Source organism: Xanthomonas sp. WHRI 7945 (genome assembly GCF_035026585.1).
Map to the genome: position 1 here is coordinate 1 of NZ_JAYIQP010000012.1, position 165,528 is coordinate 165,528.

General features: G+C 69.5%; 142 protein-coding genes, 4 tRNA genes, 1 other RNA gene and 1 pseudogene. 48 read left to right on the top strand and 100 right to left on the bottom strand.

Annotated elements, in window-relative coordinates; all coding sequences use genetic code 11:
• Positions 1-298: 298 nt before the first annotated feature.
• The 5 genes from VDQ83_RS11300 to VDQ83_RS11320 form a co-directional block, all read right to left on the bottom strand.
• On the bottom strand, positions 299-1,462 hold the full coding sequence (locus VDQ83_RS11300) for a zinc-dependent alcohol dehydrogenase (protein WP_455434989.1): 1,164 nt from the start codon (positions 1,460-1,462) through the stop codon (positions 299-301).
• A gap of 119 nt (positions 1,463-1,581) precedes the next feature.
• On the bottom strand, positions 1,582-1,830 hold the full coding sequence (locus VDQ83_RS11305) for a hypothetical protein (protein WP_455434990.1): 249 nt from the start codon (positions 1,828-1,830) through the stop codon (positions 1,582-1,584).
• Positions 1,803-10,565, bottom strand: coding sequence for a GH36-type glycosyl hydrolase domain-containing protein (locus VDQ83_RS11310; RefSeq protein WP_455434991.1), 8,763 nt, complete (start codon positions 10,563-10,565; stop codon positions 1,803-1,805). The genes VDQ83_RS11305 and VDQ83_RS11310 overlap by 28 nt, the downstream gene beginning before the upstream one ends.
• Before the next feature lie 388 nt (positions 10,566-10,953).
• Positions 10,954-11,697, bottom strand: a complete 744-nt coding sequence (locus tag VDQ83_RS11315; RefSeq protein WP_309912437.1) for a FadR/GntR family transcriptional regulator — start codon at positions 11,695-11,697, stop codon at positions 10,954-10,956.
• 106 nt (positions 11,698-11,803) lie between these two features.
• Positions 11,804-14,740, bottom strand: coding sequence for a TonB-dependent receptor (locus tag VDQ83_RS11320; protein WP_455434992.1), 2,937 nt, complete (start codon positions 14,738-14,740; stop codon positions 11,804-11,806).
• Between the two features lie 280 nt (positions 14,741-15,020).
• Here VDQ83_RS11320 and VDQ83_RS11325 point away from each other — a divergent pair, with 280 nt between their 5' ends.
• The 6 genes from VDQ83_RS11325 to VDQ83_RS11350 are packed head-to-tail and all read left to right on the top strand — an operon-like array spanning position 15,021 to position 23,921.
• The gene (locus VDQ83_RS11325; RefSeq protein WP_455434993.1) at positions 15,021-17,216 is read left to right on the top strand and encodes a polysaccharide lyase 6 family protein; all 2,196 of its coding nucleotides are present in this window, start codon (positions 15,021-15,023) and stop codon (positions 17,214-17,216) included.
• Entirely contained in the window at positions 17,213-19,459 is a 2,247-nt protein-coding gene (locus VDQ83_RS11330) for an oligoalginate lyase (RefSeq protein ID WP_455434994.1), read from the top strand. Before VDQ83_RS11325 ends, VDQ83_RS11330 begins: the two co-directional genes overlap by 4 nt.
• A complete protein-coding gene (locus VDQ83_RS11335) occupies positions 19,456-20,769 on the top strand; it encodes an MFS transporter (RefSeq protein ID WP_455434995.1) in 1,314 nt (437 codons plus the stop codon). The genes VDQ83_RS11330 and VDQ83_RS11335 overlap by 4 nt, the downstream gene beginning before the upstream one ends.
• Positions 20,770-20,812: 43 nt before the next feature.
• The gene (locus tag VDQ83_RS11340) at positions 20,813-21,565 is read left to right on the top strand and encodes an SDR family NAD(P)-dependent oxidoreductase (RefSeq protein WP_455434996.1); all 753 of its coding nucleotides are present in this window, start codon (positions 20,813-20,815) and stop codon (positions 21,563-21,565) included.
• Positions 21,566-21,588: 23 nt separating this feature from the next.
• The gene (locus VDQ83_RS11345) at positions 21,589-22,812 is read left to right on the top strand and encodes an SGNH/GDSL hydrolase family protein (RefSeq protein ID WP_455434997.1); all 1,224 of its coding nucleotides are present in this window, start codon (positions 21,589-21,591) and stop codon (positions 22,810-22,812) included.
• Entirely contained in the window at positions 22,809-23,921 is a 1,113-nt protein-coding gene (locus VDQ83_RS11350; protein ID WP_455434998.1) for a sugar kinase, read from the top strand. The genes VDQ83_RS11345 and VDQ83_RS11350 overlap by 4 nt, the downstream gene beginning before the upstream one ends.
• Before the next feature lie 30 nt (positions 23,922-23,951).
• Here VDQ83_RS11350 and VDQ83_RS11355 read toward each other — a convergent pair whose 3' ends face one another.
• Complete coding sequence (locus tag VDQ83_RS11355; RefSeq protein ID WP_455434999.1) at positions 23,952-24,617, bottom strand: hypothetical protein; 666 nt, start codon at positions 24,615-24,617, stop codon at positions 23,952-23,954.
• 483 nt (positions 24,618-25,100) lie between these two features.
• Between VDQ83_RS11355 and VDQ83_RS11360 the strand changes: the two genes are divergently transcribed.
• Positions 25,101-25,403 carry a hypothetical protein gene (locus tag VDQ83_RS11360; RefSeq protein WP_455435000.1) on the top strand — a complete coding sequence of 101 codons (303 nt, stop codon included), beginning with the start codon at positions 25,101-25,103 and terminating at the stop codon, positions 25,401-25,403.
• A gap of 25 nt (positions 25,404-25,428) precedes the next feature.
• Positions 25,429-26,010 (top strand): nucleotide pyrophosphohydrolase, encoded by a 582-nt coding sequence (locus tag VDQ83_RS11365; protein WP_455435001.1) that lies wholly within the window; start codon positions 25,429-25,431, stop codon positions 26,008-26,010.
• 442 nt (positions 26,011-26,452) lie between these two features.
• Here VDQ83_RS11365 and VDQ83_RS11370 read toward each other — a convergent pair.
• From VDQ83_RS11370 to VDQ83_RS11380, 3 genes and pseudogenes are all read right to left on the bottom strand, one after another.
• Positions 26,453-26,965 (bottom strand): annotated as a pseudogene (locus tag VDQ83_RS11370) (DUF6496 domain-containing protein); the annotation flags it as partial.
• 426 nt (positions 26,966-27,391) lie between these two features.
• A complete protein-coding gene (locus VDQ83_RS11375) occupies positions 27,392-28,831 on the bottom strand; it encodes a DUF763 domain-containing protein (protein ID WP_455435002.1) in 1,440 nt (479 codons plus the stop codon).
• A 1,032-nt stretch (positions 28,832-29,863) separates the two neighbouring features.
• Positions 29,864-30,469: a TetR/AcrR family transcriptional regulator gene (locus VDQ83_RS11380; RefSeq protein WP_455435003.1), complete on the bottom strand. Its 606-nt coding sequence runs from the start codon at positions 30,467-30,469 to the stop codon at positions 29,864-29,866.
• 118 nt (positions 30,470-30,587) lie between these two features.
• Between VDQ83_RS11380 and VDQ83_RS11385 the strand changes: the two genes are divergently transcribed.
• From VDQ83_RS11385 to VDQ83_RS11410, 6 genes are all read left to right on the top strand, one after another.
• Positions 30,588-31,655 carry an NAD(P)-dependent alcohol dehydrogenase gene (locus VDQ83_RS11385; protein ID WP_455435004.1) on the top strand — a complete coding sequence of 356 codons (1,068 nt, stop codon included), beginning with the start codon at positions 30,588-30,590 and terminating at the stop codon, positions 31,653-31,655.
• A gap of 168 nt (positions 31,656-31,823) precedes the next feature.
• A complete protein-coding gene (locus VDQ83_RS11390) occupies positions 31,824-32,105 on the top strand; it encodes a hypothetical protein (RefSeq protein WP_455435005.1) in 282 nt (93 codons plus the stop codon).
• Positions 32,106-32,143: 38 nt separating this feature from the next.
• Positions 32,144-32,506: a TonB family protein gene (locus VDQ83_RS11395; protein WP_455435006.1), complete on the top strand. Its 363-nt coding sequence runs from the start codon at positions 32,144-32,146 to the stop codon at positions 32,504-32,506.
• A 95-nt stretch (positions 32,507-32,601) separates the two neighbouring features.
• Positions 32,602-33,312: a hypothetical protein gene (locus tag VDQ83_RS11400; protein WP_455435007.1), complete on the top strand. Its 711-nt coding sequence runs from the start codon at positions 32,602-32,604 to the stop codon at positions 33,310-33,312.
• 265 nt (positions 33,313-33,577) lie between these two features.
• On the top strand, positions 33,578-35,860 hold the full coding sequence (locus tag VDQ83_RS11405; protein ID WP_309912407.1) for a glycoside hydrolase family 3 N-terminal domain-containing protein: 2,283 nt from the start codon (positions 33,578-33,580) through the stop codon (positions 35,858-35,860).
• A 621-nt stretch (positions 35,861-36,481) separates the two neighbouring features.
• Positions 36,482-37,360 carry an SDR family oxidoreductase gene (locus VDQ83_RS11410; RefSeq protein ID WP_455435102.1) on the top strand — a complete coding sequence of 293 codons (879 nt, stop codon included), beginning with the start codon at positions 36,482-36,484 and terminating at the stop codon, positions 37,358-37,360.
• A gap of 240 nt (positions 37,361-37,600) precedes the next feature.
• Here the strand turns inward: VDQ83_RS11410 and VDQ83_RS11415 are convergent, their stop codons facing one another.
• From VDQ83_RS11415 to VDQ83_RS11425, 3 genes are all read right to left on the bottom strand, one after another.
• Entirely contained in the window at positions 37,601-40,117 is a 2,517-nt protein-coding gene (locus tag VDQ83_RS11415; protein WP_455435008.1) for an excinuclease ABC subunit A, read from the bottom strand.
• Positions 40,118-40,723: 606 nt separating this feature from the next.
• Complete coding sequence (locus tag VDQ83_RS11420) at positions 40,724-41,029, bottom strand: UBP-type zinc finger domain-containing protein (RefSeq protein WP_263110521.1); 306 nt, start codon at positions 41,027-41,029, stop codon at positions 40,724-40,726.
• Positions 41,026-42,732, bottom strand: coding sequence for an FAD-dependent oxidoreductase (locus VDQ83_RS11425; protein ID WP_455435009.1), 1,707 nt, complete (start codon positions 42,730-42,732; stop codon positions 41,026-41,028). Before VDQ83_RS11425 ends, VDQ83_RS11420 begins: the two co-directional genes overlap by 4 nt.
• Before the next feature lie 490 nt (positions 42,733-43,222).
• Between VDQ83_RS11425 and VDQ83_RS11430 the strand changes: the two genes are divergently transcribed.
• Complete coding sequence (locus VDQ83_RS11430; RefSeq protein ID WP_455435010.1) at positions 43,223-43,753, top strand: DUF1993 domain-containing protein; 531 nt, start codon at positions 43,223-43,225, stop codon at positions 43,751-43,753.
• A gap of 305 nt (positions 43,754-44,058) precedes the next feature.
• On the opposite strand, the gene VDQ83_RS11435 is transcribed toward VDQ83_RS11430, so the two are convergent.
• Together VDQ83_RS11435 and VDQ83_RS11440 are read right to left on the bottom strand one after the other, a co-directional pair.
• Positions 44,059-44,709: an HD domain-containing protein gene (locus tag VDQ83_RS11435; protein ID WP_455435011.1), complete on the bottom strand. Its 651-nt coding sequence runs from the start codon at positions 44,707-44,709 to the stop codon at positions 44,059-44,061.
• A 29-nt stretch (positions 44,710-44,738) separates the two neighbouring features.
• Complete coding sequence (locus tag VDQ83_RS11440) at positions 44,739-45,353, bottom strand: alpha-ketoglutarate-dependent dioxygenase AlkB (RefSeq protein ID WP_455435012.1); 615 nt, start codon at positions 45,351-45,353, stop codon at positions 44,739-44,741.
• A 183-nt stretch (positions 45,354-45,536) separates the two neighbouring features.
• On the opposite strand from VDQ83_RS11440, the gene VDQ83_RS11445 reads away from it, so the two are divergent.
• The 3 genes from VDQ83_RS11445 (at position 45,537) to VDQ83_RS11455 (ending at position 49,523) form a co-directional block, all read left to right on the top strand.
• Positions 45,537-46,547, top strand: coding sequence for an SDR family oxidoreductase (locus VDQ83_RS11445; protein ID WP_455435013.1), 1,011 nt, complete (start codon positions 45,537-45,539; stop codon positions 46,545-46,547).
• Positions 46,548-46,797: 250 nt separating this feature from the next.
• A complete protein-coding gene (locus tag VDQ83_RS11450) occupies positions 46,798-47,700 on the top strand; it encodes an SDR family oxidoreductase (protein ID WP_455435014.1) in 903 nt (300 codons plus the stop codon).
• A gap of 11 nt (positions 47,701-47,711) precedes the next feature.
• Entirely contained in the window at positions 47,712-49,523 is a 1,812-nt protein-coding gene (locus VDQ83_RS11455) for a glycoside hydrolase family 15 protein (protein ID WP_455435103.1), read from the top strand.
• Between the two features lie 145 nt (positions 49,524-49,668).
• Here the strand turns inward: VDQ83_RS11455 and VDQ83_RS11460 are convergent, their stop codons facing one another.
• Positions 49,669-50,052 carry a hypothetical protein gene (locus VDQ83_RS11460; protein WP_455435015.1) on the bottom strand — a complete coding sequence of 128 codons (384 nt, stop codon included), beginning with the start codon at positions 50,050-50,052 and terminating at the stop codon, positions 49,669-49,671.
• A 208-nt stretch (positions 50,053-50,260) separates the two neighbouring features.
• Between VDQ83_RS11460 and VDQ83_RS11465 the strand changes: the two genes are divergently transcribed.
• The 5 genes from VDQ83_RS11465 (at position 50,261) to VDQ83_RS11485 (ending at position 54,559) form a co-directional block, all read left to right on the top strand.
• A complete protein-coding gene (locus VDQ83_RS11465) occupies positions 50,261-51,364 on the top strand; it encodes a sensor histidine kinase (protein WP_455435016.1) in 1,104 nt (367 codons plus the stop codon).
• Positions 51,361-52,128, top strand: a complete 768-nt coding sequence (locus tag VDQ83_RS11470; RefSeq protein WP_455435017.1) for a LytR/AlgR family response regulator transcription factor — start codon at positions 51,361-51,363, stop codon at positions 52,126-52,128. The genes VDQ83_RS11465 and VDQ83_RS11470 overlap by 4 nt, the downstream gene beginning before the upstream one ends.
• Positions 52,129-52,315: 187 nt before the next feature.
• Entirely contained in the window at positions 52,316-52,738 is a 423-nt protein-coding gene (locus VDQ83_RS11475) for a hypothetical protein (protein WP_455435018.1), read from the top strand.
• Positions 52,739-52,765: 27 nt separating this feature from the next.
• The gene (locus tag VDQ83_RS11480) at positions 52,766-53,764 is read left to right on the top strand and encodes an XVIPCD domain-containing protein (RefSeq protein ID WP_455435019.1); all 999 of its coding nucleotides are present in this window, start codon (positions 52,766-52,768) and stop codon (positions 53,762-53,764) included.
• 324 nt (positions 53,765-54,088) lie between these two features.
• Entirely contained in the window at positions 54,089-54,559 is a 471-nt protein-coding gene (locus VDQ83_RS11485; RefSeq protein ID WP_455435020.1) for a GNAT family N-acetyltransferase, read from the top strand.
• A 97-nt stretch (positions 54,560-54,656) separates the two neighbouring features.
• Here VDQ83_RS11485 and VDQ83_RS11490 read toward each other — a convergent pair whose 3' ends face one another.
• From VDQ83_RS11490 to hflK, 19 genes are all read right to left on the bottom strand, one after another.
• Positions 54,657-54,863, bottom strand: a complete 207-nt coding sequence (locus VDQ83_RS11490) for a hypothetical protein (RefSeq protein ID WP_455435021.1) — start codon at positions 54,861-54,863, stop codon at positions 54,657-54,659.
• 180 nt (positions 54,864-55,043) lie between these two features.
• Positions 55,044-56,252, bottom strand: coding sequence for a hypothetical protein (locus VDQ83_RS11495; RefSeq protein ID WP_455435022.1), 1,209 nt, complete (start codon positions 56,250-56,252; stop codon positions 55,044-55,046).
• 162 nt (positions 56,253-56,414) lie between these two features.
• Positions 56,415-56,630 (bottom strand): hypothetical protein, encoded by a 216-nt coding sequence (locus tag VDQ83_RS11500; RefSeq protein WP_455435023.1) that lies wholly within the window; start codon positions 56,628-56,630, stop codon positions 56,415-56,417.
• A 1-nt stretch (position 56,631) separates the two neighbouring features.
• Positions 56,632-56,946: an XAC0095 family protein gene (locus tag VDQ83_RS11505; protein WP_455435024.1), complete on the bottom strand. Its 315-nt coding sequence runs from the start codon at positions 56,944-56,946 to the stop codon at positions 56,632-56,634.
• Positions 56,947-57,286: 340 nt separating this feature from the next.
• A complete protein-coding gene (locus VDQ83_RS11510) occupies positions 57,287-57,646 on the bottom strand; it encodes a M48 metallopeptidase family protein (RefSeq protein WP_455435025.1) in 360 nt (119 codons plus the stop codon).
• Complete coding sequence (locus tag VDQ83_RS11515; RefSeq protein WP_455435026.1) at positions 57,643-60,591, bottom strand: type I restriction endonuclease subunit R; 2,949 nt, start codon at positions 60,589-60,591, stop codon at positions 57,643-57,645. Before VDQ83_RS11515 ends, VDQ83_RS11510 begins: the two co-directional genes overlap by 4 nt.
• Positions 60,588-61,913: a restriction endonuclease subunit S gene (locus tag VDQ83_RS11520; RefSeq protein ID WP_455435027.1), complete on the bottom strand. Its 1,326-nt coding sequence runs from the start codon at positions 61,911-61,913 to the stop codon at positions 60,588-60,590. Before VDQ83_RS11520 ends, VDQ83_RS11515 begins: the two co-directional genes overlap by 4 nt.
• Entirely contained in the window at positions 61,900-63,741 is a 1,842-nt protein-coding gene (locus VDQ83_RS11525) for an N-6 DNA methylase (protein WP_455435028.1), read from the bottom strand. The genes VDQ83_RS11520 and VDQ83_RS11525 overlap by 14 nt, the downstream gene beginning before the upstream one ends.
• 131 nt (positions 63,742-63,872) lie before the next feature.
• Entirely contained in the window at positions 63,873-64,763 is an 891-nt protein-coding gene (locus tag VDQ83_RS11530) for a restriction endonuclease (RefSeq protein ID WP_455435029.1), read from the bottom strand.
• A gap of 91 nt (positions 64,764-64,854) precedes the next feature.
• A complete protein-coding gene (locus tag VDQ83_RS11535; protein WP_455435104.1) occupies positions 64,855-65,043 on the bottom strand; it encodes a YlcI/YnfO family protein in 189 nt (62 codons plus the stop codon).
• A gap of 88 nt (positions 65,044-65,131) precedes the next feature.
• Complete coding sequence (locus VDQ83_RS11540; RefSeq protein ID WP_455435030.1) at positions 65,132-65,365, bottom strand: hypothetical protein; 234 nt, start codon at positions 65,363-65,365, stop codon at positions 65,132-65,134.
• 162 nt (positions 65,366-65,527) lie between these two features.
• Entirely contained in the window at positions 65,528-66,172 is a 645-nt protein-coding gene (locus VDQ83_RS11545; protein WP_455435031.1) for a transcriptional regulator, read from the bottom strand.
• 237 nt (positions 66,173-66,409) lie between these two features.
• Positions 66,410-67,642: a hypothetical protein gene (locus VDQ83_RS11550; RefSeq protein ID WP_455435032.1), complete on the bottom strand. Its 1,233-nt coding sequence runs from the start codon at positions 67,640-67,642 to the stop codon at positions 66,410-66,412.
• A 282-nt stretch (positions 67,643-67,924) separates the two neighbouring features.
• Positions 67,925-68,224, bottom strand: a complete 300-nt coding sequence (locus tag VDQ83_RS11555; RefSeq protein WP_455435033.1) for a type II toxin-antitoxin system RelE/ParE family toxin — start codon at positions 68,222-68,224, stop codon at positions 67,925-67,927.
• Between the two features lies 1 nt (position 68,225).
• Entirely contained in the window at positions 68,226-68,510 is a 285-nt protein-coding gene (locus VDQ83_RS11560; RefSeq protein WP_455435034.1) for a type II toxin -antitoxin system TacA 1-like antitoxin, read from the bottom strand.
• Positions 68,511-68,765: 255 nt separating this feature from the next.
• Complete coding sequence (locus VDQ83_RS11565) at positions 68,766-70,058, bottom strand: adenylosuccinate synthase (protein ID WP_455435035.1); 1,293 nt, start codon at positions 70,056-70,058, stop codon at positions 68,766-68,768.
• A gap of 254 nt (positions 70,059-70,312) precedes the next feature.
• The gene (locus VDQ83_RS11570) at positions 70,313-70,498 is read right to left on the bottom strand and encodes a DUF2065 domain-containing protein (RefSeq protein WP_263397540.1); all 186 of its coding nucleotides are present in this window, start codon (positions 70,496-70,498) and stop codon (positions 70,313-70,315) included.
• 197 nt (positions 70,499-70,695) lie between these two features.
• Positions 70,696-71,559, bottom strand: a complete 864-nt coding sequence (gene hflC / locus VDQ83_RS11575; RefSeq protein ID WP_263397539.1) for a protease modulator HflC — start codon at positions 71,557-71,559, stop codon at positions 70,696-70,698.
• On the bottom strand, positions 71,556-72,701 hold the full coding sequence (hflK, locus tag VDQ83_RS11580) for an FtsH protease activity modulator HflK (protein WP_455435036.1): 1,146 nt from the start codon (positions 72,699-72,701) through the stop codon (positions 71,556-71,558). The genes hflC and hflK overlap by 4 nt, the downstream gene beginning before the upstream one ends.
• A 144-nt stretch (positions 72,702-72,845) precedes the next feature.
• On the opposite strand from hflK, the gene VDQ83_RS11585 reads away from it, so the two are divergent.
• On the top strand, positions 72,846-73,850 hold the full coding sequence (locus VDQ83_RS11585; protein WP_455435037.1) for an acrylyl-CoA reductase family protein: 1,005 nt from the start codon (positions 72,846-72,848) through the stop codon (positions 73,848-73,850).
• A gap of 81 nt (positions 73,851-73,931) precedes the next feature.
• Positions 73,932-74,315, top strand: coding sequence for a twitching motility response regulator PilH (gene pilH / locus VDQ83_RS11590; RefSeq protein WP_263397536.1), 384 nt, complete (start codon positions 73,932-73,934; stop codon positions 74,313-74,315).
• A gap of 270 nt (positions 74,316-74,585) precedes the next feature.
• Here the strand turns inward: pilH and VDQ83_RS11595 are convergent, their stop codons facing one another.
• Together VDQ83_RS11595 and VDQ83_RS11600 are read right to left on the bottom strand one after the other, a co-directional pair.
• The gene (locus VDQ83_RS11595) at positions 74,586-75,470 is read right to left on the bottom strand and encodes a DnaJ C-terminal domain-containing protein (RefSeq protein WP_455435038.1); all 885 of its coding nucleotides are present in this window, start codon (positions 75,468-75,470) and stop codon (positions 74,586-74,588) included.
• A 137-nt stretch (positions 75,471-75,607) separates the two neighbouring features.
• A complete protein-coding gene (locus tag VDQ83_RS11600) occupies positions 75,608-76,075 on the bottom strand; it encodes an Hsp20/alpha crystallin family protein (RefSeq protein WP_455435039.1) in 468 nt (155 codons plus the stop codon).
• Between the two features lie 177 nt (positions 76,076-76,252).
• Here VDQ83_RS11600 and VDQ83_RS11605 point away from each other — a divergent pair, with 177 nt between their 5' ends.
• Both VDQ83_RS11605 and VDQ83_RS11610 read left to right on the top strand, forming a co-directional pair.
• On the top strand, positions 76,253-76,735 hold the full coding sequence (locus VDQ83_RS11605) for a peroxiredoxin (RefSeq protein WP_263397534.1): 483 nt from the start codon (positions 76,253-76,255) through the stop codon (positions 76,733-76,735).
• Between the two features lie 35 nt (positions 76,736-76,770).
• Positions 76,771-77,346, top strand: coding sequence for a ferritin-like domain-containing protein (locus tag VDQ83_RS11610; RefSeq protein WP_455435040.1), 576 nt, complete (start codon positions 76,771-76,773; stop codon positions 77,344-77,346).
• A 657-nt stretch (positions 77,347-78,003) separates the two neighbouring features.
• On the opposite strand, the gene pbpC is transcribed toward VDQ83_RS11610, so the two are convergent.
• The 22 genes from pbpC to prpB form a co-directional block, all read right to left on the bottom strand.
• A complete protein-coding gene (pbpC, locus tag VDQ83_RS11615; protein ID WP_455435041.1) occupies positions 78,004-80,406 on the bottom strand; it encodes a penicillin-binding protein 1C in 2,403 nt (800 codons plus the stop codon).
• A gap of 238 nt (positions 80,407-80,644) precedes the next feature.
• Positions 80,645-81,151, bottom strand: a complete 507-nt coding sequence (locus tag VDQ83_RS11620) for a sensor histidine kinase (protein WP_455435105.1) — start codon at positions 81,149-81,151, stop codon at positions 80,645-80,647.
• An 805-nt stretch (positions 81,152-81,956) separates the two neighbouring features.
• The gene (locus VDQ83_RS11625; RefSeq protein ID WP_455435042.1) at positions 81,957-83,348 is read right to left on the bottom strand and encodes a sigma-54-dependent transcriptional regulator; all 1,392 of its coding nucleotides are present in this window, start codon (positions 83,346-83,348) and stop codon (positions 81,957-81,959) included.
• Positions 83,349-83,358: 10 nt separating this feature from the next.
• Entirely contained in the window at positions 83,359-83,772 is a 414-nt protein-coding gene (vapC, locus tag VDQ83_RS11630; RefSeq protein WP_455435043.1) for a type II toxin-antitoxin system tRNA(fMet)-specific endonuclease VapC, read from the bottom strand.
• Positions 83,769-83,999, bottom strand: coding sequence for an antitoxin (locus tag VDQ83_RS11635; RefSeq protein ID WP_455435044.1), 231 nt, complete (start codon positions 83,997-83,999; stop codon positions 83,769-83,771). The genes vapC and VDQ83_RS11635 overlap by 4 nt, the downstream gene beginning before the upstream one ends.
• A gap of 101 nt (positions 84,000-84,100) precedes the next feature.
• Entirely contained in the window at positions 84,101-86,539 is a 2,439-nt protein-coding gene (locus tag VDQ83_RS11640; protein ID WP_455435045.1) for an ADOP family duplicated permease, read from the bottom strand.
• Entirely contained in the window at positions 86,536-87,273 is a 738-nt protein-coding gene (locus VDQ83_RS11645; protein WP_455435106.1) for an ABC transporter ATP-binding protein, read from the bottom strand. Before VDQ83_RS11645 ends, VDQ83_RS11640 begins: the two co-directional genes overlap by 4 nt.
• 53 nt (positions 87,274-87,326) lie before the next feature.
• Positions 87,327-88,574, bottom strand: a complete 1,248-nt coding sequence (locus VDQ83_RS11650) for an efflux RND transporter periplasmic adaptor subunit (RefSeq protein WP_455435046.1) — start codon at positions 88,572-88,574, stop codon at positions 87,327-87,329.
• Between the two features lie 286 nt (positions 88,575-88,860).
• Positions 88,861-89,655 carry a DeoR/GlpR family DNA-binding transcription regulator gene (locus tag VDQ83_RS11655; protein ID WP_455435047.1) on the bottom strand — a complete coding sequence of 265 codons (795 nt, stop codon included), beginning with the start codon at positions 89,653-89,655 and terminating at the stop codon, positions 88,861-88,863.
• The gene (locus VDQ83_RS11660; protein ID WP_455435048.1) at positions 89,652-90,308 is read right to left on the bottom strand and encodes an HAD family hydrolase; all 657 of its coding nucleotides are present in this window, start codon (positions 90,306-90,308) and stop codon (positions 89,652-89,654) included. The genes VDQ83_RS11655 and VDQ83_RS11660 overlap by 4 nt, the downstream gene beginning before the upstream one ends.
• Before the next feature lie 22 nt (positions 90,309-90,330).
• Positions 90,331-91,497 carry an MFS transporter gene (locus tag VDQ83_RS11665; RefSeq protein WP_455435049.1) on the bottom strand — a complete coding sequence of 389 codons (1,167 nt, stop codon included), beginning with the start codon at positions 91,495-91,497 and terminating at the stop codon, positions 90,331-90,333.
• 382 nt (positions 91,498-91,879) lie between these two features.
• On the bottom strand, positions 91,880-96,817 hold the full coding sequence (locus VDQ83_RS11670) for an alpha-2-macroglobulin family protein (RefSeq protein ID WP_455435050.1): 4,938 nt from the start codon (positions 96,815-96,817) through the stop codon (positions 91,880-91,882).
• 758 nt (positions 96,818-97,575) lie between these two features.
• Positions 97,576-98,577 (bottom strand): nucleoside hydrolase, encoded by a 1,002-nt coding sequence (locus VDQ83_RS11675; protein ID WP_455435051.1) that lies wholly within the window; start codon positions 98,575-98,577, stop codon positions 97,576-97,578.
• 377 nt (positions 98,578-98,954) lie between these two features.
• Positions 98,955-101,174, bottom strand: coding sequence for a TonB-dependent receptor (locus tag VDQ83_RS11680; protein ID WP_455435052.1), 2,220 nt, complete (start codon positions 101,172-101,174; stop codon positions 98,955-98,957).
• A gap of 403 nt (positions 101,175-101,577) precedes the next feature.
• Complete coding sequence (prpF, locus tag VDQ83_RS11685; RefSeq protein ID WP_455435053.1) at positions 101,578-102,768, bottom strand: 2-methylaconitate cis-trans isomerase PrpF; 1,191 nt, start codon at positions 102,766-102,768, stop codon at positions 101,578-101,580.
• Positions 102,769-102,804: 36 nt separating this feature from the next.
• Entirely contained in the window at positions 102,805-103,266 is a 462-nt protein-coding gene (locus VDQ83_RS11690) for an SRPBCC family protein (protein ID WP_455435054.1), read from the bottom strand.
• Between the two features lie 157 nt (positions 103,267-103,423).
• Positions 103,424-103,741 (bottom strand): type II toxin-antitoxin system RelE/ParE family toxin, encoded by a 318-nt coding sequence (locus tag VDQ83_RS11695; protein ID WP_455435055.1) that lies wholly within the window; start codon positions 103,739-103,741, stop codon positions 103,424-103,426.
• Entirely contained in the window at positions 103,738-103,980 is a 243-nt protein-coding gene (locus tag VDQ83_RS11700; protein WP_455435056.1) for a type II toxin-antitoxin system ParD family antitoxin, read from the bottom strand. The genes VDQ83_RS11695 and VDQ83_RS11700 overlap by 4 nt, the downstream gene beginning before the upstream one ends.
• Before the next feature lie 86 nt (positions 103,981-104,066).
• Positions 104,067-106,679, bottom strand: a complete 2,613-nt coding sequence (gene acnD, locus VDQ83_RS11705; RefSeq protein WP_455435057.1) for a Fe/S-dependent 2-methylisocitrate dehydratase AcnD — start codon at positions 106,677-106,679, stop codon at positions 104,067-104,069.
• Positions 106,680-106,943: 264 nt separating this feature from the next.
• Positions 106,944-108,110, bottom strand: coding sequence for a bifunctional 2-methylcitrate synthase/citrate synthase (gene prpC, locus VDQ83_RS11710; RefSeq protein WP_455435058.1), 1,167 nt, complete (start codon positions 108,108-108,110; stop codon positions 106,944-106,946).
• 43 nt (positions 108,111-108,153) lie between these two features.
• Positions 108,154-108,756, bottom strand: coding sequence for a DUF1003 domain-containing protein (locus VDQ83_RS11715; RefSeq protein ID WP_263397519.1), 603 nt, complete (start codon positions 108,754-108,756; stop codon positions 108,154-108,156).
• Positions 108,757-108,787: 31 nt separating this feature from the next.
• Positions 108,788-109,675 carry a methylisocitrate lyase gene (prpB, locus tag VDQ83_RS11720; RefSeq protein ID WP_455435059.1) on the bottom strand — a complete coding sequence of 296 codons (888 nt, stop codon included), beginning with the start codon at positions 109,673-109,675 and terminating at the stop codon, positions 108,788-108,790.
• A 118-nt stretch (positions 109,676-109,793) separates the two neighbouring features.
• On the opposite strand from prpB, the gene VDQ83_RS11725 reads away from it, so the two are divergent.
• The 7 genes from VDQ83_RS11725 to VDQ83_RS11755 all read left to right on the top strand — a co-directional run bounded on the left by VDQ83_RS11725 (position 109,794) and on the right by VDQ83_RS11755 (position 117,867).
• A complete protein-coding gene (locus VDQ83_RS11725; RefSeq protein WP_455435060.1) occupies positions 109,794-111,029 on the top strand; it encodes a citrate/2-methylcitrate synthase in 1,236 nt (411 codons plus the stop codon).
• A gap of 65 nt (positions 111,030-111,094) precedes the next feature.
• Positions 111,095-111,436, top strand: coding sequence for a type II toxin-antitoxin system RelE/ParE family toxin (locus VDQ83_RS11730; RefSeq protein ID WP_455435061.1), 342 nt, complete (start codon positions 111,095-111,097; stop codon positions 111,434-111,436).
• A complete protein-coding gene (locus VDQ83_RS11735) occupies positions 111,433-111,789 on the top strand; it encodes a helix-turn-helix domain-containing protein (protein ID WP_455435062.1) in 357 nt (118 codons plus the stop codon). The genes VDQ83_RS11730 and VDQ83_RS11735 overlap by 4 nt, the downstream gene beginning before the upstream one ends.
• A 184-nt stretch (positions 111,790-111,973) precedes the next feature.
• Positions 111,974-112,582 carry a transcriptional repressor LexA gene (gene lexA / locus VDQ83_RS11740; protein WP_455435063.1) on the top strand — a complete coding sequence of 203 codons (609 nt, stop codon included), beginning with the start codon at positions 111,974-111,976 and terminating at the stop codon, positions 112,580-112,582.
• Positions 112,582-113,217, top strand: coding sequence for a translesion DNA synthesis-associated protein ImuA (imuA, locus tag VDQ83_RS11745; protein WP_455435064.1), 636 nt, complete (start codon positions 112,582-112,584; stop codon positions 113,215-113,217). Before lexA ends, imuA begins: the two co-directional genes overlap by 1 nt.
• Before the next feature lie 10 nt (positions 113,218-113,227).
• Entirely contained in the window at positions 113,228-114,673 is a 1,446-nt protein-coding gene (locus VDQ83_RS11750; RefSeq protein WP_455435065.1) for a Y-family DNA polymerase, read from the top strand.
• Positions 114,670-117,867: an error-prone DNA polymerase gene (locus VDQ83_RS11755; RefSeq protein ID WP_455435066.1), complete on the top strand. Its 3,198-nt coding sequence runs from the start codon at positions 114,670-114,672 to the stop codon at positions 117,865-117,867. The genes VDQ83_RS11750 and VDQ83_RS11755 overlap by 4 nt, the downstream gene beginning before the upstream one ends.
• Before the next feature lie 51 nt (positions 117,868-117,918).
• Here VDQ83_RS11755 and VDQ83_RS11760 read toward each other — a convergent pair whose 3' ends face one another.
• The gene (locus VDQ83_RS11760) at positions 117,919-118,209 is read right to left on the bottom strand and encodes a hypothetical protein (RefSeq protein ID WP_263397510.1); all 291 of its coding nucleotides are present in this window, start codon (positions 118,207-118,209) and stop codon (positions 117,919-117,921) included.
• A 740-nt stretch (positions 118,210-118,949) separates the two neighbouring features.
• Positions 118,950-119,561, bottom strand: a complete 612-nt coding sequence (locus tag VDQ83_RS11765; RefSeq protein ID WP_455435067.1) for a hypothetical protein — start codon at positions 119,559-119,561, stop codon at positions 118,950-118,952.
• Here VDQ83_RS11765 and VDQ83_RS11770 point away from each other — a divergent pair.
• Entirely contained in the window at positions 119,551-119,733 is a 183-nt protein-coding gene (locus VDQ83_RS11770; RefSeq protein WP_455435068.1) for a hypothetical protein, read from the top strand. The two genes, VDQ83_RS11765 and VDQ83_RS11770, sit on opposite strands and share 11 nt — an antisense overlap.
• 64 nt (positions 119,734-119,797) lie before the next feature.
• Here VDQ83_RS11770 and VDQ83_RS11775 read toward each other — a convergent pair whose 3' ends face one another.
• On the bottom strand, positions 119,798-120,241 hold the full coding sequence (locus VDQ83_RS11775) for a nuclear transport factor 2 family protein (protein ID WP_455435069.1): 444 nt from the start codon (positions 120,239-120,241) through the stop codon (positions 119,798-119,800).
• A gap of 122 nt (positions 120,242-120,363) precedes the next feature.
• On the opposite strand from VDQ83_RS11775, the gene VDQ83_RS11780 reads away from it, so the two are divergent.
• Positions 120,364-121,086: an ArsR/SmtB family transcription factor gene (locus VDQ83_RS11780; RefSeq protein WP_455435070.1), complete on the top strand. Its 723-nt coding sequence runs from the start codon at positions 120,364-120,366 to the stop codon at positions 121,084-121,086.
• Between the two features lie 130 nt (positions 121,087-121,216).
• Here VDQ83_RS11780 and VDQ83_RS11785 read toward each other — a convergent pair whose 3' ends face one another.
• The 17 genes from VDQ83_RS11785 to VDQ83_RS11865 all read right to left on the bottom strand — a co-directional run bounded on the left by VDQ83_RS11785 (position 121,217) and on the right by VDQ83_RS11865 (position 136,113).
• Positions 121,217-121,981 carry a DNA-formamidopyrimidine glycosylase family protein gene (locus VDQ83_RS11785; protein WP_455435071.1) on the bottom strand — a complete coding sequence of 255 codons (765 nt, stop codon included), beginning with the start codon at positions 121,979-121,981 and terminating at the stop codon, positions 121,217-121,219.
• Positions 121,982-122,437: 456 nt separating this feature from the next.
• Positions 122,438-123,550, bottom strand: coding sequence for a serine hydrolase domain-containing protein (locus VDQ83_RS11790; protein ID WP_455435072.1), 1,113 nt, complete (start codon positions 123,548-123,550; stop codon positions 122,438-122,440).
• Between the two features lie 197 nt (positions 123,551-123,747).
• A complete protein-coding gene (locus tag VDQ83_RS11795) occupies positions 123,748-123,933 on the bottom strand; it encodes a hypothetical protein (protein ID WP_455435073.1) in 186 nt (61 codons plus the stop codon).
• Between the two features lie 647 nt (positions 123,934-124,580).
• Positions 124,581-124,655, bottom strand: a tRNA-Val gene (locus VDQ83_RS11800).
• A gap of 76 nt (positions 124,656-124,731) precedes the next feature.
• Entirely contained in the window at positions 124,732-125,085 is a 354-nt protein-coding gene (locus VDQ83_RS11805) for a PilZ domain-containing protein (protein ID WP_003468813.1), read from the bottom strand.
• The gene (locus VDQ83_RS11810) at positions 125,082-126,044 is read right to left on the bottom strand and encodes a DNA polymerase III subunit delta' (RefSeq protein ID WP_455435074.1); all 963 of its coding nucleotides are present in this window, start codon (positions 126,042-126,044) and stop codon (positions 125,082-125,084) included. Before VDQ83_RS11810 ends, VDQ83_RS11805 begins: the two co-directional genes overlap by 4 nt.
• Positions 126,041-126,709 carry a dTMP kinase gene (gene tmk, locus VDQ83_RS11815; RefSeq protein WP_455435075.1) on the bottom strand — a complete coding sequence of 223 codons (669 nt, stop codon included), beginning with the start codon at positions 126,707-126,709 and terminating at the stop codon, positions 126,041-126,043. Before tmk ends, VDQ83_RS11810 begins: the two co-directional genes overlap by 4 nt.
• Positions 126,706-127,764 (bottom strand): endolytic transglycosylase MltG, encoded by a 1,059-nt coding sequence (gene mltG / locus VDQ83_RS11820; RefSeq protein ID WP_455435076.1) that lies wholly within the window; start codon positions 127,762-127,764, stop codon positions 126,706-126,708. The genes tmk and mltG overlap by 4 nt, the downstream gene beginning before the upstream one ends.
• Positions 127,765-127,839: 75 nt before the next feature.
• On the bottom strand, positions 127,840-129,189 hold the full coding sequence (locus VDQ83_RS11825; protein WP_455435077.1) for an aminodeoxychorismate synthase component I: 1,350 nt from the start codon (positions 129,187-129,189) through the stop codon (positions 127,840-127,842).
• Between the two features lie 212 nt (positions 129,190-129,401).
• A complete protein-coding gene (gene fabF / locus VDQ83_RS11830) occupies positions 129,402-130,637 on the bottom strand; it encodes a beta-ketoacyl-ACP synthase II (RefSeq protein ID WP_455435078.1) in 1,236 nt (411 codons plus the stop codon).
• Between the two features lie 129 nt (positions 130,638-130,766).
• Positions 130,767-131,006: an acyl carrier protein gene (gene acpP, locus VDQ83_RS11835; protein ID WP_046981398.1), complete on the bottom strand. Its 240-nt coding sequence runs from the start codon at positions 131,004-131,006 to the stop codon at positions 130,767-130,769.
• Positions 131,007-131,159: 153 nt separating this feature from the next.
• Positions 131,160-131,903: a 3-oxoacyl-ACP reductase FabG gene (gene fabG, locus VDQ83_RS11840; RefSeq protein ID WP_263397496.1), complete on the bottom strand. Its 744-nt coding sequence runs from the start codon at positions 131,901-131,903 to the stop codon at positions 131,160-131,162.
• A gap of 88 nt (positions 131,904-131,991) precedes the next feature.
• A complete protein-coding gene (fabD, locus tag VDQ83_RS11845; RefSeq protein WP_455435079.1) occupies positions 131,992-132,936 on the bottom strand; it encodes an ACP S-malonyltransferase in 945 nt (314 codons plus the stop codon).
• 242 nt (positions 132,937-133,178) lie between these two features.
• On the bottom strand, positions 133,179-133,973 hold the full coding sequence (locus VDQ83_RS11850; protein ID WP_455435080.1) for a glutathione S-transferase family protein: 795 nt from the start codon (positions 133,971-133,973) through the stop codon (positions 133,179-133,181).
• 253 nt (positions 133,974-134,226) lie between these two features.
• Entirely contained in the window at positions 134,227-135,210 is a 984-nt protein-coding gene (locus tag VDQ83_RS11855; RefSeq protein WP_263397493.1) for a beta-ketoacyl-ACP synthase III, read from the bottom strand.
• Between the two features lie 96 nt (positions 135,211-135,306).
• Positions 135,307-135,501, bottom strand: a complete 195-nt coding sequence (gene rpmF / locus VDQ83_RS11860) for a 50S ribosomal protein L32 (RefSeq protein WP_003468798.1) — start codon at positions 135,499-135,501, stop codon at positions 135,307-135,309.
• A gap of 102 nt (positions 135,502-135,603) precedes the next feature.
• Positions 135,604-136,113 carry a YceD family protein gene (locus VDQ83_RS11865; RefSeq protein ID WP_145701821.1) on the bottom strand — a complete coding sequence of 170 codons (510 nt, stop codon included), beginning with the start codon at positions 136,111-136,113 and terminating at the stop codon, positions 135,604-135,606.
• Between the two features lie 179 nt (positions 136,114-136,292).
• On the opposite strand from VDQ83_RS11865, the gene VDQ83_RS11870 reads away from it, so the two are divergent.
• Positions 136,293-136,865, top strand: a complete 573-nt coding sequence (locus VDQ83_RS11870; protein ID WP_455435081.1) for a Maf family nucleotide pyrophosphatase — start codon at positions 136,293-136,295, stop codon at positions 136,863-136,865.
• Between the two features lie 15 nt (positions 136,866-136,880).
• Here the strand turns inward: VDQ83_RS11870 and VDQ83_RS11875 are convergent, their stop codons facing one another.
• From VDQ83_RS11875 to VDQ83_RS11885, 3 genes are read right to left on the bottom strand one after another with little or no spacing between them, the layout of a single operon-like run.
• Positions 136,881-138,743, bottom strand: a complete 1,863-nt coding sequence (locus VDQ83_RS11875; RefSeq protein ID WP_455435082.1) for a hypothetical protein — start codon at positions 138,741-138,743, stop codon at positions 136,881-136,883.
• Entirely contained in the window at positions 138,740-139,732 is a 993-nt protein-coding gene (locus VDQ83_RS11880) for a glycosyltransferase family 2 protein (RefSeq protein ID WP_455435083.1), read from the bottom strand. Before VDQ83_RS11880 ends, VDQ83_RS11875 begins: the two co-directional genes overlap by 4 nt.
• 51 nt (positions 139,733-139,783) lie before the next feature.
• On the bottom strand, positions 139,784-141,631 hold the full coding sequence (locus VDQ83_RS11885) for a glycosyltransferase family 39 protein (RefSeq protein WP_455435084.1): 1,848 nt from the start codon (positions 141,629-141,631) through the stop codon (positions 139,784-139,786).
• A gap of 37 nt (positions 141,632-141,668) precedes the next feature.
• On the opposite strand from VDQ83_RS11885, the gene VDQ83_RS11890 reads away from it, so the two are divergent.
• Genes VDQ83_RS11890 through VDQ83_RS11905 form a run of 4 tightly spaced genes read left to right on the top strand, consistent with a single transcriptional unit; the run spans position 141,669 to position 146,053 of the window.
• The gene (locus VDQ83_RS11890) at positions 141,669-142,622 is read left to right on the top strand and encodes an AAA family ATPase (RefSeq protein WP_455435085.1); all 954 of its coding nucleotides are present in this window, start codon (positions 141,669-141,671) and stop codon (positions 142,620-142,622) included.
• A 5-nt stretch (positions 142,623-142,627) separates the two neighbouring features.
• A complete protein-coding gene (locus tag VDQ83_RS11895) occupies positions 142,628-143,584 on the top strand; it encodes a DUF58 domain-containing protein (protein ID WP_455435086.1) in 957 nt (318 codons plus the stop codon).
• Complete coding sequence (locus tag VDQ83_RS11900) at positions 143,577-145,526, top strand: transglutaminase family protein (protein ID WP_455435087.1); 1,950 nt, start codon at positions 143,577-143,579, stop codon at positions 145,524-145,526. The genes VDQ83_RS11895 and VDQ83_RS11900 overlap by 8 nt, the downstream gene beginning before the upstream one ends.
• Complete coding sequence (locus tag VDQ83_RS11905) at positions 145,523-146,053, top strand: Slp family lipoprotein (RefSeq protein ID WP_263397485.1); 531 nt, start codon at positions 145,523-145,525, stop codon at positions 146,051-146,053. The genes VDQ83_RS11900 and VDQ83_RS11905 overlap by 4 nt, the downstream gene beginning before the upstream one ends.
• 121 nt (positions 146,054-146,174) lie before the next feature.
• Here VDQ83_RS11905 and VDQ83_RS11910 read toward each other — a convergent pair whose 3' ends face one another.
• The 5 genes from VDQ83_RS11910 to dnaX form a co-directional block, all read right to left on the bottom strand.
• A complete protein-coding gene (locus VDQ83_RS11910) occupies positions 146,175-146,522 on the bottom strand; it encodes a histidine triad nucleotide-binding protein (RefSeq protein WP_309912247.1) in 348 nt (115 codons plus the stop codon).
• Positions 146,523-146,604: 82 nt separating this feature from the next.
• Entirely contained in the window at positions 146,605-147,219 is a 615-nt protein-coding gene (recR, locus tag VDQ83_RS11915; RefSeq protein WP_263397483.1) for a recombination mediator RecR, read from the bottom strand.
• Positions 147,216-147,491, bottom strand: a complete 276-nt coding sequence (locus VDQ83_RS11920; protein ID WP_309912245.1) for a hypothetical protein — start codon at positions 147,489-147,491, stop codon at positions 147,216-147,218. The genes recR and VDQ83_RS11920 overlap by 4 nt, the downstream gene beginning before the upstream one ends.
• Position 147,492: 1 nt before the next feature.
• Positions 147,493-147,813: a YbaB/EbfC family nucleoid-associated protein gene (locus VDQ83_RS11925; protein WP_455435088.1), complete on the bottom strand. Its 321-nt coding sequence runs from the start codon at positions 147,811-147,813 to the stop codon at positions 147,493-147,495.
• A gap of 5 nt (positions 147,814-147,818) precedes the next feature.
• Positions 147,819-149,672: a DNA polymerase III subunit gamma/tau gene (dnaX, locus tag VDQ83_RS11930; RefSeq protein WP_455435089.1), complete on the bottom strand. Its 1,854-nt coding sequence runs from the start codon at positions 149,670-149,672 to the stop codon at positions 147,819-147,821.
• Positions 149,673-149,913: 241 nt separating this feature from the next.
• Here dnaX and VDQ83_RS11935 point away from each other — a divergent pair.
• Positions 149,914-150,006: transfer RNA gene (locus VDQ83_RS11935), tRNA-Ser, on the top strand.
• A gap of 261 nt (positions 150,007-150,267) precedes the next feature.
• Positions 150,268-150,364, top strand: an RNA gene (gene ffs, locus VDQ83_RS11940) — signal recognition particle sRNA small type.
• Between the two features lie 577 nt (positions 150,365-150,941).
• On the opposite strand, the gene VDQ83_RS11945 is transcribed toward ffs, so the two are convergent.
• Genes VDQ83_RS11945 through VDQ83_RS11975 form a run of 7 tightly spaced genes read right to left on the bottom strand, consistent with a single transcriptional unit; the run spans position 150,942 to position 155,096 of the window.
• Positions 150,942-151,370, bottom strand: a complete 429-nt coding sequence (locus tag VDQ83_RS11945) for a molybdenum cofactor biosynthesis protein MoaE (protein WP_455435090.1) — start codon at positions 151,368-151,370, stop codon at positions 150,942-150,944.
• Positions 151,371-151,373: 3 nt separating this feature from the next.
• Entirely contained in the window at positions 151,374-151,619 is a 246-nt protein-coding gene (locus VDQ83_RS11950) for a MoaD/ThiS family protein (RefSeq protein ID WP_455435091.1), read from the bottom strand.
• Complete coding sequence (moaC, locus tag VDQ83_RS11955; RefSeq protein WP_455435092.1) at positions 151,616-152,131, bottom strand: cyclic pyranopterin monophosphate synthase MoaC; 516 nt, start codon at positions 152,129-152,131, stop codon at positions 151,616-151,618. The genes VDQ83_RS11950 and moaC overlap by 4 nt, the downstream gene beginning before the upstream one ends.
• A 31-nt stretch (positions 152,132-152,162) precedes the next feature.
• Positions 152,163-152,540 carry a nuclear transport factor 2 family protein gene (locus tag VDQ83_RS11960; RefSeq protein ID WP_455435093.1) on the bottom strand — a complete coding sequence of 126 codons (378 nt, stop codon included), beginning with the start codon at positions 152,538-152,540 and terminating at the stop codon, positions 152,163-152,165.
• A gap of 5 nt (positions 152,541-152,545) precedes the next feature.
• The gene (gene moaA, locus VDQ83_RS11965) at positions 152,546-153,586 is read right to left on the bottom strand and encodes a GTP 3',8-cyclase MoaA (protein WP_455435094.1); all 1,041 of its coding nucleotides are present in this window, start codon (positions 153,584-153,586) and stop codon (positions 152,546-152,548) included.
• Positions 153,583-154,347 carry an MBL fold metallo-hydrolase gene (locus tag VDQ83_RS11970; RefSeq protein ID WP_455435095.1) on the bottom strand — a complete coding sequence of 255 codons (765 nt, stop codon included), beginning with the start codon at positions 154,345-154,347 and terminating at the stop codon, positions 153,583-153,585. Before VDQ83_RS11970 ends, moaA begins: the two co-directional genes overlap by 4 nt.
• Entirely contained in the window at positions 154,347-155,096 is a 750-nt protein-coding gene (locus VDQ83_RS11975; RefSeq protein ID WP_455435096.1) for a 3-deoxy-D-manno-octulosonic acid kinase, read from the bottom strand. The genes VDQ83_RS11970 and VDQ83_RS11975 overlap by 1 nt, the downstream gene beginning before the upstream one ends.
• Positions 155,097-155,116: 20 nt before the next feature.
• On the opposite strand from VDQ83_RS11975, the gene VDQ83_RS11980 reads away from it, so the two are divergent.
• Positions 155,117-156,166 (top strand): glycosyltransferase family 9 protein, encoded by a 1,050-nt coding sequence (locus VDQ83_RS11980; protein ID WP_455435097.1) that lies wholly within the window; start codon positions 155,117-155,119, stop codon positions 156,164-156,166.
• Positions 156,167-156,362: 196 nt separating this feature from the next.
• A complete protein-coding gene (locus tag VDQ83_RS11985) occupies positions 156,363-156,620 on the top strand; it encodes a DUF2798 domain-containing protein (RefSeq protein ID WP_455435098.1) in 258 nt (85 codons plus the stop codon).
• 60 nt (positions 156,621-156,680) lie between these two features.
• Here the strand turns inward: VDQ83_RS11985 and VDQ83_RS11990 are convergent, their stop codons facing one another.
• Together VDQ83_RS11990 and VDQ83_RS11995 are read right to left on the bottom strand one after the other, a co-directional pair.
• Positions 156,681-157,085 carry a DUF6165 family protein gene (locus tag VDQ83_RS11990; protein WP_263397471.1) on the bottom strand — a complete coding sequence of 135 codons (405 nt, stop codon included), beginning with the start codon at positions 157,083-157,085 and terminating at the stop codon, positions 156,681-156,683.
• A gap of 119 nt (positions 157,086-157,204) precedes the next feature.
• Positions 157,205-157,295: transfer RNA gene (locus tag VDQ83_RS11995), tRNA-Ser, on the bottom strand.
• A gap of 195 nt (positions 157,296-157,490) precedes the next feature.
• Here VDQ83_RS11995 and VDQ83_RS12000 point away from each other — a divergent pair.
• Positions 157,491-158,195 carry a PP2C family protein-serine/threonine phosphatase gene (locus VDQ83_RS12000; protein WP_263397470.1) on the top strand — a complete coding sequence of 235 codons (705 nt, stop codon included), beginning with the start codon at positions 157,491-157,493 and terminating at the stop codon, positions 158,193-158,195.
• Positions 158,196-158,362: 167 nt separating this feature from the next.
• On the opposite strand, the gene dnaQ is transcribed toward VDQ83_RS12000, so the two are convergent.
• The 3 genes from dnaQ to VDQ83_RS12015 are packed head-to-tail and all read right to left on the bottom strand — an operon-like array spanning position 158,363 to position 160,266.
• A complete protein-coding gene (gene dnaQ / locus VDQ83_RS12005) occupies positions 158,363-159,103 on the bottom strand; it encodes a DNA polymerase III subunit epsilon (protein WP_455435099.1) in 741 nt (246 codons plus the stop codon).
• Between the two features lie 32 nt (positions 159,104-159,135).
• Positions 159,136-159,594, bottom strand: a complete 459-nt coding sequence (gene rnhA / locus VDQ83_RS12010; protein ID WP_053841401.1) for a ribonuclease HI — start codon at positions 159,592-159,594, stop codon at positions 159,136-159,138.
• 12 nt (positions 159,595-159,606) lie between these two features.
• Positions 159,607-160,266, bottom strand: a complete 660-nt coding sequence (locus VDQ83_RS12015) for a class I SAM-dependent methyltransferase (protein ID WP_263397468.1) — start codon at positions 160,264-160,266, stop codon at positions 159,607-159,609.
• Positions 160,267-160,278: 12 nt separating this feature from the next.
• On the opposite strand from VDQ83_RS12015, the gene gloB reads away from it, so the two are divergent.
• Positions 160,279-161,046 carry a hydroxyacylglutathione hydrolase gene (gloB, locus tag VDQ83_RS12020; RefSeq protein ID WP_455435100.1) on the top strand — a complete coding sequence of 256 codons (768 nt, stop codon included), beginning with the start codon at positions 160,279-160,281 and terminating at the stop codon, positions 161,044-161,046.
• Positions 161,043-162,263: a transglycosylase SLT domain-containing protein gene (locus tag VDQ83_RS12025; protein WP_455435101.1), complete on the top strand. Its 1,221-nt coding sequence runs from the start codon at positions 161,043-161,045 to the stop codon at positions 162,261-162,263. The genes gloB and VDQ83_RS12025 overlap by 4 nt, the downstream gene beginning before the upstream one ends.
• 826 nt (positions 162,264-163,089) lie before the next feature.
• Here the strand turns inward: VDQ83_RS12025 and VDQ83_RS12030 are convergent.
• Entirely contained in the window at positions 163,090-165,081 is a 1,992-nt protein-coding gene (locus VDQ83_RS12030) for a peptidylprolyl isomerase (protein WP_309912218.1), read from the bottom strand.
• 180 nt (positions 165,082-165,261) lie between these two features.
• Positions 165,262-165,338 (bottom strand) — tRNA-Asp (locus VDQ83_RS12035).
• Positions 165,339-165,528: the final 190 nt, after the last annotated feature.

Genomic DNA, 165,528 nt, shown 5'->3' on the forward strand with positions numbered 1-165,528 from the left:
GAGGGCTATGAGCGGCGAAGCTGTTCCCTTCTCCCTTCGGGAGAAGGTGGCCCGCAGGGCCGGATGAGGGTACGGGCGCCCCCCCGCGCACCCGATTTCCACGAGACGCTTTCGCGCCGGACCCTCACCCCAACCCCTCTCCCGGGGGAGAGGGGCTATGTCTCGGCTGTCAGAGCGGTCACGGGAACGCCGCACAGGCTCAGGCAAGAATGAAGAGGCAGGCTCAGGCCAGAACAGCGTTCTTCGGGCGCAGCACAGCCCTCGCTCGCGCGGCGCAGCGAGCGCGGCACGGCCCGGTTCACGGGGTCAGGATGACCTTGCGGCAGTCCTGTTCCTTCTTGTCAAAGATCGCGTAGCCTTCGGCCGCCTGCGCCAGGCGCATGCGGTGGGTGATGATCTCGTTCGGCTTCAACCGGCCTTCGCCGATGTGCTCCAGCAGTTCGGGCATGAAGCGCTGCACGTGGGTCTGGCCCATCTTGAAGCTCAGCCCCTTGTCGAAGGCGTCGCCGAACAGGAAGCCGTGGATGAAGCCGGCATACACGCCGGGCACGCTGACCGTGCCGCCGCGGCGGGTAGCGGCGATGCACTGGCGTAACGCGGTGCCGCTGCTGCCTTCCAGCTTCAACGTGGCCATCACCGTCTCCACGGTGCTGCCCTTGGCCTCGAAGCCGACCGCGTCGATGCTCGCATCCACGCCGCGGCCGTCGGTCTGGCCGACGATGATGTCGGCCGGATCGTCGATCTCCTCGAAATTGAGCGGGATCACGCCGTAAGTTTTCTGTGCGAAATCCAGTCGGTACGGATACCTGTCGACCATGAAGATGCGCTCGGCGCCGAGCATGCGGCAGCATGCGGCGGTCATCAGCCCCACCGGGCCGGCGCCGAAGATCGCCACGGTGCTGCCCTGGCGCACGCCGCCATTGAGCGCGGCCTGGTAGCCGGTGGGCAGGATGTCGGACAGGAACAGCACCTGCTCGTCGTGCAGCACGTCCGGCACCACCAGCGGGCCGACGTTGGCCTTGGGCACGCGCACGTACTCGGCCTGGCCGCCGGCCACGCCGCCGTACAGATGGCTGTAGCCGAACAGCGCCGCCGGCGGGCGGATGCCCTTCTGGTTCAGCGCGGCGCCCTTGCCGGTGTTGGTGGTCTCGCAGGCGGCGTATTCGGTCAGGCGGCAATGGAAGCATTCGCCGCAGGCGATCACGAACGGAATTACCACGCGGTCGCCCCGCTTCAGCCGCTGCACGCCCGGGCCGACCTCTTCGACCACGCCCATGAATTCGTGGCCGAGCACGTCGCCGTCGTGCATGTCGGGGATCTTGCCGCGGTACAGGTGCAGGTCCGAACCACAGATCGCGGTCGCGGTGACGCGCAGCACGATGTCGTCGGCATCGACCAGTACCGGATCGGGAACGGTTTCGACGCGCACGTCTCTGGTGCCGTGATAGGTGAGGGCTTGCATAGGAGGGGGTCCTGTTGCGACGGCGTGGACTGCAGTGTGGCCGCGGGCGGCGTGCAACCCGGGTGACCATGCCGTGAGCCCTGCGTCGCGGCGCGGCGCCAACCCGTTCAGCGCGACATTCAGGGAGGCAGCAGATGCGCGTCGATCGCATGCTTTGCGAGCATCGCCGCCAGCGCCTGCCGCGCCCGCGCGCGATCGCACGGCGCGGCCGCATCCAGCAGCTCCTGCGCGAGCACGCCGAACTGCGGCCAGAATTCGGCCGGATCGCGCAGATGCGCGATCCATTCCGGCAGCATCGTCGCCAGATGCGCCAGCGCCGCCTGCGTCTGCGCGTGCGTGTTCACGACGGCGCGCGCGGCTGCCGCCATTGCACGCTGTGCACCGCGCCGTCGTCGGCCAGCGCGATGCGCGCGTCCGGCTGGCGCAGGCCGTCCACGAACAGGCCTGCGCCGTCGGTGGCGTCGCCTGCCTGGCCGGCGGCGTGCTGCAGCAGTTCGATGTGATACGTGCTGCTGCCGTGGCGGTACTGCAGTTCGCAGCGCTCCCAGTTGGCCGGCAGGCACGGCCGCAGTTGCAGGCTGTCGCCTTCGCGCTGCAGGCCCAGCAGCGATTCGACCAGCAGCCGGTACATCCAGCCGGCCGAGCCGGTGTACCAGGTCCAGCCGCCGCGGCCCACGTGCGGGGCCACGCCATAGACGTCGGCGGCCAGCACGTAGGGTTCGACCTTGTAGCGCTCGCTGGCCGCCGCATCCAGGCTGTGCCGGATCGGGTTGATCATCCGCGCCAGTTCCCAGGCGCGTTCGCCGTCGCCGAGCCGGGCGAAGGCCATCGCCGCCCACACCGCCGCGTGGGTGTACTGCCCGCCGTTCTCGCGCACCCCCGGCACGTAGCCGCGGATGTAGCCGGGATCGTGCTCGATGCGGTCGAACGGCGGCTCCAGCAGCTGGATCAGCCCGGCATCGCGCTTGACCAGGTGCTGGTCCAGCGCAGCCATCGCCTGCCGCGCGCGCGCCGGCTCGGCCGCGCCGGACAATACCGACCAGCTCTGCGAGATCGAGTCGATGCGGCATTCGGCGTTGTGCGCCGAGCCCAGCGCGGTGCCGTCGTCGAACCAGGCGCGCCGGTACCAGTCGCCGTCCCAGGCATGCGCCTCCAGATTGCCGCGCAGCGCATGCGCCGCCGCGTCGCATTCCTCGGCGAAGGCGGCGTCGTCGCGGCCGCGCGCCAGCGCCGCGAACTGCTGCAGCACGTGGAACAGGAAGAAGCCCAGCCACACGCTCTCGCCCTTGCCGCCCTCGCCCACCCGGTTCATGCCGTCGTTCCAGTCGCCGGTGCCGATCAGCGGCAGGCCGCGTTCGCCGAGCAGCGCCATGCCGCGGCGCAGCGCCTGCACGCAGTGCGCGTACAGCGGCGCGCGCTGGGCCGACGGCGCCGGCAGGTCGTAGTACGACTCCTCGTCGGCGCCGACGCTGCGGCCCTCGATGTAGCGCACGTCTTCGTCGAGCACGCCACGGTCGCCGGTGACCTGCAGGTAGCGGCACGCCGCCAGCGGCAGCCACAGGTAATCGTCGGAGCAGCGCGTGCGCACGCCGCGGTCCTGCGGCGGATGCCACCAGTGCAGCACGTCGCCCTGCGGGAACTGGTGCGCGGCGCTGGCCAGCAGGTGTTCGCGCGCCAACTCCGGCGTGGCATGGACCAGCGCCATCATGTCCTGCAGCTGGTCACGGAAACCGAACGCGCCGCCGGACTGGTAATAGCCGCTGCGCGCCAGGTAGCGGCAGGCCAGGGTCTGGTACGGCAGCCAGCCGTTGACCAGCAGATCCACGCTGGGATCGGGGGTCTTCACCTGCAGCCCGCCGAGCAGGTGGCGCCAATGGATGCGCACCGCGTCCAGCGCGTCGTGCGCGGCATCGCGGCCGCGCATGCGCCGCGCCAGTTCCACCGCGGCGGCATGGTCGGCGCCGGCGCCGAGCCGGAACACGATCTCGCACTCGGCGCCGGCGGCCAGGGTCAACGGCACCTGCAGCGCCGCGCACGGGTCCATCCCGGCCCCGAGGCGCCCGGACAGGCGTTCGCGGCGCAGCGCCTGCGGATCGGCCATGTCGCCGTTGCGACCGAGGAATTCGGTGCGGTCGCCGGTGCAGCTGCGGGTCGCCGCGTCCACGTCGAAGAACGCGGTGCGCGCGGCGAACTCGGCGTTGTACGGATTGCGCGCCAGCAGCGCGCCCTGCACACCGTCCTGCTCGCTGACCACATGCATCTGCGACTTCACCCGCAGGTCGCCCAGCACCCACTCCACGTAGCCGGTGGCCGACAGGCGGCGGCTGCGGCCGGACAGGTTGCGCAGCTTCAGCACCGAGAACTTCACCGCCTCGTGCAGCGCCACGTACACCCACAGCTCGCTGGCGATGCCGTCCTGCACGTGCTCGTAGACGCTGTAGCCGAAGCCGTGGCGGGTGCGGTAGTCGCCTTCGCCGCGGCGCGGCAGCGCCTGTGGCGACCACACCCGGCCGCTGTCCTCGTCGCGCAGGTAGAACGCTTCGCCGCAGGCGTCGGCGACCGGGTCGTTGTGCCACGGCGACAGGCGGAACTCGTGTGCGTTCTCGAACCAGGTGTAGCCGGCCGCGCTCTCGCTGAGCACGGTGCCCAGTTGCGCGTTGGCCAGCACGTTGGACCACGGCGCCGGGGTCGGCGCGCCCTCGCGCAGCGCGATCAGGTATTCGCGGCCGTCGGCGGCGAAGGCGCCGGTGCCGTTGTCGAACAGCGCCTGGCCATGCGCCGGCGCGAACGGCCACGGATCCTCGTGCGCCTCGTGCGCCTCGTGCGCCTCGTCGCCGGCGGCCGCGGCCGGCAGGTGCTCCTGCGCCTCCGCCAGCGCGGCGGCCGGCAACGGCACCAGTTCGGGCATGCCGCGTGGCGGCGGCAGATGCCGGCCGATCTGCGCGGCCAGGGTACCGCGCTGGTCGCTGACGATGACCCGCGCCACCACCTGCAGCAGGATGCGGTCTTCCTGCGAGATGTTCTGCACCGGGCGCACGAAGATGCCGCCGGGACGCTCCAGCACGCTGACGTCCGGATCGGCCGCGATCATGCCCAGGATCTGCTCCTGCAGCTGTTGCCGGTAGCCGCTCTGGCTTTCGTTCCAGATCACCAGGTCCGCATGCAGGCCCTTGAGCCGCCAGTACGCGTGCGCCTGCACCATCTGCCGCACCAGTTCGATGTTGTCGGCATCGCCGATCTGCAGCAGCGCGATCGGCAGGTCGCCGGAGATCGCATGGCCCCACAAGCCGGACTGGCCGCGCCGGTTCTGCAGCAGCAGTTCGCTGTCGGCGCGCAGCGCCGGATGCACGTACACCATCAGCCCGGCCAGGCGCTCGTACAGCTGCGCGTCGGCCTGCGAGGCATTGATCTGGCGGCGCACCACCTGGCTGTGGGTCCAGGCCAGGTCGAACACGCGATCGGCCAGGCGCCGATCGCGGTATTTGTCGATCAGCGCCGTGCACGCGTCGCGGTCGCCGCCGACGCCGTAGACGATGTCGATCATCGCGGTCTGCTCCGGCGCCAGCACGATCCGGCAGCGGATCGCCACCACCGGGTCGAGCACCGAGCCGGCGGTGTCGGACAGCGCCGCATCGTGGCTCAGCGCGCGCGGCGTGCGCGCACTGTTGCCGCGGCCGAGGAAGCGCGCGCGGTCGGTCTCGTAGGAGATCGCGCCGATATGCGCATCGTGCACCGCCACCAGGTGGAACATCCACGGCGCGACCTCGTCGTGCGCGCGGGTGCGCCGCGTGCACAGCAGCGCCTGCCGGTCGCGGGCGATCTCGGTCTGCACGAACAGGTTGCTGAAGGCCGGGTGCAGCTCGTCGGCGATGGCCGGCGCCAGCACCACTTCGGCATAGGTGGTGATCTCGATGGTGCGCGGCTGCCGCGAGCGGTTGCTGATCCGCAGCCGGCGCAGCTCGATGTCGTCCTCGGCGGAGATCGCCACTTCCATGTGCGTGTCGAAGCCGCGCTTGCGGCCACGGAATTCGGCCTTGGCGTCGGAGAAGATCGCCTCGTAGTGGTCCACCGCCACCGCGGTGGGCTGGTAGGCGGCCGACCAGTAGTCGCCGCTGTCCACGTCGCGCAGGTAGCAGAAGCTGCCCCAGTGGTCGCGGGTGCCGTCCTCGCGCCAGCGGGTGATGGCCATGTCGCGCATGCGGCTGTAGCCGCCGCCGGCGCTGGTCAGCAGGCCGTGGTAGCGGCCGTTGGAAAGCAGCTGCACCGCCGGCCGCGGGGCGCCCGGATCGCGGAACACGCGCAGCTGGGTCTCGTCCTCGCGCTCGTCCTGGGCATTGCGTACGGCGCCGTCGGCTTCCTGCGGATGGAACACGCCCACGCGCGGAATCCGCTCCTGCAGCAGCAGCAAGGTGGCCTGGAACTCGGCATCGGCGGCGAAGCGCTTCTGCATCGGCTGCTCGCGCAGCAGGTGGTCCAGCGCCAGCAGACCCATGCCCTGGTGATGCGCCATGTACGAGCGGATCAGTGCGTAGTCCTGGCCGGGCGGCACCCGGCTGGGGGTGTAGTCGATCGCCTCGTGCAGGCCGAAGCGGCCGCCGAAACCGGCATCGGCCAGCCGCTGCAGGTTGGCGCAGGCCGCTTCCGGGGCCACCATCAGCGCCATCATGCTCGCGTACGGCGCGATCACCAGGTCGTCGCCGAGCCCGCGCTTGAGGCCCAGCCCGGGCACGCCGAACGCGCGGTACTGGTAGTTCATCCGCGCATCGACCGCGTTGTAGCCGGACTCGGACACGCCCCACGGCACCGCGTGCCGCGCGCCGTGCGCGATCTGCGCATTGACCGCATGCACCGCGGTCTGGTCGAGCAAGGTGTCGGCATAGCTGGGCATCACCAGCTGCGGCATCAGGTATTCGAACATTGAACCGGTCCACGACAGTAGCGTCGCTTCGCCGTCGACCTCGGTGAGCTGGCGCCCGAGCGCGAACCAGCTTTCCTGCGGCAGCTGGCCCTGGGCGATGGCGACGAAGCTGCACAGCCGCGCCTCCGACGCCAGCAGGTCGTAATAGCCTTGGTCCAGGCGCCGCTCGTCGACGTTGTAGCCGATCGCCAGCAGGCGCCGCGCCGGATCGTAGAGGAACGCGTATTCCATCAGCGACAGCTGCCCGGCGATGTGCGCCAGGCGCTCGAGCTGGTGGATGCGCGCGCGGGCGCGCTCGGCCGCCGCGGCATCGTGGGTCTGCGCGGCCAGCGCGCGCAGCGTCGGCAGCGGCGCCTCGGTCGCGGCGGTGGAGGCCGCGTCGCCGTCGGCCGCCGTCGCCCACGGTGCGAACTCGCGCAGTTCCTGCTGCGCCGCGCTGCACGCATCCAGCAGCACCTGCGGCCAATGCGGCGCCAACGCGTCGGCAGAGTGCTCGGCAGTAGGCGCAGGCCAGCGCTCGGCGATCGCCTCCGCCTGCACAGCCAACGCGCACAGCGCGTGCCAGGCCTGCGCCAGCGTCTGCGGCGGGGTCGCGCGCAGCGCCTGCAGGCGCAGCTCGACGTCCTGCAGCGCCGGCTGCAGCGCGGCCGCTGCGGCCGGGTCGGCGGCTGCAGTCTCGCGCAGCACGCCGAGCGTGTCGGCCAGTCCGTCGAAGGTGGCCGCCGCCAGCAGCGGCGCATCGCACAGCGCCAGCAGGCCCTGGCGCAGGGTCAACAAGTGCCCGGCCAGGTTGCCGCTGTCCACTGTCGACAGGTAGGCCGGCGGCAACGGCAACAGGGTCTCGGTGTCGTACCAGTTGTAGAAATGGCCGCGGTGGCGCGGCAGCGTCTCCATCGTCGCCAGGGTCAGCCGGGTGCGCTCGATCACCCCGCCCGGCTGCAGGTAGCCCAGGTCGTAGGCGGCCAGGTTGCCGAGCAGGGCCAGGCCGATGTTGGTCGGCGAGGTGCGCCGCGCCACCACCAGTTGCGGATGCTCCTGCACGTTGTCCGGCGGCAGCCAATGGTCCTGCGCGCGCATGTGCACTTCGAAGAAGGCCCAGGTACGCCGCGACAGCCGGCCGAGGAAGGCCCGTTGCGGCGGCGCCAGCTGCGCGCGGCGTGGCGCGTCGGCATGCCCCATCCAGGCCATCAGCGCCGGGGCGACGATCCACAGCGCCAGGATCGGCGCGGCGACCCACAGCGCATGCGGCTGCCGCCACGCCAGCACGGCCAGCAGCGCCAGCGCGGCCAGCGCCGCCGGCGCCATGCCGCCCAGTTCGGCCGCATTGCCGTGGCCCAGGCTGCGCGCCACGTCGCTGGATGCATGCCATTGCAGCAGGCGCCGGCGGCTGACCAGCATGCGCCACAGCGTGCGCGCGATCGCCAGCGCGGCGTAGCCGGCTTCGTACGGCAGGCAGGCCAGCGCCACCAGCGCGCGTTGCAGTTGCGTCGCCAAGGCCTTGGCCAGCGTGCCCAGGTGCATGCGCCAGGCCATGTCCAGCGGCTTGGCGACCAGATCGTGCAGCGCCGGCACCACGATCGGCAGCACCAACAGGCCCAGCAGCCAGGCCGTCCAGGCCGCCGGCCGCGGCAGCCACAGCCAGCCGATCGCCAGCAACGCGGTGACCGCGATCGGCACCAGGCTGCGGCGCAGGTTGTCCAGCAGCTTGCCGAGCGACAGGATCGACAGCGGATTGCGCCGGTAGCGCCCGGCGGCGTCCGGCACCCACGGCAACAGCCACGGCAGCAGCTGCCAGTCGCCGCGGATCCAGCGCGCGCGGCGCTTCACGTCGGCCGCGTAGCGCGCCGGGTAATCCTCGAACAGGCGCACGTCGCTGACCAGGCCGGCGCGCGCGTAGCAGCCTTCCAGCAGGTCGTGGCTGAGGATGCGGTTGTCGGGCAGGCGCCCGTCCAGCGCCTGTTCGAACGCATCCACGTCGTAGATGCCCTTGCCGACGAACGAGCCTTCGCCGAACAGGTCCTGGTACACGTCGGACACGGTGCGCGTGTACGGATCGATCCCCGGCTCGCTGCCGAACAGGCGCGCGTAGCGGGTGATGCGGTGGCCGCTCATGCTGCTGCCCACGCTCGGCTGCAGGATGCCGTAGCCGCGGGTCACGCGGCCCAGGGCGGGATCGATGCGCGCGCGGTTCAGCGGATGCGCCAGGGTCGCGACGAACTCGCGCGCCGCATCGCGCGGCAGCCGCGTGTCCGCGTCCAGGGTGATCACGTAACGCACCTGCGCCAGCAGCGCGGTCGCGCCGATCGCCGCGCTGAAATCGGCATCGGCCGCGCCGCCGCGCAGCAGCCGGTTCAGCGCCGCCAGCTTGCCGCGCTTGCGCTCGTGGCCGATCCAGGCGCGCTCGCCGGCGCTCCACAGGCGCGGGCGGTGCAGCAGGAAGAAGCGGTCGCCGCGTTCGGGCGCGTAGCGCTGGTTGAGGCTGGCGATGTGCTGCGTCGCATGCTCGAGCAGCGCCGCGTCGCCGGGCAGCGTCGCCTGCGCGGCATCCAGGAAATCGGTCAGCAGCGCGAAATGCAGCTGCACGTCGCGGTTGGCCAGGAACCGCACTTCCAGCGCCTCGGCCAGTTCGTCGATCGTGGCCGTGTCGCTGAGCATGCTCGGCACTACCACCAGCGTGCGCGCGCCGGTCGGAATGCCCTTGGAAAAGTCCATCCGCGGCAGCGTGCGCGGCGCCACCAGCAGCGTCGCCGCCCAGTTGACCAGCGCCACGCCCAGCTCGCTGAACGCCAACGCGCCCAGCAGCGCGGTCGTCGCCCACAGCCATGCCGGCACCGCGGCCAACGCATGCAACTGCTCGAGCAGCGTCCAGGCGCCGAAGGCGGCGATCGCCGCGATCGGCAGCAGATACGCGGGCAGCGGCAGCGTGCGCCGGGCCACGTGGGGCCGGCGGCGCGCGCGCGGCAAGGCGGCGATCGCCGCGGGCAGGTCGCGCTGGCCGTCGTCGACCAGGTAGTAGCCGACATGGCGCCGGTCGTCCGCGGACGCGGCATGCGCCAGCTGCAGCACGCACGCGGCCACCGCCTCTTCGCTGGCGCCGCTGCGCCGCGCCAGCAGCTCGACGCTGTGCCGGTAGCTGTCGCGGGTCTGGAAATCCATCTGCGCATAGGTACCTTGCGGATCGCGGCGCAGATGCGCTTCGACCACGCTCAGGTCCTCGACGAAATCGCGCCAGTCCATCGTCGCCAGAAAACGCAGGCTGACGATGCTGTTGCTGATCGAGACCTGGTCGGCGGCCTGCTGCTGGCTTTCCGCGTGCACCATTTGGTCGATGCGCTGGCCGCCGTCGGCCAGCCACTGCTCGACCCAGGTGACCGGCATCGCCAGCACCCCGCCACGCCCGTGCAGCCCGCGCACCAGCTCGGCGACGAAGGCGCCGGACAGCGGCGGCTGCGAACGCGCCATGTCCGCGACCACCAGCACCACGCTCTTGGGATCCTCCGTGGCGCTGGTATTGAGCCGGTCGGCCCAGTCGCTGGCCAGGCGGTGGTCGATGCCGTCGCGCATCACCCGCGCCGCGACCCGGCGCAGGTTCTCCAGCAGGCCCAGGCGCAGCATGATCGGGATCGCCCACAGCTCGCCCAGCATCAGCGGCGTCACCGTCTGGTAGGCGGCGATGAAGCGGCTGGCCATGTCGGCATCGATGCGGCCGTCGCCGTGGGCGATCGCGTCCATCGACAAGGCGTACACGCGCGGCAATCCGGCCGAGACGCCCTGCGCCAGCGCCGGCAGCTGGCGGCTGTAGCCGGCCGGCAGATGGCGCCGCGCGATCAGGATCTGTTCTTCGACCAGGTAGAAGTTGTCCAGCAGCCACTCGCCGGCCGGGGTGACGCGGATGCCGTCGCGGACCATCGCCGCGAGCATCGCCAGCGCATCGCGCAGGACGTCCTCGTTCTGCTTCAGCCGCGCCAGCAGCACCTCGGGGCTGCGCCCGCCGCGCACCCGGTGGCTGCGCGCCAGGGCTTCGCCGTGCGCCGCCATCTGTTCGGCGCTGAGCAGCTGCGCGCGCAGCGGCTCTTCGGCCGGCGGCGGCTTGCGGCCGCGTTGCAGGAACCGCGCGCGCATGCCGGACAGGCCGCGCCGATAAGGAAGCAGCCGTCTACGCAACGCACGCCAGGGGGACGCCATGATGATCCAGAGGGGCCACAGAGCCCGCTTGGCGCCATGCTTAACAGGCGCCGGCAGCGCCAGGCGTGAATGCGGGCAGCACCGTGCGCGCCATTGCCGAGCGCGTTTGCCGCGTCGCACCAGGGGCCACCGCACTGCGGTTGACGCTGCGGCCTGCGCACAGCGCGGCAAGTGCGTTCAGGCGCCGATGCGGGCGGTGTCGCCGGCGGGCGCAACTCGCCGCGATTGCGGCGCGATTGCGCAGAATGCAGACGCCGCAAAACCAGGCGCACACGCGCCGGCGATGGCCACAATGGCGAAGACAATGACACATAGCGCGCGCTTCCGCCTGCGCGCATGGCGCCGCAGCGCCGACAGCGGATGCCTTACGCCAGAAGCGGCGCCCGGCTCAGATCCGCGTGGTCGCCAGGAAGCGCTCGCGGTCCTGCTGGGTGCGGCGGCGGATCTCGGCCAGGGCCTGGCTTTCGGTGGCTTCCAGCATCGACTCGAACAGGCGCTGGAAGTGATTGCGCATCGCGTTGCGCGAGGCCGCCGGGTCGCGCGTCTTCAGCGCTTCCAGGATCGCGGCATGCTCGTCGGTGCGGGTGGCGTCGTCCTGGTGGCAGACGTGCGCGTACACCTGGCGCACCCGCGGCAGTTCGTTGCGCATGCGCCAGATCAGGTGGATGCAGTATTCCACCACCGGATTGCCGGACAGGCGCGCAATGGTCAGATGGAAGCGGCGGTCGTATTCGCCGGCCATTTCCTCGGTGGTGGTCGGATCGGACATCGCCGTCACCAGGGTCTGCAGTTCCTCGATGTCCGCATCGGTCAGGCGCCCGGCGGCCAGCGCCGCGGCTTCGGCCTCGATCACCGTGCGCGCGGCGGTCAGGTCGAACGCGGTGACGTCGGGCAGCGCGCCCTGCGCGTCGATCGGGCGCGGCCGCACGTACACGCCCGAGCCGGTCTTGATCGCGATCCAGCCCTGCGCTTCCAGCGCGATCTCCGCCTCGCGGATGGTCACCCGGCTCACCCCGAAGCGCTCGGCCAGATCGCGCTCGCCCGGCAGCCGCGAACCGGTCGGGAACTCGCCCGATTCGATCAGCGACAGGATCTTCGCGGCAATGGACTGGTAGAGGCGGCTTTCGGACATTCGAGCTAGGGATCCGTCTGGTGAATTCCACAGCGGCGCCGGGACGACGCGCCGGCGCCTGCTGCGGCTCGAAAAACGGCGCGGCTCGGGAGCCGCGCCGCTGCGTTCAGAACTTGTATCGTACACCGAAATATGCGCGCCGCCCGTAGCTCACGTATTCGCGGAAGTTGCCGTAGACAGGCTGGGATGCGACCCGCGGTTCGTTGGTCAGGTTCATCAACTCCAGCGACAGCGACAGGTTCTTGCTGACCCGGTAGCGGGCGCGGAAATCCACGCTGGTGTTGTCGTCGTAGTAGCGGTTCTGCTGCGCGGTGTTGCCGGTGAAGTCCTGGTAGTACTTGGAGCGGTACTTGCCGATCGCCTGCATGTCGAAGCGGCCCAGTTCCCAGTACAGCGAGCCGGACAGCACGTGCCGCGAGAAGCCGCTGAGCCCGGCCGGGCCCACGATCGCCGGGATCACCGTGCCGGTGACCGCATCGACCTGCTCGCCCAGCCGCGGGTCCTGGGTTTCGTAGTCGGTGTCGGCGTAGTTGTAGCTGAGCTTGAAGCCGAGCCCGTCCAGCGGCTTGGGCAGGTAGGAGAAGCGGTGCGCGGCGCTGAGTTCGAAGCCGGTCAGCGTGCTCTTCTTGTCGGTGGTCACCTGCCGCGGCACCGACACGGTGGCGCTGCGCCCGTCGACCACGAAGGTCTCGTCGAACAGCGCGGTCTCGGTGCCGCCGTTGAACTGCTTCCAGTACACCGCGCCGGCCAGCATGCTGTCCTCGTTCGGGTACCACTCCAGCGACACGTCGCCGTTCCACGACATCAGCGGCTTGGTCTCGGGGTTGCCGGTGGCGGTGATGCCGGCCAGCGCCTCCTCCAGGCTGGTGAAGTTCTCGGTGCCGGTGAGGTTGACGTTGCGGCCCGACCCCAGCGCGGCGATGTCCGGACGCGACATCGCGCGGTAGCCGGCCAACCGCAGCAGCAGGTTGTCGCGCAGTTCGAAGGACGCGTTGGCGCTGGGCAGCAGCTTGTCGTTGCCGGCCTTGGCGACCAGGGTCTGGTAGCTGCCGGTCGGCTGCAGGCGCAAGGTGCCGGCGCCGTTGTCGATCAGGTCCAGGTCGGCGCGCACGCCTTCCGAGCGCACGTCGGTCTTGACCCAGCGCACGCCCATGTTGCCCGACACCGGCAAGCCGAACAGCTCGCTGCGGAAGTCGGCCATCAGGAACAGCGCCTTGGTCTTCTCCACCACGTCGACGTTGTTGGGATCGCGGTAGTTCGGATCCACGCCGGTGTCGCTGCTGCCGCGGAACGCTTCGTACAGGCAGGACGGATCGAAGTAGGCCCAGCTGGAGATGGTGTTGCCGCTGGCATCGTCGAGGAAATCGTCCTGCGGGAACGGCGCGCGGCAGGCGCGGTTGGCGGCGATGATCTGGGTGCGTCCGGCGCCGCTGGCGGCGATGTCGGTGGTGATGGTGTTGTCGAAGTAGCTGTAGTCGGCCTGGCTGGCGCGCAGGCCGAAGGTGATCTTGGTCAGCAGGCCGTCCTCGGGCAGGTAGCTGACGTCGAAGCGGCCGGCACGGATGCGGTGGTCGTTCTTTTCCTCTTCGGAGGTGACCCGCGCCGCGCCGGTGTAGGCGTCCCAGTCGTTGACGTCGAACGCCGGGTCGAGCGCGATGCTCGGCACGTCGCCGATGTTGTCCCAGTCGTAGTTGACGTAGCCGGTGGCGCCGCTGCTGATGCCCGGCACCACCGCGTTGTTGACGTCCCGGGCGTTGGCGCGCAGGCGGGTCATGCGCTGGGTGTCCTGGCGCACGGTGTGCGAATAGGAGAGGTCGGTGGCGATCTCCCAGGCCACGCTGGGGCGCAGGATGATGTTGAGGCCGCCGCCGGTGTATTCCTCGTTGCGGTCGTAGCGGGTCGAGGTGGAATCGATCGAGGTGTTGCCCGAATAGCTGCGCAGCACGCCGTTGGCGTCGACGTCGCGATTGACGATGCCGCGGCGGGTGTTGGACAGGCTCAGGTCCGAGCGATTCTCGTGCCAGTTGCGGTCGGTGTGTTCGTAGTCGACGTTGACCTCGAGCAGGTCGTTGGGCTTCCACTGCACTGCGGCGAACTCGGACTGGCGGTCGTTGCGCTCCTGCTTGAGCCGGTAGATGCGGCTGCTGGGCACCAGGTAGTACGGCGCGCCGTTGGCGATGGCGTTGGCGCCGACCTCGGCGCAGTTGGCGTTGCGCACGTTCTGGGTGCCGTCGCAGGCGTACCAGGTCGAGCCGCTGGTCATGCTCTCTTCCGGATCGGTGCCGTCCAGCGCCTGCAGGCCGATCGACACGCCGAGCTTGCCGCCGTTGGCGAACTCGAACTGGTCGATGTAGCTGGCGGTGCCGCGCCAGCCGATGCCGTCCTTGTCGCGGTACTTGCTGTCGTACTCGGCCCAGCTGCCGCGGCCGTCGATCTGGATCGCGCGCTTGCCGTAGTCCAGCGGCTTGACCGTCTCCAGGCCGATGGTGCCGGCGACGCCGCCTTCGATCAGGTCGGCGCGCTGGGTCTTGTAGATGGCCACGGTGTTGATCAGTTCGGCCGGGAACATGTTGAAGTTGACCGAGCGGTCGCCGCTGCCGTTGGTGATCTCGCGGCCGTTGAACTGGGTGCTGCTGAGGAACGCGCCGAGGCCGCGGATGGAGATTTCCGAGGCGCCGGTCTTGTCGCGGGTGGAGGCCGCGCCGGTCAGGGTCTCGATCGCGTCGGCCAGCGACGGCGCCGGCAGGTCGCCGATGTCCTCGGCCGAGAGCACGTCGGAGATCACCGTGTCGTCGCGCTTCTTGTTGATCGAGGACTGGATCGAGCCGCGGATGCCGGTGACCTGGACTTGGTCCAGCGTGGTCGCCCCGCTCGCCGGGGTGGCCGGAGCGTCCGCCGCGGCGGCTGCGACCGGCTCAGCCGGCGCCTCCTGCGCCCAGGCCATGCCGCTGGTCAACGATGCCGCGATGGCGCAGGCCAGGGCGCTGCGCAGTGCGCGCGCGCCGGCGCGTCTGGCGGACGGGGCCGTATAGGGGTGCCGCATGATCTCTCCTCCCGAGTGAACGCCGTAAAGGACGACGACTGGGAGCGGAGCCTTTCACCCGTCACCGACCAATGTCAACAAATTGGTAGAAATATCCGTACAGGCCAATTGGTACGTACGATTGATCAGCATTTATGTGCGTTTGCAGCACGATTTATGCGCCAAAACACCTTTCCAGATAAATGATTTTTGGTATGCAAATCTGGTTGACGAGTGTTCGACCTCTGCTACCATCCGGGCCACGGCGGCGCCGCCTCGGCGCGCATCGAGGGAGCAAACCATGGCACCGATCGCTTCGCGCAACCGCTTCGCGCTGCTGTTCCTCGCGCTCGCCGCCGGCCAGGCCGCGGCCGCCGACATCCTGGTGAGCACGCCGGCCGAATACCGCGCCGCCACCGGCGCCCTGCAGCCTGGCGACCACGTGATCCTGGCCAACGGCGAGTGGCGCGACTTCCAGATCGTGTTCACCGGCAAGGGCACCGCGGCGCAGCCGATCCGGCTGAGCGCGCAGACCCCGGGCCAGGTGATCGTCACCGGCCAGTCCAACCTACGCATGGCCGGCGAGTACCTGGTGGTGAGCGACCTGGTGTTCCGCGACGGCTACAGCCCGACCGAGGCGGTGCTGTCCTACCGCGTCTCCAGCAAGGAGCGCGCGCGCCACAGCCGCATCACCCGGGTCGTGGTCGACCGCTTCAACCAGCCCGAGCGCAGCCGCTCGGACAACTGGGTGGCCATGTACGACAACCACAACCGCTTCGACCACAACCAGCTGGTGGGCAAGAACAACGCCGGCCCGACCATGGTCGTGGTCCGCGACACCGTGCAGGGCCTGGACAACCGCCACCGCATCGACCACAACTGGTTCGGCCCGCGCCCCAACCTGGGCGCCAACGGCGGCGAGACCCTGCGCATCGGCACCAGCAACGACGCCAGCTCCGATTCCAATTCGCTGGTCGAGAACAACTGGTTCGAAGGCTGCGACGGCGAAGTGGAGGTGGTCTCCAACAAGTCCGGCGGCAACACCTACCGCGGCAACGTGTTCAAGCGCTCGCGCGGCGCGCTGGTGCTGCGCCATGGCGACGGCAACCTGGTCGAGAACAACGTGTTCTTCGGCGACGGCAAGGACGACACCGGCGGCATCCGCGTCATCAACCGCCGGCAGACGGTGCGCAACAACTACCTGGAAGGCCTGGCCGGCGACGGTTATTCCTCGGCATTGAGCATCATGTACGGCGTGCCCAACTCGCCGGCCAACCGCTACGTGCAGGTGCAGCAAGCGCTGATCGAGCACAACACCTTCGTCGCCAGCAAGCAGTTGTTCTTCGGCGCCGGCAAGGACGACGAACGCACCGCCGCGCCGATCGACAGCGACTTCGCCGACAACCTGATCGTCGCCGAGCGCGACCCGGTGCGTGTGCTCGGCGACCTGTCCGGCATCGCCTTCGCCGGCAACCTGCAGAGCCCGGCCGCCTCGCCGCTGCTGCCCGGCGGCGTGACCGGCCGCACGCTGACGATGACGCGCGCGGCGACCGGCCTGTTGGTCGCGGCCGATGCCGGCGGCGCCGGCGCCGATCCGGCGCTGACCTACGTGCCGCGCGACGACGTCGGCGTGGCCTGGTACGCCAAGGAAACGGTGCCGGTCGCGCTGGACAGCGGCCGCCGCCAGCGCGTGCGGCCGGGCAACGACACCCTGGCCGACGCGGTGGCCGCCGCCGGCGCCGGCGACCGCCTGCAACTGGACGCCGGCCGCTACCAGGTGAACCAGGTGCTGGCGCTGCGCCACCCGCTCAGCGTCGAAGGTCCACCGCGCGGCCAGGCGCAGATCGCGTTCTCGCGCTCCACCCTGTTCCAGATCGACGCCGGCGGCGCGCTGAAGCTGGCGCGGCTGCAGATCGACGGCAGCGCCGCGCCGGACGAAGTGGGCAATGCGGTGATCCGCACCGCTCCCGGTTCCAATGCCGCCAACTACGAACTGATCGTCGAGGACAGCCGCATCCACGGCCTCACCGTCAACCGCGGCTTCGACGTGATCGCGCTGGGCAAGGGCACCCTGGCCGAGCGCATCGCGCTGCGCCGGGTGGTGGTGGAAGACGTCTCCGGCGCGGTGCTGTCGGCGCATGCGGAGACCGACGACCGCGGCACCTACAACGCCGAGCGCGTGGAGATCGCCGATTCGCAGTTCCGCCGCGTCGGCGGGCCGGCGGTGGACCTGTACCGCGGCGGCCGCGACGAAAGCACCTTCGGCCCGGTGCTGACGGTCAGCGGCTCGCGCTTCGAGCGCGTCGGCGGCGCCGAGGCGCCGTCGCTGCGCCTGCACGGCGTGCAGCGCGCCTTCCTGCACGACAACCAGTTCGTCGACAGCGCCGCGGTCAGCAGCGTCCGCACCACCGGCACGCCGCAGCTGATCGCCACCCGCAACCAATTCCTCGGCACCCCGGCCCTGCCGGTCGATGCCGGCGCGGAGCCTTTGCTATGACCCGATCCAATCGCCTGATGCTGCTGGTGCTGGCCGTCGCCGGCAGCGCGCCCGCCGCCTGGGCAGCGCCTGCCGCGAACCCCGCGGCCCCGGCCGCCAGCAGCAGCACCGTCGCCAGCGATGCCGCACCGGTGCTGGTCACCGCGGCGCAATGGCGGCAGATGGCCAGCGAGGGCGCGCGCCACCCGCTGTTCGCGCGCGAACAGGCGCGTGCCGAAGCCAGCCTGCGCAAGGCGATGCGCGCCGGCATCGACGTGCCGCTGCCCAAGGACCCCGGCGGCGGCGCCAGCCACGAGCAGCACAAACGCAACTACCAGGCGATCCAGGCCGCCGGTGCGCTTTACCGGCTCACCGGCGAGCGCGCCTACGCCGACTACGCGCGCGACCTGCTGCTGGCCTACGCCAAGCTGTACCCGACCCTGGGCGCGCATCCGGCCGGGCGCGGCCAGGTGCCGGGCCGGCTGTTCTGGCAATCGCTCAACGACTCGGTGTGGCTGGTCTACGCCGCGCAGGGCTACGACGCGATCCGCGACAGCCTCAGCCCCGCCGAGCGCGCCACCATCGACGCGCAGGTGTTCCGGCGCATGGCGCATTTCCTGTGCGACGAAAGCCCGGACAACTTCGACAAGATCCACAACCACGCCACCTGGGCGGTGGCCGCGGTCGGCATGACCGGCTACGTGCTGCGCGACCAGACCCTGGTCGACAAGGCGCTGCGCGGTAGCAAGCAGGACGGCAACGCCGGCTTCCTCAAGCAGATCGACCAGCTGTTCTCGCCCGACGGCTACTACGCCGAAGGCCCCTACTACCAGCGCTACGCGCTGGCGCCGTTCGTGCTGTTCGCCAATGCGATCGAACGCAACCAGCCGCAGCAGAAGATCTTCCAGCGCCGTGACGGCGTGCTGCTGAAGGCGGTGGATACGCTGGTGCAGAGCAGCTACGCCGGCTACTTCTTCCCGATCAACGACGCCATTCTGGACAAGGGCCTGGACACCGAGGAACTGGTCGCCGGCCTCGGCATCGCCTACGCGCAGACCCACGACGCGCGGCTGCTGTCGATCGCCCAGCGCCAGCAGCGCGTGCTGCTGACCCCCGAGGGCCTGGGCGTGGCCGCGGCGCTGGCGCAGGACAAGGCCAAGCCGTTCGCGTTCCGCTCCGCGCTGCTGCGCGACGGCGCCGACGGCGATCACGGCGCGCTGGCGATCCTGCGCGCCGGCGGCGAGGACGGCCAGACCCTGGTGATGAAGAACACCTCGCAGGGCATGGGCCACGGCCACTTCGACAAGCTGAACTGGCTGTTCTACGACAACGGCCAGCGCGTGGTCACCGACTACGGCGCGGCGCGCTTCCTCAACGTGGAGGCCAAGTCCGGCGGCATCTACCTGCCCGAGAACACCAGCTGGGCCAAGACCACGGTGGCGCACAACACGCTGGTGGTGAACGAGCGCAGCCACTTCGACGGCGACTGGCGCGTGGGCGAGGAACATGCGCCGACGCCATTGCTGTTCGCCCACGACGCCACCACCCAGATCGTCTCCGCGCGCATGGACCAGGCCTACGAGGGCGTCAGCTTCACCCGCACCCAGGCGCTGCTGAGCCATCCGGAGCTGGGGCTGCCGATCGTGATCGACCTGCTGCGCGTGCACGGCGCCAAGCCGGCGCGCTACGACCTGCCGCTGCATTTCAACGGCCACATCATGCGGGTCGGCTTCGACGCCAAGCGCGCTGTGGCCGAACGCCCGGTGCTGGGCAAGGCCAACGGCTACCAGCACCTGTGGGTGGACGCCAGCAGCGAGGCATCGACGGCGCCGCGCAGCCTGAGCTGGCTGCTGGACGGCCGCTTCTACAGCTACCGCTTCGGCAGCAGCGCGCCGTCGCGCGCGATCCTGGCCGAGAGCGGCGCCAACGATCCGGACTTCAACCTGCGCCGCGAACCGATGCTGCTGCAGCGCGTGGACGGCCAGGCCGACGTCAGCTTCTTCGGCGTGCTGGAACCGCACGGCGAGTACAACGGCACCGCCGAATACGTGCACGGCGCCGACAGCCGCATCCGCGCCATCGCCCGCGTGCGCGGCGACGATGCCGAGGTGATCGTGCTGACCCTGGCCTCGGGCAAGACCCTGGCGCTGGCGGTGGCCGACGATGCCGCCGACGGCCGCGAGCACAGCGTGCAGGCGCATGGCCAACGCTATGCCTGGCGCGGCGGCTATGCGCGCTTCGACCGCGCGGCGGGTGGCAAATGAGCGCGCCCGTCTTCGCCAAGCCGGGCAAGCCGACCAAGCGCAGCGCGGTGCGCTGGATGATCGTAGGCCTGATCGCGGTGGCCACGGTGATCAACTACATCGACCGCAACGCGCTGGCGGTGATGTGGCCGGCGATCTCGCAGGACATCGGCGCGACCAAGGAAGACTACGCGCTGCTGGTGACCATCTTCATGCTGTTCTACGCGGCCGGGCAGTTCGTGTTCGGACGCCTGTTCGACATCATCGGCACGCGCATGGGCTTCGCGCTGTCGATCGCGGTGTGGTCGATCTCGATCGCCCTGCATGCGGTGACCCATTCGATCACCTCCTTCAGCGTCGTGCGGGCGATGCTCGGCATCAGCGAGGCCGGCGCCTGGCCGGGCGCGGTCAAGGCCAACGCCGAGTGGTTCCCCGCGCGCGAACGCGCATTGGCGCAAGGCATCTTCAACGCCGGCGCCTCGATCGGCGCGATCGTGTCGGCACCGCTGATCGCGCTGCTGTTCCTGTGGCTGGGCTGGAAAGGCACCTTCGTGCTGGTCGGAGCGCTCGGCTTCGTGTGGCTGCTGCCGTGGCTGGTGATCTACCGCGCCGGCCCGGACAGGCATCCGTGGGTGGATGCCGCCGAGCGCGCGCTGATCCTGGACGCGCCCGCCGACGGCAGCGTGTCGGACAAGCCCGCCTACCTGCCAAGCCTGCGCCAGATCATGTCGCACCGGCAGAGCTGGGGCATCGTGCTGTCGCGCTTCTTCATCGACCCGATCTGGTGGCTGTTCGTGTCGTGGCTGCCGATCTACCTGGCCGAGACCTTCCACTTCGACATCAAGCAGATCGGCGCGTTCGCCTGGGTGCCGTTCGTCGGCGCGATGCTCGGCAGCCTGTCCGGCGGCTGGCTGTCGGGACGGCTGATCGCGGCCGGCTGGAGCGTGGACCGCGCACGCAAATGGACCATCACCCTGGGCGGGGCGATCATGGCCCCAGCCCTGCTCGGCGCGGTGCTCGCCGCCGATCCGACCATCGCGGTGCTGACCATCGCCGCGGTGCTGTTCGGTTTCCAGATCGCGATCGGCAACATCCAGACCCTGCCCGGCGACCTGTTCGACGGCAAATCGGTCGGCTCGCTGGCCGGCATCGGCGGCATGGCCGCGGTCGCCGGCACCCTGATCACCACCTGGCTGGTGCCGGTGATGACCGCCGACTCCTACGCGCCGATGTTCATCCTGGTCGCCGCGCTGGTGCCGGCCTCGCTGGCCGCGCTGTGGCTGGTCACCGGCCGCATCCACAAGCTCGACGCTCACCCCACGCGCGACTGATCGCGCTCCTCGTTCGTTCCCCCTCGCAAAGGACTCATCGCTCATGCAATTCAAAGACAAGGTGGCCATCGTCACCGGTGGCGGCCGCGACATCGGCCGCGAAGTTTCGCTGAAGCTGGCCGCGGCCGGCGCCAAGGTGTGCATCAACTACGCCAACGACGCGGCCAGCGCCGAGGCGACGCTGCAGCAGATCCTCGCCGCCGGCGGCCAGGCCATCGTGCACCGCGCCGATGCCGCCGACGCGCAGGCCGTGGCCGGCCTGGTCGCGGCGACGCAGCAGGCGTTCGGCCAGCGCATCGACATCCTGGTCAACGTCGCCGGCGGCATGGTCGCGCGCAAGCCGCTGGCCGACATCGACGAAGCCTTCTTCCACCAGGTGATGGACCTCAACCTGAAGTCGGTGTACCTGACCACGCAGGCGGTGGCCCCGCACATGGCCGAAGGCGGCGCGATCGTCAATTTCGCCTCGCTGGCCGGTCGCGACGGCGGCGGCCCGGGCGCGGCGATCTACGCCACTGCCAAGGCCGCGGTGATGACCTTCTCGCGGGCGATGGCCAAGGAACTGGGCCCGCGCGGCATCCGCGTCAACGCGCTGTGCTGCGGCATGATCGCCACCCGCTTCCACGACGACTTCACCAAGCCGGAAGTACGCGCGTTCGTCGCCAACGCCACCCCGCTGCGCCGCGAAGGCCGTGCCGCCGAAGCCGCCGATGCGGCGGTGTACCTGGCCTCGGACGCGGCCAGCTTCATCAACGGCGCCAACCTCGACGTCAACGGCGGCGTGTTCTTTTCCTGATCCAACCGCATAGGAGCACGCTCATGTTCTGGCGATCCCTGCCCTGCCCGCCGCCGTTGCGGCGGCATCCGTTGTGGCGCCGCGCGGCGGCCGTCGCGTTCGCGCTGTGCATGGCGCTGCCGGCGGCGGCGCAGGAGGGCACGCGCTGGGTGCCGGCCTGGATCGCCTCGCCCACGCCGGACCGGCTCGACGGTCCGGCCGGCACCTCGCTGCAGTTCGAGCGCCAGAGCGTGCGCCAGGACATGCGCCTGGGCGCCGCGGCGCAGGCGCTGCGCTTTCGCATCAGCAATGAACTGGGCACCGCGCCGCTGAAGATCGGCGCGGCCTCGGTGCGCCTGGCCGGCGCCACGCAGCCGGCGCAACCGGTGCTGTTCGACGGCCGCGGCGAGATCGTGCTGGCGCCGGGCAGCGTGCTGCTCAGCGATCCGGTGGCGCTGCGCGTGCCGGCCCTGGCCGAGGTCGCGTTGACCGTGTATTTCCCCGACGCCGCGCGGCCTGCGGTGCGCCGCACCGCGGTGCGCATTGCCGACGGCAAGGTCGACGTCGCCGATGCCACCGCGCTGAGCTACCGGCAGAACGTGGTCTCGGCGGTGTATGCGCAGACCACCGCGTCGCCGCGGGTGGTGGTGGCGCTGGGCGATTCGATCACCGAAGGCGCCACCGCCAGCCGCGGCCGCCACGGGGACTGGCCGGCGCTGCTGGCCAAGCGCCTGGAGCAGGCCTGCCCGGGCCAGGTGGTGGTGCTCAACGCCGGCATCAGCGGCAACAAGCTGCTCGACGCCGGCCGCAGCCCCAGCGCGCTCGCGCGCCTGGACCGCGACGTGCTGGCGCTGCCCGGCGTCGACCAGGTCGTGCTGTTCGAAGGCATCAACGACATCCGCCACAGCGGGCCGCCGGCCCTGGCGCCCGGGCGCAATGCCGCGGACATGATGCTGGGCTACCGGCAGGTGGTCGAACGCCTGCGCCAGCACGGCATCGCCACCATCGGCGCGACGCTGACCCCGTTCGGCGCCTCGGAACGCTACGAACCGGTTTCCGCCGCCACCCGCCAGGCGTTGAACGACTTCATCCGCAACGGCAAGGCGTTCTCCGCGGTGATCGACTTCGACGCGATCCTGCGCATGCCCGACAATCCCGAATCGCTGCCGGCCGCCATCACCCGCGACCACCTGCACCCCAACGACGCAGGCTACGCACGCATGGCCGAGGCCATCGACCTGTCGCTGTTCGGCTGCAAGGCGCGATGAGCGCAGCGCCGGCCGATCCCGCCTTCGCCACCCTGCCCGCCCCGCGCCGCTGGGACTGCGCGGCGCTGGGCGAGGTGATGCTGCGCCTGGATCCGGGCGAGGAGCGCATCCGCGCCGCGCGCCAGTTCCGCGTGTGGGAAGGCGGCGGCGAATACAACGTCGCCCGCGGCCTGCGCAAGACCTTCGGCCGTCCGACCGTGGCGCTGACCGCGCTGCCGCGCAACGAACTCGGCCTGCTCGCCGAGGATCTGATCCTGCAGGGCGGCTGCGACACCCGGCACCTGGTGTGGCGCGACTACGACGGCATCGGCCGCAACACGCGCATGGGCCTGAACTTCACCGAGCGCGGCTTCGGCGTGCGCGCGGCGCTGGGCGTCTCCGATCGCGCCTATTCGGCCGCCGCGCAGTTGCGGCCGGAGGAATTCGACTGGCCGGCGCTGTTCGGCGACGACGGCGCACGCTGGTTGCACACCGGCGGCATCTTCGCCGCGCTGTCCGAATCCACCGCACAGACCGCGATCGCCGCGGTGCAGGCCGCGCGCCGCCACGGCGCACTGGTGTCCTACGACCTGAACTACCGCGCCAGCCTGTGGAACAGCCATCCCGATCCGGACGCGGCGCGCCACGTCAACCAGCGCATCGTCGCCGAATGCGACCTGCTGATCGGCGACGAATATTCCTTTGCCGGCTGCCTGGGCCTGGACATGAGCGGCGTCGGCCAACGCAGCACGCCGATGGACCCGGCCCCGGCCGAGGCCGCCGCGCGGCTGGCGCTGCAGCGCTATCCACAGCTGCAGGCGGTGGCATTCCCGCTGCGCGACGCGCAGTCGGCCTCGCGCAACCACTGGGCCGGGGTGCTGCACACGCGCCAGGCCAGCTACCGCTCGGTCGCGCGCGAGCTGGACATCCTCGACCGCGTCGGCGGTGGCGATGCGTTCGTGTCCGGCCTGATCCACGGCCTGCTGTGCGGCGCCGGCCCGCAGGCGGCGATCGACTACGCCGCCGCGCACGGCGCGCTGGCGATGACCACCCCGGGCGACAACGCGATGGTCGCCCAGGCCGAGGTCGAAGCGCTGATGCGCGGCGAAGGCGCGGCGGCGCGGCGCTGACGCCCGGCGCCGTGCCGTGAGTTTGCGCCGCTACTCCAGTTCCCAGCGCGGCACGATCGCGAACGCCCCCGGCGGCGAGGCCAGTTCCAGCGAGGCCAGCTGCGCCTGCTGCACGGCTTGCGGGATCAGTGCGTCGACGGTCTGCGGACGCGCCTTCGGGCCGCTGCGATAGTCCAGCGACTGCACCGGCAACCGGCTCTGCTGGCGCAGCAACTCGCGCAGCGGCGCTTCCATCGCCTCGATGCAACGCGCCACGTCCTGCTGCACGAACTGCGCCACCTGCGCCGCATCCAGGCCCTCGACCGGCACCGCGCCCAGGTCGCCGAACACCTGCGTGAAGCGGGCGGCGACGAACGCGTCGAACGACGCGTATTGCAACGTGCTGTCGTCCGCGTCGTGCAACACACAGGCCACGCCGTGGCGCTGGTCGGGCAGGCGCACCAGGCAATAGGCATCGCCGGCGCCGGACTGCGCGAACGGGAAGAAGGCGATGCCCTGCTGCGCCTGCGGGTTCAACCATTCGTCGATGGTCTGGCGGCAGGCCGGCGGATCCAGCCATTCGATGTCGTAGTCGCTGCCCAACGCCGGCACCGTATCGCCGGCGGGCGTGGTCAGGCCGCGGCGGTACCAGTCGGCCAGCAACGGCGGCAGCGCGAAACCGGCACCGGCCGCGATCGATTCGAATGCGTCGAGCATGACTGTGTGACTCTTCGAAGTGGCTGCCGATTGTAGTCGCAGCGCTTTCCTTCTCCCACGGGGGCCATGGCCGCCCTTTTTCTGGGGAAGGTGCCGCGCAGCGACGGATGAGGTGTGGGGCGAAGCCTGTGCGATATCAGCCGTCTTGGTTCCGGATCCGGCACACATGGGACTGGGATTGGGATTGGAGATTCGGGATCGGCAACTGCGGCGTGGTCCTACCAGCGCATCTACGGCCTTACGCTGCGCTTGTCCACATTCCGTCGCCGTTGTTCGCGTGCGGATGCCGAATCCCGACTGCAGCATCGACCACGCCCCGCTACGATGTCGCCACCGCAACCATGCACCCACATCGATGAGCCCGCACCATTTCCAGACTTTCCGCTGCGCGATCGCGAGGCGACTACGCGTTCCGCATTGTCTCGTACGACGCGTGGGTAGCGACTGCAACGCGACCGGAATCGGCGAACGGGCCGTGCGGCGATGACCGGGATCGTGTTGAGCGTGCTGGACCATGCGCCGCACGACTGGTATCTGCTGCGATCGGCCGAGGACTATTTCCTCGACGTGAACTGCAGCGCATCGTGGCTGGGCTATTCGCTGCTGATCCGGCTCGACGCCGCCGAGCGCGCCAACGTAATGGCCGGCGGCCGCGGCGCCTGCGACACGCTGGCCGAACGCGTGCGCGACACCGCCTCGCCAAGCCACCCGCGCGATCTTTCCGGCGACTACGGCGAGGCCGTGCGCGACGCCATCGCCCGCTGGCGCAAGGACGCCGAGGGGTGATCCCGCGCCGGCGCGTGCTGCGGCGATGATCGGCGGCTGCCGCATCCAGACGAACGTCGGCGCGCCAGATAGACAGACCGCCGCTGCCGCTGCGGATGCGGTGCGCGAAATACAGGAAACCAGCATCGTCGGCGCGCGCCCCACGCCGCATGTCGCGACAACCGTGAAGCGGCGGCCCCGACATACACGGTTAGCGATCCGCGCCAGGCCGCTGTCCCTTGCATTAGCATACGAAGTCCCGCTCCCGGAACCGCCCATGCCCGACAGCCTCCACGACCTGCAAGCCGCCCAGCGCGCGTTCGCCGACGAACGCGAGTGGGGCCAGTTCCACTCGCCGCGCAACCTGGCCGCGGCGCTGTCGGTCGAGGCGTCGGAACTGCTGGAGCACTTCCAATGGCTCGACGACGCACAGAGCCGGCAACTGTCGGACGACAAGAAGGCCCAGGTCGGCAGCGAAGTAGCCGACGTGCTGCTGTACCTGCTTCAGCTCTGCGACAAGCTGGGCATCGATCCGATCGAGGCCGCGCGGCAGAAGATGCAGGTGAACGCGAACAAGTATCCGGTCGAGCGCGCCAAGGGGCGCATCACCAAATACACCGAGTTGTGAGCAACCGGCGGCACTAGCGGATCGCGGATCGCGACGCCCTACAGGATCGCCCTGCGTCACCGGCGACCGCTGCTGCGGCCGCCGGTGACGCGGCGAGGCGATGGCCCAGTGTAGGTGCGCGAGGCGGCGACGACGCTAGATGCCAACGCGCCGACCTGGGGTGGTGACCTGAAGCAGATCCAGCGCCCGGTGCGCGCGATGAAGCTCCGCAGACTCAGCCTCCGGTCTTCCTGGAGGCGCGCTTGCCGCCAGCCGATTTCCTGGCCGTGCTCTTCTTCGCGGCGGACTTCCTGGCAGCTGTCTTCTTCGTTGCTGCCTTCTTGGTGGCCGTCTTCTTCGATGCTGTCTTCTTGGTGGCAGTCTTCTTGGTGGCAGTCTTCTTGGTGGCTGTCTTCTTGGTGGCTGTCTTCTTCGCCGCCGTCTTCCTGGCCGAAGACTTCTTCGCGGTCTTCTTCGTCGTGGCGCCGCGGGTCGCTGCCGCCTTCTTGGCCGCGGCCTTGCGCACGGCAGGTCCCTTGGTCTGCGCGGCTTTTTTCGCCGCGGCCGAACGGCTGGAGGCGGTGCGCTTGCCGGCCGCCTTCTTGGTCTGCGACGACAGCGCCTTCTTGCCCACCGTCTGCGTGGCGGTCTTGCCCTTGCTCGCGGTCTTGAGCGCCTTCTTGGCGCCGCGCGACCGCGTCGGCGACGGCTTCTTCTTGCTGGCGCCCTTGCTTTCTTCCTTGGCCACTTTTTTCTTGGTCGCCTTGGATGCAGTCTTCGACGCCCCGGTCTTGACCCCGGCGCGGCGCGCCTTCGACAGGCCGATGGCGATCGCCTGCTTGGTCGATTTCACCTCGGTCTTGCCTTCGCGTACCCGGTCGATCTCCTCGCGGACGAATTCGCCGGCCTGGGTACTGCCCGCCTTGCCCTCGCGCTTGTCGCGCTTGGCACGTGCAGTGGTGGATTGCTCTGGCATGACGTTCTCCTGCAGCCGGCCGGAAATGGCCATCGCAACAGGTGTAGCAGCCAAAAAGTAAAGAACCGGCATAAGCCGTGCGAAGCCGATGTGCATTGCGCCCGCATGCCTCGTTCGCCTGCGCGCCTGTGAGCCACGCAAGGCCGTCAGCGCGTACAAGCCATCAGCGTGCGCAGGACAACGGACGCGCGCGCTTCTCGACATTCCGCGGCGCTGCGGACGACGATACCGTCCTTGATCGATTGCGTCGCTCGAACAGCATCGGCCGGATGGCACGTGGACCGCTCGCACCGTCGCCGCGCGATCAGGCCCGCTCGGCCACGCCGCGCACGAGCCGCATTGTCAGATGCCCATGTCGCGGCGTCGATCGGATCGCGCGCACCGCGCAGCCGAGCCGCTGCCCTAACACTGCTCGCCCCGCACGGCCTACTGGCGACGCGCCTGCCGGGTTGGCGCAACGTCGGCGGCGTTCGCCGCGCCAGCCGGCGCCGGCTCCCAACCGAACACGCTGCGCCCGCCATAGCCGTGCGACGCGCGCCGCTCCTCCGCGATCAGCGCCCCCACCGACGGCCCACGCGCATGCGGCTCGAGCAGGCGCGCCTGCGCATCCAGCCGGCGGATCGCCTCCAGCTTTTCCTCGCGACCCAGCTTGGCCTGGGTCACCGCGGTCTTCAGCACGCCGATGGTGTGGTCGTAGACGCGCGTGGGCACCGGAAACGGATGCCGGTCCTTGCCGCCATGCGCCATCGAGAACCGCGCCGGATCGGTGAACCGGCACGGCGTGCCGTGCAGCACCTCCGCCACCAACGCCAGCGCACGCACGGTGCGCGCGCCGACACCGGGCACCTGCAGCAGTTCGGTGAAGTCCTGCGGCCCGCATTCGGCCGCCGCGGCCAGGTTGGCGTGCAGCCGCCGGGTCACGATGTCGCTGCCGCGCACGTCGTGGTGGTCGGGCAGCGACAGGTGCGGCAGACCGGCCGGCATGCGCGCCGGCGGCGCAACGGGCGCGGCGGCGAACAGGTCGCCGCTCGGCGCGAACAGCGCATCGGCGGCTGGAGCACACATGCCCGGCCCCGTGCGCGCGCCGGCCATGGTGCCTTGCGACGCCTTTGCGCCTGCGGCGGCACGCGGCGCGGACGCCGCCGCGTTCGCCGAAGAGGCATGCAATGCGCCGTACTCCTGCGCGATCCGATCCGGCCCGAGCGCCTGCAGCAGTTCCACCTGCACCGCGCGCGAAGCGGCGGCGCGATGGTCGGCGAGATTGACGATGCGGCCCTGCCCCGGCCCATCGATCGCCGCATGCGGCGCGTCGACGAAGCTGGTCAGCCCTTCGGACAGCCAGTGATAGCGCCGCGCCTGCTTGCTGGCCCCGTTCATGCCCTGCTGCACCACCACCCACTGCCCGTCGTCGCCGACGATGAAGCCGTGCAGGTACAGATCGAAACCATCCTGCACCGCCGCGCTGTCCACCTTCGCCACCAGCCGGCTGGCGCGCGCCAGGCCGGCGCCGTCCAGCCCGGTGCGCTCGCCCACCGCGCACAACTCGTCGGGCGTGGCGCGCGAATGCCGTCCGCGCCCGCCGCAGACGTGGATGCCCAGTTCGCCGGACAGCGGCGTCAGCCCGCGCTTGAGCGCACCGAGCACGCTGGTGGTGATGCCGGACGAATGCCAGTCCATGCCCATCACCGCGCCGAACGACTGGAACCAGAACGGATGCGCCAGGCGCCGCAGCAATTCGTCGCGGCCATAGCTGTGCACGATGGCCTGGCACATCACCGCACCGAGCCGGGTCATGCGCTCGCCCAGCCAATGCGGCACGCGGCCGCCATGCAGGGGCAGATCGGCGCTGCCGGAACGTCGGCTCATGCGTGGGACTCCGGAGAAAAAATACGGACGCCAGCGTAGCCAGGCCGCGTCTCACCGCGCGACCCAGCGTCCGCGGCAAGACTGAGCGATTCAGCGAAAAGGCTGTCGCGATCTCCACCACTCTGCAGTCGGGGCTGAAGCCCCTCCCACAATGCACCCAGCCAACCTGCCGCAAGCCCCTTGTGGGAGCGACTTCAGTCGCGACGAGCGAAGCCGTGCATCTTCGGCTTCGGGCAGCGTCCGTCGGGGCTGAAGCCCCTCTTACAGTGCACCCAGCCAGCTCGCCGCAAGTCCCTGTAGGAGCGGCTTCAGCCGCGACGAGCGAAGCATTGAACTGTGGGCGCCGGACAGCATCCGGACCGATCACCACAGTCATTCGGAACTCCCGCACAGCGCAAGCCGGCAAATCTCGCGACTGCCGCCCTCATGCAGTCGGGGCTGAAGCCCCTCCCACAAATCCCCCAGCCAACCTGCCGCAAGCCCCCTGTGGGAGCGACTTCAGTCGCGACGAGCGAAGCCGTGCATCTTCGGCTTCGGGCAGCGTCCGTCGGGGCTGAAGCCCCTCCTACAGTGCACCCAGCCAGCTCGCCGCAAGTCCCTGTAGGAGCGGTTTCAGCCGCGACGAGCGAAGCGTTGAACTGTGGGCTCCGGGCAGCACCCGGACCGATGACTGCAGTCAGTCGGAACTCCCGCACAGCGCAAGCCGGCAAACCTCGCGACTGCCGACCTCAAGCAGTCGGGGCTGAAGCCCCTCCCACAATGCACCCAGCCGACCTGCCGCAAGCCCCCTGTGGGAGCGACTTCAGTCGCGACGAGCGAAACCGTGCATCTTCGGCTTCGGGCAGCGTCCGTCGGGGCTGAAGCCCCTCCTACAGTGCACCCAGCCAACCTGCCGCAAGCTCCCTGTAGGAGCGGCTTCAGCCGCGACGAACGAAGCGGCGCACTTGACGAATTCGGACAGGATCGGCGCCGAAGCCCTTGCTTGAAGAAAAACCCGCAGCGCAGATCGCGATGATCCAACGCTCCACCGGCTCAGCCGCTGCCGCGCTTCCGCTTCGCCGCCGCCGCTGCGACAACCGGTTTGTCCACCCCCACCCCCACCCCCTCACCCGCACGCACCGTCGCCAACGTCATCGCGATCAGTCCGCCGATCAGGCGCCGCAAGTCGGCCTCGTTGTCGGCCGATGCCTTCAGGCTGGTGGTGGCCAGGCGCAGGATGTAGGCGATGTCCGCCGCCGACAGCGCCGCTGGCGCGCGCACCTCCGGCTGCAGCGTCGCCACCAGTTGCGCCTCCAGCGCCGCGTACAGGTCGGCCAGGGCCTGCGGCGCATAGTCGCCGCACCTGGCCAGCAGTTCGATGCCGTTCTCCGACCCGATCACCGACGCCGTCGGCTCCAGCACCCAGATGTCGAACAGATGCCGCAGCCGCGTCGCCAGGTCCTGCCCGGGCCGCAGCCGCGCGCCGGAGTCGGCCAGGCAGCGGTCGCGCTGGCGCAGCACCATCGCCGCGAAGATCGCCTCCTTGTTCGGGAACGAGGCGTACAGCGACGGCCGCGACATCTGCGCGGCCTCGGCGATGTCGCCGACGCTGACCTTGCGATAGCCATGACGCAGGAACAGCTGGAAGGCCGCATCCATGATGCGCTCCTCCTTGTTCGGCAACACCGGGGCACTGGCTGGCGATTTTACACTTGACATAATTTGTAAAGTTATCAGTCTTACATTTCCAGCCAAATTGTAAAGCACCGGAGCCCCCATGAACGCCATCGCCCCACCGGCCCAGCCCCGCCCGACCCGCGCCTACGCCGCCATGGAAAAAAACGGCGCCATGGTGCCCTGGCAGTTCGAACGCCGTGCGGTACGCGCGCACGATGTGGCGGTGAAGGTGCTGTACTCCGGCGTGTGCCATTCCGACATCCACTCGGTGAACCAATGGGGCGGCGAATTCCCGCTGGTGCCCGGCCACGAGATCGTCGGCGAAGTGGTGGAGGTGGGCGCAGAGGTCCGCGACTTCGCCATCGGCCAGCGGGTGATGATCGGCACCATCGTCGATTCCTGCCGCGTGTGCGAACCGTGCCGCGCGCAGATGGAGGTGTACTGCCGCGAGTTCCCCACCCTCACCTTCGACGGCATCGACCGCATCGACGGCAGCCGCACCCGCGGCGGCTATGCCGAGTACTACGTAGCCGACGCGCACTTCGTCTATCCGCTGCCCGAGGGCCTGGACCCGGCCGCGGCGGCGCCGTTGCTGTGCGCCGGCGTCACCACCTATTCGCCGCTGCGGCACTGGAACGTCGGCCCCGGCAGCACCGTGGGCATCGTCGGCATCGGCGGCCTGGGCCACCTGGCGGTGAAGTTCGCGCGCGCACTGGACGCGCACGTGGTGGCCTTCACCACGTCGCCGAAGAAGGCGGCCGAGGCGCAGCGCCTGGGTGCGCACGAGGTGGTGCTGTCCACCGACCCTGCGCAGATGCAGGCGCAGGCCTACCGCTTCGACTTCATTCTCGACACGGTGTCTTCGACCTACCCGCTGGATCCGATGCTGCAGGCGCTCAAACTCGACGGCACGCTGTGCTCGCTGGGCCTGCCGGACAAACTGGATTTCGCTCCGATGACGCTGGCGATGGGCCGCCGCCGCATCGCCAGTTCCGGCGCCGGCGGCACCGCCGACACCCACGAGATGCTGGCGTTCTGCCAGCGGCACGGCATCGTCGCCGACGTGGAGGTGATCGCGATGGAGCAGATCAACGAGGCCTTCGCGCGCCTGGAAAAAGGCGACGTGCACTACCGCTTCGTGATCGACATGGCGCGCTCGGCGCTGTAGCCGGCGCTGGTCCGGCTCGGGCGACCGCTCCGCGGCGGGGCAGCTTGACTGCCCCAGGCGTGCAGGCGATGCTCGATGGACGCCGGCTGTCGCCATGCCCTGCCGGCCTGCAGCCGCAGACCTGACGGGCCGCATGACCGTCCTGGACCAGAGAAAGGGAGAGCCACCATGTCCATCGGCAAAAGCGTGACGCCCGCTGCCCTGTTGTTCTGCGCCGGCAGCCTGTTCGTGGTCCTTGGCGTGCTTGCCAATCCGCTTTACTTCAGCGCGGCATTCGCGTGCCTCGCCGCCAGCGCGGCCATGCGCAGCGACGCGCGCCACCGCATTGTGTACGGCGCGCTGGCAATCGTCTTCCTGCTGGTCGTCCTCGGTTACGGTATCGGCAAGGACCTGGCGCAGCGCGACAACCTGCGCGACGCGCAGGCCATGGCCAACGCCGACCGACAGTAACGATCGCGACCGCAGCGAGTCCGCAGAAGCCGACGTCGATGCAACCGCCGCTTATAGCGTTAGTGCTGGTGGCATTGGCTGGCACACCGCAGCAACAGCCTGCCCCCGAGCATGCGACGCCGCCGAAACCCTTGTCCGCCACGCCGCTGCGGATGCCCACCGACTTTTGCTTCGGCGCTTCCGCTATGGACAAGCGCTGCACTGTCACGGTGGCATTCGAAATCCTCGACAGCGGCGCCGTCGGCGAGCTCGATATCGTCCGCTCGTCCAGAGACCGTGTCTGCGATCGGGCAGTGATGGAATCCGTCCGCAGTCGCCGCTACCCGTCCGGCAAGCCGTTCGCTGTCGTCCATGAAACGCTGCGCACTCCGAGTTGCAAGACGGACGGGTTGGAGCGCTAGTTCACCGCCCGCAGGGCGCAAGTCGCGTCCGGAAGGTACGACCTAACGCGTTCGGCCCGGCAACGGACGATGGCGCGACGACCAGATCGCTAAGCGTGCGACTGCCCGTCGCTGGTTCGTGCGTGCGTGGCAATGCGCAGCGGCGCGCGACAATTGCCTGCTTCGCACGTACAGTGCCGAGCACATTGATTGCCGCAAGGACGCCGATGCACTACGCCGCACTTCGCACGCTGCTCGAACCCTGGGGCGAGCTACGCCCGCAGCCGGCATCCGAGTGGCAGGGCGCGATCCCGCTGCCGGCGGCGCTCGCCGATTTCTATGCGCAGGTGGGGCCGTGGGGCAAGACCTTGCATGCGCAGGTAGGTCCAACCGGCGTGTCGCTCGACATCGGCGGCAACCCGGTCGACATTCCGCCGCTGCACAAGCTTTGGCAGCGCCAGGCAGGCTACCGCTGGAACGCGGTCAGCGGCGAGCGCATTGCGGACTGGAACGAGCACTGGCTGGTGGTCGCGGACCAGGGCGCGGACCCGTTCATCCTGGACACCGCCAGCGGCGAAATCCTCTTCGCGTTCCACGGCGCCGGTGCGTGGCAACCGAAGCGGCTGGCCGCCAGCCTGGACAGCGCATTCGGCGGCCTGGCGACCATCGCCAACGCCATGGCGGAGCTGGGCGACGACGCGTTCGACGACACCGACGAACTGCTCGCCACGGCGCGAACCGCGGTCGCGACGGCCCTGGCGTCGTACCTGGGCAGCGCTGCCCAGGCTGCGCAATTCCTGGATGTCCTGGAGTGGTACCAAGCCTGAGCGCGGCCGGACGCGATGGCGGATCGGTTTTCGTCCTATCGCTGGTGGCGCCCGGTCCCGGCGCGGCTCCGCTGCCGGGATCGCTCGGCTGCTCTCGGTGAAAGGCGACCTGCGCTGGTGGTCGCAGTAGCTCCGGCAGCCGTCCGGCCGCGCCCAGCCTCGCGCGTCAGAGCATCGCCCCGCTCGCAGCGCATCGTGCACCGCATCACAGCTTTTCCTCGGCGATCCGTTAGCGTTTGCGCCTGGACCGACGGGGGCTCCACATATGGCGTTTCGTACCACGCGGCGTGGGCTGTTGCTCGGCGCCGGTTCGTTCGCGTTGCTGTCGCAGGTGCCGATGGGGTTCGCGCTGCCGCGCGGCGCGGCCAGGACGCCGGCTTTCATCGACGCGTTGATCGCGCGCATGAGCGTGGAGGAGAAGGCCGGGCAGCTGACCCTGTCCAGCTCGGCGCAACTGACCGATGCCGCGGCGGCGGCCAATCCGGTCAACGTACGGCCCACCGCCGAAGGCCAGCTGGCCGCGGCGCGCGCCGGGCGCCTGACCGGCATCTTCAACGGCTCCAACGTGCGCTGGCATCAGCAGCTGCAGCAGGCGGCGCTGCAGAGTCGGTTGCAGATCCCGTTGCTGTTCGCCGCCGACGTGATCCACGGCTTCACCACCGTGTTCCCGGTGCCGCTGGCCGAGGCCGCCAGCTTCGAGCCGGAACTGGCGCGGCGCACCGCGCGCGCGGCGGCGATGGAAGCCAGCGCGGTCGGCATCGACTGGACCTTCGCGCCGATGGTCGATATCGCCCGCGATGCGCGCTGGGGCCGCGGCGTGGAGGGCAGCGGCGAGGACGTGCTGCTCGCCCGCCGCTTCGCGCAGGCGCGGGTGCGCGGCTTCCAGGGCGAGGGCATCGGCCACGCCGACGCGCTGGCCGCCTGCCCCAAGCACTTCGCCGCCTATGGCGCGGCCGAGGCCGGGCTCGACTACAACACCGTCGACATCTCCGAACGCACCCTGCGCGAGGTGTATTTCCCGCCGTTCCAGGCCGCGTTCGACGCCGGCGCGATGACCACCATGGCCGCGTTCAACGAGATCGCCGGCATTCCGGCCACCGCCAACAGCTGGCTGCTGCGCGACGTGCTGCGCGGCGAATGGGACTACCGCGGGCTGGTGGTGTCCGACTACACCGGCGACCAGGAACTGATCGCGCACGGCGTCGCCACCGACGCGCGCGACGCGGCGCGGCTGGCGTTCCTGGCCGGCGTGGACATCAGCATGCAGAGCGGACTGTACCTGCAGCACCTGCCCGGCCTGGTCGCCGATGGCGCGGTGACGATGGCGCAACTCGACGCCTCGGTGCGCCGCGTGCTGCAGTTCAAGGCCGACCTGGGCCTGTTCGACGACCCGTTCCTGCGCATCGTGCCCGAGCGCGCGCAGGCGCGGCAGCGACGCCCGGAGACGCTGGCGCTGGCGCGCGAGGCGGCGCGCAAGTCGGTGGTGCTGCTGAAGAACGACGGCGAACTGCTGCCGCTCAAGCGTCGCGGCCAGCGCATCGCGCTGATCGGGCCGATGGCCGCCAACTGGGTGGACAGCGCCGGCCCGTGGACGCTGTTCGGCGGCGACGACAGCGGCAACGACCTGGCCACCGCGATGCGCGCGCAACTGGCCGACCGCGACGCGCTCCAGGTGGTGGAAGGCTGCGGCTTCGACCACAGCCTGCCCGGCGGGGTGCAGGCCGCGGTCGCCGCCGCGGCCGGCGCCGATGTGGCGGTGCTGGCGATCGGCGAGCCGTTGCGCTATTCCGGCGAAGCGCAGTCGCGTACCGAGATCGTCATTCCGGCGGCGCAACAGTCGCTGCTGGCCGCGGTGGCGGCGACCGGCACGCCGGTGGTGGTGGTGCTAAGCAATGGCCGCGCGCTGGTGCTCGACGGCGCGGTGCTGGAGGCGCCGGCGATCCTGGTCAGCTGGTTCCTGGGCTCGGCGTCCGGCGCGGCGCTGGCCGACATCCTGCTCGGCGCGCACGCTCCGTCCGGGCGCCTGCCGGTGAGTTTCCCGCACGAATCCGGGCAGGTGCCGTACAGCTACGCGCACAAGCCCAGCGGCCGCCCCGACCCGCGCCCGGACGCGCTGCAGCCGTACAAGACCCACTACCGCACCGTGCCAAACGCCGCGCTGTTCCCGTTCGGCCACGGCCTGACCTACGGCCGCATCGAATACGGCGAACTGGCACTGAGCGATGCGCGGCTGGCCGCCGGCGGCACGCTGCGGATCGGCGCGCGCATCCACAACCGCGGCACGCGCGACGCGGAGGAAGTGGTGCAGCTGTACGTGCGCGACCGCAGCGCCAGCGTCACCCGGCCGGTGCGCGAGCTGAAGGATTTCCGCAAGGTCGCGGTGCCGGCCGGCGGCAGCGTCGCGGTGGAATTCGCGCTGCGCCGCGAGGACCTGCTGTTCGTCGGCCAGGCGCTGACGCCGACCGTGGAGCCGGGCGTGTTCGATGTGTGGGTGGCGCCATCGGCCGAAGCTGCGGGCGTCTCCGCCAGTTTCGAATTGACGGGCTGAGACGCGGGAGCCTTTCGCAACAGCGAGCCCTGTAGGAGCGGCTTCAGCCGCGACAGACACCATCAGTAAGCCGGGGTCGCGGCCGAACCCGCTCCTACAGGACGCAACGCGCTATCACTGCAGCACCTACCTCGGGAACCGCGCAGTTGTGGGTGGCGCCTTCGACAAGGCCGCCGGCGTGTCCACCAGCTTCGAACTGCTGGCAGAGCGCCGGCGCGCCACACTCGGCCGCCCGCCCTCGGCGCCACGCGCATCCCACGCGCACAACCGGTTCGCTTCACGTCGGCAGCACCTCGCGCTCACGCCGCGGTGCCGGGCGCGGCGCTGAGATGGGGCTGCCCGACGTTCGTCCGCATGCGCCCCGCCGCTGCCTGCAGCGTGTCGGACCTGGCGGACGACGCCGAACGGGCGGGCGCGACGACAATGCCCGCGCCGCCGCATCTTCCCCCACCGAGGAGCCGCGCCATGAGCGATCACGATCCCAACCACTCCGCCAGCCGCCGCCGCGCGCTCGGCGTCCTGGGCAGCAGCCTGGCCGCCGGCGGCGCGCTGGCGATGTCCGGCAGCGCCGGCGCGCAGGCCGCGGCGGCCGGCACCGGCTCCGCCGGCAGCAGGCCGCCGATGCAGGACCCGCGCACCCAGTATCCGCGCCCGCCGTTCGATACGCCCAAGCAGGAATGGCCGGGCCTGGCGTCGAAGATGGTGCCGGTGCCGGACCACGGCGAGACCAGCTACGTCGGCTCCGGCCGCCTGGCCGGGCGCAAGGCGCTGATCACCGGTGGCGATTCGGGCATCGGCCGCGCCGCGGCGATCGCCTTTGCGCGCGAGGGCGCGGACGTGGCGATCAACTACCTGCCGCAGGAGGAGTCGGACGCGCGCGAGGTGGTGACGCTGATCCGCGCGGCCGGGCGCAAGGCGGTGGCCATCCCCGGCGACCTGCGCGGCGCCGCGTTCTGCAGGCAGTTGGTCGATCAGGCCGTGCGCCAGCTCGGCGGGCTGGACATCCTGGTCAACAACGCCGCGCGCCAGACCGCACAGCAGTCGATCCTGGACATCGACGACCAGCAGTTCGACGACACGCTCAAGACCAACCTCTACGCGCTGTTCTGGGTGACCCGCGCCGCGTTGCCGCACCTCAAGCCCGGTGCCTCGATCATCAGCACCACTTCGATCGTGGCCGACGATCCGCCCGAAGCGCTGCTCGACTACGCCACCACCAAGGGCGGCATCGTCAGCTTCACCAAGTGCCTGGCCAAGCAGCTGGCGCCCAAGGGCATCCGCGTCAACGCGGTCGCGCCGGGCCCGTACTGGACGCCGCTGCAGCCCAGCGGCGGGCAGTTCATGGACAAGCTGAAGACCTTCGGCGCCGACGGCCCCACCGGCAGGCCCGGCCAGCCGGCCGAGATCGCGCCGATCTACGTGCTGCTGGCCTCGCAGGAATCCAGCTTCACCACCGGCAGCATCTTCAGCAGCGTCGGCGGCCGCGGCAACGTCGGCTGAGCGCGGCGGTTCCCGCGCCGGCATCGGCTGGCGCGGGAACGCCGCACTGCGCTGCACCGCAATCGATGCATCGAGCGCAAGGCTGCTGCGTATCCGCGCCTGCGGCAACGTCCTTGCACGCGGGCGGTTCCACTAGCGGCAGTTGCGTTGCCACTGAAACGTAGAAAACACGCAGCTCTGCACGTCTCCGCGAGGATGGCGCGCTGCGGTTGCTTGCCGCGCCGCCGCCTCCGCAGCGCTTCAGCCCTGCAGCGCCTCCGCCAGGAACGGTGCGGTGCGACTGCCGGCATGTCGCGCCACCGCCTGCGGCTCGCCGGCGACGACCACCGCGCCGCCTTCATCGCCGGCGCCCGGCCCCATGTCGATGATCCAGTCGCTGGCCGCGGCCACGCGCATGTCGTGCTCCACCGCCACCACGCTATTGCCGGCCTCCACCAGGCCGTGCAACTGGCGCAGCAGCGTGTCCACGTCGGCCGGATGCAGGCCGGTGGTCGGTTCGTCGAGCACGTAGACGGTGTCACGGCGTTGCGCGCGCTGCAGCTCGGTGGCCAGCTTGATCCGCTGCGCCTCGCCGCCGGACAGTTCGGTGGCCGGCTGGCCCAGCCGCAGATAGCCGAGTCCCACCTCGCCCAGCACCTGCAGCGGCCGCGCGATCGCGGCATCGTCGGCGAAGAACTCCGCCGCCTGCGCCACGGTCATGCGCAACACCTGCGCGATATTGTGCCCGCGCAGTTCGATCTCCAGCGTCTTGGCGTTGTAGCGCGCGCCGTGGCAGGTTGGGCACGGCGCATAGACGCTGGGCATGAACAGCAATTCCACGCACACCGCGCCCTCGCCTTCGCAGGTTTCGCAGCGGCCCTTGGCGACGTTGAACGAGAAGCGGCCGGCGTCGTACTTGCGCTTGCGCGCGGCCGGCGTGGCGGCGAAACGCTTGCGCACATGGTCGAACAGGCCGGTGTAGGTCGCCAGGTTGGAACGCGGGGTGCGGCCGATCGGCTTCTGGTCCACCTGCACCAGGCGCCGCACATGCTGCAGGCCGTCGGCGATGCGTCCGTCGGTCGCCACCTGCGCGACGCGTTCCAACGGGTCCACGCCTTCTTCCGGATCGACGCGCTCCTGGCCAAGATGCGCGCCGAGCAGTTCCACCAAGGCCTGGCTGACCAGCGACGATTTCCCGGAGCCGGACACGCCGGTGACCGTGGTGAACACGCCCAGCGGGATATCCACGTCCAGCGCGGCGACGTTGTTGCGGGTGATCCCGCGCAGTTGCAGCCACGCGCTCGGCGCGCGCGGCGCATGCGCGATCGGCGCCTGTTCGGCGAACAGGTAGCGGCGCGTGGACGAGGCGGCGACCTGCGCCAGCCCGTCCGGTGGACCGCTGTACAGCACCTGCCCGCCCTGCTCGCCCGCGCCGGGGCCGACATCGACGATCCAGTCGGCATGGCGGATCACGTCGATCTCATGCTCGACCACGAACAGCGAATTGCCCGCGGCCTTGAGCTGGTCCAGCGCGGCCAGCAGCGCCTGCGCGTCGGCCGGATGCAGGCCGGCGGACGGCTCGTCCATCACGTAGACCACGCCGAACAGCTGCGAGCGGATCTGCGTGGCCAGGCGCAGCCGCTGCAGTTCGCCCGGCGACAGCGTCGGCGTGCTGCGTTCCAGGGTGAGATAGCCCAGGCCCAGCTCCTGCAGGATCTGGATCCGCGCCAGCAGATCCTGGGCGATGCGCTGCGCGGCGATGGCCTGCTCCGGATGGCGCTTGGCATCGCGCGTGCGGCCCGCCGCGGCCGGGCGCAGCAGCTCGGCCACCTGCGTGAGCGGACGCTGCGACAACGCGCCGATGTCGAGCCCGGCGAAGGTCACCGACAGCGCCTCGCGGCGCAGGCGCTTGCCGTCGCAGGTCGGGCATTGGGTGCTGAGCAGGTACTGCGACACGCGCTTCTTGATCAACGCACTCTGCGTGCTGGCGAAGGTGTGCAGCACGTAGCGGCGCGCGCTGCTGAAGGTGCCCATGTAGGCCGGTTCCTGCTTGCGCCGCAGCGCGCGCTGGGTCTCGGCGAGGGTGAAGCCGGGATACACCGGCACCGTCGGCTGCTCGTCGGTATACAGGATCCAGTCGCGGGTCTTCTTGGGCAGCTTCGCCCATGGCACGTCGACGTCGTGGCCCAGCGTGGTGAGGATGTCGCGCAGGTTCTGCCCGTGCCAGGCCGGCGGCCACGCGGCCACGGCGCGCTCGCGGATGCTCAGCGTGCGGTCCGGCACCATGGACGCCTCGGTGGCGTCGTAGATGCGGCCCAGGCCGTGGCAGGTCGGGCAGGCGCCGGCCGGGGTGTTCGGCGAGAAGCCGTCGGCGTAGATGATGGCCTGCCCCGGCGGATAGTCGCCGGCGCGCGAATACAGCATGCGCAGCGAATTGGAGATGGTGGTGACGCTGCCCACCGACGAGCGCGTGCTCGGCGCACCGCGATGCTGCTGCAGCGCCACCGCCGGCGGCAGGCCTTCGATGGCATCCACGTCCGGCACCCCGGCCTGGTCGATCAGGCGCCGCGCATACGGCGAGATCGAATCCAGGTAGCGGCGCTGCGCCTCGGCGAACAGCGTGCCGAACGCCAGCGACGACTTGCCGGAGCCGGAGACGCCGGTGAACATCACCAGCGCATCGCGCGGCAGCTCCACGTCCACGTCCTTGAGATTGTGTTCGCGGGCGCCGCGGACGCGGACGAAGCCGGAGGCGGTGGAAACGGGGGGCTTGGGCATTGGTGAGAGCGGTCGGCAGGAACTCGCGCAAGCTTAGCGGGTCGGCTCGATGGGCCGTGTACAGGTCATGCGCGATGGGCAGGATGCGCTGTGGGAGGGGCTTCAGCCCCGACCGGATCTGGATATGCAGGAATGTCTATCAGTGCCTGTCGCGGCTGAAGCCGCTCCTACAGTGGCTGCGGCAAGCTGGCTGGGTGCACTGTAGGAGGGGCTTTCAGCCCCGACCGGATCTCGATGTGCCAGGGATGTATGTCGCGACTGAAGCCGCTCCTACAGGACTCGCGACAACCGGCTGGGTGCACTGTGGGAGGGACTTCAGTCCCGACGCTGCCCGAAGCCGTTGGGTCTACCGCTTCGCTCGTCGCGACTGAAGTCGCTCCCACAGGGACTTGCGGCGAACTGGCTGGGTGCTCTGTAGGAGGGGCTTCAGCCCCGACCGGATCTCGATGTGCCAGGGATGTCTGTCGCGGCTGAAGCCGCTCCTACAGGGGCTTGCGGCAAACCGACTGGGTGCACTGTGGGAAGGACTTCAGTCCCGACGCTGTCCGAAGCTCAACATGCCAAACGCGTGGCCAGATGCGCTGCAGCGGCACGAGCGGCCTCACGCTACACGTAACGCGGAATCGGCCCCAGCTGCGGCGTCTGGTCCGGCAGTTCCACTTCGGTCTCGTCCACGTAGCACCAGCCCCAGCCTTCGGGCGGGTCGTAGCCTTCGATGATCGGGTGCGCGGTCTGGTGGAAATGTTTGGTCGCGTGGCGATTGGGCGAATCGTCGCAACAGCCGACGTGGCCGCAGCTGCGGCACAGGCGCAGATGCACCCAGGGGCTGCCGATCTTCAGGCACTCTTCGCAGCCGCGCGCGCTCGGCGTGACCTCGGCGATGGTGGAAAGGTGGGAACAACGCGCTGTCATCGGCTGCCTCTCTCGGTTGCGGCGGGCGCACTGCGCCGTGCCAGGAATTGATGGATCTGCGCGACCACCGCGGCACCCTCGCCGACCGCCGCGGCCACGCGCTTGACCGAACCGGCGCGCACGTCGCCGATCGCGAACACGCCGGGGCGGTCGGTCTCCAACGGCAACGCAGGCACCTGGCCGAGTTCCGGCTCGGCGCCGGTGACAACGAAGCCGGCGTGATCCAGCCGCACGCAGCCATCGACCCAGGCGCTGTTGGGATCGGCGCCGACGAACAGGAACAGGTGGTGCAGGTCGCAACGATGGGTGGCGCCGGTGGCGCGGTCGCGGAACTCCGCGCTCGCCAGGCGCTGCGACGCGTCGGCCTGCAGCGACACCACTTCCGTTCCAGTGTGCAGCTCCACGTTCGGCAACGCGGCGATGCGCTCGATCAGGTAGCGCGACATCGACGCCTCCAGCCCGGCGCCGCGCACGATCAGGTGCAGGCGCTTCACCTTCGGCGCCAGGAACACCACCGCCTGGCCCGCGGAATTGCCGCCGCCGACCAAGGCCACCTCCTCGCCCTCGCACAAGCGCGCCTCCACCGGCGACGCCCAGTACGACACGCCGTTGCCTTCGAACGCGGCCAGGTTGACGATGTCCGGGCGCCGATAGCGCGCGCCCGAGGCGATCACCACAGTGCGCGCCTGCACGCGCAGGCCATCGCGCATCTGCAACTGCAACGGCGCGGCGCTGCAGTCCTCGGCGGTGGCCGCATCGCAATGCAGCTGCGCCACTTCCAGCGGCAACGCCAGCTCGGCGCCGAACTTCAGCGCCTGGTTGTAGGCGCGTCCGGCCAGCGCCTGGCCGGAGATGCCGGTGGGAAACCCGAGGTAGTTCTCGATCCGCGCCGACGCGCCGGCCTGGCCGCCGATCGCACGCTGGTCCAGCACCAGCACAGACAGCCCTTCGGAGGCGGCGTACACCGCGGTCGCCAAGCCGGCCGGGCCGGCGCCGACGATGGCCACGTCGTAGCGTTTTTGCGGATCCAGCTCCGGGGTCATGCCCAGGCAATGCGCGGCCTCGGCCTCGCTGGGACGCCGCAGCACGGTGCCGCTGGGGCAGACCATCAACGGCAGTTCGTCGTGATGGATGCCCAGGCGCTCGACCAGCGCGCGGCCCTCATCGTCGTTGGCCGCATCCAGGAAGGTGTTGGGATAGCCGTTGCGGGTCAGGAAGCCCTGCAGCCGGGTCAGCCGCGCCTCGCCCGGCTCGCCGATCAGCACCGAGCCGGCGGTATCGCCTTCGATCAGCCCGACCCGGCGCAGGATCAGCGCGCGCATCACGATCTCGCCGACGTCGGCCGAGCTGATCATCAGCGAGCGCAGATGCGCCGCATCGAACGGCACCGCGACGCAGCCCTCGGCGCCGGCGCGGCCGCCGGCCAAGGAGGCGCGGCCGGCCAGCTGGCTGACCTCGCCGCTGAACTGCCCCGCGGTGTGCTCGGTGACCGGCTTCTCGTGGCCCAGCCCGTCGCGGCGCACCACCGCGATCGTGCCCTGCAGCACCAGCCACACCGGCGCCGGATGGTCGCCGACGGCGAAGACCTCCTCGCCCGGGGCGAAGGTGCGCGGCGCGCCGCTGGCGAAGCGACGCGCAGTCTCCACCTGTGCGGGTTCCAGCACCGGGAACATCTGATGGCGACGGGTATCGGCCAGGCTCATCGGCATCCTTGTGGGTAACGGGTATTGACGCCACACAGCATGCGATGCGGCAGCGCTGCGGGCAATCACCCATTCTGGGAGGCCGCGCCTGCGGCAGCGGCGCACTCAATGTTTGCGGCTGGGGACGACAGGCTCGCCTCGCACAGTCGATCAACGGGACGCTTCGCGCCGTACCCTCACCCCAACCCCTCTCCCGGTGGGAGAGGGGCTAAAGCGCTGCGACTGTTCCTTGTCCCATCTGGGCCATGGCTCCCTTTTCGGGAATGGTGGGCTGGATGAGGGCAGACAACATTCCGCAATAGCGGACGCGACGGCTCTTCGTCGCCGCGCAGCGGCGCCATCTTGCTGCCAGTACGCATGGGTATGGCACGCACCGCACCCGGCCGCGACGAGAGTCGCCCTTGTGTTCGATCCGCAATGCCCCATCCAAGGTGATGCCGCGCCGTCGCCGGCCTGCGCCCGGCCCCTATCGTCTTCAAGGAAACCGCTCATGTCCGTCTCGATGTATCGCCTTTCCGTTCCGGTGTTCCTGCGTGGCCTGGACGTGTTGCAGCACTACGTCGCACTGGCCGAGCGCCACGCGCAGGAGAACGGCCAGGATCCGCAGACGCTGGTCGACGCGCGCCTGGCGCCGGACATGTTCGGCTTCGCCGCGCAAATCCAGCGCGCGTCGGACACCTCGAAGAACACCATCGGCCGCCTCAGCGACATCGTGCCGCCGAAGATGGCGGACGATGAAACCACCCTGGCGCAGCTGCGCGAGCGCATCGCCGCCACCCAGCGCTTCCTGCACAGCGTGGATGCCGCCGCCCTCGACGGCGCCCAGGACCGCGCAGTGTCGCTGAGCGCCGGCAAATTGAAGGCCGATTTCAACGGCAGCGACTACCTGCTGACCTTCGCCCTGCCGAATTTCTTCTTCCACGTCGCCACCGCCCACGCGATCCTGCGCCAGCAAGGCGTGGCGGTGGGCAAGCTCGACTATCTGGGTCGGTTCGACACGGTAGAAACCGAAGCCGCTTGAAGCCCCTCTCCCACCGGGAGAGGGGTTGGGGTGAGGGTGCGACGCGAAGGCGACTCGCTGAGTTTGGGTGCACGAGGCTGCGCCCGTACCCTCATCCGCCCATGCAGGGCACCTTCCCCCGAAAAGGGGGCCATGGTCCCGACGGGAGAAGGGAACAGCCGAAGCCCCTCTCCCACCGGGAGAGGGGTTGGGGTGAGGGTCGGCGCGAAGCGACTCGCTGAATTGGTGCGCGAAGCTGCGCCCGCCCCCTCATCCGCCCCTGCGGAGCACCTTCCCGATGGGAGAAGGAGCGCCCAATACAACCACTACACCAACGAAGGCGCCGCAAGCGCCCCTGCATCGTCCGCCGCGAACGCCTCGCCCGCCAGCGCATGCATCCGCGCCACCGCGATCGCGAACGGCCGCAGCACCGGCACACCACGCTCGGCGAAGATGGCGTGCAACGCAGCGTAGTACCACAAGGTGCCGTCGCGGCCGGCGGTGAAACGCGCGAACACCTCTCCACCCACCTCTGGATCCTCCAGATCGGCGACGATGCTGCGCGCGTTGTACAGCTTGTCGCAGGCCGAGACCAGCAGCGTCGCGGCCGGCGCGTCGTGCAGGTGCGCCAGATACGCCTGCTTGCGGGTGCGCCAATCGCGGCGCCTGGCCGGCACGTCCTCGTGTTCCGCCTTGCGCTCGGCGCTGGCGTCGGTGCAGCCCATCACGATCGCCGCGACCTCGTCGCCGAACTGGGCGCGGATCACCGCTTCGTGGCCGGCGCCGCAGTCCTCGACCACATCGTGCAGCAATGCGGCGATCGCCTGGTCCTCGTCGCCGCCGGCTTCCAGCACCAGCGTCGACACGCCCAGCACATGGCTGAAATACGGCACCGTGCCGCCTTTGCGGAACTGCCCGGCGTGGGCGATGCGGGCATAGTCGACGGCGCGCGCGTAGCGTTCGGTGAGAGCGGTCATGCGGCCTTCCTGACGGGAACAGGCCTGCATTATGCGGAATCGGCGGCGCCATCGGCGGCCGCTCCGTCCATCGGCCGCACCCGGAACACCACGCTCATCCGCGGCGCCACCGGCCGCGCCGTCTTCGGAATGCCGTGCTCGTGGGTGAGCTGCGAAGCATGGCTCATCGCCAACAGGCTGCCCGGCGCCAGCTCCACCGCGATGCTGCGGCGGTCGCCGGCCTTGGCGCGGATGTTCATGCGCCGCGGCGCGCCCAGCGAGACCAGCGCGATCGGATGCGGCGCCACCAGCGTGTGCAGCTTGTCGTTGTGCATCGCCACGCTGTCGCGGCCGTCGCGGTACAGGTTCAAGCCCACCGCCGAGTACGGCGCCGGCACCCGCGCCTGCACCGCGGCATGCAGGTCGCGCAGCGGCAAGGTGTCGGGCAGCGCCTGCAGGCGGTACGAGGCCAGCAGCCGCGGCACGTTCACCACCCGGTCGTACATCGGCCGGCGCAGGCATTGCCAGGCCGCCCCGTCGCGCAACGCTTCGAACCAGGCCTGCGCCAGCGCCGGCTCGATCAGCTGCGGCCAGTAGCGGATGCCGCCCTCGGCATCGGCCACCAGGCAATGCGGGAGGTCGTCGGTGGAAGCGAACAGGTCCATGTGCGGAAGATGGGGATGCGGCCGAAGGAGTGCCATCCCAGCATCTGAACGGCTCAGCGGCTGCGACGCACCGCCGCGACGCCGCGCCTGTCACGGGGATTCTTACTTTTCGCCCGCGCCGCGTTAACGTCCGGCTTGGGAGCATGCGGTCTCTCCCCCCGACGGCACAGGCGATACGCACGCATGACGACAGCGCGCAGGACCACAGCAGGCACGACCCGGGCGCAGCGCCCCCACGTGGTGATCACCGGCGCATCCAGCGGCATCGGCCAAGCCACCGCCGAGGCGCTGGCGGCGCAAGGCGCCAAGCTGGTCCTGGCCGCACGCGGCGTGGAGGCGCTGGAACAGGTCGCGCAGATCTGCCGCCGCCATGGCGCCAAGGTGCTGGTGGTGCCCACCGACGTCAAGGACGCCGACGCAGTGCGTGCGCTGGCCGAACAGGCGCAGGCGTTCCTCGGCCATGTCGATCTGTGGTTCAGCAACGTCGGCGTGGGCGCGGTCGGCAAGTTCCAGGACGTGCCGATCGAGGCCAGCGACGCGGTGGTCCAGGCCAACCTGCTCGGGCACATGCACGATGCGCACGCGGCGGTACAGATCTTCCTGGCGCAGGAGCGCGGCATCCTGGTCAACATGATCTCGATGGGCGGATTCGCCGCCACCCCGTACGCCGCCGCCTACAGCGCCAGCAAATACGGACAGCGCGGGTTTTCCGAAGCGCTGCGCGCCGAACTGGCGGACCATCCTCACATCCACGTGTGCGACGTCTACCCGTACTTCGTCGATTCGCCCGGCCTGGCGCATGGCGCCAACTACACCGGCCGCCGCATCGACGGGCCGCCGCCGATGCTCGATCCGCGCCGCGTCGCACGCGCAGTGGTGAGACTGCTGCGGCGCCCGCGCAACACCGTGGTGATCGGCCCGGCGGTCGGCGCGATGCGCGTGGTGCATGCGCTAGCGCCGAATGCGTTCGCCGCGGGCATGGGCCGTTTCTTCGGCCGCTACCTGGCGCGTGCGCCACGCGCGGCGGTGGCGCAGGGCAACGTGTTCCAGCCGCCGCTGTCGCCCGGCGGCGTGGACGGCGGCCTGCGCCGGCGCGCGCAGCGCACCGAACTGGCGACGCAGGTGGCCGCGGTCGGCGCGGTGGCCGCATTGGCCACGGTCGCGGTGATCGCGTGGCGTCGCAGCCGCCGCTAGAGCGCACCGCAGGCGTCGCACACGCATATCGCTCGGTCGTACCGCACGCCGCATCCGTGATGCAACGCGTGCGGTTGCGTCTGCATGTCTGCAGGCAAGGCGTGCCGTGCGGGTATCGCATTTTCACGTGCCCTGTCCATTTCGTTCACCCCACCGCATCCGCGCGATTTTCATACTTGCGTCCGTTGGCCTGCCGAGTGCGTCCACCTCGGCATCGCGCCACGCCCTCCCCATCGCAAGGAGACCGTGCATGTCTGGCAGCAAGAACCAGTTCACGATGCAGAACCCACTGACGCAGTTCCCGCAACCCGAGTTCCCCGAGCAGACCCAGACCCCGCCGGGCACCGTGCATGCGCTGCAACCGGCCGCCGACCATGGCGAACAGACCTATCGCGGCTTCGGCCGCCTGGCCGGGCGCAAGGCGCTGATCACCGGCGCCGATTCCGGCATCGGCCGCGCCACCGCCATCGCCTACGCGCGCGAAGGCGCCGACATCGTCCTCAACTACCTGCCCGAGGAAGCGGAGGACGCCGCCGAGGTGGTCGCGCTGATTGAGGCCGAAGGCCGCAAGGCGGTGTGCCTGCCCGGCGACCTGCAGGACGAGGCGTTCTGCCAGCAGTTGGTGACCAAGAGTGTGGAGGCGCTCGGTGGGCTGGACATCCTGGTCAACGTGGCCGGCAAGCAGACCGCGGTGAAGGACATTGCCGAGCTGAGCACCGAGCAGTTCGAGGCCACCTTCCGCACCAACGTGTTCGCGATGTTCTGGCTGTGCAAGGCCGCAGTGCCGCACCTGCCGCCGGGCGCCACCATCATCAACACCACGTCCATCCAGGCCTACCAGCCATCGCCGATGCTGATCGACTACGCGCCGACCAAGGCGGCCATCGCCAACTTCACCCAGGCGCTGGCGCAGCAACTGGCCGACAAGGGCATCCGCGTCAACGCGGTGGCGCCGGGGCCGGTGTGGACGCCGCTGCAGCCCAGCGGCGGGCAGCCGCCGGAGAAGATCCCCGCGTTCGGCTCGGAAACCCCACTCAAGCGCGCCGGCCAGCCGGTGGAGATGGCGCCGCTGTACGTGCTGCTGGCCTCGCAGGAATCGAGCTATATCACCGGCGAGATCATCGGCGCCACCGGCGGCCTGCTGCTGTCTTGAGCGCGCCGGCCGTGCCCGCCCGCGCGCCATCCCTGCAACGCGATGCCGACGGCACCGCGCCGATCGAGAGCTATGCCGCACTGGGCGACGGTCGCTCGGTAGCACTGGTCGCCGCCGACGGCAGCATCGACTGGTGGTGCGTACCGACCATGGACGCGCCACCGCTGTTCGACCGCCTGCTCGACGCGCGCGACGGCGGCCGCTTCGCCATCACCCCGGTCGGCGCCACCGACGTGCAGCGCCGCTACCGCGACGACAGCAACGTGCTGGAAACCACCTTCCGCACCGCCAGCGGCAGCGCGCGCCTGACCGAGTCGCTCAACAGCGGCGAAGCCGGGCGCCTGCCGTGGTCGGAACTGGCACGGCGGCTGGAAGGCCTGGACGGCGAAGTGGAGTTCGAGATCTGCTTCCGGCCCGGCACCCGCGTCGGCACGTCCGCACCGTGGATGAACGACACGCCCAACGGCCGCGTGTTCCACATCGGCCCGGTGATGGCGCTGCTGCGCCATTCGCAGGCGCTCACCGTCTCCGACTACGACGACCGCGGTGTACAGGCCCGGCTGCGCCTGCACGCCGGGCAGCGCGAACTGCTCGCGGTGCTCGCCACGCAGGACGAAGCGCTGCCGGTGCCGCCATTGGAGGACATCGATGAACGCATCGAGCGCAGCGACCGGGAATGGCGCGAGTGGACCGGCAACCTGCACTACGACGGCAACTACCCGCAGGCGGTGCTGCGCTCGGCGCTGGCGCTGAAGTTCCTGTGGTATTCGCCCACCGGCGCCATCGCCGCCGCGGCCACCACCTCGCTGCCCGAGGGCATCGGCGGCAACGGCAACTGGGACTACCGCTACGCCTGGGTGCGCGATGCCGCCTACACCACAAAAGCATTCCTGCGCGTGGGCGCCCTGCCCGACGCCAAGGCCGCGTTCGCCTGGCTGCTCGGCACCATCGCCAAGCACCGGCCCTGTATCCGCCCCTGCTACACCCTGCATGGCCATCTGGTCCCGGACGAGCGGGAGATCGACATCGCCGGCTACCGCCACACGCGCCCGGTGCGCGTGGGCAACACCGCCACCGACCAGCTGCAGCTGTGCCTGTACGGCGACGTGTTCGAGATGACCGCGCGCTTCGTCGACCACGGCCACATCCTCGACCCGCACACCGCGCAACAGCTGTTCGAACTCGGCAACGAATGCGCCGAGGCGTGGATGCGCAAGGACGCCGGATTCTGGGAACTGGAGGACGCGCAGCACTACACCATGTCCAAGGTCGAGTGCTGGATGGCGCTGCGCCGCGCCAGCGAACTGGCCGAAGCCGGCCACCTGTCCAAGGCCATGCTGCCGCGCTGGCAGCGCGAACAGGCGCGCATCCTCGACTGGATCGACGCGCACTGCTGGTCCGAGGACAAGCAGGCCTACACCCTGTACGCCGGCAGCGACGCGCTGGACGCCGGACTGATGCTGGCCTCGCGCTTCGGCCTGGGCGAGGTGCGCCGCGAACGCATGATCGCCACCCGCGAGGCGATCCGCCGCGAACTCGGCATCGGCGACGCGCGCGCCTTGCTGCACCGCTACAGCGGCATGCAGGAGCGCGAAGGCGCGTTCATCGCCTGCAGCTTCTGGATGGTGGAAGCCTACGGCCTGCTCGACGAACGCGACGAAGCCAGACGCCTGTTCGAGCATCTGCTCGACACCGTTGGCAACGACGTCGGCCTGCTGCCGGAACTGGTCGACCCGCACTGCGGCGCCGCGCTCGGCAACATGCCGCAGGGCCTGAGCCACCTGGCGCTGATCCACGCCGCCCTGGCGGTGGGCGGCGAATAGCAGCGGCATCGTATCGGCGCCCTAGCGCACCGCCCCTGTAGGAGCGACTTCAGTCGCGACAGACACCACCACAACACGTGCCGCACCCGCCAGCCCGTCACTCACAAAAGCAGCTCCCGCAACGCCGCGCAGCCCCCGAAAAGAACTACTTCCCCATCGACACCGCAAACCGCATCGAAGCATCCACCTCCTTGCGCGGCAACGCCCGGATCCGCACCAGCACGTTGCGGCACACGTCCAGGTCGCGATACACCAGCGTGCGCCCGTCGCTGAACCCGAAACGCACGTCGTAGCGGCAGCCCGCGCCGGCGATGCCGATGGTGGCCGAGTCGCCGCCGCCGCGCAGCGGGTCGGCGTCGATGGCGCGGAACGTCGTGCTGCCGGCATCGGCGACCGCCACCGCGGTCACGCTGTCGTGCGCACGGTTGACCAGGGTCAGGTAATGCTGGCGGCTTTCGCCCTGCGCATGGGCGGTGACCGCGGCGGCGAGCAGCACACTGGCGAGGCAGGCGGTACGGAAGGGATGCATGGCGACGTCTCCGGCAGGAAGGGATGCCGCCTCGTGCGCCTGGCGCAGCGGGAGCGGTGCGCCTATCTGGCGCGCCTGCCATGGCCGCCGCCCAGCGATCCGGGACGAATCGTCGTGCCGGCGTGACCAATCGTCGCCATTGGCCGCCGCGCTTCTCAGCGCACGCGGGCGCGCTTAGGATCGGCGCATCCCGTCCGAGCGTCGCCCGATGAACATCCGCCTGGGTTCCACGGAAATCGGCCTGATCCGATACCTGAGCTTGTGGACGGCCGTGGTCGTGGCCTTCGCCGTGCAAGGCTATCTGTACGACGTGTTCAACAGCGGCGACCATCGCTGGGCGATCGGCGACTACCTGCGCTGGTCGATGACCCAGTGGTACACCTGGGCGGCGCTGGCGCCGCTGGTGTTCCGGCTGGGGCAGCGCTTCCCGATCCCCACACCGTTGCAGCTGCGCGCGCTGGGGCCGCAATGCGCCGCCAGCGTCGGCGTCACCGCACTGGCGATGATCATCGGCGCCTTCTTCTCGCAAGGGCCGTTCTCCGAGCAACTCGGGCAGTTCATCAGCAAGCACTTCGCCATCGGCCTGCTGACCTACTGGGGCCTGCTGGCGATCCAGCAGGCGCTGCACTACCGCAGCGAGAGCGACCGCCGCGAACTGGAAGCCGGGCGCCTGGCCACGCAACTGGCGCAGTCGCGGCTGCAGGCGCTGAAGACCCAGCTGCAGCCGCACTTCCTGTTCAACACGCTGCACGCTATCGTGACCCTGCTCGAAGAGGACGCCGCCTCGGCCGAGGACATGCTGCTGCGCCTGAGCGAACTGCTGCGCGCGCTGCTGGAGGAATTCGACGGCCAGGAAATCACCCTGCGCCATGAACTCACCCTGCTCGACCTGTACCTGGGCATCCAGCGCAAACGCTTCGGCGACCGCCTGACCACGCGCCTGTACATCGACCCGGCCACCCTGGACTGCGCGGTGCCGAGCCTGATGCTGCAGCCGATCGTGGAGAACGCCATCCAGCACGGCATCGGCCGCCACGCCGGCGCCGACCAGGTGGAGATCGAGAGCCGGCACGAGGATGGCCAGTTGCGCATCGAGGTGCGCAACCGCAACAGCACGCTCGGCGACAGCAGCGACGCCGCCGGCCACGGCATCGGCCTGTCGAACACCCGGCTGCGGCTGAAGGAACTGTACGGCGACGCCGCCGAGATCCGCCTGGACATGATCTGGCCGCAAGGCGTGGTGTGCCGCATCCGCATGCCGTTCCGCGAACTGGAGGACGCCGCAGACGCGCCGGAGCACGTGCCTGCATGACGATCACCGCGCTGGTCATCGACGACGAACCGATCGCCCGCCACGCCGTCGTGCGCCTGTTGCGCGAACACGCCGACATCGCCCTGCTCGGCGAATGCGGCGACGGCGCCGCGGCGGTGGCGGCGATCCGCGAGCACTCGCCGGACCTGGTGTTCCTCGACATCCAGATGCCGGAAATGACCGGCATGGACGTGGTCGCGCGGATCGGCGCCGAGCGCATGCCCGCCACCGTGTTCGTCACCGCCTACGAGCAATACGCGGTGCGCGCCTTCGAAGCCAACGCGCTGGACTACCTGGTCAAGCCCTTCAGCCGCGAGCGCTTCGCCGCCACCCTGCAGCGCGCCAAGGCACGGCTGGGCGGCGCCGGCAGCAATCCCGCGCAGCTCCTGCAGGCGCTGGACGCCCTGCGCCAGCGCGATGCCTACCTGCAACGCATCGCCGTGCGCGTGGACGAACACGTGGTGTTCGTCGCCGTCGACGACATCGTCTGGATCAAGGCCAACCGCAACACCGTGCAGCTGCACGTCGCCGGCGCCGTGCACGAACTGCGCGAGACCATGGCCGCCCTCGCCGCGCGCCTGGACCCGCGCCACTTCGCCCGCGTGCACCGCTCGGCGATCATCAACGTGCGCCGGGTCAAGGCCATCCACCCCTGGTTCAACGGCCACCACGTGGTGACCATGGACAACGGCCAGCAACTGCGCATGAGCCGCTACCAGCACGAAGTGTTCCTACGCCTGGTGACCAACGGCGGCGGCGAATAGGCGCGCACGGCGGCAGCCCGCGCAGATCGCATCCATGTTCCGCGCCAGGCTCTAACGCGGCGCCCTGCACCGGCCCGCTTGCGGCCCAGGCGCCGAATCGACAGGCGCAGCCGGCGCAATTACAGTGGGCCTCTCGCCTCGCCGCAGCCGCAGTGCGACCTGCCAGGCCGCATACCAGGAGAAGCACATGAAGCCGTGGCTCGTCGCCGCCCAGATCGCAGGCCTGTTGTTCGCCGCAGGCGCATGCAGCATGTCCGCCGCCGCGAAGAAGACCCCGATGGCCTCCGACGTCCTGGTCGTGCCCGCCGACCTGCCGACCCAGCGCCTGTTCGCCTGCGCCGAGACCAGCATTGCCAAGCTGTCCGAGACCAGCAGCTCCTGGCCCAAGGTCACGCGCAAGGACGACGCCAAGGGCGTGCTGGAATCGGGCAACTTCGAAGAAGCCAACCGCAGCGGCTTCCGCATGCGCATCGAGCGCCCACAAGGCGCCAGCCAGGCCAGGATCGCCCTCAAGGGCGCCGGCGCCTACTTCGTTGACCTGGGCGTGGACCAGGCGATGAAGGACCTCAAGGCCTCGCTGGACAGCTGCGTGGCCGCGCAACCACACTAGCCCCGATCACCAAGGAAGGAGAACCACATGCCCGATTATTCGATTGAAGCAAGATCGCTCGGCGTTGCCGGCGTTGCCGGTCACGACTACTGGGTGCTACGCGACGAGCACGGCACCGCCCTGGCCGAACTGCACGGCCTGGCCACCGACCGCCAGACCGGCGAAGCCATTCCCATCGGCACCGACGAGAGCAAGCACTCGCTGCGCGCCTGGCACTACCCGCACGACGCCGGCTATGCCAACGCCATCGGCGCCAAGCCCGACAGCACCAGCTACATCCAGGAAGGCCAGCCGGCGCGCACCGTCGCCACCGGCGACAAGGAGCAGATCCTGGCGCGCTGGAACACCGCGGTCAGCGCCGTGCCCGAACTCAATGCCCAGGACCTGAACTACCCCAACTACGGCTTCAAGGTGTTCGGCGAGACCGTCAACAGCAACTCCGCCTACCGCACCTTCGGCGAACTGATGGACGTACCGGTCAACGACTTCCCCGGCCGCATCGAACCGGGCATCGGCAACCGCATGCTGTCGCAGGAACGCACCGAGGCACTGCGCTACCGCGAGCAACCGGACCAGGACCGACAACGCGCGCCCGCACCCGCCGAACCGACGCGCCCGGAGCCCCAGGACCAGGCCATGCTGCAGCAGATCCGCGGCAAGGTCGAAGGCCTGAACGGCCCTGACCAACTGAACCCGGCCGACAACGACCGCGTCAGCGCCAGCCTGTACGCGCTGGCCAAGCAGCACAATTTCGGCAGCGTCGACCAAATCGCCCTCAGCCAGCAGACCAAGACCGCCGCAGCTGGCGAGAACATCTTCATCGTGCAAGGCGCCGCCGACGACCCGGCCAAGCTGCGCGCACACATGCCCACCGCCGAAGCGGCACAGACCCCGGTCGAGCAGTCGTTCGACAAGGCACAAGCGCAGCAGCCCGACCCGCCAGTGCACGAGCGCGAGCACCAACAGGCGCAGAACCAGGTGCAGGCACAGGAAGCGCAGCAGCGGCCGATGGTGCAGGCGCTGTAGCCTCGCGCTGGCGACCGCGCTTGCGCCGCCCTGCGCGCGCGAGGCGCGAAGTGCGGTAATGCGGAATGCCGCCAGCATCCGCGCATGGCCGGCGCCACTGCGGCGCCGGCTTGGCCGCCGGCCTGATCGCCCCGCGCCAACGGCCCGTGCTAACGTTGGCGCGTCCATCAGGAGAAGGCCTTTGTCCACCGTCATCGCAGTTCGGACCACACCGGTCGCGACGGTGGGGACACAGCGCCGCTAGCGGCCCTCCGCGGCTTCGTCCGCATCCCCGCGTCTCGACCCGCCTGCCCGCCAGGGCACTGACGCAACGTCGAGAACACCATGATCATCGAAGCCACCCCAAGCGACTTCGCCGCGCTGCTGCGCGCGTGCGCGCCACGCCACTACCGCCTCGTCCCCGACAGCCACATCGCCGAAACCGAAGTCCTGCGCATGCTGGGCGACCTCGCCCACGCCATCGGCCAACGCTTCGCCCCAGCGGCCTGGCTCATCGTCGAACACGACGAAGTGATCGGCCTGTGCTCCGTTACCCGCCTGCCCACGCAGGGCAGCGTGGACATCGGCTACGGCATCGCCGCCGCCCGCCGGGGCAAGGGCGCCGCCACGCGCGCGGTCGCCGCCGTCGCCCAGTGGGCACGCCACGATCCGCGCGTGCACCGGCTCACCGCCGACACCGCCGTGGACAACAACGCCTCGCAGCGCGTACTGGAACGCAACGGCTTCCGCCGCAGCGGCGAGCGCGTGGACTCGGAAGACGGGCCGCTGCTGTGCTGGGAACTAGACGTGCGCTAGCGCGGCACGTCGCTTGCCGGGAGCGCGCGTGGCGTTCCCTGCGAGCGATCGCTTCAGCGTGGCCTGCCGACCATCGGCGTTCGCTGCTGGCCGCGCATCAGCCGCCCGCCAAGCCACCACCCGCACGGCCCGGCAGCGCACCCTCGTCGTCCACCGCATCGGGGTTTTCCAGGTCGCCCACCTCGCGGTCGATGCCCGCCTGCGGATCCGGCCGCGGCGGCGCCTGCCGCGGATCGGCCGGCGCGGTGTCGGAGTCCTTGCCATCGGGCGTGCCATGCGGCGCATGGTCATCGTGCTTGCTCATGTCGAACCCTCCTCATGGATGGCCCGAGCCTACGACCCAAGCTGTGAAGGCGGCTGCTGCGTGGCGTCATGGCGAAGAGGGCGTGCGTTGCGGTACGCAAGCGCGATGGCGAGCACCCCGCTTAGTGGCGCACACCGCCGCTTTCCTACGAGCACCTACGCAGCGCAGCGGCTATCCGCTTCATTTGCCCGGTTGCGCCGCCGCAGCGGCATCCTCCTTCTTCGGGGCTTCCACCCTGCTCCAGCTCAGCACCTGGCTCGCCGGAATTAGGAAGCGCGGCTTGTGTTCATCGCCGAGTCCACCGGGCGGCGCCACATAGAAGTCCGAACCCAACCGCGTCAACACGTCCACCGAGCGCAACACGAACACGGCCGACGTCGGCTGCGCCCGGTCGCACTGCGCCGCCGGCCACGCCGCCTTAGCGATCTGGCAGCCCTGCTCGGTCACCTGCAGCTGCACGCCGGGCAGCATGCCGATGCCGAGCTTGCGCACGGTGACGTCCACGCTGCCGAGCAGCGCGCCGCTGTAGACAACCAGAATCAACAGCGTCGGCGCGAAAACCCGAATCCGCCTTGACCACTCGATACGATGGGTCACGTACACCGCCCAATGGGCGAAGACCAGCATCAGCGCAGAAAGCGCGAGATAGAACCAGTCCCTGCCCCGCACGGGAGGCGCCACGTAATCGACAGCAAACGCGGCAAGTGGCCAGAAGGCCAGGTACATCAGCAGCATCAACACGAACGTATTGTGCCGCTTGCGCAAGATCGGCCAAAACCGACGGACGCGATCAAAGTCCCAGGCGACGGTCAGCACCATCAAGGTGATCGCACCAACGCAGAAGCCGGCGATGACTCCATAGGTCGCCACACCGCCGAAGCCCGAGCGCGCGCAGAGCAGCATGATGGTGTAGTACGCGGCACTCACCAATGCCGCTCCCGCGAACACCCACATACTGCCGAAGATGCGCTCCTGCCGCGGGCGCGGCGCAACCTGCGCGCGCCGATAGTAGGATTTCAATCCCTTGCGTGGCGCATTGTCCTGCCTCGGCCGCAACGGGACGGGCAGCACGTGCTGATCGACCAGCATCCCGATCACCCACGCGGGCAGCGCAAGCACTGCCAAAAAACCGAGCAGCGCAATCGCACCAAACAACGCCACCGCACTCAGCACCACGCCAAGATCGCCGAGCGACAGCGACGGCACATAGCCGATGCGCAGGAAGTGCGCCAGCACCATGCCGCCACCCCAACACGGCACCAGCCATTTCAGGTCCACCCCGAACGTCTGGCGCAACATGCGCCACAGCGGCATGGCCGGCGCATTGCGTTTCCCCGGTCGCTCGCCGACCTCGCCGCCGCCAGCGGCGGCCTCCTCGCTCTGCTGCATCGTGGTTCCTTGGCGCTTGGCCGCACTGTTTCCTGGCAGAGGCCAAGCATACGCAAGGTCCGCCGCACGGAGGCAGACACTTTCTTGGGACCGCGTGCCAACCGACCGGATCGGCATGCCGCACGGAGCAGCTGGGCCAAACGCACTCTTGCGCCGCGTCGCTCAAAGCTTCTGCTTGGCCACTTCATCAAGGATGCCGCGCACCGCATGCGCCGCGTCATAGATCGCCTCGCCAAGCACAGGCAAGGTCCGGTGATCGAAATGAGCGGCACTGCCCGCGGCGATCACATCGCCATAGACCGTGATCGTCCGCATCAGGCGGTCGAGCGCGTCCACCTGCTTCAGGGTCAGGCCGAAGGCAAAGGATGGAGCGGCCATCTCACTCCCTCCCCCGCGTCGAAGCGTCCACGGTGTCGGCGCCAAGATCCTGGCCCGAGTAAGGAGACTGACGACATGCCGGCCACGACACCTCGCGCAGTACCATGTCCAGCTGCTCCGCGAGCAGTTCCATGCACACCGCCAGCTCACCCGTGCGCACCTTCGGTGCGGCCTCGCGTTCCTCCGCCACGCTGCGTGGCTCTGACAGTCTTGCGAGGAACTTGATGAACTCGCCCAACCGCACCAGCCGGAACTGGCTCTCTTCGGGCAGAAAATAGCCCGCCATTTCAAGATCGTCCGTTCTGTACTCCGACATCGTCGCCTCTCCTTCCATGAAGTGGCCGTCCGCCGCCATGGCGGACGGGAAGTCGGGAGGCTGGAAATCGCACACAGCCGGCGGGGCTATTCCCCTGGTGGGCGTTTTATTCACAGCCCTCCCGACACAAACATTGCGTCAGTTGCAACACTCTTAAAGCATGCAGGCACAAAAACCCGCCGGTTTGTCGGAAGTGGGTACCGCCATGTGCGGAGTTCGAGGCTCCGTTTTGCAACTCGCTACTGGCCAAGTGTCGCGTCAAGAGAAGTCGGGTCGATTTCGGATCGCTCAAGAGGTAAGCGCACGCCGCCCAACGCATTGCCGACAGCTGATTGACAGATCATTTTTTGACAAGAGAAAATTTCTTTCCCGACCTCGACGCTCGCCCGCAGACACCGGCAGGAGTTTCCACATCGAATTGACGCCAGCGCGGCACATAGGCGCTCATCAATGCTTTAAACACTTTTCCATGCGTTGAATAGCGAAGATGCAACAACTCATGGACAATAACGTAGTCTTGAAATTGCTCGTCTCGATCAAGCAGGTCGATAGCCAAAGTAATGGTTCCTGACGACGAACATGACCCCCACTTCTGGCGCATCTCTTGTAAGCGCACGCCACGCGGATTCACCTTCAACTTAACCGCCCATGTCATCACGCGACGCTTCAGATCCTGCGCGGGATAACTTGAGGGCTTCACTTGTCACCCTCCATAAGCAGTATCCGAATGACGAGGTCCACGACGCGTGCCCGTTCAGTCGCAGCCAAAGCCAGAAATGGCCTATACATCGCCGCTCGTAGTCGCCGCTGCTCGTCGGCATTGACAAGCGCATTCGGGAATCGGCCAAGTAGCTCCTCAGCCTCCTTGGCCAAAAGCATCGGATCGAGGGCTTCCGCCCTGACGGCCTTGTCGTCACGCAGCACCCAGGCCACAGCAAAGGCGCGAGCGGACAAACCGCTGTCACGGGCCGCCCTCATCGCGGCTTCCTTTTCCGTCGCCAGTGCTGCCAACTGATCCATTGCTGCCAAACCGGTGGTTTTGCGCTCCTCCAAGTCCTTCAAGATGCGTTCGGCCCGGTCTTTCAGCGGTTGAAGTACGGGCGCGGCGGCAGGGTCTGCGTCGATTTCCTGCTGCAAGCCGCGCACGAGATTGAAGACCTTGCCTTCGTCGCTGCCCTTGTCGCCGCGCAAGGATTGGAGGGTGGCTACATCAAAGGTCACGCTCTTGGTGAGGCGCCCCAAGCCTTGCTGTTCGGCACTTTCCTCGATCAGACGGCGCGTCTTGTAGGCCAGGTCGGCGATGAAGCCGACCTTCTCGGCATAGGCATTGCGCACCGCTGCATACAGTTGACTCAACTGCTTGTAGCTGGTGATGTGGTCGCGCAGCTCCGGCGAGGGCGAAAGGATTTCCCACAGCGCCTCGATTTCCTTGTAGTGCTCGAAGAATGTCTTGCGCGCTTCGGGTTCAAGGAAGCGTCCGAATACCAATTTTTCCAGCCGCTCGTCTGGCGCGCCCTCTACATTGGCGTCCAGGTAGTCCTGCTTGGCCTGTGCGATGCGGCGCAGGAAGTCCTGCAAGAGCACGTCCAGATCCTCAATCACGCCACCCACGTCGCTGGAATCAAATTTCAGCGCCTTCTTCAGCTCGCGCAGCACGCCGACGAAGTCCACGACCAGCCCCACCCGCTTCTGCACGCCGTTGGCATCTACATAAGGCCGGTTCACGCGCGCGATGGACTGCAGCAGCACATGGTCGCGCATCGGCTTGTCGAGGTAGAGGCAATACAGCGGCGGCGCGTCGTAGCCGGTGAGCAGCTTGTCGGTGACAATCAGAATCTTCGGGTTTTCGGCGGGCTTCTTGAACAGCAGGCGCGCCTGTTCCTCGGCCTCGTCGGAAAGCTGCAGCTTCGCCACCAGCGGGCGGTCGATCACATCGGCTGCGTTCTGGGTATAGACGGGTTCGCTCCACTCCGGCGGCAACAGCTTGTCCAGCGCCTGTTTGTACTTGGCACAGGCTTCCCGGTTCACTGCCACCACAAACGCCTTATAGCCCAGCGGCAGCACGTTTTCCTTGAAGTGTTCTGCGATAAAGGCAGCCACCTTCTCGATGCGGTCGTCGGCAGTCAGAAAGGTGCGCAGCCCCACGGCGCGGTCGAGCACCTTGTTGAGCTCCTCCACATCCGATACGCCTTCGCTTTCGGCAAGCGCGAAGAACTCCTTGTCCAGCCGCTCGGCGGGCACGGTCATTTCGCTGGGCGCCATCACGTGCTTGATCGGCAGCGTGGTCTCGTCGGCGATAGACTCGGCAATCGAGTACTTGTCCAGGTAGCCGGCGTCGTCCTGCGTGCCGAAAATCTTGAACGTCCCTTCGCCCTGTGCGCTGCGCGCGATCGGCGTGCCAGTGAAACCGATGATGGTGGACTTGGGCAACGCCGCCATCAGGTAGGTGCCCAAGTCCTTCGCCACCGAGCGGTGCGCCTCGTCGATGAAGACATAGACGTTGTCGCGGGCGCAGCTATCCTTCCTGATGTCCTCGAACTTGTGGATCATCGAGATGATGAGGCCGCGAAAGTCCGCATCCAGAAGTTGCTGCAACTTCGCCTTGTTGTTGGCGCGCTCCACCGCGATGTCCTGCGCCTGCATCTCGCCCAGCAGCCGCTCCACCCAGCCCTTCAACTGGCCTTCGAGCTCGGTGCGATCCACGATCAGAAGCACGGTGGCATTGTGGAAGCGTGCTTTGTCCTCCAGGATCTGCCGCGCCGCCGTCAGCAGCGTGAAGGTCTTGCCCGAGCCTTGCGTGTGCCAGACCAGGCCGCGCGTCTTGGCCGGGTCTGCGCAGCGCGCCAGGATGGCGTCGATCGCGCGGCGCTGGTGCTGGCGCAGCACGGACTTGCGGGTTTCGCCGTCCTGCACGTAGAACAGAATCCAGTGCTGCAACGTGCGCAGGAACTCGCTCGGCTCGAAGAACGCCTGCACCGCGAAGCGGTAGCTTTCCTCCGGCGCCTGTTTCCAGCGTGCCATGTCGCGACGGTTGGCATTCCACGTCACGCCATACCAGTAGTCGAGCAGGTGCGTGACGTTGAACAACTGCGTGGTCGCCAGCAGCTCCGGCGTTTCCAGTTCGTAGCGGCGCACTTGCTGGATGGCCCGCTCGATGGCACCGCCATCCTTCGGGTTCTTGTGCTCGACGATAACCACCGGCACACCGTTGACCACGAACATCACGTCGGCGCGGTTGCCCTTGGGCCGCGCCGGCGACTTGCTCTTCCATTCCCACGTGACGTGAAAGGCATTGCCTGCCGGATGCTCGAAGTCGATCAGCGTCACCGCGCGGTGGCGCTTTTCGGCATCGTCGTACCAGGCGCGTTCGCCGCGCAGCCACGACAGCAGTTCGCGGTTGCCTTCGATGCTGGCGGGCAGCGCGTCGAGCGTTTCGACGATGGCACGCACCGCGTCCGCCGTCAGCCACGGGTTGAAGGCCGCGAGTTTGCTTTCCAGCACGTCGCGGAAGAAGGTGCCGCCATCGCCGCCGCGCTTGGCGCGTGCATCGTCGGGCGAGATCGTCGTCCAGCCGATGTCTGCCGCGTGACGCACCATCGGGAACTGCACGGTGCCTGCTTCACTGATTTTCAAGGGCTTGTTCATGCCGTGGCCTCAGCGACTTGTGGCGTGGTAATAGGCAGTGCCGACAAGTCGAGATCGGCGACGCGGATTTCGCCCTTCATAAGCTTGTGCAGCAGAGACTGGAACAGTTCTTCCAGCACCGCGCGCTTTTGGCGATGGAGCGCGATTTTGCGGTCGATGGCGTCTAAGATGGTGACGATTTCGCGTTGCTCATCGAGAGTGGGAGGCAGTGGAAGCGGCAGCGAATCAATGGTTCCGGTGTTGAGGTTGTACTTACCATCCGATGCAGGCGTGGCGCGGCCGGCGACTTGTGATGTGCCAATGTGCGATGCGTAGAAGTAGGCGACAAATCGTGGAACAACACTCGATTTGAGGCGAGCGCGAATTAGATACGACGCAAATAGCGATTTCTGCGGCTGCCCCTGATAGACAGCGCAAGCACCCAGACGCTCCAACACACCATTGGTGCGGATGAAAAGCAAGTCGCCGCTTTGTAGAAGATACTTCCCGGCTTCAGCTTCAGAGAGGTTGCAATACTTGAGGTCGTTTGCATTTACTTGACCAGGCTCCAAATTAGGAATCCGCAACACCGGATAGCGTTGCTGCTGCGTGGAGCAATGAACCGACGTGCCGTATTGCAGCCACTCCCGCACCGTGCTGAAGCTGACCACATCCCAGCTTTCCGGCATCAGCCCGATCTCGGTCTCCTTCTGCGCCTCGCCGCGCAGGCCGCGGGCGAACAATTGGGTCATAGAGGCGTGCTTGAGCTCTTGCGCGCTCTGCGCGGCCTTGTCCTCGACCGACATTGCCGCCTGTATTAACTCTAGTGCGTCAGCCGCTTGCTTTTGCTCTTGCGGATCAAGATCCGGCATCGGCAGGTCGAGCAACACACTTTCGGGCACGCGCTGCCGCCCGGTCGAACCTTCCATGCGCTCGGCAACAAAGTGGCGCACATCAGGATGCAGCAGGTAGAAGAACAACAGACGCGGATCGTGCTTACCGCTCGCGAGCGGGCGCAGCGGAATCACTTCCGTTGTGGCGTAGCCAAATGGTAGCGGCAACGACTGCACGAACGCCTGCTTCCCATTTTCAAAGGAAGGCGTGATTTTTGAGACAAGCACATCACCGCGCTCAAAGTAAGTTCCGCTCGTCAATGCGTCCGGCGATTTAAGGGTGAACGCCGGCTCATAAGCTCCGCCTTGCGGAATCAACTCCATCGGAATAAACGGAATGGCCGCGTGCGAGCGAACGTCGAGTTCGCGCGATTTCTTGGTGACGCCGTAGCTATCGCCGATGCGCAACCAAGCTCTGCCATCTTGGTTGGCCAGGTCAAGGAGACTCATCGGCAACTCCCGCAAGCAGTTTCGCAATGGACGCCGAAAGTTGGTGCGCTTCGCCATCAAGCTTCGCCAGCTTCTTAACTAGCGATGAGATCGACGCAACACCAGTGGTGCTGGACTGAGCAACCCAGCGACTCGGACTAAGGTTGTAGTCCGCTTCTTCCTCCGCCTGCTGCGCAGTGATGACAGCCATCTCACCCACGACCGGCTCACCCTTCAGATACATCGCTGCTAGCGTGCGAATAGCTTCCTCGGGCAGGTAGTTCTTCGGCTTACCCTTGCGGAAATACCGACTGGCATTGAGCAGATGGATCTTGCCCTTGCGCGCGGCAGGCTTGCGCTTGTTGAGCACCACGATCACACCCGCTGCGGTGGTGTTGTAGAACAAGTTTTCGGGCAGCAGGATCACGCCGTCGATCAGGTCGCGGTCCACGAACCATTTGCGGATGTTGCGCTCCTTGTCCTCGTTCTTGCTGCCGCTGCCGCGCGTGACCGCACCGGTGTCCAGCACCACGCAGGCACGGCCAGCCTCGTCCATCGCGGCCAGGGTGTGCTGCAACCAGGCCCAATCGCCCTTGCCGCTGGTGGCGCCGCCCGCCGCCTGGAACCGCTCGAATGGGTCGTTCTTGAACAGGTCCGGGATGAAGGGCTGGTTCCACATCGGGTTGGCGATGAGGATGTCGTGGCCGCGAATCCTGCCCGCCGCGTCGCGGAACTTGGGATTGATCATGGTGTCGCCGCGCGCCAGCTCCACCTCCATGTCGTGGATGATGGCGTTCATGCGTGCCACGGCGTAGCTTTCGGCCTGCAATTCCTGGCCACTCAGTTTCACGGGCACACGGCTGGTAGGGTCGAGTTCGCGGGCAACGAGCTGCATTTTGATCAGCAATCCCGCCGAGCCACAGGCGTAGTCGTGGCAGGTTTCGCCGGGGCGCGGGCGCAGGATGTGCGCCATCAGGAAGCCCACCTCGGTGGGCGTGAAGAACTCGCCCGCGCTCTGGCCGGAGCCTTCGGCGAACTTGCGCAGCAGGTATTCGTAGGCGCGCCCCAGAAAGTCCGGCTGCACGTCCGCCAGGCCGAGGCGATAGCGTGGATCGGAGAACGTTTCGACCACGCCGCGCAGTTTGGCGGGGTTGATGTCGCGCTCGCCGTTGCGCTCGGCGGCGAAATCCACCACGTCCAGCACGCCGGACAGGTCGGGGTTGTGCTTTACAACGGCGCGCACGGCGCGGGTAAGGTGTTCGCCGATGTCGCGCGGGGCAGTGCTGCGGCCTTTGTCGTCCACGGGCCAGTCGTAGACTTCGCGCCCACTGAGCACGGACCAGCGCGCTTCTGGCGACAGGTAGAAGCGCAGCAGCGAGTGGTCGGATTCGGCAATTTCCAGCGCGGTGGCGCGGTCGCCGTAGTCCTCGGCCAAGCGCGTGATTTCGTCGTCGAACACGTCGGACAGGCGCTTGAGGAACAGCAGTGGCAGCAGGTAGTCCTTGAACTTGGCCGCGTCCTTCTCGCCCCGAATGGAGCAGGCGGCATCCCACAGCATTTGCTCCATCGGCTTGGTGGTGGGAGCGGCCGCCGCCCGCCGCCCCCGGCGAGGCGTTGCAGAGACAGAAGCCTGCACCTCACCTGCGGCGGAAACCTCCGACACACCGGCCTCCAGCGCGAGCGCGGCAATTGCCTCCTGTGCTGCACGTTGCGGCTTGCTGATGCCGCCTTCCCAGCGATTGACGGTGGCAAAGGAGACCCCAAGACGGTCGGCGAGCTGTTCCTGGGTGAGAGTGAGTTCTGCGCGGATCGCGCGAAGCGTCGCGGCGAGAGAGGCTGTATTTGTCATGTTTGCTATATTTGCAATATAGCGAACGCATGTCAAGAGGATCTTAGCCGCGCGATAGAGAGAGTTTCAGCGCTCCGGCGTTGCGCGACCCGGGCCAAATTCACACAAGTCATTGATTAATATTGTTTTATTCAGTCATCCCCAGCAAGAAACCATACAGGCTTGAGCGGCATGCGGGTGCGGGCGACATCGTCGAGCTGGGCATAGTGGGCGGTCCACAGACCCAGCAGCTTGCGCGCATCGATCAGGTTGATGCGGCGATGCGACTGCCGTGCTTCGTAGTCCGCATCCTTGGTGAAGCCGGACAGGGCCACGAACAGGCCCACGTCGCCCTCGCCGAGCACGGCCATGAAGCTGCGCAGACCCATCACGTCGATGCGCGGGGAGTTGGCGTTGCGCTTGACCTGCACCTTGATGCGCGGCGGCCGGGTGCCGAGCGGGTCGTTGTAGGCAATGATGTCGGTGCCTCCGTCCTTGCCGGGCGGGGCGATCCAGGCGACGTGATAGCCCATCGCCTTCAGCAGTGAGCCGACGAGTTCCTGGAACTCGTAAGGCGGCATCGCCGCCAGATACGCCTCGATCTCGGTCCACGCCATTTCCTCGGCTTCTTCCAGGGTGATGGTGGCCGAGCCCTCGGCGATCTCTTCCTCGCCCTCTTCGCCTTCGATGGGGTCGGGCTGGGCGCTCTTCCATTTCGTGTAGAGCTGACCGACCGCGCGGTTGAACTGCTCCGGGTCGGGATAGGCGTGCAAGGCGGCTTCGCCCTCGGGCGTCAGCGTCCAGATGCCCTTGTCCTTGACCAGCCAACCGGCCTTCACCGGCGCCACGGTGCTGAACCGCACGATCTTCTCGAAGCGGCGGCCGCCGGTTTCGTAGTTGCCTTCCTCGTACTCGGTCAACGTGGCCTGCTTCGCCAACATCTCCAACGCTTCGCTGGCCCGCATTCCCTCCGGCTGCGCCTTCAGGATCTGGAACAGCATGCGGATCAGCTCGCCTTTGCGACGCTTGGTGATGTTGGCCATCGGCTTTTCCATGTCTCCGTTGTCTTGGGTGCGGGACGCATGCTCAATGATAGCCGCCTTCACGCTGGGGCTTACCGCCAGACTCTTGGGTTTAGCCTTTGCGCGCCGCTTCCAACCGGGACTGCAGCGCCGCCAGCACGTCGTTTGCCTCGACATAGCCGCCTGATTGGCTGGCCTTGTCGCGGGATGCCAACCCACGCGCGACGAAATGCAGCGCACCCTCCCCTTCCTCGGACAGCGCTGGATCGACGCGGGGTGCAGGAAAGGATGCAGCTTTCATCGCTGTCGTGGACCGGATATTTCGATCATTGGATTTCGCCATTGCAATGCTCCTTGCAGGAATAGTTGCTTCATGCGGCGGCGCTCGCTTATGCGTTAAGCCCCAGCGCCACCCGCACCGCATCGCACGCCGCAATCAAATCCAGCACCAGCCGCTCGCTCACATCCAACTCGCCCTCGTACTCGGCGACGTTGCGCTGGTGGTGGCACTTGTCCAGCACCCGCCACACCTCCGGCCCCAGGCCCAAGGTGTGCGGCAACACCTGGAACACGATGTAGCGGTTGTTGGCGCGGTAACCCTTTGCCGCAGCGCCGCCAGGCACAGCGCGTGCGCGGCGTTGTAGGCCAGCTCGAATCGGCTTTCCAGGGCCAGCGAGGCGTTCTTGGCGTCGCCCAGGCGGGCCAGGCCCGAGCGCGTCAGGCCTTCCAGTTCGCGCGGGTCGGTCGGTTCGGCGCTGAGTTGCTTGCCGGGGCCGGACAGGTTTTCAAGTGGCGAGGTCATCCATGCCTCCGATCACCCAGATCTTGGGTTGCTGCAGCACGCGCTGCAGGAATGCGTTTTCGTCGCGCAGCCGCTTGGCGTAATCGGCACGCGTGTACAGGGTGGGGTTGACCGGGCGGCCCAGCCGCGCCTGCATGCCATCCAGCGCGCGCATCAGGTCGGCATAGCCCAGCGTGTCGGAGATCACCATCAGGTCGATGTCGCTGCGCGCGGTGTCGCTGCGCTTGGCGACGGAGCCGTAGACGAAGGCGGCCACGATGTCCGCGGCGATGGGCTGCAGGGCCTCGCCGAGCGGGCCGGCCAGGCCTACGGTCTTCTGCACGATGCCCAGCAGTTCCTGGTGGATGGGCGAGCGCGGGTCGGCCTGGTAGCGCCGCTGGTTGCCGGTGCGCTGCACGCTGAGCAGGCCAGCGTCGGCCAGTTTGGCCAGTTCGCGTTGCACGGCGCCGGAGCCGGCGCCGGTGGCGGCGATGAGTTCGTTCATGCCGAAATCGCGCTGCGGCTGGCCGTACAACAAGGCCAGCACGCGCTGCTGGGTGCGGGTGAACAGGGCGTCGGCCATGCCCGATGGCCGTGCGGCTGGCACGTGCGGCGTGGCGGTCTTCGGAGTGGTGGTGTCGGCCTTCATGCCCATAATGGGCACGTTACTGCCCAATTTGGGCATTTGCAAGGCTGGGGGCGATCAGATCGCGCGTCTTTCAAGCAGCCTGATCGCGCGTAGTGCGGGATGGCGCTTGGTGACGGACCCTCACCCCAACCCCTCTCCCGGGGGGAGAGGGGCTTTATGCCACTGGGCTTTTCTCTCGGCGCGCCTTCCGTCGTCTGTGGGCTTGGCGGACGCTTGCGATGCGGGCTGCGCCGCCGCCTAAACCGGCGCCAACTGCCGCAACTGCGCCTCGCTCGGAAAGCTCCGCACACGAAAACGCGGTGGGTAGAAGCCAGGCTCCGACTCCATCAGGTCGCCAACCACGGCCGCGGCCTTGTCCCAGTCCACGAACACCATGTCCGCATCCTGGCCTTCCTTCGGCGAAACGAAAGCGATGCGCTCGGCCTGGGGCAGCGAGGTGTCCACGCCCTGGGTCCACGTGGCCAGCGAGAATTGATGCCCGCTGCCGTCGTTCTCCTCGAACACGCGGTAGGAGGCGACGAAGACGTCCTCCTGGTTCGCTTCGTGGATCTTTTCCAGGAATTCCTTCTGCATGGAATAGGTGGAGGCATCCATCAACCGCCGCAGGTCGCCCTGGCGGCGCCGGTGTTCGGGCTGCGGCAACGCGAAGGGGACGATGCGGCGGTCGTCGTCGTAGGCGAATGCCAGCGAGGAGATGCAGCGGCCGTTCGCGGCGGCTTCCAGGCTCAGTTCCAGCATGCCGGCCATCGCCGTTTCGTCGCGGTCGCCCACCACCAGCAGGCAATCGCGCGTGGGCAGCATGAACACCGGCCGCCCCTTCACCGGGACGCGCTGCAGCACGTCGGGCAGCAAGGCGCGGCTGGTGTCGTAGGCATCCTGCCAGGCGCCGCGGAAGATGCCTGCCGCGACCTCCACGAAGCGGTCCGGCGTGGCATCGCGCAGGTTGTCGCGGGCGATGGCCAGGCCTTCCTCGAAGGTGATGCCCCACGCGTCTTCCGGCCCCTGGGTCAGGGTCGAGGTCGATTCGGGGCGGTCAATCGCCAGCAGTTCGACGCAGTCCTCGGCCACCTCGCGGCAGACGACCGTGAAGGGTGCCTCCCAGCCGTGCTGGCGGACATGGTCCAGGCGCATTTCCTCAAACATGCCGCGGTGGCGAATCACCGGCATCAGCGTCGGCCGCACCTGCTCGAAGGTCTTGGTCTCGTTTTCCTCGTTGTGCCCTTCCACGAAGGCCGCGACATAGCTGCGCAGCACTTCGACCCGGCCCTGGCGATCGGCCGTGGTATAGGCGTGATAGGCGTTGTGCAGGTTGATGATGCGCCCGCGCTGGTCGGCAAGGCGGAACTCGTCCGGCCGGTAGGTCAGTTCGTCCGGGTAGCCCTGCGCACGCAGCGCATCCCCGAACAGCTTGGCGAACGCATCCGGACTCGGCTTGCGATTGAACAGCTTGTCGAACAGTGCTGCGAACATCAGCGGTCTTCCTTGTTGGAATGTCGTCGTGCTTGTTGCGCGCAGAACGCTAGCACAGCCGTAGCAGTGCCCAGGCATGCCCCACAAAAAAGCCCCGCCGAAGCGGGGCTGTTCGTCTCCGAATCAATTGCCTCGATCAAGCAAGCGGACTATGCGCCATGCTATCTGGCCAGCTCGCGCGCCACAGGACGCTGCGCCTCCTCCCCTGCCATGCGCTTTTCAGGATGTCGCCTTCCGCGCCAGTCCGCATGTCGATGCCATGCGCGAGTGTCGGCGTCGGTTTCATGCATCACGTGCATAGCCCGCCTCCCGCTGTGCGCGGAGCGCCAGCACGACCACCGTGTCGGTCACATCCACATAGCGATACAACGCCACGTACCCGTGCGAACCGCGGCCCATCACCAGTTCGCGGTTGTCTCCATGGATCGGGCGGCCGATCAACGGATTGCCTGCCAGCACGTCGAACGCGCTGACGATCTCCTCGGCTCTCTCTTCTGCGTGCTCGCTCTCGTGGTCGCGCAAATACGCGGCGATCCGCTCCAGGTCCTCGATCACACCGGGAGCGAAGCGGATGCGCGTCACCTCAGCCTTCCAGCTTGCGCGCCACTGGCCGCTTCGCAGGCTTTCCTGCAACCCGGGCGCGGAAGTAGGTGCGCGCCTCGTCCCACGGGATGGTCTCACCCGTCTCCAGGAACTCGGCCCAGCGCTGATCGGCCTGGGCGTGGAAGTCGGCGCGCCGCTCGGCCAGCTCGGCCTTCTCGGCGATGGCTTCTAGAATGAAATTGTGCGCCGTGGTGCCGGCCGCTTCCGCCGCCTTGGCGATGCGGGCCTTGAGCGCGTCCGGCAGGCGGATGGTGGTGGTGCTCATGCGGGGCTCCCGGCGATGGGTTCAAGGCAATGTAGCACATGTGTGGTACAGCTGCAGGCAGCCGGCCGGGTTGGGTCAGCTCAGCTGACCAAAGAAAGCGGCTTTAGCAGAGATCGGCGGATGGCGGCGATGGCGGCGAGCTGTTCTAGGTAAACATCCTCGGCTTTGCTTGCAACGAGCCGCCAGGCTCCAGGCGACTCAACGAAAAAGCCCCGCCGGAGCGGGGCTTTTCGTATTCCGAGCAACTGCCTCAACTCACGCGAACGGATCCTGCAGCACCATCGTGTGGTCGCGGTCCGGGCCGGTGGAGACGATGGAGATCGGACAGCCGGCCAGTTCCTCCAGCGCGCGCAGGTAGGCGCGGGCGGCGGGCGGCAGTTCGTCCCACACGGTGATGCCGTGGGTGTTCTCGGTCCAGCCGGGGAACTCCAGGTACACGGGGGTGCACTCTTCCCAGCCCTGCGCGTCCAGCGGGGCGTACTCGGTGCGCTTGCCGCGGTATTCGTAGGCGATGCAGATCTTCAGCTTCTCCATGCCGTCGAGCACGTCGAGCTTGGTGATGCACAGGCCGGAGATGCCGTTGATGGCGACGGCGCGCTTGAGCGCGACGATGTCCATCCAGCCGCAGCGGCGCGGGCGGCCGGTGGAGGCGCCGTACTCGGCGCCGCGGTCGCGGATGCCCTGGCCCACTTCGTCGTCCAGTTCGGTCGGGAACGGACCGCCACCGACGCGGGTGGCGTAGGCCTTGGCGATGCCGAGCACGTAGTCGATGGCATCGGCGCCGACGCCGGTGCCGGCCAGCGCGCCGCCCACCGTGGTGTTGGAGCTGGTGACGTACGGGTAGGTGCCGTGATCGATGTCCAGCAGCGCGCCCTGCGCGCCTTCGAACAGCACGCGCTTGCCCTGCTTGCGCAGGTCGTGAAGGATGCCGGCCACGTCGTACTTCATCGGCTGCACGTATTCGCCGAAGGCCAGGGCTTCGTCGAAGGTCTTCTGGAAATCGACCGCGTCCACGCCCAGGTACTTGGTCAGCACGAAGTTGTGGTAGTCCAGCGCGGTGCGCAGCAGTTCTTCCAGCTGCGGCGGGTAATGCAGGTCGGCGATGCGGATGCCGCGGCGCGCCACCTTGTCTTCGTACGCCGGGCCGATGCCGCGGCCGGTGGTGCCGATGGCCTTGCCGCCGGCGGCCTTCTCGCGGGCCTGATCCAGGGCGATGTGGTACGGCATGATCAGCGGCGCGGCCGGGGAGATCTTCAGGCGCGAACGCACTTCCACGCCTGCTCCCTCCAATTCGCTGATTTCCTTGATCAATGCGGCCGGGGAGATCACCACGCCGTTGCCGATCAGGCACAGCGCGTCTTCGCGCAGGATGCCGGATGGGATCAGGTGCAGGACGGTCTTCTTGCCGTTGATGACGAGGGTGTGGCCGGCGTTGTGGCCGCCCTGGAAGCGCACGACGGCGCCGATTTCCTCGGTGAGCAGATCGACGATCTTGCCTTTGCCTTCATCGCCCCACTGGGCGCCGAGCACGACAACTGACTGACCCATGGCTGGGTAACTCCTGGTTTGCTGCGCGGCCGTCGGGGCCGCACGGGTGTGGTGGCCATGCAGGGGTCTTGCCGGCGCCGGTACGGCCGCTCCATCGGGGAGCGTCCAGGCGGCGGCAGGCCCATACACGGAAAAAGCCGGTCGAGGCGCTCTTGTGGAGCGAGCCCGGCCGGCTTTTGTGCATTATCCGGGTTTTGGGTGACCGTCACCACCCCCTCGGGCGCCGCGTTCAGCGGACGCGGGGACGGCGCGGCTCAGCCGCGGACCCACCACAGGGCAAGCAGCCCCACCGCCAGGGCGACGCCGCCGGCGATCCGCAACTGCGCCGCCGGCATGGCCAGCATCTGCTGCACCAGCCGCTTCCACGCGTCCGGCGCGACCAGCAGGATCAGGCCCTCGAAGATGACGATCAGGCACACCGCGGCGATCAGATCGTGCATGGGGTTCTCAGAAAGGGGCGGATGGGTGAGCAGCAGGGTGGCGCGTACGCAACCCGCAGAAGCGGCTTTAGCCGCGACGGGCTTTCTTCGGAATGCCTGTCGCGGCTAAAGCCGCTCCTACAAGAGCAGCCGGATGCAATCGCCACCGGAAATCGGGACCCGCTCTGCGAATCCCCAATCCCAAATCCCGGCCTCTATCAGCGCTCGCTCTTGAGGTACTGCAAGAACGGATCGTTCTTGTCCAGCACGATCACCGCGTTGCCGTCGGCCATGGCGCCGCGATAGGCCTCCAGGCTGCGGTAGAACGCGTAGAACGACGGGTCGGCGGAGCCGGCCTTGCCGTAGATGCTGGCGGCCTGCGCGTCGCCTTCGCCGCGCAGCTTCTGCGCGTCGCGCTCGGCCTCGGCGACCAGCACCGTGCTCTCGCGATCGGCCTGCGCACGGATGGTCAGCGCCTGCTCCTCGCCCTCGGCGCGCAGCTTGCTGGCTTCCTGCTTGCGCTGGGCGCGCATGCGCTCGTACACGTCGGTGATCACCTGGCTGTCGGTCGGCAGGTCGATCTGCTTGATGCGCAGGTCGGTGATCTGCATGCCCAGGGTCTTGCCGGCGGCGTTGATCGCGCTGAGCTGCTGCGCGATCAGTTCGCTGCGATCGCCGGACACCAGCTGCTGCAGCGTGCGCGCGTTGATCTGGTTGCGCAGCGAATCGATGATGATCGGCGCCAGGCGCGCGTTGGCCACCTTCTCGTCGCCGCCGGTGGCGCGGTAGAACGCGCGCACGTCGGAGATGTAGCCGATGGCGAAGAAGTCGACGCTGACGTCCTTCTGCTCGGCGGTGAAGTAGCGCGCCGGCGGCGTGTCCAGCACCTGGAAACGGCGGTCGAACACGCGCGCGGTCTCCACCAGCGGCAGCTTGAAGTGCAGCCCCGGCTTGAGGTCGGCGCGGACCACGCGGCCCAGGTTGAGCACCATCGCGGTCTGGTCCTCGCGCACCACGAACACCGAGCTGAGCAGCGCGAACAGCGCCACCACGGCTACGCCCGCCCACAGGGAAATTCTCATCGCTGCACCTCCTCACGGCCGTTCGGGCGCGGCGTGCGCTCCGGACTGCGGATACTCTCGGCCGAGCTGCTGGACAGCGACGGCATCAGGACGTCCTGCGGCAGCGTCGGCACGCCGCCGCTGCTGGAGGCCGGCGGCGCGGCACTGGCGCCCTTGCCGTCGGCCGGCATCGGCACATAGATCAGTTGACGGCCGTCGCCGCCGATGACCTTGCGGTTCTCCGACAGCACCTTCTGCACTGTCTCCAGCCACAGCCGCTTGCGGGTGACGTCGGGCGCGTTCTGGTACTGCTGCTGCAGCAGGGTGAAACGTTCGGCGTCGCCCTGCGCGCGGGCGATCGACGCTTCCTTGTAGCCTTCGGCGACGGTGCGGGTGCGCGCGGCCTGGCCGCGGGCTTCCGGCACCACCTTGGCGGCGTAGGCCTGGGCCTCGTTGATCAGCCGTTCCTTGACCTGCTGCGCGCCGTTGACCTCGTCGAAGGCCGGCTTCACTTCTTCCGGCGGACGCGCGTCGGGCAGGGTCAGCCCGGTCACGATCAGGCCGGTGCGGTAGGCGCTGAGCGCGGCCTGCAGCCGCTCGCGGGCGGCGGTGGCCATCGGTCCGCGGTTGTTGAGCACCACGTTGAGGTCGGCGCGGCCGACCTGCTCGCGCACCGCGCTCTGCGCGGCCTGCTCCAGCACCTGGTCGGCGTCGCGCGAGCCGAACACGTACATGCGCGGGTCGTCGATGCGGTACTGCACGTTGAGCGAGACGCTGACGATGTTCTCGTCGCGGGTCAGCACCGGCACCTGGTTGCTGAAGGTCTTGATCTCGGTGGCGTTGACCTTGCGCACCGACTCGATCGGCCACGGCAGCTTGAAGTTCGGGCCGGGCTGCAGGATCCGCGAGAACTGGCCGAAGCGCAGCACCACGCCGCGCTGCTGCTCACCGATCAGCTGGAAGCTGCTGAACAGCAGCAGCAGCACCGCCGCGCCCAGCACCCAACGGCCGATGTTGCCGCCGTCGCCGCCGAACAGATCCTTCAAGGGACCGGGCATCCCGCCCCACCTGCCGCCGCCATTGCCGCCACGCGGCTTCCAGGGATTGCGCCCGTTATTGTCCGGGCCGTCTGTGCCCTTGCCGCCGGGTGTATTCCAGGCCATGCATGCTCCAAGAAGGAAAGGTGGCGGCGCGTCGGTCCGCGCCGGTCACCGTAAGTGAGTCGCCGATTCTACAAGATGGGGCAGATCCGACGTTTCGAAAGGGCTATCTTGGTGCATTCCGTCGCGCCGACCAAGGTTTTCGCCATGTCCGTCCCCGCCAGCTTCCCCGCCTTCCGCATCCACCAGGACGACGCCGGCTACCGCGCCGCGGTCGAGCCGGTGGCCCTGGACCAGCTCAGCCCGGGCGAAGTGGTGATCCGCGGCGCCTGGTCGTCGGTGAACTTAAAGGACGCGCTGGCCGGCACCGGCCAGGGCAAGATCCTGCGCCGCTTCCCGCTGGTGGGCGGCATCGACGTGGCCGGGCACGTGGTCGCCTCGACCGACCCGGGGTTCAAGGAGGGCGATGCGGTGCTGGTCACCGGCTGCGGCCTGAGCGAGACCCGCGACGGCGGCTACAGCCAGTACGCGCGGCTGGAGGCCAAGTGGGTGGTGCCGCTGCCGGCCGGGCTGAGCCTGCGCGAGAGCATGGTGCTGGGCACCGCCGGCTTCACCGCGGCGCTGGCGCTGCTGCGCCTGCTCGACAACCGGCAGACCCCGGACCACGGCCCGCTGTGCGTGACCGGCGCCACCGGCGGGGTCGGCTCGCTGGCGATCGACATCTTCAGCCGCGCCGGCTTCGAGGTGCACGCGGTCAGCGGCAAGGCCGACCGCGCCGAGCACCTGAAGGCGCTGGGCGCCAGCCAGGTGCTGGGCCGCGACGCGCTGCAGAGCAAGCGCCCGCTGGAGTCGGTGCGCTTCGGCGGCGGCCTGGACAACGTCGGCGGGGCGATGCTGACCAGCCTGCTGGCGCAGACGGCGCCGTACGGCAACGTCGCCAGCGCCGGGCTGGCCGCGACCCCGGAGCTGGACATGACGGTGATGCCGTTCATCCTGCGCGGCGTGTCGCTGCTAGGCATCGGCTCCGCCGGCACCGCGCGCGACCTGCGCGACCGGATCTGGCAGCACCTGGGCAGCGACTGGAAACCGCGCCACCTGGACGCGATCTGCACCCGCGAGGTGGACCTGTCCGGGCTGCCCGAGGTGTTCGCGACGATGCTGGCCGGGCAGTCGTTCGGGCGCACCGTGGTGCGGCTGGATGCGGCCGCGTAGACGCCGCCGGGGGTTTGTGACGCGCAGCGCTTTCCGGCCGCGCGTCGCTGCCACTACACTCGGCTATCCAAGGGGGGACACATGGCACGCATCCTGATCGTCGACGATTCGCCGTCGCAGCTGCTCGGCATCCAGCGCATCGTCGAGAAGCTGGGCCACGAAACGATCACCGCCACCGACGGCGCCGCCGGCGTGGAAGCGGCCAAGGCGTCGCTGCCGGACCTGGTGCTGATGGACGTGGTGATGCCCAACCTCAACGGCTTCCAGGCCACCCGCACCCTGCGCCGCGAACCGAGCACGCAGAACATCCCGGTGATCCTGGTCACCACCAAGGACCAGGACACCGACCGCATGTGGGGCATGCGCCAGGGCGCCCGCGCCTACATCACCAAGCCGTTCTCCGAGGACGAGCTGTCCGAGGTGATCGAGCGTGTGTTCAGTGGGGAGGATGGGCCGAAGGGCTAGAGGCGGGGACCGGGGACCGGGGACCGGGGACCGGGGACCGCAGGATGGTGTCCGAGCAAAATTTACCGTCAAGCGATTTGATGCAAAAGGGCCGCTTTTTGTAAGAAGAAAGCGGCCTTTTTGCGACTCCGGCGCAACCGCTTTTCTGTAGGAGCGGCTTCAGCCGCGACGCCTTACCGGTAACGCATCGGGGCTGAAGCCCCTCCCACAGAAAGTCCGAAAGCAGCGCACTCGCGACTATCCCCCGGGTCCCCGGTCCCGGCTCCACCCTCAAACCACCTCGCCGAACGCCTTGGCCAGAGTGCGATACGCCTTGCGCTGCGCCTCGGTCTCCGGCGCCGGCGCCAGCACCTCCAGTTCGACGATCTGGTCGCCCGGCGTGGTGCCCGGCAGGCCGCGGCCGCGTAGGCGCAGCTTGCGCCCGGCGTCCGACTCCGGCGGGATCTTCAGCTCCACCGCACCGCCCAGGGTCGGCACGCTGATGCTGGTGCCCAGCGCCGCCTGCCACGGCGTCACCGGCAGGGTGTACAGGATGTTGAGCCCGTCCACCTCGAACTGCGGGTGCGCGGCGTACTCGATCTCCAGCAGCAGGTTGCTGCCGCCGTTGCCCTGCCCGCTCAGCCGGATCACCTGGCCGGGGCGCACGCCCTTGGGCACGCGCACGTCCAGCTGCTTGCCGTTGATGGTGATGCGCACGCTGTCGCCGCTGTAGACCGCTTCCAACGGCACCGCCAGCTTGGCGCGGGTGTCGCCACGCGGGGCGGCGCCCGGACCGGGACCGGCGCCGCCCTGGCGCGCGCGCTGCTGGCGCGCGAACAGGCTCTCGAAGAAATCGCTGAAGCCGCCGCCGGCGCCGCCGTTGCCGAACACTTCCTCGAAGTCGTAGCCCTGCGCGCCGCCGTAGTTGGGCGGGGCCTGGAACTCTTCGCCAGGCCGATAGCCCTGTGCGCGCAACTGGTCGTAGGCGGCGCGCTTGGGCGGATCGCGCAGCGCTTCGTAGGCCTCGTTGATGGCCTTGAACTTGTCCTCGGCGCCGGCCTCCTTGCTGACGTCGGGATGGTACTTGCGCGCCAGCCGCCGGTACGCGGTCTTGATCTCGGCGTCGCCCGCGCTGGGCTCCACGCCCAGGGTGGCGTAGTAATCCTTGAATTCCATCCATCACCTCAAAAAGAGTCGGCCCGCCGCCTTGCGGCAACGGGCCGGTTGCATGCTCTGCACCATCGCCCGGCCCATTCTACTGGCCGGCCGCGAAGGCGCGGCGTCGCCGTGGCGACGCCGGCGCGGGCGGGCGCTTACTGCACGATCGTGGCCCCGGTGTCGACCTGGATCCGGCGCGGCGTGCTCGCCGGGCGCTTGGGGATGCGCACTTCCAGCACGCCATGGTAGCCGGTGGCGGAAATGCCATCGGGGTCGGCGCTGTCGGGCAGCGCGAAGCGGCGGTGGAAGCTGCCGTAGCGGCGCTCGATGCGCGAGAAGCGCTCGCTGTCGGCGGCCGATTCGCTCTTGCGCTCGCCCTTGATCGACAGGATGCCCTTGTCCATCGACACCTCGATCTCGCCCGGGTCGATGCCCGGCAGGTCGGCGTACAGCACGAAGCGCTCCGGCTCCTCCTTGATGTCCACGCGCGGCACCCACTGCGCGGTGACGACGGCCGATTCGTCGGTGCCGCCGTTGGGGTCGAAGAAGCGGTCGAACACCTGCTTGATCTCGTTCTGGAATGCGGCCTGGGCCGGCCACTGGCGATAACGGACGATGCTCATCTCGTAGTCTCCTGCAACGTGAAAACGTGAATGGGATAGACCCTGACGGGTGGTTCGCGGCGCCGGGGCAGCCGGCTGCCATGCCAGCCAGATAGGAATGGGCCTGCGCTTTTCAAGGGCCTTGACGCTGCCTTTCCATGCCGATTTCTAGACTCGATTCATCCAAGGAGCCCACACATGCCCATCCAGCCTGGCGAACGCATTCCCGAAGTGGTCCTGCAACGCATCCGCGAAGGCGTGGAGCAGGTGGACACCCGCACGCTGTTCGACGACCACCGCGTGCTGCTGTTCGCGGTGCCCGGCGCGTTCACCCCGACCTGTTCGGAGAAGCACCTGCCCGGCTATGTCGAGCACTTCGAGGAGTTCCGCAAGCGCGGCATCGAGGTGTACTGCATGGCGGTCAACGACCCGTTCGTGATGCAGGCCTGGGGCAAGAGCCAACTGGTGCCCGACGGGCTGCAGATGCTGTCCGACGGCAACGGCGAGTTCGCCAAGGCGCTGGGCCTGGAGATGGACGCCAGCAGCTACGGCATGGGCGTGCGGGCGCGGCGCTTCGCGCTGTACGCCGAGCACGGCGTGGTGCGTGCGTTGTTCGTCGAGGCGCCGGGCGAATTCAAGGTCTCCGCCGCCGACTACGTGCTGCAGCATCTCCCCGACTGACTCCCCTTCTCCCACCACACAGGAACCGGCCAGCCATGTCCAACCAGCCAGCCAACGACGCCAAGCCGCTGCAGAACACCAGCGGCCTCACCGATACCGCCACGCTGCGCGCCAATGCCCGCGAGAGCATCGAGGACGGCGCGATCACCAAGAGCTACAGCGCCGACCGCGAGGCGGTGATCAAGCTGCTCAACGACGCGCTGGCCACCGAATACGTGTGCGTGCTGCGCTACTACCGCCACTACTTCATGGCCTCGGGCATGCTGGCCGACTCGGTCAAGGCCGAGTTCCTGGAGCACGCGCAGCAGGAGCAGGAACACGCGCACAAGCTGGCCGAGCGCATCGTGCAGCTGGGCGGCGAGCCGGACCTCAACCCCGACACCCTGACCGCGCGTTCGCACGCCGAGTACAAGGAAGGCGAGGACCTGCGCGACATGGTCAAGGAGAACCTGATCGCCGAGCGCATCGCCATCGACAGCTATCGCGAGATGATCAACTTCGTTGGCGACAAGGACACCACCACCAAGCGCATCCTGGAGCAGATTTTGGCCCAGGAAGAAGAGCATGCCGACGAGTTCTCGGACATGCTGGAAGGCTGGATCGGGAAGTAATCCGCCCGGCTGTCTGCACCGCAATCCCAGCGCCCGGCACCTGCCGGGCGCTTTTTTGCGTGCCGGACACCACCTTCCGCCCGCAGCCGCTGCCTTCTTGTCTGCCGGCCCTGCCTCGCTGCCCAACGCCGCTTTTCTGTAGGAGCGGCGCTTTCTGTAGGAGCGGCTTCAGCCGCGACAGCATCCCTCCGCAGTACCTGTCGCGGCTGAAGCCGCTCCTACAGGGGAGATGCATCTTCGGACGCCTTCTCCGTTCGCAAGGACGCCGCGACAAACATCGGCGGTCGTTCGCACGCTCCCCACCTTCGCAGGCAACCGGAGCAACCCTGTGGGAGCGACTTCAGTCGCGACGCGCGGCAAGCCAGGTGCCACCCAGCCAGGCGCGCATTTGTAGGAGCGGCTTCAGCCGCGACAGGATCCATCCGCAGTACCTGTCGCGGCTGAAGCCGCTCCTACAGCGGAGATGCGTCTCCGGATGCCGTCTCCCCTCGCAAGCACGCCACGAACACATCGGCAACCTTCGTAACCCCACCTTTCGCATACAACGACAGCACCCTTATAGGAGCGACTTCAGTCGCTCCCACAATAAGCCGCCGGCTGTGGATGGCACTGGCGAAGCCGCGCCTCCAGAACTGCGCGCTTCACGCAGCAACGCGCTCAATGCAACACCCGGAACCGCACCTGGGTCCAGGCGCCGTTGCTGGCCAGTGCGGTCAAGGTGTGGTCGCCGGCATCGGCGAAGTCGCGCTGGAAGTTGCGCGCGCCCTCGGTGCGCGCGATCCAGCGCCCGTCCAGCAGCCAGTCCACCGGCGCGGTGGTGCCCAGCGCGCGCACCTGCAGGCGCACGCTGGCGCTGCCTGGCGCGCGCGCCAGGGTGGCGCGGTCGTTGAGCCCTTCGATGCGCAGCACGTCGTTGCCGCCGCGGCCGTCGTCGCGGCAGTCCGGCGCCAGGGCGGGCAGTTGTCCGGCCTGGCGTTCGCTGGCGTGCAGCCATGGCGTCAGCAGCGCCGGCCAGCGCGCGAGTTCGCGCTGCACGGCCTGGTGCGGTCGCGCGCAATCGGGCGACAGGCGCAGGCCGCTGCGCGCATCCACCTGCACCGTGTCGCGGCCGGCGCTCCACAGCCGCGCGTCGCGCTCGGCGAAGGTCGGCGGCACCGCGCCATCCAGCGCGTACGCCGGGAAGCGTCGCTGGCACAGCGCCGGCGGGGTCTGCTCGGCGGCGATGCCCAGCGGCCAGCACACGTCCAGCTGCTGCACGTTGCCCGGCATCGGCCGCGGCGCGTTGTCGCCGCGCGCGCGCGGCAGGCTGTCGATGGTCTCGAACATCAGCGGCAGCGCGGTCACCGCCCCGTACTGGCCAGGCAGCGGGGTGCCGTCCGGGCGCCCGACCCAGACCCCGACCGTGTAGCGGCGGGTGCTGCCGATCGCCCACGCATCGCGGTAGCCGTAGCTGGTGCCGGTCTTCCACGCCACCCGCGGGCGCGTGCCGACGTCGAACGTGCCGACGCCGTAGCCGGGCCGCGGATTGGCCTCGAGGATCTCGCGCACGATCCACGCCGCGCCCGGCGACATCAGCCGCCGATCGATGGTCTTGTCGGTCGGGGTATAGCGCACGTGCCCGGCGATGCCGTCGCGGTTCAGCGCGGCGAAGGCGCCGACCAGTTCCTCCAGCTGCGCGCCGGTGCCGCCGAGGATCAGCGCCAGGTTCGGGGTGCTGCCGCGCGGGAACTTCAGGCCGATGCCGGCATTGTCCAGGCGCGCAGCGAAGCGCGCCGGCCCGACCCGCTCGAGCAGGTCCACCGCCGGCACGTTCAACGACAGGCGCAGGGCGCTGGCCGCGCCGACCGGACCGTTGAACGCCTCGTCGAAATTGCCCGGCCGGTAGTCGCCGAAGCTCTGCGGCGCGTCCACCAGCAGGCTTTCGGAATGGATCAGGCCGTCGTCCAGGGCCATGCCGTACAGGAACGGCTTGAGCGTGGAGCCGGGCGAGCGCCAAGCCTGCACCATGTCCACGTCGCCGAGCCGCTTGCGGTCGCCGAACACCACCGAGCCGATGTAGGCGCGCGCCTGCAGGTCGCGGTTGTCGACCACCAACAGCGCCGCGGACGTGCGCTCCGGCAGCTGCGAGAAATACGCGCTGACCCGGTCCTCCAGGGTGCGCTGCAGGTCGGCATCGATGGTGGAAACGATGTGCGCGGCGCGCGGCGACTGCCGGCGCAGGCGTTCGGCCAGCAACGCGGCGTGCATCGGCGACTGCAGCGAGCGCGCCACCACCGGCTCGATGCGTGCGTCGTCGACCTGCTCGCGCGACCACACGTGCAAGTCGACCATGCGCTCGAGCACCTTGTCGCGCGCCGCGCGCGCGGCCTCCGGGTGCCGGTCCGGGCGCAGCCGGCTCGGCGCCTGCGGCAACACCGCCAGCAACGCCGCCTCGGCCTGCGACAGCCGCGCCGCCGGCTTGCCCAGGTAGGCCCAGCTCGCCGCGTCCACGCCTTCGATGGTGCCGCCGTAGGGCGCACGCTCCAGGTACAGCTGCAGGATCTGGCGCTTGCTCAGGTGCACTTCCAGCTGCAGCGCGCGCAGCAGCTGCTGCAGCTTGCCCAGCGGCGTGCGCGTGCTGGCGTTGTCCGGCATCAGGATCCGCGCCACCTGCATGGTCAAGGTGGAACCGCCGGAGACGATGCGGCGCGAGAACAGCCACTGCTTGCCGGCGCGCAGCAGCGCCCACGGGTTGACCCCGGGGTGATGCCAGAACCAGCGGTCTTCGTAGTTCAGCAGCGCCTGCAGGTACAGCGGCGAGACGCTCTGCGGAGTGGCCGGATAGCGCCACACGCCATTGCCGTCGGCGAAGGCGCGCAGCGGCGTGCCGTCAGCGGCCACCACCAGGGTCGAGGTGTCGCGCGATTTCGGCAGCGGCAGCGGGAACGCCAGGTCCAGCAGCAACAGCGTGGCCAGCAGCGCCGCCGTGCCCCAGCGCAGCCATGGCAGACATGGCTGCAGGCGCGTCCAGCGCCGGGTGCGCCGCGCGGGCGGCGTGGCGGCGGATACGTCCTGTGACATGCGGGCTCCCGGTGGAAGCGGCTATTTTGCCTGCTGCGGTGGCGTCGTGGCGAAGCGGCGCACCCTTCTTCGAGGCAGCGCGCCCATGGGGGCGACTGCGAATGGCGTCGGTTTATCGGTCGCGGCGGGCCTTATCGGGAAGGCCCGTCGCGGCTGAAGCCGTTCCTACAACAAGCTTCGACTGTCGAAGGTCATCCGCACGGCCGCTCTGGCGCGTTGCCGAAGAAATTCGGCCGCATCATGCCTCGTTGCCACCCAAGGCCAGCGGCAAGCGCAGCGTGGCGACGCTGCCGGCGGCGTCCGTACGCGGCGCCAGGCCGAGACTGCCGCCCTGCGCGTCCAGGATCTGCCGCGACAGCACTAGGCCGATGCCCGAGCCGCCGGGCTTGGTAGTGAAGAACGGCACGAACAGGTTGTCGCTGGGCGGCAGCCCGGCGCCGCCGTCGACCACGTCAATGCGCGCCATCGCGCCGTCGCGGCGCGCGCGCAATGCCACCGGCGCGCTGCCGCCGGACTCCAGCGCGTTGCGCAGCAGGTTGATCAGCACCTGCTCGAGTTGGTCGGCGTCGGCGCGCAGCCGCAGCTGCGGCTCGATCTCGATCAGCACTCGCGGATCGTCGAGCAGCCGCTGCACCCGCGCGCACAGCGGCGTCAGTTCCACGCTGGCCGGCACCGGCGCCGGCAACCTGGCCAGGCGCGCATAGCCGCCGAGGAAGCGCTGCAGGGCCGCGCTACGCTGCTCGATCACCCCCAGGCCGTTGCGCAGGTCCTCGTGCAATTCGACATCGAGCGTGGCCGGCGCGGCCGCCAGCAGGCGCCCGAGCGTATCGGCGATCGAGGCGATCGGCGTCAGCGAGTTGTTGATCTCGTGGCTGAGCACGCGCAATAAACGGCGGAACGCCTGCGCCTCTTCTTCGCGCAGCGCGCGCTCCATCGGCTGCACCAGCAGCAGTTGCCCGGCCTGGCTGCGGCTGCGCAAGGCCGCGTGGCCGATCTGCCAGCGGCCTTGCTGGCCGGCGAAGGCATGCGCGTGGATGCTGCCCGACGGCAGCGCGAACAACCCGGCCAGGCCCAGCGACTGCGCGGACTGCCCGATCAAGTGCTCGGCGGCGGCGCCGAGCAGGCGCTCGCCGGCCGGGTTGACCAGGCGCAGGCGCTGGTCCTGCTCGAACGCGAACACCGCCCCGTCCAGCGCCGCCAGGGTCTTGCTCAGCAGCTGCAGGCTTTCGTGCGAATCGCGCTGCTCGTCCTGCAGCCGCTGCGCCAACGCGTTGAACCGCTGCAACAGGCCATCGGTATCGCGATCGCGTGCATCCTGCGCCACGCGCACGCTGTAGTCGCCCTCGCGCAGCGCCTCGAGCAGGCCGCCCAGGGTGTGCAGGCGCTGGCCGGCATCGCGCTGCTGCCAGCGCCACACGGCTGCGGTCAGCAGCAGCACGCACAACATCAGCACGGCCGCCTCGGGCGGCCGCGGCGCGCCGAATGCGAGCACCAGGATCAGCGCCAGCAACGCCGGCACCGCCAGCCACAGCGGGCGCCGGCGCTGCCGCTCAGGCACCGTCATCGCTGCGCAGACCGTGCTTGCCCAGGCGCCGGTACAGGCTCTGGCGGGTGATGCCGAGCTGGTCGGCGGCGCGCTGCAGGTTGCCCTGCTGCTGCGCCAGCGCCTGCCGCAGCAGCAGCGCCTCGGCTTCTTCGAGCGTCAGTTGGGTCGACAAGGCCGGCGCAGCGTTCGGAACCGGCTGCAGGCGCAGGTCGTCGCTGCCCAGGATGGCGCCGTCGGCGAGCAGCGCGGCGCGTTCCATCGCGTGCGCCAGTTCGCGCACGTTGCCGGGCCAGGCGTAACCGAGCAAGGCGCGTTCGGCGTCGCGCGCCAGCGCCGGCAGCGGCCGCCGGTAGCGCGTGCAGGCGGCGGCCAGGTAGTGCCGCGCCAGCGGCAGGATATCGGCGCCGCGCTCGCGCAGCGGCGGCACGCGCAGCTGGAAGGTATTGAGCCGGTACAGCAGGTCCTGGCGAAAATGGCCCACCGCCACTTCCGCGTCCAGGTCGGCGTTGGTCGCCGCGACGATGCGTACGTCCACACGCTGCGTGCGCGAGGAGCCGAGCCGCTCGAACTCGCCATCCTCGATCGCGCGCAGCAGCTTGGGCTGTTGCTGCAGCGGCAGGTTGCCGATCTCGTCGAGGAACAGGGTGCCGCCGTCGGCCAGTTCGAAGCGGCCGGCGCGGTCCTGCCGCGCGTCGGTGTAGGCGCCGCGCACGTGGCCGAATAGCTCGGCCTCGAACAGGGTCGGCGCCAGCCCGCCGATGTTGACCTTGACGAAGGCCTGCGCGCGACGCGGCGACCACTGGTGCAGCAACTGCGCGAGCAGGCTCTTGCCGGTGCCGTTTTCGCCCAGCAACAGCACGTTGGCGCCGCTGCCGGCGATGCGCAGCAGGTCCCCGACCAGGCGCTGCATCGGCGCCGATTCGGCGACGAAGCCGGCGGCGCTGTCCTGCAGCAGCAGCGCCTGCGCCTCGCCCAACCGCTGCGCGTCGCGGCGGCTGCGGTCCAGCGCGATGCGGCTGTCCAGCACCGCCAGCACGCGCGCGTTCTGCCACGGCTTCTCGATGAAATCCACCGCGCCATCGCGCATCGCCGCCACCGCCAGTTCGATGCTGGCCCAGGCGGTCATCGCGATCACCGGCAGCCCCGGCCACTGCGCGGCGATCTGCGCGATCAACGCCAGGCCTTCCGCGCCGGAGGTGGTGTCGCGGGCGTAGTTCATGTCCACCAGCACCGCGGCGAAGTCGTCGCCGCGCAGGCAGGCCAGCGCCAGCTCCGGCGATTCGGCGCCGACCATGCCGTAGCCGGCGCTCTTGAGCAGCATGCGCAGCGCCTCGCGCACGTCGGCCTGGTCGTCGACGACGAGGATGCGTGGCGACGCATCAGCCAGCGCTTTCATCGCCGGGACTTCATGCTGGCGACACCCAGTTTTCCAGGCGCAGGCCGGCAACGCGCTCGAACTCGCGCACGTTGTTGGTGACCAGCACCGCATCGGCGGCCAAGGCATGCGCCGCGATCAACTGGTCCAGCGCACCGATCGGCGTGCCCTGGCGCTCCAGCCCGCTGCGCAACACACCGTAGCGACGCATGGCCGCTTCGTCGAACGGCAGGATGTCCAGCGGAGCGAGAAACTTGTCCAGCGCCTGGCGATTGCGCGGCGATCCGCTCTTGTCCACGCCGTAGGCCAATTCGGCGCCGGTGATGCTGGAAATGGCGACCTGCCCGATGCGCAACGCAGCGAAGCGATCGAGCACCTCGGGCGGACGCCGGTTGATGATGTAGATGCAGATGTTGGTATCGAGCAGGTACAGCGGCCGACTCATACCGGCCATTCCTCGCGCACCTGCTGCTCGGGTTGCTCGCGCTGCAATTGAAAGCCGGGCTCGAACTCCTCCAGCGCCTCGCGCAGCAACTGCCAGGGAGCATCCAGGGGCAGCAGCAGCACGCCGTTGCCGAAACGCCGGGCGATCACCTCCTCCCCTTCGAAGCGCAGGGCCTTGGGCAGGCGGACGGCCTGACTGCGCCCGGACTGGAACAGTTTCGCGGTCATGGACATGGCGATCCTCCAACGGAATGCATTGATATACACCAATGATATATACCACCTTGACAGTGTCAATGCCGCGCCCACTCGCCTCGTCTGCCGAGGCTTCATTCCAGGCGCAACGCCTGCATCGGCGGCACCCGTGCCGCACGCCGCGCCGGCGCCAGCGCCGCGAGCAGGCCGGCCGCGGCGAGTACCAGCAGCACCGCGCCGATGGCCAGCGGATCGGCCACCCGCACCTCGAACAGGAAGCGTTGCAGCACCCGCGACAGCGCCATCGCCACGCCCAGGCCCAGCAGCAGCCCTATGCCGATCTGCACGCCGGCCTCGCGCAGCACCTGCCGCCGCAGCCGCGCCGGCGGCGCGCCGAGCGCGGCGCGCACGCCGAACTCGTGCTGGCGCGCGGCCACCGCCACCGCCATCACCGCGTACAGGCCGACCGCGGCCAGCAGCAGCGCCAGCGCGGCGAACAGGCCCACCAGCAGCAGGTTGAGCTTCTGCTCGCCGGTGGTGGTGGCGACCAGGGCCTGCATCGGCTGCAGGTCGGCGATCGGCTGCTGCGGCGCCACTTCGTCGATCGCCGCGCGCAGCGCGCGCTCGTCGGCGCCCAGCGCGCCGGCACGCAGGCGCACCGCATAGGTCAACGCGCCGAACCCGCGCATGATCTGCCACATCGGTTCGCTCATCTGCGCCAGCGGTTGGTAGACCATCGGCTCCGGCCGCTCGGCCGGGCCTGCATGGCGCACGTCGCCGACCACGCCGACCACGCGCATCGGCAAGCGGTTGTTGCCGCCGTCGTCGGGCACGGTGACGATCTTGCCGAGCGCATGGCCGTGCAGGTAACGCTCGGCGAACGTGGCATTGACCAGGCAGACCTTTTCGGCACCGGCCACGTCGCCCTCGGAAATGCCGCGCCCGGCCAGCAACGGGATGCGGAATACCTGCAGGAAGTCCGGCGTGGCCAGGCGGTACTGGCTGTTGACGGACGGCATGCCCTCCACCTCCACGCTCCAGCTCAGCTGGGTGGTGGTCGGCGGATTGCTGGACACACCGACGCGTTCGATGCCCGGCACCTGCTGCAGCCGCGCGACGATGCGCCGGGTCTGCTCGACCGCGTCTTGCACGGTCGCGTAGCGTTCCTTCACCGGCGCCAGGGTGAACACCACCGCCGAGCGGCTCTCGAACCCCATCGGCACGTCCGCCAGCTTCTGCAGCGTGCGCGTGAACAGCGCCGCGCCGATCAGCAGCACAACGGCGATGGCCACCTGCGCGATCACCAGGCTGCGGCCGAGGCGGCCGGCCTGCAGGCTCCAGCCGCCGCGGCCACCGCCGGCCAGTTCCGTCACCAGGTTGCGGCGACGTCCGCGCACGATGCCCAGCGCCGCGGCCAGCACGGCAGTGGCGCCGCCAGCAAGCACGGCGAACAGCACGCTGGCCCCGGTCAGGTGCGCAGACTCGCCACGCATCCACAACGCTGGCACCCAGCTGCCGAGCAGGCGCAGCCCGAGCCAGGCCAAGAGCAGCCCAGCCAGGCTGCCGAGCGCGCCGACCAGCACGCCTTCGGCCAACGCCGGCAGGCTCAGGCGCAGCCATGGCGCGCCGAGCGCGGCGCGCACCGCGCTGTCGTGGCTGCGGCCGAGCGCGCGCAGCAGCATCAGGCTGGCCAGGTTGATCGCCGCGATCAACAGCACGCACGCCGCCGCGGCGAAGAACAGCCACAGCGTGTTGCCGCTGAAGGAGGTGTACAGGCTGTCCTGCAACGGCAAGGCGTTCGGCGGCTCGCGCTGCAGGCTCTGCCACCACGCTGCGTCCATGTGCGGGCTGTTGCGCAGCAAGCCCTTGATCACCACCGCGGTCTGCGCCGAGGCGGCGGTCACGCTGACGCCCGACCGCAACCGCGCCACCACGATCTCGTTGGTGGACAGGTTGGTCGCGGTCAGGTCCGGCTGCATGTTGCGGAGCAGGTCGAACGGTTCGGCCCAGGGAAATTCCGCCGACAGCACGCCGACGATCTGCACCGGTTTGCCCTCCACCTGCAGCGTGCGCCCCACCGCCGCCGGATCGCCGCCGAAATAGCGCTGCCAGAAGCGATGCGTGAGGATCACCGCCTGCGGCCCGCCAGGTTGGCTTTCCTCGGCCGTGAAGTTGCGCCCTGCCGCCATCGGCAGGCCGAGCGTGCGCAGGAAGCCCACGTCTGCGCTGATCGCCCGGGCCACCTCGCTGGCGCCGCCGCGGGCGATGTTGGTCGGCACCGGAAACCCGCGCACGATGCCGACGACCTGCATGCTGGGCATGCGCCGCAACACCGGGTAATAGCCAGGCGCCGCGACATTGTGGCCGCCCGAGGGCAGCCCCAGGGTGACCAGACGCTGCGGCTGCGGGAACGGCAGCGGCTTGAGCAAGGCCTGGTCGAGCAGCGCGAACACCGCGGTGGTAGTGGCCACGCCCAGCGCCAGGGTCAGCACCGCCAGCAGCAGATAGCCCGGCTTGCGCGCCAGCGCGCGCCAGGATTGCCGCGTCTCGGTCCAGTACACCGCCGCGCTCATCGCGCCTGCTCCGCGACGCGCGCCGGCAGCGCCACATCCTGCTCGTGGCGCAGCCGCTCGAACGTGTCTTCGTCGACGATGCGCCCGTCGAGCATGTGCACGATGCGCTGCGCGCGCCGCGCGAACGCCGGGTCGTGGGTGACCATGCACAGCGTGGTGCCGTTGTCGTGCAGTTGCTCCAGCAACTGCATCACCGCCTCGCCGTTGCGGCTGTCGAGGTTGCCGGTGGGCTCGTCGGCGAGCAGGATCGCCGGATTGCCGGCCAGCGCGCGCGCCACCGCCACGCGCTGCTGCTGGCCGCCGGACAGCTGCCCCGGATAGTGCTTGTGGCGGTGGTGCATGCCGACCAGTTCCAGCACTTCGCGCACGCGCTGGCGGATGCGGCCGCGCTCGGCGCCGTCGCGGTAGGTCAGCGGCAGCGCCACGTTCTCTTCCACGGTGAGGTCGGCGATCAGGTTGAAGGCCTGGAAGATGAAGCCGATCTCGGCGTTGCGGATACGCGCGCGACCGACCGCGTCCAGCTCGGCGACGCTGCGGCCGTTGAGCCGGTAGGCGCCGCCACTGGGCGCGTCGAGCAGGCCGAGGATCGACAGCAGGGTCGATTTGCCGCAGCCGGACGGCCCGGTGATGGCGACGAAATCGCCACGCGCCACGTCCAGCGCGATCTCGGCCAAGGCGTGGGTCTCCACCTCGTCGGTATGGAATACCTTGCCCAGCCCGTGCAGGCGGATCAGCGGCTCGGCGGAAGGTGCGGGAACTGCGGTCATTCGGATATCTCCTGGTGAGGCTAGCGTAAGCGCAAGGTGTCGTAGGCGTTCCACTGGCTGGTATCGGACAGCACGACCTGCTCGCCGGCGCGCAGCCCGGCGCGCACCTCGATGCGGTCGCTGGAAGCGGCGCCGAAGCGCACGCGGATGCGTTGCGCGCGCGCGCCGCCGTCGCGCAGCACGAACAGGTTGCCGGCGGTGTTCGGTGCGGCCAGCGCCGGGCGCGGGATGCTGACCACGTCGCGCAGCGTGCCGAGCACGATGCGGCCGTCCACCGACAGGTCCGGGCGCACGCCCGGCGGCAACGGCGGCGCCAGGCGCACGTCGACCACCACGCTGCCGCTGCGCACCGCCGGATCGATCCGCGCCACCTGTCCGGCGACCACGCCGTTGTGCGTGTCCACGCTGACCGGCAGCGCATCGATCACGTCCTTGGCCAGCACCTCGGCCACCTGTAGCCGCGCCAGCAGATCGTCCGGGCGCGCGACCCGCGCCAGCTTGGCGCCGGCTTCGACGCGTTGGCCGGGTTCCACGTCCACCTGCTGCAGGATGCCGGGGCTGCCGGCGCGCACCTGCAGCGAGGCGGCCTGTTCCGCGGCGATGGCCAGTGCGCTGGCCGCCTGTGCGCGCCGCGCCTGGGCGGCGCGCAGCTGCGCGGCCATGTTCTGGCGGAAGGCCGCCACACGCTTGCCCTCGATGGTGGCGCGGCCATGCTGCTGCGCCTCGGTGATCTGGCTCTGGGTCAGGTCGATCGCCGAGATCGCACCGCCATCGTGGCCGCGCTGGTAGGCCTGCGCCTTGACCTGCGCGATGCGCCAGTCCGAATCGGCCTGCGCCTGCAGCGCCTGCTGGTCCAACAGTTGCGAGGCCAGCGCCGCGCGCAGCGCGGCCACGTCGGCATCGGCGCCGGCCAGCGCCGCGCGGGCGCGGTCCAGGCCGGCGTCCAGTTCGGGATTGGCCAGCTGCAGGATCAGCGTGTCCGCCTCGACCCGCGCGCCGGCATCGACCAGTTGCTGCTGCACGGTGGCGGTGGCGCCGGCGGTGATCCAGCGGATCTGCCGCGGCACCAGCACGCCGTTGGCGCGGATCTCGCGGCGCATCTCGCCGCGCGTGGCCGCATCGATCCACAACTCGCTGCGCGCCACGCGCGGGGCGGCCTTGCCCAGGCTCAGCGCGGCCAGCAGCGCCAACAGCACCACGGCGATGACGATGGCGAGCGCGACGATGCGGCGGCGGCGGTGAGCGGCGGGTTGCTTGGCGATATCCATGCCATTGCCGCAGCAGGCCGCGTGCCAACCGCCGCGTCATGGAAACGTCGAGTGCAATCAAAGCCTTGCGGATTCTGCTGCGCAGTTACGCTGTCCGTTTCCGGACAACGCAGACCGGTTGCGGACGGCGCTGCTGCGTTCCGGTTGCGTGCGTAGCGCCGCGGGTCGGCGACGCAGCCATATCCGGCTGCGCCCGTTACCTGGATCTTCGTGCGCGGACGGCGGCGGCGCGCCACCGGCAACAGGTGGTTGCGCCGCGTGCGTCGGCCTCGCCCGCCGCGCGGCGCTAGCCGGCGGCGTCGGCAGGCCCGGCGCGATGCACCTGCACCGCCTGCGCGGCAAAGGCCGCAAGCAGCCCGGCCGGCGCATCGTGCTCGACCACCAGGCGGTCGATCGCGTCCACGCCCACCACCTGGTGCGCCGCCAGCGCGCCGAGCTTGTCGGTGGTCACCACCGCGACGGTCTCGGCGCTGGCGTCGACCATCGCGCGCTTGAACAGGCTCTCCTCGCCGTCCACGCCCCACAGGCCGCGCTCCGGATCGATCGCGCAGGCGCCTGGGAAACACACGTCGGCGCGCAACTGCTGCAGTTGCTGCAGCGCCTGCGCGCCGACCGCCGCGCCGATGTGCGGGTCCACGCGGCCGCCGATCAGCAGGATCTCGAAGCCGCCGCGCTGCAGCAGCGTCTGCGCGATGTCCGGCGCGTTGGTGATCACGCTCAGCCCCTGCCCGGCCGGCAGCGCGGCGGCGATGGCGCTGTTGGTGGAGCCGGCGTCGATCAGCAGGCGCTGCCCGGGCTGCAGCAGGGCGACCGCGGCCAGCGCCAATGCGCGCTTGCGTTCGGCATGCTCGCCCAGGCGCTGCGGCAGCGGCGCGGTCACCGGCGTGGGCAGCAGCGCGCCACCGTAGACGCGCCGGCACAGGCCCTGCGCGGCGAGCTCGCGCAGGTCGCGGCGGATCGAATCCTCGGAGACGCCGAAGCGCGCCGCCAGTTCCGCCGCCACCACCCGGCCGTGCTCGCGCAGGCGCTGCAGGATCGCCTGCTGGCGCTCCTGCGGCAGCGTGTCCAGTTCGGTGCTCACGGCGTCTGCCCGGCGTCGCGCAGCGGCAGGCCCAGCGCGGCCAGGTCGCGGCGCAAGCCGGGCGCGTCGCGGAACTGCAGCGCGTGCATGCCCATGCCCGCGGCGGCGTGCACGTTGCGCGGCGCGTCGTCGATGAACACCGCGCGCGCCGGTTCGATCGCATAGCGCTCGCACAGCAGCGCGAAGATCGCCGGGTCCGGCTTCACCAGCCGCTCCTCGCCGGAGACCAGCACGCCGTCGAACCATTGCAGGAACGGGTAGCGTTCGCGCGCCACCGGGAAGGTCTCGTGCGACCAGTTGGTCAGCGCGTACAGCCGCAGGCCCTGCCCGCGCAGTTCCTCCAGCACCGCCACCGTCTCCTCCATCGCCCCGCCGAGCATTTCCGGCCAACGCGCGTGGTAGGCCGCGATCAACGGCGCGTGCGTGGGATGCAGCGCGCTGAGTTCGGCCACCGCCTCGCGCCACAGCCGTCCGGCATCCTGGCGTTCGTTCCATTGCGGGCTGCAGACCTCGCTCAGGAACGCTTCCATCGCGGTTTCGTCGTCGAACAGGCGGCGGTACAGGTGGCGCGGATTCCAATCGATCAGCACGCCGCCGAGATCGAACACGACGGTGTCGATGCGGGGCGTGGACGGAGATGCGGACGCGGACATGACGGGCTCCAGGGACAGGGATTCAACGACGGACCAGGCGCGCGCCGGCGGCCACCAGCAGCAGCAGCGCCGCCACCGCCCACAGCGCCACCGGCAGGCTGCTGGCGTGGGCGAGGAAACCGATCAGCGCCGGCCCGGCGAGCAGGCCGGTATAGCCGAGCGTGGTCAATGTCGCCAGCGCCACCGCCGGCGAGGTGCCCGGCATGCGCCCGGCGGCGCCGAACATCACCGGCACCAGGTTGGATGCGCCCAGGCCGACCAGCACGCAGCCGAGCAGGCCGCTGCTGGCGGAGCTGCCGACACTGGCCAACAGCAGGCCGGCGGCGGCCAGCGCGGCGCCGATGCCGACGGTGAGCGACGGCCCCAGCCGCGCCACGATGCGGTCGCCGGTCAGCCGGCCCAGCGCCATCGCCACCGAGAACGCGGCGTAGCCCATGCCTGCCGCGCTCGGCGTCATGCCGTGGTGCTCGCGCAGCAGCACCGCGCTCCAGTCGAGCATCGCGCCTTCCGCCAGCAGGCAGATGAAGCACAGCGCGCCCAGCACCAGTACCGGGCCGCGCGGCAGCCGCAGCGGCACCGCCTCGGCCGACGGCGACGCCTGCCGCAGCAGCCCGCCGCGCTGCCACAGCAACAGCCCCAGCAGCAGCGCCGAGACCAGCAGCGTGCAGGCCAGCAGCGGCGCACCGCTGCCGAGCAGCGCGCTCATGCCGGCAGCGCCGAGCAACCCGCCCACGCTGAACACGCCATGGAAACCGGACATCACCGCGCGGCCGACGCGCTTTTCCGCTTCCACCGCGTGCGCATTCATCGACACGTCGAGCGCGCCCAGCGCGGCGCTGAAGTACAGCAGCGCCGCGACCAGCAGCGGCACGCTCGACGCCAGCGCCACCGCCGGCAGCGCCAGGCACAGCGCCAGCGCGCTGGTCACGATCACCGCGCGGGCGCCGAAGCGATGGCTCAGCACTCCGCCCAGCGGCATCGCCACCACCGAGCCGGCGCCGAACGCCAGCAGCACCAGGCCCAGGCGCGCGTCGTCCAGGGCGAAGCGCGCCTTGACGTACGGCACCATCGGCGCCCACGCGGCCATCGCCATGCCCGACAGCAGGAACATGGCGCGGGTGGCGCCGATCCCGGTCTGCAGCGCGGCGGAATTGGCGGAAGCGGCGGCGGGTGAGGATGGGTCGTGCATGGAAGGCTCCTGGCTGGTGCCGGCGCATGATACCCAAAACATGCATAAACATGCAATAACGAGATAAAACGTGCAAAACATGTACGACATGCAGACCGATCGGCTCGGCGCGAATGGCCTCCTGCACCGCGGAGCGCACGTCGGCGCAGCCCGCACGCGCGCCACCAGCGAAAGACGCAACGGCCTCCAAAGCGTCGCGCAGCGTGTGCCATGGCGGCGTCATCGCCGATCGCGCTCGGCCGCGCCCGGCGGCAGCCGACACCGGTCGCCGGCAGCGACGGGCCGCCCCAGAAACGACGATAGGGCCACCAGGGCCCTATCGCGTCACCGCTGCATCGTGCAGCCGGGCGTCCGCTGATGCGGACATCCGGCTGCGCCCCGCTCAGGGCTGCACGACGTTGATCGTGCCGGGGCTGCTGCGCCCCACCCCGCGCAGGTCGGGACGGTACATGTCCTCGACCAGCGGCGGCGGCACCGTGTAGGTGCCCGGGGTCACCGCGCGCACCAGGTAGAACACCTGCGCCTTGCTGCCCGAGGACAGGCTCAGCGCGGCCACGTAGCGGTCGTCGCGGAACTCCTCGTGCTTGACCTCGGCGGCTTCGGAACGGTCGCTGATCTCGATGCCGTCCACCACCACGTCGGCCCACTGCTTGGCGTCGCCCAGGTTGAAGTTCTCGATCTCCAGGCCGGCCGGCAGCAGGTCGGTCAGCAGCGCGTCGGGCATGCTCACGTTGGAGGTGACGGTGACGCGCACGATCAGCGCCTCGCCTTCCTTCAGCGGCCGCGGCGTCCACGGCTTGCCGTCGGTGCTGTACCACTCGCGCTCCACCTTCAGCGTGCTCTCGTCCACCTCCGGCGCGGTGCGCGGGACGCCGGCGATTTCCAGGCTGGCGTACAGCGGCGCCTCGCCCTGCGGCACGAAGCTGACCCCGCGCGCCAGCTCGGCCTCGCCGAACTGGCGGCCGAACGCCTTGGCCGCGCCGATCGCTTCGCTGCCGTCGCCGATGGTCAGCTGCCCGGACACCAGCTTGCTCTGGTTGGCCAGCAGCGCCTTGCCCATCCGCGCCAGCGCCACCTGCTCCTGGGTGCTCAGCCACAGCCAGCCGCCGCGACGGCGCGCGTCGATCTCGCGGCCCAGCGCCACCGCCCGCGCGTCGTACTCGGGCTTGGCCAGGCCGCGCTCGTGCAGCAGCGCGATCATCAGCGCGTCGTCGCGGATCACGCTGCCGTAGTCGCCGAAGTAGCGCGGACGGTCGGCGCTGTCCTTGGCGAAGCCGGCCGCGATCGCCGCCTCGCCGCGCTTCTTGTCGCCCTGCAGCGACAGCGCCACGCCCAGGTGCACCAGCGACAGGCCGGTCAGCGCCTTGCCGCGATCGTTGTCGTACAGCGCGCGCAACGTGCCCAGCGGCGCGCGGTTGACCCGCGCCAGCACGTAGCCGGACCAGGCCTGGTTGGCGAACTTCAGGTTCTCGCGGCGGTCCTGGCCGTAGAAGTTGTTGCCGCCGGACAGCAGGTCCTCGCTGAGCCGGTTCAACGCCTTCTGCAGCACGTTGTCGGGCACCGCGAACCCGGCGTCCTTGGCGTCGAGCAGGAACTCGGCGATGTACGGGGTCAGGCCCGGATTGACGTAGCCGTCGTCGCCCCACATCGAGAAGTGGCCGCTGGAGATCTGCATCGAGGCCAGCCGCCCGAACGCGCCTTCCATGCGCTCGCGGCGCTTGGCCGCATCCAGGCCCTTGGCGCCGAGCAGCCTGGCGGTGGCGTCGTCGAGCAGCAGCGCAGCGTAGCCCTTGCTGGTGGTCTGCTCGGCGCAGCCGTACGGGTACTCCAGCGCGCCCTGCAGCGCGCTGGCGAACGGGATCGGCGGCAACGCGCTGACCAGCATGCGCGCGTTGACCGAGCCGGCCATCAGCCCCTCGGCATCGCCCATGCCCAGCGTCACCGGCGCCAGCGGATCCAGCACGCGGGTCTGCGCGCGCAGCACCGACGGCCACGCCGCGCGCACCGGCAGGTCGTAGCGGCGGTCGACGCTGAAGCCATTGCCGTTCACCCGCACCCGCACCTTGGCCACGGTGTAGCCCTCCTGCGCCATCAGCGGGAAGCTGAGGGTGGCCTTGCCGTCCTTGCCGAGCTTGGCGCTGCGCGCGTTCTCGGCGATCGCCAGCGGGCCTTCGCCATCCACCTGCACCTTGAACTCGCCCGCCTGGCCGGTGAAGTTCTGCACGTCGAGCGTGACCGTGCTGCGGTCGCCCGGCGCCATCACCCGCGGCATGCTGGCCTCGGCCACGATCGGCGCGCGCACCAGCGTCTCCACGTCGCGGTTGCCGTAGCGCTCGTCCGAATACACCAGCGCCGACACGCGCAGCGTGCCGTTGAAGTCCGGCACCGGCAGCTGCACCCGTGCGTTGCCCTTCGCGTCGAGCTTCACCGAGCCGGAGAACAGGTCCACGGTCTGCACCCGCGCGGTCGGCCGCTTGGCCTGCGGCAACGCGGCCAGCGCCATGTCGCCGCCGAAGCGCAGCTTGCCGCTGCCGCCTTCGAAGCTCTCGATCACGCGGCCGTAGATGTCGTACGCGTCCACCCCGAGGCGCCGCTGCGCGAAGAACTGCGCGTTGGCATCGGGCACCGGGAAGCGGGTGATGTTGAGGATGCCCACGTCGACCGCGGAGATGGTCACGTGCGCCTGCTTGCCGGCCAGCTCCGGCACGCTCACCGTCACCGGCAGCGGCTGCTCCGGACGCATCTGCTTGGGCGCGACCAGGCCCACCGCCACGCGCCGGGTCTTGCGCTCCATCGGCACGAAGGCCACGCCGACCGCACGCGCCGGGGTGATCTTGCTCGGCGCCGAACCGCCGCGGAACACCAGCGCGGTGACGTAGACGTCGTGGCGCTCCCAGTCCTTGGTCACCGGAATCTCGAAGCTGCTGCCCGGCTTCACGTCGATGTCCTGCACGTACAGCATCTTGTCGCTTTCGACCATCAGCACGCCGGGACCGGCGTGCGGCGGGGTCAGGGTGACCTTGAGCGTGTCGCCGGCCTTGTAGCCGGTCTTGTCCAGCGCCAGCTTGACCTTGTCCGGGCGCGCGTCCAGGCCGCGGTTCTCGTCGTTCCAGCTCCAGCCGGCGCGGAACGGATAGCGCGTGGTCAGGCCGGTGGACGGATCGAACACGTCCACGCGGTACTCGCCCCACTCCACCGGGAAGTCGAACTTGGCCGCGCCGTTGCCGGCATCGACGGCGATGGTCTGCTTGTTCTCGAAGCGGCGGGTGAAGTCGTAGTCCCAGCGGTTGTCGGCGAACGCCCAGTGGTAGTCGCGCAGCTCGCGCACCAAGGTCACCTTCAGCCCCTTGGCTGGCTGCGGCTTGCCCTGCGCGTCGACCCGCATCAGTTCGAAGCGCGCGTTGGCGTTGGCGTCGGCACCGTCGGTGTCGTCGAACAGCGGGCGCACGCCGACCAGCGCCGGCGCCGGCCACAGCACGCGCTTGAGCGTGCGGGTGACGGTGCGGCCGCCGGTCTCGTAGACGCTGGCCGAGACCAGCGCGGCGATGGTGCTGGTCGGCTTGGCCTCGTCCGGTAGCACCAGGTCCTCGGCGATCTTGCCGTCGGCGCCGAATTCGGTGTCGATCACGTCCTTGGCTTCGCGCGGCAACTGCAGCGTCGGGTCGCCGAAGAAATAGCCCGGCAGCGTTTCCACCGGATGCTGCTCGACCGCCACCGCCAGCTTGGCGGTGAAGCGGTTGCCGTCGGCCGGCGCGCCGTACAGATAGGCGGCGGTGGCCTGCAGCTTGAACGGCTCGCCCGGCTTGAGCGTCTTCTGCGCGCTGTCCAGGTCCAGCTTCATGCGCTCGGGCAGGAACTCCTCGATGCGCAGGGTCATGCCCTGCACCGCTTCCTTGCTGGCCGGGTCGGTGCGGAATTCCACCTGCCAGCGCCCGGTCGGCGCATCGGCGGGAATCAGCTGTTCGAAGCTGAAATAGCCTTGCTCGCCCGGCTGCAGGCGGGTCTCGCGGAAGATCTTGCCGTCGGGCTGCTTCAAGCGCAGGAACACCGGCTGCGCGCCCTTGCCGCTGGTGGCCACCGGCTTGCCGTCGTTGTCGCGCAGCAGCGCCGACACGCGCACCGTCTCGCCGGGGCGGTACAGGTCGCGGCCGGACCAGGCGAACACGTCGAACCAGGCGTTCTCGCGCCCGGCCACGGCGAATTCGCTCAGGTCCAGCGCCGGCTGGTTGAACGGCAGCATCGACAGATCGGTACCGCTACGCGCCACCAGCACCTGGCCGGCGTCGAGCGTGTAGTTCAGCAGCGCGTTGCCGTTGGCGTCGGTCTCGCCCTTCAGGAACAGCTCGCCCTGGGCGTCGAGGATGCGCAGTTCCACCTTCTTCAACGGCTCGCCGCTCTGCAGCGAGGCGGTGTGCACGAACAGCTTGTCCTTGTAGGCGCGCGCGTGCAGGCCGATGTCGCTGACGGTGAAGAACGCGGTGTCGTATTCGTTCTCGAACCGGCCCGGGCGCTTCATCACCGCGAAGTACAGACCGGGTTCCTGCAGTTCCTTGATTTCCTGGATCGGCAGATAGGTCAGCGCGCGCTCGTTCTTGTCGCCGCCGAGCACGAAGCGGTTGACGTAGACCGACTCGGCCAGCTGCGAAATCGGGGTGTGGTCGCCGTACTCGCTGTCCATCTCCCAGCTGCCGCGGCGGCCGCCGCGCTGGTACTGGGCGAAGAACGCCGGCAGCGAGCCTTCCTTGACCCGCATGAACTCCACGTCCACTTCCGGCACGTTGAGCGAGACCACCGGCAGGCCGCGGCTCTCGCGCGCCGGCAGCACGCTGCCCTGCGAGGCGAAGCCGACCGCCGGCTCCAGTTCGCCGGTATAGACCTTCTGCTTGAGCGGCTTGCCCAGGCGGCTGCCGTCGGCGGCGAGCAGGTCGCCGGAGATCAGCACGGTGTAGTCCTTGGCCGCCTCCACGTACGGATAGCGCAGGATCTTGCCGTCGTCGGACAGCGACCAAGCGCTGTCGTCGGTGCCGACCTTTTCCTCGAAGCGCAGCAGCTTGTCGAAGTCCTGGGTGCCGACCAGCGGCCGCGAGAACTCCAGCGCCAGCGACAGGCCGTCGCCGGTCTGGTCGGGGAAGGCGCGGACCAGGCCGAAGCCCTTCATCGCTTCCTTCTGGCCCTTGACCGGCTCGCCGCTGGCGTCGGGCAACTGCCCGGATTCGTTGCGCTTGCAGCCGCCCAATGCCAACGCCAGGCCCAGCAGCAGCAAGGTGCTCAACAGCCCAGCGCGCAGGAGGCTCCACTGCCGCTTCGAATCCGTATGCATGCGTTCGCTCCGTGAAAGTGGCGCGAGTATAGAACGCCGGCGTGGCGGCCGGAGGGTCGGCGTGGAGATTGCGGACGCGGCGCTGGCCGGCGCCCGGTTGGGGGTGCGGGGACGGCGTGGAAAGCGGCGGCCGTGGCCATGGCGGGGGTGGTTCCGGCGCGCCGGGATCGGGTGCATTGGCGTCGGCGCCATCCGCTCGCCTCGCCTTGGTTAACCGGCATCGCGTTGGCAACGGCGTCGCCAGGCATCGCCGGGGGAGCAGCGTCGGGAACGCCCAACGAAGCGACAGGCTCGCTCAACCTAGATGCAGTCGGGACTGAAGTCCCTCCCACAAAAGTACCCGCCCGCAAAGCCGGGAAGCCTCCCTGTGGGAGCGACTTCAGTCGCGACGAGCGAAAGCCTGGACCACGACCGTTTCAGCGACAGGTCGCGGCTGAAGCCGCTCCTACAGTGCACCCGGCTGGACGACGGCAAGCCCCTGTAGGAGCGGCTTCAGCCGCGACGAACGAAGCATGGAGCGCGACCGTTTTCGACGATCGGTCGGAGCTGAACCCCTCCTACAGTGCACCCGGCTGGACGACGGCAAGCCCCTGTGGGAGCGACTTCAGTCGCGACGAGCGAAAGCCGGGCCTCGACCGTTTCAGCGACAGGTCGCGGCTGAAGCCGCTCCTACAGTGCACCCGGTTGGATGCCCGCAAGCCTCTGTAGGAGCGGCTTCAGCCGCGACGAACGGAGTGCGGCGCGCTCGCCGAGACGCTTCAGCGCAACAGGCGCTGCATGTACAGCGCGATCAGCCGCGGCCGGTCCAGCGCCAGGCAGACCTGTGCATTGGCGGCGGCTGGCGGCGCATGACTGCCAGCCGCCGAGTCGCCGCTGGCCGCAGCGCCAGCCGTCCCGCTTGCGCCGGGCGGCACCTCGCGGGTGTAGCCCTGATCGTCGACGGCGATGCGCAGCGGCACGGTCGGGCACAAGCCGGGCTCGAGCAGCCACGCCACCGGCACCACGTCGAACAGGGTCGGGGTCGCGCTGGCCCAGGGCTGATCGGTGTCGCGCCACTGGTAGTACAGCTGCGCCAGCGCGTCGGTCAGCGGGTCGCCATGGGCGAACAGCGCCACCCGCTCCGGTTCCTCCAGGGTCACCTGGGTCGCGTCCAGCGGCAGCATCACGATCGGCACGCCGGCGGCGAACACGCGCTGCGCGGCCGTGATGTCCGAGAGGATGTTGTACTCCGGCGCCGGCGCGCTCGGCGGCCGGTAGCGCGACTTGCCGTAACCCGCGCGCACCGAGCCGCCCATCAGCACCACCTGCCTGAGCTGGGCGAACCCTTGCGGATCGCGCTCGAGCGCGCGCGCCGCGTCGGTCAACGGGCCGAGCACCAGCAGCGTGACCTGCCCGGGATGGCGCCGCGCTTGCGCCAGGATGAAATCGGCGGCGTCCGGCGCCTTGCGCGGCAGCGTGCCTTGCGCCGCCCAGCGCGCCTGGCTGAAGGGAATCGTGCTGGTCGTGGCATGGCCGATCGCCAGTGGGATCTCGCCGCGTCCGGCCTGCCGCAACAGCCGCTGCAGCAACTGCGTGCGCAGTTGCGTATCGCCCCAGGCGGTGGCGATGCCGAGCACGTCCAGTTCCGGGCTGCGCAGCAGCAGCGCCAGCGCGAACGCATCGTCGATGTCGTCACCGATGTCGGTGGAGACGACCACCGGTTGCGGCGTTGGCGCGGCGGCGAGCAACGGCAGCGGCAGCGGCAACAAGGCCACGGCCAACGAAAGGATGGCGGAACGGAGTCGGCAACGGATCATGGGCAGGAGCATCGGCCAGGGCGGTATCAGCATACCGGCTGCGGGACGCCGGCCTACGGCGCATGCATGCGCCGCGAGGCGCTGGCATGTTCCCGACCACGGCGTGAGGCGACCGGCACTTCCTGCCGCCCTGACCGGTGCGTGGTGACGCGGCTGACGCGACATGCCTCCTGGGTGCGACGCGCCCCGCCGCGCAGGTGGTCAGCTACGAGATCGCGATGGGCTTCGCCCTGGTCGGGGAGTCAGGCCGAGTGACGCAAAACAAACCGCCGGCACATGGCCGGCGGTTTGCACTACGTAGTATCGGTTTGCGCTCTGCGCTACCGGTTGCGTCGCGCCGATCAGAAATTGGCGCGGAACTGCGCACCGACGATGCGCGGATCGTTGATGAAGCCGGTGAGGTTGTTGAAGTCGATCGCACCGGTGGCGCGGATCTGGTTGGTGCAGTTGCGGCAGAACACCGACACCTCGTACGCGCCGGCGCCCCAGTTGTAGCCGATCTTGGCGCCGCCCTCGAGCAGCGGCTGGCCGACGAACTCGCGCGAGTCGTACAGGAAGAAGTTGATCTCGCTGCGGTAGGACCAGTCGGTGTAGAAGAAGAACTCGGCGTCGTCGCCGACCGGGATGCCGTAGCGCAGCGTGGCGTTGCCCATCCACTTGGCGGCCTGCGGCAGCACGTTGCCGTCGATGATGGCGTTGCCGGCGGCGTTGAGCGGATCGGTCACGGTGCAGGTGCGGCATACGCCGACCGACAGGGTCGGATCCTCGATGCGGGTCCAGTTGTAGGCGCCGCCGAGGGTGAAGCGCAGGTTCTGGGTCAGCAACGCTTCGAAGTCGAACTCCGCGCCGCGCGCCTTGGAGGTGTTGGCATTGAGCAGGCGCACGTCGTTGGAGGCGCCGCCGACCGCGGTCAGCTGCTGGTTCTTCACCCGGAAGTCGTAGATGTCGAAGCTGATGCGCGCGCGCTTGTCGAACAGATCGGACTTGATGCCGATCTCGTAGGAGTCCACGGTCTCCGGCTCGGCCACGGTCAGCGGCGCGGTCGCCGACGGCACGCCGAAGCTAGCGCCGCGGAAGCCGCGCGCGGCACGGGCGTAGACGTTGACGGCGTCGTTGATGGCGAAGGTCGCGCTGAGGTCGCCGGTAACCTTGGAGTTGTCGGTGCTGCCGGTGGATGGCTCGAGCAGGGTGACGCGGTCCAGCGCCAGCACGTCGAAGGTCTTCTTGTCGTAGGTGTAGCGGATGCCGGCGCGCAGGTTCAGGCGATCGGTGGCGGCATAGTTCAGCGAGCCGAACGCCGCCCACGAGGTGTTGCGCTGGCGGGTCAGCTGGTAGCTGGCCAGGTCGCCGCCGCCGAAGGTGTCGTAGGTGTAGTTCTCGCCTTCCACCGAATCGTGGAAGTAGTACAGGCCCGCCTGCCAGTTGAGCGGACCGGCGTACTGCGACTCGGCGCGCAGCTCCTGCGAGTACTGGTCCAGGTTCTTGATGCCGCCGGCGGTTTCCACCGGGAACGCGATCACGCCGGGGCCGGACGGCGGCGCGAACACCGCGCCGTAGCCGCCGTCGATGTCGCCGCGGCTGTAGTACTTGCCGATGCCTTCGTAGCCGGTGATCGAGTGCAGCACGATGTCGCCCAGGTCCCAGGTCAAGTTGGCGCTGCCGCCGTAGGTCTGCAGTTCCTGGGTGTTGGCGCCGTCGATGGAGACCTTGTCCGGGTCGAAGCCGGCGACCAGCTGGTTGCTGCCCGGCCGGAAGATGTTGGCGCGGAACAGCCGCGCGGTGCCGTCGAGGTGGCGCGCATGCGCGTTGAACAGCGCACTGAAATCCTCGCCCGGCTGGAACAGCAGCTGCACCCGCACCGCCGAGTCGGTATAGCCCTCGAACGAACGGTCGTCGATGGTGTTGTCGACCCAGTCGTCGCGGCGCTGGCCCAGCGCCGACACGCGCGCGGCCCACTTGTCGCCCATGGCGATGCTCACCCCGGTTTCCATGGTCATGGTGCCGTAGGTGCCGTAGGACAGGCTGGCGTAGCCGTCGTTGCCGCCGATGGTCGGCTTGACCGAGTTGAACTTGACCACGCCGGCCGGCGTGTTGCGGCCGAACAGCGTGCCCTGCGGGCCGCGCAGCACTTCCAGGCCTTCCAGGTCGAAGATCGGGAAGCCCTTCAGGAACGCGTTCTCGGCCACCACGTCGTCATAGATCAGCGACACCGGCTGTGAGGCGTAGGTATTGAAGTCGGTATTGCCGTAGCCGCGGATGTAGAAGCGCGGGAACACGCGGCCGTTGGAGGATTCGACATTGAGGCTGGGCGCCTTGCCGGCCAGCACGCGCACGTCCGAGCCGCTGGTGGCGATCGCGTCCAGGTATTCCGGGCGCAGCACGCTGGCCGAGATCGGCACGTCCTTGGAATCCTCCGAACGCCGTTCGGCGGTGACCTTGACCGCATCCAGGCGGGCGATCCCGTCCGTGGCGTCCGCCTGCTGGGCGGCGGCGGAGAACGAGAGGGCGGAAACGACGGCTACGGCAAGTGCGCTGGTGCGCAGCGACCAACTGGCGGACATGGGAACTCCGGAGTGGAATGGGCAAGAGCGGGTGCGCGTCGCCGACAACCGATGTCGCGCTGCAGCATAATTAACACAAAATACACATGCTTTGCATGGCCCGGTCACTTGAACGCGTTAAGGCTGATCGCGCGAGGGGCCGCCACACGTGCCGCTCTTGGGCGCCGCTCTCGGAAGCTCGCCGGCTCGGGCCACTCTTGAAATCGCGCTCCGGGCTCCATTCCTCCGGCGCCACCGCTATCTCGGCCGCGTGGCATCGCACCGCTGCGCCACGCCTGCTCCCCTGCGGGGGCGGCTTCAGCCGCGACCGCTCTACACGCGAGGTGCGGTCGCGGCTGAAGCCGCTCCTACACAGAGCAGGATCGGATTGGCGGCGCCACCATGCTGCAGCCGGGCCACCGGCTCAGCCGATGTCGCCCGGCACCCGCACCCAACCTTCCATCAGCACTCGCGCACTGCGGCTCATGATCGCCTTGGCGACGGTCCACTGGCCGTCCACCTGCTGCGCCTCGGCGCCGACCCGCAGGGTGCCCGACGGGTGGCCGAAGCGCACCGCCTGGCGTACGCCGCCACCGGCCGCGCGGTTCACCAGCGTGCCGGGGATCGCCGCGGCGGTGCCGATCGCCACCGCCGCGGTGCCCATCATCGCGTGGTGCAGCTTGCCCATCGACATCGCGCGCACCAGCAGGTCGATGTCGGCGGCGGCAACCGGCTTGCCGCTGGAGGCGACGTAGTCGGCCGGCGGCGCGACGAAGGCGACCTTGGGCGTGTGCTGGCGCGTCACCGCCTGTTCCAGCGATGCGATCAGGCCCATGCGCAATGCGCCATGCGCGCGGATGGTCTCGAACCTGGCCAGCGCATGCGCATCGCCGTTGATCGCGTCCTGCAGTTCGGTGCCGCGGTAGCCCAGCGCCTGCGCCTCGAGAAAGATTGTCGGGATGCCGGCGTTGATCAGGGTCGCCTGGAAGCGGCCGACCCCCGGCACGTCCAGCGTATCGACCAGGTTGCCGGTCGGGAACATCGCGCCGTCCGCGCCCTCTTCGTCGGCGGCCGGATCCAGGAAGTCGAGCTGGATCTCGGCCGCGGGAAAGGTCACCCCGTCCAGCTCGAAATCGCCGCTTTCCTGCACCGCGCCGCCGGCCATCGGCACCCGCGCGACGATGGTCTTGCCGATGTTGGCCTGCCAGATCCGCACCGTGGCCAGGCCGTCGCGCGGAAGGCGCGCGGCGTCGACCAGGCCGGCGGCGATCGCGAACGGCCCCACCGCCGCCGACAGGTTGCCGCAGTTGCCGCTCCAGTCCACGAACGGGCGATCGATCGCCACCTGCCCGAACAGGTAGTCCACGTCGTGGTCCGCGCGCGTGCTCGGCGCCACGATCACCGTCTTGCTGGTGCTGGACGTCGCCCCGCCCATGCCGTCGATCTGCTTGGCATACGGATCGGGACTGCCGATCACCCGCAGCAGCAGCGCGTCGCGCGCCGCGCCGGGCGCCTGCGCGGCGGCGGGCAGATCCGCGACCCGGAAGAACACGCCTTTGGACGTGCCGCCGCGCATGTAGGTGGCGGGAATGCGGAGCTGGGGAACATGGGACATGCGGGGTTTCCGATCGACGCGTGCGGAGGGAGCGGTTCAGGGGGTGTCGGGGATCTCGGCCTCGACCAGTTGCGCCAGCAGCGCCAGCGACTCCTGCCAGCCGAGGTAGCAGAACTCCACCGGGATCTGTGCGGGGATGCCGTCCTGGACGATGTCCAGCTCGGTGCCGCAGGCCACCGTGCGCAGCTTGACCGTCACCATCATCTCACCGGGCAGGTCCGGGTTGTCGAACGTGTCGGTGTGGCGGATCAGCGCGCCCGGCACCAGCTCCAGATAGGTGCCGCCGAAGGACTGGCCGGTGCCGCTGCCCAAATTGGTGAAGGAGATCCTGAAACTGCCGCCCACGCGCGCATCCAGCGCATGCACGGTGGCGACGAAGCCATGCGGCGGCAGCCATTTGGCCAGCGCCGCCGGCTCCAGGAAGGCGCGATAGATGCGCTCGGCCGGCGCGCGCAGGACACGGTGCAGGCGGACGGTACCGGGATTGCCGTTGCTCATGGTGGTTTCCTCAGTGGTGGACGGCGCGCGCAGGATGGCACGCGCTCATGACACCGACGAATGGGTCAGGCCGGTTTCGACCTGCCAGGAGATCCTGCGCGAAGTGCTGCAGCATGCTGCTTAGGCGCATGCGCCGAACGACTGCTTCGAAAGGCATTCATCCCACTTCCTCCATCCATGCCGGGATATCGCGCTGCGCATGCAAGACGCGCCAGATATCGACATGCGTTTCGCGTTCGACGTAAAAGATCAGGCAAGGAAATCCCTTGAGCGGCCAGAAACGGATGTCCTGCAACTTCAACAGTGCGGCATGGCGGCTGGAGCCGATCGCCGGATGCCGTGCGATCGCCGTGGCAGCCGATTCGAGCGCGTCGGTGAACGCCAACTCCAGCTTCGGACCACCTTGTTTGCCATACCACGCCGCAGCCTCGGCGACATCGTGCCGGGCCAAGGGGCGCCAGTACGCTGGCTTCACTTGTCGGCGGCCCGATCCCGGGCGCGCTTACGCATCGTCTCGAAGAAATCCGGCTCCAGCGCCGTAGCCGGGCCGGAATTGGCTCCCTCCAGCAGCAGGCCACGGAGGTTTTCCGCGTCGCGCTGCCTGCGGATCAACTCGCGCAGGTACTCGCTGCTGGAGCCGTAGGCGTGCTCGGCCACCTGCTGGTCGACGAACTGCTTGAGTTCGTCGGGCAAAGAGATGTTCATGGTCGCCATACGGACTCCAATGGCAAAGATTGCCAAATTCTGCATCGCCATGCCCGCAGGCGCAAGCCGTGGGCGGTTTTCGAAATGCCGCTAGATCAGGCGGCGGACGCCTCCAGGAAATCCTGCGCGAAACGCTGCAGCACGCCGCCGGCTTCGTAGATCGCCAGTTCCTCGGCGGTGTCCAGGCGGCAGGTCACCGGCACGTCGAGGCGCGTGCCATCGCGGCGGGCGATAGCCAGGGTCAGCGTGGCCCCCGGCGTGCGGGCGCCGAGCACGTCGAACACCTCGCTGCCGTCGATGCCCAGGGTCGTGCGCGTGGTGCCGGGCTGGAACTCCAGCGGCAGCACGCCCATGCCGACCAGATTGGTGCGGTGGATGCGCTCGAAGCCCTCGGCCACGATCGCCTCGACCCCGGCCAGGCGCACGCCCTTGGCCGCCCAGTCGCGCGAGGAGCCCTGCCCGTAGTCGGCGCCGGCGACGATCAGCAGCGGCTGCTTGCGCGCCATGTAGGTCTCGATCGCCTCCCACATGCGCACCACCTGCCCTTCCGGCTCCAGCCGGGTCAGCGAACCGCGCTGCGGCTGGCCATCGACCACCGCCATCTCGTTGAGCAGTTGCGGATTGGCGAAGGTGGCGCGCTGCGCGGTGAGGTGGTCGCCACGGTGGGTGGCGTAGGAGTTGAAGTCCTCTTCCGGCACGCCCATCCGGGTCAGGTATTCGCCGGCGGCGCTGTCGGCCAGGATTGCGTTGGACGGCGACAGGTGGTCGGTGGTGATGTTGTCGCCGAGCACGGCCAGCGCGCGCATGCCGCGCAGCGTGCGTTCGCCGGCCAGGGCGCCTTCCCAATACGGCGGACGGCGGATGTAGGTGCTTTGCGGGCGCCACGCGTACAGCGGGGCCACGTGCGCGGCGGCCAGTCCGCTGCGCGCGAACATCGGCTCGTAGACCTGGCGGAACTGCTCGGGCTTGACGCTGGCGGCGACGATCGCGTCGATCTCCGCGTCGCTGGGCCACAGGTCCTTCAGCGTCACCGGCTGGCCGTCCTTGTCCACGCCGAGCACGTCCTTCTCGATGTCGAAGCGGATGGTGCCGGCGATGGCGTAGGCCACCACCAGCGGCGGCGAAGCCAGGAACGCCTGCTTGGCGTAGGGATGGATGCGGCCGTCGAAATTGCGATTGCCCGACAGCACCGCGGTGGCGTACAGGTCGCGTTCGATCACCTCGCGCTGGATCGCCGGATCCAGCGCGCCGCTCATGCCGTTGCAGGTGGTGCAGGCGAAGCCGACGATGCCGAAGCCGAGCTGCTCCAGCTCCGGCAGCAGTCCGGATGCTTCCAGATACAGCTGCACCGCCTTGGACCCCGGCGCCAGCGAGGTCTTGACCCAAGGCTTGCGCACCAACCCGCGCGCATTGGCGTTGCGCGCCAGCAAACCGGCGGCGATGACGTTGCGCGGATTGCTGGTGTTGGTGCAGCTGGTGATCGCAGCGATGATCACCGCGCCGTCGGGCATCAGCCCCTGCGCCTGTTCGGCCTTGCCGGATGCCAGCTTGGCCTCGTCGGCGATGCCGCGCGCGGCCAGCTCGCTGGTGGCCACGCGCTTGTGCGGATTGGACGGGCCGGCCATGTTGCGGGTCACGCTGGACAGGTCGAACTGCAGCACGCGTTCGTACTGCGCCGCGGCCAGGTCGTCGGCCCACAGCCCGGCGGCCTTGGCATAGGTTTCCACCAGCGCGACCTGCGCGTCGTCGCGGCCGGTCAATCGCAGGTAGTCGATGGTCTGCCGGTCGATCGCGAACATCGCTGCGGTGGCGCCGAACTCCGGGGTCATGTTGGAGATGGTGGCGCGGTCGCCCAGGGTCAGCGCGGCGGCGCCTTCGCCGTGGAACTCCAGGTAGGCGCCGACCACTTTTTGCGCGCGCAGAAATTCGGTCAGCGCCAGCACCACGTCGGTTGCGGTGATGCCCGGCTGCGGCCGGCCGCCCAGCGCCACGCCGACGATGTCCGGCAGCCGCATCCACGACGCGCGCCCGAGCATCACGCTCTCCGCTTCCAGCCCGCCGACGCCGATCGCCAGCACGCCCAGCGCGTCCACGTGCGGGGTGTGGCTGTCGGTGCCCACGCAGGTGTCCGGGAACGCCACGCCATCGCGCACCTGCACCACCGGCGACATCTTCTCCAGATTGATCTGGTGCATGATCCCGTTGCCCGGCGGGATCACATCGACGTTCTCGAACGCGCGCTTGGTCCAGTCGATGAAGTGGAAGCGGTCGGCGTTGCGGCGGTCTTCCACCGCGCGGTTCTTGGCGAACGCGGCGCGATCGAAGCCGCCGAATTCCACCGCCAGCGAATGGTCGACGATCAGCTGCGTCGGCACCACCGGATTGACCTGCGCCGGATCCCCGCCGCGCTCGGCGATCGCATCGCGCAGCCCGGCCAGATCCACCAGCGCGGTCTGGCCGAGGATGTCGTGGCACACCACCCGCGCCGGGAACCACGGGAAATCCAGATCGCGGCGGCGTTCGATCAGTTGGGTCAGCGACGCGTCCAGCGTGGCCGGATCGCAGCGCCGCACCAGGTTCTCGGCGAACACGCGCGAGGTGTACGGCAGCGCGGCAAAGGCGCCGGGGCGGATCGTATCGACCGCGGCGCGCGCGTCGAAGTAATCGAGCGAGGTGCCCGGCAGGGAGGTGCGGTAGTGGCTGTTCATGGCTGGCTACACTAGAAATAAAGCGAAGACTGACCCTTCTCCCGTCGGGAGAAGGTGCCCCGAAGGGGCGGATGAGGGTACGGGCGAAGCCTCGTGCAAATGCGATCCCACATGAGGCGGATGAGGGTACGGGCGAAGCCTCGTGCAAATGCGATCCCACATGAGGCGGATGAGGGTACGGGCGAAGCCTGGTGCAACCAAACAACACGAGGCTGCGCCCGTACCCTCACCCCCGACCCCTCTCCCGACGGGAGAGGGGAGCGATCAGCTGCGCCGATCGATCGGCACGAACGCCTGATCTTCCGGCCCGGTGTAGTTCGCGCTGGGACGGATGATCTTGCCGTCGATGCGCTGCTCGATGATGTGCGCGCTCCAGCCGGCGGTGCGCGCGATCACGAACAGCGGGGTGAACATCGCGGTCGGCACGCCCATCATGTGGTAGCTGACCGCGCTGAACCAATCCAGGTTCGGGAACATCTTCTTGATCTCCCACATCACCGCCTCCAGGCGCTCGGCGATGTCGTACATCTTGCGGCTGCCCTGCGTGTCGGACAGCTCGCGCGCCACGTCCTTGATCACCTGGTTGCGCGGATCGGACACCGTGTACACCGGGTGGCCGAAGCCGATGATCACTTCCTTGCGCTCGACCCGCGCGCGGATGTCCGCTTCCGCCTCGTCGGCCGTGTCGTAGCGCTTCTGCACCTCGAACGCGACCTCGTTGGCGCCGCCGTGCTTGGGCCCGCGCAGCGCGCCGATGCCGCCGGCGATGGCGCTGTACATGTCGCTGCCGGTGCCGGCGATGACCCGGCAGGCGAAGGTGGACGCGTTGAACTCGTGCTCGGCGTACAGGATCAGGCTGGTGTGCATCGCCTGCACCCATTCCTCGTGCGGCTTGACGCCGTGCAGCAGGTGCAGGAAATGGCCGCCGATCGAATCGTCGTCGGTCTCCACCTCGATGCGCTTGCCGTTGTGGCTGTAGTGGTACCAGTACAGCAGCATCGAGCCCAGCGAGGCCATCAGCTTGTCGGCGATGTCGCGCGCGCCGGGATGGTTGTGGTCGTCCTTCTCCGGCTGCACGCAGCCCAGCACCGACACGCCGGTGCGCATCACGTCCATCGGGTGCGCCGACGGCGGCAGCTGTTCCAGCGCCGCCTTGACCGCGGCCGGCACCCCGCGCAGCGAGCGCAGCTTGGCCTTGTAGCCGCGCAGCTCGCTGTTGCTGGGCAGCTTGCCGTGCACCAGCAGGTAGGCGATCTCCTCGAACTGGCTGCTGCGCGCCAGGTCCAGGATGTCGTAGCCGCGGTAGTGCAGATCGTTGCCGCTGCGGCCCACCGTGCACAGCGCGGTGTTGCCGGCGGCGGTGCCGGACAGGGCCACCGATTTCTTCGGCTTGAAGGGCGTGGCGGTCTGCGGGGCGGTGCTGTCGTTCATTGCGAATCTCCCGGATGGTCGCGGCCGTGTGGATGCACGGCGGTCAGTGCGCCGAGGCGACCGGCGGCGGGCCGCCGGCGCGCTCGAGCAATTGCTGCAGCATGGCGATCTGGCGGTTCTGCAGTTCGACCAGCGTCGCCCAGTCCTGCTCGCGCAGCTGGTTGAGCTTCTCGTGCACCTGCAGGATCTCCAGCTCGGATTTGATGTTCACTTCGTAGTCGTTCTGCGCGCGAAGGCGGTCCACCGCGGCCTGGCGGTTCTGGCTCATCATGATCACCGGCGCCTGGATCGCGGCCAGGCACGACAGGCACAGGTTGAGCAGGATGTACGGATACGGATCGAAGGCGTGCGCCAGCACCAGGCTGTTGAGCGCGATCCACGCCAGCAGCACCAGGCCGAAGCCGATGATGAAGCTCCAGCTGCCGCCGATCTCGGCGACCCGGTCGGCGATGCGCTCGCCGAGCGTGCGGTCGTGATCGGCCTGCTTGACGATGTCGCGCGCCACATGGCGCTTGGCGATGAAACGCTCCACCACCTCGCGTTCGGCGTCGGGCAGTTTCTCCAGCTCGGTCTGCAGCAGCTGCCGCGCGGTCTGGCGGCGGTCGATGCGGCCGCGGGGCGGCGTGGTGCCGACTTGGGTGTTCATGGACATGCTCGGGCAGGGGAACCGGCGTGGATCATGCGCCCTTGCCGGCGAACAATGCGTCCAGGCGCTGCTCGAAGGCGTGGTAGCCGATGCGTTCGTACAGCTCCTCGCGGGTCTGCATCGTGTCCACCACGTTCTGCTGGTGGCCATCGCGGCGGATCGCCGTGTACACCGCCTCGGCCGCCTTGTTGGCGGCGCGGAACGCCGACAGCGGGAACAGCTGGATCGCCACCCCGGCCGAGGCCAGTTCGTCGCGGGTGAACAGCGGGGTCTTGCCGAACTCGGTGATGTTGGCCAGCACCGGCACCTTCACCGCCTCGACGAAACGGCGGTAGGTGTCCAGGTCGTAGGCGGCCTCGGCGAAGATGCCGTCGGCGCCGGCCTCCACGCAGGCGATGGCGCGCTCGATCGCCGCGTCCACGCCGTCCACCTGGATCGCGTCGGTGCGCGCGATCAGGAAGAAATCGGCATCGGTCTTGGCGTCGGCGGCGGCCTTGACCCGGTCGGCCATCTCCGCCTGGCTCACGATCTCCTTGCCGGGGCGGTGGCCGCAGCGCTTGGCGCCGACCTGGTCCTCGATGTGGCAGGCGGCCGCGCCGGCCTTGATCAGCGACTTGATGGTGCGCTCGATGTTGAACGCGCTCGGGCCGAAGCCGGTGTCGATGTCCACCAGCAACGGCAGATCGCAGACGTCGGTGATGCGGCGCACGTCGATCAGCACGTCGTCCAGGGTGTTGATGCCCAGGTCCGGCAGGCCCAGCGACCCGGCGGCGACGCCGCCGCCGGACAGGTAGACCGCCCGGTAGCCGGCGCGCTGCGCCAGCAGCGCATGGTTGGCGTTGATCGCGCCGATCACCTGCAACGGCGATTCAGCGGCCAGCGCGGCGCGGAAACGGGCACCGGCGGAAACGTGCGACATGGCGAACTCCTGAGCGAGGGCGGCGGCCCGCACGGCCGTTCCGCGATGGTCGCCAATCTGGCACCATCGGACAGGCCGATCAATCTTGATTCAATGAATCAACCTATCGCCGGATCCCATGCCTCCCGCCGCCGACCGCAACCTGATCTCCGCCGCCGAGGCCTGCGCCCTGCTCGGCATCAGCAGCGCCACCCTCTACGCCTACGTGAGCCGCGGCCTGCTCAGTTCCCGCGCCGGCGCCGACCACCGCAGCCGCGCCTACCTGCGCGCGGAGGTGGAGCGGCTGGCCCAGCGCAAGCGCGTCGGCCGCGGTGCCGCACGCGGCGCCGCGCAGAGCCTGGACCGCGGCCTGCCGGTGCTGGAGACGCGCATCTCGCTGATCCGGCCCGACAGCCCCTACTACCGCGGGCGCTCGGCAGTGGCCGCGGTACGCGAGGGCGCCGGCCTGGAAGACATCGCGCGGCTACTGTGGGATTGCCAGGACGAAGACCCGTTCGCCAGCGCCGCTGCCGCGCCCTGGCCGGCGCGCGTGGCGCCCCTGGCCGCCGACACCTCCCTGCCGCCGCTGGAGCGCGCCATGGCCTGCATCCCGCTGCTGGCGCTGGAACTGCGCCAGCCGCTGAACGCTGCGCCGAACGTGCGCCGCGAGATCGCCGCCACCCTGCTGCGGCAGAACGCCGCGCTGCTGGTCGGCACCGCACCGGACACCCGCCCGGTGCACCGCCTGATCGCCGACCGCTGGCGCCCGGGCGATGCCAGCTTCGCCGAACTGGTGCGCGCCACCCTGGTGCTGTGCGCCGACCACGAACTCAACGTCTCCGCCTTCGCCGCGCGCGTGGTCGCCTCCACCGGCGCACCGCTGCACGCCACCGTCAGCGCCGGCCTGGCCGCGCTGTCCGGCCCGCGCCACGGCGGCGCCACCGCCCGCGCCCACGCCCTGCTGCGCGACGCCCAAGACGCCGCCGACCCGGCCGCCTTCATCGCCGAACGCTGGCAGCGCGGCGACGACCTGCCCGGCTTCCACCACGCCCTCTACCCGGACGGCGACCCGCGCGCGGCCGAGGTGCTGCGCCTGCTGCGCGAACGCTGCGGGCACCATCCCCAGATGCGGCACGTGGAAACGGTGCTGGCCGCGGCGCAGGACTGCAGCGGCCAGGCACCCAACATCGACGGCATGCTCGCGGCGATCTGCCTCATCCACGACCTGCCCGCCGCCCATGCCCTGGTGCTGTTCGCCGCCGCCCGGCTGTCCGGCTGGCTGGCGCACGCGCTGGAGCAGCAGGCACTGGGCAAGCTGATCCGCCCGCGGGCGCGCTATGCCGGGGTGATGCCCGATGGCGTTGCGCCGGGTTGAGCAGAGTGCCTGCGCGGACGTATGCAGCAGCTTGCAGATGTACATAAATAAGTACACCATGGCGCATGGAGACCACACTGGAAGTGCGCTTCTACCGTTCTGCATCGGGCGCTGAGCCGGTGCGGAGCTGGCTCAGGGAAGAAATCTCGGCCGAGGCCAGAAGAACCATTGGCAGCGACATGAAGACGGTGCAACTGGGCTGGCCCCTCGGCATGCCATTGGTGCGCAAGATGGACCATCGCCTGTGGGAAGTGCGCAGCACGATTCCCGAGGGCATTGCGCGGATTTTTTTCACGATCGTGAAATCGGACATGGTGCTGTTGCATGGCATCGTCAAAAAATCGGACAAGACCCCGAAGTCCGATCTCGAAACCGCCAAACGGCGCAGAGACGAGGTGATGCAGTGAGTCCAAATGCCCATATCGGATCCAGTTTCGACGACTTCCTCGCCGAGGAGGGCATCCTCGAAGAAGCTGCTTCCATCGCGGCCAAGCGCGTGATCGCCTGGCAAGTCGCCGAAGCCATGAAGGCGGCCAAGCTCACCAAGACCGCATTGGCCCGGCGCATGAACACCAGCCGCTCGCAGCTGGATCGCGTGCTGGACGAAACGGATACCGGGCTGACCCTGGATACGCTGAGCCGTGCCGCCACGGCCCTGGGGTATCAGATACAGATCGGACTGGTCGTTGCCCAGACGAAAAAAACCGGCAGGAAATCGGCGACGGCAAAGCGCAAGGCACTGGCCGATGCACGAACCTGATCACGCCGGGAATCCGTAGCGTCCACAGACGGCCGGCCGCTTGCCCAGCGCTCGACCGAATTCCGTCGGCTGGCGCAGCGCAGCGGATGCGTCCATAGCAAAGCAATGACGGCTATCCGCTGGTAGCCGGCCCATTCAATGGCCGCATCGCCAAATTGTCTGCGACGGTGTACAAATGTACACCATGAGCACCCTTTCCCCCCAGCGCGCCGCCATCCTCGCCTACGTCCACGACTGCGCCGAGCAGGCCGGGCGGCCCCCGTCCCTGGCCGAGATCGCCGAGCGCTTCGGCTTCGCCTCGCGCAACGCCGCGCGCAAGCACGTGCAGGCGCTGGTCGAGGCCGGCCTGCTCGAGCATGTGCCGCAGCAGGCGCGCAGCCTGCGACCGGCGCAGGCGCAGCCGCGCGGCGGGCTGATGCAGTTGCCGGTGCTGGGCCGGGTCGCGGCCGGTGCGCCGATCGGCGCCGACATCGGCCTGGACCAGCAGTTGCGGCTGGACCGCACGCTGTTCGCGCTGCGCCCGGACTACCTGCTGCGCGTGCAGGGCGATTCGATGATCGACGACGGCATCCTCGACGGCGACCTGGTCGGGGTGCGCCGCAGCGCCGAGGCGCGCAACGGCCAGATCGTGGTGGCGCGGCTGGACGGCGAACTCACCATCAAGCGCTACCGGCACGACGGCGAACGCATCCAGTTGCTGCCGCGCAACCCGGCCTATGCGCCGATCGTGGTCCAGCCGGGGCAGGACTTCGCGATCGAAGGGCAGTACTGCGGCCTGATCCGGCAAGGCTGATGGCCGCCGTCGTCGCCCTCGACCGCCTGCTCGCCGAACGCCGGGTCTGGCGCGGCCAGCCGACCGCGCTGCCGCCCAGCGCGCAGCCCACCGGCCATGCCGCGCTGGATGCGGTGCTGCCGGCGCGCGGCTGGCCGGAGATGGCGCTGACCGAACTGCTGCATGCCGCCGACGGCATCGGCGAACTGCAGGTGCTGTGGCCGACGCTGGCGCGGCTGTCGCAGGGCGGCGGCCGCATCGTGCTGGTCGACCCGCCCTACCTGCCCTACCCCGGCGCCTGGGAGCAAGCCGGTGTGGCGCTGCCGCAGCTGCAGATCGTGCGCGCCGGCGCGGATGCGGCCTGGGCCGCCGAGCAATGCCTGCGCTCGGGCAGTTGCGCGGCGGTGCTGTGCTGGCCGGCGCTGGCCAGCGACAAGACCCTGCGCCGGCTGCAGGTGGCGGCCGAGACCGGGCGCGCGCTGGGCTTCGCCTATCGGCCGTTGAAAGCCGCGGCCAATCCGTCGCCGGCCGCGCTGCGCATCGCCATCGATGCCGCACCGGCGCAGTTGCGCGTGCTCAAGTGCCGCGGCGGCATGCCGCCGGCGCGCGCCATCGCGCTGTCCGCGCTGGCCGCGCCCGCCGCGGCATCGGCTTGAGGGCGCGCGCATGCGCTGGGCCTGCATCCTGCTGCCGCAACTGGCGCTCGACACGGTGCTGCGGCGTTGGCCGACGCCGGACGAACCGCTGGCCTTGCTGGCCGGGCCGCCGCAGCGGCGCACGCTGAAGGCGGTCAACGCCGCCGCGCGTGCGCGCGGCCTGCAGCCCGGGCAATCGCTGGCCACCGCGCAGGCGCTGTGCGACCGCTTCGCCACCGCGCTGCACGACCCCGAGGAAAGCCGCCGCAGCCAGCAGTTCCTGGCCACGTGGGCGTACCGCTTCAGTTCGCTGGTGAGCACCGACTATCCGGGTGCGCTGCTGCTGGAGATCGAGGCCAGCCTGGGCCTGTTCGGGCCATGGCCGCGCTTCGAGGCGCGCCTGCGCGAGGAGCTGACCGCGCTGGGCTTCCGCCATCGCATCGTGGTCGCGCCGCATCCGCTGGCCGCGCGCGCGCTGGCCAATGCGCACGACGGCATCGCCCTGCTCGACAACGCCGCGCTGCAGTGCGCGCTGGGGCAGTTGCCGATCGCCCGCGCCGGGCTGCAACCGGGCCTGGCCGAGGCCTTCGCGCGGATGGGCCTGCGCAGGCTGCAGCAGCTGTTCGCGCTGCCGCGCACGGCGCTGGCGCGGCGCTACCCGCCCGCGCTGCTGCAGCACCTGGACGCCTTGCGCGGGCAGGCGCCGCTGCCGCTGCAGTACTACCTGCCGCCGGACCGTTTCGATGCGCGGCTGGAACTGGGGTACGCGGTGGAATCCAACCAGGCGCTGCTGTTCCCGCTGCGCCGGCTGACCGCCGACCTGGCCGCGTTCCTGGCCGGGCGCGACGGCGGCGTGCAGCGCTTCCAGCTGCATCTGGAGCACGAAGGCCTGGCCGACAGCGTGGTGCCGGTCGGCCTGCTCGCCGCCGAGCGCGAGGCGGCGATGCTGTTCGAACTGGCGCGCGGGCGCCTGCAGCAGGCCAGCGTGCCGGCGCCAGTGCAGGCCATGCGCCTGCGCGCCGACGAACTGCCGCCGTTCGTGCCCGCCGCGCGCGAACTGTTCGACGAGCGCGCGCAGCAGGCGCTGCCCTGGGAACAGCTGCGCGAACGCCTGCGCGCGCGCCTGGGCGACGAAGCGGTGCACGGCCTGCGCGCGCATGCCGACCATCGCCCGGAGCGGGCGTGGCGCGCCGAGTCGGGCAAGCCCGCGCCGGCCGGCACAGCGGGCAAGGCCAGCGCAGCGATCGCCAGCGCTGCGCTGCCGCGTCCCGGCTGGCTGCTGACCCGACCAATCCCGCTGCGCGAGCGCGACCCCGAACGCCTGGCCGGCCCGGAACGCATCGAAAGCGGCTGGTGGGACGACGCCGACGTGCGCCGCGACTACTACATCGTGCGCACCCGCCAGGGTCAGCGTGCCTGGGTGTTCGCGCCGGCCGAGGCGCCGGACGCGCTGATGCTGCACGGCTGGTTCGCATGAGCCACGCCCCGCCACGCCCGCGGCTGCGCGCCGTGCCTTCGCCGGCACAGGTGCCGGCTGCGCCATCCGTATCGACGCACGACGCCACGTCCACGCGCAGCGCATTGCCCGACTACGCGGAACTGCATTGCCTGTCGAATTTCAGTTTCCAGCGCGGCGCCTCGCATGCGTGGGAACTGTTCCAGCGCGCCGCCCGCCACGGCTATCGCGCGCTGGCGATCACCGACGAATGCACCCTGGCCGGCGTCGTACGCGCCTGGCAGGCGGCCAAGGACACCGGCCTGGCGCTGATCGTCGGCAGCGAACTGCAGATCGAACACGGCCCCAAGCTGGTGCTGCTGGCCGAGACCCTGCACGGCTACCAGCAGTTGTGCCGGCTGATCACCCTGGCCCGCCGCCGCGCCGACAAGGGCACGTATCGCGCGCTGCGCGAGGATTTCGACGGCGACCTGCACGGCCTGCTGTGCCTGTGGCTGCCGCGCGACCATTGCGAAGACACACCCGACGGCGCCTGGCTGCAGGCGCGCTTCGCGCAGCGCCTGTGGCTGGCGGTGGAACTGCTGCGTGGCCCCGACGACGACGCCCTGCTGCACGCGCGCCTGCAGCTGGCGCAGCGCCTGCAGTTGCCCGCCGTGGCCTGCGGCGACGTGCACATGCATGCACGCGGCCGCCGCGCCTTGCAGGACACGCTGACCGCAATCCGCCAGCGCCTGCCGCTGAGCGAGGCCGGCGCGCACCTGTTCGCCAACGGCGAGCGCCACCTGCGCCCACGCGCCACCCTGGCCACGCTGTATCCGCACGCCTTGCTGGCCGAGTCGGTGCGCATCGCGCAGCGCTGCACGTTCGACCTCGGCCAACTGCGCTACCAGTACCCGCACGAACTGGTGCCGCCTGGGCAGACCCCGACGCAATGGCTGCGCACGCTCACCGAACGCGGCGTCATCGAGCGTTGGGGCGAAGCCGGCGCGCCGGAGAAGGCGCGGCGCCTGATCGAGCACGAATTGGGCGTGATCCAGCGCCTTGGCTACGAGTCGTATTTCCTCACCGTTTACGACCTGGTGCGCTTCGCCAGGTCGCGCCACATCCTGTGCCAGGGCCGCGGCTCGGCGGCGAACTCGGCCGTCTGCTACGCACTGGGCATCACCGCGATCGACCCGGACCGCATCGGCATGCTGTTCGAGCGCTTCATTTCCGAAGAGCGCAAGGAGCGGCCCGACATCGACATCGATTTCGAGCACGACCGCCGCGAGGAAGTGATCCAGTACATCTTCAGCCACTACGGACGCGGGCGCGCTGCATTGGCCGCGGTGGCGATCACCTATCACGCGCGCAGCGCGGTGCGCGACGTGGCACGGGCGCTGGGCCTGCCCAGCGACACCGTCGATGCGCTGTCCGCCGCCCTCGGCCAGCGCGACCCCGTCGAATCGCCGCAGGAGCTGCTGCGCGAGCGCGGCTTCGATCCGGACACGGCGCTGATGCGCCGGCTGCTGGTGCTGACCGGCGAGTTGATCGGGTTTCCGCGCCACCTGTCGCAGCACCCGGGCGGCTTCGTGATCTCCGAGCATCCGCTGCACACGCTGGTGCCGGTGGAGAACGCGACGATGGCCGAGCGCACCGTGATCCAGTGGGACAAGGACGACCTGGAACTGGTCGGACTAATGAAGGTCGACGTGCTCGCGCTGGGCATGCTCAGCGCGTTGCGGCGCACGCTGGATTTGTTGCGTGCGCACCGCGGCCGCGATCTGGACCTTGCCAGCATTCCCGCCGAAGACGAGCAGACCTACAAGATGATCCAGCGCGCCGACACCATCGGCGTGTTCCAGATCGAGTCACGCGCGCAGATGGCGATGCTGCCGCGACTGAAACCGCGCAAGTTCTACGACCTGGTGATCCAGGTGGCAATCGTGCGCCCCGGTCCGATCCAGGGCGGCATGGTGCATCCGTACCTGCGTCGCCGCAGCGGCGAGGAAATACCCGACGAATTGCCCGAGGAACTGCGCGATGTGTTCAAACGCACCCTAGGCGTCCCCTTGTTCCAGGAACAAGTCATGCAACTGGCCGTCAACGCTGCTGGTTACACCCCTGGCGAAGCCGATCAGTTGCGCCGCTCGATGGCCGCCTGGAAGCGTCACGGCGGGCTGGAGCCGCATCGCGAAAAACTGATGAAGGGCATGCTGGAGAGAAACTACAGCGCCGAATTCGCCGCGCGCATCTTCGAACAGATCAAGGGCTTCGGCAGCTACGGCTTCCCCGAGAGCCATGCCGCCAGCTTCGCCCTGCTCACCTACGCCAGCTGCTGGCTCAAGCGCCACGAACCGGCCGCGTTCACCTGCGCGCTGATCAACAGCTGGCCGATGGGTTTCTACAGCCCCGACCAGTTGCTGCAGGACGCGCGCCGCCACGGCCTGCAGGTGCGCCCGGTCGACGTGCGCTACAGCGACTGGGACTGCGGCCTGGAACCGTACAGCGACGATCCCAAGGCGCAACCGGCGATCCGCCTGGGCCTGCGCATGGTCCGCGGCCTGGCCGAAGACGCCGCGCTGCGCCTGCAGCGGGCGCGCGCGCAGGCGCCGTTCCGCGACCTGGCCGACCTGTGCCATCGCGCCGCGCTCGACGACAAGGCGCGCGACAGCCTGGCCGATGCCGGCGCGCTGAAGCCGCTGGCCGGGCACCGCCATCGCGCACGCTGGGCGGTGGCCGGGATCGAAGCGCAACGGCCCTTGTTCGAAACGCTCGAGGCCACGCCGGAACAGCAGGTAGCGCTGCCGCTGCCCAGCCTCGGCGAAGACATCCGCGCCGACTACGCCACGCTCGGCACCACCCTGGGCAAGCACCCGATGTCGCTGCTGCGCCGGCAACTGGCCGCGCGCCGCTATCGCCATTCCGGCGAACTGCGCGCCCTGCCCCATGCCAGCGCGGTCGCCGTCGCCGGCCTGGTGACCATGCGCCAGCGCCCGCAGACCGCCAGCGGCGTCACCTTCCTCACCCTCGAGGACGAACACGGCCTGGTCAACGTGGTGGTGTGGCGACGCCTGGCCGATCGCCAGCGCCAGGCGCTGATCGAATCCAAGCTGCTGGCGGTACGCGGCCGCCTGGAAACCGCCGATGGCGTGCGCCACCTGATCGCCGGCCACCTAGAAGACCTGACCCCCTTGCTGCAGGGGCTGGATGCGCGCAGCCGCGATTTCCACTGACACACCAAGCGACAGCAGCACGCTTGCCGCTGCAGCACAGCCGGCCCGTCGCTATCGCAACGGCGCATCCACCGCACCGCCGCACGCCTGCATCGCCCGTTGCACCGCATCGGCTTCGCCCAGGCGCTCACGGTAGATGGTGGCGGCCAGCGTGCGCCTGGCCTTGCTCGACCCGATCGCACCATGACTGGCGATGTCCGACAGCGGTCCGCCCAATTGGCGATACCTGGCGACGAGCCTGGCCGTCGCGGCCATGCTCGCGCACTCCACCGGCGCCGCTGGCGCCGGCGCGCACACCATCAGCAAAAAAGAAAAACCCAGCGCCGCGAATGCCTTGTTCATAGCTGCTCCCAAGCGGAGACGAAGACCGCCATCCCCATGCGGCCGCGCAGGGCCGAGGCACCGCAGCACATGCCTGCACAGCGCCGCGGCAACCCGCACGGCATCGCCGCACGCGCCGAGAGAACACCGGCAAACAGGCCGCAGCGACGTCGGGCTGCGCGTATCGCCATCCGCTCATGGCGGACAGCGCCGATGGAAGATAGGCAACGCGAACGCCAGCGGCAGCCGTGTCGCGACGAACCCCCGCGACGGCGGAACGAACAACCGAATCGGCGGAGCCAAGCGCGGCAGCCATGCCGGCGCACGTCGTCCATTGCGCAAGCACGGATGGTGACCATGTCAGAGAGTGCGGCCGAGGTCCGGACCCCTTGGCAAGCGCGCTTCGATGGCAGAAGAGCCGCCGGAGATCACCGAAGGCATGCGCCATCGTCCCGCTGGAAGACTCGGCCCGTCACTGCAAACGAATGTGCGCAACTCGGGTTTCGAGTGAGCGAACCTCGCCTCGACGTCGCTATCGAGCAAGGCGGGCGACGCATCGGACAGACGACCGCAGCCATTTCCACCGAGCACGACGCGCATATCGGCGCCATGGCCTGTGGTCAGACGCTGTGGACGGGTCGAATGAATCCGGCTCCTCTATCCGTCCACAACTGTGCGGATCCACTGGCGAAAACCGATGGTGCTGGCGGAGCAGGAAAATCGCATCGGCACGTCCCACATTGCGACGTGCCGCACTGCGATCAGCGTTTGGGAGCGACCAGGCGCGCGTACTGGTCGTGGCCGATCCACCCCGTGAACAAAGCGTCCTTGGCATTGATGAATTCGACCTGGGCCCAGCCATCCTTGAACGCCAGCACGCCCACCACATCGTTCTTGACGATGTAGGCGCCCTTAGGCGTCTTGGTGCCCGGAGCTTTCTGCAGATACGCCTTGTCGGCGGATACCGTCACCAGTCCGATCCATTTCTTGTCGGCGGTCCGGGTCAGGTCCAGGCCAGTGGCGATTTCCGGCATCAGCACATTGAGGCAACCAGGATGCTCACGGCCCTGCTTCACGGTCAGCGTCACGCCATCAGCCGACGCCGCCACCGTGCCAGGATAGACGCCGTCCGCCCACGTGGTGACCGCGACCGGGGCGGCGCCCTGCGCCTTGCCCTGCAGGTAGAACGCGCAACCGCGGGTCACGCCCTCGCCCATCTCTTCGGAGTAGAAGCCTTCGACGCCATGCTCGGGCGTCACGGCGAGCATCAGCCCTTCGTACTTGCCCGAATGCAGCGCAGCCGGGCCGGCGAGCGCAGGCGCTACGGGGCAAAGCGAGAACAAACCAACAGCCAGGAACCGGGTGATCGCCATCTTTTTCCTTCAAGTGTTATGCAGATTTTTTGAAGCGTTCGTCATCGCCATCATAGCCGTCGCAGGCGCGCGGCATGGCTGCACCATCCTTGCCATTGATGAAATCGACCAACGCCAGGCGCCGAGGACGCCTTCGATCGATTGTCGTCAATGGCTGCCCCGCCCACCCTGAATCGAGCAGTTGATGGATGTTGCCAATCCGGGTTGCGCCGCAGGTCGCCTGGTACCGACTGCGATTACCTGCCCAGCGCCGACAGCAGCGTCTGCACGCCTTTCCAGCCCCAGTACACCCGATGGCACGCGATCAGGCCGCGCGCATCGAGGTCCATGACTTCCACCAGGTCGACCTGATCGCCGTCCGGCGTTTCTCGCGGATATTCCCAGACCACCTGGCGGCCAGCAGCATGACAACGGCCGCTGCGATACCAGCGACCAAGGCCGTTTTCGGGCTGTGCGAACGACGCTGCGAAGAACGTCCCGATGGCCTCTCGCCCCTGCAGCCTTCCATCTCTCCGCTCTGCGGACGCCACATACGCCAATGGCGTTTCCAGCATCGCGTCTTGCGCATACAGCGCCATCAGCGCCTCCAGGTCCCGCTCGACCACGCTGCGATGCCACTGCTCGAAGATGAAGCGGGCATCGCCCTCCACCCCGTTCGACCGCGCTTCGATTTCGCTCATGCAGGCACTCCGATGTCGTGCACCGCAGTCTAGGGAGATGGATGCGCTGTCGATTCGATGCGTGCCGAAGCGTTCCGGCAAGGTGCGGCCTATGATGGCTGCGTCCATCAGGAGTCGACACGATGCCGGTCGAACAGCCCAAGCTTGCCGCGACCGCGTTCCTCATCGCCGATCCCGCCCGCGCCGCCATGTTGATGGCGCTGATCGATGGACGCGCACTGCCGGCCGGCGAACTCGCGTTCGCGGGCGGCGTCACCCCGCAGACGGCGAGTTCGCACCTGTCGAAACTGCTGGACGGCGGATTGCTGGCAGTCGAGGCGCAGGGCCGCCACCGCTACTACCGGCTGGCCGGTTCCCACGTCGCGTTCGCCCTGGAAAACCTGGCGACCCTCGCCGCGCCCGCCGCACCGCGATGCCGGAAAGCCGGACGCAACCAGCAATCGCTGGCCTTCGCCAGATGCTGCTACGACCACCTGGCGGGGCGACTGGGTGTGGCGGTGACCGAAGCGCTGCAGCGGCGCGCGCTGCTCGTCGCACAAGACGACAAGCGCTATGTGGTCTCCGCCGAAGGCGCCGTCTGGTTCTCGCGGATGGGCCTGGAGCTTTCGCACCTCGCCCCAGCCAGGCGCGGCGTTGCGCGGCAGTGCCTGGACTGGACCGAACGCAAGCACCACCTCGCCGGGCCTTTGGGCACCGAATTGCTAGCTCTGCTTTGCGCCAGGCACTGGCTGCGCCGCGTCGACGGCGCACGCACGATCCACATCACCGACAGCGGCTGGGCCGGCCTGCAGACCGAACTGGGAATCCGCCGACTCGCCTGGGACGAACTGGCGCTGGATCCCTGAGGGGCGCTAGCGTTCCGACGGTTGCAATGCCCTGCGCTCGAGCGTCTTGGCGTCGGATCGCGCGACAGCGAAGCGTACCGCCACGTCCGCACTTGCGTTCAACCGCACCGCCGAAAACGCCCTCTGCGTTCTAAGACGCCCCGGCATCGGAAGCATCCAGCGCATAGCGGCGCTGGCAGTGCTCGCAGAAGAACGCGCGCCGCTGCGCCTTGCCGAGTTGCTTTCGATAGGTCAGCAGATGGCCGTCGCGCGGGCAGGTGGTCTTGGTGTGCACCTGGTAGTGCTTCTTCAGCACGAAGGCCTTCTTCCAGTTGTAGAAATCGAAGCTGTACTCGCGCGCCTGCGTCACCAACTCCGCCAGCTTGCGCGGCGGCAACGCCCCGACCTCGCTCTCCGGATGCACGCGGATGCGGAACAGCACTTCGTTCTTGATGATGTTGCCGACCCCGGCGAAAACGTCCTGGTCCAGCAACGCATCGGCGGCCAGCATGCGCGGCCGCAGGCGCAACTTGCGCCGCGCCTGCGCCGCGTCCCAGTCCGGGTTCATCACGTCCCCGCGCCAGTCGTAGGCCTCGTCCAGCGCGCCCTCAATGAACTTGACCGAGCACGCGTAGAAGTTCAGTTCCTCGCCCTTGGCGAAACCCAAGCTCAGCCGCGCCGGCGCCTCCTTGCGCGCATTGATCCGGTAGCTGCCGAACAGCAGGAAATGGATGCGCACGCTGAACCCGTCGAACTCGATCAGGAAGTGCTTGCCCCAGCTGCGCAGCGACAGGATCTTGCGGCCGAGCATCCGCGCCAGCTCCTGTTTGCTGTTGCCGGACACCCGCAGCACCTTGCGACCCGCGAACGCGGCCGCCTCTTCTTTCAGGATGACGATCGAAGGACCTTCAGGCATGGCCGGAGTATCTATAGCGGCCGTGAGCGATTCGTGAGCCGAAGGGGAGCCAGGGCTGGTCAGTCCGCGCTGGGTACGGGTTGGAATCGGATGATCAATGCCAACGGGCCGAGGCCGCTCGCTCTAGTTCAGTCGCGTACTCGGTCTGCAGCGACCGGGACCGAACATGCTGATGACAGCCACGCCGCGGCCGATTTATCGCGCTCGAACTCGGCGCTAACACACTCGGCTCAATCATCACTGATGGCAGATTGGCAGTGCCGTGCGGTTCGCGTGATGTGAGCAGACCCAGCATTTCACGTGCGCTTGAAACGCGCGATAGCCGTCAATCGACAGCGTATCAATATCCGCATGCATGGGAATCAACGAATCTTTCCAAGAAATTTCGACCGCATCATCTTCGCAGATATCACGAACACGGGGCGGCTCGGGCCGCGCGAGCAGTCATCGCACGCACTACTTTGAACCGACCGCGGCGTTGCCTATCCGCGAAACGAATTCGTCCAGGTCGGTGTTGGCGGTATTGGCGAGAATGACGATGGTCAGGTCGCGGTCGAGGAAACGATACAGCTGCGCCTGCGCGCCCATGATCCGGCCGGGACGTTTGGCGACACGGTGCTTGGCGGCGCCTATCCACGTCTCGTAGACCCACAGGCCATAACCGTAGTCGTCGAGCCCGGGGGTGGTCAGCCGGGCGATGCTTTCCTTGCGCAACAGGCCGGACCCGAACAGCGCGTCCGAGAACCTGAGCACATCTTCGGCCGTGGAGTACATCGCGCCGGCGGAGTACCAGTTCTCCGGATAGACCGGGAAGTCGTTGGACAGGGACTTGAGGTCTTCGCGATACGAGTAGGTGGAGGCCAGGCCTTCGACGATGCTTTCATGGCGCAGCATGCCGGTATGGGTCAGTCCCAGCGGCTTCAGAATCCGGTCCTGCAGCACCTGCTCGTAGGCTTTGCCGGTGACGCGTTCGATGACCTTGCCCAGGATCAGGTAATCGCCGTTGTTGTAGTCGAACGTCGTGCCCGGGGCATGCAGTAGCGGCCCGCTGCAGAATTTTCTTATCAACCGATCGCTGGTATAGGGCGACTGGTAGGTCGGCAAGCCCCCGGTCAACGCCTGCTCCAAGCTTTTCACCTGGTCGAAGTTCTGCAGTCCGGAAGTGTGGTTGAGAAGCTGATGCAAAGTGATACGGTCGGCACCGGCGATGGCGTAATCGGGCAGGTAGCTGGCCACGTTCGCCTGCAGGTCCAGTTTTCCTTCTTCATGCAGTTGCAGCACCAGGGTGGCGGTGAACAGTTTGGTGATGGAAGCGATCCAGTACCGGGTCTGGTCGCCGTTGGCGACGCCATACTGGACACTGGACAGGCCGAAACTGCGCTGGTATCGCCGCTTGCCGTCCTGCTGGACCAGGACAGTACCGCTGAAGCCGTGTTGCGCGGCATAGGTAGCGATGAAGTCTTCGAGTGGCGTCGCCTGCGACTGCGCCCGCAGCGGCATCGCCGCGCAGAGGAAGACAAGCACACCGACAAGCAAGCGATAGGTAACGGAACGGAAGAGGTTTCGCACGATGTACCCCGGCATGATGGAACGGCCGCGAGTATGGAACCGGACCAATACCTGGGCGGGTGCCTTCGGACAAAACGAGGATAAGGCCGACGAAATGGCCGACGCGCGCTGCGAACACGTGCACTGGCCCGGTAGGGCGAACCCGCCTGGCGATCGCGCCCGTGCTGGCCGTTGCTTCTACCTTGTTCCGGCCACGCTTACGGCTGTGTCAAATACCGCTCGCCATCGAACTCGAAGCCCGTCAGGCGTCCCTGCGCATCGCGCAGAAAACGCAAAAACTCCGCTGGGTCCAGTCGCAGCGCGTTCGCACCGAACGGATCCGGCGATGCGGGTTCCAACTGCCGCTGCAGGGCGCCTACTTGCAAGCGCAATCCGTTAGTCATCGCAGTCAGCTCCGCGGTCCGGCATGCGTTCGCTGCGGTAGTGATCGCTTCTACGGCGACTCCCGCCAGCATTCATTGGATTCGCGCATCTGAACCGGGTGGTCACTCAGCTCACTTAGCAGGCGAATCGCGTTGAGCATGCTTTCGGCGGCGATTTTCTTGGTGTGGCGTTTTTGCCAAGCGGAAGCACATTTGACCTTCGTCCTCATAAGGGGCTGAGTCAAATGTTCCACCATCCAGGTGGATAGACGGCTCCACGCGCGCACTGAGCGCCTGGGCGTATTTGCACAGGGTGGACAACAGAAAGGCGCCGCGACCCTCGAACTTGGACACAGCAGCCTGTGAACCGTTTAACGCTTCAGCAATCTGCGCTTGGGTCTTCTTCGCGGCAGCTCTTAGGGCCGCCAACGGCAGCGTGTTCCGAATTTCGGCGAGGCCTGCTCAAGGCCCGCGGGACGAGCGGCCTGCGGCCCGCGTCCGGCATGGCGAGGATCGCCAGCAGGTCGGCGCGGCGGCATCAGGATTCCGACACGGCTGCATCATTCAACACGTACGTCGATACCGCCGTTCTGCACTCGCCGTCGCGGTTACCGTGCAGATACGAAAAAGCCGGCACTAGGCCGGCTTCTCGTAAAATCTTGATTTCGTGGTGGGCGGTGCAGGGTTCGAACCTGCGACCCTTGCCGTGTGAAGGCAATGCTCTACCGCTGAGCTAACCGCCCGTGTCGCGAGCCGCACATTATAGGGGCGTTGCGGCTGGCGTCAACGGTCCCCGCGGACGCCATGCCGGCGCGGCCGCTACATGGTCTGGGTGGGCTTGTCGGCGTTGAGGGTGCCGGCCAGCTGGGTCTCGATCTTGTTGCGGATGGTCTCGCCTTCGCTGTTGTCCGGCAGCTGCACGCCGATGCCGGCGGTGCGGTTGCCCTGCGCGCCCATCGGGGTCACCCAGATCACCTTGCCGGCCACCGGCAGGCGCTCGCTGGAATCGGGCAGGGTCAGCAGCAGGAACACTTCGTCGCCCAGGAAATAGCGCTTGGGCGTGGGCACGAAGATGCCGCCGTTCTTCACGAAGGGCATGTACGCGTTGTACAGCGCCGCCTTGTCCTTCACCGCCAGCGACAGGATGCCCTGACGTCCGCTCATCGCACTCATCGTTGTCCCCCTCTCCGGACCGGGCGATCGCCATCGCGCCAGGCCAACAGCAGTTCCGCGATGGCCAGGTCGCCACGGACGGTGGTGCGCAGCAGGTCGCGGGTGCGGTTGGCTGCGTCGAACCAGGTCGCCAGCTTGTGCAATCGCGCCGGGTCGGTCAAGCCGGCCTGCGAAGCCTGCGCCAGCGCCAGGTCGGCGGCGTGGCCCAGGCGCTGCTCGGCGAGGCCGTCGCCGCTCCAGCGCTGCGCCGCTTCGACCGTGCCCAGCTTGCCCGCGGCGACCTGCTCCAGGTCGGCGGCCACCTGCCGGCGCAGCTTCAGGCCGTCCTCGCGCAGCCACTGCGCGGCCAGGCCGGGGTGGCCGCGCGCGGCGGCCAGCGCCTCGCGCGCGGTCTTTTCCGGGAAATCCTGGGCCAGCAGCCAGGCGATCGCCTCGTCGGCCGGCGGCAGCTTGAACTCCAGGCGCTGGCAGCGGCTGCGGATCGTCGCCGGCAGCCGTGCCGGTTGCGCGCTGATCAGCCACAGGTAGCGGCCGGGCTGCGGCTCTTCCAGGGTCTTGAGCAGGGCGTTGCAGGCGGCGCGGTTGATCGCGTCGGCCGGGTCCACCACCACCACCTGGGCGATGCCGTACTGCGGGGTCAGCGACAGCTTCTGCGAGATCTCGCGCACCTGTTCGATGACGATCTCGGTGCGCAGCTTGTCGCCGGTACGGTTGGGAATGAACGAGATCAGCTGCAGGTCCGGATGGGTGCCGGCGGCGATCAGCTGCGCGCTGCGCAGGTTCGCGGCCGGTTCGCCCTGGCCGAGCACGTGCGCGGCCAGCTTCAGCGCCACCGCTCGCTTGCCCAGGCCGTCCGGGCCGCAGATCAGCAGGCCATGGCCGAGCCGGCCGGCGTCGAGCGCGGCCACGGTCTGTTCGTAGGCGCGCTGCTGCCAGGGCGCGAAGGGCAGCTCGCTCATGGCGTGCGCTCCTGCTGCACCCAGGCCGCCAGCGCCGCGGCCACGTCGTGCGCCACCGCTTGCGGCGGCTGGCTGGCGTCGATGGTGCGGAAGCGCTGCGGGTCCTGCGCGGCGCGCTGGCGGAAGCCGGCGCGCACGCGCTGGAAGAAATCGTCCTGCTCGCTCTCGATCCGGTCCGGCCACAGGTCGCGGCCGCTGGTGCGGGCGCGGCCGATCTGCACGTCCAGGTCCAGCAGCAGGGTCAGGCCGGGCTGCAGGCCGACCGCGCGCCGTTCCAGGTCGGCGATCCAGGCGCGGTCCAGGCCGCGGCCCTCGCCCTGGTAGGCGTAGCTGGAATCGGTGAAGCGGTCGCTGATCACGTAGGCGCCGCGCTGCAGCGCCGGGCGGATCACCTCGCGCACGTGCTGGGCGCGCGCGGCGAACACCAGCAGCAGTTCGGCCTCGGCGGCCAGCGGCTCGGCCGGCTGCAGCGCCGGCGCGTTGTTGAGCAGCAGCTCGCGGATGCGCTCAGCCAGCGGCGTGCCGCCGGGTTCGCGGGTCAGGACCACCTCGTGGCCCTGCGCCTGCAGCCAGTCGCGGATCGCGTTGATCGCGGTGGTCTTGCCAGCGCCCTCGCCGCCTTCCAGGCTGACGAAGCGATGGTGGCGCAGCACGGCCTCGCTCATGGCGTCACCGCCGCGCCGCTGCGCGCGCGCAGGCGCTGCAGGTAGCGCGCCACCGCCGCGGTGTGCTCGGCATAGCTGGCGGAAAACACGTGCGCGCCGCTGCCGTCGCCGACCGCCACGAAGTACAGGCTGTCGCCGGGCGCCGGGTTGGTCGCCGCGCGCAGCGCGTCGCGGCCGGGCATGGCGATCGGGGTCGGGGTCAGGCCGGCGCGGGTGTAGGTGTTGTACGGCGTGTCGGTCTCCAGGTCGCGCTTGCGGATGTTGCCGTCGTAGGCGCTGCCGAGGCCGTAGATCACGGTCGGATCGGTCTGCAGCTTCATGCCCAGCCGCAGGCGGCGCACGAACACGCCGGCGATCTGCGGCCGCTCGGCGGCAAGGCCGGTTTCCTTCTCCACGATCGAGGCCAGGGCCAGCGCCTGTTCCGGCGATTGCAGCGGCAGGTCGGCGGCGCGCGCGGCCCAGGCCTCGGCCAGCGCCTTGTCCATCGCCGCGTGGGCGCGCTGCAGCACGTCCAGATCGCTGTCCTCGCGCTGGTACAGGTAGGTCTCCGGCAGGAAGCGGCCTTCCGGATGCTGTGCGGGCTGGCCGAGCCTGGTCATCAGTTCGCTGTCGCTGAGCTCGGTGGTGACGTGGCGCAGCGGCGTGGCCGCGTTCAGCGCTGCGCGCAGCTGGCGGATGTTCCAGCCCTCGACGATGGTGAAGCGGTAGTGGATCACCTGGCCCTTGCGCATGCGCAGCAGCAGCTCGCGCGGGGTGAGCGCCGGCTGCAGCGCGTATTCGCCGACCTTGAGCTTGCCGGCGGCGTCGAGCTGGCGCGCCAGCAGCTGCCATTGCAGGTCGCTGCCCTGCTCGACCCCGGCAGCGCGCAGCTTGCGCAGCATGCCGTTGAACGAATCGCCGCGCGCCACCTCCACGCTGGGCTGCGCCGCGTGCAGCGGCCGCTCGGCGAAGGCGCGATAGCCCTGCCACCACCACGCGCCGGCCGCGGCGGCCAGCAGCGCAAGCACCAGCAACGCAGCCAGCAGGGTCAGACACCCGCGTTTAGCCCAAGCCACGACCACCTCGAAGCGAATTCAACGGGGTGCAGGATACCGCGCGACCGGCACCGGCCGGTATCGCGCGCGCGCCGCTCACGGTTCCAGCGCGCGCAGCAGGCCGCGCGCCTTGGCCCGGGTCTCGTCGAGCTCGCGTTCGGGCTGCGAGTCGACCACGATGCCGGCACCGGTGCGGAAATGCGCCTGCGCGCCGTCCACTTCGGCGGTGCGGATCAGGATGTTCAGGTCCATGTCGCCGTCGCGGTTGAGCCAGCCGAACGCGCCGGTGTAGGCGCCGCGCGGGGTCTGTTCCAGCTCGGCGATGATCTGCATGCAGCGCACCTTGGGGCAGCCGGTGATGGTGCCGCCGGGGAAGGTGGCGCGGATCACCTCGCCGGGGCTGACGCCGTCGCGCAACCGTCCGCGCACATTGCTGACGATGTGGTGCACGTGCGCGTAGCTCTCCACCGTCATCAGCTCGTCGACCTCGACGCTGCCCGGCGCGCAGACCCGGCCCAGGTCGTTGCGCTCCAGGTCGATCAGCATCACGTGCTCGGCGCGTTCCTTGGGGTGTCCGACCAGTTCGCGGATGCGCGCGGCCTCGTCGTCGCCGGGCGCGCGCGGGCGGGTGCCGGCGATCGGCCGGGTCTCGACCACCTCGCCACGCACCGACACCAGCCGTTCCGGCGAGGAACTGACCACCGCGCGACCATGGCCGACGAACAGGCCGGCGAACGGCGCGGGATTGGCACGACGCAGCTGCGCGTACAGCGCGGCCGGGTCCACAGCGGCGGCGAAGCGCGCCGACCAGCGCCGCGACAGGTTGACCTGGAACACGTCGCCGGCGCGCAGGTAGTCGAGGATGCGGCGCACGCCGTCGACGAAGCGCTGCGGCGGGTCTTCGTCGATCGCCAGCGGCGGGGTCCAGGTCGGCAGCGGTGCGGCAGCGGGCAAGGCCCGCAGATCGGCGAGCACCTGCTCCAGCAGCCCCGCATGCGCGGTCTCCGCCAGCGCCACGCACTCGCCGCTGGCATGGTCGCGCAACAGCGCGGCCGGGCAGCGCAAGGCCAAGGCGATCGGCGCCGGCGCCTGTCCCTGCGGCAACTGCAGCACGGGCTCGACCTGCGCTGCCAGTTCGTAGTCCAGCAGCAGCGCCCAGCCGCCGCGGAACGGCCAGCGCGGTTCGTCGCGCGCGCAGCGTTCGGCGTGCCATTGCGCGTCCAGCGCGGCCAGGAAATCGCCCGCGAGCGGCGTGCCGTGCAGGTCGCGGGTCACGCCGTCGCGCTCCAGGCGCAGGCCCTCGCCGCTGGCGACCAGCAGCAGGTCCCAGCGGCCCTGCGCGGTGCCCGACGCGGCCGATTCCAGCAGCAGCGGATAGCGCTGCGGCGCCAGGCGGTGCAGCGCCAGCAGATCGGTGTCGGCCGGCAGGGGAACGGTACGCAGCATCAGGAATCCGGCGGGAGGATGGGAGGTGATGCGACGCCGCCATGGGGGACACAGGCGCAACCACGGACGCGCCCGTTCCCGCGGTACGGGCGCCTTCTCCGCATCAGAAAAAGGCGCGCCAAAAACCAGCTCGCGATTCAAACCAGCAAGTAGGCTCTACGAGTCCCGAGTCCCGAGTCCCGACCGGTGCCCGAGTCCCGAGTCCCGCAACCTCAAAGCCGCTTGAACACCAACGTCCCGTTGGTCCCACCGAAGCCGAACCCATTGGACATCGCCACATCGATCTTCTTCTCGCGCGCCACGTTCGGCACGTAGTCCAGGTCGCAGCCTTCGCCCGGCTCTTCCAGGTTGATCGTCGGCGGGATGATGCCGGCGTGGATCGCCATCACCGAGAAGATCGCCTCGGCGCCGCCGGCCGCGCCGAGCAGGTGCCCGGTCATCGACTTGGTCGAGCTGACCATGGTCTTGTAGGCGTGGTCGCCGAGCGCGCGCTTCATCGCCAGGGTCTCGGCCAGGTCGCCCAGCGGAGTGGAGGTGCCGTGCGCGTTGAGGTAATCGATCTGCTCGGGATTGAGCTTGGCGTCCTTCATCGCCGCGACCATGCTGCGCGCGGCGCCTTCGCCGTCCTCGCTCGGGGCGGTCATGTGGAACGCGTCGGAACTGGCGCCGAAGCCGACCAGCTCGGCGTAGATCCGCGCGCCGCGCGCCTTGGCGTGTTCGTACTCTTCCAGCACCAGCACGCCGGCGCCGTCGCCGAGCACAAAGCCGTCGCGGCCCTTGTCCCACGGCCGCGAGGCGGCGGTGGGATCGTCGTTGCGGGTGGACATCGCCTTCATCGAGCAGAAGCCGCCGACCGAGGTCGGCGAGGAGCCGCGCTCGGCGCCGCCGGCCAGCATCACGTCGGCGTCGCCGTGCTGGATCATGCGCATCGCCGTGCCGATCGAATGATTGGAGGTGGCGCAGGCCGAGACCGCCGAGAAGGTCGGGCCCTTCAGGCCCTTGAGCAGGCTCACCTGCCCCGGCAGCATGTTGATGATGGTGCTGGGCACGTAGAACGGCGAGATCTTGCGCGCGCCGCCCTCATGGAATTTGATGGTCTGCTCCTCGATGCCGAGCAGGCCGCCGATGCCCGAGCCGAGGATCGCGCCGATGCGTTCGGCGTTGCTGTCGTCGATCACCAGGCCCGAATCGTCCAGCGCCATCAGCGAGGCGCCGACGCCGTAGTGGATGAACGAATCCATCTTCTTGGCGTCCTTGGAGGACATGTATTTGGTCGGATCGAAATCCTTGATCTCGCCGGCGATCTTGGTGGTGAACTGCGACGCATCGATCTGGGTGATCGGGCCGATGCCGGAACGCCCGTTGACGATTCCTTCCCAACTGCTGGCCAGGTCATTGCCCAACGGCGATACCAGGCCCATGCCGGTTATGACGACGCGACGGCTCATTGCGAAATCTCCTCGCCGCGATGCGCGCGGCGTTGACGCTGTAAAAACACAGGGCCGCATGCGCGGCCCCATGGGATTGTCACGCGGACCGGACCCACGCAGGCGCCGATCGCGATCGAGAACGGAGCATCAGCTCTTGACGTGCGCCTTGACGTAGTCGATGGCCTGCTGCACCGAGGTGATCTTCTCGGCTTCTTCGTCCGGAATCTCGCACTCGAACTCTTCTTCCAGCGCCATCACCAGCTCGACGGTGTCCAGCGAGTCGGCACCGAGGTCATCGACGAACGATGCGCTGTTGGTGACTTCTTCTTCCTTGACGCCGAGTTGTTCGACGACGATTTTCTTGACGCGTTCTTCGATGGTGCTCATTGGGATATCGCTCCAGATGGAGTAGTGGTGGTTCGAAACGCCATCGGGCTGCGATGGCCGCGTTGGATAGTGTAGTGGAAACCGCCCGGCCCTTGCATCGCTGCACAAATGCCGGTCGATCAGCCACTTAGGCGCGTTCCCTGCGCCGCAGGCTTACGGCATGTACATTCCGCCGTTCACATGCAGAGTCTCTCCGGTGATGTAGCCGGCCCCGGGACCGACCAGGAACGCCACCGCGTTGGCGATGTCGGCCGGCTGGCCGAGCTGGCCGAGCGCGATCTGGTCCAGCAGCGCGGTGCGTTGCGCCTCGGGCAGGGCCTTGGTCATGTCGGTGTCGATGAAGCCCGGTGCGACCACGTTGACGGTGATGCCGCGCGAGCCGATTTCCTTGGCCATCGACTTGGAGAAGGCGATGATCCCGGCCTTGGCCGCGGCGTAGTTGGCCTGGCCCGGATTGCCGGTGACCCCGACCACCGAGGCGATGTTGACGATGCGGCCCTTGCGCGCCTTCATCATGCCGCGCAGCACCGCCTTGGAGGTGCGGAACACGCTGGTCAGGTTGGTGTCGATGATCGCCTGCCAGTCCTCTTCCTTCATCCGCATCAGCAGGTTGTCGCGGGTGATGCCGGCGTTGTTGACCAGGATCGAGACCGCGCCGAATTCCTTGCCGATCGCCTCGATCAGCGCCTCGACCGCGGCCGGATCGGTGACGTCCAGCGCGCGGCCGTGGCCGCCGTTGGCGGCCATCCGCTCGCCGATCGCCTGCGCGCCGGAGGCGGAGGTCGCGGTACCGACGACGGTGGCGCCCTGCGCGGCCAGCGTGTCGGCGATGGCCGCGCCGATGCCGCGGCTGGCGCCGGTGACGAGGGCGATCTCGCCCTGCAATGGCTTGCTCATCTGCTGTTCCTTGGGGGACGGACGGCGCGCCAGGCGCCGGGGGAAAGGAGGCCGCCGCGGGCATGCCCGCACGCGTGCGGCAGCGGCATCAGGCGGCCCAGGTCTCGAGCGCGGTGGCGAAGTCGGCCGGGGTGGCCAGGGCGCGCCCGTCCAGCGACTTGTCGATGCGCTTGACCAGCCCGGTCAGCACCTTGCCGGGGCCGCATTCGGCCACGCGGGTGGCGCCGCGCGCGGCCAGCGCCTGCACGCAGCCGGTCCAACGCACCGGCAGGTACAGCTGCTCGACCAGCGCCTGGCGGATCGCATCGACGCCGTCGTGCACCTGGGCGTCGACGTTCTGCACCACCGGCAGCTGCGGCGCGTGCCAGGCCAGGCCGCGCATCGCCTCGGCCAGGCGGTTGGCCGCCTCGCGCATCAGCGGCGTATGCGAAGGCACGCTGACCGCCAGCTTCACCGTCTTGCGCACGCCGCGCTCGGCCAGCAGCGCCAACGCGCGCTCGACCGCCGCGGCGTCGCCGCCGATCACCACCTGGCCGGGGGAGTTGTAGTTGGCCGGGACCACCACCTGGCTGCCGGCGGCCTGCGCGCAGACCTCCTCGACCAGCGCGTCCTCGGCGCCGATCACCGCGGCCATCGCGCCGACCCCAGCCGGGGCCGCGTCCTGCATCAGCTGGCCGCGCAGGCGCACCAGGTGCGCGCCGTCGTGCAGCGACAGCGCGCCGGCCGCGACCAGCGCGCTGTACTCGCCCAGGCTGTGCCCGGCCAGTTGCGCCGGACGCGCGCCGCCCTGTGCCAGCCACAGCCGCCACAGCGCCACGCTCGCCGCCAGCAGCGCCGGCTGGGTGTATTCGGTGCGGTTGAGCATTTCCTCGGGGCCGCCCTGGGTCAGCGCCCACAGGTCCACGCCGGCGCCGTCGGAGGCCTCGGCGAAGCTGTCGCGCAGTTGCGGGTGCAGCTCGGACAGTTCGGCCAGCATGCCCAGCGATTGCGACCCCTGGCCGGGGAAAACGAAGGCTAGTGTGGAATCGGTCACGCGGATCCGCCCTGCAAAAATCGAGCGGCGATGATACGGGCGAAACCGGCCGTACGTCTGTACCCGGGCGTATGTGCGCCTGGCGGCCCGTCGCCATGGCCGCCTGTGCTGCAGATCCAAGTTAGGAGGCTGAACAGGGCGAGCGGCGGTGCCGTGGCGGCGCTGCAGCGTGTCCGGCCAGCGTGCCGCCGTAGCGGCGTCCCTGGTCAGGATCGCGCGCAGTCCCGCTGCCCGGGACCCAGTCAATCGCGGTCGGGCGCGCCGAGCGGAAAGAGCGCCCGGTACGGCCGCGCTTCGTCCACTGCGCGGGCGAACGAGGGCCGTGCCAGCAGGCGCTTGCGGTAGGCGAGGACGTTTGCGAACGCGGGGTCGATCGGATGCGTCCAGTCCGCATAGAACAGGAACGGCGCCGCGGCGCAATCGGCCAGGCTGAACCCGTCGCCCGCCGCCCAGGTGCGGCCGGCCATCGCCGTCTCCAGCCAGGCATAGGCCTTGTCGAGCGTGGCGCGGGCATCGGCGACCCCACGCGGATCGCGCTCGCCTTCGGCCCGCAGGCGATCGAACACGACTCTCTGCTGCGGCGTGGAGATGTAGTTGTCGAAGAAGCGGTCCATGAAACGGACCTCCAGCGCCGCGCGCGGATCGGACGGCAGCAGGCGCACGGGTCCGGGATGATGCAAGGCCAGATGCTCGACGATGATCGTGGCCTCGGCCACCGTCCGCTCGCCGTCCACCAGCAGCGGGAAGCGGCCGAAGGGCCAGCGTGCGGTCAGTTCGGCCATCGGCTGCGGATCGTCGGCCGACAGCGACCGGTACTCGAACGGCGTGCCGTTCTCGTACAGCGCGACCAGGACCTTCTGGCAGTAGGACGAGAACGGATGGGCGTAGAGCTGCAGTGGCATCGTCGTCACCTCGGACAGGACAGGAGCGCAGGCGCGTTGGCCTGCTCTGTCTACGACGACCGTCGGCAGCGGAAATCGACATCCGCAGAAGCGCTTCGCGCATCGAGAATCGCCAATACCCTTTCCCGGCGACACGCCGCGATGCGTTGTCGGCGGCACCCGATTCGCGATGCAGTGACCGGTGCGGACGCTGGCGCCGCCGCGGCAGGCGCAGCTCGCCAGCCACTGACGCGGATGCGCCGCCCTGCCCAGCCAGTCGTGTTACCGCCGACGTGAATGGGGGGCGCTATCGCCGCTGCATTGCGGATCCGGAGCGAGCGGCCATGCCGTGTGTGCCTGCAGCGCACGGCACGCGGCCCGCAGGCCAGGTGCCGCCGCAACCCGGGGCTCAGTAGCGCAGCAGCGCCGAGCCCCAGGTGAAGCCGCCGCCAAAGGCTTCCAGCAGCAGCAGCTGGCCGCGCTGCACGCGGCCGGAACGCACCGCCACGTCCAGCGCCATCGGCACCGAGGCGGACGAGGTGTTGCCATGGATGTCCACCGTCACCACCACCTGCTCCATCGACAGCTCCAGCCGCTTGGCGGTGGCTTCGATGATGCGCAGGTTGGCCTGGTGCGGGATCAGCCAGTCCAGGTCGCCCTTGTTCAGGCCGTTGGCGTCGAGGGTCTCGTCGACCACCGCGTCCAGCGCCTTGACCGCGTACTTGAACACCTCGCTGCCCTTCATCTGGATGCCGCCGGCCGACGCATCGCCGGTCCCGTCGCCGAGTCCGGTGGAGATGCCGACCGGATTCCACAGCAGTTCCTTCTTGCTGCCGTCGGCATGCAGATGGGTGCTGAGGATGCCGGTGTCCTCGTCGGCGCGCAGGACCACCGCGCCGGCGCCGTCGCCGAACAGCACGCAGGTGGTGCGCTCGGTCCAGTCGACGATGCGGCTGAGGGTCTCGGTGCCGATCACCAGCACGGTCTTGGCGTCGCCGCAGCGGATGAACTTGTCGGCCACGCTGAGCGCGTAGACGAAGCCCGAGCAGGCGGCGTTGACGTCCAGCGCGGCGCAACCGACCGCGCCAAGCCGCGCCTGGATCAGGCAGGCGGTGGACGGAAAGATCAGGTCCGGGGTGGTGGTACCGACGACGATCATGTCCAGCGCGGCGACATCGATGCCGGCCGCTTCGATCGCCTTCAGCGCGGCTTCGTAGCCCAGGTCGCCGGCCGTCTGGCCCGGCGCGGCGATATGCCGCTCGCGGATGCCGGTGCGGGTACGGATCCATTCGTCGCTGGTGTCGACCATGTGCGACAGATCGTCGTTGGTCAACACCTTTTCAGGCAAATAGCTGCCGGTGCCCGCGATCCTGGAATAGATCCGCTTGCTCATGCTGATTCCTGTTGCCTGTTACGCAGGCCGCCCGTCGCGGCGCGGCCTGTGAAGATGGGTGACTCCGTCCGCCGCGGTGCGATGGACGGGCACGGATCAATCTTCTTCGACCTGCGAGGTCTTGGTCACGATCACCTTCTTGCCGCGGTAGTAGCCGTCGGCGGTGATGTGATGGCGCAGGTGGATCTCGCCGCTGGTCGGATCGGTCGACAGCTGCTTGGCGCTGAGGGCGTCGTGCGAACGGCGCTGGCCGCGGCGGGACGGGGTGACACGGGATTTCTGCACAGCCATGGGATTGCTCCAAACTCGGTTCGTTTACATCTGTCGTCATTACGTCGCGCAGGACGCGCGCGTCCGGCAACAACCTCAGGCAGCGGGCCGGCGGGCCGACCGCTACTGTTTCTTCAGCGCCGCCAACGCCGCGAACGGGTTGGCCTTGCTCACCTCTTCCTCGGTCGCCGGCCAGTCCTGTTCGACCGCCTCGCTTCCGGGCGCCACCGGCACCAGCGGGACCGCCAGCACCAACTCGTCCTCGACCAGATCGGCGGGCCGCAGCATGCCGTCGTCCGGCACCAGCAAGGCCTCGTAATCCGGCGGCAGCGCGGCCTCCTCGGCCTCGCTGCGGATCAGTCCCAGCCGCTGCACGCTCGACACCGGCAGCAGGAAGCGCTGCAGGCTGCGCTGACAGATCAGCGGCAGCGCGGTTTCGAGCGTCAGTTCGACGTAGGACACTTGCAGTACAGCGTCGCGGCCGAATTCCAGCGTGTAGCGGCATTCGCCTTCGGTATCGGCCAGGCTGCCTTGCAGACGGGTCATCGCCGAGAGCGGCAGGCGGTCTTCGAAGACCCTGCGCGCTGCGACCATCCGCCAGGCATCCAACAGTTCGGGCACGTTCGCGGACATAAGCCGCAGAATGTTAAGGACTGGCGGGGGCGCTGTCAAACCCTTGTCCTGTCATCCTGCTGACCCTGTCCTGCTGCCCCCGCTGTCCCCATCCTGACGCCCCGCCATCCTGCTTGCCCGGCCCTGCGCACCGCCGCAGACTGCCGGCCCCGGCACCCCGCCGCCCTGCCCGACCACCGATGCCGCGCCTGATCCTGGCCTCCACCTCCGTCTATCGCCGCGAGCTGCTGCAGCGCCTGCGCCTGCCCTTCGACAGCGTCCGCCCGCAGGTCGAGGAGACCCCGCTGCCCGGCGAAGCGCCGCTGGCGCTGGCGCAGCGCCTGGCCCTGGCCAAGGCCGCGGCGGTCGCGGCCGGCGCGCCGGAGGCCTGGGTGATCGGCTCGGACCAGGTCGCCGAACTCGACGGCCAGCCGCTGGGCAAGCCCGGCCATGCCGCCGCCGCGCACGCGCAGTTGGCGGCGATGTCCGGGCGCTGCGTGCGCTTCCACACCGCGGTGTGCCTGCTGCGCGGCGAGCGCGCACTGCGCGCCTGCGACCTGACCGAGGTGCGCTTCCGCGACCTACAGGCCGAGGAGATCGTCCGCTACGTCGCCGCCGAGCAGCCGCTGGACTGCGCCGGCAGCTTCAAGTGCGAGGGCCTGGGTATCAGCCTGTTCAGCGCGATCCACAGCCAGGACCCGACCGCGCTGGTCGGGCTGCCGCTGATCGCGCTGGCCGGGCTGCTGCGCGAGGCCGGCTACGTGCTGCCCTGAGCCGGTCAGCGCCGGTCAGCGCCGGCCGACCCGGCACCACTGGTATGGGAAGCGCGCCTGCCCGACCCACGACGCGTACACCGCGCAGGTCCCCGGCTGCAGCGCCAGGCCGTAGCGCGCCAACTGCTGGTCGGCCAGCGCCAGCGCCTGGCGGTCGCCGGCGGCGATGTCGATGGCCCGTTCCGGCAGCATGGCCCACCGGCAGCGACCGGCGCGCTCGACCAGCGCCGCGCGTACCGGCTTGCGCGCCAGCCGCCGCATCAGCCGGCAGTCCGGCCCCTGGTCCAGGCCCAGGCGCGCGGCCAGCGCATTGAGCCGCAGCAAGCGTTCGGCATTGCGGTCCACCGTCGCCGGCAGCAGCGCATAGGCCTGGCCGCGTTCGGCCAGCAATGCCTGCACGCGCTCGGCATAGGCCGGCGACTCGGGGAAATTGGACGCCACCGACGCATACGCCGCCTGCGCCGGCAGGAACGGGATGCGCCACGACTGCGGTGCGTCGCCGACCAGCAGCACCAGGCTGCGCGCCGGCTGCGGCAGGGGCGGCGCCTGCACCCGGAACGCGGCGCGCGCCCAGCGCTCGTGGCCCCAGTCGCCGCAGCCCTGCAGCGCGACCAGCGCGCAGGCGATCAGCGTCCAGCGCGCCGCCGGCGCCGCGATGCGCGCCGGCAGCAGCCGCCGCAGCCCGACCCACAGCACCAGCGGCGCCAGCAACTCAGGCACCACCAGGTAGCGCTGGATGCTGAACACTGACTGCCAGGCCAGGAACGCGACCACGACGAACACCAGCAGCGCGCGCCACGCCGGCGCGACCACGTCGCTGGCGGCCGCGCCATCGACCACGGCCCGGCGCGGCCGGCGCAGCGCGGACAGCAGCAGCGCGGCCAGGCCGAGCAGGTACAGCAGCGGCCACACGATCTGCCGCAGGGCGACCTCGCTGACCCGGTTCGGCTCGGCCGAGAACAGCAGCGGCCAGCTCAGCCACTGCAGCCAGCCCTTCGGCAGCCAGCGCGTATCGCTGAGCGCGACCGGCTGCGCCAGCGGCGCCAGGAAATGGCTGTTGAATTGCGGGAACAGCGGATTGCCGAAGGTCTCCCACACGCTCAGCAGCCATGGCCCGGCCAACACCGCGAAACTGGCCATGGCGACCACGGTCAGCACCGCGGCCCCGCCCAGGCGCTGCCGCGCGCGACCGCCAGCGACCAGCGCCGCGATCCCCAACGCCAGCGCGAACAGCGCATTGGTCAGCTTGCAGGCCAGCGCCAGGCCCAGCAGCGCACCGGCCAGCGCCCACCACGCGATCGCCACGCCCTGTCCGGCCGCCTGCTGCCGGCGCTGCGCGTGCAGTGCCGCCAGCAGTGCGCCCAGCACCGGCAGCGCACTGGTGTTGTCGGCCATGGTGCCAGCGAATTCGGACAGGAAGGCGGCGCTGCACATGCCGGCCAGGGCCAGCCACGGCGCCAGCCGCGCGCGGTCCAGGCGCGGGTCCAGCACCTGCCAGACGATGCCGGCCAGCAGCAGGAACGCCAGCGCGTGCAGCGCGCCCATCGCGAACCCGGCCAACGGCGCGGGCAGGCCGGTCAGCAACGCGTAGTGCAGCACGTCCAGCAGCGGATTGAAGTAGCTCTGCAGTTGCGCTGGCGCCAGGTCCACGCTGAGCCGGCCGTGCAGTGCGGCATAGCCGTTGTACAGATGGTAGTTGCGCAGGTCCCAGTTGGCATCCTGGCCCAGCAGCAGCGACAGCAGGCCGCCGAGCAGCGCGACCGCGATGCCGGCGGCGATCACGTTGCCGCGGCTGTGGAAGGCGAAGCGGCGATCCAGCGCGCGCAGCAGGCGCTGGCGGCGGTTCGGGCGCCGCGGCGTGGCGATGGCCGCGCTCATGCGTTGTCGGCAAGCGGCGCCGCGGCGTGCGCCGACGGCAACGGCAACGCCGGGATCGCCAGATAGGCCAGGCGCTTGGCCTCGACGCGGCCGCGCGTGACCGTGTCCAGGATCAGCCCGCAGGCCAGCAGCAGGACGCCGAGCAGCACCAGCGCCGAGCACAGGATCGCGGTCGGGAAGCGCGGCACCAGGCCGGTGTGCAGGTAGGTGAGCACCAGCGGCACCGCCAGGCCCAGCGCCAGCAGCACGCAGGCGCCGAAGCCCAGCGAGAAGAACAGCAACGGCCGTTCGGCCTTGAACAGGCGCAGGATGGTCAGCAGGATGCGGGTGCCGTCGTGCCAGGTGCGCAACTTGCTTTGCGAGCCCTGCGGCCGCGCGCCGTAGGCGGTGTCCACCTCCGCCACCGGCATGCGCAACTGCAGCGCATGCACCGCCAGTTCGGTCTCGGTCTCGAAGCCGGCCGCATGCGCGGGAAACGACTTCACGTAGCGGCGCGAGAACACCCGGTAGCCGGACAGCATGTCGTCGAAGCTACGCCCGAACAGGAAACCCACGCAGCGGGTCAGCAGCACGTTGCCGAAGCGGTGTCCGGCGCGATAGGCGGCGGCCTCGTCGCTGCGCCGCGCGCCGACCACCATGTCCAGGCCATCATGCAGCAGGCGCGCGATCAGCGCCGGCGCCATCGCCGCGTCGTAGGTCGCATCGCCATCGACCAGCACGTACACGTCGGCCTCGACGTCGGCGAACAGGCGCCGCACCACATTGCCCTTGCCCTGCAGCGCGACCTGCCGCACCTGCGCCCCGGCCGCGCGGGCGCGCTCGATGGTGGCGTCGCTGGAGTTGTTGTCGAACACGTGGATGCTCGCCGCCGGCAACTGGGCGGCGAAGTCGGCGACCACCCGGCCGATCGTGGCCGCTTCGTTGTGGCAGGGAACCAGCACCGCGATCCGCGGCGGGGCCGCGTCGTGGGCGGAGGAAGAACTGGGCATGGGCGGCGTGCGGTCCTGCGCGGCGGGCGTGGAAAGGCGCGCCATGCTATCTCAGCGGCGGCGCAGTTCGATCGGCTGCTCCCACCAATCCTCGACGCTGCCGTCGCGGCCGTGCAGGCGCAGGCCGAGCCAATGCGTGCCTGGCGCCAGGCCGCTGGCATCGAGCTCGGCGCGGAAGCCGACCTGCGGATGGCCCGGATCGGTGGAGATCTTCCAGAACGCGGTGACGTCGTAGGCCTCGCCATACCGCGCCTGCGCGGCGACCTTGCCGTCGAGCAGCACCTCGACGCGGGCGATGCCCACGCCGTCCTTGAACGCCCAGCCGGAGACTTCGAAGTGGCGCGCCACCTTGTCGCCCACGACTGGGGTGTTGAACCAGGCCATCGCCGGCGTGGTGCACGGCCCCGGCAGGCGCTGCGCCGGCAGCGCGAACAGCAGGAAGCGCTGGCTGCCGTGATCGCTGGACACCACCTTCGGCGGCGGCAGCGGGCCGACCAGCGCGCAGACCGCGTGATAGCGCTGCAGCAGCAGCCGGTATTTCATGTCGCTGGGCGACAGCACCAGCAGCCGCGGCCCATCGCGCCTGCCGTCGCTGAGCAGCCCCCACTGGCGCAGCTGCGCACTGCGCCCGTGCTTGTCGTTCAACGGATGCGGCAGCACCTGGATGTCGGCATCGCCCAGCTCGAAACCGAGCTCGGCGCCGACCTTGAAATTGTCGGCCAGCACCTGCGTGCCGGGCGGCATCGCCGCCAGTTCGCGGCGCACCGCCGAGGCCAGCGGTTGCCAGCCGGCGAAGTTGCGCGGGTAGTACTTGTCGCCGGCGGCATGTTCGCGCACCGATGGCACCGACACGGCGAGGTAGTAGCCGAACGCGCCGACCAGGCCGATCCCGGTCAGCAGCCAGGTCGCGCGGCGCAACCGCTTCGGCCAACCGCTGAGGATCACCGGCGCGGCGATCAGCAGCGCCAGGTAGCCCGGCAGCGGCCAATGGAAACTGATGCGCTCGGCGTCGGTGAAGAAGCCGAACAGGAAGATGCCCAGCGTGGACACTCCGCCGAGCAGGCCGAAATAGCGCCACTGCACGCGCGCGCCGCCACTGCCGCCGCCGCGCGTGGCCACCAGGGCCACCTTCCACATCGCCACCGCCAGCAGCGGCGTGACCAGCAGCCCCTGGATCAGCACGAAGGCGATGCCGACGGGCTGGAAGCTCCACGGATGCCGATCGATCAGCTGGAACTTGACCCCGGCTTCGCCGTTGTCGGCATTCCAGGCCAGCAACGGCAGCCAGGCGACGATGCCCATCGCCAGCGCCACCCACACCTGCGGATCGCGCAGCATGCGCCGGCCCTGCGGGATCATCAGCAGCGCGATCGCGCCCACCCCGATCACCCCGGCGAAGCGGTAGTGGCTCAGCGCGCCCAGGGTCAGGCCCAGCGCCAGTTCCACCGCGCTCATCGCATCGATCTGGCGCAGCAGCCGCGCGCTGGCGTCCATGCACAGGATCGTCGCCAGCGCCATCGGCACGTCCGGCAGGGCGAGGATGCCGAGCGTGCCCGACAGCGGCATCAGCAAGGTCAGGCTGCCGGCGCGCCAACCGGCCACCGCGCCGAACCAGCGCGTGGCGATGCGCGCGATCAGCCACGGCATCAACGCCGACACCAGCAGGAACGGCGCGCGCAGCGCCAGCAGGTGCTCGCCGCCGAGCGCCACGCCCAGCCGCGCCAGCCAGGCGGTCAGCCCGGGCAGGTCCGAATAGGCGGCGGCCAGGTGCTGGCCTTCCTGCCAATAGAACGCCTCGTCGACGAACAACGGCAGGCGCGCGGCCGCCAGCAGCTTGGCTGCGGTGACCAGCGTCCACAGCACCATGAAGGTGCTGCGTGCACGTTGTTCGCCTTGCATTGCCTTTAGACTCCCCTAAACCCGTTGCGAGAATGCGATGCCTACTCCGCCCCGCTTGCCGGAAATGCTAACCGATACGCTGCGCGAGGCGCTCGCGCAGGCCCAGCAGCAGGTCAATGCGCTGGTCCTGGGCAAGCCGCAACAGGTGCGCATGGCCTTTGTCGCGCTGCTGTCCGGGGGACATCTGCTGATCGAGGACCTGCCCGGGCTGGGCAAGACCACGCTGGCGCATGCGCTGGCGGCGAGCCTGGGCCTGAGCTTCCAACGCGTGCAGTTCACCTCCGACCTGCTGCCGGCTGACGTGCTCGGCGTGTCGGTGTACGACGCGCAGTCGCGCCAGTTCCAGTTCCATCCCGGCCCGGTGTTCGCCCACGTGCTGCTCGCCGACGAGATCAACCGCGCACCGCCGCGCACGCAGAGCGCGCTGCTGGAAGCGATGGCCGAACAGCAGGTGACGCTGGACGGCACGACCCATCCGCTGCCGGCGCCGTTCTTCGTCATCGCCACGCAGAACCCGGTGGACCTGTCGGGAACCTTCCCGCTGCCCGATTCGCAGCTGGACCGGTTCCTGCTGCGGCTGGCGCTGGGCTATCCCAGCGCCGAATCCGAACGCGCGCTGCTCAGCGGCAGCGACCGCCGCGACCTGATCGCCCAGGCGCGGCCGCAACTCAGCGACACCGACATGGCGACGCTGCGGCACAGCGTGGAGCAGATCCACGCCAGCGACGCGCTGGTCGGCTACGTGCAGGCGCTGTTGGCGCGCAGCCGCCAGCACCCGGGCGTACGCGTGGGCCTGTCGCCGCGCGCCGGCATCGCGCTGCTGCGCGCGGCCAAGGCGCATGCGCTGCTGCTGGGCCGCGCGCATGCGCTGCCCGAGGACGTGCAGGCGCTGTTCGTGGCGGTGGCCGAGCACCGGCTGGTGGCCGAACAGGAATCGGCCTCCGGGCAAGCGCTGGCCAAGGCGATCCTGCACAGCGTGGCGGTGGACTGAGGCCGATGCGGGCACGGCTGCGCGAGTGGCGGCAGGCGCTGGCACGGCTGGCGCGGCCGCGCGATCCCGAGGCGCTGCCGGTGCGCCTGGACCGGCGCCGGATCTACATCCTGCCCACCCCGTTCGGCGGCTTCCTGGCGCTGTTGCTCGGCGCGATGCTGCTCGGCGCGCTGAACTACAACAACAACCCCGCCCTGCTGCTGGCGATGCTGCTGGGCGCGGCCGCCATCGCCAGCGCGATCATGGCCCACCTGCAGCTGTCGGGGCTGCGCCTGGACGCGCTATCGGCCGAGCCGGTGGCGGCCGGCACGCCGCTGCGGCTGCGCCTGGCGCTGGCCGCCGACGACGCCCGCCAGCGGCGCGGCCTGCGCGTAGCGCATGCCGGCCGCCACACCTACCTGGACCTGCACGGCGACGGCGGCAGCGAAGCCGACCTGGACCTGCCCACCGAACGCCGCGGCTGGCTCGACCTGCAGCGCATCCGCATTTCCACCACCCAGCCGCTGGGCCTGCTGCGCGCCTGGGCCTGGTTCTGGCCGGACACGCCGCTGCTGGTCTACCCGCAACCGGAAAGCGACGGGCCGCCGCTGCCCTGCGGCGACGGCACCCCGACCCAGACCCGCTTGCACGCGCTGGGCGAGGAACTGCACCAGTTGCGCCCGTACCGCGCCGGCGATGCGCCGCGCGCGATTTCCTGGAAGCACTCGGCGCGCCGCGACACCCTGCTGGTCCGCGAATACGAACGCCCGATCGGCGTGGACGTGGTGCTGGACTGGCGCACGCTGCCGGCGCTGCCCTACGAACGCCGCATCGCGCGACTGGCGCGTTGGGTCAACGAGGCCGAGCGCGACGGCCGCCGCTATCGCCTGCTGCTGCCGGGGCAGCCGCCGCTGGGCCCGGGCCGCGGGCCGCAGCACCGGCACCTGTGCCTGCGCGCACTGGCGTTGCTGCCGCATGGCTGAATCGCGCTCGCCCGCGCTGAGCGACAGCAGCCGGCACTGGGCGCTCGCGGCCGGCCTGCTGTCGCTGCTGCCGCTGCTGCTGCAGTTGCCCGACGCGCTGGCGCTGCTGTTCGCCGTGGCCGCGCTGCTGATCGGCGCCAGCTCGGCGTGGCGGCCGCTGCCGGCGGCGCTGCGGCTGCTGCTGGTGGCGGCGATGCTGGCGGCGATCTACTGGCAGGTCGGCATGCGCTTCGGCCGCGATACCGGCTGCGCGATGCTCGCGGCGATGCTGGCGATCAAGCCGTCGGAGCTGAAGACGCTGCGCGACGCGCGCAGCCTGCTCGGCTTCGCCCTGTTCGCGCCGTTCGCCGCGTTCCTGCTGGACCAGGGCCCGGCGACGATGCTGCTGGCGCTGGCCGCGGTGATCGCCGCGCTGCTGTGCATGCAGCGCCTGGCCGACCAGGAGGGCCACAGCGGCAGCCATCCGCTGCGCGGCCAGCTGCGCGGCGTCGGCCGCTTGCTGGCGCTCGGCCTGCCGCTGGCGCTGGCCGCGTTCTGGCTGTTCCCGCGACTGGGCTCGCCGCTGTGGGGCGTGCCGGAACGCGCGCTGGCGCGGCCCGGCCTGTCGGACACGATGAGCCCGGGGCAGTGGCTGGACCTGATGGCCGACGACACCCCGGCGCTGCGCGTGCAGTTCTTCGGCCGGGTGCCGCCGCCGGCGCAGCGCTACTGGCGCGGACCGGTGCTGTGGGATTTCGACGGCGGCACCTGGCGCGCGGCGCGCGGCAACGCGTTCCTGCCGGCGCCGGCGGTGCAGTCCGGCACCGCCGTCTGGGACTACGAGATCGAGGTCGAGCCGACCGACCGCCGCCAGCTGGTCGCGCTGGACCTGCCGTTGCAGGCGCCGCAGGGCACCACCGCCTCCGCCGACTATGTGCTCATCAGCGAGCGCCCGCTCAGCGCGCTGAGCCGCTGGCGCCTGCGCTCGGCGCCGCCGCTGCGCTTCGAGACCGCATTGGCGCCGGCCCAGCGCCAGCGCGCGCTGGCGCTGCCGCCGGGCTACAACCCGCGCACCCTGGCCCTGGCCCGGCAATGGCGGCAACAGGCCGGCGCCGACGACGCGGCGATCGTGGCGCGCGCGCTGCAGTGGATCCGCCGCGACTTCGCCTACACCCTGGAGACGCCGCTGTCCGGCCGCGACGGCGTGGACGAATTCCTGTTCCAGCAGAAGGCCGGCTTCTGCCAGCACTTCAGCTCCGCCTTCGTGGTGCTGATGCGCGGCGCCGGCATCCCCGCACGGGTGGTCACCGGCTATGCCGGCGGCACCCGCAATCCGTTCGGCGACTACTGGGTGGTGCGGCGCATGGACGCCCACGCCTGGGCCGAGGTGTGGCTGCCGCAGCGCGGCTGGGTGCGCGTGGACCCGACCGCCGCGGTCGCCCCAGAGCGCATCTACGACACCCTGGAGGACCGCCTCGGCAGCGGCGCCGGCGCGCAGGGCGGCGGCGCCGACTGGCAGCTGCGCGACGTCGGCGACTGGCTGCGCCGCGGCTGGAACGACCTGGTGCTGTCCTTCGACGCCAACCGCCAGCAGCGGCTGCTGAGCAACTTCGGCATCGCCAAGCTGGAGCCGGCGCAGCTGGTCGCGCTGTTCGCCGGCTTCGCCGCGCTGCTGCTGGGCTGGATGGCCTGGTTGCTGGCCCGCGGCGAACGCGAGCGCGACCCGCTGCTGCGCGCCTGGCGGCGGCTGGGCCGGCGCTACGCGCGGCTCGGCCTGGGCCGCGAAGCGCACGAGCCGGCGCTGCTGTGGGCGGCACGTGTACAGCAGGTGATGGAGGCAAACGCGTTGCTTTCGCTCAGCCAACGTTTCGCTGATTCGCGCTACGCTGGCGCTGATTCGGACAGGGCTTCATTGTTGCGCGACCTGCGCAGGCACCGTCCGCATACCGGAGCATCTCGATGAAGATCCGACTGCTGTTCCCCGTCATGGCCGTTCTCGCCCTGGGCGCCTGCGCGACCGCGCCCAAGCCGCTGCAAGGCCAGTTCGCCACCGTCACCCCGCGCGATTCGGTCACCGGCCAGCAGGTCGGCGCCGCGGTGCGCTGGGGCGGCAAGATCATCCAGACCAAGCCCGGCCAGGGCGCCACCTGCTTCCAGATGCTGGGACGGCCGTTGAGCGCCAGCGGCCGCCCGGACAGCGACTCGGCCGACGCCAGCGACGGCCGCTTCGTCGCCTGCCGCTCCGGCTTCTACGACCCGGCGGTGTTCGAGCCCGGCCGCGAGGTGACCTTCATCGGCCACGTCTCCGGCTACGAGAGCACCCGCATCGGCGAGTACGACTACCGCCTGCCGAAGATCGACGCCGACGTGGTCTACCTGTGGCCGGTGGTGCGCCAGGTCGAGGTGGTGCCCGCCTACCCGTACGGCCCCTGGGGTCCGTGGGATCCGTGGGGCCCGCGCTGGGGCTGGGGCGGCCGCGGCTGGTGGTAAGCCCGCTGCCGGCACGCGTTGTGCCATGATGGAGAAGAAAACGCCGCTGAAAAGCGGCGTTTTCGTTTGGCCGGCGACGTCGCGGCAGAGCGCCCCGCGAGCGCCGCCGCTCAGGCCCCGATCAGGGCGTGCCGAAACGGCCCAGCGGCGCCCCGGCCAGCAGGTGCAGGTGCAGGTGGAACACGGTCTGCCCGGCATGCTCGCGGCAGTTCATCACCACCCGGTAGCCATCCTGCGCCAGGCCCTGTTCGCGCGCATAGGCGGCCGCGGCCAGCACCAGCCTGCCGACCAGCGTGGCCTGCTCCGGCGCCAGGTCGTCGAGGGTGGGAATCTCCACCTGCTTGGGAATGAACAGCACGTGCACCGGCGCCTGCGGCGCGATGTCCTTGAAGCCGAGCACGGCATCGTCCTCATAGACGATGCTGGCGGGAATTTCGCGACGGATGATCTTGCCGAAGATGGTATCCATGGGCCGATGCGGATAGCGGAAAGGGGCAGCCGTTATAGCCGAATTCGGCAGCGCGCAGGCACCGCCCGCGCAGCGCAGGCCGTCATTCGCCTGCGCCGCCCTGCGGCACCTCGTTGCGGCTGCCGAACGCATGCGACAGCGTGCCGCGGTCCACGTACTCCAGCTCCCCGCCCAGCGGCAGGCCCTGCGCCAGCCGGCTCGGCCGCACCCCGTGCCGGCGCGCCAGCTGCGCCAGGTAGTGCGCGGTGGCCTCGCCCTCGACGGTGGAATTGGTGGCGATGATCAATTCGGCGATCTCGCCTTGCGCCAGGCGCGCGCCGAGACTGTCCAGGCCGAGCTCGCGCGGGCCGACCCCGTCCAGCGGCGACAGCCGGCCCTGCAGGATGAAGTACAGCCCGCGGTAGCCGGTGGCGTGCTCGATCGCCAGGCGGTCGGCCGGCGACTCCACCGCGCACAACTGCTGGCGATCGCGGCTGGGGCTGGCGCAGATCGCACAGATCTCGGCCTCGGTGAAATCGCGGCAATGCGCGCAATGGCCGACCTTCTCCACCGCTTCGGCCAGCACGTGCGCCAACCGCTGCCCGCCCTCGCGCTCGCGCTCGAGCACGTGGTAGGCCATGCGCTGCGCCGACTTCTGGCCCACGCCCGGCAGGATCCTGAAAGCCTCGATCAGTTGGTCGAGCAGCGGCGAACTCATGCGTCCTGCGCGGTCTCGGACTGCGCGCCGTCGAGGCCGTCGCGCAGCGTGCGCAACCGGTGCAGCGCCTGCGCGACCGCAGCGTCCATCTCTTCGCGCGACACCATCCCGAACCCGGGCATATAGCTCACGATGTGCTCCACTTCCTCGTGGTGCGCGCCCGGACGCTCCAGCAATGCCAGCGCCAGCGCGTCGAACGCCTCGCCGTAGCCGGTGCCGCGCCCGTAGCGCAGGTCGCTGAGCGGATGATCGCCTGGCTTGCCGTTGGGCATGTCAGAACGGCAGCTTCATGCCCGGCGGGATCGGCATGCCGGCAGTGGCCGCGCCCATGCGCGACTTGGATTCGGCATCGACCTTGTTGGAGGCATCGTTGAAGGCGGCGGCGATCAGATCCTCGGCCATCTCCTGGTCGGAGAGGATGCTCGGATCGATCCGCACCTTGCGGCACTCCTTGGCGCCGGTCAGGGTCACGCTGACCATGCCGCCGCCGGCCGTGCCGGTGACTTCCAGCTGGGCCAGTTCTTCCTGCGCGCGCTGCAGGTTTTCCTGCATCTTCTGCGCCTGTTGCATCAATTGGGCGATGTTGCCACGCATGCGTTCTACTCTTCGTATGGGCGGATGGAATCGGGAACGACCCGCGCGCCTTGCTGCTGGATCAGCGCTTGCACCGCCGGGTCGCGCATGAACGCGGTCTCGGCCGCGTTCTGGCGCTCGCCGCGTTGCCGGTGCGAGCGCTCGTGCAGGGTCTCGGCATCGACTTCGATGCCGCTTTCGATCACGATCTTCGGCTTGCTGCCCAGCGCATCGGCCAGCGCCGTGGCCAGTTCGCCGAGCGAACGTTCGGACTGAAGGTATTCGAAGCCCGCCGACAGCGACAGCCGCAGCACGCCCTCGGCGTGGCTGACGAAGGCCGCGTTGGCCGCCAGCTGCCGCGACGGCCCGGTCAGGCCGCAATCGGCGACCAGCTCGAGCCAGTCCTCAGCCGCGTGCAACACGCGCGGCGTCGCGTTTGCAGACGGCGGCGGGCGCGTGGCGGCCAGCGGCGGCACCATCGCCATTTCCGGCTCGGCCACAGGCACAGGCGCCGGCGGCGCGGTGTTGGTCGCTGCCGGCGCAGGTGCCGGTGCCGCGGTATCCCACGGCGGGTCCAGCACTGCGGCCGTCGCGACCGGCGCAGGCGTGGGTGTCGGCCTGACGGCGGCTGGTGCCGGCGCGGGCGCCATCATCGGTGCGGCGGGCGCCGCGACGGTGGCGACGGAGGGCGCAGCGACGCTCGCCGAAGCGGCGGCCGGTGCCGCGGCCACCGGCGCCGCAGGCGTACGGCCTTCGGTCGTCGTGCCCGCCCCGGATGCGGCCGGCAGCGGTGCCGCACCCGCCGGGCGGAACGCCAGCATGCGCAGCACCGCCATCTCGAATCCGGCGCGCGGGCTCGGCGCCAGGTACAGGTCGCGGCGCCCGTTCAGCGCCATCTGGTACCACAGCTGCACGATTTCCGGGCGCAGGCGCTCGGCGAACGGCGCCGGATCGAGGCCGTCCAGACCCGCCACCGCCGCGGCCGGCACCAGCTGCCGCACCTGGATCCGGTGCAGCGCCTCGGCCAGCGCCTCCAGCACCCCGCCCCAGTCCGGCGAGAATTCGGCCAGCGCAGCGACCACCTGCAGCAGCCGCTGCCCGTCGCCCTCGGCCAGCGCCTCGAGCATCGCCCCGACCTGGGTGCGGTCGACCGTGCCCAGCATCGCCCGTACCACGTCGTCGCGCAGCGCGCCGCCGGCGTAGGCGATGGCCTGGTCGAGCAGCGACAGGCCGTCGCGCAGGCTGCCGTCGGCGGCCTTGGCCAGCTGCACGATCGCCGAGGCATCGACCTCGATCTGCTCGGCGGCCAGGATCCTGGTCATCTGCCCCTGGATCTGCTCCTCGTCCAGGCGCTTGAGGTTGAACTGCAGGCAGCGCGACAGCACCGTCACCGGCAGCTTCTGCGGGTCGGTGGTGGCGAGCAGGAACTTGACGTGCTCCGGCGGCTCCTCCAGCGTCTTCAGCAGCGCGTTGAACGCCGCCTTGGACAGCATGTGCACCTCGTCGATCAGGTACACCTTGAACTTGCCGCGCGAGGGCATGTACTGCGCGTTCTCGATCACTTCGCGCACGTCGTCCACGCCGGTATTGGACGCGGCGTCGATCTCCAGCAGGTCGATGTAGCGGCCGGCATCGATGTCCAGGCACGCCGGGCACTGCCCGCACGGATCGGCGCTGGTGCCCTGCTCGCAGTTCAGCGACTTGGCGAAGATGCGCGCGATGGTGGTCTTGCCGACGCCGCGGGTGCCGGTGAACAGGAACGCGTGGTGCACGCGCCCGCTGTCCAGCGCATTGGTGAGCGCGCGGACCACGTGTTCCTGCCCCACCAGCTCGGCAAAACGCTTGGGGCGCCACTTGCGGGCGAGAACGAGATAGGACATCAGGCAACCGTCTTCATCTGAACCGCCATTGTGCCACGCCGCGCCAGTTCGATCGTTCAGCGGCGGCGCCCGGACCGGCCCGTCGCCGCGGAGCCCGGACGACGACCGGCCGGCAGTCTCCCGCAATCGGGGCCGGCGCCGCGGCACGCCTCCCCGCCGCCGCAGAGCGCCGTCCTTGTTAACGGCGCCCGCGACGGCTAGAATCCCGCCCCTGCCGTCGGCTAGTCGCGCCGGCAGGCCCGGAGAGGTGTCCGAGTGGTTGAAGGAGCACGCCTGGAAAGTGTGTAAGCGTCTAAACCGCGCTTCGGGGGTTCGAATCCCCCTCTCTCCGCCAGATTAAAAAGTGTTGAGATGGCCCAGTCGCGTGAGTTTCGCCGGCGCCTGGGAGGGGGTGAGAACCCCCGGGTTCGACAGGTGGCATCGCCACCTGCACGGCGAAGCCGCCCGTAGGGCGAGGCATCGAAAGATGCCGAGTGCATCCCCCTCTCTCCGCCAGATTCGAATTGCGCTTCCCTCGCAGAATCGCTTCGCCGCTGGCGAAAGCGTTCAAAGGGAAAGACCGCGCCATTGGCGCGGTTTCGTCTCTATGGTGGCCCCGTCGGCCCCTCGCGACGCTAGGTCGAAAACTCCGCCAGGGCCGGAAGGCAGCAACGGTATCGATCGACGCGGGCGCCGAGGTCAGCCGGCGGGGTCGCCACCCTTTCCTGAAAACACATCCGCCAGGTAAATGCGGTCACTTCGACCGGATGGTGCTGGCAAGCTGCGGCTGTGTCCCGCGCCATGCCGCAAGCGTCGATCCTGGCCAGTCGTTGGCACCGGCCGTGGCGACGGCGCAACCATCACCGCAACGGCAACATTCCCACGGCGCGTATCGATCGACGCGGGCGCCGAGGTCAGCCGGCGGGGTCGCCACCCTTTTCCTGAAAACACATCCGCCAGGTAAATGCGGTCACTTCGACCGGATGGGTTCTGGCAAGCTGCGGCTGTGTCCCGCGCAGTGCCGCAAGCGTCGATCCTGGCCAGTCGTTGGCACCGGCCGTGGCGACGGCGCAACCATCCCCGCAACGGCAGCATTCCCACGGCGCGTATCGATCGACGCGGGCGCCGAGGTCAGCCGGCGGGGTCGCCACCCTAGTCTCTTCGAAGAACGCCACACCGGCCCAATTCGTGCGCCCATGGCGCGTGCATGCGCTTACCGGTCGCCACGTCTCATCAGGTCATCGCCGCGATATCGGCGCCCTGCCGATGGCCCAGCATCCCGGGCCAGCCCTACGCCTCCGGATGCAGCCACCCCGCATCGCCCTCGCGGTAGCGCTCGTGCTTCCAGATCGGCACCCGCGCCTTGACCTCGTCGATGACGTAGCGGCACGCGTCGAACGCCGCGCCGCGGTGCGCGGCGACCACGCCGACCCACACCGCCAGGTCCCCGATCGCCAGGTCGCCGACGCGGTGCACGCAGCGCAGGTCGAGGATGTCGAAGCGGGCCAGCGCTTCGTCGGTGATGCGCCAGCCTTCGGCCTCGGCCAACGCCGCGTAGGCTTCGTAGCGCAGGCCGTCGACCGCGCGGCCGTCGTTGTGGTCGCGCACCCAGCCCTCGAAAGTGGCATAGGCGCCGGCCTGCGCGTGCGCCAGCGGCGCGCGCAACGCGGCGATGTCCAGGGCGCTGTCGGCAAGATGGAAACGCTGCGGCGTGGACATCGCTCAGCCTCCCGAGACCGGCGGAATGAACACCACTTCGCTGCCGTCGCGCAGCGCCTCGTCCCAGCTCACGAAGGCGCCGTCCACGGCCACGCGCAGGCGTTGCGGCGGCCAGCGCAGGCCGTGCCGCGCGTCGAGTTCGGCGTACAGCGCGCGCAGGTCGGCGGCCGCGGTGCGCACCTGCTCGCGTTCGCTGCCGGCCGCCTCGCGCAGGCTGGCGAAATACAGCACGGTCACCTGCACGCTCATGCCGCGCTCCCGACGTCGCGCTTGCCGCCGCGTTTGCCGAGCAGCCGCACCGGGCCGATGGTCATCGCGTGGGTCAGCGCCTTGCACATGTCGTAGACGGTCAGCGCGGCGATGCTGGCGCCGGTCAGCGCCTCCATCTCCACGCCGGTGCGGTGCACGGTGCGCACCGTGCATTCGATGCGCAGCACCTGCGGCGAGGCCCAGTCGATCGCGAAGCGGCAGCCGTCGATCGGCAACGGGTGGCAAAACGGGATCAGTTCGTGGGTGCGCTTGACCGCCATGGTGCCGGCGATCACCGCGGTATCGACGATGCCGCCCTTGGCGCTGCGCAGCGCGTCGGCGCGCAGTTGCGCGGCCACCGCGGCCGGAAAGCGCACCCGCGACTCGGCCACCGCGACGCGCGCGGTGACGGCCTTGGCCGAGACGTCGACCATCGTCGGCAGTCCCTGCAGATCCAGATGGGTCAGCGTCTTGCTCGCCGCACCAGCGTACTTGGCCTGTTCTTCGCTCATAGGCTGCGCTGCCGCTCCCACGGCACCATGCTCAGGCATTGCCGGCCATCGGCGTGCCTTGGTGGAACAGCATGCGCCATTCGCCATCGCGGCAGCGCCACAGCGAACTGCGCAGCGCATGCCGTACCGGCATGCCGTCGCCTTCGTGGCGCTCGCTGCGATAGCGCACTTGCGCCAGGTCCGGCGCCAGCCAGCATGCCTGCAAATCGAACGCGCGATAGCGGACCGCGCCGGCCTCGGCCGGCAATGCCTGCAGCAGCGCCTGCTTGTCGATGCAGCGCCCGGACGCGCCGAACTCGACGAACGCCTCGTCGAGCAGCGCCGAGACCCGCGCGACCGAAGCGCGCGTCGCCGGCTCCAGCAACTCCAGCTCCAGCGCGAACAAGCGGTCGTTCAGCGATTCGTCCATGCCGCTCATCCGCCGATCAGGAACATCTCGACGTGCTTGCCGCGCGCCGCGCGCGCGTCGCCGCGCAGTTCGCTGTAGCGGTCGCCGCGCTGGCCCCACAACGCCCGCACGCGCGCGGCCAGCGCGTCCTCGCCGCCGTCCAGCGCCGGCTTCAGGTCGGTGCCGGCGGCGGCGAACAGGCAGGTGTAGAGCTGGCCGTCGGCCGACACGCGCGCGCGATGGCAATCGCCGCAGAATGGTGCGCTGACCGAACTGACGAAACCGATCTCGCCGCCGCCGTCGACGAAGGCATGGCGCGCGGCGACTTCGCCGGCATAGTGCGGATCCAGCGCGCGCAGCGGCCAGCGCGCGGCGATGCGCTCGCGCAGTTCGGCCGACGGCACCACGCGTTCGCGGCGCCACGCGTTGCAGGTGCCCACATCCATGTACTCGATGAAGCGCAGCACGTGGCCGCTGCCGCGGAAGTGCGCCAGCAGCGGCAGCACCTGGTCGTCGTTGATGCCGCGCTGGACCACGCAATTGATCTTGACCGGCCCCAGGCCGGCGGCCACCGCCGCGTCGATGCCGGCCAGCACCTGCGCCACCTCGCCGCGGCCGCCGGACATGCGCCGGAAGGTCGCCGCGTCGATCGCGTCCAGGCTCACCGTGACCCGGCGCAATCCGGCCTCGCGCAAGGCCTGCGCGTGCCGCGCCAGCAGCGAGCCGTTGGTGGTCATGGCCAGGTCGTCCAGGCCCGGGATGCGCGCCAGCCGCCGCACCAGCTCGGGCAGGTCGCGGCGCAGCAGCGGCTCGCCGCCGGTCAGGCGCAGCTTGCTGACGCCGTTGCGCACGAACGCGCGCACCAGGGTCTCGAGCTGCTCGAAGGACAGCCGCGAGGACGCGTCGAAGCCGTAGTCGTCGGGCACCTTGTCGGCCGGCATGCAGTAGCCGCAGCGGAAGTTGCAGGCCTCGATCACCGACAGGCGCAGGTCGCGCAGCGGCCGTCCCAGCCGATCCAGCGGCGTGGCCGGCAGCGGCGGCAGCGGCGGGCGCAGCAGCGCGTTCATGGCGCCGGCACCTGCGGCACCTGCGGCGCGCGCGGCGCGTCCAGGGCCACGCACTCGCCCGGCCGCGCGACGCGGTGGCCGCGCGCGCGCAAGGCCTCGGCATCCTCGGCGCTGGCGTAGTGGTACAGCATCATGCGTTGCCGCAGCTCGGCGGAATATTCCCGTTCCAGGTCGTCCACGCCAGTATGCGACGGATTGCCGTGAAGGCCGCAGTCGTGCGCGACCAGTTCGCCGTCGTTGGCGTAACGGCTCAGCATTTCCGGGATCGGCCGGGTATCGCCGCTCCATACCAGCGCGCCGGGCAGGCGCAGCCCGTAGGCGGTTTCCGGCCAATGGTGGCGCACCGGGAACACTTCCAGCCGCACCCCCTCGTGCCAGAACGCCTCGCCCACCGGAACCAGCTGGAACGCGTCCCAGAAGTTGGCGCCGCCCTCGGCCAGCGCGTTCGGGTAGTCGCCGACCCGCTTGTGCAGCAGCGGCACCACCGGCGCCGGCACGTACAGCCGCAGCTTGCCGCGCCGCGCCGAAAAATACGCGTCCACGAACAGCCGCTCGAACCCGGCCACGTGGTCCAGGTGCACATGGGTGACGAACAGCGCCTGCGGCATCGCCCGGTAGTGCGCCTGGTAGGCGCTCAGGCCCTCGCCGCCGCAGTCGATGCTCAGCCACGGCGCGCCGTCGCGCTCGATCGTGGCCATCGGCGAGCCCAGTTCCACCGCCGACGCGTTGCCGACGCCCTGGAAGCGCAGCGCCCAGGCCATCAGTAGCCCCGGTTCCAGGCCAGGTCGTAGGCGCGGCGCAGGCGCGCGTAGTCCTTGTCGACCTCGTCGACGCTGCGCTCGCCGCGCAGCTTCAGCAGCGAGCGGTGCAGGCGCTTGAGGTTGCGCTCGCGCCAGCGCGTGGCCGGAATGCGCAGCACGCCGCGGTCGAAATCGATCATCCAGCCGCGGCCGTTGCCGTCGAACAGGATGTTGTGCGCGTTGAGGTCGGCGTGATCCAGCCCGGCGCGGTGGAAGCGCGCGATCAGCCGCCCCGCCTCCTCCCACGGCGCGCCGCGGCCGGCGACGTGGGCGCGATCGGCCAGCGAGCGCACGCCCTCCAGCCGCTCCATCAGGATCGCCGCGCGGTAGCGCAGCCCCTGGCGCAGGTAGCAGGCGGCCAGCGGCACCGGCACCGGCAGCTTGCGTGCGATCAGCGCGCGCATCAGCCGGAACTCAGCGAAGCTGCGGGTGCGGTCGGCGCCGGACCAGAAGTAGCGATCGCGGCTGAGCTTGGCGACCAGGCCGCCGCGCCGGTACTGGCGCAGCACGCTGGGGCCGAACGGGGCATCGACGAACCAGGCGCCGCCGCGGCCGCCCTCGTCCACCGGCCGCGCGCGCTCGGCCCAGTGCGCGGCGGAGAACAGCGCCGGCTCGGCTTGCCGCAGTCGTTGGCGGTCGAACAGAATGGCGCCATAGCCGCGTCCCTCGCGGTACGGCGTCAGCGCTTCGGTGGCGTCGAATGCAACCATTCAGCGAGTCTAACAACACCATGGCAGCAACGCTCCCTTCGCTGTGCCTGTTGCGCCTGTCGGCGCTGGGGGACGTGACCCACGTGGTGCCGCTGGTGCGCACCCTGCAGCGCGCCTGGCCCGACGCACCGCCGCTGCACTGGATCATCGACAAGGCCGGGCACAAGCTGCTCGACGGCCTGCCCGGGGTGGTGTTCCATGCCTACGACAAGCGCAGCGGCGTGGCCGGCATGCGCGCGCTGCGCCGCGAACTGCCGCCGCAGCGCTTCGATGCGCTGCTGCAGATGCAGGTGGCGCTGCGCGCCAACGTGCTGTCCGCGTTCGTCCGCGCACGCCGCCGCATCGGCTACGACCGCAGCCGCTCCAAGGACCTGCACGGCCTGTTCGTCAACGAACGCATCCCCGACCGCCCCGGCATCCACGTGCTCGACGCGATCGGCAGCTTCTGCGAACCGCTGGGCCTGCGCCAGACCGAGGTGCGCTGGGACCTGCCGATCCCGGACGACGCGCACGCCTGGGCGCAGGCGCAATGGCCCGATGACGGCCGCCCGGCGCTGCTGATCTCGCCCTGCTCCAGCCACGTGCGCCGCAACTGGTACGCCGACCGCTACGCCGCGGTCGCCGACCACGCCGCCGCGCAGGGCTGGCGGGTGGTGCTGTGCGGCGGGCGCAGCGAGCTGGAGCGCAGCACCGCCGACGCCATCGTCGCCGCCGCCCGCGCGCCGCTGCTGGACCTGGTCGGCCGCGACACGCTCAAGCAGCTGCCGGCGCTGCTGCAGCGCGCCGCACTGGTGATGACCCCCGACTCGGGCCCGATGCACATCGCCAACGCCGTGGGCAGCAAGGTGCTGGGCCTGCACGCGGCCAGCAACCCCCGCCGCAGCGGCCCGTACTCGGACATCCGTTACTGCGTGGACAAGTACGACGCGGCGGCGCGCAAGTTCCTCGGCAAGCCGGCCGAGCAGCTGAAATGGGGCAGCAAGATCGAGTTCGACGAGGTGATGGCGCTGATCGGCGTGGACGAGGCGATCGCCGCGTTCGAGCGCTATCGCACCGACCAGGGAATGTAAGCGGCTTGTGCGCTGGCCGAGCGCGGCCTTACCATGCTGGCGCGCGTTCGCCACCACTTCGGTCTGCGGACGCCGCCGTAAGCGTTTACGTCAAGCAACGCGCCAACCGCGCCGGATTCGTCCGGGGCCGTTTCCCGCCAGCGCCTCGGGCCTGCGGGTGGCGCCTTTGCTTCGACCGGCTTACGGAGTTCGCACCATGTCCCGTTCCCCTCGGTTTTTCCCGCGCAAACTGCATTCCCGCCATGCCGGCTGGGTGATGCCGCTGTTGTTGTCGATCCTGATGACCTGCGTGGTCTCGATGATCAGTACGCTGCGCACGGTCGGCCTGGCGCCGGGCGTGTACACGCTATGGCTGGGCGCCTGGGCGTTGTCGTGGCTGATCGCCTTTCCCACCCTGCTGCTGGCATTGCCGCTGGTGCGCCGGCTGACCGGACTCCTGGTCGCCCGCGCCTGACCGTCCACACCCGGCCGCACCGATCATCCGGGAGGCGACGACGCCTCCCGGATGTTTTGCTCAGGTCGCCGCGCCGCGGTAGTCCTGGTAGGACTTCTCTTCGACGTAGCTGGAGCCCAGCGCCAGGTTGATCTCCTTCTTGAGCCGCGCGCGCTCGTCGTTCTCGTAGTACACGCTGCGCGCGAGCTTGATGAACTCCTCGTCGAAGGCCTGCGCCTTCTCCTTGATCCGGATCTCGTCCTCGATCACCCACAGGCGCTCGTTGACCGCCTTCAGCTCCAGCCGCAGCCGGGCCACGTCGCCGCTGGCGGCCGGATGCGCCATCCAGGTCTTTTCCAGCGCCGACAGCTCCGCGCGCACGTTGGCCAGCTTGGCCGCATCGCCGATGCGCTCGGACTTGATCTGCAGGATGGCGATCTTGTCGAGCAGTTCGCCAAAGGACACGGGGGCCAGAATTTCGGACATGGGAACACCCAAGCGAGAGTTGAGAGGAAGTGTAACGGGCAGGCCTTAACGCCATGTCGGCGCCGCATGGCGAGCGCCGTCAAAAGACAAAAGGCCCCTGACGGGGCCTTCTGCGAAACTGGCGGGAAGGGGGGGATTCGAACCCCCGAGGCGCTATAAACGCCTGCCTGATTTCGAGTCAGGTACATTCAACCGCTCTGCCACCTTCCCGGGTGGTCCCCGGCGGACCGGGGGCGTGCATCATACGGTCCCTGCCGCGCGCGGACAAGCGCCGCGTCGCCCGGTAGCGCCCGTACCGCCATGAACCCCGCCTGCCCTGCGGCACGGCCAACGATTGCCTGATGTCCGCTTGGCCGCGATGATGCCGTTTGAATGACAGGACGCCGGGCCGGCCGCGGGCACGCAATGATCGAATTCGGACACCTCACCCACGTCGGCCTGCGCCGCGAGCTCAACGAGGACACCTATTACGGCGACAACGAGCTCGGCCTGTGGCTGGTCGCCGACGGCATGGGCGGCCATGCCTGCGGCGAGGTCGCCAGCGCGCTGGCGCGCGAGGCCATCGTTCGCGAGGTGCGCGGCGGCACGCCGCTGGCGCAGGCGATCCGCATCGCCGACGAGGAGATCATCCGCGCCTCGCGGCGGCGCAACGACAGCTTGCCGATGGGCACCACGGTGGTCGCCGCGCGGGTACAGGGCAACCGCTTCGAGGTGGCCTGGGTCGGCGACAGCCGCGCCTACCTGTGGCGCGACGGCAAGCTTGCCCAGCTCAGCCAGGATCACAGCTACGTGCAGGAACTGATCGCACAGGGCGCGCTGACTGCCGAGCAGGCGCGCGCGCATCCGCACCGCAACGTGGTCACCCAGGCGCTGGGGGTCACCGATCCGCTGCACCTCAACGTTGCCACGATGACCGGCGAACTGCGCCCGGGCATGCAGCTGCTGCTGTGCAGCGACGGACTGACCGAGGAAGTGGACGATGCCGGCATCGCCGCCACCCTCGGCCACGACGACTGCAGCGCGCAGGAATGCGTGGACACGCTGGTGGCCGCCGCACTGGACGGCGGCGGCTCGGACAACATCACCGCGATCCTGGTGCGCTGCCACTGAGCCGATGCGCCGATGCCCGCGCTTGTCGGCGCAGGCCGGGCCACGGCAGGCACGCGCGATTCGCGGCTGCGCTCAGTGCGCGCTGCGGCCCACGGCCGCCGCGATGGCGGCACCGGTAGCTGCGGGGGCAAGCCCTAAGAACGATCGTCTGCGAGAAGTCGCCCCGCTCAACCGGCCACGGCCTCGGCCAGCACCGGCTCGGCCTCGTCCCACAGCGCACGTCCGGCCTTCTTGCGCAGCTTTTCCAGCCGTGCTTCGTGCGCTTCCAGCTCCGACGCGGTCGGCAGCACCCGCGGCCGCGGCAGCAGCATCGCCATGTCGAACGCCGCGCGCTGGCCACCGGCGTGGTCGCCGGCGCGATCGTCGGCCAGGGCGAAGCCGATCTCCTCCTGGCCCGAGGTCAGCGCGATGTAGACCTCGCTGAGGATCTGCGCATCGAGCAGCGCGCCGTGCAGTTGCCGGTGCGAGTTGTCCACGCCCAGCCGCTTGCACAGCGCGTCCAGCGAATTGCGCTGGCCCGGGAAGCGCTCGCGCGCCAGCAGCAGCGTATCGATGACCGTGGCGCGGTCGAGGATGCGCCCGTAGGACGCGCCCAGCCGCGACAGTTCGTAGTCGAGGAAGCCCAGGTCGAACGAGGCGTTGTGGATGATCAGTTCAGCGCCGTCGATGAACGCCAGGAATTCGTCCACCACCTCGTGGAATTCCGGCTTGTCGGCCAGGAACTCCAGGGTCAGGCCGGTGACCTCCTGCGCGCCGGGTTCGAAGTCGCAGTCCGGGCGCAGGTAGCGGTGGAAGTTGCGCCCGCTGGGGCGGCGCTCGAGCAGCTCCACCGCGCCGATTTCGACGACGCGGTTGCCCTTCTTCCATTCCAGGCCAGTGGTTTCGGTATCGAGGATGATCTGACGCATGTCGCTCGCTGCAGGATGAGGCGTGGAAAGGATCAGGACGCGACCGCGGCGCCGCCGGCGCGCACCCGCAGCGCCTGGTTGCGCGCCAGCACGTCCACCCGCTCGTTGTCCGGATCGCCGCTGTGGCCCTTGACCCAGCGCCAATCGATCGTGTGCCGCTGCGCGGCGGCGTGCAGCCGCTCCCACAGGTCGCGGTTCTTGACCGGGTCGCCGCCGGCGGTCTTCCACTGCCGCCGCACCCAGCCCGGCATCCATTCGGTGATGCCCTGGCGCACGTACTGCGAATCGGTATGCAGCACGATCTGGCACGGCTCGCTGAGCGTCTCCAGCGCCATGATGGCGGCCATCAGCTCCATGCGGTTGTTGGTGGTGTGCGCCTCGGCGCCGGCCACTTCGCGCTCCAGGCCCTTGTAGCGCAGCAGCGCGGCCCAGCCGCCGGGGCCGGGATTGCCGAGGCAGGCGCCGTCGGTATGGATATCAACAGTCTTCATGTACGTCCAGGATCAGATGGAAGCGGCCGAACCGCGCCAGCGTACCGGCGCGCGCAGCGGAATGGGGCCGATGCCGGCGGCGGTGCGTTTTTCTGCCTGCAGCATGCACACCGCGCGCAACGGCGCGCCGGACGTCGCCGCCGCGATGCCGCCACGGGTCGGCCACACCGGCCCGAGGTAGCGCAGGCGCTCGACGCACGGCAGCCCGGCCTGCGCCAGCAGGCCGCGCCAGCTGCCCGGCGGCCGCGCCACCAGGCCCTGCCGGCGCCAGCGCAGCCGGTACGGGCTCATCGCGTTCAGCGCGAACAGCCAGATGCGCCCGCCCGGCAGCAGCACCCGCTCGCATTCCTCCAGCAACGCGGTGGCGTCGGCACCCAGCACGTGCTGCAGCACGATCGCGTTGACGCTCTCCGACGGCAGCGGCAACGGCAGCGTGCACACCAGGTCGCCGGCATAGCCGTGCGCGGTGCGATGCAGGCGCACGCCGCGCCCGGGCAGCTCGCGCGCCAGCGGCGCGAACGGCACCGGCGCCAGCCACAACCAGGGCTGCGCGGGACGGGCGAGCAAGGCGTCCAGGATCAACGGCTGCTCGGCCTGCAGCAGCTGTTGCGCCACCGCCGTATCAAACCAGGATGAGACGGCGGCTTGACGGGGGAACGGGGCGGCAGGCATGGTGCCAATTCTATGCGACTGATCGCCCTGCCCGCATTCCAGGATAATTACATCTGGGCGATCGCCGCCGCGGATGGCCGCGCTGTGGTGGTCGACCCCGGCCAGGCCGAGCCGGTATTCGAGGCAGCCGCGCAGGGATTGCAGCCATCCGCGGTGCTGCTGACCCATCATCACGACGACCACATCGGCGGCGTGGCGGCTCTGCGCGAGCGCTGGCCGGACCTGCCGGTGTTCGCCCCGGCGGACGAGCCGCGGATCCCTTTCGCCAACCAGCACGTCGGCGACGGCGATGCGGTGCAGGTGCTGGAATGGGAGTTCCGGACCCTTGCCGTGCCTGGGCACACCCGCTCGCATGTGGCCTATGTCGGCCATGGCCACCTGTTCAGCGGGGACACGCTGTTCAGCCTAGGCTGTGGGCGCATGTTCGAAGGTACGCCCTCCCAGATGTTGGGTTCGCTGCAACGGCTGGCCGCCCTCCCGGGCGCCACGCTGGTGTGCTGCGGACACGAATACACCCTGGCCAATGCGGCATTCGCCGTCACGGTCGATCCCACCAACGCTGCCTTGCGGCAGCGCCATCAGGAAGTCCAGGCCATGCGTCACGCTGCCCGTCCCACTGTTCCCGTCACCCTCGCCAGCGAAATGGCGACCAACCCGTTCCTGCGCACCGCCTCGGCGGCGATCCAGCAGGCGGTCGCCGCCCGGCTCGGCCGCGGCGCGCGCGACGAAGTGGAGGTATTCGCCGAATTGAGGCGCTGGAAAGACGATTTCCGCGCATGAGGTCGCTGCTGTTGAGCGCGGCGCTGACGCTGACCATCGCGTCGGCGGCTCCTTCCGCGACCGCGGCGGCGCCGGTCGGCGCCGCACTGGAGCAAACCCTCGCCGGGCTGAATGCGCTGCCGACGGACGCTGCGGCGTTGCCGCCGGCGACCACGCGTAACGGTCACACCATCCTGGCCAACTTCCGCGACGGCCTGGCCGACGCGCAATGTGACAGCAGCGCCACCGACGCGCGCTGGAAGCAGCAGTTCGCGCGCGCGCCGGCGCGCCTGGCCAACGAGGACGAGGACGTGTTGCCGTTATTCGGCTACGTGGTCGACGAATTGCGTGCCGCCGACCTGCCGACCGAATTCGCGCTGATCCCGTTCGTCGAGAGCGGCTATCGTCCCGCCGCACGCAACAGCGGCGGTCCGGCCGGACTGTGGCAGTTCATCGCCGGTACCGCTCGCAACCACGACGTCCCGGTCGAAGGCAGCTACGACGGGCGCCTGTCCGCGGTGGATTCCACCCGCGCCGCGGTGCGCTACCTGAAGACCCTGCACGGCATGTTCGGCGGCGATTGGCGCCTGGCGATCATGGCCTACAACGCCGGCGAATACCGCGTGCTGCAGTCGATGCGCCGTGCCGGCATGAACGCGCAGAACGCGCAACCGGCCAAGCTGCCCGGGTTGTCGCCGATCACCTACGCCTACGTCGAGAAGCTGCACGCGCTGGCTTGCGTGCTGGAGCAGGCGCAGAGCCGCGACGAGTGGATGGCCTCGCTGGACCGCGAGGTGCCGATCCTGCAGGCGCGCACCCTGCCCGCCGGCATGGCGCTGGACGACTGGGCGCGCCAGCAGGCGCTACAGGGCGACCGGATCGCGCGCCTGAACCCGGCCCTGGGCAGCGGGCGCAACAGCAAGCGCGCGCTGCCGGTGCTGGCGCCGGTCGGCAGCGGCGGCAGCGCGGCCACGGCCGCCGCCGACGCGCTGGCGGCGACGCAGGCGCAGGTCGAGGCGCCGGCCGTGCGGACCGTCGCCAGCGTCGGCGAAGCCGCAACGCCGCGGATCCGCTCACGCACGGCTGCGGCGCGCCGCACCCACACCGTCCGCGACGGCGACACCGCCTGGACCATCGCCAAGCGCTACGGCATCACCGTGCAGACCCTGCTGGCGAAGAACGGCCTGTCCGCGCGCAGCGTGCTGCGCCCGGGCATGGTGCTGAGCTACGAGGAATAGGCCGCCCTCCCGCTGCGGCGGGATCGATGCGCTGCGGCAGGACCGACGAGACCGCGACAGCGGCGACCGCCAGCGCTGCCACCGTCGGCCTAGAAGCCACTTGTGGGAGCGACTTCAGTCGCGACGGGCTTTACCGATAAAGCCTGTCGCGACTGAAGTCGCTCCCACAGCATGGCGAATAGCCGAGCGATGAAGCGAGAGGTCTCAGCTTCCACATTGGCCAGCGCTGCGACCCAAGGCAGGCGTGGCCGCCATTGCGTCGCCGCTGACGTCGTCCCCACCGCATGGCGAACAGCCGAGAGAAACGCTTAAGTCGCAAGCGCTCCGCAATAGCGCGCAGCGAACGCCCGAAGCCGGCCTTGCCCGACACATCGCTGCGGCGATGGACGCCATCATGGCCAGCGGTCATCGCCATCGGCACCGATGCTGCCGCCTAGCGCAGGCGCGACCGCCTTGCGCGTGCGTCATACACGCGCACCGAGAACCCCGCGCACGCGCCAGCGGACCACACCGCGCGCCTGGCGCTCCCTTCTCCCCTCGGGAGAAGGTGCCCCGAAGGGGCGGATGAGGGTACGACGTACCGGCGCATGCACGAAGTACATGCACACTTCCTTGCCGCCCTTCCGACCCTGCCGCAGCGACCGCGACACGACGCATGATCGCGCGGCGCATCACCGCACATCCGAATGTCCCAAGTGCTCCCCGTGTTCCTTGTGCTCCCTGTGCCCGGAGTGCCGAGTGCCTCAAGCGCCCGCAGTGCAGAACCCACAAACGAACAAGCCCGGCAATGCCGGGCTTGTTCGCATCATGCATCGGCAAGCGGCAGTTACAGCTGCGCTTCCTGCACGGTGACCTTGTAGCGCTTGCGCATCGCGTCGACGTACGCCTTCGCCGCGGTGGCGCCCTCGATCTGGCCCAACTGCTGCTTGAGCGTGGCCTGCTGCTCTGCCGGCACCTTGCTCAGGTCGCCCGGATTCACCTTGTTGACCACGAACAGCGCGTAGCGCTTGGCGCCGCCCGGGATGCCGTTCGCCGACAGTTCGACCTTGCCCACCGACGGCTTGCCCGCGGCCGGCGGCGGCGCACTGAAGATCGCGCGATTGGCTTCGGGACTCGGCATCGGCACGGTGCGCGGCAACCCCGGCATCGGGTTGAGCTGCAAATTCTCCGGGCCGGCCAGCGCCTGCAGCGTCTCGCCCTTTCGCAGCTTCTCCAGCAGCGCATCGGCCTTGGCCGCCGCCGCCTTGGCGGTGCGATCGGCATGCACCGCAGCGACCACCTGCTCGCGGACCTTGGCCAACGGCTGGGTCTGCTCGGGCAGGTGCTGGGTGACGCGGATCATCACGTTGTGGTTCGGCCCCAGCGTGATCGGATCGCTGACCGTGCCATCCTGCACCAGCGTGTCGGAGAACGCCGCACGCAGCACCGCCGGCTGCGCAGCGACGCCGCTGGCGTCGGCGCGCGAGAATGGCCCCAGGGTCTGCACCGGCAAGCCCACTTCCTTGGCCGCCGGCGCCAGCGCGGTCGGGTTCTTGTAGACCAGGTCCACCAGCCGCCCGCTCAGTTCGCTGAAGGCCTTCTCGTTGTCGGCCTGCAGCTGCTCGCCGGCGAGCTGGTCGCGCACCTGCTCGAAGCTCTTGCCCTGGCCGCCCTTGATCTCGCGCAGCTGGATCACGTGGTAGCCGAACTCGCTCTTCACCGGGCCGATGATGTCCCCGGCCTTCATCGCGAACAACGCGTCGTCGAACGGCTTGACCATCGTGCCCTTTTCGACCCAGCCCAGGTCGCCGCCGGCGTTCTTGGAGCCCGAATCCTCGGAATTGGCGCGGGCCAGCGCGGCGAAATCGGCGCCCGGCTGCTTGGCCTCGGCGACCAGCTTGGCGGCCTTGGCCTCGGCCGCCTTCTGCGCTGCGGCGTCCTTGCCGGCGCTGATCAGGATGTGCGAGGTCAGGCGCTGGTCGGGTTCGACGAAGCGCGCCTTCTCCTCCTCGTAGCGCTTGCGCAGCGCCGCCTCGTCGGCCGGCTTGGCCGGCGGCAGCTTGGACGCGTCCAGTTCGACGTACTCGATCGACACCCGCTCGGGCTGCTTGAAGTCAGCCTGGTGCGCGTCGTACCACTGCTGCACCTGCGCGTCGCTGACCGGCGTGGTGTCGGCCGGCTGCTCCGGCAGCAGCGCTAGGTCCACGTCGCGGGTCTCGCTCAGCATCTTCAGCAGGCGCTCGGTTTCCTGCTGGGTCGCGAACGCCGATTCCATCAGCGCGGACGGGATCAGCGACTGCTGCAGGCCATCGCGCACCATCTGGTCGAACATCGCCGGCGTCCGCGGCGGTGTGCCCGAAGCCAACGCCAGGCGGTAACGCTCGGGATCGAACTTGCCGTCGTTCTGGAACGCCGGAATGGTGCTGATGTAGTCGCGGATCGCCGCATCGCCGATGACCACGCCGGCCTGCTCGGACGCCAGCTTCACCACTTGCTCGTCGATCAACTGGTCGAGCACCTTGCGCTTGTTGTCGGCGCTTTCGAACTCGCGCGGGTCGAAGTTCTCGCCCTGCTGCTGCCGCTCCTGCTGGCGCGCTTCCTCGAAGCGCGCGCGGAACTGCTCCGTGCTCACTTCCTGGTGGCGCCACAGCAACGAGGCCGGCCACCACGACGGAGCCGATGCCCACCACGACGGCGGCGCCTGCACCTTGGCGACGTTGTTGGCACCGACGCCACCGAGGTAGCTGCCGTCGATGACGAACAGGAACGGAATCATCAACAGGCCGATGATCGCGGTGGCGATCCAGCCCGAGGTCTTTTCGCGGAGTTTCTGCAGCATTGGTTGGGAACCGAGGCCAGGTGGCGAGCCGCGCAGTTTAACCCGCTTCACGCCCTGCCGCGGAATGGCGTACCGCAGGGGCCGCGCCCCACGGACATCCGCGGTCCGCCCGGCTGTCGCCGGCAACGCCTTCCGGAAAAAAAGAAACCCCCGATCGCTCGGGGGTTTCGCGTACAAAACTGGCGGAGTGGACGGGACTCGAACCCGCGACCTCCGGCGTGACAGGCCAGCATTCTAACCGACTGAACTACCACTCCGCTTTTTGAACGGAGGCAGGCGCAAGGCCCGCAATCTCTGGGTATCGGCGCAGCGCGGAACGCGGCGGATGCTTCGAGAAACGAAACCCCCGATTTCTCAGGGGCTTCGGTGCAACTGGCGGAGTGGACGGGACTCGAACCCGCGACCTCCGGCGTGACAGGCCAGCATTCTAACCGACTGAACTACCAC

Coding starts and splice junctions, on each gene's coding strand:
- VDQ83_RS11300 (WP_455434989.1), bottom strand. CDS start 1,462: ATGCAAGCCCTCACCTATCACGGCACCAGAGACGTGCGCGTCGAAACC.
- VDQ83_RS11305 (WP_455434990.1), bottom strand. CDS start 1,830: ATGGCGGCAGCCGCGCGCGCCGTCGTGAACACGCACGCGCAGACGCAG.
- VDQ83_RS11310 (WP_455434991.1), bottom strand. CDS start 10,565: ATGGCGTCCCCCTGGCGTGCGTTGCGTAGACGGCTGCTTCCTTATCGG.
- VDQ83_RS11315 (WP_309912437.1), bottom strand. CDS start 11,697: ATGTCCGAAAGCCGCCTCTACCAGTCCATTGCCGCGAAGATCCTGTCG.
- VDQ83_RS11320 (WP_455434992.1), bottom strand. CDS start 14,740: ATGCGGCACCCCTATACGGCCCCGTCCGCCAGACGCGCCGGCGCGCGC.
- VDQ83_RS11325 (WP_455434993.1), top strand. CDS start 15,021: ATGGCACCGATCGCTTCGCGCAACCGCTTCGCGCTGCTGTTCCTCGCG.
- VDQ83_RS11330 (WP_455434994.1), top strand. CDS start 17,213: ATGACCCGATCCAATCGCCTGATGCTGCTGGTGCTGGCCGTCGCCGGC.
- VDQ83_RS11335 (WP_455434995.1), top strand. CDS start 19,456: ATGAGCGCGCCCGTCTTCGCCAAGCCGGGCAAGCCGACCAAGCGCAGC.
- VDQ83_RS11340 (WP_455434996.1), top strand. CDS start 20,813: ATGCAATTCAAAGACAAGGTGGCCATCGTCACCGGTGGCGGCCGCGAC.
- VDQ83_RS11345 (WP_455434997.1), top strand. CDS start 21,589: ATGTTCTGGCGATCCCTGCCCTGCCCGCCGCCGTTGCGGCGGCATCCG.
- VDQ83_RS11350 (WP_455434998.1), top strand. CDS start 22,809: ATGAGCGCAGCGCCGGCCGATCCCGCCTTCGCCACCCTGCCCGCCCCG.
- VDQ83_RS11355 (WP_455434999.1), bottom strand. CDS start 24,617: ATGCTCGACGCATTCGAATCGATCGCGGCCGGTGCCGGTTTCGCGCTG.
- VDQ83_RS11360 (WP_455435000.1), top strand. CDS start 25,101: ATGACCGGGATCGTGTTGAGCGTGCTGGACCATGCGCCGCACGACTGG.
- VDQ83_RS11365 (WP_455435001.1), top strand. CDS start 25,429: ATGATCGGCGGCTGCCGCATCCAGACGAACGTCGGCGCGCCAGATAGA.
- VDQ83_RS11375 (WP_455435002.1), bottom strand. CDS start 28,831: ATGAGCCGACGTTCCGGCAGCGCCGATCTGCCCCTGCATGGCGGCCGC.
- VDQ83_RS11380 (WP_455435003.1), bottom strand. CDS start 30,469: ATGGATGCGGCCTTCCAGCTGTTCCTGCGTCATGGCTATCGCAAGGTC.
- VDQ83_RS11385 (WP_455435004.1), top strand. CDS start 30,588: ATGAACGCCATCGCCCCACCGGCCCAGCCCCGCCCGACCCGCGCCTAC.
- VDQ83_RS11390 (WP_455435005.1), top strand. CDS start 31,824: ATGTCCATCGGCAAAAGCGTGACGCCCGCTGCCCTGTTGTTCTGCGCC.
- VDQ83_RS11395 (WP_455435006.1), top strand. CDS start 32,144: ATGCAACCGCCGCTTATAGCGTTAGTGCTGGTGGCATTGGCTGGCACA.
- VDQ83_RS11405 (WP_309912407.1), top strand. CDS start 33,578: ATGGCGTTTCGTACCACGCGGCGTGGGCTGTTGCTCGGCGCCGGTTCG.
- VDQ83_RS11410 (WP_455435102.1), top strand. CDS start 36,482: ATGCAGGACCCGCGCACCCAGTATCCGCGCCCGCCGTTCGATACGCCC.
- VDQ83_RS11415 (WP_455435008.1), bottom strand. CDS start 40,117: ATGCCCAAGCCCCCCGTTTCCACCGCCTCCGGCTTCGTCCGCGTCCGC.
- VDQ83_RS11420 (WP_263110521.1), bottom strand. CDS start 41,029: ATGACAGCGCGTTGTTCCCACCTTTCCACCATCGCCGAGGTCACGCCG.
- VDQ83_RS11425 (WP_455435009.1), bottom strand. CDS start 42,732: ATGAGCCTGGCCGATACCCGTCGCCATCAGATGTTCCCGGTGCTGGAA.
- VDQ83_RS11430 (WP_455435010.1), top strand. CDS start 43,223: ATGTCCGTCTCGATGTATCGCCTTTCCGTTCCGGTGTTCCTGCGTGGC.
- VDQ83_RS11435 (WP_455435011.1), bottom strand. CDS start 44,709: ATGACCGCTCTCACCGAACGCTACGCGCGCGCCGTCGACTATGCCCGC.
- VDQ83_RS11440 (WP_455435012.1), bottom strand. CDS start 45,353: ATGGACCTGTTCGCTTCCACCGACGACCTCCCGCATTGCCTGGTGGCC.
- VDQ83_RS11445 (WP_455435013.1), top strand. CDS start 45,537: ATGACGACAGCGCGCAGGACCACAGCAGGCACGACCCGGGCGCAGCGC.
- VDQ83_RS11450 (WP_455435014.1), top strand. CDS start 46,798: ATGTCTGGCAGCAAGAACCAGTTCACGATGCAGAACCCACTGACGCAG.
- VDQ83_RS11460 (WP_455435015.1), bottom strand. CDS start 50,052: ATGCATCCCTTCCGTACCGCCTGCCTCGCCAGTGTGCTGCTCGCCGCC.
- VDQ83_RS11465 (WP_455435016.1), top strand. CDS start 50,261: ATGAACATCCGCCTGGGTTCCACGGAAATCGGCCTGATCCGATACCTG.
- VDQ83_RS11470 (WP_455435017.1), top strand. CDS start 51,361: ATGACGATCACCGCGCTGGTCATCGACGACGAACCGATCGCCCGCCAC.
- VDQ83_RS11475 (WP_455435018.1), top strand. CDS start 52,316: ATGAAGCCGTGGCTCGTCGCCGCCCAGATCGCAGGCCTGTTGTTCGCC.
- VDQ83_RS11480 (WP_455435019.1), top strand. CDS start 52,766: ATGCCCGATTATTCGATTGAAGCAAGATCGCTCGGCGTTGCCGGCGTT.
- VDQ83_RS11485 (WP_455435020.1), top strand. CDS start 54,089: ATGATCATCGAAGCCACCCCAAGCGACTTCGCCGCGCTGCTGCGCGCG.
- VDQ83_RS11490 (WP_455435021.1), bottom strand. CDS start 54,863: ATGAGCAAGCACGATGACCATGCGCCGCATGGCACGCCCGATGGCAAG.
- VDQ83_RS11495 (WP_455435022.1), bottom strand. CDS start 56,252: ATGCAGCAGAGCGAGGAGGCCGCCGCTGGCGGCGGCGAGGTCGGCGAG.
- VDQ83_RS11500 (WP_455435023.1), bottom strand. CDS start 56,630: ATGGCCGCTCCATCCTTTGCCTTCGGCCTGACCCTGAAGCAGGTGGAC.
- VDQ83_RS11505 (WP_455435024.1), bottom strand. CDS start 56,946: ATGTCGGAGTACAGAACGGACGATCTTGAAATGGCGGGCTATTTTCTG.
- VDQ83_RS11515 (WP_455435026.1), bottom strand. CDS start 60,591: ATGAACAAGCCCTTGAAAATCAGTGAAGCAGGCACCGTGCAGTTCCCG.
- VDQ83_RS11520 (WP_455435027.1), bottom strand. CDS start 61,913: ATGAGTCTCCTTGACCTGGCCAACCAAGATGGCAGAGCTTGGTTGCGC.
- VDQ83_RS11525 (WP_455435028.1), bottom strand. CDS start 63,741: ATGACAAATACAGCCTCTCTCGCCGCGACGCTTCGCGCGATCCGCGCA.
- VDQ83_RS11530 (WP_455435029.1), bottom strand. CDS start 64,763: ATGGCCAACATCACCAAGCGTCGCAAAGGCGAGCTGATCCGCATGCTG.
- VDQ83_RS11535 (WP_455435104.1), bottom strand. CDS start 65,043: ATGAAAGCTGCATCCTTTCCTGCACCCCGCGTCGATCCAGCGCTGTCC.
- VDQ83_RS11545 (WP_455435031.1), bottom strand. CDS start 66,172: ATGAAGGCCGACACCACCACTCCGAAGACCGCCACGCCGCACGTGCCA.
- VDQ83_RS11550 (WP_455435032.1), bottom strand. CDS start 67,642: ATGTTCGCAGCACTGTTCGACAAGCTGTTCAATCGCAAGCCGAGTCCG.
- VDQ83_RS11560 (WP_455435034.1), bottom strand. CDS start 68,510: ATGAGCACCACCACCATCCGCCTGCCGGACGCGCTCAAGGCCCGCATC.
- VDQ83_RS11565 (WP_455435035.1), bottom strand. CDS start 70,058: ATGGGTCAGTCAGTTGTCGTGCTCGGCGCCCAGTGGGGCGATGAAGGC.
- VDQ83_RS11570 (WP_263397540.1), bottom strand. CDS start 70,498: ATGCACGATCTGATCGCCGCGGTGTGCCTGATCGTCATCTTCGAGGGC.
- hflC (WP_263397539.1), bottom strand. CDS start 71,559: ATGAGAATTTCCCTGTGGGCGGGCGTAGCCGTGGTGGCGCTGTTCGCG.
- hflK (WP_455435036.1), bottom strand. CDS start 72,701: ATGGCCTGGAATACACCCGGCGGCAAGGGCACAGACGGCCCGGACAAT.
- VDQ83_RS11585 (WP_455435037.1), top strand. CDS start 72,846: ATGTCCGTCCCCGCCAGCTTCCCCGCCTTCCGCATCCACCAGGACGAC.
- pilH (WP_263397536.1), top strand. CDS start 73,932: ATGGCACGCATCCTGATCGTCGACGATTCGCCGTCGCAGCTGCTCGGC.
- VDQ83_RS11595 (WP_455435038.1), bottom strand. CDS start 75,470: ATGGAATTCAAGGATTACTACGCCACCCTGGGCGTGGAGCCCAGCGCG.
- VDQ83_RS11600 (WP_455435039.1), bottom strand. CDS start 76,075: ATGAGCATCGTCCGTTATCGCCAGTGGCCGGCCCAGGCCGCATTCCAG.
- VDQ83_RS11605 (WP_263397534.1), top strand. CDS start 76,253: ATGCCCATCCAGCCTGGCGAACGCATTCCCGAAGTGGTCCTGCAACGC.
- VDQ83_RS11610 (WP_455435040.1), top strand. CDS start 76,771: ATGTCCAACCAGCCAGCCAACGACGCCAAGCCGCTGCAGAACACCAGC.
- pbpC (WP_455435041.1), bottom strand. CDS start 80,406: ATGTCACAGGACGTATCCGCCGCCACGCCGCCCGCGCGGCGCACCCGG.
- VDQ83_RS11625 (WP_455435042.1), bottom strand. CDS start 83,348: ATGAAAGCGCTGGCTGATGCGTCGCCACGCATCCTCGTCGTCGACGAC.
- vapC (WP_455435043.1), bottom strand. CDS start 83,772: ATGAGTCGGCCGCTGTACCTGCTCGATACCAACATCTGCATCTACATC.
- VDQ83_RS11635 (WP_455435044.1), bottom strand. CDS start 83,999: ATGACCGCGAAACTGTTCCAGTCCGGGCGCAGTCAGGCCGTCCGCCTG.
- VDQ83_RS11640 (WP_455435045.1), bottom strand. CDS start 86,539: ATGAGCGCGGCGGTGTACTGGACCGAGACGCGGCAATCCTGGCGCGCG.
- VDQ83_RS11650 (WP_455435046.1), bottom strand. CDS start 88,574: ATGGATATCGCCAAGCAACCCGCCGCTCACCGCCGCCGCCGCATCGTC.
- VDQ83_RS11660 (WP_455435048.1), bottom strand. CDS start 90,308: ATGTCCGCGTCCGCATCTCCGTCCACGCCCCGCATCGACACCGTCGTG.
- VDQ83_RS11665 (WP_455435049.1), bottom strand. CDS start 91,497: ATGCACGACCCATCCTCACCCGCCGCCGCTTCCGCCAATTCCGCCGCG.
- VDQ83_RS11670 (WP_455435050.1), bottom strand. CDS start 96,817: ATGCATACGGATTCGAAGCGGCAGTGGAGCCTCCTGCGCGCTGGGCTG.
- VDQ83_RS11680 (WP_455435052.1), bottom strand. CDS start 101,174: ATGTCCGCCAGTTGGTCGCTGCGCACCAGCGCACTTGCCGTAGCCGTC.
- prpF (WP_455435053.1), bottom strand. CDS start 102,768: ATGTCCCATGTTCCCCAGCTCCGCATTCCCGCCACCTACATGCGCGGC.
- VDQ83_RS11690 (WP_455435054.1), bottom strand. CDS start 103,266: ATGAGCAACGGCAATCCCGGTACCGTCCGCCTGCACCGTGTCCTGCGC.
- VDQ83_RS11700 (WP_455435056.1), bottom strand. CDS start 103,980: ATGGCGACCATGAACATCTCTTTGCCCGACGAACTCAAGCAGTTCGTC.
- acnD (WP_455435057.1), bottom strand. CDS start 106,679: ATGAACAGCCACTACCGCACCTCCCTGCCGGGCACCTCGCTCGATTAC.
- prpC (WP_455435058.1), bottom strand. CDS start 108,110: ATGAACGACAGCACCGCCCCGCAGACCGCCACGCCCTTCAAGCCGAAG.
- VDQ83_RS11715 (WP_263397519.1), bottom strand. CDS start 108,756: ATGAACACCCAAGTCGGCACCACGCCGCCCCGCGGCCGCATCGACCGC.
- prpB (WP_455435059.1), bottom strand. CDS start 109,675: ATGTCGCACGTTTCCGCCGGTGCCCGTTTCCGCGCCGCGCTGGCCGCT.
- VDQ83_RS11725 (WP_455435060.1), top strand. CDS start 109,794: ATGCCTCCCGCCGCCGACCGCAACCTGATCTCCGCCGCCGAGGCCTGC.
- VDQ83_RS11730 (WP_455435061.1), top strand. CDS start 111,095: ATGGAGACCACACTGGAAGTGCGCTTCTACCGTTCTGCATCGGGCGCT.
- lexA (WP_455435063.1), top strand. CDS start 111,974: ATGAGCACCCTTTCCCCCCAGCGCGCCGCCATCCTCGCCTACGTCCAC.
- imuA (WP_455435064.1), top strand. CDS start 112,582: ATGGCCGCCGTCGTCGCCCTCGACCGCCTGCTCGCCGAACGCCGGGTC.
- VDQ83_RS11750 (WP_455435065.1), top strand. CDS start 113,228: ATGCGCTGGGCCTGCATCCTGCTGCCGCAACTGGCGCTCGACACGGTG.
- VDQ83_RS11755 (WP_455435066.1), top strand. CDS start 114,670: ATGAGCCACGCCCCGCCACGCCCGCGGCTGCGCGCCGTGCCTTCGCCG.
- VDQ83_RS11760 (WP_263397510.1), bottom strand. CDS start 118,209: ATGAACAAGGCATTCGCGGCGCTGGGTTTTTCTTTTTTGCTGATGGTG.
- VDQ83_RS11765 (WP_455435067.1), bottom strand. CDS start 119,561: ATGGCGATCACCCGGTTCCTGGCTGTTGGTTTGTTCTCGCTTTGCCCC.
- VDQ83_RS11775 (WP_455435069.1), bottom strand. CDS start 120,241: ATGAGCGAAATCGAAGCGCGGTCGAACGGGGTGGAGGGCGATGCCCGC.
- VDQ83_RS11780 (WP_455435070.1), top strand. CDS start 120,364: ATGCCGGTCGAACAGCCCAAGCTTGCCGCGACCGCGTTCCTCATCGCC.
- VDQ83_RS11785 (WP_455435071.1), bottom strand. CDS start 121,981: ATGCCTGAAGGTCCTTCGATCGTCATCCTGAAAGAAGAGGCGGCCGCG.
- VDQ83_RS11795 (WP_455435073.1), bottom strand. CDS start 123,933: ATGACTAACGGATTGCGCTTGCAAGTAGGCGCCCTGCAGCGGCAGTTG.
- VDQ83_RS11805 (WP_003468813.1), bottom strand. CDS start 125,085: ATGAGTGCGATGAGCGGACGTCAGGGCATCCTGTCGCTGGCGGTGAAG.
- VDQ83_RS11810 (WP_455435074.1), bottom strand. CDS start 126,044: ATGAGCGAGCTGCCCTTCGCGCCCTGGCAGCAGCGCGCCTACGAACAG.
- tmk (WP_455435075.1), bottom strand. CDS start 126,709: ATGAGCGAGGCCGTGCTGCGCCACCATCGCTTCGTCAGCCTGGAAGGC.
- VDQ83_RS11825 (WP_455435077.1), bottom strand. CDS start 129,189: ATGCTGCGTACCGTTCCCCTGCCGGCCGACACCGATCTGCTGGCGCTG.
- fabF (WP_455435078.1), bottom strand. CDS start 130,637: ATGAGCCGTCGCGTCGTCATAACCGGCATGGGCCTGGTATCGCCGTTG.
- acpP (WP_046981398.1), bottom strand. CDS start 131,006: ATGAGCACCATCGAAGAACGCGTCAAGAAAATCGTCGTCGAACAACTC.
- fabG (WP_263397496.1), bottom strand. CDS start 131,903: ATGAGCAAGCCATTGCAGGGCGAGATCGCCCTCGTCACCGGCGCCAGC.
- VDQ83_RS11855 (WP_263397493.1), bottom strand. CDS start 135,210: ATGAGCAAGCGGATCTATTCCAGGATCGCGGGCACCGGCAGCTATTTG.
- rpmF (WP_003468798.1), bottom strand. CDS start 135,501: ATGGCTGTGCAGAAATCCCGTGTCACCCCGTCCCGCCGCGGCCAGCGC.
- VDQ83_RS11865 (WP_145701821.1), bottom strand. CDS start 136,113: ATGTCCGCGAACGTGCCCGAACTGTTGGATGCCTGGCGGATGGTCGCA.
- VDQ83_RS11870 (WP_455435081.1), top strand. CDS start 136,293: ATGCCGCGCCTGATCCTGGCCTCCACCTCCGTCTATCGCCGCGAGCTG.
- VDQ83_RS11875 (WP_455435082.1), bottom strand. CDS start 138,743: ATGAGCGCGGCCATCGCCACGCCGCGGCGCCCGAACCGCCGCCAGCGC.
- VDQ83_RS11880 (WP_455435083.1), bottom strand. CDS start 139,732: ATGCCCAGTTCTTCCTCCGCCCACGACGCGGCCCCGCCGCGGATCGCG.
- VDQ83_RS11885 (WP_455435084.1), bottom strand. CDS start 141,631: ATGCAAGGCGAACAACGTGCACGCAGCACCTTCATGGTGCTGTGGACG.
- VDQ83_RS11890 (WP_455435085.1), top strand. CDS start 141,669: ATGCCTACTCCGCCCCGCTTGCCGGAAATGCTAACCGATACGCTGCGC.
- VDQ83_RS11895 (WP_455435086.1), top strand. CDS start 142,628: ATGCGGGCACGGCTGCGCGAGTGGCGGCAGGCGCTGGCACGGCTGGCG.
- VDQ83_RS11900 (WP_455435087.1), top strand. CDS start 143,577: ATGGCTGAATCGCGCTCGCCCGCGCTGAGCGACAGCAGCCGGCACTGG.
- VDQ83_RS11905 (WP_263397485.1), top strand. CDS start 145,523: ATGAAGATCCGACTGCTGTTCCCCGTCATGGCCGTTCTCGCCCTGGGC.
- VDQ83_RS11910 (WP_309912247.1), bottom strand. CDS start 146,522: ATGGATACCATCTTCGGCAAGATCATCCGTCGCGAAATTCCCGCCAGC.
- recR (WP_263397483.1), bottom strand. CDS start 147,219: ATGAGTTCGCCGCTGCTCGACCAACTGATCGAGGCTTTCAGGATCCTG.
- VDQ83_RS11920 (WP_309912245.1), bottom strand. CDS start 147,491: ATGCCCAACGGCAAGCCAGGCGATCATCCGCTCAGCGACCTGCGCTAC.
- VDQ83_RS11925 (WP_455435088.1), bottom strand. CDS start 147,813: ATGCGTGGCAACATCGCCCAATTGATGCAACAGGCGCAGAAGATGCAG.
- dnaX (WP_455435089.1), bottom strand. CDS start 149,672: ATGTCCTATCTCGTTCTCGCCCGCAAGTGGCGCCCCAAGCGTTTTGCC.
- VDQ83_RS11945 (WP_455435090.1), bottom strand. CDS start 151,370: ATGTCCACGCCGCAGCGTTTCCATCTTGCCGACAGCGCCCTGGACATC.
- VDQ83_RS11950 (WP_455435091.1), bottom strand. CDS start 151,619: ATGAGCGTGCAGGTGACCGTGCTGTATTTCGCCAGCCTGCGCGAGGCG.
- moaC (WP_455435092.1), bottom strand. CDS start 152,131: ATGAGCGAAGAACAGGCCAAGTACGCTGGTGCGGCGAGCAAGACGCTG.
- VDQ83_RS11960 (WP_455435093.1), bottom strand. CDS start 152,540: ATGGACGAATCGCTGAACGACCGCTTGTTCGCGCTGGAGCTGGAGTTG.
- moaA (WP_455435094.1), bottom strand. CDS start 153,586: ATGAACGCGCTGCTGCGCCCGCCGCTGCCGCCGCTGCCGGCCACGCCG.
- VDQ83_RS11970 (WP_455435095.1), bottom strand. CDS start 154,347: ATGGCCTGGGCGCTGCGCTTCCAGGGCGTCGGCAACGCGTCGGCGGTG.
- VDQ83_RS11975 (WP_455435096.1), bottom strand. CDS start 155,096: ATGGTTGCATTCGACGCCACCGAAGCGCTGACGCCGTACCGCGAGGGA.
- VDQ83_RS11980 (WP_455435097.1), top strand. CDS start 155,117: ATGGCAGCAACGCTCCCTTCGCTGTGCCTGTTGCGCCTGTCGGCGCTG.
- VDQ83_RS11985 (WP_455435098.1), top strand. CDS start 156,363: ATGTCCCGTTCCCCTCGGTTTTTCCCGCGCAAACTGCATTCCCGCCAT.
- VDQ83_RS11990 (WP_263397471.1), bottom strand. CDS start 157,085: ATGTCCGAAATTCTGGCCCCCGTGTCCTTTGGCGAACTGCTCGACAAG.
- VDQ83_RS12000 (WP_263397470.1), top strand. CDS start 157,491: ATGATCGAATTCGGACACCTCACCCACGTCGGCCTGCGCCGCGAGCTC.
- dnaQ (WP_455435099.1), bottom strand. CDS start 159,103: ATGCGTCAGATCATCCTCGATACCGAAACCACTGGCCTGGAATGGAAG.
- rnhA (WP_053841401.1), bottom strand. CDS start 159,594: ATGAAGACTGTTGATATCCATACCGACGGCGCCTGCCTCGGCAATCCC.
- VDQ83_RS12015 (WP_263397468.1), bottom strand. CDS start 160,266: ATGCCTGCCGCCCCGTTCCCCCGTCAAGCCGCCGTCTCATCCTGGTTT.
- gloB (WP_455435100.1), top strand. CDS start 160,279: ATGCGACTGATCGCCCTGCCCGCATTCCAGGATAATTACATCTGGGCG.
- VDQ83_RS12025 (WP_455435101.1), top strand. CDS start 161,043: ATGAGGTCGCTGCTGTTGAGCGCGGCGCTGACGCTGACCATCGCGTCG.
- VDQ83_RS12030 (WP_309912218.1), bottom strand. CDS start 165,081: ATGCTGCAGAAACTCCGCGAAAAGACCTCGGGCTGGATCGCCACCGCG.